Origin of the sequence: Pseudomonas mendocina (genome assembly GCF_003008615.1) — a bacterium.
GTDB lineage: Bacteria > Pseudomonadota > Gammaproteobacteria > Pseudomonadales > Pseudomonadaceae > Aquipseudomonas > Aquipseudomonas mendocina_C.
In genome coordinates this window covers 3,054,328-3,280,863 of sequence record NZ_CP027657.1, presented here as the reverse complement: position 1 = coordinate 3,280,863, position 226,536 = coordinate 3,054,328, and the positions used below count along the sequence as shown (strand labels likewise).

Sequence of the window (226,536 nt, the reverse complement as noted above, 5' to 3'; positions counted from 1 at the left end):
GTCACCCAGGCGGAGACCGCCAACCAGTTGGCCCGTGATCTGTTGCGCCTGCGTCTGGCGGAAAGCCAGTTCATTCAGTACGGCACAGCCGAGCAGGCCAGCCTCTGGCAGGAACGCCTCGATGCCATGACGGCAACCGCGCAACAACTTCGATCCCAGTTGCCCTCACTGCAGCAGGCATCGCTCGACGAAGCGCTACGGGCGCTGGATAGCTACCGCGAGTCGTTCAATTACTACCGCCGTAGCCTGGAGGCCGAGCAACAGAGCGGCATCGAACTCGCCGAATTGGCGCAGCGTATGCTGCTGCAAGGCGAGGAGCTGCTGCGCCAGCAACAGACGGACATGCACCAGCAGAACGAACGGTCGCTGCAAGGCCTGGCCCTGCTGACCGTGATCGCCCTGTTGCTGGGTTTCCTGGCCAGCTGGCTGATCCGCCGGATGATCGTCACGCCGCTGCGCGACTGTCTGCAGTTGGCCCAGCAGGTTGCCTCCGGAGATCTCAATGGCGCACGCCTGCCACTGCGTCGCGATGAAGTCGGCTTGCTCCTGGCCGCCCTGCAGGAAATGCGCGACAGCCTGCGTGAGCTGATCGGCCAGATCGGTGGCAGCGCCAGCCAGATCGCCGCAGCGGCCGAAGAACTTTCAGCGGTCAGCGAGCAGACCCGTGCAGGCGTGAAGGAGCAAAGCCAGGAGTCCAGCCAGACCGCCTGCGCCATGCAGCAGATGGTCGGCAGCGTGCAACAGGTGGCCGGCGACGCCGAACAGGCATCGCAAGCAGCGCAGCAAGCCGAGCGACAGGCACGCGACGGTGACCGCCTGGTGCGCGAAGTGATCGGACAGATCGAACACCTGGCCAAGGAAGTGATGCGCACCGAAGAGACCGTCGATCAGGTGCACAAGGAAAGCCAACGCATCGGCAGCGTCCTCGACGTGATCAAGTCGGTAGCCGAACAGACTAATCTGCTCGCGCTGAACGCCGCCATCGAAGCCGCACGAGCGGGTGAGCAGGGCCGTGGCTTTGCCGTGGTGGCCGACGAAGTCCGTGGGCTGGCACGCCGAACCCAGGATTCCACCAGCGAAATCGAAGCGCTGATCGAGCGTCTGCAACAACGCGTGCAGCAGGCCGTGGCGCAAACTCAGGCCAGCCAGCAATTGAGCCAGAGCGCCGTGGCAGGCGTCGAAGTCGCCGGCCAGACGCTGGGCCAGATCAACCAGGCGGTGGCGCTCATCGAACAGATGAACCAGCAGATCGCCAGTGCCGCGGAGCAGCAGAGCGCGGTCGCGATGGAGATCAATCGCAGCCTGGACAATGTACGCGGCATCAGCGAACAGAGTGCCAGTGCCACCGAACAGACCGCACTGTCCAGCGCCGAGCTGGCCAGGCTGGGTGGCGAGTTGCAGATGCAGATCGGCCGCTTTCGCACCTGAGGTCGCCTCACCCACACCGTATCTCGGTCGACGGCCGAGATACGGCGCTGGCAGCCGCCGATCAGTGCCGACTGACCGCTAAACGCACGACATCCAAGCATCCGAGTTTTTTCCCGCTTGGCCTTCAGCCAACTTATCAATAAAATCTGGAACCAAGTTCCAATAAATTAAAAGTACTCGGAGACACTGCCATGCCTCACACCGACCTCGACTGCGACCTGCTGGTGGTGGGCTCCGGCGCTGCCGGGCTGGCCGCCGCCGTCAGCGCCGCCCACCTGGGTCGACGGGTGATCCTGGTAGAGAAAGAACCCGTACTGGGCGGAGCCACCGCCTGGTCCGGCGGCTGGATGTGGGTCCCGCGCAATCCGCTGGCCAAACGCGCCGGCATCGTGGAAGACCTCGAACAGCCGCGTACCTACCTGCGCAACGAGCTGGGTGAGCACTACCGTCCCGAACTGATCGATGCCTTCCTGGAAAACTGCCCGGACATGGTGGCGTTCTTCGAGCAGCACACAGCGCTGCAGTTCGTCGACGGCAATGGCATCCCCGACATGCACGGCGATACGCCCGGAGCTGCAACCGGAGGCCACCAGGTGATCGCCGCCCCGTACGACGGTCACGAAGTGCTCGACCTGCTGCCGCGACTGCGCAAGACCATGCGCGAAACCTCCTTCATGGGCATGCCGATCATGGCGGGGGCGGATCTCGCCGCCTTCCTCAACATGACGCGCTCGCCCAAGGCGTTGCTGCATGTGATCCGCCGTTTCACCACACACCTTTACCACCTGGCCCGCTATGGCCGCGCCATGCATCTGGTCAACGGCGTGGCACTGATCGCACGCCTGGCCCGCTCGGCGCAGGATCTTGGCGTACAACTGATGGAATCCACGCCAGCGCAGCGCCTGATCGTCGAGGACGGCATCGTGCGCGGTGCCGTGGTGCAGCACGCCGGCAAGGAGCTGACCATCCGCGCCAAAGCCGTGGTGCTGGCCGCTGGCGGCTTCCCCAACGACCCGCTGCGACGCAAGGCGATGTTCCCGCGTGATGCCAGCGGTCACGACAACCTCGCCCTGCCGCCCGCGTCTTGTTCAGGTGACGGCCTGCGCCTGGGCGAAACAGCGGGTGGCCGGGTCGCTGACGACCTGCGCTCCCCCGTGGCCTGGGCGCCTGTATCGAAGGTGCCCTACCCTGACGGCAGCGTCGGCCACTTCCCGCATATCATCGACCGCGGCAAGCCCGGCATCATCGGCGTGCTGCAAAACGGCCAGCGCTTCGTCAACGAAGCCGGCGGCTACTACGACTATGTCGACGCCATGCTCAAGGCCATTCCCGAGGATCAGGAGGCCTGCTCCTGGCTGATCTGCGACCACCGCTTCCAGCGTCGCTATGGCCTGGGCTTCGCGCGCCCGGCACCAGTGCCGCTGTGGCCGCATATCCGTAACGGCTACCTGAAGCGCGGCAACACGCTGGAAGAGCTGGCCGCGGTCTGCGGCATCGACCCGGCGGGCCTTGCCCTTACCGTCACCGAGTTCAACCGTCATGCACGCCAGGGCGAAGACCCGCAGTTCGGGCGCGGCAGCACACCGTTCAACCGCCGCAGCGGCGACGCCAACCACAAGGGCCCGAACCCCTGCGTCGCGCCCATCGAGCACGGCCCGTTCTACGCGGTGAAGGTACAACCGGGCTGCTTCGGCACCTTTGCCGGGCTGCGTACAGACGGCCATGCCCGCGTGCTGGACGATGGCGGCCAAGCAATTATCGGTCTTTATGCCGCAGGCACCGACATGGCCAGCCCACTGGGCGGTCATTACCCGTCCGGCGGGATCAACCTGGGGCCGGCCATGACATTTGGCTACATTGCCGGACGACACGCAGCAACCCTGGACTAATCAGGCATACAGCTAGATGAAGGCCATTTGTCAGCCTCATGACCGACCTTCATATGCCTGATTGCGACCTTTGCGGTAGAATCCGCCCCCTCTTTATTCCGCCCAACTGGTTTTCAGGGGATTGCCATGTTCAGCCGTGATTTGAACCTTGCTCGTTATGACGCCGAATTGTTTGCTGCCATGGAGCAGGAAGCCCAACGCCAGGAAGAACACATCGAGCTGATCGCCTCGGAAAACTACACCAGCCCGGCGGTAATGGAAGCCCAGGGCAGCGTGCTGACCAACAAGTACGCCGAGGGTTATCCGGGCAAGCGCTACTACGGTGGTTGCGAGTACGTCGACGTGGTCGAGCAACTGGCCATCGACCGCGCCAAGGAGCTGTTCGGTGCCGACTACGCCAACGTTCAGCCGCACGCTGGCTCGCAAGCCAACGCAGCTGTCTACCTGGCTCTGCTCAGCGCTGGTGACACCATCCTCGGCATGAGCCTGGCTCACGGCGGTCACCTGACCCACGGCGCCAGCGTTTCCTCCTCCGGCAAGCTGTACAACGCCGTGCAGTACGGCATCACCGATGCCGGCCTGATCGACTACGACGAAGTCGAGCGCCTGGCCGTCGAGCACAAGCCGAAGATGATCGTTGCCGGTTTCAGCGCCTACTCGCAGGTGCTGGACTTCGCCCGCTTCCGCGCCATCGCCGACAAGGTCGGTGCCTACCTGTTCGTCGACATGGCTCACGTGGCCGGCCTAGTTGCTGCTGGCGTTTACCCGAACCCGGTACCGTTCGCCGACGTGGTCACCACCACCACCCACAAGACCCTGCGCGGTCCGCGCGGCGGCCTGATCCTGGCGAAGAAGAACGAAGAGATCGAGAAGAAGCTCAACTCCGCGGTCTTCCCAGGCGCACAAGGCGGCCCGCTGGAGCACGTCATCGCCGCCAAGGCCGTGTGCTTCAAGGAAGCCCTGCAGCCCGAGTTCAAGGCTTACCAGCAGCAAGTGGTGAAGAACGCTCAGGTCATGGCCAAAGTGTTCATCGACAACGGCTACGACGTGGTTTCCGGCGGTACCCAGAACCACCTGTTCCTGCTCTCGCTGATCAAGCAAGACATCACCGGTAAAGATGCCGACGCCGCCCTGGGCCGCGCCTTCATCACCGTGAACAAGAACAGCGTACCGAACGACCCGCGTTCGCCGTTCGTCACCTCCGGCCTGCGTATCGGCACCCCGGCCGTGACCACGCGCGGCTTCAAGGAAGACGAGTGCCGTCAGTTGGCGGGCTGGATCTGCGAAGTGCTGGCCAACATCGGCAACGACGAAGTCGAAGGCCGTGTGCGTGAGCAGGTCAAAGCGCTGTGTGCCAAGTTCCCGGTTTACGGCAACTAAGGTTCGGCCTGAAACGAAGAAGCCCGCCAATTGGCGGGCTTCTTTTTGCCTGGTCGATTTCCTTGTAGTGCATGGATACGACTGGTGCGCACGGCGCACCCTACTGAACTCCGGATCTGCTCGAAGCCGTAGGGTGCGCCGTGCGCACCACGAAGCGGACGTGCCTACGCGGGCTGTTTCACGTAACGCGCCAGCTGTGTATCGCGACTCATCACCTCCAGGGTTGCCGCCAGTACCTGCTCACTGGTGGCATCGGCTTGGCTGAAGATGCTGCCGAAGTTGTCATGGGTGACCTTGGCGAAATGCGCACGATCCCGAGCTTCGACGCCCAGCAAGGTCGCGTAGGCATCGAGCGCCTCCCCCTGGCCCATGGCCATGTCTTCGGCGATGGAGTCGAGCATGCCGTTCATCGCCAGCATCGAGCGGCCGTTGTAGCCCAGCGCGCCGCTGGTGTCGCAACCGTTGGTGCCGGAGGTCATGCCGAAGGTAGCGTTGCCAAAGGTGCCGTTGGTGGTGGTGGCGAGGAAATGTGGAGCCATGCCGCGCTGTCCTTCGAATAGCATGTTGCCCCAGCCGCAGCCGTTGCCCCCGGCCGCGTCGGCGAACGCCCCTACGCTGGCCATGCTCAGGACGCCAAAGATCAGACCCCTGCCCAACATTCGCTTGCTCATATCTATCGCCCCGTAATATCGATTGATTGAAACTGCATAAGGAGCTTTGGTCAGGTCACCCCAGCTGTCAAACAACCAGCGCTACCGTTCATGCCATTCGACACAATTCGAGACCACCGACAGCCGCCTTGGCTATAGTGTGGGGAAACCTGCAGATCGGAGTTCGGGAATGAGTGATACAGCCAACGAGCGTCGGCGTTTTCAGCGCATCGCCTTCGACGCCCCCACCGTGCTCGTGCAAGGCGAGCGGCGCTGGTCGGCGGTGTTACATGACCTCTCGCTCAAGGGCCTGATGGTAGAGACGCCTGCGGATTGGAACGCCGATCCGGATCAACCGTTCGAGGCGCAGATCCAGCTCGGCGACGAGGCACGGGTGAAGATGGAAGTCCTGCTGACCCGAACCCAGGCCGGCTATCTCGGCTTCGTCTGCCGTCATATCGACCTGGATTCGATCAGCCATCTGCGTCGCCTGGTCGAGCTCAACCTGGGTGACGAGAGCCTGCTGGAGCGCGAGCTTGCCGCCCTCGGCGACAAACCCTGATCAACGCTGCCCGAGTGCCTCGGCGAACCCCTGACGGATTTCGTCCTCGGGCAGATCGTCACCGATGAACACCAGCACGCTTTCGCGCGTTTCGTCCGGCGCCCACTCGCTGTCCCAGTCGAAGCTATACAGCCGCAGCACGCCCTGGAACACCAGGCGACGCGGCTCGTTCGCCACCGCGAGCACGCCCTTGTAGCGCAGCAGCGCATCGCCGAAACGTGCCAGCAAGCCTTCCATGAAGGCGCTCAGGCGCTCCAGATCGACCGGTTCGGCACTCTCCAGCACCAACGTACGGATACGATCCGGCGTGTTCGTCGCGGGCGCCAGCGGGCGCAGTGTCAGGCCGCGCACTGGTGTGGGATCGAGTTCGAAACCGCGCAGATCGAGCAGTGATTCAAGATCGATACGACCATGCTCGACCACCTGAACCGGCGCGCGCCGGTTGATTCGTTGCAAACGGGCTCGCAGCGCCTCGACGCTGGCCGCGTCAGCCAGATCGGTCTTGCTCAGCAGGATGAGGTCGGCGAAACCGACCTGGGCCTGGGCGATGGTCTCGCTCAGGTGACGCTCGGCGTTGACCGCATCGACCAGGGTGACGATGCCATCGAGCCGGTAGCGCGCCCCCAGTTCTTCGGTGGCGAAGAAGGTCTGCGCCACCGGCGCCGGGTCAGCCAGACCGGTGCACTCGATCACCAGGCGGTCGAAGGCCAGCTCGCCGGCGTCGAGTTTGTCCAGCAACAGAAACAGCGCCTTTTCCAACTCGACGTGGATCGAGCAGCACACGCAACCGTTGGCCAGGGTGACCAGCTTCACCGGCTCATCGCCGAGCAGTTGGCCATCGATGGGCGTAGCGCTGAATTCGTTCTCGATCACCGCCAGGCGCAAGCCGTGCTCGGCCTTGAGCATGTGGCGCAGCAGCGTGGTCTTGCCGGCACCGAGAAAGCCGGTGAGCACGGTGACGGGAATGGGCAGTTGAGACATTCGATACATCCTCGAAAGATGGCGACAAGCCTGTCATGCCATCCAGAAATGAACACGCCACGGCAAGCGTGGCGTGTGGGTAGCTGACAGCGGTTCAACAACAGCGCACAGGCCGTCCATTACCGCCACCATAACGCGCTTCCTGGCGTTCACGGAAGAACGCCTCGTAGCTCATTACCGGCTGATCCGGGTGCTTGTTGGCCATGTGCTCGACATAGGTGTCGTAGTCGGGCATGCCCACCAGCATACGGGCAGCCTGGCCCAGGTAGCGGCCCATGCGGGCGAGGTCGTTGAACATGACGTGCTCCTTAGCTCAGCTCGGCAGCCGACTGATACGGCGCCTCACGGTCGGTGCGTTCCGGCTTGGCCAGCGCTGCCCTGCCGACCTTGATCGCGTAGAACAGAATGCTCATCACCACGAACAGGAACAGTATGGTCAGCGTCGCGTTGGTGTAGGCATTGAACAGTACATGGTGCATCTGCGCCATGTCCTTGGCCGGGGCGATTACCTCACCCTTGGCAATCGCCGCACTGTACTTGTCGGCCAGGGCCAGGAAGCCAACCGCCGGGTTCGAGTCGAACAGTTTGATCAGGCCGGCCGTGGTGGTGCAAATCAGCAACCATACGGCCGGAACCAGGGTGACCCAGACGTAGCGCTGGCGCTTCATCTTGATCAGCACCACGCAACCGAGCATCAGCGCGATACCCGCCAGCATCTGGTTGGAGATGCCGAACAGCGGCCACAGGGTGTTGATGCCGCCCAGCGGATCGACCACGCCCTGATACAGCAACCAGCCCCACAGCGCCACGCAACCACCGGTGGCGATCATGTTGGCAGCCCAGGACTCGGTCTTCTTCAACGCCGGGACGAAATTGCCCAGCAGATCCTGCAGCATGAAACGCCCGGCACGGGTACCGGCGTCCACCGCGGTGAGGATGAACAGCGCTTCGAAGAGGATCGCGAAGTGGTACCAGAAGGCCATGGTGTTCTCACCCGGCAGTACGCTGTGCAGGATCTGCGCGATCCCCACGGCCAGCGTCGGCGCACCACCGGCACGGGCCAGGATGCTGTGCTCGCCGATGTCACGGGCCGTGGCCTCGAGCTGCTCGGGGGTGATCATGAAACCCCAGCTGCTGACGGTGGCGGCTACCGATTGCACGTCGCTACCGACCAGTGCAGCGGGGCTGTTCATGGCGAAGTAGATGCCCGGTTCGATCACCGACGCGGCGACCATGGCCATGATGGCGACGAACGACTCCATCAGCATGCCGCCATAACCGATGTAGCGCGCGTGGGCTTCGTTGGCCAGCAGCTTGGGCGTGGTGCCAGAACTGATCAGTGCATGGAAGCCCGATACCGCACCACAGGCGATGGTGATGAACAGGAAGGGAAACAGGCCGCCCTTCCATACCGGGCCGGTACCGTCGATGAACTGGGTCAGCGCCGGCATCTTCAGTTCCGGCATGGTGATCAGGATACCGACCGCCAGGGCCAGGATGGTACCGATCTTGAGGAAGGTCGACAGGTAATCGCGCGGCGCCAGGATCAGCCACACCGGCAGCACGGCGGCGACGAAGCCATAGCCGATCAGCATCCAGGTGATCTGCACGCCGGTGAAGGTGAAGGCCGGGCCCCAGTACGGATCGGCCGCGACCACGCCACCGAGCCAGATCGAACCAAGCAGCAGCACCACGCCGATCAGCGAAATTTCACCGATACGGCCCGGGCGGATGTAGCGCATGTACACGCCCATGAACACCGCGATGGGAATGGTCGCCATCACCGTGAACATACCCCACGGGCTTTCGGCCAGGGCCTTGACCACGATCAACGAGAGCACCGCGAGGATGATGATCATGATCAGGAAGCAACCGAACAGCGCGATGGTACCGGGAATCCGGCCCATTTCCTCACGCACCATGTCGCCCAGCGAGCGACCGTTGCGACGCGTGGACAGGAACAGCACCATGAAGTCCTGCACCGCACCAGCCAGCACCACGCCAGCGATCAACCACAGGGTGCCAGGCAGGTAGCCCATCTGTGCAGCCAGCACCGGGCCCACCAGCGGGCCTGCGCCAGCAATGGCGGCGAAGTGGTGACCGAAGAGGATGTGCTTGTTGGTGGGGACGTAATCGAGACCGTCGTTGTTGACGACAGCGGGTGTAGCGCGGGAGGGATCCAGCCCCATCACCTTGTTGGCGATGAACAGGCTGTAGTAGCGGTATGCGACCAGGTAGATCGCTACGGCGGCAACCACGATCCATAAGGCATTGATGGATTCACCACGGCTCAGCGCAACGGTGCCGAGGGCGAAGGCGCCCAGCAACGCGACGGCGAACCAGACGGCATGGCCGGCAATTCGGGTCATTGCAGCTCTCCTACCGAAGCCTCTTGGGCGACGGCGATCATTGTTCTTGTGGGTACTCCGAGGGAGCCTGACCACTATCCGGATATGCGCCAACCGACGGAATTCGCAGAACTACCCAGAAGCCATTGCGTATAACTACGTAGAAGCGTAGACCAGTGCTTGCGCTGCCGATGCCAGGAACAGGCAGCCTCATCAATCGCTCTGCTGCTCAAGCCACGCCAATCCCCACCACCACTGCTCTAGGGTCACCAATGGCCGGTTCGCTGGCACCAGAGTAGAACCGCGCCGTTGTGAAACAGCTGGCGTAACGGAGCGCCCAACATCATTGGACTCCATGCGATTGCATGTTGAAAATAGAACTTTATACTGGTGCAAGAACCAGCAATATATGCACCATAAGCGCAATATAAATCATAATCTTGTAAAGTATTTTAAGGATGGAAATACGAGCATGCTTTCACTCAATGCACGAGTCAGCAAGCGACTGGATCAGCTCGCATCAGAAATAGATGGCAAGATCGTCCTACTGGGGGTTGATTCCGGCAAATACTTTGCCTTCGACGATATCAGTACGGACATCTGGAATCGACTCGACAGCCAGCCACTGTTATTAGACTTATGCAGCGCCTTGGCCAATGACTACGATGCTGACCTGAAAACCATACAGGCGGACGTTTGCAAAGTCCTTACCATGCTGGCAGAGAACCACTTGATAGAAATCCACGAATAAGTGTGTCTTGCACACTTGTTTAATAACATCAAGTACAACAATGGATTGTAAGATACGCCATGTTTGATTATTCCCTATGTGGATGGCACCTACGCTCAGATAGTCCCCTTCCCCTGTTGAGTATACTTAACTTGCCTCAACTCACACCGGATATTCATGTTACGCATGCGGCCATCCCCTCCATCGATCAGCCAGTCTTATTTTCCAGCCCATTCTTGACTCTTTACTCCAATGGAAAAGCGCTCATACGCATAAGCGGCAGATTGTCAATTCTGGTATCGGCAGGACAACAGATAATCATAGAAGCAGGCAATGAAACCACGCAGGGAGAGATCATGACTTTCCTGCTGGGCCCAGCTCTAGGATTGATTTGCCACCAAAGACGGGCCTTACCCTTACATGGAGCCACCGTGAGGATAGGCGATGCTGCGATTACTCTGGTAGGACAGTCTGGCGCAGGGAAATCAACCACCGCCACAGCACTGATCAAACGCGGCCACCAGCTTCTGTGCGACGACATTAGCGTCCTAGATCCACTCAGAACTGAAGTACAGCCCGGCTTTCCAAGCATAAAGTTATGGCAAGATGCTGCTGATGCGCTGACCATTCAGACCAACAATCTCAGCAAGGCAAGGACTGGCCTGCAGAAATTCCACTACCCAGCAAATTCAGACTTCAACAATCTTCCCACCCGACTACAAACCATTATTATTCTGGCCCCTAGAAAATACATTGCTTCTGCCGAACTATTAACGCTAGACAAAATCAGCGCACTTGCACAACTTCGCACACATATTTATCGACAACGCTTGTCACGACTGCTTGGCGCAGAACAGACCTATTTCAAGCAGCTGGGACAATTGATCAGCAACGTTCCAGTAATGGTTCTGCAACGCCCAGATGACCTCTCGCAGCTAGATAGCACTATCGAACTGATTGAGCATGTAGCCGCATCATGAGTGCTTTTATCTGGCTGGCGTCTTATCCCAAATCCGGCAATACCTGGGTAAGGGCCTTTCTGAGTAGTGTCAAACAAGATGGCCGCCCCATAGATATCAATAAGTTGGATATCGTAACGCAACCCTCGTCTCGCTATTTTCTGGATGACTTGCTCGGCATAGCTACGGCAGATCTAACACAGGAAGAGATATTGTCAGCACGACCTGTGGCCATGTCCACCTACAGTCGCCTAGTCAAGGGCGTAAGCCTGCACAAGGTTCACGATGCCTGGGTACGTAATTCAGAAGGGCTGCCACTTTTCCCTCCGGAGCTGACCCACTCCAGTATCTATATCGTGCGTGACCCACGTGACGTGGCCATCTCCTTTGCCCATCACCTCGGACAATCCGTTGATTACGCCATAAAACGCATGGCCACTCCCGACTCAGCTCTAGGTCACAGCGCTACGAAGTTCACACCCAATACAAGCCAACCACTTCTCACCTGGAGTCAACACGTGGAAAGCTGGCTCGATCAGGCCCATCCCTCTCCACTTCTGGTGCGCTATGAAGACATGCTTGCGGATCCAGTCCAACAGGGGGCGCGTATCGCACATCACGCGGGGCTAGACAAGACAATCGAAATTTACGAACAAGCAGCCCTGAACACTCGCTTCAGCGAATTGAAAAAGCAGGAAACACAGAACGGGTTCAAAGAGACTATGGCGCCAGGTAGGCATTTCTTTCGTTCAGGCAAGGCCGGAGGCTGGAAAGAGGTGCTAACACCTGCACAAGTTGCGCAAATCGAGCACGATCACGGTCAGGTCATGCGACGCCTTGGATATCTCTGAGATTGTTAAGGACAAACAATGAGCGCTATTTGCGGGCTTATCCAGCTAGACAAGACCCCTAATGCCGCCAGGCGCTGCAGCATCGTTCACGCAGCTCTAGAGCCTTATGGCCGCCACACACAAGGGATGTGGGATGGACTGCATGCAGCGCTGGGCAGTCGTCTTACAAGGCTTCTGCCAGAAGATCAACACGACCATCAACCTCTACAAGGTGGCAATGGAAGATTTGTGCTGGTTGCTGATGTCCGCTTGGATAATCGCGCAGAGCTCGGCCATAAACTGAACATCCCCTCTGTCCGCTTGAAACACATGGCGGATGCCGATGTATTACTGACTGCCTATGAGAAATGGGAGCAACAACTACTCGATCATCTGCTAGGAGATTTTGCCTTCGCTATATGGGATAAAGAGCGGCAAAGCCTCTTTATCGCCCGTGACCAGATGGGCAAGCGCCCTCTTTTCTATCACCAAGGTAATGGCTGGTTTGGCTTTGCTTCCATGCCAGCAGGATTGCTGGCACTACCCGAAGTAGCGACAGCCCCAGATGAAGAGCGGATACGCGATCTATTGCTTCTGCTACCAGATACTTCAGAGCACAGTTACTTTGCGAATATCAAACGCCTGTTGCCCGGCCATTGGGCGCTCCTTCATGCTGACGGCACCTACCATTCCAGACGTTACTGGGAACCATCAACAGAAGAGCGTATTTATTTCAAATCCAATGATGACTATGTCGATGCTTTCGTGGAAAAACTCGAAGAGGCCGTGCGCTGCCGTCTCCGCTCAACAGGTGGTATAGCCAGCCAACTAAGCGCTGGGTTCGATAGCGCCACAATCAGCAGCATAGCGGCTCGTCAACTGGCAGAAACAAGCCAAAGCCTGCATGCATTTACATCCGTGCCCAATCCTGCCGGGCTGCCAACGTCTTCCAGACAAGTATTGGACGAGGGCCCCCTAGCAGCGCAGGTTGCGGCCCTATTCCCCAACATCCACCATCATTTAGTCAGAACCGACGAAGCCAGCATAGTGGATATGCTGGAAAAAATGTTCAGACTCTATAATCGCCCAGCCAAGAATGTAGTGAATTTACTCTGGGATATGCATATTGCCAGAATTTCAGCGACACAAGGAGCAACCACGTTATTAGTTGGCGACTTGGGCAACTTCACCATCAGCTACCATGGCGACCATGTACTCAACTCGCTTCTGCGAGAACGCAAGATATCGGTTTTACTGCAACAGCTTAACTTTCAACTGCGCGGCATCAGTAACCGTGCACGACTGCATACCCTCTACAAGATGCTCGCCCCCTCTCTACCCGGCAAACTTCAGAGTTTCCTTGAACCAACAATACAAAGGATCAGGGGAAACATTTCCCTCGCACAAGGGATCAATCCCACTCTTTTGGCAGACCCAATACTGCAGGAATATTGCAGCCAGCTAGGACGTTACCCCAACATGACTACGCGCCGAGAAGAAAGCAGGCAGTGGCGCAAGAAGGTACTGACCCGACTAGACAGTGCAGAATATGGTAAAGGGCGACTAGCACTTAGCGGAGTTGACGGACGCGACCCCACCGCAGATATACGCCTGATTAACTACTGCCAATCGATTCCAGTAGAACAATTCCATAAAAACGGCACTAATCGTTGGCTACTAAGACGAGCATTAAAACGCTACTGGCCATCCGCAACAATTAACTCCCGCACAAAAGGCAAACAAGGGGCGGACTGGAAATACAAAATAAATAAAGAGCAGCACGAACTTTATCGCGAGCTCGAGTTATTTCAAAAGCAACCACTGGCATGCAGCCTTCTCGACATGTCATTCATTCAGAACCAGTTAGAGGCTTTTTCTTCGTCAGACCAGAGCAGTGAAACCCAAAAAAACTTCAAGCTACTGCGACTTATCGCAATTGGGCATTTTATACATATGGCCGCAGCGAAAAATATGCTCCCATAGCCATCAAAGACGAACTTGTCTCCTCATCGACTACTACGGCTCCACTGGAAAAAACAAGACGAGCGAAAATTGTAACGCCCTCCTGCCCCCCCGATAGCACTAGCCAACCTTCGAGAAGACCAGTCGTCTCGTCAGTAAAAACCACAACTACTTAGCTAGAGCCACCGACACCATCATTCGTGTTAGTGGAGCCTGCCATTGTCAGATCCTCGACTTCATGCACCTCGACAACCGGCGACTTCCACTGCTTACGCATAGCATCCGCCTCGCAGTTCACATCTTCAGCCACTTGCCCATTAACAATATTCATCGTCACCCTCCAATATCCCAAGCAATAACTATCAAGCAGATATTTTTAGCACATCCCACTAATTCCGTCCATCCGACCATCTCCCCCTCCAGCCCAGATGCCCCTCTCCTTTACATGAGAATCGCCATCTCTCATTTGTAAAATCTCCAGCCAGCACTACAGTGAAAGGGTGTCTGCAAAAACAGACTCATTAATGAAAAGGAAAGTATTAACAATACGAAGAAACCTTTATGCATATTTTTCATAAGCAAGGCAGTTCATAGCCCTTTATAAATAATGCGCACGAAGGCTTCCTGCACAAGGAAAAAAACATGGATCCATTTGTAGGTGAAATTACCCTTTTTGCATTTAACCAAACTCCTCAGGGATGGCTACCGTGCAATGGTCAAGTACTGAACATCAACCAATATGCCGCACTTTTTAGCCTGCTAGGCACGGTTTATGGCGGCGATGGCAAAACCACTTTCGGCATACCCGATCTGCGCGGCAGGGTGATCGTCAATCAAGGCACAACCGCCGCACCGGCCTATACTATGGGGCTGGCAGCAGGGCTCGAAAGTGTCACATTAACGACCAACCATATCCCCCCACACACCCATCGAATGTATGCCGTGGATCTTCCCCCGGCTAACAATAACCCGGCCAACAATATGTTGTCCCAAGCAGTGACTGCTATCTACGCCGCTGCCAACTCCACTCCACAGGCTCTCGCCTCAGGCAGCATGGCAATAACCGGAGGCTCGCAGCCACACGAAAACCGGCAGCCGTCTATTGCGCTGCAGTTTTGTATCGCAACTGTCGGCCTCTACCCCCCGCGCCCCTTCTGAACCAACACGAACGATTCAACGCCCATCAAAGAAAGGGAATTATCATGGAAGCTTATGTGGGTCAGATTCGCCTATTTGCCGGAGACTACGCCCCGAACGACTGGGCCCTGTGTAATGGAGCAACACTCAACATTGCAGGCAATGAGGTACTGTTCGCCCTGATCAGCAATATTTACGGTGGCGACGGAAAAACCAACTTCAAATTACCCGACCTCCGCGGCAGACTACCTTTGCATATAGGCAAAGGCCCCCAAACCATAACCAACTACACCCTCGGCCAGACGGCAGGCGCTGAGACTGTCACTATTACCACGGCAAGTTTTCCCGCCCATAATCATATCGTCAATGCAACCAAGGCTAGTGCCACACAGACAAGCCCACAGGGCACCCCCCTGCTTGGCAAGCCTGCACTGGGCTTCTACATGCCAGAAAGCGCTGCTGTTTTCACCATCTCATCGATGAAAGATGCAGCTCTGGAGGCAGCTTACGGTGGAGGCCAGAGTCATGAAAACAGCATGTCCACAATTGCAATGAACTACATCATATGCACAGCTGGCCTATTTCCAAACTTCCAATAAGCAGAAGCTCAGATAAATACGGAGAATGACATGGATGATGCATTTATCGGAGAAATCCGGATCATAACCTGGAATTGGGCACCGGACGGGTGGTTGCTGTGCAATGGTCAGCTATTGAACATCTCCCAATATCAGGCACTGTTTGCCATATTGGGTAACCGGTTCGGAGGAAGCATAAACAACAACAACTTCAAGGTACCAGATCTACAAGGTAGGGCCGTTTCCTGTTACGGCCAGGGTACGGGCTTGACCAACCACAACTTCGGTACCACGTACGGGGAGGACAGCACGACCCTGACTAGCAATCAAATTCCACCTCACAACCATGCCTTGTTCAGTGGATCATCGTCAGCAGGCCCTACTGCTTATGTGCAAACTCCTGCAACCGATAACTATATCGGCCATGTACCTGGAACAGGCCAAAAAAGCTTCGTATCGCAAACAACGCCAGAAGTCGGCATGAGCCCGTCTGCAATATCTTCGGTAGGCAATGGTGCTCCGCACGAGAACCGCCAACCGTTTCTCGTGATGAACTACATCATTTGCTACGACGGAGAATATCCAATTCACCCCTAAGCCGAACCAATAGTTCAAGCAGCTTAGGCGCACTCAGAAGAGTACGCCTAGGCACTCTAAAAGAACGCTCAAGGGTCTGCGCCGACACTATGGAGCAGGGCAGGGGACGATGCGGTATCGTTACAGCAAGGCTTGGTGGCCCTAGGCGCAGCCCCGAGTGCAGCAGCCCTTCTTGCCACTATCGGCGTGCAGCGGCCATCTCCCCCTCTGATCCGAGTCATGAACACTCCTTGCGGTGAGCCTTATCCACCTTAAATCAGTGTCCACTAAGCCCGGAACAGACCAGACAGACCACTACGCAAAACGTCGAGATTCATAACCCAGCTCTTGCGTGGTCGTCATGAAGGGCCGAACCTATAGCATCGCCCCACCCCCGCCTGAAACCATGCAGCTCAAGCACAAGATCGTCACCCTCAGCCTTCTGCCCCTGCTGCTCGCGGTCACCGTGGTCGGCCTGCTGGTGATGCTGCAGAACCAGCGCCTGGGCGAACAACAGGCGCAGTTGATCGAACAAAGCATCATGAGCAGCAAGAAGGCCGAGCTGCGCCACTACGTAGGTCTCGCCCTCAGCACCATCGAGCCGCTTTACCAGAGTGGCGACGACGAGCAGACCCGCCAGCAAGTGCTCGATGTGCTGCAGCGGATGAACTTCGGCAGCGATGGCTACTTCTTCGTCTATGACGAGCATGGCCGCAGTCTGATGCATCCGCGTCAGCGCGAGCTGGTTGGCCGCGATCTGTGGAACATGACTGACGGCCGCGGTCTGCCAGTGATCCAGGCACTGCTGAAAAGCGCCAGCGAGGGCGATGGTTTCCAGCCCTATCGCTGGCGCAAGCCCTCCAGCGGTGAGGAGTCCGAGAAGCTCGCCTACGTGGTGATGCTCGATCGCTGGGGCTGGATGCTCGGCACCGGCATCTACCTCGATGACGTCGAACAGGCCATCCGCCAGGTACGCAGCGACGTGACCGACGGTCTCTACAGCACCGTACTGACCATTGGTGTGGTGGCGCTGATCGCCGTGCTGCTGGTGTACGCCAGCGGCCTGACCCTCAACGTCAGTGAACACCGCCTGGCCGACCGCAAGCTGCAGCAACTGACCCAACGCATCGTCACCTCGCAAGAGGAGGAACGCTCACGGGTATCACGTGAACTGCATGACGGTATCAGCCAGCAACTGGTATCGATCAAGTTCCAGTTCGAGCTGGCCGCCCAGCAACTCGATACCGCTGACGCTCGCGCCGGCGCCACCCTGCACCGCGGTATCCAGCACCTGGCAGGTGCCATCGGCGAAGTGCGGCGTATTTCCCACGACCTGCATCCTTCCCTGCTGGACACCCTCGGCCTGTCCTCGGCTATCGGTCAACTGGCATCGGAGTTCGCCCAGCGCAGCGGCCTGACCGTCGACTACCATAGTGATCTAGGTGACGTGCGCCCGCCCACCGGGGTGACCGTGGCGCTGTTTCGCATTCTTCAGGAGGCGCTGACCAACATCGAACGGCACGCCCATGCCAGCCATGTGGAAATCGACCTGAACGGTATGCCGCGACGTATCGAGCTGCGCATCCGCGACGACGGTGTCGGCTTCGACCCGGATCACATCGAGCACAGCCACGGCGGTATCGGCCTGCGCAATATCCGCGAACGGGTCGAGCACTTTGGCGGTCAGTTCCGCATCAGCTCCCAACCGCAACGCACCGAACTGCACGTGGCTCTGCGCCTGGAACCCAATTGAAGGAGGCAGGATGGATAGCGCTTCGATCCGCATAGCCCTGATCGACGACCACGCCCTGGTGCGTGACGGCGTGCGCGCGCTGCTGGAAATGGTCGAGCGCTTCAAGGTGGTCGGCGAAACCGGCTGCGGCAAGGAGGCACTGACCCTGGTCGAACGTGAACGCCCCGACATCGTGGTCATGGATATCGGCCTCAAGGACATCAATGGCCTGGAGCTGACTGCCACGCTCAAGCAACTGCACCCATCGCTCAAGGTGCTGATCCTGAGCATGTACGACAATCAGGAATACGTCAGCCAGTCGCTACGCGCCGGCGCCTCGGGTTACGTGCTCAAGGATGCGCCGTCGCGCGAGATCGTTTCGGCCATCGAGGTGCTCGCCGTGGGAGGGCGCTTCTACAGCAGCGACATCGCCGAAAAACTGGCCAGCAGCGAACCGCAGCAAGAGGCCGAACTGACCCCACGCGAACGGCAGGTACTGCTGATGATGGCCCAGGGCCTGAACAACAAGGCCATGGCGCGCGAACTGGCGATCAGCGTGCGCACCGTGGAAACCCACCGCCTGAGCATCCGCCGCAAACTGGATATCGAGAAACCTGCCGACCTGATGCGTCAGGCCATGGAACACGGCTGGTCGCCTGAGCTGGACGCGCGCCCGGAATGAGGCGCGCGCCGCGAGCGACGAAGCGCACTCAGTGGATGCGGCAGGCGGCCTCGGCGGCCTGGCGACGCTGACGGCGCGCCTCGATACGTTGCCGTTCACGCGGCACTGCATCGCGCGATTGCACGGCCTGGGCATCGAAGTTGAAGGCACGGGAGAAGAAGTCGAAGAACAGGAACATGATGGTGTCTCCTTGTTTGGATACGCCTTCATGCTGCGCGCCGATAGCCTGCTATCTATTGACCCGGGTCAATTTCCACCAGAGCCGGGTCGCGGCAGAACGCCGCAGCCGATACAGAGACGTAGCCCGGATGAAATCCGGGAAGAACGACACCGCAAAAGCCCCGGATTGCATCCGTGCTACGCCATCCTCTACTCGAACAGCGCATCCAGCGCCTGTTCCAGGCGTGTCACCGGGATGACCTGCAACCCCGCTGGAGACTCCTTCGGCGCATTGCCCTTGGGCACGATGGCGCGCTTGAAGCCGTGCTTGGCGGCCTCCTTCAAACGTTCCTGGCCACTCGGCACCGGACGGATCTCGCCGGACAGGCCGATCTCGCCGAACACCAGCAGGTCATGCTCCAGCGGCCGGTTGCGCAGGCTGGAGATCACCGCCGCCATCAGCGCCAGGTCGGACGCCGTCTCCAGCACCTTGACCCCGCCGACCACGTTGAGGAACACATCCTGGTCATAGGTCGGGATACCGCCGTGGCGATGCAGCACGGCCAGGAGCATGGCCAGGCGGTTCTGATCCAGGCCCAGGGTGACCCGGCGCGGATTCGCCAGGTGGCTGGTGTCGACCAACGCCTGCACCTCCACCAGCATCGGCCGCGAGCCTTCCCAGGTGGCCATCACCACACTGCCGGGCACTGCCTCCTGAGCGCGGGTGAGGAAGATCGCCGAGGGGTTGGAAACCTCCTTGAGGCCCTTGTCGGTCATGCCGAACACGCCCAGCTCGTTGACCGCGCCGAAGCGGTTCTTCACCGCCCGCAGCAAGCGCAGGCGACCATCGGACTCGCCCTCGAAATACAGCACCGTGTCGACCATGTGCTCCAACACGCGCGGGCCGGCCAGCGCGCCTTCCTTGGTGACGTGGCCGACCAGGAAGATCGCCGTGCCGCTCTGCTTGGCGAAACGCACCAACAGCGCCGCGCTCTCGCGCACCTGGGCGACGCCGCCCGGGGCCGATTGCAGTTGCTCGGTGAAGATGGTCTGGATCGAGTCGATCACCATCACCTTGGGTTTTTCCTGCCGCGCGGTGGCGATGATCGTCTCGATGCAGGTTTCGGTCATCACCTTGAGCTTGTCCTGCGGCAAGTCCAGGCGCCGTGCACGCATGGCCACCTGCTGCTGCGATTCCTCACCGGTGACGTACAAGGCCGGAAAGCGCTGGGCGATGTTGCACAGGGTCTGCAGGAGGATGGTCGACTTGCCGATGCCCGGATCGCCGCCGATCAGCACCACCGAGCCATCGACCAGGCCGCCGCCGAGCACACGATCCAGCTCGCCGGAGGCGGTGGAAAAGCGCGGAATCTCCTCGACGCTGACCTCGGCCAGGGTCTTGATATTGGCCTTGTCGCCGGCCCAACCGGTGCGCCCGCTGGGCGTAGCGCCCTCGACCACGGTTTCCACCAGGGTGTTCCAGGCGCCACACTCGCCACACTGCCCAGCCCATTTGGGAAAGGTGGCGCCGCACTCGGTGCAGCCGTACATGCGTTTAGCCTTGGCCATGGGGAAATCGTCCTGCCTGTTGAGCGAAGGCTGGAACGATACCGAACTACTGGATAGATTTACAGACCAGAGCGATCCACCGCCACGCACGTTTCGCCAGCACCTGCACGCGCTCGCCACTCCGACCAGGCAATCAGTGCCGCACCGGCAAGCAGCAACAATGCCCAGGCGGGAAACAACTGGCGCAGTTCGAGCCAGTGGCTGAGCCCGGCGCCCAGCAAGCTGCCGCCGAGCATGCCCAGGGTTTGCGCCAGGCTGAACAGACCGGAAACGCCGCCCTTGTCCAGCGGCAGCCGGGACAGACGACCGACGTTCGCCAGGTGCACCGCCGAAGCCGCCAGGCTGAGCAGCACTGCCGCCAGCAGCAGGCCAGCGAAGGAATCGAGTCGGCCCATCAGCCATAAAGCCAGGCAACCAGCCGGCAAGGCCAGCAGGTAGATCGTCCGTGGCGCCAGCCCGGCCAACAATCGGCCAAGGCCAAACAACGCCAGCACCGTGACCAACCCCTGCGTGGTCAGCAACGCCACGGCTTCGCTCTGCGACCAGTGCAACTGCTCCAGACACAAGACCAGGGCGAAGGTGGCGAACAGGCTGCCAGTTGCACTGGCCAACCACTCGATCAGACAGCAGTGGCGCAAGGCAGGCTCGCCAAGCAACACCGGCAAACCACCGGAGCGCCGGCTGGTGCTGACCACCGATGCCTCCTGGCGCCAGAAACGCAGCCCCCACAGCCCCATCCCGGCGAAACTGAGCGCGACCCAGACGAACGCCAGTGCACCGAAGTGGCTGTACAGCCAATTGCCCAGCCACGGCCCCAGCAACAGCAGGCCAACCATCAGCGCACCACGGAACCAGCCTGCCTTGCTCATCCCTAACTCGGGCAGGCGTTGCAGGAACAACCCACTCATCGCCACCGAACGAAACGGCACGCAAGTGCCCACCAGCAGGCGCAGCGCCGCCAGCCAGAGCCAGTTCGCCCAGGCCAGAATGGCCAGGTGCAGCAACACCGGCAGCAAGCTGGCCAGCAGGTACAGCCGACGACTGCCGAAACGGTCGATCAGCAGCCCCGCCGGCAGGGTCAACAGCACCATGCCCAGGGCTTCGGCCGCGCCGATCAGGCCGATCTGCGCGGCGCTCGCGCCCAGCTCCAGGGCGTACAGGGTGGTGATCAGCTTGGCCATGCCCAGGGTGGCGCCACTGAGCGTGGCCAGTGAGAGAAACGGCAGCAGGAACGCGCCGCCCCTCATCGCGCGTCCCGGAACAGCCAGCCCAGCTCGCCGGCCAGAGCCTCTGCTGCCGCCAGCGGCGCCGGGTCGATCCAGCTGGCGACATCGAAGTCACCGGGCAGGAAGCCTTCGCGCAGGAGGAAATCCTTCTGCAGCGCCAGGCCCTGCCGATACGTGTCGCTCAGCGCCGGGCGCAGGTGCAGATGGAAACTCTCACCATAGCCCTGGAGGATCGACTCGGGGCTGCTGGCGGTCTCCTCGGCCAGGGCGAGCACTGCCGCGTCACGGTGCTCACGCGCCCAATCGGCGGTGGCCAGGAGCACGGCCAGGTATTGGCTGACCAGCTCCGGCGCGCGCTGCACCAGGTCGCGGTTGACGGTGATCGGTCGTGGCGTGCCGGCGTTGACCCGCACCAGCGGATCGGGATGGGCATTGATATCGAGCAAGGCGCGCAAACCATGCTTTGCCTGCAGCGCGACGCTACTCGCGCCCTTGGCATAGATGGCATCAACGCGTCCTTCGAGCAGTGCCGCGAGCAGATCGGCACGGTCGCCACCCGCGCCAGCCTGGCCGGTTTCGCGCAGGTCGAATTCACCGCCTTCGATATCGACGAAGGCCACCGCCTCGCGTGGCACCTCGGCCAGTTCGAGGGCCGTGAGCAGGCCGCGCAGATGCGCGGTACGGGCGATATCGACATTGCGCGTGTGGTGCTTGGGCAGCCCCAGGCGCCGGCCCGGCAGGCCGCTCGGTTCACGCAGCGGGCTGTCGTCGCGGACCAGCAGCACCTGGCGCTCGTCCACCCAGGTGATGCCAACCACCAGGGTGTCCTGGCCGCTGGCGCGCGCCCAGATCGGCGGCACGTTGCCGCCCTCGCGGAACATGTCCGGATGCGCGTGGTTGTAGTGCGCCTCGCGCACCCGGGCGTCCGCAGAGGCGCGCAACGACTGCAGCTCGACGCCGCGCTCGGCGAAGGCGCGATGCAGCCAGCGGTAGTGCTGGGCGATACCGGAAGTGGTCGGCACCGGGCAGCGGCTGTACCACAGCGCCGGGCAGCCGCTGTCGAGATTGAGAACGGTAGGGGTGCTCATGGCGGTCATTCCTCGGAGAAATAGGGTTGGGCAAGCTGTTCGAGCTGGGTCACATGGCCGTCGATCAGGCCGAGCACTGCGCGGAAGGCAGCGCCGTCGCGCATGTCCAGATCCAGTTGCTGGAGCAGCGTCGCGGCATCGATCGAACTGCCCTGGCGCAGGGCCGCACACCAGCGCTCGGCGGCCTGCGGATCACTGGCCAGGCGCACTTGGTAGAGGCTGGCAATGCTTTGTCCGGCTGCGTAGGTATAGGGGTAGAGCCCCATGTAGTAGTGCTGCTGACGCAGCCAGGTGAGTCCGGCCGTGTCGTCGATGTCCACCGCGTCGCCCCAGAAGTCGCGCAGCACCTGGGTCTTGATCCGCTCCAGGGCTTCGGCACCGGGCAGGCTCCCGGCATCCGCCTGGTGATAGACGCGCACCTGGAACTCCGACTCCAGATAATGGGTGACGAAGTTGTGGTAGTAGCTGTTGAGCAGCTCGAACACCGCCGACAGGCGCTGGGTCGCATCGTCGCTGCGCAGCAGATGAGCGGCCAGCAGCAGCTCGTTGAGGGTCGACGGTGCCTCGATGAAATAGCGCAGCGGCGCGGCGTTGAGCACCGCCTGGTGCTCGGCCGACCAGTGGAAATGCACGGCATGGCCCAGTTCGTGGGCCAGCAGGAACATGTCGCGCGGGCTGCCCGTCCAGGTCATCAGCACGTAAGGATGCGGCCCGAACGGGCTGGCGCAGCCGGAGCTGTCGGCCTTGTTCGGCTGCTGAGCGTGCTCCACCCAGCGCTCGTCGAAAGCGCGGCGCAGCACCTCGGCATAGTCATCGCCGAGCGCCTGGCCAGCGGCGAGGATGGCCTCGCGGGCGAAGTCGAAGCTGACCTCGCCGGGAATCTGTGGCGGGTAGGCCTTGAGATCGTGAAAGGCCAGCTTCGGCAGACCGAGCAGACGTCGCTTGACCTCGACGAAGCGGCGCATCAGTGGCGCCAGCCCTTCGTTGAATACCGCACGCTGGGCCTCGAAGAAGGCGCGGTCGATACCCTGCTGCCAGAACAGCAGATCCAGGGTATCGTTGAACCCCCGCAGACGCGCCAGGCTCACCTGGCGCGACACTTCACCGGCATAGGCGGCGGCGAAGGCATGCCGATGCGCCGACACGCCATCGGCGAACACCCTGGCGGCCGAAGCCCGCAGCCTGGCATCGGGACTGGTCTCGAAGCGTTTTTCGAAGCGTGACAGGCTGAACGGCCAGCGCACGCCCGCGGCATCCTCGACCTCGGCGAAACGCAGGTCGCCGGCCTTGATCCGCCGGTACAGCTGCACCGGCAGTTGCAGACTGGTATCCAGCGCGGCGAGGGCGCGCTCGACCTCGCCGGCAAGCACATGCTGACGGCCAGCGCGCAACGAGCGATAGCGCCCGGCATAAACACCCAGCCCCGGTTCGACGTGCAGCCACTGCGCCCAGGCAGCCTCATCGGTCAGCACCAGCAGTGCATTGAACGCTGCCAGACGCTGGCCGATGGCGGCACCGGATTCGCGCAGGCGCGCCGCATGACGCTGTGGCTCGCTGGCGCGGCCATCGACGAAACTCTGGATGCCCATATAGGTGGACAGACGCCCCTGACGGCGCTGCAGGCCGTCTACAGCCTGCAGCCAAAACAGCAGCGCCACACCATCGCCAGGCGGCTCGGGCGCCACCTCATCCAGCAGCCCGCGCAGCTCGTCCAGGGCGGCCTCCCAGGCCTGCTGGTCGGTGAACAGATCCGCCAGGGCGCAAACCGGCCCGGCGACTGGCACGTCGCTCATGCGAACCTCAGCGCAGGTGGGTGAAATAGCTGTAGCCAAGGCGCGCCAGACGTTGCGCGGCCAGTTCCACGGCCTTGACCTGACCGACCAGCACCACGGGCACCTCGGGGCTGCCTTGCAGGCCGGCACTGCTGGCCTCCCAATCGTCCAGGCTGACGCGGCGCGGAGTCACCAGCTTTTCCAGCAGCGGGTTGTGGTGATCGACAGCGATGACTTCCAGCGGCTCACCGGACGCCAGCGCCTCGCTCACCTCACCGAAGGTCGAGGGATGCACCCCGGACACCACCTGGCGCTGCACCGCCGATGGCGTGCGCACGTAGTTGCGGCTGTCGGGCGCCTCGAACACCGGCAGGCCGGAATTGGCCGGGTCGTCCAGGCCGGCGTCGTACAGGTGCAGGTGCAGGGTCTGGATGTCGTCCTCGACTTCCAGGGTGTGGTACAGGCCGCTGCCGATGAAGGCCGGCGCTCCCGGCACCACGTCGGTGACTTCCAGCACTTCCAGTTGGCCCTGTCCTTCGACGCTGGCGTCATCGATCCGCTGGTAGATACGGTTGCGCTCGAGGCCTTTCACCGCCCCCATGGACACCCAGGCCGGATGCGTATGCGGCTGGGTCTGCACCTTGCCGTAGATGCCACCGGTGATGTACAGCGCGTTCTGCCGGTCGGCGTCCTCACCCAGGCGATACAGCCCGGCGTGGGTGTTGAGCTTGATCGGGAAGCTGTCGATGGGGAACAGCTCGCTGCGCTGGCTGAGGGTATTCACCGCGTTCTTGATGCGCGCGACGAAAGCCGGGGTTTCACCGGCCTCCTCGGCCTTGGCGGCGCGCACTTCCTCGATCAGGGCACGGATCGCCCGGTTGCGTTCATGAATCAGGGACATTTCAGTTCTCCACGTCAGAAGTGTTGGCGGCGTAGCGCTGATGCTGCTCGGCTACCCAGGGGTTGGCAGGAATGCCATGGCGTTTTTCCAGCTCGACGATCAGCCCGCTGCGGTGCCAGTCGGCGACCACCTCATCGAGAAAGGCGCGCAGCTGCGGGCGGTTGTTGCGCAGGGTGATCGACCAGTAGGCGAAGTCCTGGCTCGGCAGCTTGATCTCGAAGTCGCGCCAGACATTCGCGCCGTCGCGTTGCAGCAGCACCTCGAAGTAGGTGTCGTAGGCCGCCAGACCCAGGCAGCGGCCGTCGACCACGGCCTTCTGCGAGTCGATCTCGCCACCGAAGTAGGTGACGAAGTTGATGCCGAAGCGGCGCTCGCCGATACGCAGCCAGGAGTTGGTCGGCGACGAGCAGATGCTCTTGCCGCGCAGCGCTTCCCAGCTGTCGATGGACGTCGACTTGAGCGCAAGCACGGTGGTGCCGGAACGGTAGAAACCGGGCTCGGCGAAGTCCAGCTGCACCTTGCGTTCCGGCGAATAGGAAAGCGTCGAGACCATGAAGTCGCAGCGCCCCTGGCGGACGAATTCGATGCGGTTGGTCGGTGTCACACGCACCACCTGCAACTCCAGCGAACGCCCCAGGCGCTGCTCGAGACGTTGCTGCACGTCGACGATCAGGTCGTGAATCATGCCCGCCGGCTTGCCCTGCTCGTCGTAGTAGGCGAACAGCGGGAAGGCCATGGTGGTGCATACCGCCACCCGTCCACGGTCACGGATCTGCTTGAGGCCGTCGGCCGGCTCGTCGGCCGCCAGCAGCGGGTTTGCCGTCAGGGCCAGCAGCAGACTGGCCAGAAGTGCGAAGCGCATGATTCAGCTCCTGCCCTGGAAACGGTTGAGTGGACGCGCCAGGCCGAGCTTCTCGCGCAGCGTGCCGGCGGCGTACTGGTGTTTGAACAGGCCGCGCTCGCGCAGGATCGGCAACACCTGCTCGGCGAACTCGCGCAGGTTGTCGTCCAGGTACAGCGGCTTGAAGTTGAAGCCATCGGCGGCGCCCGACTCGAACCACAGCTGCAGGTCGTCAGCCACCTCCTCGGCCGTACCGAGCAATACGCGGTGACCACCGGAGCCCGCCACCTGCAGCGCCAACTGGCGAATGCTCAGGCCTTTCTCACGCGCCTGGCGCAGGAACAGCGCCTGCTTGCTGCGGTTACCGTTGGTCAGCGCCAGCTCGGGCAGTGGGCCGTCGAGGGGATAGGCCGACAGGTCAGTACCTCCCGACAGCGCGGAGAGGAACGACACCGCCACGTCGATATCGATCAGTTCGTTGAGCGCGCGCAGCTTGTCCTCGGCTTCGCCGCGGCTGCGTCCGACTATCACCGACAGGCCAGGCATGATCAGTTGCTGCTCAGGCTGGCGACCGAAGGCCGGCAGGCGCGACTTCAGCTCGCAGTAGAAGGCCTGCGCCTGGGCCAGCTCCTGCTGGGTGGTGAACACCACATCGGCGACCCGCGCCGCCAGTTGCAGGCCCTCCTCCGAGGAGCCGGCCTGCACCACCAGCGGATGGCCCTGCGGCGGACGTGGCACGTTGAGCGGCCCGCGCACCGAGAAGTGCCGGCCGCGATGCTCCAGCGGGTGCACCTTGCTGCCATCGAGGTAACGGCCACTGGCCTTGTCACGCGGGAAGGCGTCGTCTTCGAGGCTGTCCCACAGCGCCTTGACCACATCGACGAACTCTTCAGCACGCTGGTAGCGCTCGCCGTGCTCGAAGTGCTGCTCGCGACCGAAATTGCCAGCCTCGGCATCGGTCAGCGAGGTCACCAGGTTCCAGCCGGCGCGACCACCACTGAGGTGATCGAGCGAAGCGAAGCTGCGCGCCACATGAAATGGCTCCTGATAGGAGGTGCTGGCGGTGGCCACCAGGCCGATGTCACGCGTCACCGCCGACAGCGCGGCGAGCAGGGTCAGCGGTTCGAGCCCGGCAGCACCGGAGGAGCGCTCGGCACTGGCTTTGTCACGCCCGCCGAAGGCCAGACGGTCGGCGAAGAACAGCGCATCGAAACCGGCCGCCTCGGCCAGCTCGGCGGTGGCGCGGTCGGCGGCAAAATCCGGGGCGCCGTCGCGCGAGGCCGGGTGGCGCCAGGCGGCGACATGCGCGCCACTGGCCGCAGGGAACAGGAACAGCTTGAGGTGTCGCGGGGAAGAACTCATGGCAGGGCCTCGGGAAATCACAGGCAGTTGTCGAGGAAACGCTGGGTACGCGGGTCTTGCGGGGCGCCGAACAAGTGGGCGGGCGGCCCCTGCTCGACGATGCGACCACGGTCGGTGAAGAACACCCGGTCGGCGATCTCGCGGGCGAACTGCATCTCGTGGGTGACGATCAGGCAGGTCATGCCACTGGCGGCCACATCGCGGATGGTGGTCAGCACTTCCTTGACGGTTTCCGGGTCGAGCGCGGCGGTGACCTCGTCGAACATCATCACGTCCGGGCGCATGGCCAGGCTGCGGGCAATCGCCACGCGCTGCTGCTGGCCTCCGGACAGCTGACCGGGAAAGGCCTCGGCCTTGTCCTCCAGGCGCACCTTGCGCAGCAACTCGCGGGCATATTCGCGGGCCTGCGGCAGCGGCTCCTTGAGCACGCTGGTCGGCGCCAGGGTGATGTTGTCCAGCACGTTCAGGTGCGGGAACAGGTTGTAGCTCTGGAAGATCAGGCCGATGCGCCGGCGCAGCGCCAGCAGATCGACCTGCGGGTCGTCGACGCGAATGCCGCAGACCTCGATCTCGCCAGCCTCGATCGGTGTCAGGCCATTGAGGGTACGTAGCAGGGTCGACTTGCCGGAGCCGGACGGACCGATCAGGCAGACGATCTCCGACGGCGCCACCTCCAGCGAGAAACCATCGAGCACCTGGGTGCCATTGAAGGATTTGCGGATGCCGCGCACCGCGATCTGGGGACTAGTCATGCAGGCTCCACTTGCGTTCCAGCGCCTTGGAGGCACGAGAAATCGGATAGATGTAGAAGAAGAAAACCAGGAACACGAAGAGGTAGCCGGGCAGCAGCAGCTCGGGGCGTGACTCGGCGGCCAGGCGCAGCTGCATGGTGGTCATCAGATCCTCGATGCCCAGCAGGCTGGCCAGGGCGGTGGCCATGGTCACGGTGCAGTAGAGGTTCATCCAGGCCGGCAGCATGCTGCGCAGGGCCTGCGGCAGAACCACCTTGCGCAGGATCTGGCGACGATCGAGGCCGAGCGAAGCCGCCGCCTCCCACTGCGCCACGGGCACCGACTGGATGCCGCCACGCACCACTTCGGCGGCGTAGCCGGAAGCGGTCAGCGACAGGCCGACGGCGACCTTGATCCAGTCCGGAATCTGGTAGTACTCGCCGCCCCACTCCACCTCGAAGGGGATCAGGTACATGATGAAGAAGATCACCACCAGCCACGGCGCATTGCGGAAGAACAGCGTGAACAGCCGCGCCGGCCGTGCCAGCAGCGACCGTGGCGAGACCTGCAGGGCGCCGAGCAGCAGCCCCAGCAGGCTGGCCAGAACGACCGAGACCAGGCCGATCCAGATGTTCACCGCGAAGCCCTGCAACAGCGCCGGCAGCCAGCGCCAGAACAGCTGCAGCACTTCGCTATGGCCCTGCAGCCAATGTGCGATCCAGCCCAGCACGGCAAGCGCCAGCAGTTTCGCCGGGGTCGGCCGCAGGTAACCGGCCAGGCCGCCAGCGGCACGCTCGAAGGAAGCAACCAAGGTATTCATAGGCCGTGGTACCCCGGCAAGGTCAGGCGGCGCTCGATGGCGCGCATGCCCATCGACACCAACCCAAGCAGGGTGAAATAGGTGATGAACAGCACGACCATCATTTCCGGGACGTTGAAGTTGTCACTCCAGATCCGGTTGGCCGCGTAGGTCAGCTCAGGTACGGCGATGGCGTAGGCCACCGAGGTCGCCTTGACTGCCTGCACCAGGCTGTTGCCCACCGACGGCAACGCGTTACGCAAGGCCAGCGGCAGCACCACCTTGCGAAAGGTCTGCGCCGGGTTCAGGCCAAGCGACTGCGCCGCCTCGATGGTCGAGCGCGGCACCGCATCGAGGCTGCCGCGAATCGCCTCCACCTGATAGGCACCGGCATGAATGCCGAGCACCAGCAGGGCCCAGAAGAAATTCACGATCAACTGGCTCTGTGCGTTGCCGTCGTTCAGCTCGAACGACAGCAGCGCACCCAGGCCGAAGTAGAAGAAGAACAGCTGGATCAGCAGCGGCGTGTTGCGGAATACCTCGACATAGAGAGTGACCAGTTGCCGCGGTAGATCCCAGCGACTGCCCTTCATCCAGGCGCCAAGCACCCCGATCACCAGCGAGATCGCCACGCTCAGCACCGACAGCGCGATGGTCAACGCCAGCCCGAGGAGAAAGCGCTGGCGATCGATAGGATCCCAGAGGATGGTCAGGTTCACGCCCCAGGACGTGAACCAGGCTTGGAGTAGATCCATTACCCGCACCTCACCAGGCGAAGTTCAGCGAGGCGTAGTAGAAGGCCCCGTCAGCCGACAGCGGCGAATAGCTGGTGTACTGGAAGGTACCGGTAGCGTTGTTCTCGGCGCGGGTGCGATCCGGGCGGGTGTCGAACAGATTGTCGGCGCCCACGGTCAGCCGCCAGTTGTCGCTCCAGGAGTAGCTGGCGGACAGGTCGAGCGTCCATTTGGAGGCGAACTTCTGGTCGAGGTTAGGGCTGGTGTTGCTGTAGACCCAGAACGAACCATAGCGGTTGAGCGCGGCGTGCAGATCCAGGTTCAGCGCACTGATCGAGTAGTCGCCAGCGATGATCAGCTTGTGCCGCGGGTTGGTGTCGGTCAGTTGGCCGACCTCGCGCCGCTCCACCAGGCTGATCGGGATGCCGAGCTGACCGAGGATCGCCGGGCTTTCCGCCAGGTCGGTGACCTTGGTGCGGTTGTAGGCGTAGGTCAGCGTGCCCTTGAGGTTGTCGCCGTTGTCCAGGCGCCAGCGGTACTCACCGGTGAGGTCGAGGCCGATGGTGCGGGTGTCGGCGGCGTTGGTCATGTAACGCACGCTCTGGTAGCTGTCGCTGACGATGCCGTTGTCGAGCAGGTACTGGCGGGCCACCGCCGAGGTCACCGGGAAGGCCGAGGACAGGTTGATGCGATCATCGATGGTGATGCGGTAGGCATCGGCGGTCAGCGTCAGGTTGTCGGTCGGACGCAGCACCAGGCCGATGGTCTGACTCTGCGAGGTCTCCGCCTCGAGATCTTCGGCGCCGAGCAGGCGCGCGATATTGGAATCCACGGCGAAGGTGCCGGACTGCACCAGCACCGGGCCGTTGCCCAGATCCTGACTCTGGCTCTGGATGCTCGAATAATGCTGCTGGGTCAGGGTCGGCGCGCGGAAACCGTTGGACAGCGAGCCGCGCAAAGCGATACGCGGGGTGAAGTCATAGCGAGCCGACAACGAACCGGACACCGAATTGCCGAAATCGCTGTAGTTCTCGTGACGGGCCGCCAGCGACAGGGTCAGCTTGTCGGTGACCTTGCCCTCCAGATCCAGATAAGTGGCCAGGCTGTGGCGACTCCAGTCGCCGGCGCTCAGCGGCGAGATGCCTGGCATCGACACCGCACCGGCGCCATACCAGGAAGCGTAGTCACCGGCGCTGATCTCCAGATCCTGCGCCTGGTATTCCAGGCCGACGGACACCGACAGCGGCTCGACCAGGCCCACGTCGAAGGCGCGCGACAGGTTGAGGTTACCGACCCACTGCGAGGACTCGTAGGTGCCGTTGTGGAAGTTGGTCGGCGAGCTGCCCGTCTCGTTGAACAGCCGGGTGTTGACGCTCTTGATGTACGGATCATAGGTGTTGCGTCCCCAGTCCACGGAGGCATCGTAGGCCCACTCGCCAGCCAGCTGGCCACGGGAGCCGAACACCAGCGCCTGATCCTTGATCACCGGGTCGTACTGCGGCAGGTAGCCGTCCGGGAAGTAGGCGGCGACCGCGGCACTGGTCGCCCGCTGGCGGCCGTAGTGGCTCTGCGCGTCACGCCGACTCCAGGTACCGAAGCTGTACAGCTCGACGGCATCGTTGAGGGCATAGCTGGCGTTGAAGGCCAGCTTGCCGCTCTCCAGGGCCGGCGCGCCGACCTTGTTGGTGACCTGGCCATAGACGCCATCAGCCTGTGCGCCAGGGGTGATGTCCGCACCGGCACGGTTGGTCGCATCGTTGTGCTGGCCTTCGGCGGACAGCGTCAGCGAACCGGACTCGCCCAGGGCGAAACCGGCGAAGCCCTGCAGCTCACGGCGCGTGCCATCGCCATCGTCGTAGCGGCCGAGGGTGGCGTTGATTCCGCCGCCTTCGCTCTGATCCTTGAGGATGATGTTGATCACCCCGGCAATGGCGTCCGAGCCGTAGCGCGCCGACGCGCCATCGCGCAGCACCTCGACGCGCTCGATGGCCGATACCGGAATCGCCGCCAGGTCGATCGGGTTGGTGCCACGCCCCAGGGCGCCACCGGTATTGAGGAAAGCACCGGCGTTGCGACGCTTGCCATTGACCAGCACCAGCGCCTGATCCGGCGCCAGGCCACGCATGACCAGCGGGCGCACCGCCTCGCCACCGACGGTATTGTGCGGCCGCGGCACGCTGACCGAGGCCAGCAGCTTGTTCAGCGCACCGGCCAGATCGCTGGTGCCCTGGTTGCTCAGTTGTTCGCCACTGATGACATCGATGGGCTGCACGGCGTCGGCAGCCTGGCGGCCACTCACGCGAGTACCGGTGACGACGACGGTGGAGAGCTTGTCGGCGCCATCGGCGGCAAAGGCCGGAGCCGGGAAAGGCAAGGCGAGACTCGCCAGGCCAAGAACGGGAAATGCACGCAAAGCAAAGAAGGAAGATGTTCTTCTCATGATGTTGGCTCGATCGCTGGATGGTTCACAAAGTCAACCGCGATCTGCCGACAGGTACGCGATAGCGAAAAAATGCAGCCTTATTCCTTGGCGGGAGCGCAATGCGCCTCTAGAATCCAAAGCAACTTCGCTATTTGCCTCGGGTTGATAGCACTTTAAGGAAATTAAAAAACATTAGAAATAGTTTTTAGTTATATAAATATTCATCAAAGGGAAGACAGCAGCCGATGAGAACCCCTAAAGAGGAATTGAATTTCGCTATAGCGAAATCAGCCAATGATTCCTCCCCGGCAGACGACTTCGTCGAACGCCTGAAAACCCTGTGCAATCGGGCCGGCAATGCCAGCGCACTGGCGAAGAAGGCGGGCATTTCCAACAGCGGCCTGAGCCGTTACCTCAATGGCGGCGATCCTTCGCGCAAGGTGCTGGTCAGCCTGGCGCAGGCGACGGGCGTCAGCCTGCAGTGGCTGGCCACTGGCGAAGGCCCCGTGGAGAAAAGCCAGGAAGGCAGCCGCCCCAGTTCGCTGACCTTGCTGCCCTGGCTGGGAGAGGAAGAGTCGGCCCAGAAAGAAGTGGTGGCCACGCGCAAGACCACCCTCACCTCGCAGGCCTTCTGTCGCCACTGGCTGGGCAGCAATGGGCTGGACAGCAAGGCGCTGGCGGCCATGCAGATTCGCGGAGACAGCATGTCGCCGACCATTCGCGATGGCGACATCGTGCTGATCGACATCAATGCCCGCGACATTCAGGACGACAAGGTCTACGTGATTCAGGACGCCGGCAATACCCTGGTCAGGCGCCTGCAGCTGGAACCCGGTGGCAAGGTACGCACGCTATGCGACAACCCCTCGCACCGTGAATTCGAGATAGACCGGGAACACCTGGAAATCGTCGGCCGCCTGGTGTGGCGAGGTGCCCTGCTGTGAACGCACTCACCATCGAGCTGATTCCTACCACCGTCGAGCAGTTGCCGCTGATCCGCAACCTCTACCAGTTCTATTCCTACGACAGTTCCGACTGGGAACAGGAAGACGTCGAAACGGATGGCCGTTTCTACATCCACGAGGAACATCTGCAACGCTACTGGCAGGAGCCAGGCTGGAGTGCCAGCCTGATCCTGGCCGATGGTTTCATTGCCGGTTTCCTGCTGGTCGAACGCAGCGAGCTACCCGAGATCGATGCCCCGGAGTTCGCCGATCTGTTCATTCTCAAACGCTACCGCCGTCAGGGTATTGGCCGCGCCCTGGTACAACAGGCGATGGGCGATGGCAGTACCTGGCTGGTGCGTTTCTACCGCCAGGACGACGTGGCCCTGGCCTTCTGGCAGAAACTGATGGGCGAGTTACCGAGACCACCAAGGGCCGTCTGGACGGAAGATGAGGCGGACGGATTGCTGACCTATCTGATCAACCCGCCTGTGCATTGAGGCCTATCGGCTCACATGGTGTAGCCCGGATGAAATCCGGGAAACCGGTGCGCACCGATAGCGATCTCGTAGGGTGCGCCGCGCGCACCGTGTTATGCCGAGCGGTCAACCACGACAGCCATTGCCACAACCACAGCACTGGCCCGCAGCCCGTTTGAGCTGACGCGCCAGTTCGTCCTTGAGCGCGACGCGGCTGAGTTTTAGAGCACTGAGGGTGACGTCATCGAGCAACTCGATACCGTCTTCGATACGACAGATGCGCTTGTCCAGGGCTTCGTATTCTTCGGCCTGGCGCGAGAACTGCTCATCGCTCTGACGCAAGCGCTGCAGCTCGCTGCGGTGTTCGGGAAAATCGTGAACCAGTGGGTGATGGTCGACGTGCATGGCGGAGCCTCTGACAAGGAAGATGACTCCAGCCTAGCGCCACACGTCGACCGTTCAGTTGATCAGGATCAAGCACTGCCCGCCTTGCGCAGCAGCTCGGCAATCTCATCCTTGAGCCCCACCCTCTGCAGCTTGAGCCCTTGCAGGGTCAGGTCATCGGCCGCCTCCCGTCCGTCCTCTATCTCGTAGATGCGCTTGTCCAGCGCCTCGTACTCGCCAGCCAGGCGAGGAAAGTGCGGGTCACTTTGCATCAGCTTGCGCATGACGTCGCCTTGCTGGGGGAATTCGCGGGTCAGGGGATGATGTTCGAGCGGCATGAAAGAACCTCCTGCGGAAGAAACCTCTCATCAGCCTAGCTCAGTTAGTGCCATGCGGGTCGTCCGCGACGACCCGCGCCCGCTTCATACCGTCAGCGGCACCAGCAACACCTTGCTGACCCGGCGATCCTTCACCTCGGTCACGGTCAGGCGCCAGTCGGCATGCTCCAACTGGTCGCCGATCACCGGCAGGCGGTCGAGCAGGCTCATGGCCAGGCCGGCAACCGTCTGGTAGTCCTCGCTCGCGGCGGCGGCAAAGCCCAGTCGCTCACGCAACACGGCCAGGTTCAGCGCACCGTTGACCCGCCAGCCACCGTCGACCTGTTCGATCTCCGGACCGTCCACTTCGCTGGCGTCTGGCAGCTCACCAGCAATCGCCTCGAGGATATCGGTCAGCGTCAACAGGCCTTCGAAACCACCAAACTCGTTGACCACGAAAGCCACGTGGGTCGAGGCCTGGCGCATCTGTTCCAGCGCGCTGAGCACCGACACGCTCTCCGGCAGGTTGATCGGCGCACGCACCAGGCTTTCGATATCCGGCTGCTCGCCCTTGAGCAGTTCCTTGAACAATTCCTTCTTGTGGATGTAGCCCAGCGGCTCCTCGGGCTTCGAGGCACGCACCACCACCAGGCGCGAGTGCGGCGAGTCCAGGAGCGCCTGGTGGATCTTCTCCGCAGGGGCATCGATATCGATGCGGTCGACTTCCATACGGTCGGTCATGGCCTTGCGGATCGACTGCTCAGCCAGGCCCAGCACGCCACGGATCATCACCCGCTCGCGACGGTCGAACAGCGCCTGCTCACCCGGTTCACCACCGATCATATCGGCGATGTCCTCACCGACCTCGTCAGCCTCGACCTTGCCGCCAAGCAGGCGCAGTACCGCATGCGCGGTGCGCTCACGCAGGCCTCGCTCGCCCTGCAGGCTGCGCTTGCGGCGCGAACGAGCGACCTGGTTGAACACCTCGATGAGGATCGAGAAACCGATGGCGGCGTACAGGTAGCCCTTCGGAATATGGAAGCCCAGGCCTTCGGCGGTCAGGCTGAAGCCGATCATCATCAAGAAGCCCAGGCACAGCATGATTACCGTCGGGCGCGCGTTGACGAAAGCGGTCAGCGGCTTGCTGGCGACGATCATCAGACCAATGGAGATGATCACCGCGATCATCATCACTTCCAGGTGCTCGACCATGCCGACGGCGGTGATCACCGCGTCGAGGGAGAACACCGCGTCGAGCACGATGATCTGTGCCACCACTGGCCAGAACTTGGCATAGGTACGCGCGCCACCCGGCTGGTGGGTGCGCCCTTCCAGGCGTTCGTGCAGCTCCATGGTGGCCTTGAACAGCAGGAACACACCACCGAACAGCATGATCAGATCACGCCCGGAGAAGGTCTTGCCGAACACCTCGACCAGCGGATCGGTCAGCGTTACCAGCCAGGCCATGCTGGCCAGCAGACCGAGGCGCATGATCAATGCCAGGCTCAGGCCTATCACCCGCGCACGGTCACGCTGCTCGGGCGGCAGCTTGTCGGCGAGAATGGCGATGAACACCAGGTTGTCGATGCCCAGGACGATTTCCAGGACGATCAGGGTCAACAGGCCTAACCAGGCCGTCGGATCAGCGATCCATTCCATTTAGCGTGCAGCTCTCTCTAGGGGAAAACGAAGACAGCCGAAAGCATCGCGCAAGCCTGATACAGGCGCGTGAGTTTTCGACTGGCGGAAAGAATATGCAGCACGGTGCTGCAAGAAGAATCGACGCCGAGTGGCGCCCTCTCTGTGATGTGTCGCCCCCAACCATACTGGCGAGGGCGATCGACTACTGTCGCTGTCCATGAAGACCGAACGATGAAAAACAGACCGCCGAATGTACTGGAGCGCAGGTCACATCGAAAGTCGCCATTTTGTTACCAGTTCTTACCAGTAATTCTCGACAGCGACCTGACCTGGCCGACGCGTCAGGCTCAGATTCAGGCCACGGGCTTTCAGGCGCTGGCGAGTGTCATCGATCATTTGCGGGTTGCCGCAGATCATCACCCGCGAGTGCTCAGGCGTCAGCGACAGCCCCGCGGCACGCTCCAGCTCACCATTGTCGAGCAGTTCAGTGATACGTGCATTGAGGCAACCCGGCACCTGCTCGCGGGTGACCACCGGCAGGTAAGTGAGCTTGTGCGCGAACTCGGCCAGATGTTCCAACTCAGCGAACCCCTTGATCATCGGCTGATAGGCCAGTTCGGCGACGTTGCGCGCGCTGTACACCAGCACGATGCGCTCGAAACGCTGCCACACCTCGAAATCTTGCAGCATCGACAGGAACGGTGCGATGCCGGTGCCACTGCCGAGCAACCAGAGGTCGCGGCCGTCGACGAAGCGATCCAGGGTCAGGTAACCGGTGGCCATCTTCTCCACCAACAGGGTGTCGCCGACGCGCAGACGGCTCAACTCGCTGGTGAACTCGCCGCCGGGCACCACGATGGAGAAGAAATCCAGGTGCTCGTCGTGCGGCGCCGAAACCAGCGAATAGGGGCGCCAGACCACCGAGCCGTCGGCCTTTTCCACACCCAGGCGCACGAACTGCCCGGCACGGAAGCGAAAACCCGCATCGCGCGTGGTGCGCAGGGTGAACAGGCTCGGTGTCAGCGTCTGCACGTCGAGCAGGGTCTGGCGGGTGAACTTGTCATCGCTGACGGTCATGCGAAGCTCCTGGCCGAATGGTGCCCGCAGTGTCGCGCAAAAGCCGCGCGACAAAAACCGTCAGATCGCATGGGCATCATGGGTGATCGCCGCAACAGGATCGCTCCCACGCAGAGAGTGGTAGCCCCCGGCTGGGTTCCCGCCTTCGCGGGAATGCCCCCCCCACCGTCTCGTCATCCCCGCGCAGGCGGGGATCCAGGTATATCTGGGGAGAGAGCCTTGGCTGATGCTCCATACGCCAGAGCGAGGGAGCCATCAGCGAGTCAGGCGCGACGGGCGAGCAGATCCAGCGCCACGTCGACGATCATGTCTTCCTGGCCGCCGACCATCCGGCGCTTGCCCAGTTCGACGAGGATGTCGAGGGTCTTCAGCCCGTACTTCGCAGCCGCCACTTCGGCATGCCGCAGGAAGCTGGAGTAGACGCCGGCATAGCCCAGGCCGAGGGTTTCCCGGTCGACCCGCACCGGGCGATCCTGCAGCGGGCGCACCAGATCGTCGGCAGCATCCATCAGCTTGTAGAGGTCGGTGCCATGGTTCCAGCCCATGCGTTCGGCGGCGGCGATGAACACCTCCAGCGGTGCGTTACCGGCACCGGCGCCCATGCCAGCCAGGCTGGCGTCGACACGATCACAGCCCTCCTCCACCGCGACGATGGAGTTGGCCACGCCCAGGCTCAAGTTGTGGTGGGCGTGCATGCCGGTCTGGGTTTCCGGGTTCAGCGTGGCCTTGAACGCGCGCATGCGGTCGCGGATGTCATTCATGTTCATCGCGCCGCCGGAGTCGGCCATGTAGATGCACTGCGCGCCGTAGCTCTCCATCAGCTTGCCCTGACGCGCCAGCTCCTCGGCCGGGATCATATGACTCATCATCAGAAAGCCCACGGTGTCCATGCCCAGGCTGCGTGCGTATTCGATGTGCTGCTTCGACACATCCGCCTCGGTGCAGTGAGTGGCCACGCGCACGGTACGGGCGCCGGCGTCATAGGCGGCCTTGAGGTCGTGCACGGTGCCGATGCCCGGCAGCAGCAACACGGCGATGCGCGCGTGCTCGATGACGTCGGCAGCGGCTTCGATCCACTCCAGGTCGCTGTGCGCACCGAAGCCATAGTTGAAGCTGGAGCCCTGCAGGCCGTCGCCGTGGGTGACTTCGATGGAGTCGACCCTGGCCTGATCCAGCGCGCGGGCGATGTCCTGCACGTTCTGGATCGAGTACTGGTGGCGAATCGCGTGGCTGCCGTCGCGCAGGGTCACGTCGGAGATAAAGAGTTTCTTGCTCATGCCGAGGCTCCCATCGACTGTGCCATGCGCTCGGCGGTGGCCAGCGCGGCGGAGGTCATGATGTCGAGGTTGCCGGCGTAGGCCGGCAGGTAATGGGCGGCGCCTTCCACTTCGAGGAAGATCGAGGTCTTCAGGCCGCTGAAGCGACCATGGCCGGGAATGTTCAGCGGCGCCGACTCGGGGATCACGTCGAACTGCACCTGCTGCTTGAGGCGGTAGCCCGGCACGTAGGCCTGCACGGCGGCAGCCATCTCTTCGACGCTGGCTTCGATCCGCGCCTGGTCGGCGGCTTCGCTGAGCACGAACACGGTGTCGCGCATCATCAAAGGCGGCTCGGCCGGGTTCATGACGATGATCGCCTTGCCCTTGGCTGCACCGCCGATCACTTCGATGGCCTTGGAGGTGGTCTCGGTGAATTCGTCGATATTGGCGCGGGTGCCGGGGCCGGCGGACTTGCTGGCGATCGAGGCGATGATCTCGGCGTAATGCACCTTGGCCACGCGCGAGACTGCCGCGACCATCGGGATGGTCGCCTGGCCGCCGCAGGTGACCATATTGACGTTGAGCTGGGCCAGGTTCTGCTCGAGATTCACCACCGGTACGCAGTACGGACCGATGGCCGCCGGCGTCAGGTCGATCAGCCGGATGCCCGGCTTGATGCCACGCAGAAAGGCGTCGTTCTTCACGTGGGCACCGGCACTGGTGGCATCGAAGACGAAGTCGATATCGGCGAACACCGGCAGACGGGTCAGGCCTTCGACGCCCTCATGGGTGGTGGCCACGCCCAGGCGCGCGGCGCGGGCCAGGCCATCGGAGGCCGGATCGATACCGACCATCGCGCCCATTTCCAGGTGCTTGGCGTTGCGCATCAACTTGATCATCAGGTCGGTGCCGATGTTGCCCGAGCCGACGATGGCGACTTTCAGCTTTCTGCTCATGTAGTTGCTCCAAAGGGCGGACGTCCCTGTCCGCCAGAGATCAGGACGCCTGCTCGATCACCACGCCCTGCGGCACGGGGGTCTTCTTTTCCAGCTTGCGGTAGACGATGTAGGTCAGCAGCACGCCGCTGATCATCACCGCCGACAGGAAGTACAGGCCCGAGGACAGCGTGCCGGTGTACTCCTTGAGCGCACCGATACCGAACGGGCCGATGTAGCCGCCCAGGTTGCCGAACGAGTTGATCAGGGCAATACCGGCGGCGGCGCTGGCACCGGTGAGGAAGCGCCCCGGCAGCACCCAGAAGATCGCGGTGACCGAGAACAGGCTGAAGGCAGTCATGCACAGCGCCGCCAGCTGCAACACCGGCGAGCCCAGCCAGGCGCTGAGGAACAGGCCGGCGCTGCCGAGGATGTAGAGGAAGGTGAGGTGCCCGTAGCGGTCGTTGAGGCGATCGGAGCTACGTGGAATCAGCAGCAGACCGATGATGCCGAAGACGTACGGAATCGCCGAGATGAAACCTGTTGTAAGGTCGCTGCCACCGAACTGGTGTACCAGCGTCGGCAGCCACAGCCCCAGGCCGTAGGTGCTCAGGGTGCTGGGCAGGTAGAGCAGCGCCAGCAGCAACACGCGGCGGTCGGTCAGCGCCTTGAGCGGATTGGTGTGTTCGGTCTGGCCGTATTCCTTGCGATCCTTGTCCAGCTCACCGAGCAGCCAGTTGCGATCTGCCTCGGCCAGCCAGGCGGCGTCTTTCGGCGTATCCGGCAGGATGCGCAGGGTCGGCCAGGCCAGGGCCACGGCCGGCAGGCCGATGACGATGAACAGCCACTGCCAGCCGTGCAGACCGGCGATGCCATCCATGCCCAGCAGGGCGCCCGACAGCGGGCCGGTGACCATCAGCGCGATGGGCTGCGAGAGAATGAAGAAACCCAGCACCTTGCCGCGATGGCGTACCGGGTACCAGCGGGTGATGTAGTACAGCACACCGGGGAAGAAGCCAGCCTCGGCCGCACCGAGCAGAAAGCGCATCACATAGAAGCTGTACGGCCCGGTGACGAAGGCCATGCCGACGGTGATCAGCCCCCAGGTAATCAGGATGCGGGCGAACCAGCGGCGCGCGCCGAAGCGTTCGAGCAGCAGGTTGCTGGGAACTTCGAAGATGAAGTAGCCGATGAAGAACAGGCCGGCACCAAAGCCATAGGCCAGGTCACTGAGGCCAATATCGGCGTTCATGTGCAGCTTGGCGAAGCCGACAGCGGAGCGGTCGATGAAGGCAACCAGATAAAGCAGGATCAGGAAGGGAATCAACCTGAAGGTAAGCGTGCGAATAATCCGAGCTTCCGCAGTCATGGCGGGTCTCCACATTGTTTTTGTTCTGGATCGTTGTCAGGGCAGGCCACTGCACAGGCACTCGTCGCCTGCCGAGTGGGACGAGACAATATAGTAATACTTTTTAAGGCGCAACGATTTCAAAATCAGTTTTTATGGGTTAGATTCAGCTCACCAAAACAAATTAGTCATACTAATAAGAGTTGACCGCGCCATGACTGATAAGAAGACCACCCTCCGCTCCGCTCAATGGTTCGGCACCGCCGACAAGAACGGCTTCATGTACCGCAGCTGGATGAAGAACCAGGGCATCCCGGATCACGAATTCCGCGGCAAGCCGATCATCGGCATCTGCAACACCTGGTCCGAGCTGACGCCGTGCAACGCACACTTTCGCAAGATCGCTGACCATGTGAAGAAAGGCGTGCTCGAGGCCGGCGGCTTCCCCGTCGAGTTCCCGGTGTTCTCCAGCGGCGAGTCGAACCTGCGCCCCACCGCCATGCTGACGCGCAACCTGGCCAGCATGGATGTCGAGGAAGCCATCCGCGGCAACCCGGTCGACGCCGTGGTGCTGCTCACCGGCTGCGACAAGACCACCCCTGCCCTGCTGATGGGCGCTGCCAGCTGCGACGTGCCGGCCATTGTGGTGACCGGCGGGCCGATGCTCAACGGCAAGCACAAGGGCAAGGACATCGGCTCCGGCACCGTGGTCTGGCAGATGCACGAGGCCTACAAGGCCGGCGAGATCGACCTCAACGAATTTCTCTCGGCCGAAGCCGGCATGTCGCGCTCGGCCGGTACCTGCAACACCATGGGCACCGCCTCGACCATGGCCTGCATGGCCGAAGCGCTGGGCACCTCGCTGCCGCACAACGCCGCCATCCCGGCCGTCGACTCGCGCCGCTACGTGCTGGCGCACCTGTCCGGCATGCGCATCGTCGACATGGTTCACGAAGACCTGCGCCTGTCGAAGATCCTCACCAAGGAAGCCTTCGAGAACGCCATTCGCCTCAACGCCGCCATCGGCGGTTCGACCAACGCGGTGATCCACCTCAAGGCCATCGCCGGCCGCATCGGTGTGCAACTCGACCTGGAAGACTGGACGCGCATCGGCAAGGGCACGCCGACCATCGTCGACCTGCAACCGTCGGGGCGCTTCCTGATGGAAGAGTTCTACTACGCCGGCGGCCTGCCCGCGGTGATCCGCCGTCTTGGCGAAGCCGGCCTGCTGCCCAACCCGGATGCGCTGACTGCCAACGGCAAGAGCATCTGGAGCAACTGCCAGACCGCACCGCAGTACAACGACGAAGTCGTGCGCCCCCTGGACAACCCGCTGATCGCCGACGGCGGCCTGTGCATCCTGCGTGGCAACCTGTCGCCACGCGGCGCGGTGATCAAACCGTCCGCCGCCACCCCGGCGTTGATGCAACACCGTGGCCGGGCCGTGGTGTTCGAGAACTTCGACGACTACAAGGCGCGTATCGCCGATCCGGATCTGGATGTCGACGAAACCTGCGTGCTGGTGCTGAAGAACGCCGGGCCCAAGGGTTACCCCGGCATGGCCGAAGTCGGCAACATGGGTCTGCCGCCCAAGGTGCTGGCCAAGGGCATCACCGACATGGTGCGCATCTCCGACGCGCGCATGAGCGGCACCGCCTACGGCACCGTGGTGCTGCACGTGGCCCCGGAAGCCGCTGCCGGCGGCCCACTAGCGGCGGTACGCAATGGCGATTTCATCGAACTGGATTGTGCCGGCGGCCGCCTGCACCTGGACATCAGCGACGAAGAACTGGCTGGCCGCCTGGCCGATCTGAAGCCCGACACCAGCGCCAAGATCTTCGACAGCGGCTACGCCCGCCTCTACGTCGATCACGTGCTGCAGGCCGACGAAGGCTGCGACTTCGACTTCCTGGTCGGCTGCCGTGGTTCGGACGTACCGCGACACTCGCACTGACGCATCACGATAACCTCCTTGGGGGCCCGCTCTGCCCGGGTGATGCTCCCCTTTTTATTCCCGCTCCGCACCGGCACACCGGTGTGGAGCACTCCATCCGGGAGTAGAACGCCAATGACCCGATACCCATCCGCCTCACGCCTGCGCCCAACACCCCGCCTATGCACCGAAAGGCGCTGATACAAAGCGTACGACGGCGAGCAATGGGCACCAGTCCGAAACGGCGCGGGAGCGATGCTATGATGCGCGGCATTCATTCGGAGCAACGCCGACTTCATGGATTACCAGACCCCAAAACCGCGCAAGAGCATGCACGCCCGTATCGTTCACGAACTGGGCATGCGTATCGTCTCTGGCCGCTTCAAGCCGGACGAGAAGCTGCCCCTGGAGTCGAGCCTGTGCGAGGAATACCAGGTCAGTCGTCCGGTACTGCGCGAAGCGACCAAGGTACTGGTCGCCAAGGGTCTGGTGTATTCCAAGCCGCGCGTCGGCACCGTGGTACGCCCACGCAGCGAATGGCACCTGCTCGACCCGGACGTGCTCTACTGGCTGGTGCAGAGCACGCCGCAGAGCGAGTTCTTCAACACCCTGGCCGGGGTACGGCGGATTCTCGAACCGGAGATCGCCGCCATGGCTGCGACCACGGCGACCGAGCAAGACATCGCCGCCATCGAGGATGCCTACCAGCGCATGGAAAAAGCGCAGACGCGCCAGGAAATGCTGCAGCCGGACATCGACTTCCACCGCGCCATCGCCGAAGCCACCCACAACGACCTGCTTGCCTACATGTGCAACATGCTGTCGTTGCCACTGCGCGAATCGATCACCGTCACCAACCTGCGCCCCAACACCCAGGCGCTCAGCCTGCCACGCCACAAGGCGATCCTCACCGCGATCAAGAACCGCGACGCCCTTGGCGCGCGGCATGCCTCGCTGGTGCAACTCGACGACACCCGCCTCGCCCTCGATACCGTGATGAACGAACTGACGCCGCTGTAGCCGGCACCAGCGTCGCGGGCGACCTAATAACAACAAGGAACCCGCAATGACCCTTCACGTACCACTCGCTCCGCGCCGCGAATTGCCGGCCGCCTTCAGCGCCGCCCTCATCGAACTGCTCGGCGAACGCTTCAGCACCGCTGCCGCCGTGCGCGAGCACCACGGCCGTGACGAATCGCTGTACGACCCGATGCCGCCGGATGCCGTGGCCTTCGCCAGCAGCCAGGACGAGATCGTCGCCATCCTCCGCCAGTGCCACGAACACCGCGTGCCGGTGATTCCCTACGGCAGCGGCTCGTCGCTGGAAGGCCATCTGCTGGCGGTGCATGGCGGCCTGAGCCTGGACGTGTCGCAGATGGATCAGGTGCTGGAGTTCCGCCCCGAAGACATGAGCATCACCGTACAGCCGGGCATCACCCGCAAGGCGCTCAACGAATACCTGCGCGCCAGCGGCCTGTTCTTCCCCATCGACCCCGGCGCCGACGCCAGCATCGGCGGCATGTGCGCCACCCGCGCCTCGGGCACCAATGCCGTGCGCTACGGCACCATGCGCGAGAACGTGCTTGGTCTGACCGCCGTGCTGGCCGACGGCCGTGTGCTCAAGGCCGGCTCGCTGGCGAAGAAATCCTCCGCCGGTTATGACCTGGCGCGGCTGCTGGTCGGCAGCGAAGGCACCCTGGGCGTGATCAGCGAGATCACCCTCAAGCTGCACCCGCAGCCGGAAGCCATTTCCGCTGCCGTGTGCAGCTTCGCCTCGGTGCAGGGTGCGGTGCAGACGGTGATCGAAACCATCCAGATGGGCATCCCCGTGGCCCGCGCCGAATTGGTCGATGCCCTGGCCATCAGCGCCCTGAATCGCTACTTCAAGCTGGAGCTGAACGAAGCGCCGACGCTGTTCCTGGAATTCCACGGCAACGAGGCGAGCGTCGCCGAGCAGGCGCAGAGCGTGCAGGAGCTGGCCGACGGCAACGGTGGCAGCGGCTTCCAGTGGGCGACCCAGCAGGAGGAACGCAACAAGCTGTGGAGCGCCCGGCACAACGCACTGTTCGCTTTCCTGCAGCTCAAGCCAGGCTGCCGCTCGTCATCCACCGATGTCTGCGTGCCGCTGTCGCGCCTGGCCGAGTGCGTGCTCGGCGCGCAGGACGACCTGGCCAGTTCGAGCCTGATCGCCCCGGTGTTTGGCCATGTCGGTGACGGCAACTTCCATGTCTGCCTACTGCTCGACCCGAACGACGCTGCCGAAGTGGCCGAGTCGGAACGGCTCAATCGCCTGATCGTCGAGCGCGCGCTGGCCGCCGGTGGCACCTGCACCGGCGAACATGGTATCGGCCTGCACAAGATCGACTATCTATTGGAAGAGCACGGCGAGGTGGCCATCGACGTGATGCGTGCGATCAAGCAGGCGCTCGATCCGCACAACCTGATGAATCCCGGCAAGATCTTCCGCTCGGTGGCGTGACCACCGAGCGCCGGTGCGAACTCAGGCGACGGACATGCGGCCGTCGACCTCGCGACGCAGTGCAGCGGCCAGCCAACGGGCAATGTTGTCCACCTGCTCGTCCTGCCCCTGGGCAACGATAAACTGGGTGCCGACACGCAGGGCATAAGCGCCCGGCGTGGTCGGGTCGTTGCAGGTGCCGACCAGAATGCCTTCCTGCTCCAATGCCTTGATCGTCGCCGGAGCATCCAGTGCATTGCTCATCGGCACCAGCACCTGATGGGTGAAGACCTCGCCGGGGTTCGGCGCGATCACCGCCACGTTCAGCTCACGCAACACCCTGGCGAAGGTCTGGCTGGCCGCGCAGACGCGCCGTGCATAGGCGCCGCCATCGGCTTCGGCCTGCTGCAGGGTGACCAGGAAGGACGGCAACTTGCCGGCGTCGTAGTTGGCCAGCAGCGCGCGGTCGATGAAACGCGCCAGGCGCTCGCCATCTTCGGCATGACGACCGGCGATCAGGCTGTGCGGGCGACCCGGCAGGGTCTTGTAGGTGGAGCTGGTGAGGATATCGACGCCCAGCTCCAATGGGTTGGGGAAGGTGCCGCCGGCGATCAGCCCGGACACGTGCGAAGCGTCGAAAATGGTTTTTGCCCCCACTTCGCGAGCGGCAGCTACCACCGGTTCGATGTCGTCAGGGGTGATGATCACCGAGCGGCCGAGCATCACCAACGCAGGGCGCAGCGTGCGCACCTGCTCGGCAGCGGCCTGGGCATCCAGGCGGCAGGCGCGGGTATCGAAAGGCAGATCGGCCACGCGCAACCCGGCCAGTTCCGGCGTGCCGCCGCGGCGCTGACTGAGGTGCCCGCCATGGGCCGCGGCAGGCGCCAGCAGCAGGTCACCCGGCCGGCTGAAGGCGTGGAACACGGCCAGGTTGGCGATGGTGCAACTGGGCAGCCGTGGCTCGGCCCAGGTGGCGCCGAACAGGCTGCAGATGCGCTCGCGCACGGCCACTTCGAGACCAGAGACCAGATCGGTATCCGGCTGTTCCTTGGCGTAGCTCGGCCCCATCGCCGGGTAGGCGCTCAGCTCGACGCTGTAGGCCTGCTGGGCCTCTTCGCTGGGCAGGTTGGCACCGGCATACAGCACCACACGACCGTCACGCAGGGCTGCGCCGCGCGCAGCCGCCATCGCCAGCAATTGCTGCTCGTTGGGCATTTCCATGATTTTCGTCCGGCGTTAGTGAGAGAGAATTTTCGACAGGAACTGCTGGGCACGATCGGAGCGGGCGTTGATGTCGCCGAAGAACTCCTCCTTCGGGCAGTCTTCGACGATCTGCCCCTGATCCATGAAGATCACCCGGTCGGCGACCTTGCGCGCGAAGCCCATCTCGTGGGTCACGCACATCATGGTCATGCCTTCGTGGGCGAGCTGCACCATGACGTCGAGCACTTCATTGACCATCTCCGGGTCGAGCGCCGAGGTGGGTTCGTCGAACAGCATCACCACCGGGTCCATGGCCAGGGCGCGGGCGATGGCCACGCGCTGCTGCTGACCGCCGGAGAGCTGGCCCGGATGCTTGTACGCCTGCTCCTTGAGGCCGACACGCTCGAGCAGTTGCAGCCCCTTCTTCTCGGCCTCGGCCTTGCTGCGACCGAGCACCTTGATCTGGGCCAGCATCAGGTTCTCCATGATGGTCAGGTGCGGAAACAGCTCGAAATGCTGGAACACCATGCCGACGCGCGAACGCAGCTTGGGCAGATTGGTGTCCTTGGCAGTCACGCTGATGCCATCGACGGTGATTTCACCGCTGTCGATGGGCTCCAGCGCGTTGACTGTCTTGATCAGGGTGGACTTGCCGGAACCTGAAGGCCCGCACACCACCACCACCTCGCCCTTGGCAACGGTGGTCGAGCAGTGCGTCAGCACCTGGAACGAACCGTAGGATTTGCAGACATCGCTGATCGTTATCATGACGAAAGGGCCCTTAGCGAATGATGGCGACGCGCTTTTGCAGGCGGCGTACGGCATAGGAGGCGAGCAGGGAGATCACGAAGTAGACGAGCGCGGCGAAGACGTACATCTCCAGCAGGCGACCGTCGCGCTGGGCGATCTTCGCCGCGGCGCCGAGGAAGTCGGTGATCGAGAGGATGTAGACCAGCGAGGTGTCCTGAAACAGCACGATGGTCTGCGTGAGCATCAGCGGCAGCATGTTGCGCAGCGCCTGCGGCAGTACCACGTAGAACAAGCCCTGGCGATTGGTCAGGCCCAGCGCCATCGACGCCTGGGTCTGGCCCTTGGGCAGCGACTGGATACCGGAGCGGATGATCTCGCAGAAGTAGCAGGCCTCGAACAGGGTGAAGGTGATCACCGACGACCAGAACGGGTCGATGCGCACCGGACGCGGTGCACCGGTGATCCACTGCACCACGAAGGGCACCATGAAGTAGAACCAGAAGATCACCAGCACCAGCGGCAGCGAGCGCAGCAGGTTGACGTAGCCGCCGGCGAACATCGACAGCGCGCGATAGCGCGACAGGCGCATGATCGCCAGCAGCGAGCCGAAGAAGATGCCGCCGATGGTGGCGAACAGCGTGAGCGTCAGGGTGAAGCTCATGCCGGTGTAGAACAGATAGGGGAGCGAGTCGACCACCACTCCCAGGTCGAAACTGCCAAACATCTTCAGCTCTCCTTCCGCAGGCCGTAGCCCGGCACAGCGGCCTTGCGCTCGACGGCGCGCATGGCGAAGACGATGATCAGGTTGAGCACCAGATACAGGGTGGTTGCTGCCGTGAAGGCCTCGAAGGTCTGGAAGCTGTTTTCCTGCATCGCACGGGCGCTGCCGGTCAGCTCCATCAGGCCGATGGCCAGGGCAACCGAGGTGTTCTTGGTGCAACTGAGGAATTCGGAGGTGATGGCCGGCACCACGATGCGATAGGCCATCGGCAACAGCACGTAACGGTAGGTCTGCACCAGCGTCAGGCCCATGGCCAGACCGGCCATGCGCTGCCCACGCGATAGACTCTCCAGACCGGCACGCACCACTTCGGCCATACGCGCGGCGTGGTAGCAACCCAGGCAGATCACCGCCGTGTAGAACGCGGAATTCGGCAACTGCTTGAACCAGCGCCCCAGATCGGGCGGCAGCAGTTCCGGCAGTACGAAGTACCAGAGGAACATCTGCACCAGCAGCGGAATGTTGCGAAACAGCTCGACGAAGCCGGTGCCCAGCGCGCGCATCCAGGCCAGCGGCGAGGTTCGTGCGACACCCACCAGCGAGCCGAGCACGATGGCGATGGTGAAGGCGCCGATGGCCGTGGCGACCGTCCAGCAGGCCCCCCAGATCAGCGTCATCAAATAGGTATTGGTGCCATCGAGCGAGGGCTCGAAGAAGATCCACCAGTTCCAGTTGTAGCTCATGGCCTAGCCCATCCAGTGCATGTCATGGCCCGGTCGGCGCAGAGCGCCGACCGGGTTGGCGTCGCTCGATCAGCGGTACAGCTCGGGATCCGCTTCGTCGGTCGGCTGGGCGATGACTTTCTTCAGTTGGCTGGACATCGGGAAGTTCATGTTGATGCCGCGTGGCGGAATCGCCTGAACGAACCACTTGTCGTAGATGGCGTTGATCTCGCCGCTGGCGTACAGCTCGTCGAGGGTGGCGTTGACCACTTCCTTGAAGGCCTCGTCGCCGCGACGCAGCATGATGCCGTACGGCTCGATCGACAGCGGCTCGGCGGACATGACGAAGTCACCCGGGTTCTTCGAGGTGGCAGCTGCACCGGCAATCGACACGTCGTCGAAGATCAGCGCCACGGCGCGCTCGGTCTGCAGGGTCAGCATGCCTTCGGCCAGATCCTTGACGCTCAACACATTGAGGCCGAGGTTCTGCGCGGCGTTGATCTCACTGATGACCTTGACGCTGGTGGTGCCGGCCAGGGTGACCACGGTCTTGCCCTTGGCATCGGCCATGGTCTCGATCGGTGCGCTCTTCTTGGAGAGAATGCGCACGCCGGCCACGAAATAGGTGTTGGAGAAGCTCACCTGACGCTGACGCTCGGCGTTGTTGGTGGTGGTACCGCACTCCATGTCGATGGTGCCGTTGGCCAGCAGCGGCATGCGAGTGGCACCGGTAACCGGCAGGTAGCTGACCTTCAGTTCCGGTTCGTCCAGCTTGAGCTTGATGGCCTCGACGACTTTCGCGCACAGGTCCATGGCATAGCCAATCGGACGCTGCTGATCGTCGTAGTAGGAAAACGGTACCGCGCCATCACGGTGACCGACGCTGATCTCCCCCAGCTCGGCAATCTTCGCCAGCGTGCCTTCCTGTGCAGACACTCCCGCTGCCGCGAACATCAGCATCATCGACGAAGCCGCAAGAATCTTCTTCATGGTTTTGCCCCCTGTTTTGTTATCGCGCAACGACTCCCTTTCGTGGGCGCCGGCGTGCCCTAGCAAGCATCGCCGGATCACTCTGCGGGACTGCAATCGGCATCGTCAACAAAAAAGAATAATAAATAATGAATTCATTTTAATTGCACGAAGTTGGGGCGATTTTCCGAGGCGATGCTCGTTATTGGACGCAGATCCGCTGAAGAGTTGACCGATGAAACCTGCAGGGCAACGGCCGCTAGCCTGGCTGTGTGCTGACGAGTTCGTCGATGGAATGGCGTACCGTGCGCGCGGTGTTCATCACGTGCTGACGCATGATCTTGGCGAGCTGGCTGCCATCGCGTGCCTTCAGGGCCTGGAGGATTTTCTCGTGATCGCTCACCGCCTCTTTCCAGTCCCCCGGCGCCTGACGCACGGTATGCCGGATATTGCGAATGCGTAGTTCGAGATTGCGGTACAGCGCCAGCAGCGAGGCATTGTCGGCTGCCTCGAAAATGGCGAAGTGGATGGCACGATTGAGCCGCGAGTACTCCATCGCACGTGACGCCTGATAGGCCTCGATCATGTCCTCGTGCATCTGCCGAATAGCCTCGAGCTGTGCATCGGTGATCTTCTCGCAAGCCATTTCACCGGCCAGCGCCTCGATGCTGGCAATGATCGGAAACAGCTCCTGCAATTCCTCGTCGGTGATGGTGACCACGCGCGCGCCACGCTGCGGCAGCAATTCGATCATGCCTTCGGCCGCCAACGCCTTGAGCGCTTCACGCAACGGCGTGCGGGAGATGTCGAAGCGCTCGCACAGCGCCTTCTCCGGTATCTTCTGGCCCGGCTCCAGCTCGCCGCTGACGATCAGCTCACGCAGGTGATCGACGATCTCGCTGTGCAGCGTCCGGCGGCGAATCGGTTTTGCTTCAGAAACGCTCAATCTTGTCTCTCGCTCATGCTCTCAAATGCCTGGAGGCATATACCTACCAAGGCCAACGAGTGAGACTTAGCCATCGGCGCTCACACTTGTCCAGCAGCACATGTAAGCGCATTCATGAATGTTGGGGTGCGAGGACGCCAGCAGCTATGATGCGCCAGCTCCAAACGCCTCCGGAAACTGCACGCCATGCCGCAACTCGCCACTCCCTTCGCCGACCTCGACCTGATTCGCCAGCCGGAGCAGCAGAACGAGCCTCTGCAGGCCTTCGACGCAGCCGACGAATACCTGTTGAACCATCTGCACGAACAGGGCATCGGGCCAGACGAACGGGTGCTGGTGCTCAACGATGGTTTCGGCGCTCTCGCCTGCTCGCTGGCCGCACACTGTCAGGTGACCAGCAGTGGCGATTCGCACCTGGGCCACCTGGCATTGCAGAAAAACCTGGCGCGCAATGGCCTGCCGGCCGAAGCCGTGCGTTTCGTGCCGGCCAGCGAAACGGCGCAAGGGCCATTCCACTGGGTGCTGATTCGCGTACCCAAGACCCTGGCGCTGCTGGAAGAGCAACTGATTCGCCTGCATGGCCAGTTGGCGCCTGACGCCCGCGTGGTGGCCGGGGCGATGATCAAGCACCTGCCACGCGCCGCCGGCGACCTGCTGGAACGATACATCGGCCCGGTTCAGGCCTCGCTGGCGGTAAAGAAAGCCCGCCTGCTGATGGCCACAGCGCAGACGAAAGCAGCACCGGTCTCGCCCTACCCCACTCGCTATACGCTTGATAAACCCGCGCTCGAACTGATCAACCACGCCAACGTGTTCTGCCGCGATGGCCTGGATATCGGCACCCGCGCCTTCCTCCCGCACCTGCCACGCCACCTCGGCCGCATCCGCGTCGCCGACCTCGGTTGCGGCAACGGCGTACTGGGCATCGCCTACGCCCTGGGCAGCCCGCAGGCGGAGCTGACCCTGGTGGACGAGTCGTACATGGCCGTGCAGTCAGCGCAGGAGAATTGGCGAGCGGTGCTCGGCGAACGCCCGGTGACTCTCCGCGCCGCTGACGGCCTGGCCGAACAGCCGGCCGACTCGCTGGATCTGGTGCTGTGCAATCCGCCGTTCCACCAGCAACAGGTGGTCGGCGACTTCCTCGCCTGGCGCATGTTCCAACAGGCCCGCGCGGCGCTGGTTACCGGCGGCGAACTGTGGATCGTCGGCAACCGCCACCTGGGCTATCACGCCAAGCTGGCACGCCTGTTTCGCGGCGTCGAACAGGTCGCGGCCAACCCGAAGTTCGTGGTGCTCAAGGCGCGCAAGTAAGACGAACGCTCTTACAAAGTCAGGGTAAATCGCGATAACAACGCCCCCGGCAGTGCCATCGACCCCGTCTGCCTGGCGCCGTAAGTACCGCCGGGCAGCAGCAGTTCGGGTTCGCGGGTCAGGGCCTCGAGTTGCGGGCCGAGAAAGTCGAACAGCGAATCATCGAAACGCATCGTGTTCACCGGTGCCGAGATCTGTCCGTCCTCGACCCAGAAGGTGGCGAAGCGGGTCATACCGGTCAGGCGCCCAGCCGGCAGATCGGAGAAGTTGCCGTACCACAGGTTGCCGATATACAGGCCCGTGCCGAGCCGCTGCAGCACATCCTGCTCGTTCAGATCGCCACCGTGCATACGCAGGGACAAGGGGTATTCGCCACCGCAGGCGCCATTGGCGATCAGCCCATACTCGGCGGCGCTACGCGAGCTGACCAGGCGTTCGCCAGCTCGCCCCTGACTGATCAGGCGCAGCGGCTGACGCGGCCCTTCAGGGGTGAAGGCCGGCGCCAGGCCACCTTCGATACGTTCTTCCATCGTCACCTGTCGGCTGAGCTCGGCCTTGCCATTGAACAGCCGTTGCAGCGGACTGCCGCCGGAGGCCAGAGCCTGGGCGCCGAAGCCCCAGCAGAACAGGCTGACCAACTCCTCCAGCGCAGCCGGAGCCAGATAGGCGCGATAGGTGCCCGGCTGCAATGACTTCGCCGGACGACAGAGGAAATCCAGCTGTTGCCGCGCGACATCCAGCTTACGAGCGAACGCCTGCACGTCCCACTGCTCGCCGGCATAGGCGCTCTTCACGGCCTGGCCGGTGCCATGGAACAGGCTGAATTCGAGATTGAAACTGCTCGCGGCGTACCAGCCGAATGCACCCCAGGAGCTGGCGAAGCCCTGATACTGCGGCCCGACAGCGAGAAAGCCGACCAAGTCCAGGCCACCGCCCGCACTGACGACCTGCTCGGCCATGGCCGCCGCATCCAATGGCTCGCCTGCGGCAGCCAGCTCACTGCGCCAGGCCTCACGGTTCAGGCGCAGGTAAGGATCGTCACTGAGCGTCGGCAAGACCAGGCGCAAACGCTGCAAGGCCTGCTGCACTTGCGTCAGGTCGTCTTCGAGCACACCGCTGAGCGCCAGCTTGCTCTCGGCATGGCGCTGGCCCTGGTACAGCGACAGTGTGGCGTAGACCTGCTGCACCTGCCCGGCCTGGCGCACACGCCCCTGATTGAAACGGATGAAACTGGACACCTCGGCCGCATAGGCCAGGGTGAATCCTTCCTCGCCAACGACCTGCCCCTGCAGGTAAGCCAGCAACTCGCTGAAATGATGACGTGCGTCCATCAGGCGGCCCCTCCGAATACGTCGATATCGGCGAACACGCAGGCCGGCGAGGCATGCCCCACACGAATCACCTGATTGGGCTCGCCCTTGCCGCAGTACGGCGTGCCCAATATCTCGAAGGTACTGGCATCACCCACTGCACACAGATTGCGCCAGAACTGAGCGGAAATGCCGCGGTAGTTGGGGTTCTTCACCACGCCCTTGAGTTCACCGTTCTCGATCAGTTGCCCCCACTCACAGCCGAACTGGAATTTGTTGCGCGCATCGTCGATCGACCAGGAGCGGTTGTTGCTCATCAAAATGCCGTGCTCGATGCCGCCGACCAGCTCGGCCAGGCTCTTGTCGCCCGGCTCCAGATTGAGGTTGGCCATGCGGTCGATGGGCGGCCGGTTCCAGCTGCACGCGCGGCTGTTGGCCACACCCGGCAGACCGCTGCGCCATTGCGACAACGCGCCGCCGAGCGGCCGCTGGAGGATGCCGTCGCGGATCAGTAACTGACGTTCGGCCGGCGTGCCGTCGTCATCGAAGCTGTAGCTGGACAACTCGCCCGGCACACCCGGATCGAAACTGACGTTGAGCAGAGGCGAGCCATAGCGGTAATGGCCTAAATCCTCCTGGCGGATGAAACTGGTGCCGGCGAAGTTGCGCTCGTCACCGAGGATGCGATCCAGCTCCAGCGGGTGACCGATGGACTCGTGAATCTGCAGGATCATCTGATCGGGCATCAGCAGCAGGTCGCGCGAACCGTTCGGGGTGTTGGGCGCCAGCAGCAGTTGCAGCGCCTCGTCGGCAATACGCGCAGCGCTGCCGATCACCCCCAATTGCTGTAGAACCTCAGCGCCACCCTGGCGCGCCATGTGGCTGCCGCCGAAGCTGCGGCTCTGACTGTCATGCTCGTCGCTGGCCGTCACCCCAACCTGCGGGAAAACGTAGCGCTGGGCACGACGCAATCGCGCACCGGCACTGTTGAGGTAGATCTGCTCGTGGCAGGTGAAGGTCAGCCCGACATGGCTGTCCACCAGACGCGCGTCACGGGGAATCAGCGCCGACTCCGCCATCAGCAACTCGAACCAGTGCGCAGCGCCTGCCAGCGGCTGCTCGTATCCGGGCATCACGTCATCGCTCTGCTCGGTGGGCTGCGGCAGGCTGCCGAGATCCAGCAGGTTATGTCCGGCCAGAGCCCGGGCCATCTGCTCGGCCCGCTCCAGCGCGGCCTGCAAGCCGGCCTGGCTGATATCGCTGGTTGCCGCATACGCCTCGACGCCAGCGATGCGCACGCTGAGTATGGCACCGGCATCGTCGACGAAGGATGGCGCCTGCGCGACCCGCCGGCGCACCCAGTAGGATTCTCGGCTTTCCTGCACATGGCGCAACGACCAGAAATCAGCGCTGCTTTTCAGCGCGGCAAAACGGTGTTGCAGGGTATCGCTGAGGGCGAACATCGAGCCTCCTCGGCATGGGGCAAAGGAGGTCAGTATGAAAACAATCGCGCAGACGGATCAACCGCTGGTCTGCCAAGGCAGGCCCTTTCCAGCTCAGAAGTCGACCGTTGCCGAGACCTTGAAGGTGCGCGGCGCGCCCTGGGTCAGGTAGCCGCCATTGGCCGATGCCCAGTAATTCTCGTCGGCGACGTTCTCCACCAGCGCATTGAAGGTCACGGCGCGCTCGTCCAGACGGGTTTTGTAGCGAGCGCCCAGGTCGACGCGAGTCCAGGCGGGAATGCTGTAGTCGTTGCCCGTATCAACGAACTGGCCACCAGTGCGTAGCAGCAGACCATTGAGGCTCAGCCCCGGCACACCCAGCACGTCCCAGTCGGCGCCCACGTTGAACTGGAACTCGGGTACACCAACGGCTTGGTTGCCATCGTTATAGCCACCCGTGGTGCCACGCAGTTCCGCTTCCGTCCAGGTCGCGCCTCCCAGTAGGCGCAGTCCACGGAGCGGCTCACCGAACAGGCTCAGCTCGATACCGCGGTTGCGCTGCTCGGCATCCACACCGTAATTGCCGCTGCCATCGATCACGCCTTGCGGCTGCTCAATGCGAAAGACGCTCAGGTTGCCGCCGAAACGTCCCCAGTCCAGCTTCATCCCCACCTCGGTCTGCTTGGAACGGTAAGGCGCGAACATCGTCCCACGGTTGTTGGCGGCATTCGGAGCGGTCGGCCCCTGCTGAAGCGACTCCACACGATTGGCATACAGCGACAGATACTCGGTGGGCTTGATCACCAAGCCATAGGCCGGCGTGGTGATGCTCTCCTGGTAGTTGGAAGTACGGACACCGTTGGCCGCGCTCCAGGCATCGGCACCGATGGACTGGCGACGGACGCCCAGGGTCAGCAGAACGCGGTCGTCGTAGAAGCCCAGGGTGTCGGACACTGCCAGGCTCTTGTTCTGTACCTTGGCTGTGGTGTCCGGGTGGTGCAGGTCACCGGAGGGTGGGCTGGCCGTCGGCACGGGTACAGGTAGCCCGTCATAGAGGTTGCCATAGCTCCGATTGGCGACGCTGGTGGACTGGAAAGCATTGCGCTTTTCCTGCCAGATGCCGTTGGCCGCCAGGTTGATCTTATGACTGACCGGGCCGGTCAGCAGCTCGCCGCGCAGGCCGCTGGCCACACTCAGGGTTTCCTGATCCAGCGGCGAATACAGGCGGCCGATGCGCGCCGCGCCGTCGGCACCGTACACGTAGCTGGAGGCGTACACGCCATTCTCCCGCGTGTACTTGCCGCCGCCGATGAGGTAGGCGGTCCAGGACGGAGACAGATCGTACTCGGCACTGAACATGCCATAGGTGTCTTCGAGCTGCGACCAGCTCCAGGGCTGGGCGTAGTTGTGCCTGGAGTCTGGAGCCGACGGCACCTTGCCGTTCAGCGTGGAAGTGGTGCCGGTGGTGGTCAGGTAAACCACCGAGCGCCCCTCGTTCACCCGCTGCTTCTGGTAGCCGAGATCAGCCGCCAGGCGCAGGCGCTCACCGCGATAATCCAGCCCCAGGGTGGCCAGGCTGAAACGCGAATGCTCGCCATCGATACCCGTCTCGCCCTCACGCTGGGCCAGGTTCAGGCGCGCACCGAAGCGGTTGTCCTCACCGAAACGGCGGCCGAGATCCAGGTGCCCGCCCACGCGGCTTGCATTGGCATAGTCCAGGGTGAAACTGCGGGTCGGGGTATCTTCGGCGCGCTTGGACACCACGTTGATCGCACCACCAACACCACTGCCACCAGGTGCCACACCGTTGATGAAGGCGTTGGCGCCCTTGAACACCTCAACACGCTCGACCGCCTCGGTGGAAACGATCTGCCGTGGCAGCACGCCGTACAGGCCATTGAAGGAGATGTCATCGCTGTACAGCTGAAAGCCGCGCACGACGAAGACCTGCGAGAAGTTTCCGAAACCATAAGACTGGCGTATGCCCGGATCACTGGCCAACACGTCGGCCAGGGTCTGCGCCTGACGCGTCTCGATCAGCTCGGAGGTGTAACTGGCAAAGGCGAATGGCGCGTCCTGCATGTCCTGATTGCCCAGCAGGCCGATGTTCGCACCGCGCGCCACCTGACCGCCGGCGTAGCTGCTGGGCAAGTCGCGACGGCCATCGAGCTGACCACTGACAGTGGTGGCACCCAGCTCCAGCGTATCGCCGTTGTCAGGCACAGGGATCAGAGTGACGGTTCCGTCGACGCCGACGCTGAAGGTCAGGCCGCTGCCCCGCAGCAACTGCTGTAATCCCTCGTCCACCGAGTAATCGCCTTTGAGCGCCCGACTGCTGGTTGCGCCACGGGTCAGGCTGGCGTCGTACAGCAGGCGGATGCCGGCCTGCTCGGCAAAATCAGTGAGCGCCGAATCCAGGGGTTGGGCCGGAATGTCGAGTTCGACGGCCTGCACCTGCGCGACGGCAAGGCCGAGGGAAAGCGCGATCAACGTCGGGAAGAAGGGAATCGAACGCATGCTGATGTCCTGTGCTCTGCTGGCTATTCATGCGAAGAAGTCGCATTTGCAGAAACAGAAGACGAGGGCGCAGTGCATTCCTGAACCGATGCTGCAAATATTTTTGAAAAGATTCCCGTAGCCCGGATGCAATCCGGGGATAGCCGCGCCGAAACGCCCCGGATTGCATCCGGGCTACGGGAGTGCAATCTGGAAACGACGTGGTTAGCCTTTCGAGGACACCAGCAGCACTCCCGGCAAGCGGGTCAGTTTGACTGGCAAAGCCGTTTCGATAGCACGTAGTACGGCCTGTGGATCGTTCAAGGCGAACACACCGGTCACCTTCAGCTCACGCGCCTGGCCATCGAGAAACAGTACCCGCTGCGCCTGCTGGCGCTCCAGCTCCTCGAATACCTCAGTCAGCGGGCGATCACGGAATACCAGGCGACCCCGCTGCCAGGCCAGAGCACGTGCAGCATCCAGTGGCTGCAGCGGTTGCAGGCGGCCAGCAAGCCAGGTGACCTGCTCACCAGCCTGCACGGCGCGCTCGTTACCATCGGCATCGCTGACCTGCACGTGCCCTTCGCTGACCGCCAGCATCACCTGCTCGCCCAGCAGGTTGACGTCGAAGCGCGTGCCGGTGACGCGAATGCGCGCATCGCCGGCCTCGATGATGAACGGATGGCTCGCATCGGCCGCCACCTGGAAATCCACCTGACCACGGTACAGGCGCACCCGGCGCTGGCCCTCGGCATTGGCGTTCCAATCCAGGGCGGTAGCACCATTGAGGTGAAGCAACGAGCCGTCCTCGAGCGTCACCTCACGGATTTCACCGACCTCGGTGCGCACATCGGCATGCCAGCCCGGCGGCGCCAGCCACAGGGCGAGCAGCAGGCAGGCGGCGGTCGCCAGGGGCAGCGGCCAGCGCCGCACGCGACGCGGCAGCGGCTGCACAACAGCAGCCGGTCGCTCGACATGGCCGAGCAACCCCCACAGTCGTTCCACCTCGGCCAGTGCGCTGGCGTGCTCGGCACTGATCTGACGCCAGCGCTCGGCGGCCTCGCGTTCGGCCGCACTGGCACGCCCGGAATTCAGCAACACAAGCCATTCCCGGGCCTGGCTGCGCAGGTCTGGCTCATTCATGGCTGGTCATCCATGCGTTCCTGGCAATATTCGAGGGCCTTGAGGATATAGCGTCCGGCCATACTTTCCGAGACGCCCAGGCGTTCACCGATCTCGCGCTGGGTCATGCCATCGAGGCGATTCCACAGCAACGCCTGGCGCAGGTGTTCCGGCAGCTCCTCCATCAACGCTTGCAGGCGAGCCAATCGTCGGCTGTCCTCGGTGGCACGCTCTGGTTCGGGGAGCTCGCTTTCCAGCGCCTCGTCGAGCGACGTCAGTTGCGGGCGAATCTGCTGCTGACGGTGGTGGTCGATGAGCAGGTTGCGTGCGATGCGGTAGAGAAAGGCGCGCACGTTGCCGATCTCCTCGGTCTGGCGTCCTTGCAGGCGCAGCCAGGTTTCCTGGCGCAGGTCGGCGGCGAGTTCGCTGCAACGCGTCTGCCGGGTGAAGAAACGCAACAGCTCCGACGAGTTACGCCGGAACAGCTCTTCGGGCGGCTGTGGATCGACAGGCAGGGACACGAACGGCTCTCGGTGCCGGGAAAGCACGAGAAAATATTACAAACGCAAATGATTTTCAAATATATTCACTCGACCATGCCGGCCGAGTGGAAGTCGGTTGGAGCGCCGGGCTCAGCCCGGCGTACCCAGCCCCGCCGCGCTCATGAACTGACGCAGCAGCCAGGCCACCACACCCAGGGCCGTCACGCTGCAGGCCCAAATCAGCACCAGCCAGCCCAGGCGCTGCCACAGCGGCTTTTTCTCTTGCTTGATCTTGGTCATACCGTCTATCTCAAAACCTGAGTCAAATCCTCGCGAGCTAGCGCTATGCAAGGCACAACGACCAACGGGAGTAACAGCCAAAGGCTGGCCCGAAGGGTGAGCGCCAGCGAATCAAGCAGGCGAGGACGCGGAGTGTACGAGCAGTACATGAGCAGACCGAGCCTGCTTTTAACGCTGCAGAGCCGACGCGCAGCAGGCTTTGGCCAGGTTTTCAGTGGTAGCCATCATCCTGAGTAACCTTGCCGCGGAACACGTAGTAGCTCCAGGCGGTGTACATCAGGATGAAGGGGATGATGAACAGCGCACCGACCAGCATGAAGCCCTGGCTTTGCGGTGGCGCAGCCGCGTCCCAGATACTGATCGACGGCGGGATGACGTTCGGCCACAGGCTGATGCCCAGGCCGCTGTAGCCGAGGAAGATCAGCGCCAGGGTGAGCAGGAACGGCGAGTAGTTGGCATTGTTGGCCACGGCCCGCAGCAGCGCCCAGGTGCACAGCAGCACCAGCACCGGAACCGGCATGAACCAGAACAGGTTGGGCAGGCTGAACCAGCGCTCGGCGATGTCCGGGTGCGCCAGCGGCGTCCACAGGCTGACGATACCGGTCACGGCCAACACCACGAAGATCAGCGGCCGACCGAGGTCATGCATCTGCTGCTGCAGGCGGCCTTCGGTTTTCATGATCAGCCAGGTGCAGCCGAGCAATGCATAGGCGGCGATCAGCGCCAGGCCGCAGAACACCGAGAACGGCGTCAGCCAGTCGAAGGCACCGCCGGCAAAGCTGCGATTGACCACCTCGAAGCCATCGATATAAGCACCCAGCGCCACCCCCTGGAAGAAGGTCGCGGTCAGCGAGCCGCCGATGAACGCCTTGTCCCACAGGTGACGCTTGTGCGCCTTGGCCTTGAAGCGGAACTCGAAGGCCACGCCACGGAAGATCAGCCCCAGCAGCATCAGAATCAGCGGCAGGTACAGCGCATCGAGCACCACCGCATAGGCCAGCGGAAAGGCACCGAACAGCGCCGCGCCGCCGAGCACCAGCCAGGTTTCGTTACCGTCCCAGACCGGTGCCACGGTGTTCATCATCACATCGCGCTCGCCTTCGTCCTTGACGAAGGGAAAGAGGATGCCGATGCCCAGGTCGAAACCGTCCATCACTACGTACATCATCACGCCGAAGGCAATGATCACCGCCCAGATCAGCGAAAGGTCGATACCCATGTTCAGTTCCTCTCCGGCAAGGTGTCGGTTTCGCCATCGTCCAGGCCTTCTTCGGCCGCCGACAGTGGCCGCGCAGGCGTGCGCGGCTGGCCAGGGCCACCGGACGACACTTCCTTGCCCTCATCGATCTTCGGCCCCTTGCGTACCAGGCGCATCATGTAACCGATACCGGCGCCGAACAGGGCGAAATAGACCACCACGAACAGCGCCAAGGTGACGCCCAGTTGCGCCGCGCTATGCCCGGAGGAAGCGTCGGCGGTGCGCATCAGACCGTGAATGATCCACGGCTGACGACCGATCTCGGTGGTGTACCAGCCAGCGAGGATGGCGATGATCCCACTGGGGCCCATCCACACCGCCAGGTGCAGGAACGGCCGGCAGGTGTACAGTCGGTCGCCACGGCGCAGCCAGGTGCCCCACAAACCGACGAAGATCATCATCAGGCCCATGGCGACCATCACGCGGAAGGTCCAGAACACGATAGTGGAGTTGGCGCGGTCTTCCGGCGGGAACTCCTTCAGTGCCGGCACTTGTTTATCCAGGCTGTGGGTCAGGATCAGACTGCCGAGCGCGGGAATCTCCACCTTGAAGCGGGTTTCCTCGCGCTGCATGTCCGGCCAGCCGAAGAGGATCAGCGGCGTTGGCTCGTCACCGACGTTCTCCCAGTGCCCCTCGATGGCGGCGATCTTGGCCGGCTGGTACTTGAGGGTATTGAGGCCATGCAGGTCGCCGATGAAGGCCTGTACCGGCGCTACCAGCAGGGCCATCCACAGCGCCATCGAGAGCATCTTGCGGATCGCCGGGTTGTCGCGCCCACGCAGCAGGTGCCAGGCCGCCGATGCACCGACGAAGAAGGCCGTGGCGAGGAACGCTGCCGTGGCCATGTGCGCCAGGCGATAAGGGAACGACGGGTTGAACACCACGGCGAACCAGTCCACCGGGATCACCCGGCCATCGATGATTTCGTAACCCTGTGGCGTATGCATCCAGCTGTTGGACGCCAGAATCCAGAAGGTGGAAATCAGCGTGCCGATGGCCACCATCACCGTGGAGAAGAAGTGCAGGCCCGGCCCGACACGGTTCCAACCGAACAGCATGACACCGAGGAAACCCGCTTCGAGGAAGAACGCGGTGAGCACCTCGTAGGTCAGCAGCGGTCCTGTGACCGCGCCGGCAAAGTCGGAGAAGGCGCTCCAGTTGGTACCGAACTGATAGGCCATGACCAGGCCGGAGACCACCCCCATGCCGAAGTTGACCGCGAAGATCTTCGACCAGAAGTGGTAGAGATCACGGTACAGGGTATTTCCGGTCTTCAGCCACAAGCCTTCGAGCACCGCCAGGTAGCTGGCCAGACCGATGGTGATGGCCGGGAAGACGATGTGGAAGGAAATGGTGAAGGCAAACTGGATTCGGGCGAGATCAAGCGCCTCTAGGCCGAACATGTCACATCCTCATTCAGGGTTATTTCGGCCCGAGCACGCAAAGCCGATCCATAGACTCCAGGTCTTGGAGTCAAACGAGCTGAAATTGTTCTTATGAAGTGAACCGCAGCCGAACGGCTGCCAGGTGAAGCGCGAAAAGGCGTATTGATCTGGATCAATACGCACTGAAAGACTAGCCGCTAAAGGCGCAACTGGCGCTGTGGTGATTTGCCGCGCGACAGGCCACCGCAGCGTGGCACGGCATCGAACGTGAGCGCGCCCAGTACGGCAGGAAGGCGGCCCAAAAAAAGAGCGGCCACGCATCACGCGGGCCGCTCGAATCACGGAGTTGCTTACATCGAGTAGTCGCGATGACTTGCGACCACCCGTATTGGATTACCGTTCGAGGATCGCGGTCACACCCTGACCACCTGCAGCGCAGATGGAAATCAGGCCGCGCCCCTCACCTGCCACCGAAAGCAGCTTGGCCAGGTTGGCAACGATGCGTCCACCAGTGGCCGCGAAGGGGTGGCCTGCGGCGAGCGAACTGCCCTTGACGTTCATCTTGCTGCGGTCGATGGAACCCAGTGCGTGCTCCAGCCCCAGGCGCTCCTTGCAGTAGTCGGCATCCTCCCAGGCCTTGAGCGTGCACAGCACCTGGGCGGCGAAGGCCTCGTGGATCTCGTAGTAGTCGAAATCCTGCAGGGTCAGGCCGTTGCGCGCCAGCAGACGTGGTACGGCGTACACCGGCGCCATCAGCAAACCTTCCTTGCCCTGGACGAAATCCACCGCGGCCGCCTCGCCATCGCGCAGGTAGGCCAACACCGGCAGGCCGCGCGCCATGGCCCATTCCTCGCTGGCCAGCAGCACCACCGAGGCACCATCGGTCAGCGGCGTGGAGTTGGCCGCAGTCATTGTGCCGCGCGGCCCACGCTCGAAGCAGGGTTTGAGCGTGGCGAGCTTCTCCGCGCTGATGTCCGGGCGCAGGTTCTGATCGCGGGTCAGGCCGAGGAATGGCGTCAGCAGGTCATCGTGCCAGCCTTCGGCATAGGCCGCTGCCAGCTTCTGGTGACTGGCCAGCGCCAGCTGATCCTGCTCGTCGCGCGGGATGGCCCAGCGCTGCGCCATCAGCTCGCAGTGCTCCCCCATCGACAGCCCGGTGCGCGGCTCGCCATTGCGCGGAATGTGCGGCGCCAGGTGGCGCGGACGAATCTTCAGCAGGCTCTTGATCTTGTCGCCGGTGCTCTTGCCGCGGTTGGCCTCCAGCAGAATCTGCCGAAGCCCCTCGTTGACACCGATTGGCGCATCGGAGGTGGTGTCGACACCACCCGCGATGCCGCAGTCGATCTGCCCGAGGGCGATCTTGTTGGCCACCAGAATCGCTGCCTCCAGCCCAGTGCCGCAGGCCTGCTGCAGGTCGTAGGCCGGCGTTTCCGGCGCCAGGCGCGAGCCCAGCACGCACTCGCGAGTCAGGTTGAAATCGCGCGAATGCTTGAGTACCGCACCGGCCACCACCTCACCGAGGCGCTCGCCATGCAGGTTGAAGCGCTCCACCAACCCTTCGAGGGCGCTGGTCAGCATCTCCTGGTTGCTCGCCCTGGCGTAGACGGTATTGGAACGGGCGAACGGAATACGGTTGCCGCCTACGATGGCGACCCGGCGCAACTGGGCCATGAGGACTCCTTGCTGGTCGAGAGAGCTGAAAAACCAACGACGAACTACTGCCCGTCAACCGGCTCCTAGGTATATGAGACATACACTGTAGCCTTCTGGCCGCACAGGCTAAACCTCAAACAGCCGCGAACATTGGCCGCCTTGCCGACGCGTGAGGCAACAGAGTCAATTGCGCTTTGCCGACCGCCGCGTACAGTGACACGACTTTCGATTCGCCCGCAGGAGCCTTTCATGTCCGACCGTTACCTCGCCTTCGCCAACTCGTCTACCGGCCGTCGCCTGGTCGGAGCCCTCGGCCTGCCGGCGCCGCTGCGCCTGGAACGCTGGATGGCCGGCCGGGTAAGGCCGGTGGATGGCGCCTTGCTGCTGGGCGGCGAGGGTGACCTGCTCAAGGCCGTGCAACCCTTCGCCAGCAAGCTTACCGATCAGCTGTTCGCCGCCCGTGATGGTCAACTCGACCTGCCACGCTGGACGGCCGAACATGGCCCCAAGCTCAAGGCCCTGGTCTTCGACGCCAGCCACCTGACCCGTTTCGAGCAGTTGATCGAGCTGCGTGATTTCTTTCAGCCCGCCCTCAAGGGCCTGGACAAGTGCCCACGCGTAGTCGTCCTGGGCCGCGCCCCGGAGTCACTGAAAGACCCGATCGCTGCCAGCGTGCAACGCTCGCTGGAAGGCTTCACCCGCTCGCTGGGCAAGGAAATTCGCCGCGGTGGCAGCGTGCAGTTGCTCTATGTCGGCAAGGGCGGTGATCAGCAACTGGAGGGTGCGCTGCGCTTCTTCCTCTCGCCGAAAAGCGCCTATGTCTCCGGCCAGGTGCTGCGTCTCGGTGCCTGCGGCGAACAGGTCAGGGACTGGACGCGCCCATTGGCCGGCAAGAAAGCGCTGGTCACCGGAGCCTCGCGCGGTATCGGCGCGTCCATCGCCGAAGTGCTCGCCCGTGAGGGCGCCGAGGTGGTGCTGCTCGACGTGCCTCCCGCTGCCGATGCCTTGCAAGCCCTGGCCGCGCGCCTGGGTGGACGTGCCGTGACCCTGGATATCTGCGCCGACGATGCGCCGCAGCGCCTGGTCGAAGCCCTGCCTGATGGCCTCGACATCGTCGTGCACAACGCCGGCATCACCCGCGACAAGACCCTGGCGAAGATGAGCGATGCATTCTGGAATTCGGTGATCGACGTCAACCTCAAGGCCCCGCAGGTACTGACCCAGGCGCTGCTCGACGCCGACAAGCTGCACGACAACGGTCGTGTGGTACTGATCGCCTCGATCAGCGGCATCGCCGGCAACATGGGCCAGACCAACTACGCGGTGAGCAAGGCCGGCGTGATCGGCCTGGCCCAGGCCTGGGCACCGGCCCTGGCGAAGAAAGGCATCAGCATCAACGCCGTGGCGCCCGGTTTCATCGAAACCCAGATGACCGCCGCCATTCCGCTGGGCATCCGCGAAGCCGGCCGGCGCATGAACTCGATGAGCCAGGGCGGCCTGCCGCAAGACGTCGCTGAGGCCGTGGCCTGGTTCGCCCAGCCCGGCTCGGGTGCGGTGACCGCACAGGTGCTGCGCGTGTGTGGACAGAGCCTGCTGGGCGCCTGAGGCAGCGGAGCTGGTGGGCTAAAGCCCACCGAATCGGCTCACGTTTTACCGCGCTTGCGAAACTCCACCGGCGTTTCCCCGACCCAGCGCTTGAACGCGCGGTAGAAGGTGCTCGGCTCGGAGAAGCCGGTGCGCTCGACGATCACTTCGATGCGCTCGTCGGTCTTGAGCAGCAGTTCCTTGGCCAGGCGGCAGCGGTAGTCGGTGATCAGATCATTGAAGCGCACACCGGCCATGGCCAGGCGTTCACGCAGGCGCCGCGCCGGCATGTTGAGACGGCCGGCGACCTGCTCCAGGGTCGCACCGCCATCGACCAGCAACTCGGCGATCAGCTCACGTACCTGGCGCACCAGATCCAGTCGCTCGACCTCGGCCAGTTGCCGCCGTGCCAGTGACTCGTGCATACGCAGCAGTTCCGGCGCAGCATGTCGCGACGGTTTTTCCAGCACAGCGGCATCGAAAATCAGCACATACGCATCGGCGCCGAGGCGCACTGGGCAGCCATAAACAGCCTGGTAGCGTTCCGCAGAGGCGCCCTCTTCGTGCATGAATTGCACTTCCAGCGGCGTGAACTCGCCTTCGGTCAGCGCCGAGAACAGGCGAATCACCGCACCAGCCAGCATTTCGGGGAAATGCCGTGGTGTACCGGGCGACAGCCCGAGCGAGAGCACCGCTCGCTCACCGTCGACATCCAGGCGCGCATTGAGCGTATCGGAGAGCAGGCGCACGTAGCGCAAGGCATGGCGCAGGCCGGCGCCAAAGGTCTCGCTGGAGAGAAACAGATATTCCAGCAGCAGGCCATGGAAGGGTGGCAGGTGCTGGGCCAGAAACAGCCCGACATGCTCCTCGCCGCATTCTTCGCTGGCGGCCTTCCAGAACGCTGCCTGGGCGGCATGAGGAAAGCGGCCAGCCGGCAGCCCGCCAGGTGGCAGGCCAACACGCGCCAGCACACGGTCAGGGTCGGCACCGCTGGCACGCAAGGCATCGATTACCGGGCGCATCAGCGCCACATCGTCGGTCAGATCACGCATGTTTTCCGCTGTTGTTGTTATTCGTGAACCGCGCCATCTTAGGGGCTGCGGGCTACCGCGCGCAAACCGGCGCGGCAGACGGATTGACTGGCTTGCCACGAAGCCAGGCAATACAGCCAATGCATGCACAGGCCCGGACGCTAAGCTGCTGCCATCTATATTCTTACCGAGGAGTGTTCATGGCCACCGAATGGCTCGACCTCAATGCCCCACCGGCCCTGCCCGGCCTGTTTCTGCGCGCGGCGCTGCGGCGCAAGGTGACCGGCCGCCAGCTGCCGAACCTGGGCCTGCGTTGCCGGGTGGAGGTCGACCCCAGGCATCTGCAGCGCTACCGGCAGATCTGCGCCATCGCCGATAGCGCCTACCTGCCACCGGTCTATCCACACATCCTGGCCTTCGGCCTGCAGATGAAACTGCTCACCGACCGCCGTTTTCCCTTCCCGTTGCTGGGCCTGGTGCACCTGGAGAATCGTATCCGCGTGTTGCGCCCGCTCGGCGGTTTGGGCCCCTTCCAGATCAGCGTACAGGTGACCGATCTGCAACCCCACGACAAGGGCGCCACCTTCAGCCTGATCACCCGCCTGGAAGATCAGCTCGGTCTCCTCTGGGAAGGTGACAGCCGCATCCTCTGCCGTGCCCTGCGCCTCGACGGCCAGCCACAACCACGTGCCGAACGGCAGCCACTGCAACTGACGTCACTGGCCGACTGGGCGGCCCCTGCCAATACCGGCCGCCGTTACGCTCGCGTGGCTGGCGACTACAACCCCATTCACCTTTACGCCGTGACCGCACGCTTGTTCGGCTTCCCCCGAGCCATCGCCCATGGTCTGTGGAACAAGGCGCGCAGCCTTGCCGCGCTGCACGCGCACCTTCCACAGGCGGGTTACGAGGTGGAGGTACGTTTCCAGAAACCGGTACTGCTGCCGACCCATGTCGCCCTGCAGGCCAGCGAGCCGGCGACGAGCGGGCAGTTTCGCCTGATCGGCGAGAACGACACGCCGCATATGGCCGGGAGCTGGCAGCCGTTGGAAGCCTGATTTGCACGGTCTGCCCCCTCTCCCATTCATGGGAGAGGGCTGGGGAGAGGGTGGCTCAGGCGGCTCCGGTGTTATCGGACAGCCCTCTCCCCCGCCCCCTCGGCTTTAGCGTCCTGCGTCGCCCTACCTCCTGCATCCATGCAGTCGTCTCCCGCAAGCGGGAGAGGGGAGACAATCCGAAGTAAAGCGCAGCTTGCAGCGCGCCTCGTTCACGCCGAAGCTATGCGGCTCGAAAGGAGCCGCACCATGAACATCGCCGAACTCACCGCCCGCATGCATGCCATTCGCGATCACAACGATTGGCGCCGTTACCAGAGCCCGAAGAATCTGGCCATGGCCGCCAGCGTGGAAATGGCCGAGCTGGTGGAAATCTTCCAGTGGCTGAGCGAAGAGCAGTCCCGCCAGTTGCCTCCGGAGCAGCTCGCCCACGCGGGGCAGGAAGTGGCCGACGTGGTGCTCTATCTCGTGCAGCTGTGCAGTGAACTGGGCATCGACATGAACCAGGCGGTGCTCGACAAACTCGCCGACAACGAACGACGTTTCCTCAAATGAGCGATCGCCATTTCGACGAGCTGGCGACCCGTTTCGCCGAGAAGATCTATGGCGGCGCCAAAGGCGCCATCCGCCTCGCTGTGTTGCAGGCCGACCTGGCCGAAGCGCTGCCGGATCGCCCGCTGCGCGTGCTCGATGTCGGTGCCGGCCTCGGCCATATGAGCCTGTGGCTGGCCCAGCGCGGCCACGACATAACGCTCACCGAACCCGCCGCGCCGATGCTTGAAGGTGCACGCCAACGCTTCGCCGAAGCCGGCCAGCTCGCCACCTTCATCCAGGCGCCCTGGCAGGAACTACTCGGTCAACTGCAGCAGCCCTTCGATCTGGTGCTCTGTCACGCCGTGTTGGAGTGGCTGGCCGAGCCGGCTGCGATCCTGCCGGTACTGCACCAGCTGACAACGCAGGACGGCTGGCTGTCGCTGGCCTTCTACAACAAGGACGCACTGATCTACCGCAACCTGCTCAAGGGGCACTTTCGCAAACTGCGCAAGGAACACTTCGCCGGCGAGAAGCAGAGCCTGACCCCACAGCAGCCGGTCGACCCACGCGAACTGGGCACGCAACTAGACGCGTACTGGCAGGTCGAAAGCCGTAGCGGCGTGCGCGTATTCCACGACTACATGCCGCATGAATTCCAGGCCAAAGCCGAACTGATCGACTTGCTGGAGATGGAGCTGGCCCACCGTCGCCACCCCAGCTTCGCGGGCCTCGGCCGCTACCTGCACTGGATCTGCCGGCCACGCTGAAAGCGCTGCGGGCGCGTTGGACGAAGCCTGCAGTCAGGCGTAGCCTGAGCCTATCGGGAATGTCGCGCGCGACCACGGAGACGACCATGCGCACCGCCATCGCCTTACTCACGCTGCCACTGCTGGTGGCCTGTCAAAGCCAGAACCCCTACCAGGCCGAGTCGCTGCCGATGCCGCCAGCACCCGCTGCCGCGGCCACCACCTTCGATCGCAGCGCCTATCCGGCAGCGCCACGTGACTATGGCCGCTATCGCAGTTGGAGCTGGGAGGGTGGACGTCCGCCCAGCGGCGCGTCCTGGGCCGGAGGTGAACAACTGGCCGATAGCGTCAGCGCCGGCCTCGACCAGTATGGCTTGCGCCCCGCCCTCAATGGCCCCGGCGATCTGCTGGTCAGCGCCCGCATCAGCCAGGAAACCCGTTTGCGTCAGTATCAGGACAACATCGGCGGCTACTATGGCGCCGGCAGCCACTGGGATCGCCGTTACGGCGCCTGGGGTGGCGTGCCGGTGGTGCGCACCTATGAACAGAAGGTGGCCGTGGTACGCATCGACCTGATCGACCCACAAGACCGCCAGGTGGTCTGGTCCGGCAGCGGCGAGGCTGTCGCCGGCAAGAATCAGTCAGCCCAGGCCGACGCCATACGAGTCGCCATACGCGCAGCGTTGGACGGCTACCCTCCCTATTGATCCCCGCCATGCGTTCACTGCCACTGGAGCCCATCATGCGTGCCCTGCCCTACCTGTTCCTCACCTTGCTGCTGAGTGGTTGCGCCAGCGTCAGTCTGGAGCGCGACTTCGACCCCAGCCGTGATTTTGCCGCCTACCGCACCTGGAGCTGGATGGATGACAAGCTCGCCTACCAACCAGACGATGCCCGTCTCAAGAGCGACATCACCGAAGCCCGTATCAGCCAGGCAGTCGCCGAACAGCTCGACCAGCGCGGCCTGCGCCAGGCAACCGATGGCAAGGGCGACCTCAAGGTTCAGAGCGTACTGATCGTCGACGAGCGCCAGGATCAGATCACCACCCAATACGGCGGTGGCTGGGGAGGTTACTGGGGCGGCTACTGGGGTGGCCCGGCCTTCACCGAAACGCGCCGTGTGGACTACAAGGTCGCGACCCTGCAGATCGATCTCTACGACGCCAAGGATGGCAAACTGGTCTGGCGCGGCAGCGGCGAACAGATCATGCGTAGCCAGCCACCAACCCCAGCCGAACGTGAGCGGGCGATCCGCGAAACCGTCAGCCAAGTTCTCTCGCAGTATCCACCCCGCTGATCAAGGATCGCACCGTTTGAACTCCCCACTGCAACACCGCCCGGCCACTGCCGCCGACCTCGGCGACGTGGTCGGTTTCCCGCAGAACGTCGATGAACTGTTCTTCTGCTACCCCAAGGCCATCTGGCCCCTGAACGTCGGCCAGCTCGCGGCTGCCATGGCTGAACGCCGCGAAAGCACCGTCGTCGAGAGCGCCGGCAAGGTCGCCGGTTTCGCCAACTTCTACCAGTGGCAGCACGGCGAGTTCTGCGCCCTGGGTAACCTGATGGTGGCGCCCTGGGCACGTAGCCAGGGCGTGGCTCAGTTTCTGGTCGAAGCCATGGAAACGATCGCACGCGAACGCTACAAGGCCCCGCTGATGAAGGTCTCCTGCTTCAATGCCAACGCTGGTGGCCTGCTGCTCTACACGCGCATGGGCTACCGCACCGCCGGCATCGTCGAACGCCGCGCCCCGGATGGCAGCCGCGTAGCCCTGGTGCAGTTGGAAAAGCCCCTGTAGCCGCGCTCAGTCCTCAGCGAGCAAAGGCGGCGCCAGCTCCGGCTCTTCCATGTTTTCCAGAAAATGCAGGCGAAACAACGTCTGCCGGGCAATGGATACCAGCGCATCGAGCTGCATGTCCGGCGTTTCCGTCATGTAGGACACGCAGAAACGCGCCGGTGCAATCGGTGGCTCGCACGGCAACGTGCGCAGCAGGTTGAGCGCCAGCATCTCGCGGATCAGCGGCACCGGCAGGATGCCGATGGCGTGGCCGGCGGAGACCAGCTTGGCCATCAGCCCCAGGGAGTTGCTGGTGTGGAAGGCTTCCGAGCTGGCGTTACCGCTCTTCAACCAGCTCTCGACCACCGAGTACAAGGTCGATGGTGCCGAGTGAGTGACGATCGGATGGCCACTGGCGTGCTCGGGTAAAAACGGGTTGGCCGTGATGTCGAACTGCGGCGAAGCGACCCACTGGAAGGTCATCCAGCCGATGAAGATGTCGGTGACGTCCTCACGGGTCGCCGGGTTGGTCAGTAGCGCCAGATCCAGTTCGTGGTCGTTGAGCTTGCGATTGAGCACTGCACCGACGTCGATGGTGATTTCCAGGGTGATCTCCGGGAAATGCGCCTTGATCTCGGCGATAACCGCCGTAAGACCGACCATCGCCGAACACTCGTCGGCCCCCAGGCGCAGGCGGCGATGCTGCTTCTGCTTGGCAGCGAACTGTTCCAGCTTGGTGCTGTTGTTCAACACCAGCTCGGCATGGCGCAGGGCGATGTGGCCGTCGGGAGTAAGAGTCATGCGCTGCTTGCTGCGGTCGAACAATTTGACGTCGAGCAGCGACTCCATTTCACGGATACGTGAAGAGATGGCCGGTTGGGTCAGATGCAGGTGGCGCGAGGCGGCATGAACACCCCCTAGCCGTGCCGTCCAGTAGAAGGCTTCGATCTGCATCAGGGTAATACGCATGATAAAAATCGCCCTCTGTTCTGGTCGCCCGTTTTTATTATCGTCACAAAAACAGGCTTGTTAGCATCCGGTTCAACCTCTCGGATGAAGCGGACAAGTACAACGCATGTACATCATTGAAGCCTTGCCAGAACCGATCGAGCAGAACGTGCTGGACGTGCTTGCCGGTGCAGAACCGGCCACCATCGGCCACTTCATCACCACCGGCATATTGAACCCGCGCATCCGCGCGCACTTCAAGAATCTGCGCTGCGTAGGCACCGCCGTGACGGTGAAGATGCCCGGCGCGGACGGCGGCATCTTACATTACGCGATGGGCTGCGCCAGACCTGGCGACTTCCTGATCGTCGATCGCTGCGGCGAGAGCGTGACCGCCGCCATGGGCGGTGCGATGGCCTACGCGGCCAAGCAGGCCGGCATCGCCGGGATCGTTATCGATGGCTACGTCACCGACCTCGGCGAGCTTCGCGATCATGGCGTACCGATCTGGTCGTGGGGCGCCAGCGCCATCACCACGCGGGTGAAAGGTGAGGAAGGCGAGTTCTGCACCCCGGTGCAATGCGGTGGTGTCGTGGTGCATCCAGGCGATGCGGTGATCGCAGACGAGAACGGCATCGTCATCCTGCCTCTGGCCCTGGCCCTGCCGCTGGCGCAGCGCGCCATCGACTTCCAGAACAACGAAAAGCACACCCTGGCACGGCTCGCCAATGGCGAGAAATTTCCCGATATCGTAGGCTCTCGCGCCGTCATCGACGCCGCCATCCAGCCGCGCTGACACTCGCGCAACACGAATACCGCGCCACTGGCGCCGCAACACCTGCCAGGCCAGGCGACACGAAAACAATACTGGCCAAGGACATCGTCAGGTTTCTGCCTCGTAGCTCCAAAAATAACAAAAGGACTACCATGAAACTGCAGTTGCTCCACGGAGTGGTTCTCGCCGTGCTCGCCTGTGCGTTCGCCGCCAGCAGCCCGGCAGAGGAGCACTCAACGCTTCAGCTCAATGTCATCGGTGGCGGCAGCCACAACTACAGCTTCCGCGCGGTCGAGCGACCATTCTGGAGCCAGACGCTGCCAGCCAGCTCCGGCGGCAGAATCACCGCCCGCCTGCGTGGCCTCTCGGAAACCGGCCTCAAGGGCCCGGAGATGGTGCGCCTGCTGCGCTCCGGCGCAGTAGAAGTCGGCATGGGCGTGTTCGCCTTCGTCGCCGGTGACGACCCCGCCTTCGAAGGCATCGACCTTCCCGGCATGGCCGGCGACATCGACACCGCCCGGCGTATTGCCGATGCCTACAAGCCGGTGTTGCAGCAACGCATGGCCGAGCGCCACGGCGTCAAGCTGCTGGCCACCGTGCCCTATACCGCCCAGGTGTTCTTCTGCCGCGATGCCGTCGACGCGCTCGACGACCTGCGCGGACGCAAGGTGCGCGTACGCGGCCGCAACATGGCCGATCTGGTCGCCGCGCTAGGCGCTTCACCGATTACCCTGCCGTTCGCCGAAGTGGTCACCGCCATGCAGACCGGCGTCATCGACTGCGCGGTGACCGGCATCGGCTCGGGCAATGCCGCCAAGTGGTACGAAGTGGCCAACCACCTCTACAACCTGCCAGTGGACTGGTCGCTCGGTTTCTACGGCATCGGCCTCAAGCGCTGGAAACAATTGCCAGAGGCGACCCAGCAGTTGCTGCTGGAGCAGGCGCAAGTGCTGGAAGACGCCCTGTGGCAGGAAACCGCGCGCGAGAACCGCTATGCCCTGGCTTGCAACACCGGTGTCGGCGACTGTCAGATCCATCGCCCCGCACAGATGCAGGCCAATGCACCGAGTGCAGAGGAAAGACAACGCCTGCACGAGGCCGTGATGAAGATCGCCGAAACCTGGGGCAAGCGCTGCGGCACGGACTGCGTGGAACGCTGGAACGCCACGGTCGGCAAGGCCATCGGTACCCATCTGAGCACCAGCGGCAGCTGAACGGGGGAAAGCCCATGCACAAGCAGTTAACGCCCATTCACCTGATCGCTCGCGCCAGCGCCTGGATCGGCGGTATCACCCTGCTGGCCTGCGCCTTTCTGATCAGCCTCGACCTGATCCTGCGCAAGCTGTTCGGCATCTCCATGGGGGGCGCCGACGAGATCGCCGGTTACGTGCTGGCCATCGTCAGCAGTTGGGCGTTCCCCATTGCCCTGCTCAAGCGCTCGCACATCCGCGTCGACATCCTCTACTCGCGCCTGCCGCTCAAGCCCAGGGTCGGCCTCGATCTGCTGGCCCTGCTCGGCATGGCGGTGTTCGTCGGCGCCCTACTCTGGCACAGCAGCCAGGTGCTGATGGATTCGATTCATTACCGCTCCGTATCCACCACGCCGCTGCAGGTACCGCTGTGGATACCACAGTCGCTGTGGTTCGCCGGCTACCTGTTCTTCGCCGTGACCATCGTGATGCTGGGCTGGAGCAGCCTGGCACAGATACGCCAGCAGCGTCTGGCGGCGGTCAATGCACTGATCGGCATCCACTCGGTGGAAGAGGAAATCCGTGAGGAAGTCCCTACCAGCCGTTTCGACACTGACAAAGGGGCGCGCTAGATGCTGCTCTTCACACTACTCGTACTCCTCGGCCTGCTCGCCGTCAGCGTGGCGGCAGCCGTCAGCGTCGGCCTGCTCGGCATATCGCTGGCCGAGTTCTACTCGACCCTGCCACTGACCAGCGCGCTCGGTGAAATCGCCTGGAGCACCAGTGCCGAGTTCCTCCTGGTGGCCATTCCGCTGTACATCCTGATGGGTGAACTGCTGGTCTGCTCCGGTGCGGCCGGGCGCATGTACGGTGCGGCGGACAAATGGCTGTCGTGGCTGCCGGGCGGCCTGATGAACTCCAACATCGGCGCCTCGGCGCTGTTCTCCGCCACCAGCGGCTCCAGCGTCGCCACCGCGGCGACCATCTCCACCCTGGCGCTGCCGGAACAGGAGCGCAAGGGCTACCCGGCGCCGCTGTTCCTCGGTTCCATCGCCGCCGGCGGCACTCTGGGCATTCTGATTCCACCGTCGATCAACATGATCCTGTTCGCCCTGATCGCCAACCTGTCAGTGCCCAAGCTGTACCTCGCGGCAACCATTCCCGGCATCCTGCTGTGCTTCATGTTCGTGGCGATGATCGTGCTGGCCTGCCTGATCCGCCCCGAACTGGGCGGCCATCGTCAGCGCGCCAGCTGGGCCGAGCGCCTGGCCTGCATACCGGATCTGCTACCACCGCTGGCGATTTTCGTACTGGTGGTCGGCGCCATCTACAGCGGCTTCGCCACTGCCAGTGAGTCCGCCGCGCTGGGCGTGCTCGCCGCCTTCGGACTGGGCCTGTGGCGCCGCGCCTTCACCTGGCAGACGCTGGGCCAGGCGTTCGAATCGACCATGCGTACCAGCGGCATGATCATCTTCATCACCCTGGCGGCGTTCTTCCTCAACTTCGTGCTGTCAGCCATCGGGCTGACCTCGTCGCTGGTCACCTTCGTCACCGACCTGCAGCTATCACCGATGGCCACGCTGCTGGCGATCATCCTCTTCTACATCGTGCTTGGCTGTTTCATGGACACCCTGGCAATGCTGATCACCACCGCACCACTGGTGGTGCCGGTGATCGTCGCACTGGGCTTCGACCCATTGTGGTTCGGCGTGATTCTGATCGTGCTCTGTGAAATGGGGCAGATAACGCCGCCCTTCGGCATGAACCTGTTCGTGGTACAGAGCATTCGTGGCAAAGGCAACTTCATGGATGTGGTGTACGGCGCACTGCCCTTCTGCTTCGCGCTCTTGCTACTTATCACTCTACTTATATGTTTCCCGCAATTGGCACTGTGGCTACCGCAGTTCGCCTGAGGCGCCAAAGACCACAAAAAATTTAAATAAAGCAACTATCACAAACAAAAAAAAACACGATCCAACGGAAATACTCGCTACCCCAGAATACCCCACCAAGAATTTCACCATGCAAAAGGACTTTTGCTCTCCCGTCACTCGGACACTATTCTGGGTGACGCCAAAACGCTGCCGCGAACATTCTACTGGCGCGGCATTGCGCCCTTGCGCACGCCTGCCTGAATCCCTCTCAAAGTCCTGCCAACACTGGCATCAGCGAACCTGAAAGCCAGGTTGGCTATTGCTGCGCACGCACAATAAACGTGCACACCCACTGCGCCCTCCGGCTTTTATCAGCCTAATAAAAACATTGAATCCGACTCTGCGTGACAGCATCGCGCATTCAGAAAAAAATCGTCACACCTCATACGACAACGTATGACCAATAAGAATAAAGGTGACACATGCCCAATGACGCCCACTCGGCCGAAGAGGCCCGATCACGAACTTTCACAAGTTCGCAAGACAACAAGAACGCAACTTCCTTATTTCTCTCGACTGCCTTTCCGCTGGAGAGAACACCGTGAAAACCATCCTCAACCTTTATTTCAGCACCTTGAAAGTACTGATCTGCAGCACCCTGGTCTGTATCACCGTGCTGATCTTTCTCAATGTGGTACTGCGCTACGGCTTCAACTCGGGCCTGTTCTTCAGTGAAGAAATCTCCCGCCTGGCGTTCGTCTGGCTGGTATTCGCTGGTGCACAGCTGATGCTGCATGAAAACGGCCATATCGGCGTCGACATGCTGACCAGCCGTGTGTCGCCCAAGGTCGCCAAGGGCATGCTGGTGCTCAGCCAGGTGCTGATGCTCTACGTCACCTGGCTGTTCCTACAGGGCAGCTGGAAGCAGACGCTGATCAACCTGCATGTCGGGGCACCGTCGACCGGCGTGTCCATGGCGCTGTTCTACGGTGCCGGGCTGGTGTTCTCGGTATTCAGCTTCGGCCTGATCACCGCGCAATTGCTGAACAGCCTGCGCAAGCCGGCCGGCACCTATACCCAGCAGATCAGTGACAGCCCAGCACCGCTGGCTCCTACTCAAGAAACCGGGGTACTCAAGTAATGGCCCTCACCGTCTTCGTTGGCGTGCTGATGGCCGCCATCCTCATCGGCACCCCCATCGCCTATGCGCTGATCCTCTGCGGCGTGGCGCTGATGTGGCTGCTGGGCCTGTTCGATGGGCAGATCATCGCGCAGAACATCATCAACTCCGCAGGCAGCTTCCCGTTGCTGGCGATCCCGCTGTTCATCATCGCAGGCGAAGTGATGAACAACGGCGGACTGTCCAAACGCATCATCAACCTGGCCATCGCCATGGTCGGCCACCTGCGTGGCGGCCTGGGCTACGTGGCGATCTTCGCCGGCGTGCTGCTGTCGAGCCTGTCCGGCTCGGCGCTGGCTGACGCCGCCTCACTGACCGCCCTGCTGCTACCGATGATGGTCATCGCCGGCTACAACAAGAACCGCTCCGGTGGCCTGATCGCCTCGGTCTCGGTGCTGGGCTCGATCATTCCGCCGAGCATCGGCTTCGTGGTGCTCGGCGTGGCCTCCGGCCTGTCGATCACCAAGCTGTTTCTCGCCGGCATCGCCCCGGGTCTGATGATCGCCGTGGCGCTGTGCGTGGCCTGGTGGCTGGTCTCACGTCGCGATACCGATGTCGAGCTGAGCCCGAAGGCCTCCGGCAAGGCGCGCCTGAAAGCCTTCGTCGACAGCATCTGGGCATTGATGCTGCCGGTGATCATCGTCGTCGGCCTGCGCTTCGGCGTAGTGACCCCGACCGAAGCCGGGGCCGTGGCCAGCGTCTACGCGCTGCTGGTCTCGACCCTGATCTACCGCGAGCTGGATTTGAAGAAGCTCAACGAGGTGCTGCTCAACGCCGGCAAGACCACCGCCGCGGTGATGTTTCTCGTGGCTGCTGCCTCGATCCCGGCCTGGATGATCACCATCGCCGATATTCCCGGGCAGATCATCGACCTGATCCAGCCGGTGATGGACAACCCGAAGCTGCTGATCCTGGTGCTGATGCTGCTGATCCTGGCGATCTCCATGGTCATGGATCTGACCCCGACCGTGCTGCTGCTCGCGCCGATCCTGGTGCCCGTGGTCACCGCCGCCGACATCGATCCGATCTATTTCGGCGTGCTGTTCATGATCAATTGCTCGATCGGCCTGATCACCCCGCCTGTGGGCACCGTACTCAACGTGGTCTGCGGCATCGGGCGAATGCGCTACGAAGCGCTGCTCAAGGGCACGTTCCCGTTCCTGATCGCCGAAATCATCGTGCTGTTCCTGCTGGTGGCCTTCCCCGAACTGGTCACCGTCCCGGCGCAATGGTTCGCCAAATAACGCTCACCGAATAACAACAGCCAACAAGAAGGGCTCCACCATGAAAAAGCAACTGACGCTCCTCGCTACCCTGCTGCTGGCCAGCAGCATGACCTTCGCCGCCGAGTACAACGCGCGCACCATCAAGTTCGCCGCCACCAGCCCCAAGGGCACACCGCCCGCCATCGGCATGGAGCTGTTCGCCGAGAAGGTTGCCGAACGCAGCGGCGGCAAGATCAAGGTACGCACCTTCCCCAACGGCGTGCTCGGCGGTGATGTGCAGGTGCTCTCTTCACTGCAGGGCGGCGTGGTCGAGATGATGACCTGGAACGCCGGCCTGATGCTCAACCACATCACCGACTTCGGCATCCTCGACTTCCCGTTCCTCTACACCGACACCGCCAAGGTCGACGCCATGCTCGACGGCGAAGTCGGCAAGATGCTCACCGACCAACTGCCGCAACACGACCTGGTCGGCCTGGCGTTCTGGGAGCTGGGGGTACGCAATCTGACCAACAACAAACGCCCGGTAGAGAAGATGGAAGACATCGCCGGGCTCAAGGTTCGGGCGCAGCAGTCGCCGTTGTTCCTCGATGTCTGGTCGGCCCTTGGTGCCAACCCGACCCCACTGCCCTTCACCGAGGTGCATACCGCCCTGGAGACCGGCACTGTCGACGGCCAGGAAAACCCGGCTGCGCTGATCCTCGCCTCCAAGTTCAACGAAGTGCAGAAGTACCTGAGCCTGACCCACCACAACTACAACCCGCAGATCGTGCTGATCGGCAAGGGCTTCTGGGACAAGCTCAACGACGACGAGAAGAAGCTGCTGACCGACGTCGCCATGGAAGTGCGCCTGGAGCAACGCCGTATCTCCCGCGAAGCCGACAGCAAGGCCATCGCCGAACTGGAAGCCTCGGGCATGAAGGTCAACTCGCTGCCTGACGCAGAAATCGCGCGCATCCAGGAAAAGATCAAGCCGGTAGTGGACAAGTACGCAGCCCAGATCAACCCAGAGCTGGTGAAGAAAGTCTACGAGGCGATGGACGTACAACAGTAATGAGTCAGCCGGGGCTCATTACGAGCGCCTGGCTGAACGTATAACGGTGCGCCCCGTCGGGCGCACGACGCCAGTGAATGAGGAACACCATGAAGATTTCGGTTGCGCAGATCCATCCCGTAGCGGGCAACCCTCTTGAAACCATCGCCAAGGTCGCCGAGGTATCGCGCCAGGCCGCCTCCGAAGGTTCGCGTCTGATCGCCTTCCCCGAATGCCTGCTGACCGGCGGCTCGTTCAATAGCCGCGAAGATCTGGAACAGGGCGCCATCGAACTCGACGCCCTGGCACCACTGCTGGCGGTGAGCGCGCAGACCGGTGCTTACATCGTTGTCGGCTTCTATGAACGCAACCCGGAAACCGTGTTCAACACCGCCGCACTGATTGGCCCGCAGGGTATCGTCGGCCTGCACCGCAAGCGCCACCTGCCGTTCATGATCGGCGACCGCTTCACCGACACCCCGGACGACTGGACGCCACCGGTGTTCGACACCGACATCGGCCGTATCGGCCTGGCCATCTGCTACGAAATCCGCTTCCCGGAAGTGGTACGCACCCTGGCCCTGGAAGGTGCCGACATCGTCGTGCTGCCAGCCGCCTGGCCAGAGCAGGCGCGCATGCTGCCGGATCTGTTCAGCACCGTACGCGCGGCCGAGAACATCGTTTATTTCGTCGCACCTAATCGCAACGATCTGGACGACGGCATGCAGTTCATCGGCATGAGCCACATCATCGAACCCTCCGGCAAGACCCTGGTGCGCGCCGGCCTGGAAGACGGCGTGTACAGCGCCGAGATCGACCTGGAGAAGGCCCGCAACAAGTCGCTGATCCGCGAGCCCGGTGTGTTCGAGATCCACCCGTTCAAGGATCGTCTGCCCGATACCTACCGCATCTGAGGTGACCGCGATGAGCAGCACTCTGAAACAGCTGATGGCACGCGGCAGCACCTTCGGCATGAACATCTACAGCACCGCTTCGATGCCCATCGAAGTGGCCGGCAACTGGGGCCTGGACTTCGTCTTCATCGATGCAGAGCACACCTCGCTCGGCGTCGACCGCGACATGGAGAAACTGATCCTGGCGGCCAAATGCGCGAATATCCACAGCCTGGTACGGGTGCGCGGCACCCTCGACTGGGACATCCGCAAGGCCCTGGAAATGGGTGCCAGCGGCGTGATCATCCCGCAGGTGCACAACGCCGAGCAGATGCGCAGCATCATCCGCAGCAGCAAGTTTCCGCCCATGGGCCGCCGTGGCGGCGACAGCTCGGTACGTTCGGCGAACTACGCCGGGCCGAACTTCGACTGGGGTCGCTATACCCTGGCGGAGAACGAGCGCACGGTGATCGTGCCGATGGCCGAGAGCTACGAGTTCTTCGACAACATCGATGCAATTCTCGATGTCGAGGGCATCGACGCCGTGCACTTCGGCCCGGCCGACTACTCACTGTCACGCCAACTACCGGTGGACTACCGCCTGGGCAACCCCGAGGTGCATGAGCGCCTGGCGCTGCTGATCGCGAAATGTCACGCCCGCAACATCCAGGTGATGGTGCCGTGCTTCCCGGCTGACGGTGAAACCGCCAAACGCCTGTTCGAAATGGGCTGCGACATGCTGCTGATGGGCAGCGACCTGTCCTGGCTGAATCTGGCCGGACAGCGTATCGCCGCGATCCGTCAGGATTTCGGACAGTAGACCCCCGCCTGTAAGCGCCACGGAGTTTTAGGTTCAGCTCTGGCAGCGCGACTTGCAGGAGGGCGGTTCGCACGGAGGCCGAACCATAGAATCTGGCGGGGCAAGGATGCCCTGCGTTTTGCCCTCTCCCTCCGCAAAGAGGACAATCGCGAGGCTGCTACCCTCCTCCCACGATTTTCCATCTCCGGAGTCCCCCCATGAATCAAGTCAGCGGCTGGCTGCTGGCCCTGCCCTTTCTGGCCGGCGCGGTACTGCCTCTGCAGGCCGGTATCAACGGCCAACTCGCCCGTCACCTGTCCAGCGTCTTCGCCGCCGCGCTGATCTCGTTCGCAGTGGGCAGCCTGGCGCTGCTGCTGATGACCCTGAGCCAACGCGAGATGCCCGGCCTCGGCGCGCTCAAGGAACTGACTTGGTGGCACTGGAGCGGCGGTCTGCTCGGCGCCTTCTTCATCGCCACCGCCGCCTTCGCCGGACCGCGAGTCGGTGCGCTGCTGTTCATGGTGCTGGTGATCACCGGACAACTGGCCATGGCCATTACCCTCGATCACTTCGGCTGGGCCGGCTTTCGCGAATCTCCCGTCACCGTCGGCAAGGTGGCCGGGCTGGCGTTGATCGTCGCAGGTATCTGGCTGATCCGTCGCGGCTGACCAACGGCTGGTAAATGCTGGCAAAGCGATAGCTCAAGCAACAGCAAAGGCGTTATGCTCACTCCTGCAACCTTTGTGATCACAAAAGTTCCCGGGAGAAGGTCTTGACGTCGCCAACGACGGCCCGGAGATGGCCGTCAGCGATGGCAGGCCACACGACATGACCGACGCCGAAGTACCGCGCCAGCCCACTACCTTCGCCCTGTGGCGCGAGGTGGACGACACCCGTATCCGCACACGCCTGGGCGGCTTTTTCTACTTGCTCGCCTGGCTGCTTGCCTGGGGCTTCAGTGCCTCGCCGAGTCAAAGCCTCGGTAGCGGCCTGTTCGGTACGATCCTGTTCGCAGCACTGCTCGCCGCGCGTCTGTTACACCGTCCCGACGGACTCGACACACCTCAGCAATTGCAGCGCTGGCTTAACCGTCACTGGGGTCTGATCCTGCTGACGGCACTGTGCTGGGGCCAAGCCCATGCCCTGGCGCTGTACCGCGACGAATACAACGATTCGGAGCTGATCACCACCCTGGCCACCGTGGCTTTCGGTACGGCGATGACCTTCAACTTCGCCATGCGCCGCCAGCGTGCGCTGCTGGCGCTGGCACTGCTCTATCTGCCGGGGCTGGCAGTGATGGCCATGAGCTGGGAGAGTCGACATGCCATGCTGGTCACCCTGACCTTCTATCTGGGCTATCTGGTGCTGGTGCTCGGCCGCAACCACCGCGAATACCACACCACGCTGGCGCTGGAGCTGAAGCTGCTGGAGCAGCAGCAGCAACTCGATCTGCTCAGCCGTACCGACAGCCTGACCCAGTTGGGCAACCGCTATCAGTTCAACAACCTGTTTCCCAGTCTGGTGGCCAATGCGCAGCGCCAGGGCGAATCGTTGTCCCTGGTACTGCTGGATATCGATTTTTTCAAGAAGATCAATGACGAACACGGCCATGCTGGCGGCGATGCCTGCCTGAGCGCCTTCGCCGAACTGATGCGGCGGATATTTCGCCGGGAGGGCGATGCCTTGCTGCGCCTGGGTGGCGAGGAGTTCGGTGTGCTACTGCCTGGCACCACACAGGCCCAAGCCTGGGATCTGGCGGAGCGCTTTCGTCAGGAGCTGGAGGAAGGAGGCCTGTTACTGGCCGGTCAACGCCTGGAACTGACCACCAGCCTGGGTATCGGCAGCTTCGACAGCCGTCACGACAGCGACGCCGACGCTTTCTTCAAGCGCGTCGACAGCGCGTTGTATCGCGCCAAGCGCGAAGGCCGCAACCGCCTGGTCGCGGCCGATCCGGTCAAAGTCTGAACTTGCCCATCTGCCCCGCCAGGTCATCGGCCAGGCGGCTGAGGGTCTGGCAATCCTCACGACAGGCGCGCACCTCGCCAGCCGTGGCGTGAGCCAGGTCGGCGATACCCTGTACATTGCGGTTGATCTCCTCGGTCACCGAACTCTGCTCTTCGGTCGCAGCAGCCACCTGGGTGTTCATGTCGCTGATGCGCTCGACCTGCTCGGTGATCGCCCCAAGCGACTGCCCCGTGCGCTGGCTGGACTCGACGCCCGTGCTGGTCGCCGACTGACCGGCGTGCATGGAGCTGACCGCAGTTTCCGCGCCCTGCTTGAGACGCAGGATCATCTGCTGAATTTCGTCGGTGGACGCCTGGGTGCGACTGGCCAGCGTACGCACCTCATCGGCCACCACGGCGAAGCCTCGGCCCATCTCACCGGCACGTGCCGCCTCGATGGCCGCATTGAGTGCGAGCAGGTTGGTCTGCTCGGAGATACCGCGAATCACCGCCAGCACCTGGTCGATGGAGGCCACCTGCGCGGCCAACTCGCTCACCGCTCCGGCAGCACTGCCGATATCGGCGGACATCCGTTCGATATGGGCAATGGACTGGCCGACCACCTGGCGTGCGGTCTGCGCTTCATCACGCGCCGCGTGCGAGGACTGCGCGGCGGTGCTGGCATTACGTGCGATTTCCTGAACCGTCAGGCCCATTTCGTGCACGGCCGTGGCCACCATGTCGGTCATTTCCCGCTGCTGGCTGGCGCGCCCGGCGGTGTTCTCCACCACCCGCGCCACCTGGCCGACCGCCGTGCGCAGGCGCTCGCTGGTCGCCAGCACCTCGCCGATCAGCTCACGCTGGCCGCCGAGAAAGCGGTTGAAGCCACGCGCCAGGTCGCCCAGCTCATCGGCGCGCGACTCATCCAGGCGCCGCGTCAGGTCGCCACCGCCACCACCGATTTCCACCAACGCCTGAGTCACCTGACGGATAGGCCGCACCAGGCCCCGTGCCAGCAACACGACCAGACCGAGGAACAACAACGCCACGGCGACGCCGATCAGGCTGGTCATCAGCAGCGCCTGACGCGCTTCGGCGTAGACCTCTGCCTCCGGTACTTCACTGACCAGCAGCCAGTCGATGCTGGCGAACTTCTGTGCCACGGCGAGGAAGGTCTCGCCATCGCGCTCGAAGCGCACCGCGCGGCTATCGCCAGCCAGCACCTGGCGGCTGGCATCGGCACCGAACAAGTCGGAGAGCTGGCCGCTGCCACTGAGTTCGGAACGCGGGTGTACCTTGACGTTGCCCTGAGCGTCGACCAGAAACACCTGGCCGCGCTCACCGAAGCGGAACTCGCTGATCATCTTCGACATGTCCGCCAGGTTGTAGCCAAGGCCAGCCACGCCGAGGGTCTTGCCGCCCTGCTTGATGCGCTGGTTGATGAACAGCGTAGGCAGGCGGGTGGTCTTGTCGATATCGATTTCCAGCACACGGTCGCGGCTGCTGTCGACCAGGCGATAGAACCACTGGTTCTCCGCCTGACTGCGATCGAGGGTGCGCATCAGCCCCTCGCCGGTGGTGTAGTGGCCGCTGGCAAGGGCGACGATGGAAGTGGTCATGGCGTTCTGCTGAGCGCGCACACCTTCGAGGTAGCGGGCGAATTCATCGCGTCGTGCGGCGTCTTCGCCTGCGGCGAGCCAGTCCTGCACCAGGCTGTTCTCGGCAATCGAGGCATTGGCGGTGATCGGCGCGGTCAGCACCCGCTCCAGATCGTTGCGGATAGCCAGCACGCGCGCCGGTAATGCCTCTTCGATCAGGTAGCGCTCGGTCAGGCGGTCGACTACCGCAGAGTAGATGCCAACGACGATCAGAATGCTGGCAAGCAGGGCCGCGCCCATGCTGAGGATCAACTGCCACTGAATACTGCGTTGCCAGAGGCGCATAGAGGCTTCTCCTGGTGGTGGTATGGAGTTCGGCCAGGCAATTGGATACAATAATGTACACAAATTGCAATTGATTACCGCCAGATTTCATATCGGCGGTTCACGGCCAAGCTTTATCCACACCAAGCAGGAGTGTCACAGGCCTCTAGCAACCCGCAGAGCAGAGCGGCGGCCACCGCAGGCGCCGCGCCGGGAGTGGCTCATTGCAGGACGCTGAATTCCAGACGGGCGGTTTGCCCCCCTTCATCGAGCACGCTCAACTGGTGGCGGCCGCTGTCGAAAGCGTAGCTGAACGGCGCATCCACATCACTATCACCAATCGGCCGGCCATCGAGGAACCACCAGCGCTGGCCGCTGCCGCCCAACGTCGACAGACTCAGACGCAGCGGTTCGGCATTGCCCTGAGGCCGACGCAGGCGATCGCCCTGGCGCACTCCGACAATGGACAACGGCGCCGTCTGCGCCTGCATCATCGGCGGGCATTGCGCGTCGGCGGCAGGCAAGCGTGCGCTACGCCGTTCACGCCTTGGCAACCAGGGTTCCAAAGGGGCCGGCCACAACGCCAACTCTCGGGCTTCGGCGCCTGCGCAGTTGGGCGCCACCCGCAAGCCTGCGGCATTGACCCAATAACGCTCGCGCAAGCCACTGCCCAACGGTTGATCCACAGCCAGCAAGGTCGGCGGTGTAGTGCCCTCCAGCGTCCAGGCGAAACGCTGGCGACGGCAATTGGGGTCAGTGCGCTCCATCTGCTGCCCCAGCGGCCAGCAGATCGCCGCCACGCCCACTTCCGCAGGCTGTGGGTCTTCAGGTGCGGCCACACCGCGCTGGCTGTCGCGCCCTACCAGCAAGTCATGCACCTGCAACAGCAGAGGCGCCGCAGAAGCCAGACCGAATTGGCCGGGCACCGGCGTACCGTCCGGCCGGCCGATCCAGATACCGATCAGGTGACGCGGGCCGACACCGATGGCCCAGGCATCGCGAAAGCCATAGCTGGTGCCGGTTTTCCAGGCCAGGCTCGGCCGCTGCGTCAACTGCGCACGCGAGTCACGATCCGGCCGCGCCTGACCACTGAGGATGCGCCGGATGATCCACGCCGATCCCGGCGACAGCAGGCGCCGTTCGCGCAGCTCATCGGTCGGCTGCAATCGCGGTCGTGCCGCCAGCCCACCGCGGGCGAAGGCACTATAACCGCCGACCAACGACTCCAGCCGGGTGCCGCCGCCCCCCAGAATCATCGCCAGATTGGGCTCGGCCAACGCCGGCAGGCGGATCGGCAGACCCGCGCTGCGCAACTCACCGGCAAAACGCTTCGGCCCGTAGGCTTCGAGCAATTGCACGGCCGGCAGGTTGAGCGAAGTGGCCAGCGCTTCGCTGGCCGACACCGGGCCGATGAATCCGGCAGAGAAGTTACCAGGACGATAATCGCCGTAATGGCGTGGCACGTCCTGCAGCAGCGACTCGGAATGGATCAGCCCGGCATCCAGCGCCATGCCATAGAGGAACGGCTTGAGCGTCGAGCCCGGCGAGCGCAGGGCACGCACCATGTCGACGTGACCGAAGCGTGCGGTATCGCTGATATCCACCGACCCCAGGTATGCGCGCACCGCCATGCTCTCGTGTTCGACCACCAGGATCGCGGCAGACGTCCGCTCGGGCAAGCGTGCACGCCAGCCCATCAGCAGGTCTTCCAGGCGCAACTGCAGACTGGCATCGAGCGTGGTGCGGATCAGCGGTGGACTGCCGGCGCGATTCAACCGCCGCGCCAGCAGCGGCGCCAGGCTCGGCTCGCGGCGTGGGGCGAGGAATACCGGCTCCTCCAGCGCTTCATCCACCTGCTCCTGCGGCCACACCTGAAACTCGGCCAGACGCCGTAGCACCTTGTCACGCGCCATCTGTGCACGCTGCGGGTGGCGATCCGGCCGCAGTCGACTAGGGGCCTGTGGCAACACGGCAAGCAGCGCGGCTTCAGCACGGGTGAGCTGGCTAGGCGGCTTGCCCAGGTAGCTCCAGCTGGCGGCGGCCACGCCTTGCAGGGTGCCGCCGAAGGGCGCGCGATTGAGATAGAGAGCGAGGATTTCGTCCTTGGACAGGTGCCACTCCAGTTGCGCGGTACGCCACAGCTGCTTGAGCTTGCCCGGCAGGTCGCGGCCATGCGGATCGAGCAGGCGCGCTACCTGCATCGACAGCGTGCTGCCACCGGAAACCACGCGCCCGCCCGTAAGGTTCTGCCAGGCGGCGCGCCCCAGTGCCAGCGGATTCACCCCCGGATGCTGGCGGAACCAACGATCCTCATAGGTCAGCAACGCCTCGAGGTAATAGGGCGAAACTTCGTCCGTCGTCACCGGATAACGCCAAACACCATCGCGGTCGGCGAACCGCCACAACGGCGTGCCATCCTCGGCCAACACCACCCGGGCCAGATCGTCCTCGGGCAGCGGCAGCGGGAAAAGTTGGTCGGCGAGCCAGAGCAGGGCTAGCGGGGTTAGAAGGATGAGGAGCCAGCGGCGCAGGCGTTTGGATAGCATGATCAACGCACGTACATCCAGGCGAGGCGGCTTTTGTAGCCCGGATGCAATCCGGGGCTTTGCTCACTCCCCTGCACAGGCGATCTCCACATCGCCAGCCCAGTGGATGGGTAGCAAGCCCTGGCGGACGTAGTGATGAAAGCTGGAGAACGGCCAATCCCGAACGCGAGCGACAAGCCCGTGTTTGACTGGATTGATATGGATGTAATCCACATGGTTGCGGTAATCCTGCTCGTCACGAATCAGATGCTCCCAGAAACGTCGCTGCCAGATATTTGCTTCGCCCCTGGCATTGGTCTGAATCCTGATTCCGGCCTGTTGGCGTAACGCGGTCACGAATGCAATTTTGAACTGGCGAACACGCGCAGAAAAATCGACGTCATCAGGCGGCAGTACCATCAGCAGGTGCAGATGATCCGGAAGTACGACCAGAGCAGGCAGACGAAACGGCCTTTGCGCTTGCACTGTTCGCAAGCACTGGCGCAACAGCGTTCCGTGGCTGATCAGTAGATCGCTGCACCTGTCTTGCAACGTAAGCGTCAGGAAGTAACAACCACCGGCCACTTGAGCTCTTCGATAGGCGACCATGACCGAGCCTCCGTGCTCGTGGAACAAAGCCCCCGGATTGCATCCGGGCTACGGGACTGTGTAGCCCGGATGCAATCCGGGGCAAGCTTTACCGCTCCCTCACCACCAACGACGACGGCGTCTCACCCAGCGCCTGCCAGTTCGGCCGATACATCGACTCCACATGAGGTGGCGGTACGCGGTAGCTACCAGGCGTTACCGCACGGGCCAGGTACAGCAGATGGGTGGTCTCGTAGCCCTCCACATCCACAGCTGCCACGTAGCGGTCGCCACGGTATTCCTGATGCTTGATCCGCGCGTTCTGCATGGCACGGCGCCATTCCTTGACGTTGCTGCCCGCGTCGTCGAGGCTCGCCGCGCTCTGTGCCAGGTTCTGGTTCTCCAGCTCCAGACCGGCCGGCAGCAAGTCCACCACCAGCGCATCCGGCACACGCTGCTTGGCGCGTATGGCCAGGTGCACCAGCACCAGCTCGCCACTGTCCAGGCGCTGCAGGTCGAGCGGACGGCCATCCATGCCTAGGTATTCGCGCTCGATGCTGAGGTTTTCGCCCCCGGCACGCGGTGCCTGGCTCGGATAACCGGATAGGGTCAGTTGCTGATACAGGGTGGCGCTGCCGGCATTGCCCACACTCAGCGGCTCGGCCAGCTCGGCGCGCTCCAGCTTGATACCCGGTTGCTGGTTGCTCAGTTCGAACTGGAAGGCTCCACTGGCCAGTTTGGCGCTCCACGCCTGCTCGGGCTTGCTCAGAATGCCACGCCCGGCGAGGAACAGCGCGTTGCGCTCCTGCGTCGACAACCAGCGCTGGCCAGCCAGTTCGTCGGCCAGGTTGAACAGACGCTGCTCACGCTGCCCGGCTGCCAGGTCGTGCTCTTCCAGCAGCGCCAGGATCAGCGCCTGATCACGCAAAGAACTACCGTAATCAGCCATCCAGCGCTCGTCGTTACGCGGCAGAATCAGCCCTTGGTTCAGCGCCTGCTCGGCACGCGGCGCATCGCCCATGAGTTTCAGCGCAGCCGCTAGTTGCACCAGCGGCAGACCGGAACGGGCATCGGCACGGCGGTCGAACAGGCTGCGCAGCGCGCCCAGCGGCGCCTGCTGGCTGCGTGCCAGAACGTAGCCGGCATAGGCCTGCACGGCGAAGCGGGTATGGGCGTAGTCCTGGCTGTAGTTGGCCTCGATCAGGCTGCTCTGCTGCAGGTAGCGCAGCAGGCGGTCGTTGGCTTTCTTCAGCGCCTCGGCCGGCACGCCGAAGCCCTGTTCGCGAGCGCGCAGGAGGAAGTCAGTGACATAGGCGGTCAGCCAGTATTCCTCTTCGCTCTCAGCGCTCCACAGGCCGAAACCACCGTTGTGGCGCTGCATGCCGAGCAAACGCTCGACACCCAACTCGATGCTGCGCCGCCGCTGCTCGTCCGGCTCGCCTTCCAGGCCGAGGCGTTTGAGGCTGGCAGCATCGGCGTAGAGCGATGGATACAGACCACTGGTGGTCTGTTCCAGGCAACCGTAGGGATAAGCCTTGAGTGCGCGAATCTGCTCGCCGAGGTTGAGCGGTGGACGGCTGGACAGCGCCAGCACGGCCTCCAAACCAGCGGGTTCGAACTGATTCAGGGTGCCTGGCGGCATGCTCCACGGCTCACCATCGTTGAGTACCGCACGGAAGTGCTGCAGTTGCGCCGGATAGGCCGGGCGTACACCCAGCGTCCATTCGCGACTGAAATCGCCGATTTCTTCGTTCGGCAAGGCCAGGCCCTGCACCTCGACATGGATACGTCCCTGACCCAGACCGCCCTCGGCCCGTACCGGAATGCGCAGGGTGGTGCGCTCACCATCCTTGAGGTTGATCGGTGAGTCGCCCTTGCCGAGCAGGCGCAACTGACCCTCGAAGCCCAGTTGCACGTCCAGCTTCTGCTCGCTGCCGGACAGGTTGGTCAGATCCAGTGCCAGAGTGGTTTCGTCGCCGCCGGCGAGGAAGCGCGGCATCGACAGTTCGGCGATCAGCGGAGCTGCCACTACGGTCTTGGCCTCGGCCACACCGAAGCGCTCGTCGCTCCAGGCCTGCGCCATCAGGCGCAACTCGCCATTGAAATCGGGGATATCCAGGCTGACTTCGCCCTCACCCTTGTCGTCGAGCTTCAGCGCATCACTTTGCAATGCGACGATCAGCACGCTGGTATCCGGACGCTTGCCACCGGCCGCCAGGCCGGCGTCACCACCGAAGGCCAGGCTGGCGACACGCCCCTGTGCCTCGATCAGCTGGCCATAGATGTCCAGTTGATCCGCGCCATAGCCCTTGCGCCCGAAGAAGTTGGCGAACGGATCGGGCGTGGCATAGCTGGTGATGTTGAGAATGCCCACGTCGACCGCAGCGACCAGCACGCGCACCTGCTCGGGGATGCTGCCATCGGCATTGCGCGCACTGACCTTGACCTTCAGCGGCTGCTTCGGCCGCATCTTCTCCGGCGCGTCCAGGCTCACTTGCAGTTTGCGCGGCGCGCGCTCCAGTGGCAGATGCAGCAGGCCGACAGCACGCTTGGGCGTGACCTGCGCCTTGCGCTCGCCAGGACGAATCACCAGGGCACTGAGATAGAGGTCGTGACGCGCCCATTTCTCGTCGATGGGCAGCTCGAAGGTCTTGCCTTCGGCCGGCACGCTGATTTCCTGCCACCACAGAGGGCCGTCGCTGGATTCGACCAGCAGGTAGCCGTTGCCGGCAGCCGGCGGGGTGACGGTGATCTTGGCTACATCACCCGCCGCATAGGCGGGCTTGTCCAATGCCAGCTTGACCTGATCGGGACGCACGGCGCCGCCATCGGCGTTGTCCTGCCAGCGATAGCCGGCCCAGAAACGCAAGCTGCTGACCAGGCCAGTCTGGCCGTCGACCACCTCGACCCGATACGGGCCCCACTCCACCGGGAAACTGACCTTGGCAGTGCCGCCGGCAGCGACCTTCAGCGGCTCGTCACTGAGGGTGAGGAATTTCTCGTTGTAGTTGTGGCGCCAGCCTTCACCGTCGGAGAAGGTCCAGAAGTAGTCGCGGCGCTCGCGCACCAGACGCACGTTGAGGTTATCGGCAGCCAGTTTGTTGCCGGCGGCGTCGGCCACTAGGATTTCGAATTCGGCCAGGCTGTCGGCATCGACCTCCTCGCCCTCGAACAGACCTCGTACACCTGGCAGGCGCTCGGCCGGCCAGACTGGCTGAACGATACGGCGGGTGATCGGCCGACCACCGGACTCCTGCAGGCTGGCCTGGAGGATCAGGCGAAGCGGCGAGCGGGCGTCGCTCCAGCGGTTTTCCGGGCTGAGCACGGCGCGGCCCTGATCGTCGAGGTTCTGCTCGTCGAGTTCCTGATCCTGGCTCAGATCGGCTTCGGTGATATCACCGAACTGATACCCCGGCAGGCTCGCCACCGCTTCGCGTAGCGGACGCACGTAGAGCTGCCCGGACAGACGGTTGCCAGCGGCCGGCGCACCATAGAGGTAGCGTCCGTTGATGCTGAACTGTGGGTTGTCGCTAGGGGCGTAAGGCTGATCCTGGCCCTTGATCTCCAGCGCCAGGCGCTCGGGCAGGAAGTCCTCGACGAGGAATTCATAAACTTGCGGGCTGCCATCGCCGAGGTCGAGCAGCAATTGCCAGCGCCCCGTCGGCGCTTCTTCGGCCAGTTGCAGCTGGTACTGATAGAGACCGTCGTCATCGGCGTTCCAGACGAACTTGCGGCTGACCTGCTCGTCCGGACGACGCACTTCAACGCTGACTGGCTGAGCCTTGACCGGCTTGCCATCGGCATCGCGCAGCAGGCCGTTGAGCAACACGGTCTCGCCAGGGCGATACAGGTCACGCGGACCGAACACGAAGAACTGCAGCGCATGCGCCTTCGGCCCGGTGATATCGAATTCGGCCAGATCCAGCCCCGGCGCGTTCAAGCGCAGCAAGCTGGTCTGTTCATCCTGTTTGGCCAGCAGCACCTGGGCCTTTTCCGGCAGCGGCAGTTGCGCATGGCCATCAGAATCGGTCTTGCCTTCGGCCAGCAACGCGCCGTCGCCGTCGAGCAATTCCAGCTGCACGCCGGACTGCGCCTTGCCGCCTTCCAAGGCCTGGGTGAAGACGTCGAGGCGATCACGGTAGCGGTGTGCGGACAGACCGATATCGCTCAGGGAAAACAGCGTCGCCGGCTGCGAATAACCGTAGCTGCCGGCCTCACGCATCACGGCCAGATACACGCCCGGCTGCTTGAATGGCTCCAGACCAGCGATGGGCAGCAGCAGGGTTTCACGGGTGTTGCGCGCCGGGTTGAGATCGAAGCGACCGCCATAGACCAGATCGGCCATCGGCAGCAGCTCGCGAGATTCCCAGGTATCGAGGTTGCTGGCACGCCCCCAGCGGGACAGGAAACCTGGCAGCGCCTCGGGCTTGATGCGGAAGAACTCGACATTGACCTTGTCGACGTTCAGCGCGATCACCGGCAGGCCTTCGGCCAGGCGAGTCGGCAGCAGCGAGCCGCGGCTGGCGAAGCCAACACTGGCCAGGAGATCGCGGGTTTCGAAACGGGTGACATGCTCGGCAGCCAGCTTGCCGCCATTGATCGACTTCAAGCCGGCATCGATGGTCAGCACCAGCTTGCGCTGCGGTTCCAGATGACGCAGGCGCAGTTCACTGAGGTTGTCGGTCAGCTCCCAGGCGCCATCGACCTTGCCGTCCTTGCTGTCGACCAGGTGCAGGCGCTCGGCGAAACGCTGGTCGGGATCCAGCGGAATGGAGAAGGTCACAGACAGTGCACTGGCACCATCGAGCTGCACTTCGGATACATCCACGACTTCCAGCTCGCGGCCGGCATAGCGTTTGGCCAAAGCATCGCGGTCGACCGCAGGCTTGGCTGCCTGTTGCTGTTGCGCAGCAGGCTGGGCACTGGTCACCGTGGCAGGCGGTTGGGAAGAATCACAGGCACTGAGCAGGGTCAGTACCAAGGCCAGAAGCAGTCCTTTGTTCGGCATTGCGGGCTCCGGAGAGTAGGGGCGCGAAGGCCGATACTATAGCCGAGACACCAAAGCGCAGACGAGACGAAGCGACGAATTCCGCCAAGCTGCGCACACTCCGTCACGTGCCTATAATCGGCGATTTGCTGGAGTGGAAGCCTCGCATGCACGCCCTGTTCGAAGCCTGGCGCCACACGCCGACCCAGAGGAAGGTCTGGGCGCTGGCTGCACCGATGATCCTCTCCAACCTGTCGGTACCGATGGTGGCGCTGGTCGATACCGCCGTGGTCGGCCATTTGCCGCATGCCCATCAACTGGCCGCAGTGGCGGTGGGCGGCAGCCTCTATACGTTGCTGACCTGGGCCATGGGTTTTCTACGCATGGGCAGCACCGGTTTCGCCGCGCAGGCCGCCGGACGTGGCGACGGTGGCGCGCTGCGCCAGGTTCTGTTGCAAGGCCTGAGCCTCGGCGTGCTGCTGGCGTTGCTGCTCGGCCTGCTTGCCCTGCCGCTCAGCGGTGCCGCGCTGAGCCTGATGCAGCCCTCGGCCGAACTGGACAGCCTGGCTCGCGAGTTCTTCCAGATCCGCCTGTTTGGCCTGCCGGCGACCCTGGCCAGCTACGCCCTGATCGGCTGGTTGCTGGGCACGCAAAGCGCACGCGGCCCGCTGGCCATGCTGCTGACCATCAACCTGATCAACGTCAGCCTCGATTTGCTGTTCGTCTTCGGTTTCGAATGGGGCGTGACCGGCGTGGCCTGGGCCGCAGTGATCGCCGAATGGAGCGGTGCCCTGCTCGGCCTGTGGCTGACCCGTTATGCCTTGCGCAAGCACCCGGGTCAGCTCGATCCGCGCGCGCTAAAACGCTGGAGCAATTGGCGACCGCTGCTGATGGTCAACCGCGACATCTTCATCCGCACCCTGGCGCTGCAACTGGTGTTCTTTCTGATCACCGTACAAGGCACGCGCCTGGGCGATGCCACGGTGGCCGCCAATGCCCTGCTGCTCAATGGCCTGACTCTTGCCGCCTACGCCCTGGATGGCCTGGCGCATGCGGTGGAAGCGCTGTGTGGCCATGCCCTGGGCGCCCGCGACCGCGACGCGCTGCGCCGCTCGCTGCTGGTCGCCGGCACCTGGTCGCTGCTGGCCAGCGTCGGTTTCGCGCTGTTCTTCCTGTTCGGCGGACACTGGTTCGTCAGCATGCTCACCGACATTGCCGACGTGCGCGAGTTGGCGGTGAGCTTCCTGCCCTACCTGGCCGTGTTGCCATTGCTGGCCGTATGGAGCTACCTGCTCGACGGTCTGTTCATCGGCGCCACCCGTGCCCGCGAGATGCGCGATGCCATGCTCATCGCCCTGATCCTGGCGTTGCCGCTGGCCTGGATGCTGCAAGACATGGGCAACCACGGGTTGTGGTTGGCATTTCTCGCTTTCATGGGGCTGCGAAGCCTGGTGTTGGCTGGCTATGCTTGGAAACTGAGTCGTCGCGACCTGTGGTTCCCACCTTCAGTATCAGGAGAGATCGCCCATGCTCAGCGTCCCGCTGCCCGTTAACGAAACTCAGCGCCAACAGGCACTGGACAGCCTGGAGCTACTCGATACCCCCGCCGATCCCTATCTGGACGCCCTGACCCGCCTGGCTCACGATCTGTTCGGTGTGAGAACCGCACTGATCACCCTGGTCGACCGTGATCGCCAGTGGTTCAAGAGTCGCCAGGGACTGGATGTAGCCGAGACGCCACGCAGCCTGTCCTATTGCTCGCATGCGGTGCTACAGGATGAACCGCTGTTCATCGACGACAGCCACGTGGACGTGCGCTTCGCCGGCACCGAGCTGGCCCTGCGCAACCCTGGTGCCCGCTTCTACGCCGGCTGGCCACTGCACGACGCCGACGGAATTCCCCTCGGCACCCTTTGCCTGGCCGACCCCGAGGCGCGTCAATTGAGCGAGCGCGAGAAGTGTCAGCTACGCGATCTGGCCTACCTGACCGAGGGCTACCTGCATCTGCAGCACAGCTCACGGCAGGCTGAAGAGCTGCGCAATGAGTTGAGCCGTGAGCAGCGCAAAGGCATGCTCGACCCGCTGACGCAACTGTGGAACCGCGCCGGCCTGTTGCATTTTCTACCACTGGAACAGGCGACGGCCGAGCGCAACAACCTGCGCCTGGGGCTGATCTACTGCGATCTGGATCACTTCAAGAAGGTCAACGATCAGCATGGCCACGACGGCGGTGATCACGTGCTGTGGGAAAGCGCACGGCGCATGAGCGCAGCTGTCAGACCTCAGGATGTGGTCACACGCAATGGCGGCGAGGAATTCGTGATCCTCACCCTGGTGCACGATAGCTCCGAGCTGCTGCAGATTGCCGAGCGCATTCGTCTGGCAATTGCCGAACACCCGATCGAACTCGAACATGCAAAGCTGCAGCAGACCGCCAGCCTCGGCTGCACGTTACTCGCCCCCGGCGAAAGCAGTGGCGCGGCGCTCAAACGAGCCGATCAGGCACTTTATCGAGCCAAGCAAGGCGGGCGTAACCGCAGCGAGCTGGCAGACTGAGCCCACACCCGAGAGCATCATCATGACCGCCGCTATCGTCGCCTACCTGCATTACCTGTCGATCTTCGCCCTGTTCGCCCTGCTCAGCATCGAACACGTACTGTTCAAAGCACCGCTGGATCTCAGCCGTGCGCGCAGCCTGATGATCACCGACATCGCCTACGGCATCTGCGCCGGCCTGGTGCTGCTGACCGGTGCAGCCCGGGTGCTGTGGTTCGGCAAAGGCATTGCCTACTACATGGGTAACAGCCTGTTCCACGCCAAGGTCGGGCTGTTCATCCTGGCGGCACTGCTGTCGATTCTGCCGACCTACGTATTCTTCAACTGGCGCAACGCCGTGCGGGCCGGCCAGGTACCCACACCAAGCCCTCGGCAGGTGAAACTGGTGACCTGGAGCATCCGCCTGGAGCTTCTGCTGCTACTGGTAATCCCGCTGCTGGCCACGCTGATGGCGCGCGGTTATGGGGTGATCGCAGCGGGCTAGCAGTTACAGGCGCATACCAATGGCCAAGCGGTTGAGCCCGCTCATCAAGGCCACGGCGATGGTCAGGTCAGAAATTTCCCGGGCGCTGAAGTGCGCCTCCAGTGGCTGGTAGTCACTGTCCGCCGCGTGGCTGTTGGCGATATCGCTCAATGACTCGGCCCAGGCCAGCGCCGCTCTTTCGCGCGGTTCGAAGTGACGACTCACGCGCCACCCGGCCAGGCTGTCGAGCGTGATCTGCGGCACCCCCTCTTCACGCAGGGAGTGGCTGTGTTTCTCCAGACAGTAGGCACAGCCATTGATCTGCGAAATGCGCAGATAGACGAGTTCGACCAGTCGCTTGCCCAGCGGGCCACGCTCCAGCACCGCCTTGGTACTGATCAGCCCCTGCATCGCTTCGGCGGACAGTTCGTAATAGGGTTGACGCAAAGTACTCATGAATACTCTCCTTGAGCGGCAAGATAGGGATTGAACGCCAGTTGTTCACGCGCCTGCGCCAGCATCGCCTCGGCGTGCTCCTGGCCACGAACCAGGCCCTGGAGATGAACGAACTCCAGGTCATGAATGCCGATGGTGCTCAACACGTTTCGCAGGTAAGGCGTGAGAAAGTCCGGCTGGCGCGCCTGCTCGCCACGGTAGAAACCGCCCGAACTCACCACCACGAAGGTCGGCCGATCCGCCAGCAGGCCGACCTTGCCCGCCTCGGTAGCGGCAAAGCTGCGGCCAATGCGCAGCACATAGTCGATCCATAGCTTCAGTGCTGCCGGCACCGTGAAATTGTGCATCGGCGTGGCTATCACCAGGCAATCGCTGCTTTCCAGCTCACCGATCAGTTGCTCGGACAGCCTCAACGCCGGGTCATCCCCTGACGCCTGCGCAACCAGCGCATCGGCATAGGCCGCGTGCAAGGCAGGCAAAGGCTCGCTCGCCAGATCGCGCTCCACGAGCTGCGCATGGGGATGGCGCTGACGCAAACGCTCGACCAGTTCCTGGGCCAGGCGACTGCCGCGACTCTGCTGCCCATAAGGACCGCATTCCAACAACAGAATTCGCTGCATTTCAAAGTTCCTCACGAAAGTGCATGCCAATGGCCAGCAAGCCCTGACGGTAGTAGAAGCGCTGCCCACGTGCATTGCCCAATGCGGTATCCAATACGAGGTTGGCGCAGCCGAGGCGCGATGCTTCTGTGCGAACCTCGGCCAGCAGTTGCTCACCGATGCCCTGACTGCGCAGATCCTCGCGGGTGATCAGGTCATCGACATAGAAAAAACGCCCATGCAGCAGGTTTTCCTGAAGGCGACAGCCGGCGAGCCCCAACACCTCGTCGCCAGCACGTGCCGCCAGCAGACGATAGCCTTGCTCCGCCTGGCGCTGTAGGCGCCGAAGGAAGTCATCGGCGTCGCTCAGATGCGGGCGCAAGACACGCATCAGCGGGAAGCAGGCGCGCAACTCATGCGAGTCGCTAAGCCAGTCGTAACGGCAATCAGTGGTTGGGGTCATGGCGTTCTCCATCGAAGATGCCGCTACTCTAGGCAGAGACTGGCATAGTCGATAGAGCCAAAAACTTACGAACTGACTAGGACAATGACATTCAGCATCACCCACCTATTCCAGGCACGCCGGGCAGGAAGGCGACCGCGCCCTGTTACCGAGACAAATCCCGGTATAGCTGCTCTTGAGGGTTCGGATTGGAGGTAGCGGCGTACTTGCGGCAGTGGATTGCAGCTGGCGCGACATCATCGCCAGCGCCGAACAGGCATTGCACCTGTCTCGGCGTCTGGCTATCGCGATTAGCGGATGCTCAGGGAGCCAGGTAGGACGAGCGAGTCAGGCCCAGACGCAGCGCATCGAGGAACTGCGTGCGTTCACGCGCGCTGATCTTGGCGCTGGCCACCTTGTCGCGGTAGTGGGTCATCAGCTCCTCGGGGGACAGGTGCACGTAGCGCAGCATGTCCTCGATAGTGTCGTGGGTCTCGATACCGGCATGCACCACGCTGCCGTCGGCGGACTGGTAAATGTTCACCGAGTCGGTGTCGCCGAACAGGTTGTGCATGTCACCGAGGATTTCCTGGTACGCACCGACCAGGAAAATGCCCAGCACGTAGTCCTCGCCCTCGCGAATCTCGTGTACCGGCAGGCTGGTCTCGATCGACTGCTCGTCGACGTACTGGCGGATCTTGCCGTCGGAGTCGCAGGTCAGATCCTGCAGCACGGCACGGCGCAGCGGTTCTTCGTCCAGGCGCGACAATGGCAGGATCGGCAGGATCTGGCCGATGGCCCAGGTATCCGGCAGGCTCTGGAATACCGAGAAGTTGCAGATGTACTTGTCGGCGAGCTTGTCGTTGAGTTCGTCGAGCACCGCACGGTGCGAGCGCTGACGGGCCTTGAGCTGATTGTGCAGGCGACGGCAGATGGCAAAGTAGCACTGCTCGGCCAGTGCCTTCTGCGCCAGGCTCAGCTTGCCAGCCGAATACTGCGCGGCCACTTCTTCGATGTAGTGGGTGGCGCGCCAGTAGGTTTCAGCGACCATTTCCGGGTCGCTGTCGTCCAGCAGCTCGATCAGTACCTGGAGGATTTCCGGCTGTTCGACGCTCGCGTCGATCTCCGGAACCTTGTCGTTGTGGCGCTCGACGTCGGTCACCTGAACCAGCAGCACGGCGTGGTGCGCAGTCATCGCTCGGCCGCTCTCGGAGAAGATATGCGGATGAGGGATTTCCTGGCGGTCGCAGAACTCCTTGAGCATGTCGACCACGGCGTCGGCGTAGTCCTGCATGTCGTAGTTGATCGAGCTGGCATTGCGCGAATGGGTACCGTCGTAATCCACGCCGAGGCCGCCGCCGACGTCGATGTGATCGACCGGCAGGCCCATGGCACGCAGCTCGCCGTAATATCGGATAGCCTCGCGGAAACCCTTGCGGTAATCGGCGATGTTGGCGATCTGCGAACCCATGTGGAAGTGCAGCAGGCGAATACCCTGATCCAGCCCGGCCGCGCGGAAGCGCTCGACCACCGAGAGGATCTGCGCGGCGGACAGACCGAACTTGGACTTCTCGCCACCGGTGTCGGCCCACTTCGAGGATGCCAGCGACGACAGGCGCACGCGCAGGCCGATCTGCGGCGCGACCTTGAGCTCGGCCGCCTCCTCGATCACCAGACTGACTTCCGATTCCTTCTCGATCACGATGAATACGTTGTGGCCAAGCTTCTGCCCCATCAGCGCCAGGCGAATGAACTCGCGATCCTTGTAACCGTTGCAGACGATGGTGCCGCCCTTCGGCGCCAGCGCCAGCACGGCTAGCAGCTCGGGTTTGGAGCCGGCTTCGAGGCCGATGGAGACGTTCTGCGTGGCAATGATGTTCTCGATCACCGCCTCCTGCTGGTTGACCTTGATCGGGTACAGCGCGGTGTAACGGCTCTGGTATTCCAGGCGCTCGATACTGGCGTCGAAGGCCCCGGTCAGGCGGCGCACGCGATCTTGCAGAATGTCCGGGAAGCGCACCAGCAGCGGCAGCGACAGGCCACTCTGACGCAGCTCGTCGACCTGCTGATAGAGGTCGATAGGCTGGCTTTCCGGCCCGTTGGGACGCACTTCGATACGCCCGGCGTCGTTGATCGAAAAATAGCCGGCGCCCCAGTGGCGAATGCCGTAGACACTGCGGCTATCGGCTACGGTCCATTGACTGCCGTCGTCTTTGCGGGTGCGTCGTGCGGACATCGGGTTCTCCCATGAGAAAAGCCTGACCATACTGGCGGCCAGTTTAAAAATTAAGGAAGCAATATGACGTTTGCTCGGCGATTGACCGTATGAGCGTCATCGAAGTTTAGAAAAGGACGCTTCAGCCGCCGGACTTCTTCGCGGTAAAACCGCGTTTGCTCAGCTCGACCAGCAACAGATCGACATGGTCGCCCTGGATCTCGATCACGCCATCCTTGAGCGCGCCACCGGTGCCGCAGCGCTTCTTCAGCGCACTGGCCAACTCCTTGAGCGGCTCTTCGGCCAGCGGCACGCCGCTGACGGTGGTGACGGTCTTGCCGCCACGGCCCTTGGTTTCGCGGCGTACGCGGGCGATGCCGTCGCCGTCGGGAATACGCGTCTGTTTGCAGATGCAGGCATCCACCGGCTGATTGCAATCCGGGCAATGACGACCGCCATCGGTGGAATAGACGAGACCGCTCAACGCGGCAAATGAAGAGGCTTTCTTGACCACCGGCTTGTCCTCGTAGGGGTCAGGATAGCGACTGGCTGAACGGGTTCAGCCGCGAAGCCCCACTCAGGCAGGGGCAGCGCAAGCGGACAGACGTCCGCCGAAAAGGCCGCGCAGTTTAACGGCAAAGGCTGGACTTGCTAAGTCTATATTTGCGTCATTGTGCGGCACTTTGGCGACGCTGTTCGCTATCGGACACAGCATGCTCGCAATGCCCTACACCGTAGGGGGGCGCCGTGCGCACCGCCTTTACATCTGAGACGGAGCTTCGGTGCGCACAGCGCCCCCTACGACATTGCAGCCAGATAACGCTCCAGTGCCGCCAATGAATCCGGGCAATACGGCAGGCGGTGGGTTTCCGCCAGCGCCTGTTCGATGCTGATGAAGCGCGCCTCCAGCACCTCCTCCGGCTGCAACACCAACGGCGCATCGGACACCGCCGAATAGGCCATGCACCATAGGCGGCTTTCGGGAGCGTCATAGAGAAAGTGGGCATGCTCGACCAGCGCCGCATCGACGATGCCCAACTCTTCGGCCAACTCACGCTGGGCCGACAGTGCGTAACCCTCGCCTTCCAGCACCATGCCGCCCGCCGCCACGTCCCAATAACCGGGATACAGCGCCTTGCTCAGGGTTCGTCGGTGTACGCACAGCAGCCCGGCCGAGTTGAACAGAAGAATATAGGTACCGCGACCGATCAGACGCCGCTCGCGCAACTCGGCCCGGGAGACGCCACCCAGCGGCTGATCGTTCTCATCGACCCAGGCGACCCGCTCGTTATCGGAGGCAGCGCGATGCGCCGCCTCTGCCGCCGAGATCGCCGCCATCAACCCTGGCTCAGCAGTTGGCGCAGGTCGATCAGGCCCGCGTTGGCACGCGAGATGTAGTTGGCCATCACCAGCGAGTGGTTGGCGAGAATGCCGTAGCCGCTGCCGTTGAGGATCATCGGGCTCCACAGGGTGGCCTGGGCCGCCTCCAGCTCGCGGATGATCTGACGCACGCTGACGGTGGCGTTCTTCTTCGCCAGCACATCGGCGAAGTCCACTTCGATGGCACGCAGCAAGTGAGCCAGCGCCCAGGCCTGACCGCGTGCTTCATAGAACACGTTGTCGATCTGCAGCCATGGCGTCTCGTAAACACCGCCCTCGCTCACCACCCCGGACTCCTGGGCGTCGTTGCCTACCTCCAGGCTGGTGCTCAGGCGTACTTGACCAACACTGGCCGACAGGCGTTGCGACAGCGAACCCAGGCGCGTGCCCGCGTCACCGAGCCAGTTGTTGAGGTTATCGGCACGGGTATAGAACTGTGCATTCTGCTGGCTCGGATCGGCCAGACGAGCCAGGTAGCGATCCAGCGACTTGATGCCCTCGCGGTACTCGGACTCGGAAGCCGGCAATGCCCAGCTCTTGTTGTCGAAGTGAAAACGCGGCTCGGCCTTGGCCAGATCCGGATCCTCGGTGGACTGCGACTGCGAACGGGCGAAATCTTTGCGCAGTGCGCGAGACAGGTCACGTACCTGCACCAGCACGCCGTATTCCCAGCTCGGCATGTTGTCCAGCCAAAGGCCGGGTGGGGCGAGGTCGTTGGACAGGTAGCCACCGGGCTTGTCCAGCAGCGTACTGGCGACCTGCTTGAGGGTTTCCACGGTGGTATAACCGGTCACCATCTGCCGCTGCGCTTGCTGCGCTGCGCTCTGGGCGTGCTGTTGAACCTGGAACGAGGCCGGCTCCTGACTCCAGTACCAACCGACCACCAGAGCGATCAGCAGATAGACACCGATCAAGCCGCCCAGTGCACGAGCGATCAGGCTACCGCCACTGCGGCTACCTCCTGCGGCCTTCTCGGTGCTGCCTTGCGAGTTCGTCGCACGATTCTTCCAGTCCAGCATGGCAGTGTCCTTTTTTAAGCGAATTCGAGTGTTCGACCACAACCCGGCCAACGGGTTGCGACCTATTCCGCACTATAAGGCAAGCCTGCAGCAAAACGCAGAGCACGGGGGCAAACTTACCGTTGGTACGGGAAAACTACATTTCTGTCGCCTATTCGACAGAAATACCGACGTCAATTGATCGACGGCAATGCCAGCGCCACCAGCAAGTGATAGCATCAAGCCACCACTGACTTAACCACCTATAGAAGTCGGCCCATGACCGAGCACCTGGATCCCAGTCGCGATCGCCTCAAGCATCACTTCGCTCAGCGCGTGATTCATCAGGCGCGCCAGGTGCTGGAAGTCTGGCAACGCCTGCAACGCAGCGAATGGAATGACGCCGGTATGGCCGAACTGACCGAGGCCAACCTGCGCCTGCTGCGTTATGCCGAGCGTTTCGAGCAGATCGAGCACGCGCAACTGGCGCAAAACATTGGTGCCAGCCTCGACGACGTTGTGGAGAATCGCGGGCGTCTCAACAGTACCCTGATCTCCCGACTCAATCAGGCCATGCAACGCCTTTCGCGTACCGGCCTGCGCCACAGCGATGCCTTCGAGCAGACGTTCCTGCCGCCGCTGCGCAAACCGGTCTACCTGGCCCTGCAGGATACCCAGCGCGCCGAGCGCCTGGCCCAGCAGCTGGAGTTTTTCGGCCTGGCGGCTCAATCTCTGGACGATGCCCAGGCATTCCGCGCCGCCATCGCCGAACGCCACCCGGCTGCCATCGTCATGGATGTCGACTTCGCCGGGGCCGGCCTGGAGCTGGCCGAATCGGTACAACAAGGGCTGGAGCAGAAGATTCCCCTGCTGTTCTTCAGTCATTGCGACACCGATACCCCGACCCGCCTTGCCGCGGTGCGCGCGGGCGGCCAGGAATTCTTCACCGGATCACTGGACGCCTCCAGCCTGCTCGAACGCATCGAGGTGCTGACCCACGTCGCCCAATACGACCCGTACAAGGTGCTGATCGTCGACGACTCCAAGGCCCAGGCCACGCACACCGAGCGTGTACTCAACAGCGCCGGCATCCTCACCCACACCCTGACCGAGCCGATCAAGGCGATGGACGCGCTGGCCGAGTTCCAGCCGGATCTGATCATCCTCGACATGTACATGCCAGAGTGCAACGGCGCCGAGCTGGCCAAGGTGATCCGCCACAACGACCGCTACGTCAGCGTACCGATCATCTATCTGTCGGCCGAGGACGACCTCGACAAGCAGCTCGATGCCATGAGCGAAGGCGGCGATGACTTCCTCACCAAACCGATCAAACCGCGCCATCTGATCGCCACCGTGCGCAACCGCGCAGCCCGTGCGCGCAACCTCAAGGCGCGCATGGTGCGTGACAGCCTCACCGGCCTGTACAACCACACCCACACCCTGCAACTGCTTGACGACGCCTGCTACCGGGCGCGCCGCGAAGAGCAGCCGCTGGCTTTCGCCATGCTCGACATCGACCATTTCAAGAAGGTCAACGACACCTATGGCCACCCCATGGGTGACCGGGTGATCAAGAGCCTGGCGCTATTTCTCAAGCAACGCCTGCGCAAGACCGATCACATCGGCCGTTACGGTGGTGAGGAGTTTGCCGTGGTGTTGCCGGACACCGACGAACAATCCGCGCTCAAGGTGCTGGAAGAGATTCGTCAGCGCTTCGCCGAGATCCACTACCCGGCCCAACCGCAGGATCTGTCCTGCACCTTCAGTTGCGGTATCGCCATGCTGCAACCAGGCCTGGACGGCAACGCGCTGTCCAAGCATGCCGACGAGGCGCTGTACAAGGCCAAGAACGGCGGTCGCAACCGGGTGGAGCTGTACTGCGGCGACTGATCGCTACCCAGGAGGAATGTGACGCAGCTCACTGCGTCATCAGGCTGTAACCGAAACGCAATAACCTCGAGCGCATCGTTCAGTCGTCGATCGAGCCTGCCATGCGTCTCAAGCTGCTCACCAACCTCAATACCCTGCTGCTGGTCACCGTTTGTATCGCCCTGGCAGCGACCTTGTGGTGGTCGCAGCGCGCTCTGCAACAGCCGGTACAGTTGATGGAGCGTTACCTCGCACTGTCGCAGCAGTTCCAGCATGACGTCGCCGACAACATCCAGGCCTACCTCGCCAACGGCAATGCCGTGCAACACAGCGCGGCCAGCAAGGCCATCGACGCCTTCGAGCAAGCCCTCGACGCACTGCCGCAGCAACTGGCCGGCGAACTGCGCCCAAGCCTGGAACAGCTGCGCGATTTCAGTGCCACTCAGCTGCTGGCCGCCGGCAAGCTGGCTGGCGATCCTCAGGGGCTGCTGCTACAGGCCGAACGGGAAATGCTCGCGACCCTCGAACAACTGACCCAATACGCCGACAACGCCACCGGCGAGCTGGCTGCACGCTATCGCAAGCCGCTGCTCGACGCCGGCTCGCGCCTGCTGCGCCTGGCCCATGCGCGGGAACGCTTCATCAGTCAGGGTCGCCCGGAATTGCTTGGCGACGTCGAGCGCGAACTGAAGACGCTCACGCAACTGGTGGAAACCCTCGACAGCCTACCCTTGCTCGGCGTGCAGCAGGACGACAGCACCGCCGACCTCGGTTTCGCCGCCATGCTCGGGCTGGACTCAACGCAGCAGGATCAGCAGGCCCAGGATCGCGGTATCGACCTCAAGCGCGAACTGAATACGCTGGTTCGCCGCTATCCGGGCGAGCTGCAACGCACCCATGAGCTGGTCGAGCAACGCCAGCAACTGGCCGTGACCACTGGCCAGCGCGTGGCACAACTGCAACAGGCGTTGGCCGAACTGGAGCCAGTGGTCAAAGGCGAATACGCCCGCATCCAGAGTGAGGTGCGACTGATTCAAGGCCTGATGATCGGCCTGATTCTGTTGATTGCGCTGGTCATCGACCGCATCCAGCGGCGCCTGTCGCAGGTGTTGGGCAACCTGGTTCCCGCACTATCGAACTGGGCCAGTGGCGACTTCGCCGCACCGATCACGATCAACTCCCGCACCCGCGAGCTGCGCGATATCGAGGACTCGCTCAACCACCTGCGTCGCTATCTGGTCGAGCTGGTCGCCAGTATTCGCGGCCATGCCGAACAGGTCGCCGGCTCCAGCCGCACATTGGCCGAACTCAGTACCGGCCTACATGCCGGCGCCGAACGCCAGGCTGGCGATACTGCACTGATACGCGATGCACTGGGCGAGCTGGAGGCCACCATCGGCCAGGTGGCTCAGGATGCCAGCCAGAGCGCAGACGCCAGCCGCGATGCCGATCGCGCCCTGGAGCAAGGCCAGCAAGTCATCGGCCAGAGCCTGGAAGGACTGCATGCGCTGGTCGGCGAGGTACAGGACAATGCCCAGGCCATCGAACGCCTGGCCGACGAGACCGCCACCATCGGCGGCGTGCTCACGGTGATTCGAGGTATCGCCGAACAGACCAATCTGCTTGCGCTCAATGCCGCCATCGAGGCAGCCCGGGCTGGCGAGGCCGGCCGAGGCTTCGCCGTGGTAGCCGATGAAGTGCGTTCACTGTCACAACGCACCGGCAATGCCACGGCGGAAATCCAGAATGCCATCGGCCGCCTGCAGCAGGCCGCACATCAGTCCGTGCAGGCGATGCGCGCCCAGGTCGAACATGCCGAAGCAACTGCCGGCAAAGCCGAAGCGGCCGATGGCGCCCTGGACGAGATCGTCACGGCGATTCGCACCATCGCCAACATGTCTGCACGCATCGCCGAGGCTACCGCCCAGCAAAGCGATGCCGTCAGCGAGATTCGCGAGCATGGCGAACGCATCCATCAACTCGGCGACGAGAACCTGCAGCGCATCGGCCAAGGCCGCGCTCAGGGCGAGCAGTTGTTGCAACTCGGCTCGCAACTGCACAGCGCGGTACAGGCGTTCCGAGTCTGAACCTGCGGCATAGCCGCGCAGGCCTGGCGCCGCAGGGAACTCGCTCCATGCCTTTTCCTCCAAGGGCCGTCCATCCCGGAAAATCGACAGCCCGACCAAGCTGACGAAATGTGCATGGGCGCTTTCAGCTATCATGCCGCCACCTTTTCGCCGAGATAGTCGCCCCGATGTCACTGCGCCGTCTGCTGCTTCCCTTCTTGCTGCTTTGCCTGAGCCTGCCGGCCAGCGCCAATCTGTTCGACCGCCCGGCGGCCTCCCCCATTGGCGCGCCGCTGAACAACAGCAGTGACTTCCTGCCGGTGCGTGAAGCCTTCAAGCTGAGCCTGGTGAGCAGCGACGCCAAGGCCGTGACCCTGCGTTTCGTCGCAGCCGAGGGCTACTACCTCTATCGCCATCGTTTCAATTTCAGTGTCGAGCCGACCGACCTCGTACCCAACGAGGCCGAGCTGCCTGCCGGTGAAGCCAAGCACGATGAGTTCTTCGGCGATGTCGAGGTGTACTACGGCGTACTGGACATTCGCCTGCCGCTGGACAACCCGGGCAACCGCCCGCTGCGCCTGCAGGTCGGCTACCAGGGCTGCGCCGACAAGGGTCTGTGCTACCCACCGGAAACCGAGTTCATCGAGATCGGTGACATGCCGGCCGCCACCTCCGGCGGTGCACTGACGACCGTAGCGACCGCAGCAGCGGCCTGGAACTGGAAAGAACTGATGCTGTTCTTCCTTGGCGGCCTGGCCCTGACCTTCACGCCCTGCGTGCTACCGATGCTGCCGATACTGTCCGGCGTGGTGCTGCGCGGTCAGTTCGGCGGCATGCGTGGCCTGACCCTGTCGCTGGCCTACGTGCTGCCAATGGCGGCCTGCTTCGCCATCCTCGGTACCCTGATGGGCTTGTTCGGTGCCGGTCTCAACCTGCAGGCGCGCCTGCAGTCGCCCTGGATTCTGGTGCCTTTCGCCGCCTTCTTCACGGTATTCGCCCTGGCCATGTTCGGCCTGTTCGAGCTGCGCCTGCCACGTCTGATCAGCGAACCGCTGGATCGCCTGGCCGGCAAGACCCATGGTGGCTCGCACCTCAATGCGGCCCTGCTTGGCGTACTCTCCAGCCTGCTGGTCAGCCCCTGCGTTTCGGCACCACTGGCCGGCGCCCTGCTCTATATCAGCGCCAGCGGCGATGCCTTGGGGGGCGGCCTCAAGTTGCTGGCTCTGGGCCTCGGCATGGGTACACCACTGGTGCTGTTCGCCGTTGGCGGCGGTGCCTTGCTGCCGAAGAGCGGCACCTGGATGGTCACCGTGCGCAACGCTTTCGGCGTGCTGCTGTTGGCGGTGTCGGTATGGTTGCTCGAACGCGTACTGCCCGGCAGCCTGAGCCTGGCCCTGTGGGGATTGCTGGCCGGTGGCGTGGCAGTGTTCCTCGGTGCGCTGGAATTCGGCCCGAAGACGCATCGGCAGAAACTCGGCCAGATCGCAGGCCTGGCGCTGCTGGTCTATGCGCTGGCCGCCGGCTTCGGCGCGCTGCAGGGCGCAAGCGATCCGCTGCGCCCCCTGGCTCAGCTTGCGAGCGCAGCCACCGGCAGTGCCGCCAGCAGCAAGAGCGGCGCCTGGCAAACGCTGAGCAGCCCAGCCGAACTGGACGCTGCCCTGGCCGAAGCCAAGGCCGCCAATCAACCGCTGCTGCTGGACTGGTACGCCGACTGGTGCATCAGTTGCAAAGTCATCGAGCGCGAAGTGTTCGGCAATGCCGAGGTAGGCAGCAAGCTCGGTGGCTGGCGCCTGATCCGTTTCGACATCACCGAAAGCAACGCCGCCCAGCGTGCTCTGCTGGATCGTTACAACCTCTTCGGCCCACCGGCCATCCAGCTGTTCGCCGGTAACGGTGACGAATTGAACGATCTGCGTGTCGTAGGCGAGATCGGTGCTGCCGCCTTCTCGACACGACTCGATCAGGCCGCCCCCCGTCGGTAGCGACCAAAACCGACAACATAGTCATATTCTTGCCACAAACGGCAGGCATCGTGTCGACTATTGCTGACATCGACGAGCTGCGGCATAGTCCGGCGCAGCTCGAACAACAAGGAATGCGACCATGGCCACTCTATTGGTGCTGCACGGCCCCAATCTCAACCTGCTGGGCACCCGTGAGCCCGACAAGTACGGCGCCACCACCCTCGCCGAAATCAACCAGAACCTGGAACAGCAGGCGCGCGAGGCAGGCCATCACCTGATGTACCTGCAGAGCAATGCCGAGTACGAGTTGATCGACCGCATTCACGCCGCAAAAGGCGAAGGCGTCGACTTTATCCTGATCAATCCTGCCGCTTTTACCCATACCAGCGTCGCATTACGTGACGCATTGCTGGCAGTGAGCATCCCATTCATCGAAGTGCACCTCTCCAACGTGCACAAGCGTGAACCTTTTCGCCATCACTCCTACTTCTCCGACGTTGCGGTAGGAGTGATCTGCGGCCTCGGCGCCAGCGGCTACCGCCTGGCTTTGGAAGCCGCGCTAGAACAACTTGAAGCTAAACGACCCTGACCTCACCGGGAGTGGAACCGCTATGGATATCCGTAAAGTCAAGAAACTGATCGAGCTGCTGGAAGAATCCGGTATCGACGAGCTGGAGATCAAAGAGGGCGAAGAGTCCGTACGCATCAGCCGTCACAGCAAGCAACCGGCTTACGCTGCACAACCGATCTACGCTCCGGCACCGGCCCCTGCTGCCGCTCCGGTTGCCGCCGCAGCCCCGAGCGCTGAAGCTGCTCCAGCCGCGCCGAAACTGAACGGCGCCGTGGCCCGCTCGCCGATGGTTGGTACTTTCTACCGCGCCGCCTCGCCGACCTCGGCCAACTTCGTCGAAGTCGGCCAGACTGTGAAGAAAGGCGACATCCTGTGCATCGTCGAAGCGATGAAGATGATGAACCACATCGAAGCCGAAGCCAGCGGCGTGATCGAATCGATCCTCGTGGAAAACGGCCAGCCGGTTGAGTACGACCAACCCCTGTTCACCATCGTTTGATGCCCGGGGAGCCTGCAATGCAGAAGCTGGAAAAAGTCCTGATCGCCAACCGTGGCGAAATCGCCCTGCGCATTCTGCGCGCCTGCAAGGAACTGGGCATCAAGACGGTGGCCGTACACTCCACCGCCGACCGTGAGCTGATGCACCTGGGCCTGGCCGACGAATGCGTCTGCATTGGCCCGGCCCCTGGCTCGCTGTCGTACCTGAACATCCCGGCCATCATCAGCGCCGCCGAACTGACTGGCGCCACCGCCATTCACCCGGGCTACGGCTTCCTGGCCGAGAACGCCGACTTCGCCGAACAGGTGGAGAACTCCGGCTTCGCCTTCATCGGCCCGAAAGCCGACACCATTCGCCTGATGGGCGACAAGGTGTCTGCCAAGGACGCCATGATCAAGTCCGGCGTACCGGTGGTGCCTGGCTCCTCCGGCCCGCTGCCGGAAGATGAGGAAGAAGCCCTGCGCATCGCCCGTGAAGTCGGCTACCCGGTGATCATCAAGGCCGCAGGCGGCGGCGGTGGTCGCGGCATGCGCGTGGTGTACAAGGAAGAAGACCTGATCAAGTCGGCCAAGCTGACCCGCACCGAAGCCGGTGCCGCATTCGGCAACCCGATGGTCTATCTGGAAAAATTCCTCGGCAACCCGCGCCACGTCGAAGTCCAGGTGCTGTCCGACGGCCAGGGCAACGCGATTCACCTATATGACCGCGACTGCTCGCTGCAGCGCCGTCACCAGAAGGTGATCGAAGAGGCTCCGGCCCCACTGATCGACGAGAAGGCTCGCGCCGAAGTGCTCAAGCGCTGCGTCGATGCCTGCGTCGAGATCGGCTACCGCGGCGCCGGCACCTTCGAGTTCCTCTACGAAGATGGTCGTTTCTACTTCATCGAAATGAACACCCGTGTTCAGGTGGAGCACCCGGTTACCGAAATGGTCACCGGCATCGACATCCTCAAGGAGATGCTCAGCATCGCCGCTGGCAACAAGCTGTCCATCAAGCAGGAAGACGTGAAGATCCTCGGCCACTCCGTGGAGTGCCGGATCAACGCCGAAGACCCGGACAACTTCATGCCCAGCCCAGGCAAGGTCAAGCACTTCCATGCTCCGGGCGGCAATGGCGTTCGCGTCGACTCGCACCTGTACAGCGGCTACAGCGTCCCGCCGCACTACGACTCGCTGATCGGCAAGCTGATCACCTTCGGCAAGGATCGTGACGAGGCCATGGCCCGCATGCGCAATGCTCTGGACGAGATCGTGGTCGACGGCATCAAGACCAACGTCCCACTGCACCGCGACCTGACCCGCGACAAGGGTTTCGTCAAAGGTGGCGTGAATATCCATTACCTGGAAAAGAAACTGGGTATGGATAAGCACTGAGTCAGTGCTTGACGTATGACAGGGGCTGCCTTCGGGTGGCCCTTGTCGTTTCCGGCCGATAGCCGAACTGGCCGGTCGGCCATCCGTTCAAGTAAGCTGCGCGGCCAAACGCCCCGCGCACCGTTCATGAGGTTTTCCATGCCCTGGTTACAAGTCCGTCTCGCCATCACTCCCGAGCAGGCGGAAACCTACGAAGATGCCCTGCTGGAAGTGGGCGCCGTATCGGTGACCTTCATGGATGCCGAAGATCAACCGATCTTCGAACCGGATCTGGGCACCACGCCGCTGTGGTCGAACACCCATCTGCTCGCCCTGTTCGAAGCCGATACCGACGAAACCGCGCTGATCGCCCACCTGCAACTGCTCTGTGACGGTGCCCTGCCAGAGCACCAGATCGAACGCATCGAAGATCAGAACTGGGAGCGCAGCTGGATGGACAACTTCCAGCCGATGCGCTTCGGCCAACGCCTGTGGATCGTTCCGAGCTGGCACGCCGCGCCGCAACCGGACGCGGTCAACCTGCTGCTCGATCCGGGCCTGGCCTTCGGCACCGGCACCCACCCAACCACCGCGCTGTGTCTGGAATGGCTCGACGGCCAGACACTGAACGACTGCAGCGTGATCGACTTCGGTTGTGGCTCCGGCATCCTCGCCATCGCCGCGCTGCTGCTCGGCGCCCCGCGAGCAGTCGGTACCGATATCGACCCGCAAGCCCTGGAAGCCTCGCGCGACAATGCCTCGCGCAATGGCATCGACCCGGCACGCTTTCCGGTTTACCTGCCGGCCGACCTGCCGCAACAGCCGGCTGACGTGGTCGTCGCCAACATTCTCGCTGGCCCGCTGGTTTCCCTGGCACCTCAGATCACCGCACTGGTCAAAGGCGGTGGACGCCTGGCGCTGTCCGGCATTCTCGCCGAGCAGGCCGATGAGGTACGCGCAGCCTATGCCGATGCCTTCGAACTCGACCCGACAGCCATCAAGGACGGCTGGGTTCGTATCAGCGGTATCAAGCGCTGAACCCAGCGCAGCCGTTACGCTAGACTAGCCGCTTGGATTTTCCGGAACCGCGCATGAGCGAAAACCACGTCACCCAGTGCCCCCATTGCCGCACCAGCTTCCGCGTCAGCCAGGCGCAACTGGCTGCTGCGCATGGCGCCGTGCGCTGCGGGGCTTGCCTGCACGTGTTCAATGCCGCTGAACAACTGTTCGGCGCAGCCGCCGCCAATCGCCCAGCCGTGGTCAAAGCCGCGCCCACATCAGCCCTCACGCCGTCGCCCAGCGCAAAGCCGGCAGCCAAGCCCGCCGACGACACCCTGTGGATTCACGACGACCTCGATCTGGATAGCCTCGACCTGGACGAGGAACTGGCCAGGCTGGAGGAGCAGGAGCAACAGCTGTCACAGCAGTTCCTCGCCCTGGAACGTGCCCCGCACCCAGCCGAGCACTTCGACAACAACGCCCTGCCTGCCGATGACGAAACGCACGACGAGGCATGGGCAGAAGCCCTGCTGCGCGACGAGCCGGCCAAACGCCGCAGTTTCGAGCTGCAACCGAGCGACGACAGCAACACCGCGCAAACGCCTGCTCCCCATGTCGACCTCGCCCCCACAACCGCGCCGGCAGCGACTCAGGCACTGTCCATCGGCGACGATCTCGATGAACCGGGCGAGCCACATCTCGGCAACCTGACTCCCGAGCAGGACGACGAAGATGATCAGGAACCTGAACGCCAGGGTGATCGCGAGGCCGTCAAAAGCTCTCGTAGCGAACCGAACCTGCGTGAGACGCGCCTGTTCGAACTGGACGACGAACCGCTGCAACTAGACTGGAGCCCAGCACCAGCCACCCCCTGGGGACGCTGGTTCGGCTGGGGCCTGCTCAACCTGCTCGCAGCCGGCGGACTGCTGGCACAGTACGCCGCTTACAATTTCGACGAGCTGGCCCGCCAGGATCGTTATCGTCCCTGGTTCGAGCAGCTGTGCCCGAGCATCGGTTGCGAACTGCCATCGAAGGTCGATATCAGCCAGATCCGCAGCAGCAATCTGGTGGTGCGCAGCCATCCGGAGTTCTCCGGCGCACTGATCGTCGACGCCATCCTCTACAACCGCGCGCCCTTCGCCCAGCCCTTCCCGCTGCTGGAAATGCGCTTCGCTGACCTTGGTGGCCAACTGATCGCCAGCCGCCGCTTCAAGCCCAGCGAGTACCTGGCTGGCGAGCTGGCCGGGCAAAGCGAAATGCCGCCGCAGACGCCGATCCACATCTCCCTGGACATCCTCGACCCAGGCCCCCGCGCGGTGAACTACAGCCTCAGCTTCCACTCCCCCGAGTAGCCTGGAGAGGCCGCGACCCGTGGTTGCAGGCCGTCCATCTAACTACTGGCGATAAGCCCATAGCTGTTCAGAATTTGTTCAAAACGACCTTTATCCGGTCATCCAGAGCGGGTATCATGCCCACCCTTTCGCGAGCACCGACCCACCATCGTTTCCCCTGAGGACACAGTGGAGGCCTGGTGTTGATCGCCCTTTGTCTCAACTGCGAACCAACAAGCAGGGACGCCCCATGTCGGCCCCACGTATTGGCCCTTACACATTGCCCAATCGGTTGATTCTGGCCCCTATGGCCGGCGTCACCGATCGCCCGTTCCGCCAACTGTGCCGCCGCCTTGGCGCCGGCCTGGTGGTGTCGGAGATGGTCACCAGCGATGTGCGCCTGTGGAATAGCCGCAAATCCAGCCTGCGCCTGCTGCATGCAGGTGATCCCGAGCCACGCTCGGTGCAGATCGCCGGGGGCGACCCGCAGATGATGGCCGATGCGGCGCGCAAGAACGTCGAGCTGGGCGCGCAGATCATCGACATCAACATGGGCTGCCCGGCCAAGAAGGTCTGCAACAAGGCTGCCGGCTCTGCCCTGCTGCGCGACGAGTCGCTGGTACGCGAGATTCTTCATGCGGTGGTGAACGCGGTCGACGTACCGGTCACCCTGAAGATTCGCACCGGCTGGGATCGGCAGAACAAGAACGGCGTTACCGTCGCGAAAATCGCCGAAGACGCCGGAATTGCCGCACTTTCCGTACATGGCCGCACCCGCGCCGACCTTTATACCGGCGAAGCCGAGTACGACACCATCGCCGCCATCAAACAGGCGATATCGATTCCGGTGTTCGCCAATGGCGACATCGATTCCCCACGCAAGGCCAAGGCCGTGCTCGACGCCACGGGCGCCGATGCCCTGCTGATCGGCCGCGCCGCCCAAGGGCGGCCGTGGATCTTCCGCGAGATCGAGCACTACCTGCGCACCGGCGAAAATCTGCCGGCTCCCGCACTGATCGAGGTGGAACACATTCTGCTAGAGCACCTGGCCGCACTGCACGCCTTCTATGGCGATTTGATGGGCGTACGCATTGCCCGCAAGCATGTCGGCTGGTATCTGGCAACCCTGCCGGGCGCCAGGGAGTTTCGCGCCCAATTCAACCGTCTGGACAGTACGGACGCCCAGTGCGCCCACGTTCGTGAGTTCTTCCACGAACGGCACAACGATGGAAACGAGGTGGCCGCATGACGTTGATGACTGAGACCTTAGTGAGTGGAATTGCACCCGTGAGTGACAACACCAGCCTGAAACAGCACCTGAACACGCCGAGCGAGGAGGGTCAGACCCTGCGTGGCGCCGTAGAGAAGGCGCTGCACAACTATTTCGCCCATCTTGAGGGCGCTGACGTCACCGACGTGTACAACCTGGTGCTGACCGAAGTGGAAGCCCCGCTGCTGGAAAGCGTCATGAACTACGTGAAGGGCAACCAGACCAAGGCTTCCGAGCTGCTCGGCCTGAACCGTGGCACCCTGCGCAAGAAGCTCAAGCAGTACGACCTGCTGTAAACCTGAACTCCCGAAAAGGGCGGCCCACATGAGCCGCCTTTTTTGCTGATATTCCCGCTCTGATGGATGCTGAAATGACCGACCAGACCACCCGCCTTCCCGTCCGCCGCGCGCTGATCAGCGTTTCCGACAAGACCGGCATCCTCGAGTTCGCCCGCGAACTGGCTGCCCTCGGTGTCGAGATTCTCTCCACCGGCGGCACCTACAAGCTGCTCAAGGACAACGGCGTGGCCGCGGTCGAAGTCGCCGACTACACCGGCTTCCCGGAGATGATGGACGGCCGCGTGAAGACCCTGCACCCGAAGATTCACGGTGGCATCCTCGGCCGCCGTGCCATCGACGGCGCGGTGATGGACGAGCACGGCATCAAGCCAATCGACCTGGTGGCGGTCAACCTGTACCCCTTCGAAGCCACCGTGGCCAAACCTGACTGTGACCTGGCCGACGCCATCGAGAACATCGATATTGGCGGCCCGACCATGGTGCGCTCTGCCGCGAAGAACCACAAAGACGTGGCCATCGTGGTCAACACCAGTGACTACGCCGGTATCGTCGAAGCCCTGAAAGCCGGCGGCCTGACCTACGCCCAGCGCTTCGACCTGGCGCTGAAGGCCTTCGAGCACACCGCGGCCTACGACGGCATGATCGCCAACTATCTGGGCACCATCGACCAGGCAGCGGGCACCCTGTCCACCGAAGGCCGCGGCGCCTTCCCGCGCACCTTCAACAGCCAGTTCATCAAGGCGCAGGAAATGCGCTACGGCGAGAACCCGCACCAGAGCGCGGCGTTCTACGTCGAGGCGAAGAAAGGCGAGGCCAGCGTGTCCACCGCCGTGCAGCTGCAGGGCAAGGAACTGTCGTTCAACAACGTCGCCGACACCGACGCGGCGCTTGAATGCGTGAAGAGCTTCGTCAAGCCGGCCTGCGTCATCGTCAAGCACGCCAACCCCTGCGGCGTCGCCGTGGTACCGGAAGACGAAGGCGGCATCCGCAAGGCCTACGACCTGGCCTACGCCACCGACACCGAATCTGCCTTCGGCGGCATCATCGCCTTCAACCGCGAGCTGGACGCTGAGACCGCCAAGGCCATCGTCGAGCGTCAGTTCGTCGAAGTGATCATCGCCCCGAGCATCAGCGCCGCCGCCCGTGAAGTGGTCGCCGCCAAAGCCAATGTGCGCCTGCTCGAGTGCGGCCAGTGGCCAGCCGAACGTGCTGCAGGCTGGGACTTCAAGCGCGTCAACGGCGGCCTGCTGGTACAGAGCCGCGACATCGGCATGATCAAGGCCGAAGACCTGAAGATCGTCACCCAGCGCGCGCCGAGCGAGCAGGAGATCCATGACCTGATCTTCGCCTGGAAAGTGGCCAAGTTCGTCAAATCCAACGCCATCGTCTACGCCAAGAACCGCCAGACCGTCGGCGTCGGCGCCGGCCAGATGAGCCGCGTCAACTCCGCGCGCATCGCCGCGATCAAGGCCGAGCATGCCGGCCTGCCGGTACCCGGCGCAGTCATGGCCTCGGACGCCTTCTTCCCGTTCCGCGACGGTATCGACAACGCCGCCAAGGCCGGCATCACCGCGGTGATCCAGCCAGGCGGTTCGATGCGTGACAACGAAGTGATCGCCGCTGCCGACGAAGCCGGTATCGCCATGGTGTTCACCGGCATGCGCCACTTCAGGCACTAAAATCGGGCGCACTGAAACCGGCATCTGCGTTGTTGCCCTGGGTTCCGCCAATGCTCATTGCCAATAGGCAACTCCGCTTGTCGAAACCTAGGGAGCCTAGCATCTACCGGCTTCATCGCGCCCTCGAATTCGTAGAACGTAGCCCGGATGAAATCCGGGAGCGCCCCCACTTGAAAGCCCCGGATTGCATCCGGGCTACGCTCAGGAGAATCCCATGAACGTATTGATCATCGGCAGCGGCGGTCGTGAACACGCCCTGGCCTGGAAAGTGGCGCAGGACAAACGCGTCGAGAAAGTCTTCATCGCTCCTGGCAACGCTGGCACCGCCACCGAAGCCAAGTGTGAAAACGTCGCCATCGACGTCCTGGATATCCAGGCACTGGCCGATTTCGCCGAAAAGAACGTGCAACTGACCATCGTCGGCCCGGAAGCGCCGCTGGTCAAAGGCGTGGTCGACCTGTTCCGCAGCCGCAAACTGGACATCTTCGGCCCCACCGCCGCCGCCGCCCAGCTGGAAGGCTCCAAAGCCTTCACCAAGGATTTCCTGGCCCGTCAGAACATCCCGACGGCCGACTACCAGAACTTCACCGAGGTCGAGCCAGCCCTGGCCTACCTGCGTGAAAAAGGCGCGCCGATCGTGATCAAGGCCGACGGCCTGGCCGCCGGCAAAGGCGTGATCGTAGCCATGACCCTGCAGGAAGCCGAAGACGCCGTGCGCGACATGCTCGCCGGCAATGCCTTCGGTGACGCGGGCTCGCGCGTGGTGATCGAAGAGTTTCTGGATGGTGAAGAGGCCAGCTTTATCGTCATGGTCGACGGCGAAAACGTATTGCCGATGGCCACCAGCCAGGATCACAAGCGCGTTGGCGATGCCGACAGCGGCCCGAATACTGGCGGCATGGGCGCCTACTCGCCTGCGCCGGTGGTCACCGCCGAGGTGCACAAGCGCGTGATGGACGAGGTGATCTACCCCACCGTGCGCGGCATGGCAGCCGAAGGTAACGTCTACACCGGTTTCCTCTATGCCGGTCTGATGATCGACAAGTCGGGCGCGCCGAAAGTCATCGAGTTCAACTGCCGCTTCGGCGACCCGGAAACCCAGCCGATCATGGTGCGCCTGGAAAGCTCGCTGGTACTGCTGGTCGAGGCCGCGCTGGCCAAGGCGCTGGACAAGGTCGAAGCGACCTGGGATCCGCGTCCGACCGTTGGCGTGGTGCTGGCAGCAGGCGGCTACCCGGGCGACTACGCCAAGGGCGACGTGATCGAAGGCCTGGATGAAGCAGCCAAGCTCGACGGCAAGGTATTCCACGCCGGTACCGCGCTGAAGGACGGCCAGATCGTCACCGCTGGCGGCCGCGTGCTCTGCGCTACCGCCATCGGCGCCAGCGTTGCCGATGCCCAGCAGCAGGCTTACCGCCTGGCCGAGAAGATTCGCTGGAACGGCATGTTCCACCGCAACGACATCGGCTATCGGGCCATCGCCCGCGAGCGCGGCGAGGGCTGACAGCACCTCGTTACGTAGCCCGGATGCAATCCGGGACAGAAAGCGCGAGTTCCCCGGATTGCATCCGGGCTACAACCGCCAAAGAAAAGGCCCCGCAGATGCGGGGCCTTTTCGTTTCGGTAGGCGATCAATGCCAGTTGCGCAGATCTCGATCCTTGGTTTCCGGCATCAGGAACAAGCCAATGAAGAAGGTCATCACCGCCACGATGATCGGGTACCACAAGCCGTAATAGATATCCCCCGTCGCTGCCACCATCGCGAATGCGGTGGTCGGCAGGAAGCCCCCGAACCAGCCATTACCAATGTGGTATGGCAACGACATCGCCGTGTAGCGGATACGTGTCGGGAACAGTTCGACCAGCAAGGCAGCAATCGGTCCGTAGACCATGGTCACGAACAGCACCAGAACCGTCAGCAGCAAGACCAGCATCGGTTTGTTGATCTGCTCCGGATCAGCCTTGGCCGGATAACCGGCATTGCGGATCGCCTCAGTCATGCTGGCGTTGAAGGCATCGGACTGCGCCTTGAACTGATCGGCCGGCATGCCAGCCCCTTCGAAGGAAGCGATGGTCTGGTCGCCGATGCGAATGCTCGCCACGGTACCGGCCGGAGCGGCCTCGTTGGAGTAGTTCACCGAGTTGCGCGCCAGGAAGCCCTTGGCGATGTCGCAAGACGCCACGAACTTGGCAGTACCGACCGGGTTGAACTGGAACGAGCACGCGTTCGGATCAGCCACGACCACAACCGGCGAGTTGGCCTGGGCCTGCTCCAACGCCGGATTGGCGTAGTGAGTGATCAGCGCGAACAGCGGGAAGTAGGTCAGTGCCGCGACCAGGCAACCGCCGAGGATGATCGGCTTGCGCCCGATCTTGTCCGACAGCCAGCCAAAGATGACGAAGAACGGCGTACCGATCAGCAGCGACAAGGCGATCAGGATGTTCGCCGTCGCACCGTCCACTTTCAGTGTCTGCGTAAGGAAGAACAGCGCGTAGAACTGCCCGGTATACCAGACCACCGCCTGACCGGCGGTGCCACCAAACAGGGCGATCAACGCAACCTTGGCATTTTCCCAGCGACCGAAGGCTTCGGTCAGCGGTGCCTTGGAGGTCTTGCCCTCCTCCTTCATCTTCTTGAAGGCCGGGCTTTCACTGAGGGTCAGGCGAATCCACACCGACACACCGAGCAGTACGATGGACAACAGGAACGGGATGCGCCAGCCCCAGGCGGCGAACGCTTCCTCACCGAGCCAGGTACGGGTGCCAAGAATCACCAGCAGCGAGAGGAACAGCCCCAGTGTAGCGGTGGTCTGGATCCACGAAGTGTAGAAGCCACGCCGGCCATGTGGCGCGTGTTCGGCCACGTAGGTCGCCGCCCCGCCGTACTCCCCACCCAGCGCCAGCCCCTGGAACAGTCGGAGAATGATGAGGATGATCGGCGCCGCGATGCCCCACTGCGCATAGGTAGGCAGGATGCCGACGATGAACGTCGACAGGCCCATGATCAGGATGGTGATGAGGAAGGTGTACTTGCGGCCAACCAGATCCCCCAGGCGGCCGAAGAAGATCGCACCGAATGGGCGCACCGCAAAACCGGCGGCGAATGCCATGAGAGCGAAGATGAAGGCTGCGGTTGGGTTGACGCCGGAGAAGAACTGCACCGCGATGATGGCGGAGAGTGAACCGTACAGATAGAAGTCGTACCACTCGAAGACCGTGCCCAGGGACGAGGCGAGAATGACCTTGCGCTCCTCCTTGGTCATCGGCCTCGCTGCTTCATGTCCACCCTCTACTGCTGAATCTACACTCATGGCTGCCTCCATGACGTCATTGAGGCCTGGAGCGCCGATCGCCCTGTGCCCGGACGTCTTTCTTGTGATTGTTCTGATTGGCAAGGCTAGACGCCTATGGCGAAGGCAGCACTAGACATTAGTCTAATGCGCGTATTTTCCTGAAAATGCCTCTAACCACCGAATCATCTGGCCTGCAGCCAATGACAGGCACGCTACCGTAACTTGACGCATTGCTTCGTGGGTTGACAGCGATAGGCCCCGACTGCTTGAGCAGTCGCAGGACTGCGTCAGATGCTGCCTCGACAGCAAACCGGCGCCATCATCCCGTGGGATTTAGCCCAGCAAAATGGCCACCTACGCCATATTCCCCAAGCATATGCTTGGCTATAATCCGGCCACTCACTTAGAAGGATTTGCCCGTGCACCGGCTCAGGACTGCCATCGGATTACTCGCCAGCCTACTGCTGATTGGCCTCGCTTTCCCGGCCACAGCGGCGGACAAGGCAGTCACGACGGCGAATTGGTCCTATCTGATCGATGCCAGTGCGCGCCTGGGCCTGGAAGAGATACGCGCCCAGCGCCAGCAGTTCAAACCACTCAGTAAACAATCCTTCACCTTCCCGCCAAGCCAGCATGCCGTCTGGCTGCGTGCCGAACTGCCGGCCAATCAGCAACCCACCTGGCTCTGGGTGTTCTCCCCGCGGGTTCAGTACCTCGACTATTACTTGCTGCGAGACGGCCAGCTGGAGCAGAACCTGCACACGGGCGAGGCCATGCCGCTGGACTCGCGACCGCTGCCGTCGCGCTTCTACCTGATGCCGCTACCGAACGATGGCCAAACGCGCGTGGCCTACGTCCGCCTCACCTCGAACCATCCGCTGATGACCTGGTTCAAGGTGATGGATCAGAGCGAAGTGGTCAGCCTGGAAAAACCCGCCTACCTCTATGGCATGCTGTTCGGCGCGCTGCTGCTGCTGACCCTGTACAACCTCATCCGCTTCCTCTACAGCCGTAGCGCCAGTGGTCTATGGCTGGCCGGCGTGAACATCGGTCTGGCGATCTGCTCGTCCGCCAACCTGGGTATCTTTGCCCAGTGGTTACCGAGCCTCGGCTACAACCAGTCGTTGATCGCGGATGTATCAGCCCTGTTCGCCGCCTTCAGTGGCCTGGCCTTCGGCCTGGGCTTCGTGCGGGATACACCAGCACAGCACAGCCCACTCAATCGCCTGCTACAAGGCAACGCCCTACTACTGCTGGCCTACGGCCTGTGCATCACCATCACCGGGCTGTTCTGGTTCAGCTCGCTGGTCTACCTGCTGGTGGCGCTGAGCACCCTGAATCTGCTGTTGGTATCCAGCCTGCACTGGCGCGCCGGGTACCAACCCGCGCGACTGGTGGCCGTTGGCATGCTGGTGTTCAACCTCGGCTTCGGCTTCTTCGTGCCGGTACTACTGGGCTTCGACCAGCTCAATCCGGGCTGGCTGGTGCTCGGCGTATTCAGCGTCGCCACCCTGGCCGGCCTGATCCTCAGTGTGTCGCTCACCGAGCGTCAGCGGCAGATCCAGCGCGATACCCTGCACGAGCGCACCGCCATGGCAGCGAGCAGCGCCGAGCTACGCGCCAAGGCCGAGTTCCTGGCCAAGATCAGCCACGAGATTCGCACGCCAATGAATGGCGTGCTGGGCATGACCGAACTGCTGCTGGGCACGCCGCTGTCGGCCAAACAGCGCGACTACGTGCAGACCATCCACAGCTCGGGCAACGAACTGCTCACCCTGATCAATGAGATTCTCGACATCTCCAAGCTGGAGTCCGGACAGATCGAGCTGGACGACGTGCAGTTCGATCTCGGCGCACTGATCGAGGACTGCCTGGACATCTTCCGCGCCAAGGCCGAGCAACAGAAGGTGGAGCTGATCAGCTTCATTCAGCCGCAAGTACCACGAGTCATCAGCGGTGACCCGACGCGCCTGCGCCAGGCGCTGTTGAGCCTGCTCGACAATGCCTTCAAGCAGACCACCGAAGGCGAGATCCTGCTGGTCGCCGCGCTCGATAGCAGCAGTGATCAGCATCGCCTGCGCATTGCCGTGCAAGACAGCGGCCGCCCACTGCTGCCGGAAGAACGCGACGCGCTGCTCACTGCCGAACTGCAGAGCCGCGACTTCCTCGCGGCCACTCGCCTGGGCGGACGCCTCGGCCTGATCATCGCGCGCCAACTGGTGCGCCTGATGGGCGGCGAATTCGGTATTCAAGGCAGTGGTAACCAGGGCACCACGCTATGGCTGACCCTGCCACTGGACGCCACACGCCTCGAACAACCGGAAGCCGACCTCGACAGCCCGCTGCAGGGCGCCCGCCTGCTGGTGGTGGACGACAACGACACCTGCCGCAAGGTACTGGTGCAACAGTGCAACGCCTGGGGTTTGCAGGTCAGCGCCGTGCCATCGGGCAAGGAGGCCTTGGCCCTGCTACGCACCAAAGCGCACATGCGCGAATACTTCGATGCCGTGCTGCTCGACCAGGACATGCCCGGCATGACCGGCATGCAGCTGGCTGCCAAGATCAAGGAAGATCCGAGCCTCAACCACGACATCCTGATCATCATGCTCACCGGTATCAGCAACGCGCCGAGCAAGGTGATCGCGCGCAACGCCGGGATCAAGCGCATCCTGGCCAAGCCGGTGGCCGGCTATACGCTCAAGACCACCCTCGCCGACGAGCTGGCGCAACGCCCCAACGATACGCCAGCGCAGGCCGCTCCGACGCCGGTCAGCACCCCACTGAACGTACCGGTCGACTTCCGTATTCTGGTCGCCGAAGACAACAGCATCTCCACCAAAGTGATTCGTGGCATGCTCGGCAAACTCAACCTGCAGCCAGATACCGCCAGCAATGGCGAAGAAGCCCTCAACGCGATGAAAGCGCAGCACTACGACCTGGTGCTGATGGACTGCGAAATGCCGGTGCTCGACGGTTTCTCCGCCACTGAGAAGCTGCGCGCCTGGGAGGCCACTGAAAAGCGTCCACGTACTCCCGTGGTGGCCCTGACCGCGCACATTCTCAGCGAACACAAGGAACGCGCCCGTGCGGTCGGCATGGACGGCCACATGTCCAAACCGGTGGAACTGTCACAGCTGCGCGAGCTGATCGAGCACTGGATCGCCGAGCGCGAGCTGCGCCGTCAGCGTGACGCCCTGCCACATTGATGGTCTTCTAGTCTTTTTCTGCCTTCCTGCGAGCCTGCCGCCATGGCGTCCGATATGTTCAGCCTCTACCTGAAGATGCTGGTGCTCTATAGCCCCTTCTTCGTTCTCTCCTGCTTCATCGGCCTGAGCCGCGGCCACACCCTCAAGGAGCGCAAGCGTCTGGCCTGGAAGGTGGCACTGGCAACGCTGATCGCCAGCGTGCTGCTGTACCTGTTCGGCAAGCACATCTTTACCCTGTTCGGCATCACCATCGACGCCTTCCGTATCGGCGCAGGGTCGGTGCTGTTCATCTCCGCGCTCGGCATGGCCCAGGGTAAATCGGCGGTGCAGAGCGACAACGTGCAGCAGGACGTCACCATCGTGCCGCTGACCATTCCAATCACTGTCGGCCCCGGCACCATCGGTGCCCTGCTGCTGATGGGCGCCAGCCAGCCGCACTGGGACGACAAACTGGTGGCCGTGGCGGCGATCTTCCTCGCCAGCCTCACCGTCGGCATCGTCCTGTACCTGTCCAACCAGTTCGAGCGCCTGCTCGGCGACCAGGGCCTGCAGATCGTCAGCCGTTTGATGGGCCTATTCGTCTGCGCCCTGGCGGCGCAGATCATCTTCACCGGGGTGAAGAATTACCTGGTGCTGTAAACGAGCCCTCACCCCGGCAGCAATCCCTGCCAGCGCAGCAGTACCAGCAACACGCTGACGCTGAAGAAGGCCAGCACCGTGCAACCCACCAGCGCAGCAGCGCAGCGCTCCTCCAGGCCGAAGCGCTGACCGAGGATGGGAAACACGCTCATCATCGGCGCACTGGTGAACAGCACGCCGGCGACCATCAGCATCGGGTCGATACCCGGCACCAGGCTCAGTGCGACGAACATCAGCAGCGGATGCAGGATCAATTTGCCGATGGAGGTCTGCGCCAGATCCGCCGCCATGCCGCCGATCTTCATACCGTTGAGCGTGGCGCCGATGACGAACAGCGCCACCGGTGCAGAGGCAGCGGCCAGCATGTCGATGACCCGAGCCGGAACCATTGGCAGGTGCAGCTCCAGCATCGACATCACCAAGCCCAGCACGATGGCGATGATCAGCGGATTGCGCAGCAGGCGCAGCGCCGTTTCGCGCGCCACCGTCCAGCCCTGCCCGCCCTGTCTACCGGCCTCAGCAATGGCCAGTGCCAGTGGAATCATCACCAGGTTCTCCACCAGCATGCCCAGCGCCATCGCCAGCGCCGCCGTCGGCCCGATCACCATGACCGCGATGGGGTAGCCGACAAAACCGCTGTTGGACACCGACATGCCCATTGCCAGGATGGCACTGTGCGACAACCCAAGGCCGCGCCAACGCCGTGCTACCAGCAAACCGATGCCGAACAGGCTCAGCGATGCCAACGCAAAGGCCAGCAGATAAGGCCAGTTGAGCACCTCGCTCAAACTGCGCTCGGCCAATGCCTTGAATACCAGCGAGGGCAAGGCGAAGTAGATGACGAAGGTGCCCATACCGCGCACCTGTTCACGATTGACCAGAGCGATTCGGGCCGAGAAAAAGCCCAGACCGATAAGGATGAAGATCGGTGCGGTAATGCTCAGAACCGCTAGCATGCCAGACTCTCCACTTGTTCTTGGCGCAGTTGCGCGAGACGACTGCGAGTACGGGAAAAATCGCCGTGCGAGACACCTGCGCACAGCACATCGAGAGAGCTCTCGCTTTGCAGCCAGAGCTCACAATCACTGTCGTAAGCGATGTCGATGAAGTTGACCAGACGCTGCTGCTCATCCAGCGAACAGTACCTCAGCGCCGGCAACTCGCCGATGGCGAGATGCGCGAAACGCTGGCATAGCTGCAGGTAGTCGCCGCTGGCCAATGGCTGCCGGCAGAGTGCTGAAAAATCCAGCCAAACCGTTCGGTCATCCATGCCTCGCAGTGTCAAAGCGCGGCGCTGTAGAAGCAACTGCGAAGCAGCCGGCAAGTGCGCCAGGCGCGCCTCCAGTAGAGCCGCCGGGCCTTCCATATAGAGCCCCCAGTGCCGCGCGCTGCAAGAACGATAGTCGGGGCCAGCGTCCATCTGCAGTATCAGGCAACGCCGTTGCAACAGGTCAGCGAAGGGCTTGAAGCGACTGTGATACAGCGGATTGGGGCACAACTGCGCCGGCGCATAGTTGGAACTGAACAGCAGGATGCAATCGCGCTCGATCAGCGGCTGCAACAGCCGCCCAAGCAAAATCGCATCACCAATGTCATGGACGTGAAATTCGTCGAGGTAAAGCAGTCGGGCTTCGCTGGCCAGTTCGTCGGCGACCCGTTGCAGCGGATCGGCCTGGCCGGCATGCGCCAACATGCGTTGCTGCACGTCCTGCAATAAAGCATGGACATGTACACGGCGCTTGCTGGCCACTGGCGCGACCTCGAACAAGGCCGCCAGCAACAAACTCTTGCCACGCCCGACGCCTCCCCACAGGTAGGCCCCGGCAGCAGGTCGACGGCGCCAGGTAGACGGCCGAATGCGCGCCTGCAGCCAGTCGGCCAGGCGAGCGAGCATCCGTTGCTGCAAATCATCCAGATGCAGGCCGCGCGCCTCGATCAGACGCACGGCCTGTGCATGCAACTCAGAAGTCAAAGAAGACCGTCTCAGCCTCTCCCTGGATGTGGATATCGAAGCGATAGGCCGGTTTGCCATCGACTTCGCAACGCTTGGCGATCAGCGTCTCGCGGCGTTGCGGCTGCTCGATCAGGTTGAGTACCGGATCCTTGCCGTTGGCTTCGGCTTCGTCCTCGAAATACAAGCGGGTGTTGAGATGGATGTTGATACCACGGGCGAACAGGGCGACGTTGATATGCGGCGCCATCGGTACCCCCGCAGCGTTGTTCACCACGCCGGGCTTGACCGTGTAGGCGAACCACTCGCTGCCGGCATCGAAGGTGGTAGCGGTACGGCCGAAGCCATTGAAGGCTTTGCTCTGGTCGTAGTCCTCGTCGTACTGGCCCTGATGGTCGGCTTGCCACAGTTCGAGGAAGGCGTCGCGTACCAGATGGCCATTGCCGTCATAGACGTGACCAACCAACACGATGTGCTCGCCCGGCGCCTCGGGCCTGGCCATCTGGTTCCAGATTTCCTGCTCGCGGGTCGGGTTGCCGGCAGCAGCCAGGGCCAGGCCGATGTGCACGTAGGGGCCAGCGGTCTGCGAGGGGGTTTCCGGCAGCAATTCAACAGGCATGGGTCATCCTCCTCACTTGTTCTCGAAATGGGTCTGGCGCTGGCCACGCAGCACGATATCGAAGCGGTAGGCCAGACAATCCATCGGATTGGCCGTGCTCATGTCGAGCTTGGCGATCAGCGTCTGTACAGCGTCCGGATTGGCAATCGACTTGACGATCGGGCACAGCGGAATCAGCGGATCACCCTCGAAATACAGCTGGGTGATCAGACGCGTGGAAATCGACGGGCCATTGAGCGAGAAGTGGATGTGCGCCGGACGCCAGTCGTTGGGGTTGTTGCGCCACGGATAGGGGCCGGGCTTGATGGTGCGGAAGATATAGCGACCTTCACTGTCGGTCAGCGCACGGCCGACGCCGCCGAAGTTGGGATCGAGCGGCGCCAGATAACGGTCGTTCTTGTGCCGGTAGCGGCCGCCAGCGTTGGCCTGCCACATTTCCACCAGGGTATGCGGGATCGGCTTGCCGTACTGATCCATCACCCGGCCGGAAACGATGATGCGCTCACCGATGGGCAGACAGCCGGTGTTGAAGTTGAGCAGCAGGTCGTTGTCATGCTCGCCGAATTTCAGGTGCGAGAAGTCCGGACCGGTGGTCTCGGAAATCGACTGCGGGATGCTCACCAACGCCTGGCGCGGCGAGCGGGCGATGGATGTCTTGTAGTCGGGGGTGAAGGCTTTCGGATGCCAGTTGCGGTCGCGAATGGCAAAGCGACGGTTGTCCTCGGCAGGCATGGTGCACTCCTGTTGTGGGTATTGTGGAGTTTCCCGGGGTGCAGGTTCCCGGGGAGTTGGCGCAGTCTCGGCCAAACCCGCCTCGATGAACATTGAAAAGACGCCGCCAGCACATAACCAAACAGTTATGGGAAAACACCTTCGCGATAGGTCTGCGCCACCTCGCGCAATACATCGCAGAAGCGCTCGGCAGCGAGCGGCAGGCTCAAGGCGCCATTGCGGCAGATACCCACCGAGCCACCAGGTTCGCGCACATGCAGCTGCAGTTCGGCCAGCTCACCACGCTGCACGTCCAGGCACACCGAGTCCTGCGGTGCTACCCACAGTGCATCGCTGCACAACACGTAGCGTCGACTGAGTGCCGGCGACAGGGTCTCCAGGCGCTGGCGCGAAGGCGTCACTCCGCACTGCACGAACAAGCTGTCTGCGTGCTTGCGAATGGTGGTGCCCGCTGTCGGCAATACCAGCGGGTAATCGCCCAGCCGCCCTAGCGCTTCATCGCCAGCGGCAAGCAACGGATGATCCGGGCGCACGACCAGGGTCATCGACTCGCTGTACAGGTGCTCAAAGGTCAGGCCCTGGATGTCCGGGCTGTCGGTCATACGGCCGATCACCAGATCCAGTTCGCCGACGCGCAACTGGCTCAATAGATAGGCACCCGGCCCTGTGGCGACGCTGACCACCAGCGCCGAGTGACGCTCATGCAGACGTCGCACCACCTCGGGAATCAGCAGGCTTTCCACCGTCGAGAGCACGCCAACGCGCACCTGCCCGGACTCGTGCTCGCCCTCACGCAGGCTGTTCACACCATCGCGCAGAGCCTGCACACAAGGCCCTGCATAGCGCATGAAGGCTACACCAGCAGCGGTCAGACTCGCCCCACTCTTGCCCCGCTCGAACAGGCTGGCCTCAAGGATTTCCTCCAGCTCCTTGAGCGTCTTGGAAATCGCCGGCTGGCTGACGGCAAGCGCATCGGCCGCCTTGGCGAAACTACGCTGGCGGGCGATTTCGAGAAAGCACAGCAGGTGGCGGAATTTGATTCGGGTGTCGATGTTCATCGGGAGCACCAAAGGCAGATGCCCTTGATGATGCCGCAAAGCCTGTCAGGCTCACAGTCCGATTCCGCACTCCGACTGCGGTGCGGGACAGAATAAAAAAACCGGCCCAGAAGGCCGGTCAAACGCAGGGTGGTTGGCTACCCGATTTATTGCAGCGCACGTGGACGCGCGTTGCGCTGCTCGGCGTCAGGCGCAGTGGCGCTTTGCAGCTGGAAGTCGAACTTCACTTCGGCGAAACGATTGCCCTGGAAACCATGATCACGCGCAGCAGCCTCGCTCTCGATGAAGTCCACGTCGCCGATCAGGCCTTCGCGAGTGGCATAAGCGAAGTCGTCCCACAGGTACTCGTCGCCAGCCAGGTTGATCTGCGTGGTCAGGTGACGATAACCAGGCGCGGAGATGAAGAAGTGGATGTGCGCCGGGCGGTTGCCGTGACGACCGAGCTGATCGAGCACTTCCTGGGTGGTGCCATCGGGCGGGCAGCCATAGCCGGACGGCACGATGCTGCGCGCGCGGTAGCGGCCATCGGCATCGGTGACGATGCGGCGGCGCAGGTTGAACTCGCTCTGGCTCGAATCGAAGTAGGAGTAGGTGCCCTTGGTGTTGGCGTGCCACAGATCGACCACGGCACCGGCGACCGGCTTGCCATAGACATCGACCACGCGGCCATGCAGGTACATCGGCGTGCCCGGGTCGGTGCCATCGTCCATCCGCGCCTCGCCTTCGGACAGCGGCGCGCCAGCCACGTACAGCGGGCCTTCGATGGTACGTGGAGTGCCGCCGAGCAGGCCGGCCGCCTCGTCCTTGGCATCGAGCAGCAGATCCAGGTAGTGCTCCAGACCCAGGCCGGCCACCAGCAGGCCGGCTTCGCTGCGCGCGCCCATGCGGTTGAAATAGTCCACTGCCTTCCAGAACTCTTCGGTGGTGACCTCCATATCTTCGATGATACGGATGCTGTCCTGCAGGATGCGATTGACCAGCGCCTTCATGCGCGGGCTGCCCTGGTCGTTGGTGAGACCGCTGACTTCCTTGAAGAAGTTCTGGACGCTTTCGGTATGCGACAGTTTGATGCTCATGATTATTTCCTCATCTTGTTTTTATCGATTGGAAGATTGATCAGCGATCGTCCTGGTGGATCGAAGAAGGATGACGGCACAGGCCGTTCACCTCGATGTCCATGTAGGGGAACAGTGGCAACTGCATGAGGGTGTCGTGCAGCTCCTCGACGCTGGCCAGGTCGAAGACGCTGTAGTTGGCGTAGTGACCGGCGATGCGCCACAGGTGGCGCCACTTGCCTTCGCGCTGCAGGCGTTGCGCCAGTTCTTTCTCGTCAGCCTTGAGTTTGGCCGCCTGGGCGGGATCCATGTCGACCGGCAACTTCACGGTCATCTTCACGTGGAACAGCATGTTGGCTTTCCTCCTTCGGGCAGGGTCAGGAACGGCGGAAGCGCGCCAGGCGCTCTTCGTCGAGGGTCAGGCCGATGCCAGGCAGGCGCGGCACGTGCAGCTGGAAGTCGCGGTACAGCGGCGGCTCGGTGACGATTTCCTCGGTCAGCAGCAGCGGGCCGAACAGTTCGGTGTCCCAGGCCAGCTTGTTCAGGGTGATGAAGGCATGGGCCGAAGCCAGGGTGCCGACACTGCCTTCGAGCATGGTGCCACCGTACAGGCCGATGCCGGCCGCCTCGGCGATGCAGGCGGTGCGCAGCACGGCGCGCGGGCCGCCGTTCTTGGCGATCTTCAGGGCGAACACCGGGGCAGCGCCGTCGCGCGCCAGGTTGAAGGCGTCTTCGACACACTCGATGGATTCGTCGGCCATGATCGGTGCCGGGCTGGACTGGTTCAGGCGTACCTGACCACCACGGTTGTGGCGCGAGATCGGCTGCTCGATCAGGTCGATGCCGTTGTCGCCGAGAATGCGGCAGGCGCGCAGGGCTACCGCTTCGTCCCAGGCCTGGTTGACGTCGACACGCACACTGGCGCGCTCACCCAGGGCCTGCTTGATGGCGATGACGTGGGCCAGATCCTTGTTCACCTCACCAGCGCCGATCTTCAGTTTGAAGATACGGTGGCGACGGGCTTCGAGCATCTGCTCACCTTCGGCGATGTCCTTGCGGGTATCGCCGCTGGCCAGGGTCCAGGCCACTTCCAGGCTATCGCGCACGCGGCCGCCGAGAATCTCACTGACCGGCAGACCGAGGCGCTTGCCCTGAGCGTCGAGCAGCGCGGTTTCAACTGCGGAGCGGGCAAAGGTGTTGCCCTTCACCACACGGTCGATGCGCTGCATGCAGGCGTTGATGTTGCTCGCGTCCTGGCCGATCAGCAGCGGCGCGAAGTGACGATCCAGGTTGACCTTGATGCTGTCCGGGCTCTCGTTGCCATAGGACAGGCCACCGATGGTGGTGGCCTCACCGATGCCCTCGACGCCGTCGGCGCAACGCAGGCGCAGGATCACCAGGGTTTGGTTCTGCATGGTGTGCATCGCCAGCTTGTGCGGGCGGATGGTCGGCAGGTCGACGATGATCGCTTCGAGCGACTCGATCGCGGCGTGGCTCATTTCAATACCCATCAGGTTGTTCATATGTGTGATCGGATATTGATCCTGCATTTTGACAGGTTCCAATATTGATTTTGTCTGCAACAATACCCTGCAGGTATCGTCAACTTCAGAGGACAGCCGCTCATGGAGCTTCGCCACCTGCGCTACTTCCAGGCGCTCGCCGAGACCCTCAACTTCACCCGTGCCGCCGAGCGTCTGCACATTGCCCAGCCGCCGCTGAGCCGACAGATCCAGCAGCTCGAGGAGGAACTTGGCGTAGCCCTGCTCGAACGCGGCCGGCCGTTGCGCCTGACCGAAGCCGGGCGCTTCTTTCACGAACACTCCAGCGCCCTGCTCGAGCAACTGGGCAAGGTCTGCGACAGCACCCGGCGCATCGGCTCGGGCGAGAAGGCCTGGCTCGGCATCGGCTTCGCCCCGTCTACCCTCTACGGCGTGCTGCCGGAGCTGATCCGTCGACTGCGCAGCGATGCCGGCCTGGAGCTGGGCCTGTCGGAAATGACCACGCTGCAGCAGGTGGAAGCGCTCAAGGCCGGACGCATCGACGTCGGCTTCGGCCGTATCCATATCGACGATGCAGCCATCTCGCAGCAGGTGCTGAGGCTCGACCCGCTGGTGGCCGCCCTGCCCGCCGGGCATCCGCTGCTGCCGGGGCCGGTGAGCCTGGCCGAACTGGCCCGCGAGCCGTTCGTGCTGTATCCGGGCAACCCGCGCCCGAGCTACGCTGATCACGTGCTGACGCTGTTCGCCACGCATGGCCTGCAGATCCGTGTGGCGCAGTGGACGAACGAGCTGCAGACCGCCATCGGCCTGGTCGCCGCCGGTATCGGCATCACCCTGGTGCCGGCCTCGGTACAGGTGCTGCACCGCGTCGACATCGACTACGCGCCGCTGCAGGAGGCGCAAGCCACCTCGCCGATCATCATCAGCCGCCGTGTCGGCGACGCCTCGCCAGCGCTGCAGCATTGCCTGGCGCTGGTCAACGAGCTGTCGCACGCACTCCAAGACTGACGCTGCTGGAAGAAAAAAAGCCCGTAAGGAGGGAGACGGGCTGAAGGTACACATGAAAAAAGTCCTGCCCTACTGCAGCGGCGAGAACGCCGCCGGCAGGTAGAGGGTGGAATGCATTTCGCGCAGTTGCGGCCCGGAGTTCTCCGGCGGCCAGACACCGTCCGCCACCGCGCGAGTGCGTACGTCCAGGCGCTGCTCCTGGCTGGCGTACGGCCAGATGTGCAGGTAGCGCGGGGTGCGCCCGTCGGTAGCGAAGAACGCCGCGTAGACCGCCGAATAGCCGGCGCCGGTGCGCGGGCCGACGGCCTTTTCCCAGCCAGCCATGGTCGGTGCCAGGCCGGAGGGAATCAGGTTGTATTCGCGCAGCTCGTAGAACGGCCCGTGGTGGCCGGGCGCCAGAGGCTCGAGGAAAGGAAACAGCGTGTAATTTTCCACCTTCATGTCGAGCATGAAGGCTTCGATACCGAAGGCATCGGGTGCCTGGAGGAAGCGCTCGCGCTCAGCTTGCCGCGCCGTCTCGTCCCGGAAACCGCGCAGCACGGCGATCTGGTTAAGCGGGCCGATTTCGGACGACCAGCAACCCATCAGCACGCAGCCATCGCGCGCCTCGGCGAGCGTCTCACGCAGGTGCTTCAGCGCTTCGGCCGGAGTGCGCACGCGCAGGGTGAAGGTGATCAGTTCGTAGAGTCGCATCGTCTTCTCGCAGCCTGTGAATGCAGGCGGAGCCGGATCTGTCCCGGCCCCGCCGCCGGTCAGAACTTGAAGGTGTAGGAGGTAATCAGGCGGTTCTCCTTGTAGTCAGCACCCGAAGCCGCGCCGTTGCCGTAGCGGGTCTTCACGTCGATGTTGCGCCACTCGAAGCCCACGCCCTTGAGCGGGCCACTCTGCACCACGTAGCTGAGGAAGATGTTGCGTTCGCTCTCGACGTTCTGATCCAGATCGTTGTTGCCACGGTCGATACCGGTGCCGCGCATGTAGCGGGTCATCAGCTTCAAGCCGGGCACGCCATAGCTGGCGAAGTCCAGGTCATAGCGCAGTTGCCAGGAACTCTCGTTGGGCTTGACGAAGGCCACGGTGGACCAGTTCACCAGGTACGGCTGCGGCGCATAGCCGTTGAGGGTGGGGAAGGTACTGTCGCCGAGCATGCGTTGGTAGCCGACACCGATGGCGTGAGCGCCCTTGCGCAGGGTGGTCATGGCGCCGTAGGAGCGGTTGTCGATGTCGCCGTAGAGCGCCTTGCCGTCTTCACGGTTGTCGAAGTAGCGCAGGTCGGTCTTCAGCCCGAAGCCATTACCCAGGTCGGCGTTGTGGGTGGCGCCGAGGTACTGCTGCTGATAGATGTCTTCCAGCTGACCGTAGAAGTAGGTAGCCGACAGGGCCGGGGTGAAGGCATAGGTGGCCCCAGCGAAATTCAGACCATCGCTGCGGCGTTGGATGTCCGGCCCATTGAACAGGTACATCTTCTCGCGGTTGGACGATTCACGGCTGCTGATCTCGGTGAAGCGGCCGGCGGTGAGGGTCAGCTTGTCCACCTCGCGCGACTCCAGCATGAAGCCGTGGTAGGTGGTGATCAGTTGCCGCGAGTCGTCGTAGAAGGCCACCGGCAACGTCGGGCGATGTTCGCCGATCTTCAACTCGGTCTTGGAGTAGCGCATCTTGGCGGTCAGCGCGGCGCGGCCGTAGTCGCGAACCTGCTCGCCCTTGCTGTCATCGTAGGGAATGATGGTGTCCGGGCCGCGGCCACCACCGCCATCGAGGCGATAGGCATATTGCGCAGATACATCGAGACCGAATTGCACAGTGCCTTCGGTATATCCTGAAATGGCGCGAAAGTCGAAACCTTGAGTCCAACTGCCAACACGCGACTTGGGTGCATCGTGCTGTTTGAAGTCACGGTCGATATAGAAGTTGCGCAAACCAAGACTGACTTGTCGATCATCGATAAAGTCCGCTTGGGCGGAAATCGATGCGAACATGCCCATCAGGCCGACAGCACCCATGCTGCTGGCCAGCCAGTTGTTCTGGAACATTGTTTTGATCCTTTGTTACTTGTGCAAGGCACAATGAGTGGAAGCAGATTAATTAGCAGGTAACTCAAACTAGGCAGTTAATCCGCAGTGTTGTTTTTATAACCACTTACTGCAAAAAAGGTCGTAGCAAGGCGCTACCCATAACTATCGGGCAGTTATTTCTTATTAACGGGTACTGCATGTTTCAGGATGAAATGGCACTTCATCCGGCATTTCCGAAGTTACTTCGGAAAATCCTGTGGCACTGGCAAAACGGCGGGTGGGCCACTGCCCACCCACGGCGTCTCAGCAGGCCGAACGTGACTGCTCGCCCAAGCGGTGATAGGCACGGTTGAAATACACCAGGCCGTCCTGGTTCTTGCCGTTACGAATACCCAGCACCTCGCAATAGAAGATGGTGTGCGAACCCACCTCATGCGCCTGGGCGATGCGGCAATCGAAATTGACCAGGGCGTCGTCCAGCAGCGGCGCGCCACTTTCCAGGGTGCTCCAGCTGGCCTGAGCGAAACGCTGGTCGGAGTCCAGTTCGCGGTTGGCGAACACGCCGGAGATGTCCTTCAGCTCGGCGCTCAGCACGTTCACGCTGAGCACGCCGTTCTGCTTGAAGTGGCCGTTGGAAAACGACGCGCGGTTCATGCATACCAGCAGCGTCGGCGGCTGGTCGGTGACGCTGCATACGGCCGAGGCGGTGAAGCCCCAGCGCCCGGCTGCACCGTCGGTGGTGATCACTGATACGGCGCCGCCTAGCAGCGCCATGGCATTACGGAAACCTGTGGTATCGACCATGATCTTGCCCTCATCTATTAGCGGCCTGCGCTAGATATCCAGCACCAGTTTTTTCGACTTGGCGCGCGAACAGCAGACCAGGATCTGGTCGTTGGCGGCCTTCTCGTCATCGGTCAGGTAGACGTCGCGGTGATCCGGTTCGCCTTCCAGCACGTCGCACAGACAGGTGCCACAGACGCCCTGCTCGCAGGAGATTTCCACCTTGATGCCGACGGTGGCGAGGGCATCGATGATGGTCTGGCCTTCGGCAACCTGAACGCTCTTGCCGCTGCGCTGGGCCACCACCTCGAAGCTGTCGCCGCTGGCGTCGACTTCCACCTGGAAGTACTCGCGGTGGATGTGATCCTCGGTGTAACCGGCCTTGCGTGCACCGTCGATGACCCAGTCCATGAAGCCGGACGGGCCGCACACGTAGACGTGCACACCGGCGCCCGGCTGGCCGAGCACGGCCGGCAGGTCGAGCTTCTGCGCATCGCCTTCATCATCGAAGTGAGTGCGTACGCAGGCAGCGAAATCGGCGCCCGCCAGTTCATCGAGGAAGGCCGTGCGGTTGCGCGAACGCCCGCAGTAGTGCAGCTCGAACGGGCTGTCCTGGGCGGTCAGCTGATGCGCCATGGCGATCATCGGGGTGATGCCGATGCCGCCACCGATAAGGATCGAACGGCTGGCGCCCGCAGCCAGGGGAAACAGGTTGCGCGGCGTGCCGACGCTGACGCTGGCGCCCTCGGTGAGCAGCTCGTGAACCGCCACCGAGCCACCGCGCGAAGCCGGATCACGCAGCACCCCTAGGCGGTAGACGCTGGCGTTGGCCGGGTCACCGCACAGCGAATATTGGCGCACCAGGCCGGGTTTGAGGTGGATATCGACATGGGCACCGGCCTCGAAGGTCGGCAGATTGCTGCCCGTCGGATCGGCGAGGTCGAGGATCACCACGCCCTCGCCTTGCTCCTGCCGCTTGCGTACCACCAGGTTCAACACTTGCTCAGTCATACCGACCTTCCCGCACCCTTCGGGGTGCTGATTGTTCTCGTTCGTTACAGTCCGCAGCTCGCACGCGCGGCATTCTTTCTTTTGTCCGCTGCAGCCATTGGGCCGCAGCGGACGGGGTTCAGCGCATGAACAGGCCGCCGTTCACGTCCCAGGTCGCCCCGGTGGTGAAGTAGGCTTCCGGGCGCGCCAGTTGCACCACCAGGTCACCGAGGAAATCGGCATCGCCGAGGCGCTTCACCGGGATATTGGCCAGCAGCCCGGCCATGCGCTCTGGCGGCACTGCCGCATGCACGGCAGGCGACTCGATGGGGCCGGGGGCGATGGCGTTGACCGTCACGCCGGCGGCCGCCAGCTCCTTGGCGAAGATCTTGGTCAGGGTGACGATGGCGCCCTTGGAGGCGGCGTAGTGCGCGCCCGTGGCGGTGCCGCCGTTCTGCCCGGCTAGCGAGGCCATGTTGACGATCCGCCCGTAGCCGGCGCCGGCCATGTGCCCGCCGAACACCTGGCAGCCGAGGAAGATGCTGCGGGTGTTGAGGCTCATGACCTGGTCGAACTCTTCCGGGCTGATCTGCATGACCGGCGTGCTGCGGGTCATCGCGGCGCTGTTGACCGCCACGTGCAGCGCGCCCCAACGGGCCAGGACGGCGGCCAGCGCGGCCTCGAAGTCGGCCTTGCTGGCCACGTCGAGTTGCAGCGCCAGGCTGCGCTGACCGCTCGGATCAAGGCGGTCGGCGGCGGCCTGGGCACGCTCCAGCGAAAGATCGGTGATCACCACCGCATAACCGGCTGCGAACAGCCGGCTGGCGATGGACAGACCGAGGCCCTGGGCGGCGCCGGTGACCAATGCAACTTGGCTCATGGCAGGCCTCTTAGAGGATGTAACCGATACCGGCGAGGGTATCGGTGGAGTTGATCAGCTGGATCAGCTTGCGCTGGATCTTGAAGCAGTCACCGTCACGCTTGAGCTGGAAGGTGATATCGGCGGTGTAGTGCTTGAGCACGTCCTTGCGGAACTCGCGCAGGTTCTGCGCGCAGCGCACGGTGACCACGCCGTCTTCCTCGCCGAGCACGCGAAAGCGCGACAGGCTGCGCACGGTGCGGGCACGCGGGCTGGTGGAGATGGACTCGCCGCCGATCAGGCGCTGCACGCGCAACTGGCGCATGTGATGGTCGTCGTAGGCGTAGTTGAGGGTGTTCTCGAAATCGGTCTCGTTGGGGTCGATGGGGATGATGTAGGTGCCCTTGTCGGCCCACAGGTTCAGCCAGGCGTCGAAGTCGCCGTGGTCGAGCATGTCCGCTTCCTGCCAGATGAAGGCGCTGACGTGGTTGAGCAGTTCAAGATTCATGGTCGTTCTCTTCAAATAAGTGCGTTACGGAACTGAGCAGCAGGCCCCTCTCATCGCGCCGAGAGAGGGGCGAGAACGACTCAGGCCGACATCATCTTTTTCCACTGCTGGTAGGCCGCGCGCATGCCGGTCTCGGCGCTCACGTCGCTGACCAGGCCGTCCTCGCTCGGCTTCTCGCCGGGCAGGCCGCGGTTGAGCATGATCCACAGGTCGCTGCCGGCCTGGGCGCCCTTCTGCACGCGCTCCCAGGCCTCGGAGTCGTCCGGCGTACCGAAGCCCATCGGGCCCTGGAAGTGTTCGTGCAGGCGCAGGCGGTAGCGGTTGGCCACGGCCGGGCCGCCGTCCATGGTGATCACTGCATGGTGGATCTCAGTCTCGTTCACCGAGACCGGCTGCAGCACGCGGAAGAAGGCCATGGAGCAGGCGACGTTGGGGAACAGGTTGAGGTTGAAACCCGAACCGCCGACGGCGCGAACGATGCGGCGCACCTGCTGTTCCTCGATGCCTTCGTCACGCAGCTCCTGGGCCAGGGCCTCGAAGCGCTCGGGGATCGGTTTGTCGAGGTCGGCTTCCAGATCCACCAGGTCGGGGATCATCACCATCACGCTGTGGCCGTTGCCGAGATCTTCGACATAGCCGGGGCCTTCGACGAAATCGAACAGTTCCAGGGTCTGCTCGTCCACCGAGGACAAAAACGACTTGTGCACCAGCGGGAAGTGGTAGGCGTCGGTGGTGTTCTCCAACTGGATCTTCCAGTTGCCGGGGAAGCGGAAGCGATGCTCACCGGAGACCTTCACGCCATAGCCGGCGCCCTGTTTCATGAACAGGTCGATCCATTTCTTCGCCGCGCCGAGGAAATCTTCCAGCGGCTCGATGTCGTCCTTGAAGGTGGCGAAGATCATGCCGTTGTATTGCTCGACGCGCAGGCTGACCAGCGGCAGCTCGCCCTTGTCCAGGCAGTCGGCGTAGCTCTCCGGGTGCGGCACGCCACGCAGGCTGCCGTCGAGGGCGTAGCTCCAGCCGTGGTAGGGGCAGACGAAGCTGTTGGTCTTGCCCTTCTTGTGCTCGCAGACGGTGGCGCCACGGTGGCGGCAGCGATTGAGCAGCACGTGCACGTCCTTCTTGCGGTCGCGCACGACGATCACCGGCTGCTTGCCGATGTAGGTGCTCTTGTAGCTGCCGTTGTCGGGAATCTCGCTGGCGTGCGCCACCCACACCCAGGTGCTGTAGAAGACCTTCTCCAGCTCTTCGTCGAAGATGCGCGCATCGGTGTACAGGGAGGTGTGCACGCGGTCGTGCAGCACCAGGTCGGCCGGCGAGCTGGCCAGGTTCACGGTTTCGATCAGGTTGGTCACGGTCACTCCTCGTCAGCATTACGTGCCGACTCACAATTTCTTTTGCTCGCCTTGTCCGAAAGTCGGAGCTCCGGCTAGCGCCATCTTCGTAGGGTGGGCTTCAGCCCACGTCTGGCCTTTCTGCGGTGGGCTAAAGCCCACCCTAGGTCTGTTGGTTCTTGCCCGGCACGGGCAGGTGGGCATCGCTGTTCCAGGCATCGACCGGGCGACCGAACAGGTTCTCGGTCTGGAAATGGGCCATGCGCCAGACGCCTTGCTCTTCGCGAAAGCGCACCGTCAGCCGCGCCGCATTGAGGTGCGAAGCGCCACTGGCGAAGGTGGAGGTCTGCAACATCACCCAGCTGCCGCTAGCCTCGTCGCCCTCCACGCGGATCAGCTCCGAGCAGAGGAAGTGCACGTTGAGGGCGAAGTGCGCCGGCTCTGTCATGTAGCCGGCAAACATCGCGCGGATCGCCTCGCGCCCCCGGTAGCCGCCGAAGCTCTTGGCGTACTTCGCGCCCTTGCCTTCCCAGATGGCGTCGGCGGTGAACAGCCCGGCCAGCTCGTCCAGCGGAGTGCGCGCGTCGAGCGCGTCGCACAGCACCATGTAGCGGTTCATGCAGGCACGCACGGCGTTCTCGCTTTCCAGCTGGTGCAGGCGGGCTTCGAGGGATCGGCTCATGGCTCAGGCCCGCTGGATGATCAGTTCACGGCCGGTACGCGCTTCCACCTTGCAGTAGCGCCACAGCTTGTACGGGCCGGTGCCCACGGCGGTGGTGCGGAACAGGTTGCAGGCCGCGTGCACCGTTTCGATGTCCGGCACGTCGGCCAGCAGGTAGGTGGTCCAGGGGTAGCCGGTGGATGGGCCGACCATGCTCTGGTCGTCGTCCATGTTGCCGAATACCGTCACCCCGGGCAGGTCATGGATACCGTTCCACATGGCGCTGAACGCCGCCCAGACTTCCAGTTGCTCTTCACGTGGGGCGTCGAAGAAGTTCTGGTTGATGCCCATGCAGAACAGGACGCGCAGGGCTTTTTTCTCAGTCATCACAATCACCGATCTGTCAGTTGAAAGTCACAGGTAGCCAGGCAGCGGCTTGTTGCCGAAGAAGATCGCGCCGGCGTTCTGGTAGGTCATGTCGCCCATGAAGGCATGCTGGGTGATCACCAGGGTGTCGTTGACGAAGCGCGACAGGGGGTTGTCGCGATAGACACCGGTCATGCCCGAGAGCATCTGCGCGGTGCGCGCCACTTCGGCAGACACACGGGTGGCGTGGGTCGAGGACAGGCGCAGCAGGTTGGTCTGCTCGATGCTCACCGGCGTACCGGCAACCACGCTGTTCCAGGCGTCTTCCATGGCTTCATAGAACCAGGCACGGGCGGCGCGCAGTTCCGCTTCGGCCTTGGCCATCTGCATTTGCGCCAGCGGACGATCGGCCAGAGCCGGAGCACCGGTAACGGAGAAACGACCACTGGCCATGCCGGAGAGGTAGTCCAGGGCAGCACGGGCCACGCCCAGGCCAACCACGGACAGCACCTGCGTGGCGAAAGACAGCGAGGGGTAGCGGAACATCGGCTCATCGAGGTTGGAAGCGCCGCCGCGGACGAACGTCCACTCTTCGGGCACCACCACACCATCGATCACCACGTCGTGGCTGCCGGTACCGATCAGGCCAACCACGTTCCAGGTTTCCTCGATCGCCACCTTCTCCCTCGGCATCACCGCCAGGCGTGGCAGCCCCAACGTCTCGCCGTTCTTCGGGCTGATACCGACGCCAATCAGGCTCGCGCCCTTGCAGCCACTGGAGAAGCGCCAGCGGCCACTGACCTTGAAGCCACCGTCATGCAGATCGGCCGGCTGCGGAGGGAAAATGCCACCGGCAAATATGACGTCCGGGCCATTGGCATAGAGCTTCTCCAGCGTTGCCAGCGGCAGGGCCGCCAGGTACACCGGGTTCATGCCGAAGCTGGCGACCCAGCCGGCGGAGCCGTCGGCGGCGGAGATTTCCTCCACCATCTCGCAGAACTCCATGGGATTGCGCTGCTCACCGCCAAAGCGGGTAGGCACCAGGGCGCGGTAGACGCCCAGCTCCTTGAAACGCTCGATCACGTCATCGGAGATATATCGCTGCTGATCGAATTCCTCACGCTGGGCGCGCTCACGGATATCGACCAGCAGCGCCTGAAAGGCTTCATTTGCGGTAATCGGGGCAAGGCGCTGGCAATCCAGCTCGCTTAGGGAAGACATGGGCTTCTCCAGGATGGGCATGGTTATTGTTCGAGGCGCTGCAGCAATTCGCGGGCGACTGCCAGAAGCAGTTCATCCGCGCCTTTGGCAGCGACCAGTTGTAGTCCCACCGGCAACTTCGAAGCCCCTTCGAAAGGGATGCTCAATGCCGGGTGGCCAGTCAGGTTGAAGGGGCGTACGAAAGCGGTCATGCCGATGGCCGCGCGGGTATCGGCAGCATCTGCAACGAGTGCCGGGTAATCCGGCATGGTCGGCAGGGCGAGAATCGGGTACTGCGCCAGGGCGGCATCCACCTCGGCGGTAAACGCGGCGCGGCAGCGTTCGGCGTCGGCCAGGGCCTCGTCACGGGTGTCACGCGCGGCCAGCAGCCGGCCAGCGACGTCGGCGCCGACCAGGCCGCTGTCAACCAGGTGCCCGCAGGCATTCCAGGTTTCCCGGTTGATCACCGCCAGGCCAGCGTCGTAGGCCGCCGGCATGCCGGGCAAGGGTGCCTCGTGCAACTCGAAATCAGAGGCTTCGAGCACCGCATCGACAACGGCCTGCACCTCCGGGTTGGCCTGCACCGGCACCACGCCAATACGGATGCCACTCACGCCCGGCAGGGCATTGAAGGAAGGATCGATGACCTGCATCGCGCTGATCAGCGTGTCGATATCGGCGGCGAACGGGCCGACGCAATCCAGCGAGGTCTGCGTCGGCATCACCCCGGCGCGGCTGACCCGGCCAAAGCTGGGCTTGAGACCGAACACGCCACAGCAGGCAGCAGGAATACGTACCGAGCCACCGGTGTCGGTGCCCAGGGAGAAATCGCACAGACCAGCAGCGACGGCAGCGGCCGAACCACTGGAAGAGCCGCCGGGAATGCGTCCGGGGTAACGCGGGTTGTCTGCCGTACCCGTCCAGGCATTGAGCCCCGTGGTACCGAAGGCCAGCTCGTGCAGGCTGGTCTTGCCCAGCAGTTGGCAGCCGGCGTCGAGCAACGCCTGAACCACGTCGGCATGGCGCTCGGCATCCGGCGCATGCTCAAGAGCACGACTGGAAGCACGGGTGGGATGGCCAGCCACATCGATGGTGTCCTTCACCATCACACGGGGGCCTTGCCCACCGAGCTTCAGCTTCTCGACCACTATCGCCATCTGCTTCACCCACTGCCGTTCTTGTTGAAAAACCGAACCGCCACATGAGCTGCGATTCGCGTAAATCCAGAATCGGAAGAATTACGTGAATTGTCAATTGAATTATCGCTTAAAAAAGAGTGTGTAGATTCGGTGCATTTTCGGTATCGCAAGCACCATTCTCGTGCAGTTTGGTAACACTAAAAACCTGTAACATTCACGCATAAATCACATATAAATCCTTTAAAAACATATATTTAAAGAAAAAATGAGATTGACTCTCAACGCACACAAGGATTTTTAACGATCTCTTCAGCGCAGCAATAATGGCCGATAACCGCACAGAAATTGCACAATTTAAACGGCGTTTTTAAAGGCAAAAAACGCGCTTTTTAACCAACAAAAAGCACTAAAAAAACGTCCTTTTCCGCTCACGGAAAAGGACGTCCAGGCCCGATGAAATCAGCCATGAGGTGATCTGCATCACCCTCTCGGATGGAGCACCTCGGTACTGCCGCAGGAGGGCAAGCCAAACGCTCGGTTCGCGACCGAGCAGGGCCATGCGACAGGTCGGTGCACGCCGTTCTGGCACGGGAGGTGCAAAACAGCCTGTGTCGGACGGGTCAATCGCCGACAGCGCCCAAAGGCGCCAGAACAACAAGAAGACGACAAACCCTCCCAACCGGCAGGGCTCTGTCTCTCCAAATAGCCTTGCAACCCCTCGGAGTACGTCATGCACTTCAAACGAGCTGTGTCCACCCTCCTCCTCAGCGCCGTCTGCGCTTCCTTCGCACAAGCCGAGGTAAAGGTGGGTGTCATCACCTCCTCTACCGGCCCCATCGCACTGGTCGGGCTACCGCAGAAGAACTCCGTCCCGCTGCTGCCCACTCAGGCCGGCGACCAGCAGGTGAAGTACATCGCCCTGGATGACGGCAGCGACCCCACCGCCACCGTCAAGGCGCTGAAGAAGCTGATCAGCGAGGAAAATGTCGACGCCATCATCGGCCCGAGCGGCTCGCCCAATGCCATGGGCGTGATTCAGTTCGTCGCCGAAGCCGGCGTGCCGTTGCTGGCACCGGTCGGCACCGCCGCCGTGGTGTTGCCGATGACCGAGCAGAAGAAGTGGGTATTCAAGACCACGCAGAACGACGACCTGATCGCCAAGGCCCTTGTCGAGGACATGAACGCCCGTGGCGTGAAGACACTCGGCTTCATCGGCACCGCCGATCCCTACGGCGAGAACTGGTCGAAGGTGATGGGCACACTGGCCGCCGAACACGGCATCAAGATGCTGGCCAGCGAACGCTTCCAGCGCCAGGACACCTCGGTGACCGGGCAGAGCCTGAAGATTCTCGCCTCGCGTCCCGACGCGGTGCTGGTGGCCGCGCCGGGCAGCTCGGCGGTTCTGCCGCAGACCACCCTGTTCGACCAGGGCTACCGTGGCCAGATGTACCAGACCCACGGCGCGGCCCTGCCGGACTTCCTCAAGCTCGGCGGCAAGAAGGTCGAAGGCACCATCCTCGCTGCCAGCCTGATGCTGGTGCTCGAGCAGATGCCCGACAGCCATCCATCCAAGGCAATCGCCGGCGACTACGTGGCGGCTTACGAGAAACTCAATGGCAGCAAGCCGGCCACCTTCGGCGCCAATACCTATGACGCCGGGCTGCTGCTGCAACAGGCGATTCCGGCTGCCGCCGCCAAGGCGCAACCCGGCACGCCCGAGTTCCGCGCAGCCCTGCGCGATGCGCTGGAAGCGACCCACGAGTTCGCCGCCACCCAGGGCGTCTACACCATGAGCGCCGAGGATCACAGCGGCTTCGACGAGCGCGGCCGCGAGCTGATCCAGGTGAAAAACGGCAACTGGACGCTGCTCAAGCGCGACTGATCGCTCCGCGTGATACCCCGTAGGGTGGGCCGGGCGGCGATCCGCTTTAGCCCACTGTTCGCTGGTGGGCTGAAGCCCACCCTACGGGGCCTGTGGCTCGAACGCCCCATACCGTAACAAGAGTTTCCGATATGAATTTCCAGATTGCCCTGCTGCTCGGCCAGGACGGCATCACCAACGGCGCCATCTACGCGCTGCTGGCGTTGTCGATCCTGCTGGTCTTCACCGTGACGCGCATCCTGCTGATCCCGCTGGGTGAGTTCGTCACCTACGGTGCGCTGACCATGGCTGCCCTGCAGGCCGGCCAGCCCACCGCGCTGGTCTGGCTGTTGCTGGCGCTGACCCTGGCCGACTGCGCCATGGATCTGTACGACGCCACCCGCGCCAGCCGCAGTTTCCGTTTCCCGAAACGCATCGTGCTCAAGCTCGCCTATGCCCTGGCCATGGTCGGCCTGATCCGCAGCCTGCCGCTGGCGGAGCTGCCCATGGCAGTGCAGGCCCTGCTCACTCTGGCGCTGGTGGTACCGCTCGGCCCGCAGCTCTATCGCCTGGTGTTCCAGCCGCTGGCTTCGGCCAGTGCACTGGTGCTGCTGATCGTATCCATCGCCGTGCACGTGGCCATGGTCGGTATCGCCCTGCTGCTGTTCGGCCCAGAAGGTGCACGCACCCAGCCCTTCTCCGAAGCCGGCCTGACCCTCGGCCCGGTGACCTTCAACAGCCAGACCCTGTGGGTCATCGCCGTGTCCCTGGCGCTGATCATCAGCCTGTTCCTGTTCTTCGAACGCAGCCTCTATGGCAAGGCCCTGCGTGCCACCGCGGTGAATCGCATGGGCGCACGATTGATGGGCATCTCGCCGAACCTGGCGGGCAAGGCCACCTTCGCCTTGGCCACCTTCATCGGTGCACTGTCGGGCATCCTCATCGCCCCCATCACCACCCTGTATTTCGACTCCGGCTTCGTCATCAGCCTCAAGGGTTTCGTCGGCGCCATCATCGGCGGTCTGGTGAGCTACCCGGCGGCCGCCCTGGGCGCGCTCGCCGTGGGCCTGATCGAGGCGTTCTCGATGTTCTGGGCCAGCACCTACAAGGAGATCATCGTCTTCACCCTGATCATCCCCTTCCTGCTCTGGCGTTCCCTCACCAGCCGTCATGTGGAGGACGATGAATGAAACCGCGCTACCTGATCCTCGCCCTGGTCGCCGTACTGGCCGTGGCGCCGGCGGTGCTGCCGCCCTACTACGTCACCCTGCTCAACTACATCGGCCTGTACACCCTGGTGGTGCTCGGCCTGGTGCTGCTCACCGGCGTCGGCGGCATGACCAGCTTCGGCCAGGCCGCCTTCGTCGGCCTCGGCGCCTACACCAGCGCCTACCTGACCACCGTGCAGGATCTACCGAGCTGGCTGGCCTGGGCCAGCGCCTCGCCCTGGCTGACCCTGCTGATCGGGCTGGCCCTGACCGCCATCGTGGCCCTGGTGCTCGGCGCGCTGACGCTGAAGCTGTCCGGCCACTACCTGCCGCTGGGTACCATCGCCTGGGGTCTGTCGCTGTACTACCTGTTCGGCACCCTGGAGTCGCTTGGCGGGCACACCGGCGTCAGCGGCCTGCCGAGCATTTCCCTGTTCGGCTGGGCGCTGGACAAGGGCGAGAAGATCTATTACCTGATCTGGGCGATCCTGCTGGGCGCCATGCTCGTCACCCAGAACCTCCTCGACTCGCGTGAAGGTCGTGCCATCCGCGCACTCAAGGGCGGCCAGCTGATGGCTGAGTCGATGGGTGTGAACACCTTCCGCACGAAGATGGTGATCTTCCTCATCTCCGCGCTGTTCGCCGCCCTCTCCGGCTGGCTCTACGCGCACACCCAGCGCTTCGTGAACCCCACGCCGTTCGGCCTGCACATGGGCATCGAGTATCTGTTCATGGCGCTGATCGGCGGCGTGGCCAGCGTCTGGGGCGCCCTGCTCGGCGCCGGCGTGCTGACCATGCTCAAGCAGTGGCTGCAGGATCTGCTGCCGCAGTTGCTGGGCAATACCGGCAACTACGAGGTGATCGTCTTCGGCATCGCCATCGTGCTGCTGATGCAACGCGCGCCGGGCGGCCTGTGGCCACTGCTGACGCGCCTGCGGCCTGATGCCTGGAAGCCACGCCGCGCTGCCCGCCCAATCGACGACGCCAGCGAGCTGCCGCAGCGCGAGGCGCCGGTCGTCGGCGAGGTGCTGCTGGAAGCCCGCGACGTGACCCGTTGCTTCGGCGGCCTGGTAGCCAACAACGAGATGAACCTGGAGGTACACGCCGGGGAAATTCTCGCCCTGATCGGCCCCAACGGCGCCGGCAAGAGCACCCTGTTCAACCAGCTTTCCGGCGTCGATACGCCCACCTCCGGTGAAGTGCTGTTCCGTGGCCAGCGCATCAACGGCATCCCCTCGCGGCGTATCGCGCGCATGGGCATGAGCCGCACCTTCCAGCACGTCAAGCTGCTGCCGGAGATGAGCGTGCTGGAGAACGTCGCCCTCGGCGCCCACTTGCGCGGCAGCAAGGGCGTACTCGCCGCAGCCCTGCGTCTGGATCGCGCCGAGGAAGCACGCCTGCTCGCCGAAGCGCGCCGTCAGCTGGAACGGGTCGGCCTCGGTGACTACCTGTACGTGGAAGCCGGCAGCTTGGCGCTGGGCCAGCAACGCATCCTCGAAATCGCCCGCGCGCTGTGCGCCAACCCCTGCCTGCTGCTGCTCGACGAGCCGGCCGCCGGCCTGCGTCACAAGGAGAAGGAAGCCCTCGGCCAGTTGCTCAGCCGCCTGCGCAGCGAAGGCATGGCGATCCTGCTGGTCGAGCACGACATGGACTTCGTCATGGGCCTGGTCGATCGCGTGGTGGTGATGGAGTTCGGCCAGCGCATCGCCTTCGGCCTGCCGGCCGATGTGCAGAAGGATCCGGCAGTGCTGGAAGCCTATCTAGGAGGAGCGGAGTGATGAACATGCCCATGCACAACCTGCAGCACACGCAGAACCAGGTAGCCAACCCGGTGCTGGACGTCAGCGACCTGTGCGTCGCCTACGGCAAGGTCGAGGCGCTGTCCAACGCCAGCCTGCGCGTCGGCCAGGGCCAGATCGTCACCGTGATCGGCCCCAACGGCGCCGGCAAGACCACCCTGCTCTCGGCCATCATGGGCGTGCTCGGCTCGCGAGGCCGGGTCGCCTTCGACGGCAGCCTGGAAGCCGTGCCGGAAGTCGAGGTGATGGTCGGCCGCGGCCTCGGCCTGGTGCCGGAGAAGCGCGAGCTGTTCAGCAGCATGTCGGTCGCCGACAACCTGCTGCTCGGCGCCTTCCAGCGCCACCGCAGCGGCCAGCGCGACCACGGTCAGACGCTCAAGGAGGTCTACGAACTGTTCCCGCGCCTGTGGGAACGCCGCGAGCAACTGGCCGCCACCCTCTCCGGTGGCGAGCGGCAGATGCTCGCCGTCGGCCGCGCGCTGATGGCCAAGCCCAAGCTGCTGATGCTCGATGAACCGAGCCTCGGTCTGGCGCCACTGATCACCCGCGAGATCTTCCGCATCATCACCACCCTGCGCCAGCAGGGCGTGTCGATCCTGCTGGTGGAACAGAACGCCCGCGCCGCCCTGCGCGTGGCGGACTACGCCTACGTGCTGGAAACCGGACAGATCGCCATGCAGGGCCCAGCCGCGCAACTGGCCGATGACCCGCGGGTGATAGAGGCCTACCTGGGCCTAGCCAGCAAGCATCAGGAAATGCTCGCTACCTGAACCCACGGCGCCCGCCTGGCGGGCGCCGTCGTCTGCTCTGTAAGGAAGCATGCTCATGCTCAACCCAACGCCACTGCGCGTGTGCATCGCCGGTGCCGGCGCGATCGGCTGCACCCTTGCCGCGCGCCTGGTCGAAAGCGGCCAACCGGTCAGCCTGCTGGCACGCGGCAAGACGCTCACCGTGCTGCGCGACAACGGCATCCAGTTGACCGACCTGGACGGCGAACACCGCGTGCACGTCAGCGCCAGCGATGACTGCCGCGAACTCGGCGAACAGGATCTGCTGTTCATCTGCACCAAGGCGCCGGCCCTGGCTGGCCTGCTGCCCGAATTGGCGCCGCTGATCGGCCCCGACACCGTGGTGGTGCCAGTGGTCAACGGCGTGCCCTGGTGGTACTTCCACGGCATCGAAGGCCGACTCGCCGGCCGCCGCGTCGAAGCCGTCGATCCCGGCGGCATGCTCAGCGCCAGCCTCGACCTGCACCACGTACTCGGCTGCGTGGTGTTCATCACTGCCGAAAGCAGCGCACCGGGCGTGGTGCGCTCGAACAACCCGCACCTGATGATCTTCGGCGAGCCGAACGGGCAGATGAGCGAACGCCTGGAACGGGTGCGCGCGCTGATCGCCGCCAGCGGCATCGAGGCACGCGCTACCGAGCGTATCCGCGATCAGCTGTGGACCAAGATCATCGCCAACCTGACTTCCAACCCGCTGTCGGTGGTCACCGGCGCGACCCTGGAGCAGCTCTACGGCCAGGCCGAGCTGAAGACGGTGGTCGGCAAGATTCTCCAGGAAACCCTGCTCACTGCTGCGGCTTATGGCGCACGCATCCAGTTCGATCCACAGACCTTCATGGAGCTGGGCGCCGGTATGGGTGCGGTGCGCACCTCGATGCTGCAGGACTACGAACAGGGTCGGCCACTGGAGCTGGCCGCCATCGGCGACGCGGTCGTCGAGTTGGCCGGTTACCAGGGCCTGGCCATGCCCACCACCCAGGACATCCTCGCCCTGGCGCGCTTTCGCAGCGCACCCGGTCACGTCCATTCCCCCGCACATTGATACGAGACTTCGCCATGAACGCCATGACCGATTTCAGCAAGCCCGCCCATTGCAGCGACGAAGAATGGGCACTGCGCGTCAAGCTCGCCTACTGCTACCACCTGGTGGACTGGTTCGGCTGGACCGAGACCATCTTCAACCACATTTCCGCACGCCTGCCTGGCCCGGCCCATCACTACCTGGTCAACCCCTTCGGCCTGAACTACAGCGAAGTCACGCCGGGCAACCTGCTCAAGGTCGACCTGCACGGCAAGAAGCTCGAGCCCTCGCCCTACGACGGCAACCCCGCCGGCTTCGCCCTGCACAGCGCCGTGCACGGCGCGCGTGACGACATCCAGTGCGTGATCCACACCCACACCACGCCGATCTCCGCCGTGGTGCAGAAGAAGCGCGGCTTCACCCATGACGACTTCTACGGCGCCCAGCTGCATGGCCGCATCGGCTACCACACCTTCGAGGGCATCACCCTGTTCGATGACGAGAAGGCGCGGATGATCGAGAGCCTCGGCAACAAGCACGTGCTGGTGCTGCGCAACCACGGCATCGCGGTAGGCGAGAGCAGCATCGAGAAGACCTTCTTCCTGCTCTGGACGGTGCAGCGCGCTGCCGAGAACCAGTGCGCCGCCGGTGCCCTGGGCGGCGAGGACAACCCGCTGGAGGACGGCATCGCCGCCAAGTGCTCCGACCTCACCGCGATGCTGATCCGCGAGAGTGGTTTCGCCACCAAGTTCTATGACGCCATGGTGCGCAAGATGCGCACCGAACGGGCCATGCACTGGTAAGCGCACGGCCTGCCGACGCAGGCCACAGCCGAGGAGTCGTGTCATGCAAGCTGCCGCCAGCATCCCAACAGGTTTCCAGGAGCCACCGATTTCCCGGCTCGATCCGCAGGGTGTCCTGCTCACCTGCAACGCTGCCTATCTGGACATGTGCGGCTACGCCGAACACGACGTGGTCGGCAAGCCTCACGAACTGATCAACCACCCGCACATGCCGGCATCGGTGATCGCCAGCATGTGGCGTGCGCTACGCGCTGGCGTGCCATGGACGGCACCCGTGATGATCCGCCACAGACAAGGTGACGCGGACTGGCACAACCTCTATGTGGTACCGCTGTTCGATGACGGCAAGCTGGCGGCGCTGGGCACCGTCTATCAACCCATCGAGCCGGCGCAGGCGCGCCAGGCCGAGCGCCTCTATGCGCGCCTGGCACAGGGCCAGGCACCCTGGAAGCCACTTCAGCGGTTCAGCGAACTGCTGCTGGGTCATGGCCTGCAACTGGCGCTCGGCCTGGGCCTGGCGCTGGCCACACTGCTGGCCTACTTGCCGGCCGCCCTGGGTCTGCCTTTGCTGCTGGCACTGGGCCTCGCCGGGCTGCAGCCAGCGCTGCGTCAGCGCCAACTGAGCCGCACCCTGCTCGCCCAGCACGCCCAGGCCTACAGCGACCCGCTGCTGACGCCGCTATACGCCCAGCACCCCGGGCCGACCAGCCTGCTGGCCATGGCCCTGGAAAGTCAGCGCGCGCGCATGAGCACGGTGATGTCGCGCATCTGCATCAACAGCGTGGTACTGCGTCAGCAGGCGCGGACCTCGGCCGACGTGGTCGATCACTCGGTCGAGCAACTGGATCGCCAGGTGCGCGAAACCGAGCAGACCGCCGCCGCGATCAACCAGATGAGCGCCACCATCCAGGAACTGTCGCGCAACCTGCAGCACACCGCGCAAGCCGCGCAGAACGCCGACCAGTTGGCCCGTGATGGCGAGCGCCTGTCTGACGACAGCCAGCGCTCGGCCCAGACCATGCGCCATTCGGTAGGCGAAATTGGCCGGGCAGTCGGCAGCCTGGCGGCGGCCATCGAATCCATCGGCGGCGTGGCCACGGTGATCCAGAGCATCGCCGAGCAGACCAACCTGCTGGCCCTCAACGCCGCCATCGAGGCCGCCCGCGCTGGCGAGTCCGGGCGCGGCTTCGCGGTGGTCGCCGACGAGGTACGCAGCCTCGCCTCGCGCACCCGCGAATCGACCCACGAGATCCAGCGCTCGCTGGAAACCCTGCGTCAGGACAGCGGCACTGCGCTGGCCACCGCGCAGCGCGGCGAACAGGCGGCCCTGCGCGCCAGTACCGACGTCGAGCAGGCGCGCCAGGCACTGACGCGCATCTGCGCCGAGGTCGCGCAGATCAGCGGCATGAGCCTGCAGATGGCTGCCGCCATCGAGCAGCAGGGCCAGGTCGCCGAGCAGATCAACCAGCAGATCACTGAGATCGCCGGCTTCACAGAGCGCACCAGCCAACAGGCCGGACGCACCAGCGAGATCAGCCAGGCACTGCACCAGTTGGCCGAGTCGCAGTTGGGGTTGGCACAACGCTTCCTCAAAGGCTGAGAACCTGCCTACGACCTGCTGCGCGTCGGCCTGGCGTCGTTAAAAACGCCCTGGATCGCCAGCCCGGTCGAATGCTCATTTACAGTCCGTAAACTGCGCTTTCTCAGGCGTTTGACTCGCTGGCGCTCACCCTTCGGGCCAGCCTACGGCTGTTACTCCCGTTGGTCGTTGCGCCTAGCCAGTCTCTAGCTCGCAAGGTCGTAAACAGACGCTGAAAACAAAGCGTCTGGCAGCCAGGTACAAGAACTTGGCCACCAGGATCAAGCGACGCCCGGCCCAGGGCGATTGAATGGCGCACACGAGCTCATCGGCCAACCCGATGCCCTTCGCCATTCGTCCTGCCTGGAGGCCTTCCGATGAAGCGGCTCTTCGCCCTGCTGCTCCTGCTTGCCAGCACCGCCCATGCCGAGGAGGTGCTGCGCGTCTATGGCTGGAAGGACTATATCGACCCGCAGGTGCTCGAGGACTTCCGCGCGCAGACCGGCATCAGCGTCGATTACCAGGCGTTCACCACCTCGGACGAACTGCTCGCGGCGCTGGCCGCCGATACCGATCACGACCTGGTGATGCCCAGCCATTTCATGCTCGAACAACTGATCGCCGAGGGCCGCCTGGCACCACTGGATACAGGCCGTTTGCGCCATCACGCCAGCCTCGATCCCTGGCTGCTGTCGACCCTGGCCGGCATCCCAGCTGCCAACCGTCATGCGGTGCCTTATCTATGGGGCTCCATCGGCCTGGTGGTCGACCCGCAACAAGCCCAGAAACATTACGCCGGCGCGCTGCCCAACAGCTGGAGCCTGCTGTTCGATCCCGAGCAGGCGGCGCAACTGAGCCGTTGCGGACTGGGTCTGCTGGACGCTGCCGAGGAAACCGGCTCGCTGCTGCTCAACTACCGCGGCCGGCGCCTGTCTGCCAGCAGCGACCGGCAGATCGTGCGTCAGTTGCGCAGCCTCGAAGCGGTCGCGCCGCTGCTGCGTACCCTGAACAACTGGGCCTTCGTCGACGAGCTGGTCGCTGGCCGCCTGTGCCTGGCCATGGCCTGGAGCGGCCATGCGGTACGGGCGATGGAAGGCAATGCGCAGTTGCGTTACCAGATTCCAGACGAAGGCGCGGCGATCTACATCGACACCCTGGCGATCCCCACCCACGCCGCCAATCCACAGCTGGCCTACCGCTTGATCGACTTTCTCATCGACCCGCCCGTAGCCATTCTTAACGCCCGCGCCACCCGTTTCTATCCGCCGCTGCCCAGCACTGCGCCCGCCATGCAGAGCTTCGCCGCCGAGCATCCGGCGCAAGTGCTGACGGCCGAACAGCGACGCCGCAGCTACCTGCTGGAAGGCCTGCCGCCCCGCCAGAAGCAGATCCTCGACGAGGCCTGGACGCGAGTCAGAGCCGCCCGGCACTGACGGCGTCAGAGTGGCAGGCATCTACAACAAGCTGTCCGCCATGATCAATTTTTCCACCCTGGCCGGATGCTATGAATAGCGCCCAGTGATTCACCGATCCGCCCCGAACAATCTACTGAGCACGGCCCTGGAGTATTTGACGACGCCAGGCTCGCGCATAGCAGATCGTAGACAGGTTCCAGGCGCAGGGGAATTTGGCAGCGACGTACAAAAGACTGTCCAGCACGATCAATTTCTTCTGGTCGGTAAAGGCTTGAATGGCGCTTCGACGATTTATCTCGACCCCTTCGCGAGAGACCAACACATGCCACATCAGGAATATGACTACATTGTGATCGGCGCCGGCTCGGCGGGCTGCGTGGTCGCCGCCCGACTGATCCAGCAAGATGCCGGCAGCGTGCTGCTGCTCGAAGCCGGCGGCAAGGACAGCAGTCCCTTTCACACCATGCCGGCCACTGTAGTGCAGGTCTTTCAACAAAAGTCCTGGCCGTACATGACCGTACCGCAGAAGCACTGCAACAACCGCGAGATGATCATCGCCCAGGGCAAGGTGCTCGGCGGCGGCAGTTCGGTGAACGGCATGATTTACATCCGCGGCCAGCAGCAGGACTACGACGACTGGGTCAGCGACTGGAATTGCCCGGGCTGGGGCTACCGCGACGTACTGCCCTATTTCAAGAGAGCCGAAGCCAACGAAAGCCTGGGTAGCGAGTTCCACGGTCAGGACGGCCCGCTGCCGGTCAGCGAAAACCGCTATCGCCACCCGATGACCATGGCCTTCGTACGTGCCGGCCAAGAGCTGGGCCTGCCCTACGTCAACGACTTCAACGGCGCATCCCAGGAAGGCGTCGGTTTCTACCAGACCACCACCCGTAACGGCGCCCGCGCCAGCACCGCGCGTACCTACCTGAAGTCGGTACGCGACAGCAGCAGGCTGCGTGTGGTGACCGACGCCCTGGTACACAAGGTGGTGATCGAGCACGGCCGCGCCACCGGCGTGATCTTCAGCGAGAAAGGCGGCGCGCCCACCACCGTCAACGCGCGTGAAGAAGTGATCCTCAGCGCCGGTGCCTTCGGCAGCCCGAAGATTCTCATGCTCTCCGGAGTCGGCCCCAAGGAGCATCTCGCCGAGCACGGCATCGAGACGCTGGTCGACCTGCCGGTTGGCAAGAACTTCCACGATCACCTGCACCTGTCGCTCAACGCCACCACTCATGAACCCAATAGCATCCTTGGCGAAGACAAGGGCTTGCGCGGCATCAAGCACATGGCCCAGTGGCTGGCCTTTCGCAGCGGCCTGCTGACCAGCAACATTCTCGAAGGCGGCGGCTTCATCGATACCCAGGGCACTGGCCGGCCGGATATCCAGTTCATGTTCCTGCCGGTGATGGACAACTTCGACAACACCCCGGGCGAGGTCGCTCCAGCCGCCGAGCATGGCCTTACCGTCAAGGTCGGCCACCTGCGCCCGAAGGCACGTGGCGAGGTGTGCCTGCGCAGCACCGACCCGGCCGACCTGCCGTTGATCGACCCCAACTACCTGGGCGACCCGGAGGATCTGCAAGGCCAGATTCGCGCCGTGCAGGCCGGCCTGCGCCTAATGCAGCAGCCCGCGCTGCGCAGCCTGATCAAGAAGATCACCGCGCCCGAGAACATCGACTGGCGCGACACCGCTGGCATCGAAGCCTTCGTGCGCAAGGCCGTCAAGACCGTCTACCACCCCGGCGGCACCTGCCGCCTGGGCGTCGAGCCAGGCGACTCGGTGGTTGACTTGCAGATGCGCGTACACGGTGTGCCCAACCTGCGGGTAATCGACCTCTCGGTGTGTCCGCAGATCGCCAGCGGCAACACCAATGCGCCGGCAATCATGCTCGGTGAGCGCGGCGCCGATTTCATTCTCGGCAAGGCGCCCCTGGCACTCGATGCGCCAGCCGAACAGGTGCTCGATCTCAATCAGCTGCTCGGAGCCCACAGCGCTTCACTCGTCGAAGCCAGCCGCTCCTGACTGCCCTCGCCACCTTGGCGCCAGCCGTGCGTCAAGGCTGGCGCTCGCCTGAAAATCAGCTCGAGGAACCACTTTCCATGCGCATTTTCTCCCTGCACCACCTGATTGCTCCAGGCCTTCTTTGCCTGCTCGCCGTCGCCCAGAACGCCTTGGCCACCGAGGGCGGCGGCGGTGCTTACGCCAACGGCAGCGAGGGCTTCATGACCGGCGCCCTGCCACCGCCCGGCACTTACCTGGTCAGCTACAACACCTATTACACCGCCGACAAATTTGCCAACGATAACCCGGCCTTCGACGATTTCAAGGTCAGTACCGCCGCCACCATCCTTCGCGCGATTCACGTCACCGACAAGAAGATCCTCGGCGGCAACTGGGCAATGCATGCGTTTCTGGTCGCTGCCGACGTGGACGTCGACCTGGGCGCCGGTGGCCGGCAGAGCCGCGCTGGCATGGGCGACTTCATCTTCGACCCGCTCGCCATCGGCTGGCACAGCGGCAACTGGCACTGGATCGTCGGCATGGACATCTACCTGCCCACCGGCCGTTACGACAAGAACGAGCTGGCCAACATCGGCCGCAACTACGTCACCCTCGAACCGCTGTTCGCCTTCACCTACCGCAACGCGGCCGGCTACGAGTTTTCGATGAAGACCATGTTCGATCACAACTACGAGAACCGTGACACCAATTACCGTTCCGGCAATGAGGTGCATGCAGATTTCGTCGCCGCCAAGCACTTCGGCAACTGGGGCGTGGGTATCGGTGGCTACGCCTACAGACAGGTAAGTGGCGACAGTGGCGAGGGCGCCGTAATGGGTGATTTCAAGGGCCGTGCAATGGCCCTCGGCCCGCAGTTCTCCTACTCCATGGCTAGCGGCCTGAACATCCAGGGCCGCTACCAGCGCGAATTCGACGTACAGAATCGCCCGGAAGGCGACAAGTTCTGGCTGAACATCGCCATCCCTCTCTGACCCTTAACCTCTACTTCAGGATGATCCCATGAGCGACATTTCCCTACTGCCCCAGGTGCGCGAGTTCCTTCAGCGCAACCATGCCCATTTCATCGACGGCGAATACCGCGCGGGTACATCAGGCAAGCGCGTGCCCATCGTCAACCCGGCCAATGGTGAAGTGATCGCGCAGATCACCTGCGCCACCGCCGACGAGGTCGAGTCGGCCGTCGCCGCTGCCCGCCGTACCTTCAAGGGCGAGTGGGCGCAAACCTCGCCCTACCAGCGCGGCGTGGTGCTCAATCGCCTGGCCGACCTGATGGAGGCCAATGGCGAGGAATTGGCGCAACTGGAAACCCTCTGCTCGGGCAAGTCCATCCACCTCTCGCGCATGTTCGAAGTCGGCCAGAGCGCCATCTTCCTGCGCTACTACGCCGGCTGGGCGACCAAGATCAACGGCGAAACCATGAGCCCGTCGTTTCCGTCCATGATGGGCGAGCAGTACACCGCCTTCACCCGCCGCGAGCCAGTGGGCGTGGTGGCCGGCATCGTGCCGTGGAATTTCTCGGTGATGATCGGTGTGTGGAAGATCGCCGCGGCGCTGGCCACCGGCTGCACCTTGGTGCTCAAGCCCAGCGAGTTCACCCCACTGACCCTGCTGCGCCTGGCCGAACTGGCTATCGAGGCCGGCGTGCCGGCGGGCGTGCTCAACGTGGTCAACGGCACCGGCGAGGTCGGCGCCAGCCTGATCGAGCATCCGCAGGTGGCCAAGGTGTCCTTCACCGGCTCGGTGCCCACCGGGCTCAAGGTCGGCCAGAGCGCCATGGCCGCCAACCTCACCCGCGTGACCCTGGAGCTGGGCGGCAAGAACGCCGCCGCGCTGCTGCCCGACGCCGATATCGACGGCGCGGTGGCCGGCCTGATCCAGACCGGCTACGTGCACCAGGGCCAGGTCTGCGCCGCACCGGAGCGCATCTACGTGCACCGCTCGCGCCTCGACGAGACCCTGGCGAAATTCACTGCTGCCCTGCAAGGCATGAATATCGGCTCGCCGCTGGATGAGAGCGTCAACTTCGGCCCGCTGGCCAACAAGCCGCAGTTCGACAAGGTTTCACAGTTCCTGCAACTGGCTCGCGAGCATAGCCAAGTAGTCTGCGGCGGCAAGCCGCTGGCCCGCGCCGGCTACTTCGTCGAACCGACCGTGGTGCTGGCCAACGGGCCGCAGGATCGCCTGCTGCACGAGGAAACCTTCGGCCCGATCCTCTGCGTGCTGCCCTACGACGAGGTCGAGGAGCTGCCGGCGCTGATCAACGACTCGCCGTTCGGCCTCACCGCCAGCGTGTGGACCAACGACCTGTCGCGCGCGCTGCGTCTGATCCCGCAGATCGAGGCCGGCACGGTGTACGTCAACATGCACACCTTCCTCGACCCCTCGGTGCCCTTCGGCGGCATCAAGGCCTCCGGCACCGGTCGTGAATTCGGCAGCGCCTTCATCGACGACTACACCGAACTGAAATCGGTGATGATCCGCTACTGACAGGCTGCGAACGGGCCGCCAGCCACTCTCGGCGGCCCGCTCCCTCACCAACCGCCACTCTCCCCTTCGCCACATCCCCAGCCCTTCCCCGAGCCAGCTAACGGGCGGATATCCGGCCGCATGAAGAAAACCGACCACTGATCTCAGCGCGATATCACACGGCGGTTTCTGGCTCAAAAAATGCTTGAACATTCACGTTATTTGCCAAGTGTGCAGAAACGACACAAACAGCGCACCAAAACATAAAAAATAAAGTGAGGTTGCCTCATGAGCGTGCATACATCCCGTGATTTCGAACGCTGGAACCACAGCGTTCACAGCGTTTGCGGGCGTTTCGAAACCCGACCGGCCTGGCATGACTCGGCCTTCGTCGGCGAGATCGAGCGCATCGACCTGGGCGGCCTGGAAATCGCCGATATCAGCACCAACGCCCTGGCTATCAACCGTCAGCGCGGTAACAGTGCCCGCGCCGATGATCGCTACTATTTTCTGGTGATGCAGCGCGAAGGGGTGATGGCCATCGACCAGGGTGACCGAGAATTCGTACTGAACCCCGGCGACATGGCCCTGCTCGATTCGGCGCAGGCCTTCGAGATGAAACCGCAGGGCCTTATCCGTCAGCTTTCGGTGCACCTGTGCCGGGACATGGTCGACCCGCTACTGCCGCTGGCAGCGCGACGTTTTGGCAAGCTGGAGAAGGAAAGCCCGACCGGGCACCTGTTGCAGGGCATCCTGCAGCAGATCGCCAACGGCGAGCTCAGCTCGGCTACCCAGAACCATTACGGCCCCGCCCTGCAGAGCGCCCTGATCGCCCTGCTGCCGCCGGCTTTCCACGATGAGCAACTGTTCGAACCGGGCCGCCCGCTGCGCCGCCTGGCGGAGAAGATCATCAGCGAATCACTGCCGAATGCGCCGACACCGACCGAGTTGGCGGCGAAGCTGAACGTGTCGGTGCGCAAGCTGTACCGCCAGTTCGAGATCGACGGTGACAGCATCTGCCGCTACATCCAGCGCCAGCGCCTGGAACGCAGTGCGCGGGAACTGGCCGACACCGGCAGCCAGGCGCTACCGATCACCACCATCGCCTACAAGTGGGGCTTCACCGATTCGGCGCATTTCTCGCGCGTGTTCAAGCACTGTTACGGCGTGTCACCGCGAGCCTACCGAGCCGACGCCCTGAACCGCCAACTGGCGAGCCAAGCACACCTGCACGGCTGATTCGGCGCGAGTCAGACCTCGGAAAGATTGTCGAACATGGTGGCCAGGGTCTGGTTGAGCTTGCGGATCTGCGCTTCGGTCATGCCCTTGAAACCGGCATGGAACAGCTCCGCCGTGACCTCGTGCATGGCGAAGTAGGCCTGACGCCCCTTCTCCGTGATGGACACCTGGGTCACGCGGCCGTCGAGATCGCTCTGACGGGTATCGACCAGACCGTCGTCCTTCATCCGGTAGACGATCTTGGTGATGGTGGAGAGCTTGGCCACGGCGAACTCGGAAATCTCCGAGATGCTGGCGTCCTGGGTTTCATACAGGATGTTGAGAACGCGCCAACGAGGAATGTCGAGATCGACCTTCTTCAGCAGCCTTTCCATGCTCATCGAATAGCGGGCGTGAACACGCACCAGCCAATAGAACGGAAACTCTTCCTTGTGAAAATCTTCGCTGATCGGGTTGTAACGATTGCGACGTTTCTTCGGCACCTTCATGGATAGACCGCTTCGATGGGAACAAGGGTAGATAATAGATAATTCTAGTATTTGTTGCACCGTGGCATCGTGCCTCACGGGCCGCGGCGCCTCACCAGCAAGCGCTGGCAAGGCACGTTTTCAGGCGTCAGAACTGGAAGGCGAAGACCAGCTGGCTGTACAGGTTACGGTCGTTGTTACCCAGCTGGGCACCGCCCTCTTCGGCACTTTTCTTCGGCTGGTAGAGGCCTACCACCGGCATCACCACCAGGTTCTCGGTCAGCCCAAACTCGGCGTAGAGGTTCAGCTCGCGACCGGAGAAATCACCGCGCTCGCGGTCGAGCGTATCGAAGTCGAACCACAGCACGCCGACGCTGAGGTTTTCCAGCGGGGTGGCACGCAGGCCGACGTGATGCACACGGCTGTTGGTGTTGAACGGGCCAGCATAGTTACCCGCCACCTCACCCTGGAACCAGGTGCCGTAGCCACGGCTGAAACCGTAGAACAGCGTGTCGTAGCCTTCCGAGAAACGGCTGTAGCGATAGCTCAGCGTCGGCGACCAGGCGACGTCGGCGAACGTCCAGCCCGCTTCCAGGTACCAGGCGTTCTCGTCATGGCCCCGATCGCGATCCTGTCTGGCGTATTCGCCGGACAGCGACAGGTTCTCCACGCCGGCATTGCCCGCAGCACGCAGGCTGTAGGTATTCATGCCTTTGCGCTCGAGCTGCGACGGCGAGGCGTAGCGCTCGTCGACGTCACGCGTACGGACATAGGTGAGCCCCACCGTACCGGCATCGGCCACGTGCTCCAGGGTACCGACGTAGAGTTCGGTCTTGGCCTGCGCGCGGTTGTCGGACTTCAGCCACATCAGGTCGCCACGCCAGCCCTGCTGCCCGCCCAGGCGCAGCACCGCGGTCTGGTCGAAGGCCTTGCGCGCCGCCAGGTAGTAGGCGCCACCACGGTTGAATTCGCCATCGGCCAGGCCCTTGCCGATGTTCAGGGCGTCACCGTTGATCAGGAAGCCGTCGCCGACCATGACATTCTGCCGGCCGAAAGAGACGTCCACGCCATCCTCGCCCAGCACCTCGAAGAGATTGCCCGAGCGCCAGCCGAGGTAGGCATCCTCGATCTTGGTGGTGCGCTCGGAGCCGTCGGAGAAACCGGCGGCATCGCCATCGCCCCAGGTGGCGGAACTGAGCATGGAGAACGCACCGTAGGAATTGCCCACGCCTGCCAGGCCCTGCTCGAAACTCAGGCCATACTTGACGTAGCCCTCGCGCCAGGAGGAACTGCCCTCTTGCAGTCGCCCACTCGGGGCATAGTTCTCACGGCTGTGAAAGAGACCGAACACGGCTTCGAGATTGGCCTGCACGCGTGTGTCGGCATCGGCGTAAAGCTCCACCGCGCCGGCAGGTAATGCGGCACCGATCAGCAGCGCGAGCGTGGAGAGACGAAAGGTGGGTAGCTTGGACATGAGGTTCCCCAGAGTGGTGAGTGAAGTTGACAGACCCCGACGCTATGCCCAGCTCCCCTCACACTCTTTCATCTGCCTGCCATTCACTTGCCTACGCCTGCCAGATCGCTCGATCCCCCGTCGCACGCCGCCGCCAGGCCTGCACGCTGGCAGGCAAATACAAGTTTCTTGCAGGCGCTTACAAGCCAGTGAGCTGCGTTTTTAGGATCGTGGTGATGCCCATCCCGAATCATTTGCCCTCGGAGAACGCCTGCATGCTCACCCGCCATTCAGCCAGACTGCTCTCGACTCCGTCGGCGATGCCCCGTACTCCCGACAACAAGGAGAACTCCATGCGAACACCTCGGATCATCAGACAGACCGCCCTGGCGCTGGGTCTGTCCCTGGTGGGGCTCGGCGCCCATGCCGAGCTTCCCCGTGACACCATCGGCCAGGAAACCCTGCCCTTCCCGCCGTCGCCGCACCGCGCCTATATCGTCGATGCCGAATTCGAGAACCTGGTGACCGGCCGCATCACCGTGGTCGACCCGGACAGCAAGCGCATGCTCGGCATGGTCAGCACCGGTTTCGCCGCCCCCTCGACCCTGAGCCACGACGGCAAGTACCTGTACACCGCCGACCTGTTCTATTCGCGCGGCACCCGTGGCATCCGCACCGACGTGCTCACCGCCTGGAACACCAGCACGCTGTCGCCCGACTGGGAAGTGGAAATCCCCAACAAGCGCGCGGTGATGCTGCCGGAGCGCCACGCCCTCGGCGCCAGTGCGGATGACCGCTTCATCTACATCTACAACTTCACGCCCTCCACCTCGGTGACGGTGGTCGACACCCAGGCCAGGAAAGTGGTCAGCGAGATCTCGATTCCCGGCTGCGTGCTCAACTACCCGGTCGGCAAGCGCCGCTTCGCCTCGCTGTGCGGCGACGGCAACCTGCAGGTGGTCACCCTGGACGACGCCGGCAAGGAAACCGCTCGCAGCCACACCGCGTTCTTCGACCCCAACGCCGAGAAGCTGGTGGAACGTGCCTATGCCGTAGGTGACACCTACTACTTCGTCACCACCACCGGCACCGTGCGCGCCGTGGACTTCTCCGGCGAGCAGCCGAAGATCATCCCGGCCTGGGAGCTGGTCACCGATGCCGCCGACAAGAAAGCCGGCTGGGCGCCGGGTGGCTGGCAGCTGATCGCCGTGGCGCCGAAGCTCAACCGCCTCTACGCCCTGATGCATGACGCCCACGAGCCGCTGAAGTGGGAAGACCCGAGCACCCTCATCTGGGTCTACGACCTGAAGACGCGCAAGCGTATCGGCACCCTGGAAGCCCCCGCGCCGATCTGGAGCCTGCAAGCCACCACCGATGACCAACCACGCCTGCTCGGCGCCAACGTCACCGGCGGCCTGGAAGTCTTCGATCTGACCAGCGGCAAGCACACCGGAACCGTGGAAGGCATCGCCAAGACCGCGATTCACGTACTCAGTCACTGACGAGGTGCAGCCATGCAACCCGATCCGATCTTCGTCATCGCCGCCGCACTCGCGGTAGCGGTGATCCTCGCCAGCGCCGCGACCCACAAGCTGCGCGCACCGGCCCGCTTCGCCAGCCAGCTGGAGGATTACCAGCTGTTGCCGCAAGCCCTGGTGCGCCCCGTAGCTCGGGTTCTGCCCTGGGTCGAGGTGGCCCTGGCCTTCGCCCTGCTGGTTCCAGCAGCGCGCCAGGTCGCGGCCTTCGCTGCTGCGGCGCTGCTCACCGGCTACGCCCTGGCCATCGCCATCAACCTGTGGCGTGGCCGTCGTGACATCGATTGCGGTTGCGCCGGGCCACAACAGGCGCAGCCGATCCGCCCGGTGCTGTTGGCACGCAATGCCGTTCTGGTGGGATTGGCGCTGGTCGCCAGTCTCGCTCCGCTGAGCCGTGGCCTGGGCGTGTTCGACGGTTTCGTCGTCATCGCTGCCAGTGCCGTGGCCCTGCTGATCTACGCCGCTGCTGATGGCCTGATGGCCAACAGCCCTCGTCTGCTCAAACTCATCGGAAGGTGAATCATGGAAGCTCTGATCGTTTCTAACATCCTGTTGTGGTGCCTGCTGATCGCCCTGGCCTTTGCCGTCATGGGCCTGGTGCGTCAGATCGGCGTGCTTCACGGTCGCCTGGCACCAGCCGGCGCGCTGATGGTCGACAAGGGCGTGGCCGTCAACGAACCCGCGCCGCAAGTGACCGCCGCCGACCGTAGCGGTCGCCCGGTGAACTTCGGCTATGCCGGCGAGAAGGCCCAGCTGCTGTTCTTCCTCTCGCCGACCTGTCCGATCTGCAAATCGCTGCTGCCGGCGATCAAGTCCATCGCCAAGACCCAGGCTCATCGTCTCGACGTGATCTACGTCAGCGACGGCGACATGGATGCGCAGAAGGCGCTGATCGCCGAACACAAGCTGGAAGACGCCACCTACGTGGTCGGCCCGGAAGTGGGCATGACCTACCAGATCGGCAAGCTGCCCTACGCCGCCCTGATCGACAACGCCGGCGTGCTGCGCGCCAAGGGCCTGGTGAACTCCCGCGAGCACCTCGACAGCCTGTTCGAGACCGAGCACCTGGGCAGCGCCACCCTGCAGCAATACCTGCATAACAGCCAGCACGCCCACGGCGCGCACAACCACTGAGCCAGGGAGCCCTGACATGAAATTGCTAGACCGCCTGTTCGAACGCTCCACCCGCCATGTGGCCGACACTACGTCGCGGCGCAACTTCCTCGGCCGTCTCGGCTCGCTGATGGTCGCCGGCGCCGCCCTGCCCGTGCTGCTGCCCATCGACCGCACCAGCAAGGCACTGGCCGCCGAGGCGCCGAAAGCCGGTGACCCGGGTGATCCCAGCAGTTGCGATTACTGGCGCTACTGCTCCATCGACGGCTTCCTGTGCAGCTGCTGCGGCGGCACCGTGACGTCCTGCCCACCGGGCACCGAGGTGTCGCAGGTCACCTGGATCGGCACCTGCCGCAACCCGGGCGATGGCAAGGACTACATCATTGCCTACAACGACTGCTGCGGTAAGCACAGCTGCGCCCAGTGCGCCTGTACCCGCAACGACAGCGAGGAGCCGCTGTACCGGCCGTTCAACAACAACGACATCAACTGGTGCCTGGCCGCCAAGTCGAGCATCTACAACTGCACCATCGCGGTGATCCGCGGCGTCGCAGTGTGAGCGAAGGGGACGATCATGCGTGCGCTCCTCATCGGACTGGCCTGCGTCATGGTCGCCCCCCTGGCCATGGCGCGCGCCATTCCCAATCCGGATCAGCGACCGGCTCCCGGCAACGAACAGCAGCAGACGCCTATCGCCCAGGCCCGCTACAGCACACCGGTCAACTATCAGTTGCAGTGCGCCGGCTGCCACCTGGACGATGGCGAAGGCTCCAGGGCCAACGACACGCCACGGATGAAGGACTTCGTCGGCCACTTCCTCAAGGTCGAGGGTGGTCGCGAATTCCTGGTGCGCGTACCGGGTATGTCGCAGTCAGCGCTCAGCGATGCACAACTGGCCGACCTGCTCAACTGGCTGCTGCGCGAGGACGGCATGGCCGGCAAGAGCATGCCGGCGCACTACCAGCCGTACAGCGCCGATGAAGTCGCCCGGCTGCGCAAGGTCAGCATGCTCAACCTGCCGGACACCCGCGCTCACCTGATTGAGCAGATGCGTGCATTGGGCATTCCGATCAAGGACGGCATGGGCGACGACACGCGTTGAGAGCGGGGACGGGCTGGCTGAGCAAGACCTCAGGTCGTATGCTGCACCTTTTTTGTGCGAGCCATGCCCCATGTCCGTGCCTGATCTGCTGCTGTTGGCCCTCGCCGGTTTCGCCGCTGGGGGCATGAATGCCCTGGCTGGCGGCGGTACCTTCTTCTCCTTCCCTGCGCTACTCGCTGCCGGCCTGCCACCGGTGACCGCCAACGCCACCAACGCCGTGGCGCTGTGGCCGGCCAGCCTGGCTGGTGCCTGGGCTGCGCGAGCGTCGCTACGGCCGCTGGGCCGCTACCTGATTCCGCTGTTGCTGGCCGGCCTGGCCGGTGGTCTGCTCGGCGGCCTGTTGCTGCTGGCGGGTGGCGACGACGTGTTCCGCGTACTGATTCCCTGGCTGCTGCTGGCGGCCACCGCACTGTTCGCTGCCAGCCCCTGGCTGGGTCGCTGGCTGGCCGCACGCCGCAACGTGTTCGAGCACCCGCCGCACACCCCGCTGTCGCTGGGCGCGCACATTGGCGTGTCGATCTACGGCGGCTACTTCGGTGCCGGCATGGGCATCCTGCAGCTCGCCGCGTTCTCCATCGAGGGCCACCCGCTGGCCCGCGCCAACGCCCTGAAAAACCTGATCTCGGCGGTGATCTACAGCATCGCCACGCTGACCTTCATCATCGCCGGCCGGGTCAGCTGGTACGAGCTGGCCATCCTGCTCACTGGCGCCACCATCGGCGGTTACGCTGGCGGCGCATTGGGCGAAAAACTGCCGCCGGCGCTGCTGCGCAGCTTCGTCATCCTGGTGGGCAGCACGATGACCCTTTACTACTTCTGGAGCACCTATCTGGGATAGGCCGTAGGGTGCGCCGTGCGCACCATCGCGGTCTTGTTGGTGCGCGCAGCGCACCCTACGCAGAGCCCAATCCCGATGCATATTCTCAGGCCCGCTGATTTGCCCGTCTGGCGCGGCTCTGCTAGTGTCGCGCCCGTTTCTAGCTTCCCGAGACTCGCCGCCATGGCCCGCAAGAAAGCCGCCCCCGACTTCGAACACTCCCTCGCCGAGTTGCAGACTCTGGTCGAGCGCCTGGAGAGCGGCGAGCTGTCGCTGGAAGACTCCCTGACTGCCTTCGAACAGGGCATCGGCCTGACCCGTGAATGCCAGGCCGCCCTGGCCCAGGCCGAGCAGAAGGTGCAGATCCTGCTGGAGCGCGACGGTGAATTGCAGGCAGCGCCCTTCGACACGGACGAATCCGCATGATCGCGGCGTACCAGAAGCGCTGCCAGACCCGCGTCGACACCGCTCTGGAACAGCTGTTCCAAGCACCGCGCACAGAACTCGAACGGCTCTACCAGGCCATGCGCTACAGCGTCATGAATGGCGGCAAGCGCGTGCGCCCGCTGCTGGTCTACGCCGCCTGCGAAACCCTCGAAGGTGATCTGGAGCGTGCCGACGGCGCGGCCTGCGCGGTAGAGCTGATCCATGCCTATTCGCTGGTGCATGACGACCTGCCGGCGATGGACGACGACGACCTGCGCCGCGGCCAACCGACCACGCACAAGGCCTTCGACGAAGCCAGCGCCATCCTCGCCGGCGATGCGCTGCAGAGCCTGGCGTTCGAGGTACTCGCCGACCGCCGCCGTAACCCGCAGGAGGCGGAAGTCCGCCTGCAGATGATCGAGCTGCTGAGCCGTGCAGCGGGCCCTGCCGGTATGGTCGGCGGCCAGGCCATCGACCTGGGTTCGGTCGGCCTGCAGCTCGACCAGCAGGCGCTGGAAGTCATGCACCGGCACAAGACCGGCGCCCTGATCGAAGCCAGCGTGGCGCTCGGTGCCCTGGCCAGCGGCAATACCGACGAACTGGCGCGTAAGGCCTTGCTGCAATATGCCCGCGCCATCGGCCTGGCCTTCCAGGTGCAGGACGACATCCTCGACGTGGAGAGCGACACCGCCACCCTGGGCAAGACCCAGGGCAAGGACGAAGCCCACGACAAACCCACCTACCCCGCCCTGCTCGGCCTCGACGCCGCCAAGGACTATGCCCTGGAACTGCGCGACCAGGCCCTGCACGTGCTGCGCCCGTTCGGCAACAGTGCTGAACCGCTGCGCGAGCTGGCGCGTTACATCGTCGAGCGGCGCAGCTGACCGACGCATGAAGCGAGCCCTTGCCCTGCTCTTCATGCTCAGTGCCGGCCAGGCCTGGGGCATGGACGGGCAAGGCAACTCGACCGACCACTTCACCGTGGGCAGCAGCCTCGGTACCGCCGGCATCACCGCCTCCACCAGCAATGCGCTGCGTCCCTACCAGAGCGCCCGTGACGATGCCCTGGCCTACGTTGCCTCGGCCGGCGACATTCGCGGCGCACGGCTGGAAAGCGCGCTACGACAGTACCGCCGCGACCATGCGGATGCAGATAGCAGCGACATGCAGGTCGCACTGGCCATCGCCTCGTTGCGCTGAACCGACTCGGGCGCCTCTGAAAACCTGGGCGATGCAGCTAGGCTGCTCTTGTGGGAGCGGCTTCAGCCGCGATGGCCGGCCTGCTCCATCATTGTCATCTATGACCGCATGATCGCCGCATAAGGCTTGCTTTACCCCAGCAGCCAGCCACCTAAGATGGCTCCATAACGACAAGACGTCCGGAGCCGCCATGCCCTTCCCAGCCCTGCTGATCGCCAACCGCGGCGAGATCGCCATTCGCATCGCCCAGGCCTGCGCCGACCTCGGTATCCGCAGCGTTGCGGTGTACGCCGAAAACGACAGCGCCTGCCTGCACACGCGCAAGGCGGATCTGGCATTGCCGCTCGCAGGACGCGGCGTGGCCGCCTATCTGGACATGGATCAGCTGATCGCCATTGCCCATGATCAGGGCTGCACGGCCATCCACCCCGGCTACGGCTTTCTCGCCGAAAACGCCGAGTTCGCCAGCCGTTGCCAGACAGCCGGATTGACCTTCATCGGCCCCTCGCCAGAAGCGCTGCAACTGTTCGGCGACAAGGCCGCCGCCCGCGATCTCGCCGAACGCTGCGGCGTCCCCCTGGTGCCCGGTATCAACCGTCCAGTGACGCTGGAGCAGGCCGCCGCCTTTCTCGCCGAACACGGCAGCGTGATGCTCAAGGCCCTGGCTGGTGGCGGCGGGCGCGGCATGCGTGCGGTGGACGATCCGGCGCAATTGACCGATGCCTTCGCCCGCTGCGCCTCCGAGGCCCAGGGCGCATTCGGTAGTGGCGCGCTGTACGTGGAAAAGCGCATGCGCCGCGCCCGGCATATCGAAGTGCAGGTGCTCGGCGACGGCAGCGGCACAGTCAGTCACCTGTGGGAGCGCGACTGCAGCCTGCAACGCCGCCATCAGAAGCTGGTGGAGATCGCGCCCAGCCCCGATCTCGACGCAGCCACCCGTGACGCCATCATCGCCAGCGCCCTGCGCCTGGCCGCCGAGGTGCAGTATCGCGGCATCGGCACCTTCGAGTTCCTGCTCGACCTCGACCAACCAGGGCGCTTCTACTTCATGGAAGCCAACCCGCGCGTGCAGGTGGAGCACACCGTCACCGAGCAGGTCACTGGCGTCGATCTGCTGCACACGCAGTTGCACCTGGCCGCCGGCAAAAGCCTGGCCGAGCTGGGTCTGCTCACGCCACCGCCTGCAAAAGGCTATGCCGTGCAGGTGCGCCTGAATCTGGAAACCCTGCTCGCCGACGGTACGGCGCGCCCGGCCGCAGGCGTGCTCGCGGCCTACCAACCACCCTCCGGCCCCGGTCTGCGTGTGGATGGCTGCGGCTATGCCGGCTATACCGTCAGCCCGGCCTACGACTCGCTGATCGCCAAGCTGATTGCCAGCGCCAGCGATTACCCCAGCGCCCTGCGCCGTGCCTATCGGGGGCTGTGCGAGTTCCGCCTCGACGGTGTGGCGAGCAACCAGCACCTGCTGCAGAACCTGTTGCACTGCGAGGCGGTGATCGCCAACCAGGTCGACACCACCTACGTCGAGCGTCATTTGGGCGAGTTGCTGGCCCCTCGCGATCAGGCCCATCCACATCGTTACTTTGCCACTGACGCCACGCTGCAAAGCGCCCAGGCCAGTGTCGATGCCCCGCCCTGCACGCTGGCCCTGAATGCCCCCAGTGCTGGCGTGCTGGTCAGCCTGGCGGTGGCCGAGGGCGATGCCGTAGCCACCGGCCAGCGCATCGCCGTGCTGGAAGCGATGAAGATGGAATTCGAGGTCAAGGCCGAGCACAGCGGCATCGTCCGTGTGCTGGCCGTAGCGCCCGGTGACGCCATCGGTGAAGGCCAGGCGCTGGCGTTCCTGGAACCTGCCGAGGTGGATGGCCTCGACGCCCACGGCGAGCAGGCAGTCGACCTGGCGCATATCCGCGCCGACCTAGCCGAAGTGCTGGAGCGCCATGCCCGCCTGACCGATGCGCGTCGCCCCGAGGCCGTGACGAAAAGGCGTAAGACCGGCCAGCGCACCGTGCGGGAAAACCTGGCGGACTTGCTCGATGCAGACAGTTTTATCGAATACGGCGCCATGGCCCTGGCCGCCCAGCGCCGTCGGCGCTCACCCGAGGAACTGCTGGAGCTGAGCCCGGCCGACGGCCTGGTCGCCGGTATCGGCACGGTGAACGCCGCGAGCTTCGGCGCCGAGGCCACGCGCTGCATGGCCATCGCCTACGACTACACGGTGTTCGCCGGTACTCAGGGCGTGATGAACCACAAGAAGACCGACCGCATGCTGGCCCTGGCCGAGAAATGGCGCCTGCCGGTTGTGCTGTTCGCCGAAGGTGGCGGCGGCCGACCGGGCGATACCGACTTCGTCGGCGTGGCCGGGCTGGACTGCCACACCTTCGTCGCCATGGCCAAGCTCTCCGGCCTGGTGCCGACGGTGGGTGTGGTCTCCGGCCGCTGCTTCGCCGGCAACGCCGCGCTGCTCGGCTGCTGTGACGTGATCATCGCCACCCGTAACGCGACCATCGGCATGGCCGGCCCGGCGATGATCGAAGGCGGTGGCCTCGGCAGTTTCACCCCCGAGCAGGTCGGCCCGACCAGCGTGCAAGGCCCCAATGGGGTGATCGACGTGCTGGTGGAGGACGAAACCGAAGCGGTCGCCGTGGCCAAGCAGTACCTGGGCTATTTCCAGGGCCCGTTGACCGACTGGCAATGCAGCGATGTCCGCGAGTTGCGCCACGTGATCCCGGAAAACCGCCTGCGCGTGTACGACATCCGCAAGGTGATCGAGCTGCTGGCCGACGACGGCAGCCTGCTGGAACTGCGCCGCCAGTTCGCCCCCGGCCTGATCACCGCACTGATCCGCATCGAAGGCAAGCCGTTCGGCCTGATCGCCAACAACCCCGCGCACCTGGGTGGCGCCATCGATGCCGTGGCCGGCGATAAGGCCGCGCGCTTCCTGCAACTGTGCGAAGCGCATGACCTGCCCATCGTCTCGCTGTGCGACACCCCCGGCTTCATGGTCGGGCCGGACGCGGAGAAGCAGGCCACGGTGCGTCATGTCTCGCGCCTATTCGTCAGCGCCGCCAGCCTCACGGTGCCCTTTTTCACCCTGGTGCTGCGCAAGGGCTACGGCCTCGGCGCCCAGGCCATGGCGGCCGGCAGCTTCCACTCGCCGCTGTTCACCGCCGCCTGGCCCAGTGGCGAGTTCGGCGCCATGGGCCTGGAAGGCGCAGTGCGCCTGGGCTTCGCCAAGGAGCTGGCGGCCCAGCCGGATGAGGCCGCGCGCCAGGCGCTGTTCGACAAGCTGGTGGCCAAGGCCTACGAAAACGGCAAGGCGCTGAACATGGCCAGCTATCTGGAGATCGATGCCGTGATCGATCCCGCCGACAGCCGCGTCTGGCTGCTGCGCGGGCTCAATGCGGCGCCGCGTCCGCCGCAGCGTGATGGCAAGAAACGCCCCTTCGTCGACACCTGGTAAGGAATTATCCATGCACTTCGACCACCGCCTGCTCGCCGTCAACGGCATCGAACTCAGCCTGTACAGCGCCGGCCCCGAGCACGGCAAGCCGGTGTGGCTGCTGCATGGCTTTCCCGAGTGCTGGTACGCCTGGCACCCGCAAATCGAGGCGCTGGCCGCCGCCGGCTACCGGGTGTTCGCCCCGGAGATGCGCGGCTACGGCGCCAGCAGCGCGCCAACTGATCCGGCGGCCTATGACCTGCTCACCCTGTGCGGCGATATCCAGGCGGCCATGGACATGCTTGGCCAGCGCGAGGTGGCGGTGGTCGGCCATGACTGGGGCGCGCCGGTGGCCTGGCACCTGGCGCTGCTGGAACCTGAACGGGTCAAGGCGCTCGGCGCGCTGTCGGTACCCTTCGGCGGCCGGCCGAAACGCCCGGCCATCGAGATGATGCGCGAGGCCTACGCCGGGCGCTTCCACTACATCATCTACTTCCAGCAGCCAGGCGTGGCCGAGGCCGAACTGGACGAAGACATCGGCCGCAGCCTGCGCCTGCTGCTCGGCGGCCTCGGCGATGCCCTGCTGGCAACGGACAAACCGGCTGATGCACGGCTGTTCGATGGCATGCCGGATGACCTGCCGCTGCCGCCCTGGTGCAGCGAGGCGATGTTCGCTCACTACCTGCGCACCTTCGAGCGCCACGGCTTTCGCGGCGCACTGAACTGGTACCGCAACTTCGAGCGCAACTGGCAGCGCAGTGAGCACCTTGCCGAGTTGCAGGTGACACAGCCGACGCTGTTCCTGCTTGGGGAGAACGATCCGGTGGGCCGCTTCGAGGCGCCGACCCTGAAACGCATGGGCGACAAGGTGCCGCACCTGGAACGCCACGACCTGCCGGGTGCAGGCCACTGGCTGCAGGCCGAATGCGGAGAACGGGTCAGCGCCCTGCTGCTGGATTTCCTCGCAAGACACTACCGGTAACGGCGATGTGGTCAGCGGATTGGGCTGTTTTCCTGGCATCAGGTAAACTGCCGCATCTTTTACACCTATAACGATTCGCCTGATGCCGACCACTTTCCACGAGATCCCCCGCGAGCGCCCGTTGACGCCGCTGCTCGACAGCGCCAACACGCCGGACGAACTGCGCCGCCTGGCCGAAGCGGACCTGGAAACCCTCGCTGACGAACTGCGCCAATACCTGCTCTACAGCGTTGGCCAGAGCGGCGGGCACTTCGGTGCCGGCCTCGGCGTGATCGAGCTGACCATCGCCCTGCATTACGTCTTCGACACCCCCGATGACCGTCTGGTGTGGGACGTCGGCCACCAAGCCTACCCGCACAAGATCCTCACCGGTCGTCGCGAGCGCATGGGCAGCCTGCGCCAGAAGGACGGTCTGGCCGCCTTCCCGCGGCGCAGCGAGAGTGAGTACGACACCTTCGGCGTCGGCCACTCCAGCACCAGCATCAGCGCGGCGCTGGGCATGGCCATTGCCGCCCGCCTGAAGGGCGAAAAGCGCAAGAGCGTGGCGGTGATCGGCGACGGCGCACTGACTGCCGGCATGGCCTTCGAAGCGCTCAACCACGCCACCGACGTCGGCGCCAACATGCTGGTGATCCTCAACGACAACGACATGTCGATCTCCAAGAATGTCGGCGGCCTGTCCAACTACCTGGCCAAGATCATCTCCAGCCGTACCTACGCCAGCATGCGCGAGGGCAGCAAGAAGATCCTCTCGCGCCTGCCCGGCGCCTGGGAAATCGCGCGCAAGGTCGAGGAACACGCCAAGGGCATGCTGGTGCCCGGTACCCTGTTCGAAGAACTAGGCTGGAACTACGTCGGCCCCATCGATGGCCACGACCTGCCCACCCTGCTCGCAACGCTGCGCAATATGCGCGACCTCGACGGGCCGCAGTTCCTGCATGTGGTGACCAAGAAGGGCAAGGGCTTCGCCCCTGCCGAGGCCGACCCGATCGGCTACCACGCCATCACCAAGCTGGAACCGGTAACCCCGGTCGCCGCCCCGAAGAAACCCAGCGGCCCGAAATATTCCAACGTGTTCGGCCAGTGGCTGTGCGACATGGCCGAGCAGGACGCGCGCCTGGTCGGTATCACCCCGGCGATGAAGGAAGGCTCGGATCTGGTGGATTTCAGCGAGCGCTTCCCCGAGCGCTACTTCGACGTCGCCATTGCCGAGCAGCACGCCGTGACCCTCGCGGCCGGCATGGCCTGCGAAGGCGCCAAGCCGGTGGTGGCGATCTACTCCACCTTCCTCCAGCGCGCCTATGACCAACTGATCCACGACGTGGCCGTGCAGCACCTTGATGTGCTGTTCGCCATCGACCGTGCCGGCCTGGTCGGCGAAGACGGCCCGACCCATGCCGGCAGCTTCGATCTGTCCTACCTGCGCTGCATCCCCGGCATGCTGGTGATGACGCCGAGCGACGAGAACGAGATGCGCCGCATGCTCACCACCGGCCACCTGTTCGACGGTCCTGCAGCGGTTCGCTACCCGCGCGGCACTGGCCCCAATGCAGCGCTCGATGCTGGTCTGGAGCCGTTGGAGATTGGCAAAGCCGTGGTACGCCGCCAGGGCAAGGGCGTCGCCCTGCTGGCCTTCGGCGTGCAACTGGCCGAAGCCCTGCGTGTGGGTGAAACCCTGGACGCCACGGTGGTCGACATGCGCTTCGTCAAACCGCTGGACGAAGCCCTGCTGCGCGAACTGGCGGGCAACCACGCGCTGCTGGTGACCATCGAGGAAAACAGCATCATGGGCGGCGCTGGCAGTGCGGTCAGCGAATTCTTCGCCGCCGAGAACCGCCAGGTGCCGATGCTGCACCTGGGCCTGCCCGACTACTACGTCGAGCACGCGAAACCGAGTCAGATGCTTGCCGAGTGCGGCCTCGACGAAGCCGGCATCGAACGCGCGGTACGTCAGCGTCTGGATTTGCTTCAGGCCTGAGCATGAAGCCCGCTCATCGTTGAATGAGCGGAGCTTGCTTGTCATTCATATGCGTGCGCACTAAGGTTCGCGCACTTCATGTTCCGCCAGGGTGCGCTGCGCAAGCAGTGTTAAACGGGAAGCCGGTGCGCTCGTCATGAGCAATCCCGGCGCTGCCCCCGCAACGGTAATCGACTGCACGCGCTGAGCGTGCGCCGCGTCCAACAGCCACTGGGGCAACCTGGGAAGGCGGGCGCGGGTCGAGAGCCCGGAGACCGGCCAAGGCGGTGCGACTGGTGTTGCGGAGGGCAGCACGGTCAAGCGCCGCCCTGCGCGCTTGCTCCTGCCCTCCTCGAAAGTCTGCCGACCTTTGAGGAAAGAGAATGAAACTGTCCCGTCTGGCGCTGGCCATCGCCGTCATGCCCGGCCTTGCACTGGCCGCAGAGCCTTATACGACCGAGCCTCTGGTGGTCACCTCCGGACGTCTGGCCGAACCGCAAGCGCAGGCTACTGCGGCTACCACCGTCTTCGAGCGGGACGATATCGAACGCCTGCAGGCCAGTAGCGTTACCGAGTTGCTGGAGCGCGTGCCAGGTCTCAGCATCGTCCGTACTGGCGGTGTCGGCAGCCAGACGGGCGTGTTCCTGCGCGGCACCAGCACGGCACAAACCCTGGTACTGGTCGACGGCCAACGTATCGCGGCCGCCTCCAGCGGCACCAGCAGCCTGGAGTTTCTCGCCCCCGATCAGATCGAGCGTATCGAAGTCGTACGCGGCGCCCGTTCGGCGCTCTACGGCTCTGACGCCATTGGCGGGGTGATCCAGATTTTCACCCGCCAGGGCGATGGACTGGGTCTCAAGCCTTACGCCCGCCTGGCCGCTGGCAGCGACAGCACTTACCAACGCAGCCTCGGTCTCTCCGGCGGCGACGAACGCACTCGCTTTCATCTGGGCGCCGCTCTGGATGAGACAGCCGGTATTGACGCGACCCGCGACAGTTTCGGTGCCAATGGCGACGACGACGCCTACCGCAATCGCTCACTCAGTCTGAATCTTTCGCACCGTTTCAACGACGATCTACAAATTGGCTTCAGTGCGCTCGAACAGCGCGGACAGGTGGAATACGACGATGTCTTTACCGGGTCTCTGCCGACTACCGACTTCTTGCTCAGCAGCATCTCTGGCTTCCTCGATGCACGCTTCAACGAGGTATGGAGCAGTCGCCTGGAACTGGGTCATAGCGAAGACAAGCGCGACAGTGGCAACGATCAGCCAGGCGGCACTATCAGCCAATTCAATACCTATCGTGACGCAGCCAATTGGCTGAACACTCTGACACTCAACGAAAACCACCAACTGCTGCTGGGGCTGGACTGGTATGAAGATCGAGCGCAGGGCACGACGGATTTCGTCGAGGACTCACGCTGGAACCGAGCGGCCTTCGTCCAGCATCGTTATACCGGAGAAACGTTCTCGACCGAGCTGGGAGTGCGCCACGACGACAACCAACAATTCGGTAGCGAGAACACCTGGAACGCAGCATTGACCTTGCCCCTCAACAATGCCAACGACCTGATCCTGTCGTATAGCGAAGGTTTCCGCGCGCCGACCTTCAACGACTTGTATTACCCGGATTTCTGCTTTGGTGGCATGTGCTTTGCCAGCGCCAACCCCGACCTCGCCCCGGAACGTTCCAAAAGCTACGAACTGCAGTGGCGCAGCCGCTACAGCGACACGGGCTCCCTGCAGACGTCCGTGTACCGCACCGAGATCGAGGACGCCATCGTTCTGGACGAGAACTTCATCCCGCAGAACGTGCAGACAGCACGCATCAATGGCTTCGAAGCAGCCGTACAACAGGAACTGTTCGGTTGGCAGGGCAATCTCTCTCTGGCCCTGATCGACCCACGTGACCGCGCCAGCGGCCATACCCTGCAGCGCCGCGCCAAACGCACATTGAGTCTGGATATCGACCGCCGTTTTGGTGACGTCTCGCTCGGAGCCGGCTGGCGTGCGCTCAGTGGTCGCTACGACGATGCCGACAACGAGATCGAAATGAGTGGCTACGGCCTGCTCAGCCTCCGCGCAGCCTGGCAGGCCAATGAGGAACTGGGGCTTAGCCTGAAGCTGGATAACCTGCTGGACAAGGATTACGCAGAAGCCACCTACAGTACACCCAATGGCCGTTTCGGCTACAACAGCGCAGGGCGCACCGCACTGCTGGCCGTAACCTGGACACCGCAACTCTAATGTTGATGCGTACCCCCTCGTAGAGCGTACTCGGCTTTGGCTTCCTGCGTCGCTCTACCTCCTGCATCCATGCAGCCGTCGCGAAGCAGTACGCCGTAACGATTCGCCCTGTAGGGTGTGCCACGCGCACCGCCTGGAAGCGCTACCGCGCCCCAGCCATTCGCTCACACAACTGCTCGATGGCGCCCAGCATCTGCCGACTGGGCCGCTCCAGGCCCTTGTCCGGCACCGCCCATACCTGCCCCAGGCGCACGGCATGCAACTGCGGCCAGGCCTGCCAGGCGCTAAGCTCGGCGTTGCTGCCGCCAAGTATCACGTCCGGATCACGCGCCAGCACAGCCTCCACGCTGACCTGTGGCGCCGGTTGCGGCAGGTCGGCGAACAGGTTGCGCGCCCCGCATACCTGCAAGGCGTCACCGATCAGTTGCCCGCCACCGATGGTGTAAAGCGGTTGATGCCAGATCTGATAGAACACCGTCAGGGGCCTCTCGCGCCGGTAGCGCTGGCGCAGCGCGTCCAGTTCGGCCCGAAACTCGGTGGCCAACCGCTCGCCCTGCTCGGCCCGGCCCACTCGCTGACCAATGCGCACAAAGGCCTCGCCCAGTTGGTCGAGGCGCTGCGGTTCGATGATCAGCAGGTCGATGCCGAAACGTTGCAACTGCGCCTGTTGCGCCGGCGGCACACTACCGGGCGCGATCAGGATCAGATCAGGCGCCAACTGCAGCAGGCGTTCGAATTCCAGCTGGCCATAGCGGCCGACCGTAGGCAGATGCGCCAGCGCGGCGGGACGCTCATCCCCTTCGAGCACGCCGATCAACAGGTCGGCGGCATCTAGGTCGAGCATGATTTCGCTGAGCGAAGGCGCCAGGCTGATTACCCGCTCAGCGGCTGGCAGGGGTAGCGCCAGCGCGCAGAGGGCGAGCAGCAGCGCGCGCATCAACCCAACTGGCGGGGAATGCGGTAGAGGCTGTGCAGCACGATGGACGACAGCGCCAGCAACACCAGGGGAATCGCTTCGAGGCCGGCCAGAACCGCCAGGGCGGCGATCCATGCAGGCAGAGCCGCGCCGAGCAGCGCACGCAGGCGCACGCGATCCAGCTCCAGCCAGGCAGCGGGTTCCTCCTCACTATCGAGGGCTTTCTGGGTGGCGATCAGAGCGTGTTTGTAGGCAGAGAACAGCGGCAGGCTGACGAACATCGAGGCCAGACCGGCGATGAACATCGGCATGCTCAGAACCGTGTGGCCGCCACCGCCGAACAGCAGGTTGAAGACCAGCAACGGCGCCAGGGCCACGGCCAGGTGACGCCACCAGAGCAGTGCCAGCCGGCGTTTCACCTGACCTCGGGTCACAGGCTTTCCTCGGTCTCGCCCTGATGCTGATTGCCCAGCATGTGGCCGAGCTTACCGGCCTTGGTGGCGAGGTAACGCTTGTTGTACGGGTTGTGCGCGATCTGCAGCGGCACGCGATGATCCACGGTGATGCCCATCTCGCCCAAGGCCTTGACCTTGCGCGGATTGTTGGTCATCAGCCTGAGGCTCTGGATTCCCAGGTGTTCGAGCATCGGCAGGCAGATGGCGTAGTCACGCTGATCGGCGCCGAAGCCCAGGCGCTCGTTGGCTTCCACGGTATCGGCCCCGCCATCCTGCAGCTCATAGGCGCGGATCTTGTTCAGCAGGCCGATGCCACGGCCTTCCTGACGCAGGTACAGCAGCACGCCACGGCCTTCGTTGGCGATGGCCTGCAGCGCGGCCTGCAGCTGGGCACCGCAGTCGCAGCGCAGGCTGAACAGGGCGTCGCCGGTCAGGCATTCGGAGTGCAGGCGACCAAGCACCGGAGCACCGTCGGCGACGTTGCCGAAGGTCAGGGCGACATGTTCCTTGCCGGTGGCCTCGTCGAGGAAGCCATGCATGATGAACACGCCGAAGGGCGTGGGCAGTTGGGAGGCGGCGACGAACACGACGGACACCGGATACTCCTAGCAATGAGTACGAATCAGGGCCCGCATTGTATCAGCAGCCCCCGCTGGCGGGTCAGTCAGAATTGCCGATCATCAGTATCGAAACGGTCAATGGCAGTTTCAAAGCTTGGACTCGAGCACCAGCATCCCCTGCTCCTCGCGCCAGCCAACCCGACCGAGGAAGCTCATGCCCAGCAGCGCCTCGTGCGGCGCGCCACCTTCGAGCACCACAGCCTCGACACCGAGCACTTCAAGATCGCCGATCTTGACCCGGTCGAGCATCACCCGCCAGCCACGGGTGACGCCACTGGCGGTGTTGACCTGCAACGGCCGCCCACTGACCCGGTAATCGATCCCCAGGCGCTTGGCATGAGCATCGTTGAGCGCCACCGACGTGGCGCCGGTGTCGACCAGGAACTGCACGGTCTGGCCATTGACCGAACCGGCCACCCAATAGTGGCCACCAATACCCTTGGCGATGCTCAGGCGCTTCCTCTGCGGCTCGGCGAAACCAGCGCTGTATTCGCGGCTGAGCGGATACGCGCGGTCGACTCCGTCGACGCGCAGTACCGCACCCTGCTTGTCGACGCTGACCACCTGCACACCACCTGGACCACTATCGCCGACGCGCACCAGCTTGCGCTGACCATCGACGTTGATCACCGCCGCACCAGGGAAAAGGCCGACCACCTGCACCTGCGAAGCGGCCCAGGCAAAGCTCGAGCACAACAGCAATAGGCCCGCGAGACAGTGACGAGGCTGCATGAAAGACGGTCTCCAGGCTCAGTCGAAGGGATAAGGTTGGCGCCAACGGGCGAAGACCGGCCGCAGTTCGCCACTGACGATCAACGCAGCCATGCGTCGATCATAGAGTTCGGCCAATGCACGACCACGCGGCGTATCGGCGAAGCCGAGATACAGCGGCAACTGCATAAGATCCGTGGCGCGATACTGCTGCGGCTTGGCTGCCTGGCTCAGCACGTAGTCGACCTCGGGCCGAGCATCGATATAGAAGTCCGCATGGCCCAGGTCGAGCATGCCGAGAATACCGCTACGCCGCTGCACTTCCCGGTAGTCGCGCACATTCGGCAGATATTCCTCGTAGCCGTAGCCACGCACCCAGACCAACCGATACTTGCTCAGACTGTCCAGTGTCGGCACCGGCTTGTCCTTGAGACTAAGTGCGACAATCTGATCAGTATCGTAGGGATGCGTCGGGTAGAGCACATTGCCCTCGACCTCGTCGCGATAGGAGCCCACCCAGGCATCGGCCTCATCACGTTGAACCAGGCCAACGGCACGCATGTAGGGCACGCTGTGGATGCTCAGTCTGACCCCCGCCGGCTCGAATACCTTGCGCATGACGTCCCACCCCAGGCCCGTGCCGTCGGCCTCGGTGTAGCCTTCCCAGACCTCACTGGCCAGGCGTATCTCGCCCGGTAGCTGCCCCTGAATCTGTGCGCCCGCGAATGCGCTCCACATCCAGAGCACGGCGAGGCACCAACGTATCATCCGCATGCCTGCTCCTTAGAACCCCAGCCCGGCTCCGTATCTGGCCCACCCCCAGACCACACCCTGCATGGCCAACCAGGCAAAGACACCAGCCAGGATGTCATCGAGCATGATGCCGACGCCGCCATGCACATGACGGTCGATCCAGCGAATCGGCCAGGGCTTGACGATGTCGAACAGCCGAAACATGAGGAAGCCTAGCAGCAACCAGACCCACCCCTCGGGCACCAGCCACAGGGTGATCCACATGCCGACCATCTCGTCCCAGACGATACCTTCGTGATCGTGCACGCGCAGATCGTCAGCGACCTTGCCACACAGCCAGAAGCCGAACAGCATGGTCACCCCAAGCATCAGCCAGTAACCCCAGTCCGGCAGCATCTGCCACAGCGGCACGAACGGCAACGCCACCAGCGAACCCCAGGTGCCGGGCGCCTTGGGCAAGGTGCCGGAGCCGAAACCGAAGGCGATGAAATGCCAGGGGTTGCGCCATACCGAGGGCGGTACGTATTCGGCGGGAACCTGTTTGGGGTGATCGGTCACACGCATTCCGTCCTGTCAGAAATGTTGGTAGCCGCCGCGAGGCGGATCGATAAGCTGGCCGCTCGCATTCAGCAACTGCACGCCGCTGCCCGCCAGGGTTCTGCCGATGACCCGAACCTCAGGCCAGTCGCGCTGGATTTCAGGGAGCAACGCTGGCGGTAGGGTAAAGGCCAGGCGGTAGTCGTCGCCACCACCGAGCGCGCAGAGCCGCGCCTGCTCCTCACCGGCGAGCGCTCGCAACGGCGCGGATAGAGGAATCCGCTCCAGTTCGATCTGCAGGGCTACCTGTGAGGAGTGGGCGATATGCCCGCAGTCGGCGAGCAGCCCATCGGAAATGTCCAATGCGGCCGTGGCTCGCCCACGCAAGGCCTGGCCCAGGGCCAATTGCGGCTGCGGTGACCAGTAGCGCGCCAGCAACGCGTCACGGATATCAGCCGCCGCCTCGCATTGCCCCAGAACCAGTGGCAGGGCGCCTGCGGCGTCGCCCAGTTCGCCCCCAACGCACAGCAGATCACCGACCTGCGCGCCGCTGCGCAACAGTGCCTGCCCGGCCGGTACACGGCCGAACACGGTCAGCGTCAGGCTCAGGGGGCCGCGCGTGGTGTCGCCGCCGACCAGCGCAAGCGAGCAATTCTGCGCCATCAATTGCAGGCCACGGGCGAACTCGGCAAGCCAGATTTCACTGGCGGTCGGCAAGGTCAAAGCGAGGGTAAAGGCCAGCGGCGTAGCGCCCATGGCGGCCAGGTCACTGGCGGAGACGGCCAGCGCACGCTGACCGAGGAGAAAGGCATCGCAGGCGTCGGGAAAATGCACCCCGGCAACCAGCGTGTCGGTGGACACCGCCAGCTGCTCACCTACTGGCAACGCCAGCAGGGCGCAGTCATCGCCAATACCGCAAACCACGCCGTCGCCGCCCTGAGCACAAAGGGCGGCGGCGAAGTAGCGACGGATCAGCTCGAACTCACCCATGGGCAAGTGACAATCTGCTACGCGTCGGCCCGGCATAAAAGAGGCCGGGCTCCAGCTCGCGAGATCGTAAATCGAGCATGCAGGAAGGCCTCAACGCTTGTTGGCGTTGACTTCGGCCGCACGCAGCTTGGGCGCGAGCTTGTCCAGAATGCCGTTGACGAACTTGTGACCGTCGGTGGCACCGAACACCTTGGCCAGCTCGATACCTTCGTTGATCACCACCTTGTAGGGGACGTCGACGCGGTTCTTCAGCTCATAGGTGGACAGACGCAGGATGGCCAGTTCGACCGGGTCGATCTCTTCCAGAGGGCGATCGAGCAAGGGCGTGAAAGCCTCGTCCAGCTCGGTCTTCTGCCGCGGCACGCCGTGCAGGATCTCGTGGAAGTAGGCGCCATCGACCTTGCTGAAATCGTTGTCGACGCGAAACTGCGCTTCGATCTCGTTCAGCGGCTGCCCGGCGATGTGCCAGGAGTACAGAGCCTGCATGGCCAGGGTACGGGCCTCGCGGCGCGCGAGAATCTTGCCGCTGGGGCCCTTCTTGGCAGGCTGGCCGTTACCGGAGTTGCTCACTTGGCCTCCAACTGCGCCAGCAGGCTGACCATTTCCAGGGCAGACAGCGCAGCTTCGGCACCCTTGTTACCCGCCTTGGTGCCGGAACGCTCGATGGCTTGTTCGATGGAGTCGACGGTCAGCACGCCGAACGCGACCGGTACGCCGTATTCCATGGAAACCTGGGCCAGGCCCTTGGTGCACTCGCCGGCAACGTATTCGAAGTGCGGGGTGCCGCCACGGATGACCGCGCCGAGGGCGATGATCGCCGCGTACTCGCCACGCTGAGCAACCTTCTGGGTAACCAGCGGAATCTCGAAGGCGCCCGGCGCACGGATGATGGTGATGTCGCTTTCGCTAACACCGTGGCGAACCAGGGCGTCGATTGCGCCACTGACCAGGCTCTCGACGACGAAGCTGTTGAAACGGCCTACCACCAGGGCGTATTTGCCCTTCGGGGCGATGAAGGTACCTTCGATGGTCTTCAGGGTCATGACGGGTCTCACATGGGTTAAAGAGCCGGGGCGTCGTGCGCCCCGAAAATAAAATTCATTCGGTAACGTAGCCCGGATGCAATCCGGGGCCAGTGTGCCGATCTTCCCGGATTTCATCCGGGCTACATGCTTTAGCTCCCCTCTCCCATTTATGGGAGGGGGCCGGGGAGAGGGCATGCGGTGCCGCGAAAACACCCTCTCCCGCCCTGCGGGCACCCTCGGCTTTGGCATCCTGCGTCGCCCTACCTCCTGCATCCATGCAGTCGTCTCCCATGAATGAGAGAGGGTCATCAGCTTTGGCCCTTCGGGCCGCCTTTAGTCAGCCGGCAGGTATTCTACAACCTCGAGATCGAAGCCGGATATCGCGTTGAACTTCATCGGCGAGCTCATCAGGCGCATCTTGCGCACGCCAAGGTCACGCAGAATCTGCGAACCAGCGCCCACGGTGCTGTAGGTTGCCGGGTTGGCCGGTTGCTGGCGACCGATCAGCGCCAGCAGCTCCGGGCCAGTCAGCGGATTACCGAGCAGCAGCACCACACCACTACCAGCCTTGGCCACTTCAGCCATTGCAGCACGCATGCTCCATCGACCCGGCTGATTGACCAGGAACAGGTCGCGCAGCGGATCCATGTTGTGCACACGCACCAGAGTTGGCTCTTCGGAGCAGATGGTGCCCAGGGTCAGCGCCATGTGCGCGGTGTTCTCGACGCCATCGCGATAGGTCACCAGGTTGAACTGACCCAGCTCGGTATCCAGCGGCTGCTCGCTAATACGCTCTACGGTGCGCTCGTGAATCAGGCGATAGTGGATCAGGTCGGCAATGGTGCCGATCTTCAGACCGTGCTCTTCAGCGAACTTCTCCAGCTCCGGACGACGCGCCATGGTACCGTCATCGTTCATGATCTCGCAGATCACCCCACTCGGCTCGAAGCCACCCATGCGCGCCAGGTCGCAGGCCGCCTCGGTATGGCCGGCACGCGCCAGCACGCCGCCGGGCTGAGCCATCAGTGGAAAGATGTGGCCAGGGCTGACGATGTCCTCGGCCACCGCATTGCGCGCCACGGCGGCCTGCACGGTACGGGCGCGGTCGGCGGCGGAGATGCCGGTGGTAACGCCCTCGGCCGCCTCGATGGAGACGGTGAACTTGGTGCCAAAGCCGGAACCGTTACGCGGCGCCATCAGTGGCAGTTTGAGCAGCTCGCAGCGCTCGCGGGTCATCGGCATGCAGATCAGGCCACGGGCAAAGCGGGCCATGAAGTTGATGTGCTCGGCGGTGACGCATTCGGAGGCGATGATGATGTCGCCTTCGTTCTCGCGGTCTTCGTCATCCATCAGGATGACCATCTTGCCGGCGCGGATGTCTTCGATCAGTTCTTCAGCGGTATTGAGCGCCATCGGGCGTCTCCTCAATTCTTCAGGTAGCCGTGTTCGGCGAGAAAGCTTTCGGTCAGGCCCGAGGCCTTGGGCTCGGCGGCCTTGTCGCCGAGCAGCAGGCGCTCCAGGTAACGCGCCAGCAGGTCGACCTCAAGGTTGACCTTACGCCCAGCCTGGTAGTCGACCATGATGGTCTCGGCCAGGGTGTGCGGCACGATGGTCAGCTCGAATTCGGCGCCATCGACCGCGTTGACGGTCAGGCTGGTGCCGTCGACGGTGATCGAACCTTTATGGGCGATGTACTTGGCCAACTCACGCGGCGCACGTACCTTGAACTGAACGGCGCGGGCGTTATCGGCGCGCGAGACGATCTCGCCGACGCCGTCGACGTGACCGCTGACCAGGTGGCCGCCGAGGCGACTGGTCGGCGTCAGGGCCTTTTCCAGATTCACGGCGCTGCCGGGCTTGAGGTCGATGAAGGCGGTGCGCGCCAGCGTCTCGCGGCTGACATCGGCCCAGAAGCCGTCGCCGGGCAACTCCACCGCCGTCAGGCAAATGCCGTTGACCGCGATACTGTCGCCAAGCTTGACGTCGCCCAGATCGAGCTTGCCGGTGGCCACGTAGACGCGCACGTCACCGCCCTTGGGCGTCATCGCGCGGATACTGCCGATGGCTTCGATTATGCCGGTGAACATGCGCCCTCCGAATCTTGCTTGAAGATAATGCACAGCATGGATGAACTCCTGTTTTGGTCAAAAACAGGGCAATGCCGATCGATAGGGATTTCACGGGCACGCTCGAGGCGCCCGAGGAGGGAATCCCGCTCTCTCTTTATCCGGACTATACCGTCGGCCCCGGAATCTCACCGGGTCTGCTAGACCTCGCGCGGCAGGAGCCGTGGCGAGCGCTCGCGGGCTAGGCCTTGAAGGCCATTACCGCCGGTGGGGAATCACACCCCGCCCTGAGAACGTTGCGGCTACATGAGAATAGCCGCGTGGCGTTTTACCACATTTACAGCAACGCTGCATGAACCGTCGGGGGGCGCAGGCCGCCCGGCCACGCACACCGGCTGTTGAGGTGCGCACAGCGCACCCTACCTGGCCTTGGGCACCGCCGTGATCTGCCAGTCGTCACCGACGGCGCGGATATCGACGATCTGCAACTCCGGCGCCTCGGCCATGCGATTGAGCGGCAGCTCGAGCAGCGGCCTGGCACTGGAGCCGAGCAGCTTGGGCGCGACGAAGATGCGGTACTCGTCCACCAGTCCGGCGCGGGCGAAGGCGCCAGCCAGACGCGGCCCGGCTTCCACCAGCACTTCGTTGACACCCCGCGAGGCCAGTTCCAGCAGCAGCTTGCGCAGATCGACATGACCGTTGCTGCCCGGCACGGCGAGCAGCTCGTGACCATCCTCCTGATAGCGATCACGGGCTGCAGCAGCGGCGCACGTAGCTACCAGCGCCGGGCCGACCTGGAAGAAGGTCTTGCTCAACGGTACACGCAGGCGGCCGTCCACCAGCACGCGCAAGGGCGGACGACGCTGCGCCAGCGCCGTCATCTCCGCGCCCAGACCCAGCTCATCAGCGCGCACGGTCAGCCGTGCGTCGTCTGCCAGCACCGTATCGGCACCGCTGAGCACCACACTGGCCTGCGCACGCAAACGTTGAACCGCAGAGCGCGCCGCCGGCCCGGTGATCCACTGGCTTTCGCCGCTAGCCATGGCAGTGCGGCCATCCAGGCTCATCGCCAGTTTGACCCGCACGAACGGCAGGCCCTTCTCCATGCGTTTGATGAAGCCGGCATTGAGCGCTCGTGCCTCATCTTCGAGTACGCCACTGGCGACCTCGATGCCGGCCTGGGCCAGGCGCAACAGGCCATTGCCCGCCACTTGCGGGTTGGGATCCTGCATCGCTGCGACCACTCGGCTGACGCCCGCCGCGACCAGAGCATCGGCGCAAGGCGGCGTTCGACCGTGATGACTGCAGGGCTCCAGCGTTACGTAGGCCGTCGCGCCACGCGCCTTGTCGCCGGCCTGGCGCAGTGCGTGCACCTCGGCATGTGGCTCGCCAGCGCGAGCGTGCCAGCCCTCACCGACGATGCGTCCATCCTGCACGATCACACAGCCGACACGCGGGTTGGGATGGGTGGAGTAGAGGCCTTTGCGCGCCAGCTTGAGGGCGCGCGCCATGAAGAAGTGGTCGCGCTCGCTCATCGGCTTTTCGACGGCTCGCGCGCCAGGCGTTCGATTTCCTCGCGGAACTCGTTGAGATCCTGAAAGCGCCGGTAAACCGAGGCGAAACGAATGTAAGCCACTTCGTCGAGCTTGCTCAGTTCGGTCATCACCAGTTCGCCGAGCACCAGCGACTTCACCTCGCGTTCACCGGTGGCACGCAGTTGCTGTTTGATACGGGCGATGGCCTCTTCCAGGCGCTCGACGCTCACCGGGCGCTTTTCCAGCGCACGCTGCATGCCGGCACGCAGCTTCTCTTCGTCGAATGGCTGGCGGCTGCCGTCCTGCTTGATCAGGCGCGGCATCACCAACTCGGCGGTTTCGAAGGTGGTGAAACGCTCACCGCAGGCCACGCATTCGCGGCGACGGCGAACCTGGTCACCTTCGGCGACCAGACGGGAATCGATGACCTTGGTGTCGTTGGCAGCGCAGAACGGACAATGCATGGCAGGAGCTGACGAATGGCGGCAAAGGCGCCATGGTAGCGCATAGCGACAGCAAGACAAGCCAGAGGCTTGAGCGGCCGTTAGCGTTTTCGAGCAGTGCGACCTGGGCATTGGTTGGCGCGGGCGAACAGCCAGCCGAAGCGCGGCGAATCACCCGGCAACACGCAAAAACTGGCCCGGCCTGATGAGTTACGCGCAGAATTGCGCCATAACGACGCCGTCCCAAGAGCGAACGAATCCATGACCCAGCGACTTCATTTCCTGCCCATCCTGCTGAGCGGCCTGCTCGTCGCCTGCGCCAGCGACCCGGCACCGTCCCCAGTCGATGCACCGCCAACGGCGCCCAAACCGATGCTCGAAGCACAATCGCAAGCCAGCCACCTGCCAGCAGTGAGCGGTCAGTTGCTCGGCGTTGCGGCCGGTGCAGAAGTGGAGCTGGCGCTGCTTGTCGTCGATGCCCGCGGCCGGCCTGGTCGCTCGCTCGGTAGCCAGCAACTGCGTGGCGACGGCGATGCGCTGCCCTTCGAACTGCATTTCGAGCCCACCGCGCTGCAAGCCGGCCAACGCCTCGAATTGCGCGCCCGCGTCAGTCATTCCGGCCGCCTGGTACAACGTCTGATTCCACGCACCATTGCCAGTCAGGGCAATCAGGCGCTCGGCGAGCTGAGCCTGGTAGCCGCCCCATGACCGCACCCGCCGCCCTGCAGGCTGCGCTCGCCGAACTGCTCGGCGATGCCCGCCTGGTGGCCGAAACGCTGCCGGGAACCGATATCGCCTTATGGCTGATCGACGCCAGCAACATGGATCGCGCCTTCAACCCCGAAGAGACCCGGCGCATTCTCGAAGAGCCCCCGTACTGGAGTTTCTGTTGGGCCAGCGGCCTGGTGCTGGCACGCTGGCTGGCCGAGCATCCCGAGTGGGTGCGCGGCAAACGCGTACTGGATTTCGGCGCTGGCTCCGGGGTCGCTGCCATCGCGGCCGCCAAGGCGGGTGCGACAGAAGTGGTGGCCTGCGATCTCGATCCACTGGCGCTGGCCGCCAGTCGCGCCAATGCCGAGCTCAACGGCGTGGCACTGAACTACTCGGAGGATTTCTTCGCCGAAGCGGATCGCTACGACCTGATCCTGGTCGCCGACGTGCTCTACGACCGCGCCAACCTGCCGCTGCTCGATCACTTCCTCAGCCGCGGGCGCCAGGCGCTGGTAGCCGACTCGCGCGTGAAGGATTTCCAGCATCCGCTTTACCAGCGCCTGGGGCTGCTGGAAGGCTGCACCTGGCCGGATCTGGCCGAGCCTGCCGAGTTCCGTCAGGTCAGCCTGTATCATGCGCAACGACCGACCTGAACCGGGCACAAGCCGAGCCGCCCCTTGTATCGTGAGCCGACCGCCCGCATTAATAGTCCATTGCCCTGCCTTTCGAGACCGACCATGAGCGACTCCCCCTATATCTTCGACGTATCCGGTGCCGCCAACTTCGAGCAACTGGTAGTCGAGAACTCCTTCCACAAACCAGTGCTGGTCGACTTCTGGGCCGACTGGTGCGCGCCCTGCAAGGCGCTGATGCCGATGCTGGCGAAGATCACCGAGGAATATGCCGGCGAGTTGCTGCTGGCCAAGGTCAACTGCGATATCGAGCAGGACATCGTCATGCGCTTCGGTATCCGCAGCCTGCCCACCGTGGTGCTCTTCAAGAACGGTCAGCCGGTGGACGGTTTCGCCGGTGCCCAGCCGGAAGCGGCAATTCGCGAGATGCTCAAGCCGCATGTCGCCGAGCCTGCGCCGGTCGCCGCCGACCCGATGGAAGCCGCCCAGGCGCTGTTCGCCGAAGGCCGCTTCGCCGATAGCGAAGCCCTGCTCAAGCAGGTGCTGACGGAGAACAACGAGAACGCTGCGGCGCTGATTCTCTACGCACGCTGCCTGGCCGAGCGCGGCGAATTGGCCGAAGCCGAAACCGTGCTGAATGCGGTCAAGGGCGATGAACACAAACAGGCACTGGCCGGCGCCAAGGCGCAGCTGACCTTCCTGCGTCAGGCCGCCGACCTGCCTGACGTCGCCACACTGAAAAGCCGCCTGGCCCAGGATGCCGGCGACGACGAGGCGGTGTATCAGCTGGCCGTGCAACAGTTGGCGCGCCAGCAGTACGAAGCAGCGCTGGACGGCCTGCTCAAGCTGTTCGTGCGTAACCGCAGCTACGGCGAAGGTCTGCCGCACAAGACCCTGCTGCAGGTGTTCGACCTGCTCGGCGGCGACCACCCGCTGGTCACGGCCTATCGTCGCAAGCTGTATCAGGCGATCTACTGACCCGGGCTACCCCGCTCACCGTACGGTGCGCCATGCGCACCACCGGGTTTTCCTGACTTACTCGGTGCGCACGGCGCACCCTACTGGCCTGAGCCGCTATTTCTGCCAGCGCGTAGGGCGGACCGGAACGCCGGCCGCTCGTAGCGCCAGCGAACAGTCCGCCGGGCCATGCCAAATCTACTTACTCCGTCACCCAGTGATAGATCGGCGCATCCGCGCCGGTCTCCATCCGGATCTGCGAGCAGTGGCGCAGGCGCACCAACAGGCGTTTGCCCGCAGCCTCACCGCCAGCCAATGCGGCCAGTTGCGCCAGCAAGCGCGGCCCTTCGACCGAGCCGGCATCGCGCACCAGTTGCAGAGTGGTCTGCCACAGTCGGTCACTGCTATCGACCACTGGCGCTGCTACGGGCTGGGCAGCAGCCGGTGTGACCGCGACGTGCTCGGCCAGTTGCGCCCAGTCCCCGGCATCCAGCTCCAACGTCAGATCCACCGGCCAATCGCCGATCCGCCCGCGTATACGCACCATGTCCAGCCTCCCATTCGATGCGTGAATGCTCCCATGCCTCCGACACGCTGGCCAGCCCAGCATAAAAGTTGTTATAACGTAACAATCAAGTCTACCCTCATGCCGGAGATCCCCATGCGCCACCTGTTGCTCGCCCTGCCTTTCGCCCTGCTACCGCTGGCTGCCCAGGCCCATGAACACAGCCATGATCACGACCATGCCCACGACAGCCTTGGTGCTCATGAGCACGGTGTCGCCAGCCTCAACGTGGCACTGGATGGCAAACTGCTGGAACTGCAATTGGAAAGCCCGGCAATGAACCTGGTGGGCTTCGAGCATGCCGCCAAGAGCGACGCGGATAAAGCCAAGGTCGCTGCGGCCAAGAAGGTGCTGGAGCAGCCGCTGCAACTCTTCGCCCTGACCAGCGGTGACTGCAAGGCCACCGAAGTCGAACTGGAGAGCCCGTTGTTCGGCGACGCCGACGCCGACCACGACCACGACCACGACCACGACCATCATGCCCATGAGGGCGAACACAGCGATATCCAGGCGCACTACCGCTTCGAATGTGCCAGCGCCAATGAATTGAAACAGTTGGATCTGGGCGAGCTGTTCAAACGCTTCCCCGCCACCGAGAAGATTCAGGTACAACTGATCGGCCCAAGCGGTCAGCAGGGCGTTGAACTGACTCCGGCCCAGCCACGTCTGTCTTTCTGATGCCGTAGGGTGGATGACGCTCTTGCATCCACCACACCAACGTTGTGGGAGGGCCAGGTGGCGACCCGCTTTAGCCGCGAAAGAGCTCGCCGCTAAAGCGCCTCCTGCAACGCCTGCTCCGGAGGCATGAATGCCATCTGCGAGCTCGGCTCAGACAATCAGGCCACCATGCTCGGCTTTTCATGAACGACGATTCGAAGAAACCATGACCCAACCTCTGATCGAACTCGCCGATCTCGGCTTCGCCTGGCCTGGCCAGGCGCAGTTGCTGGATATCCCCCATTTCACCCTGGCGCGCGGGGAGACTCTGTTTCTCAAGGGCCCCAGCGGCAGCGGCAAGACCACCCTGCTCGGCCTGCTTGGTGGCGTGCAGAAAGCCCAACGCGGCCATATCCGCCTGCTTGGCGAAGACCTCGGCAAGCTCTCGGCTGGTGCACGCGACCGCTTTCGCGTCGACCACACGGGCTACATCTTCCAGCAGTTCAATCTGCTGCCATTCCTTTCCGTGCGCGAGAACGTCGAGCTGCCGTGCCGTTTCTCCCGTTCGCGCGCCGAACGTGCACGCCAGCGCCATGGCAGCATCGACGCCGCGGCCGCCGCGCTGCTCGACCACCTGGGCCTGCGCGCCGAACTGCTCGGCCGCCGTGCCGATGAACTGTCGATCGGCCAGCAACAACGCGTCGCCGCCGCGCGTGCACTGATCGGTCAGCCGGAGCTGGTGATCGCCGACGAGCCCACTTCGGCGCTGGACTTCGACGCCCGCGAGGCCTTCCTGCAATTGCTCTTCGCCGAATGCCGCGCCGCTGGTGCCAGCCTGCTGTTCGTCAGCCACGATCAGAGTCTGGCTCCGCTGTTCGACCGCAACCTGTCGCTGGCCGAACTCAACCGCGCCACGCGCCCACAGGAGGCCTGAGATGCATCTGATCCGCATCGCCCTGGCCAGCCTGGCCAACCGCCGTTTCACCGCCCTGCTCACGGTGTTCGCCATCGCCCTGTCGGTGTGCCTGTTGCTGGCCGTCGAGCGCGTACGCACCGAAGCCCGCGCCAGCTTCGCCAACACCATCAGCGGCACCGACCTGATCGTCGGCGCCCGCTCGGGCAGCGTGAACCTGCTGCTGTATTCGGTGTTTCGTATCGGCAATGCCACCAACAACATCCGCTGGGATAGCTTCGAGCACTTCGCCGAACACCGTCAGGTGAAGTGGGCCATCCCCATTTCCCTCGGCGACTCGCACCGCGGCTACCGGGTGATGGGCACCAGTACCGCCTATTTCGAGCATTACCGCTATGCGCGCAGCCAGGCACTGAAGCTGGCGCAGGGCCGCGCCTTCGCCGACGATCCCTTCGAAGTGGTGCTCGGCGCAGAGGTTGCACAGGCACTGGGCTATGGCCTGGGCGAGAAGATCGTCCTGGCCCACGGCGTCGCCACCATCAGCCTGGTCAAGCACGACGACAAGCCCTTCACCGTGGTCGGCATCCTCGAACGCACCGGCACACCGGTGGATCGCACGCTACACATCTCCCTGGCGGGCATGGAGGCGCTGCATATCGACTGGCAGAACGGCATGCCGGCACGCGGCGCGGCGCAGGTCAGCGCTGAGCAGGTTCGCGAATGGGCCAGTGCCTGTTCACAAGCGTCGCGAGCGCAGGCGGGGCAAGGCGAAAGCGGGCAAGGAAGCGCAGTTGAGTCGAGTCTCAATGAGCATTCCGAGCCGGCTTTCAACGCAGCAGCGTCAAGCGCAGCAGCTTGTGGGCAGGCGCTGCAACCCAAGCAGATCACCGCCTTCATGCTTGGCCTGAACAGCAAGATCGCCACCTTCAGCCTGCAACGCGAGATCAACGAGTTCCGCGGCGAACCGTTGCTGGCGATCCTCCCCGGTGTGGCCCTACAGGAGCTGTGGAGCCTGATGGGCACCGCCGAGCAGGCGCTGTTCGTGGTCTCGCTGTTCGTCGTACTGACCGGCCTGATCGGCATGCTCACGGCCATCCTCACCAGCCTCAACGAACGCCGCCGTGAGATGGCCATCCTCCGCTCGGTAGGCGCGCGGCCCTGGCATATCGCCAGTCTGCTGGTGCTGGAGGCGTTCACCCTGGCACTGGCTGGCGTGGCACTGGGGCTGGTATTGCTCTACGCAGGCATCGCCGGCAGCCAGGGCTTCGTCCAGGCCAATTACGGCCTGTACCTGGCGCTGAATGCACCGTCGAGCTACGAATGGAAACTGCTCGGCGCCATCCTCGGGGCTGCCCTGCTGATGGGCAGCGTGCCGGCCTGGCGGGCCTACCGTCAGTCACTGGCAGACGGTTTGTCGATCCGGCTGTGAACGAGTTCGGGTAGGGTGCGCCGTGCGCCCTACCCGAGCATTCCGGCAAGAGCGCCTGTTACACTCGACCGGCGTTTTCGCCAAGAGGTTTCCCATGTCCCGCCCCCTGCTCGCCACCCTGTTGCTGACCCTGGCATTGCCGCTGGCCGCCGCCGATGTGCGCGAACTCAACTGGTCCGAACTGGTACCGGCCGACGCCCCGCCCCAGCAGATGGATGCGGCGCCGATCCATGACCTGTCGCAATTGGCCGACGCACTGGCCGAGTCCGGCCCGGCGGCCATGCAACAATCGCCGGCCGCGCCCGTGGTCAAGGAACTGGACGGCCAGCAGGTCAAGCTACCCGGCTATATCGTGCCGCTGGACGTGACCGAAGAAGGCCGGGTGATCGAATTTCTCCTGGTGCCCTACTTCGGCGCCTGCATCCACGTACCACCGCCGCCGTCGAATCAGATCGTCCACGTCACCAGCGAGCTGGGCGTGCTGCTCGATGCGCTGTACCAGCCGTTCTGGATCGAAGGGCCACTGAAGGTCGAACATGTCAGCAGCGAGCTGGCAGAAGTCGGCTACCAGATGGAAGCAAACAAGATCTACGCCTACGAAATGCCCAATAGCTGAGCCCAACCGAAACACCCGTAGGAGCGGCTTCAGCCGCGAAAAGCTTCGCGGCTAACTCCACACCGACCGGTACACCGCCCATGAAAAAGCCAGACCCTTAGGTCTGGCTTTTTACTTGGTGCGCACGGCGCACCCTACGGGGCGAGGCGGTGTAGGGTGCGCCGCGCGCACCGACGAACAACTCAATTGCGACTGGCGACACGCTTCTCCCGCTCGAAACGCAACTCGCTCTCCGCCCATTGCCGCCACGAGCGCACCTTGGAACGATCCGCACCAACGCGCTCGGCCCGAACCAGAGCATCCAGCCCTGCTTGCCAGCGCGCCTGTTCCAATTCCAGCTGGGCCACGTACAGCCAGTGCTTGCCGCTGCCACTGCGCTCGGCCAGTGGACGCAACACCCGTACCGCGGCCGCCCGATCACGCGCCTGCCACCAGAACAGCCCCAGGCGTTCCTGACGTACCGGGGTGCTGCTCAGCAGACCATTGTCGATCAAGCCAGCGAGCAGCTTGGCGCCCTGCCATGGCTGTTCGGCAGCGCCAGCCAGCAGCACCAGGTTATCCAGCTCCGACTCGCTGAAACGCAGTCCCTTGGCGTGTGCCGCACGCAAGGTAGCAAGGGCCTTGTCGTTGCTGCCGGCCATCTGCTGCAGAGCGGCCAGTTGGCGCCAGCCCTTGGTATCGTCCGGTCTGCGCGCCAGTAGCTGACGCTGCCAGCGCTCGGCCTGGGCATAGCGTTTGAGGTCGGCATTGGTACCCACCAGAAATTGCAGCCAGATATCCGCGGCATCCGGGTTGGCCAGCAGGTAACGCTCGGCCAGCGGCAGCGCCTTGGCTGGCTGGTTCATGCCCTGGTAGGCCTGCACCAGCATCTGCAACACTTCTTCGGACGCCTGCCCCTGATTCGGTGCCAGCAGTTCGATCACCCTGGCGTAACGACGCTCACCGAGGTTGAGCTTGGCCAGGTTGAGTCGTTCGCCAGCGAGCATGTCCTCATCCAGCTTGCCGCTGCGCACGGCCTTGTCCAGCCAGTCGATGGCCTGCGCATTGTGACCGGCCGACCAGGCCACATAAGCCTGGCTACGCCAGATCAGCGCCTCCTCGAGACTGCCGCTCTGTGCGGCGGCGCCCTCCAGCGCCTTGCGCGCAGCGGCGTAGTCACCCTGCTGCTGCGCGCTCTGCGCAGCATTCAGGGCACGAAACACGGCCGGGTCGATGGTCTGCTGGGCCATCCCAGGCGCAGCCGCCGTACCGAGCATCACGAGTAATAACCAGCGATACATGGTCAGCCCCTTTCCAGACGGAAGTAGAGAGTTTTCACCGCCTCGCGATCGACCGCCAGGCCGCCCTCGGTGCGCGGTGCAAAATGCCAGCGGGCGGCCGCACGACGCGCCTCGCGCTCGAACACGTTGCGCGGGTTGGCTTCCAGCACACGGATATTTTCCACATTGCCAGAGCGGTTGATGGTGAACGCCAGCTTGACGAAACCCTCGATCCCACGCTGCAGGGCATGCCGCGGATACTCCGGGCGCACGTCGTTGAGCGGCATCACTTCGCTCTCCATGCCCCCCATCTGCCCGCCCGACTCGGCGGCCTCGCTCGGCGCACTCGGCGCTGCCGCGCCCGGTGCAAGACCCGCCAGGCTGGGTGCAGGCGCGGCATTGACGGCAATACCGCTGGCCAGGCTTGGCAACTGGATATCCAGCGCAGGCAACTGCGCATTGGGCGTTGCCGCCATCGGCGTGGGCGGCGTCGGGGTTTGCGGCGTCTGCGGTTGCGGTGACTGCGGCGCCTGCTGACGATTGCGACTGGCGGTCTCGCTGGCATTGCCATCCATGCGCACGAAGCTGGCCACGCTGACCGGCTCCTGATCGAGCGTCGAACGTGGTGGCGTGACCATGTACAGCATCAGGGCGAACAACCCCAATGCCATCAGGCAGGCACCAATGAAGGACAGCGTCAGACGCATCAGTTGGCTCCGCTGGTGGCAGCCAGTGCCACATCACGCACCCCGGCAAGGCGCGCCTGATCCATCACCTGCACCACCAGACCGGTGCGTGCATCCTGGTCGGCCTGCACCACTACCGCACCCTCCGGTTGCTCCACGCGCATGCGTTCGACATGAGCGCGCACACTGCGCACGTCCACCGGTTTCTTGTCCAGCCACACCTGGCCATCGGCGGTGACAGCGATAAGGATGTTGCCCTTGTCCTGCGGACTGGCGGTTTCCGCCTGCGGGCGTTGCACTTCGACACCGGCCTCCTTGATGAAGGAGCTGGTGACGATGAAGAAGATCAGCATGATGAAGACCACATCGAGCATCGGCGTAAGGTCGATGCCGGTGTCGTCTTCGGGCTGGTGATGACGGCGCATTCTCATTTCAAAGACTCTCAATCATGCCGCAGCTGGTCGGCCAGCCGCTCCAGAGCCCGGCGCGAGTCTCGTTCGAGACGCGCCAGGCTGAACAATCCGGTGATCGCCAGCACCATGCCGGCCATGGTCGGCAGGATCGCCTTCCATACGCCGGCGGCCATGCCGCGCGGGTCGCCATTGCCGCTCATGGCCAGCACGTCGAATACCGCAACCATGCCGGTCACGGTGCCGAGCAGACCGAACAGCGGGCACAGCGCGACCAGGGTCTTGCCCAGACGCAGCGGTGCGGCGAGTTGCTGACGCGCCTGCGCCAGCCAGGCGTCGCGGACTGCGCGTTGCCAACTGCCCACCACATCATCGCCGAGCACCTGCTGCCAGGCTTCGCGACGCTCGCGCACCCAGCGCGGGAAGATCCGCCGCAGGAACCAGAAGCGCTCGAACATCAGCGTCCAGAACAGTACGCAGAGAATCGCCAGGGCCCACATCACCACGCCACCGGTGGTCATGAAGTCGAGCAATGCATAAGCACTGTCGACTGCACGCAACCAGGATGCGTAAAGATCAGTCACGACGCGGCGCCCCTGACAGATGCAAGGCGACGAGGCCGGCACTCTGCTGCTCCAGAAGCTGGATCAGCCCCTTACTGCGGCTGCTCAGCAAGGCGTGCAGGAACAGCATCGGGATGGCCACGACCAATCCCTGCACGGTGGTCACCAGCGCCTGCGAGATACCGTCGGCCATCAGCCGCGAATCACCGGCACCACCTTGGGTAATGGCCTGGAAGGTGATGATCATCCCGGTCACGGTACCCAGCAGGCCGAGCAACGGTGCGACAGCGGCCATCAGCTTGATCAGGCCGTGGCCTTTCTCCAGCGGTGGGGTTTCCAGCAGGATCGCCTCGTCCAGCTTCAGCTCCAGGGTTTCCAGATCGGACAGCTGCGGCTTCGGCCCCAGTACACCGATCACCCGCCCCAACGGGTTGTCGTCGCGCGGCGTGCCGAGGTCATGCATCTGCGCCTTGATTCCCCGTGCCACACGGCTCAGGTAGAACATGCGCCAGCCCGCCAGCAGCAGGCCCACGGCGCCCAGCACAACGATCACCCAACCGACCAGGCCACCCTGCTGCTGGCGATCCCACAGGCTCGGCTGCTGCTGCAACTGCGCCAGCAGGGTGCCGCGGCTGGGGTCGACCGGCAGCGGCGCCAGCTCGGCGCTGCTGGCGAGGTAATCCCTGACCTGGCCCATGCCGGAAGGCTGGCGCGACGGCGCGATCAGTTCGCTGGCATCGGCGTCGTAACGCAGGAAGGCATCCTCGCCGTACACGGCAAAAGCGCCGACGCGCAGCACCTGCTGTTCACTGCGACGACCGTCGGCGGCGACCACCGGCAACGACACGCGCTCGACACGACCGCTGGCGGCCAGATCTTCGAGCAGCAGCATCCAGTAGCCATCGAGGTCTTCGGCCGAGGGCAGGCTGCGGCTCTCGGCCAACGCCTTGAGTTGCTTGAGGCGCTCGGGGTATTGCGCATTGAGCAGGCTGTCCTGCCACTGGCTGAGGGTGTCGCCGGCACTCTGGCGCACCACGCCGAACAGCTCGCCGAGATGGCCGACACGTTGTGCCAGCAGCTTTTCCTGCTCGGCCAGTTCGGTTTCCTGGCGATCGAAATCGGCCTTCAGACGTTCGGCCTCGGCCTTCTGCTCGGCGAGAGAGGCACGCGCGGCAGCCAGCAGTTCGGCTTGCTCACTGCGCTGGGCGAGAAACGCCTGCTCGCGCGTCTGCATGGCACTGACTTCGGCGGCCCGCTCACTGCGGATACGTTGCAGCAGCTGATCGGGGCTGAGGGTTTCAGCGACAGCAGCCATGTTGGGCAGCAGGCTGAGCACCAGGGCGGCGATAACACGACGAGTCATTGTGCAGACTCCTTGGCCAGCGTCTTGATCGGCAGGTTCAAAAGCGCAGGCGCCTGTTGCTGACGGGCGATGGCGATGGCCTGGCTTAACGGACGCCGTGCGCTACCTTCGAGCGTCTGCCAGGCCTGGGCCTGCGGGTTCCACCAGCCGCTCTCGTGACCGTCCAGGGTCTGGTAATAGAGCATGCTGCGCCCCAGGCGCAGGAATTCCACGCTACGCGAGGCGCCATCGGCCTGATTCAGCTCACCGCGCCAGGCTTCCAGGGTACGGCCGTAGTCGCTCTCGATCTGGTAGGCCTCGAGGATGCGGCGGTACTTGTCAGCCAGGCTGACATCGGCGCGCGGCAACAGATCCTGCAGCTGCGCCAGGCGATCCTCACGCTCTTCAGGCAGGAACGGCAGATCAGCGGCAATGAACTGACCAAGCACCTCGACCATTCTGACCATCTGCGGGCTCACTGCCTCCTGGGTGCGCTCGATGCCATCGAGCTGCTTCTGGTAGCCGGCCAGCTCATCGCGCTGAGCGGCCACCAAGTCGCGCAATTGACTGTTATAACCTTTCAGCGCTTCGGCCTGCTGGAGCGCGTTACGGTACTCGTTGAGCATCTCACGGCTGGCATCGTCCAGTTGCTCGATACGGCCCTGGGAAGCCTTGGCCTCGGCAGCCAGGCGCTGGCTTTCATCCAGCGCATCATCCAACGGCGCGGCAGTCAGCGAACCGCTGGCAAGAGCCAGTGCCGCGGCCAGGGAACGGAGTGGGAAGCGATTCATGCGCAGAGGAACCTCGACAGACGGCAGCTTCAAAAAGAGAAAGATTATCATCTACGAACTTCACCGGGGCACGCGCGAAACATCTCGTATCAGCCAGCCGAACTATTGAGCCAGGTCAAAAAGTAAATCGTTGCGTGGCTTAGCATTGATTCCAGCCAAGACACTCGACTCGACTGGAGTTCGCTATGTACAAGTCCCTGTTCACTGCCTCACTGCTCGCCCTCGCCGTTGCCGCTCCCGTGGCTCAAGCCCACCAAGCCGGAGATATCCTCGTCCGTGCCGGTGCCATCACCGTCAACCCGGACGCCGACTCCTCGAGCGTCAAGGTCGACCGCGGCGGCAATCTCGACCTGGGCGGCAAGGCAACCATGAGCAGTGATACCCAGTTGGGTCTGAACTTCGCCTATATGCTGACCGACAACCTCGGTATCGAACTGCTGGCCGCGACGCCCTTCGAGCACGACGTGAAGATCAAGGGCACCATCCTCGATGCAGCCAATGGCAAACTGGGTACCCTCAAGCACCTGCCGCCGACCCTGAGCCTGGTGTATTACCCACTCGACTCCAAGTCTGCATTCCAGCCTTATGTCGGTGCCGGTATCAACTACACCTGGATCTTCGATGAGCACGTCGGCAGCGCCGCCAGCGCCAACGGCTTCGACAACTTCCGCGCGAAGAACTCCTGGGGCCTTGCCTGGCAGGTCGGTGCCGACTACATGCTGACCGACAGCCTGATGGTCAACGCTCAGGTGCGCTACATCGACATCGACACCACTGCCTATGTCGACAACACCGACCTCGGTGTACGCGCCAAGGTGGACGTCGACGTCGATCCGTTCGTCTACATGGTTGGCCTGGGCTACAAGTTCTAAGCCACCGTGCAATGAAAGAAGCCGGCATCTGCCGGCTTCTTTGCGTTCAGGGCCATCGCCCCAGCATCGGTTTACAACCCGAGCAAGCGAGCGAGTCCATCACGTAGCGGCGTCTGCGACGGCAGTTGGTATTGCATCTGCAGCCGCGCATTGTCGGCGCGCGAATGGCGAATGTCGCCAGCCCGCGCCGGCAGGTGCGTCACCTGCGGGAGCGCACCACACAGGACGCCGATTTCCGCCAGCAACTGGTTGAGGCTGACGGCCTGGTTCCAACCGACGTTGACCGGCAGCGGTTCCACCTGCCCGGCACTCAGGGCCTGCATCAGCAACTCGACCAGATCGCCTACGTAGAAGAAGTCACGGGTCTGCTCGCCATCACCGAATACGCTGATCGGCAATCCCTGCTGCGCGCGCTGGGTGAAGATGCTGATCACGCCGGAGTATGGTGAAGAAGGATCCTGGCGTGGGCCGAAGATGTTGAAGAAGCGAAACACGGCCGGCTCCAGGCCATGCTGGCGACGATAGAAATCCAGATAATGTTCGCTCGCCAGCTTGTCGGCGGCATAGGGCGTAAGCGGGGATTTGGCTATGTCCTCATCGATAGCCACGCCTTCGCCATTGTTGCCATAGATGGCAGCGCTGGAGGCGTAGACCACTCGCCGCACCCCATGCAGGCGCATCGCCTCGCAGACGTTGAGCGTACCGATGAAATTGCTCTGGTGGGTCGCCACCGGGTCATCGACGGACGCCTGCACGGAGGCCACGGCAGCCAGGTGCACCACCGCATCGCAACCGGCCACAGCCTGCGCGACCAACTGCGCATCGGCGACATCACCCTCGATGAACTGCAGAGCCGGGTTATCCAGCGGCAGGTTATTGCGCTTGCCCATGGACAGGTTATCCAGCACACGCACGCGCTGCCCTGCGGCCAGCAGCGCATCGACCAGATGCGAACCAATGAAGCCGGCACCGCCGGTTACGAGTATCTCAGCCATGACGGTAATAACGATCCAGAAGCGCTGGCAAACCGGAGCGCCAGGCGCGCGGTTTGATGCCGAAGGTGTGGAGGATTTTCTTGCAGGCCAGTACCGCATGTTGCGGTTCGTCAGCCGCATCCGGGCGGGCAGCATGCGCTTGCGGCACGACGTCCTCAACCAGATTGCTGCGATAGTGGCGCGCTTCGCTGAGCACGGCCTGGCCCAGGCTCAATGATGTACTCGCCTCGTGCCCACCATAATGATAGGTGCCCCACAGCGGTGAAGCGCAGTCGAGCTGCTTGAGCACGGCAAGAATCACCCGTGCAGCATCATCGACCGGGGTTGGATTGCCGCGTCGGTCGTCGGCCAGGTGCAGTGTCTCGCCATGTTCGGCACGCAGCAGGAAGCGACCGAGCAAGCCCTCGCGACTGTCATCGAGCAACCAGCCGAAACGCAGCAGCACATGTCGTGGGCAAATCGCCCGTACGCTCTGCTCCAGACGCCAGAGTGCCTGACCGCGCAAACCCAGCGGCACCGGCTCTTCCTTCTCGCTGTAGGCCGTGGCACGCGAACCGTCGAACACACGGTAGCTCGACGGCTGCACCAGCACGATCTGATGATGCTGGCAGAGCTCGGCCAGGCGCTCGACAGCGCGTTCCTGCGTGAACAGACGCGACTCGCTGACCGACTCGGCCTGGAACCAGTCGAAGTAATAAGCCAGGTTGATCAGTGCATCCGGGCGGGTGTCGTCGAGCAGCTCGGTCAGGCTCGCCGCATCCCAGCCGCTTTCCGGCGGGCGTGGTGCAAGGAAGCCGATGTCCTCCTCGGCGCCAAGACGGATCAGCGCTTGCCCCAGGGCACTACCGCCGCCCAGCAGCATCAGGCGCATTCGCATGGTGGCTCGGGTGACTCCAGATTTGTTCTGCCTGCCGGTGTGGCGGCCGTAATGGCGGATATTCTGCTGGTTTTACCCTGTGCCGTCACCCCGCAATCGCGCATTGCCCGGCATCGGCAGCAATGCGCTCGGCCCCCTGATCGAAGACGTTCTGCGCCCGAACGATCTCGGCGACATGGCTTTCCACCCAGTGATCGATTGCCCGAATCGGTTCGCTCAGGGAATGGCCCAGCGCCGTCAGCGAGTATTCCACCCGCGGCGGCACCTCGGCATAGGCCTGCCTCGATACCAATCCAAACCGCTCCAGCCGACGAATCGTCTGGATCAGCATCTTTTCCGAAATGCCGTCGACCCGGCGACGCAGCTCGGCAGTACGCAGGGTGCCGCCGTGCGCCAGGGCATGAATCAGCAGCAGCGACCACTTGTCGGCAATCACTGCGAGAACATGGCGTGCCGGGCAAACACCGCTGAATACATTGCCCAGCCGGGATTCATCGGTCATCGAGCCGCTCCAAAACCTACCAAAAGGTAGGTACTTGCCGAAAAGAATGCGCAGAGTAAGCTCTTTTACGCGTTCCCTCCATCAAGGAATCACCCATGAAGCTGTATTACAAAGCCGGCGCCTGTTCGCTCTCGCCGCACATCGCCCTGCTCGAGGCAGGCCTGGACTTCGAACTGGAAGCTGTCGACCTCAAGACCAAGCTCACCGCATCGGGTGCCGACTTCACTGCCATCAACAGCAAGGGCTACGTTCCCGCCCTGGTACTGGACAATGGCAAGGTGCTGACCGAAGGCGCCGCCATCGTCCAGTACATCGCTGACCTCAAACCCGAGAGCGGCCTGGCCCCGGCCAATGGCAGCGAGGCGCGCTATGAGCTGCAAAGCTGGTTGAGCTTCATTTCCACCGAGCTGCACAAGCCTTTCGGCAGCATGTTCAATCCTGCTCAGAGCGCGGACTGGAAAGCCGCCGCACAGGCGCTGCTGAACAAGCGCCTGGATTGGGTCGCTACGCAACTGGGCGAGCAGGATTTCCTGCTCGGTGACCGTTTCACCGTTGCCGATGGCTATCTGTTCACCGTGCTGGGCTGGGCCAATATCGTGGGCTTCTCGCTGGATGCCTGGCCAAATCTGCAGGCTTACCGCACCCGCATCGGCGCCCGTCCCAAGGTAATCGAAGCGCTCAAGGCCGAAGGCCTGATCTGAGCCACAAAGAAAAACCCCGAGCCTAGCTCGGGGTTTTCGTATCAGCGCGACACTGCATTCTCAGAACGGAATATCGTCGTCGAAGCTGTCGTAGTCAGGCGCAGGCTGGGCCTGCTGCGGAGCCGGACGCTCCTGGCGCGGAGCCTGTTGCGGCTCGCGTTGCGGGGCCGGACGCGACTGACGCGGAGCACCGCCTTCATCGCCACTCGGACGGCCGCCGAGCAACTGCATGGTGCCCTGCATGTCGACGATGATTTCAGTGGTGTAACGCTTGATGCCGTCTTTTTCCCACTCGCGGGTCTGCAGCTTGCCTTCGATGTACACCTGCGAACCCTTGCGCAGGTACTCGCCGGCAATCTCGGCAACCTTGCCGAACAGGGCGACACGGTGCCATTCGGTCTTCTCGACCTTCTGCCCGGTCTGCTTGTCGGTCCACTGCTCGCTGGTGGCCAGGCTCAGGTTGGTCACTGCGTTGCCGCTGGGCAGGTAGCGTGTTTCCGGATCCTGACCACAGGTACCGACCAGAATGACTTTGTTAACCCCACGGGCCATAACGTTCTCCTAGGCTCCTCACGTCGCAGACGCCGATGCGATCAGGCGCTCCACTGACGTGCGATCCACTTGTTGGGTGTCCACTTTGATATAGATGGCCGCTTCATCGACCACCACCACGGCATCCGCCACTCCCGGCGTAGCCTTGAGGCGTTCGACCAGTCCGACCTCGGCCAGTGCCGCAGCGTCGAGCGGCAGGCGCAAACTGGTCACATACGGCGGTTCGCGCATAGTAACAGCAATAACCAGCCAAATTGCACAGAGCACGGCGCAGCCGATGAACACACCTATCAGACCGGTGTGCTGATACAGCCAGCCGCCCAGAATGCCGCCCAGCGCAGCGCCGAGGAACTGACTGGTGGAATACACGCCCATCGCCGTCCCCTTGCCGCCAGCCGGAGCAACCTTGCTGACCAACGACGGCAACGAGGCTTCAAGCAGATTGAAGGCGGTGAAGAACACCACGATTCCGACCACCAGAGCACGCAGGCCACTACCCAGCAATGCGAAATACAACTCGCAAGCCAGCAGCACCGCCACCGCGCCGAGCAGCACGCGCTTCATCTGGCGCTTTTTCTCGCCATAGATGATGAACGGCACCATGCCGAAGAAGCCGATCAACAACGCGGTGAGATAGACCCACCAGTGCTCTTCCTTGACCAGGCCGCCCTGCTCCACCAGCGCCAGTGGCAACGCGACGAAACTGGCCATGAGCACCGCATGCAGTGCCAGGATGGCGAAATCCAAACGCAGCAGATCGGCATTCTTCAGGGTTGGCCACAGGGCCTGCGCCGCCACGCCCGACTCGCGGTGCTGCAACGGGCCGGCATTCTTCGGCACCACACCAGCGACGATGAGAATCCCCAGCAGTGCCATCGCCGCAGTCGCCCAGAACAGTCCGGACAAGCCGAAGGCACGAGTCAGCAACGGGCCGACGACCATGGCCACGGCGAACGACAGACCGATACTCATGCCGATCATGGCCATGGCTTTGGTGCGATGCTGTTCGCGGGTCAGATCCGACAGCAACGCCATAACCGCAGCGGAAATTGCGCCGGCGCCCTGCAATACCCGCCCGGCAATCACTCCCCAGATCGAGTCGGCATTGGCGGCCAGCACGCTGCCGGCCGCGAAGATCAGCAGGCCGACATAGATCACCGGCCGTCGGCCAATACGATCGCTGAGCATGCCGAAAGGAATCTGCAACACGGCCTGAGTCAGGCCGTAGGCGCCGATGGCCAGACCGATCAGCGCCGGGGTACTGCCAGCCAGATCCATGCCGTAGGTGGCCAGCACCGGCAGCACCATGAACATGCCGAGCATGCGGAACGCAAACACCAAGGCAAGCCCGCCAGCTGCGCGTGCTTCACCGCCACTCATGCGTTCGCTGTGTGGATCGTGCATGGAACAAATCCCGTGGAAAATCAGCCGGCGATTCTAGCAGCCGGCGCGCTTGTGGCACAGGCACACACTTTGCCGCAGGGTGCCCCCTGGCCCTATACTCGACCGTTTTCCGCCCGCCCTGCGAGGCCCGTTGTAAGTGGACAAGATCCTGATCCGTGGGGCCCGAACCCACAACCTCAAGAACATCGACCTGACCCTGCCGCGCGACAAACTGATCGTGATTACCGGCCTGTCTGGTTCCGGCAAGTCCTCTCTGGCTTTCGACACCCTGTACGCGGAAGGCCAGCGCCGTTACGTGGAATCGCTGTCGGCCTATGCCCGGCAGTTCCTGTCGATGATGGAAAAGCCCGACGTCGATACCATCGAAGGTCTGTCGCCGGCGATTTCCATCGAACAGAAATCGACCTCGCACAACCCGCGCTCGACCGTCGGCACCATCACCGAGATCTACGACTACCTGCGCCTGCTCTACGCCCGCGTCGGCATCCCGCGATGCCCCGATCACGACGTACCACTGGAAGCGCAGACCGTAAGCCAGATGGTCGATCAGGTGCTGGCCCTACCGGAAGGCCGCAAGCTGATGCTGCTGGCCCCGGTGATTCGCGAACGCAAAGGCGAGCACCTCTCGGTATTCGAAGAGCTGCGTGCTCAAGGCTTCGTGCGGGCACGGGTCAACGGCAAGCTGTTCGAACTGGACGAGTTGCCCAAGCTGGATAAACAGAAGAAGCATTCCATCGACGTGGTGGTGGATCGCTTCAAGGTTCGCGAAGACCTGCAGCAGCGTCTGGCCGAATCCTTCGAGACCGCTCTTGGCCTGGCAGACGGCATCGCGCTGATCGCCCCCATGGACGACGAGCAAGGTGAGGAAATCATCTTCTCCGCACGCTTCGCCTGCCCGCACTGCGGTCACTCGATCAGCGAGCTGGAACCCAAGCTGTTCTCCTTCAACAACCCCGCCGGCGCCTGCCCGACCTGCGACGGCCTGGGCGTGAAACAGTTCTTCGACGTCAAGCGCCTGGTCAACGGCGAGCTGACCCTAGCCGAAGGTGCCATACGCGGCTGGGACAGGCGTAACGTCTATTACTTTCAGATGCTCGGCTCGCTGGCCGCGCACTACGGTTTCAGCCTGGAAGAGCCTTTCGACGACCTGGCCGCGGAGCACCAGAAGGTCATCCTGTTCGGCAGCGGCACGCAGAGCGTCGACTTCAAGTACCTCAACGACCGGGGCGACATCGTCAAACGCTCGCATCCCTTCGAGGGCATCATCCCCAACCTCGAACGTCGTTACCGCGAGACCGAGTCGACCAGCGTGCGCGAAGAGCTGGCCAAGTTCCTCAGTACCCAGCCCTGCCCTGACTGCCGCGGCACCCGCCTGCGTCGCGAAGCGCGTCATGTCTGGGTCGGCGAGAAGACGCTGCCGGCGGTGACCGGGCTACCGGTAGGCGACGCCTGCGATTATGTCGCCAGCCTGCACCTGACCGGCCGCCGTGGCGAGATCGCTGAGAAGATCCTCAAGGAAATCCGCGAGCGCCTGCAGTTCCTGGTCAACGTCGGCCTCGACTACCTGACGCTGGATCGCAGCGCCGACACCCTATCCGGCGGTGAAGCGCAGCGCATCCGCCTGGCCAGCCAGATCGGCGCAGGCCTGGTGGGCGTGATGTACATCCTCGACGAGCCGTCCATCGGCCTGCACCAGCGCGACAACGAACGTCTGCTGGGCACCCTCAACCACCTGCGCAACCTGGGCAACACGGTGATCGTGGTCGAGCACGACGAAGACGCCATCCGCATGGCTGATTACGTGGTCGATATCGGCCCAGGCGCCGGCGTGCATGGTGGCCAGATCGTCGCCGAAGGCACGCCGGACGAGGTGATGAATCACCCCGACTCGCTGACCGGCAAGTACCTGTCCGGCCGCGAGAAGATCCGCTATCCGGCGCAGCGCACCCCGCGCGACAAGAAGAAACTGCTCAAGCTCAAAGGCGCACGAGGCAACAACCTGCGCAACGTCGATCTGGAAATTCCGGTGGGCCTGCTCACCTGCGTCACCGGGGTGTCCGGCTCGGGCAAATCGACGCTGATCAACAACACCCTGTTCCCGCTGACCGCCACGGCATTGAACGGTGCGACCACGCTGGAGGCCGCTGCGCACGATTCCTTCGACGGTCTGCAGCACCTGGACAAGGTGGTCGACATCGACCAGAGCCCGATCGGTCGTACACCTCGCTCCAACCCGGCCACCTATACCGGTCTGTTCACACCGATCCGCGAACTGTTCGCCGGGGTTCCGGAATCGCGCTCGCGTGGTTACGGCCCAGGCCGTTTCAGCTTCAACGTCAAGGGCGGGCGCTGCGAGGCGTGCCAGGGCGATGGTGTGATCAAGGTAGAGATGCACTTCCTGCCGGATATCTACGTGCCCTGCGACGTGTGCAAGGGCAAACGCTACAACCGCGAAACCCTGGAAGTGAAGTACAAGGGCAAGAGCATCACCGAGGTGCTCGACATGACCATCGAGGAGGCTCGTGCCTTCTTCGACGCCGTGCCAGCCATCGCCCGCAAGTTGCAGACGCTGATGGACGTCGGCCTGTCCTACATCAAGCTGGGCCAGAGCGCGACCACCCTGTCCGGCGGCGAGGCGCAGCGGGTCAAGCTGAGTCGCGAGCTGAGCAAACGCGACACCGGCAAGACCCTGTACATCCTCGATGAGCCGACCACCGGTCTGCACTTCGCCGACATCCAGCAGTTGCTCGATGTACTGCACCGTCTGCGCGACCACGGCAATACCGTGGTGGTGATCGAACACAACCTGGATGTGATCAAGACGGCCGACTGGTTGGTGGATCTGGGTCCGGAAGGCGGCTCCAAGGGCGGCATGATCATCGCTACCGGCACACCAGAGGATGTTGCAGCCAACCCGGCCTCGCATACCGGGCACTTCCTCAAACCACTGCTGGAACGCGACCGCGCCTGAAACGAAAGAGCCCCGCTGATGCGGGGCTCTTTCATGATGGACGGCTCGTAGGGTACGCCATGCGCACCAAACGTCACATCTGGCTTTGCAGGTACTTCTCCAAGCCTAGCTTGTCGATCAGCTGCAGCTGGATCTCCAGCCAGTAGGCATGGTCTTCCTCGGTGTCCTTGAGCTGCAGCAAGAGGATGTCGCGGGTCTGATAATCCTGATGCTTCTCGCACAGTTCGATGCCCTTGCTCAGGGCAGCGCGCACTTCGTATTCCAGGGCCAGATCCAGTTTCAACGCTTCGGGCACGCTCTGACCGAAGGTGAAAGGATTCGGCACCATGTCCGGTACGCCTTCGAGGAAGATGATCCGCTTGAGCAACGCGTCGGCGTGCTGGGTTTCCTCTTCCATCTCGTGGTTGATGCGCTCGTAGAGTTTGCTGAAGCCCCAATCCTCGTACAACCGCGAATGAATGAAGTACTGGTCACGAGCGGCCAGCTCTCCCTTGAGCAGATGCTTGAGATAGTCGATGACTTCGGTATGGCCTTTCATGCCGTATTCCTTGTTGCATGCCTGAACAGAGTGCAATGCTCCGCCTGGCAGGGTGTTCGGTCAAGCAAAAGCACAACGCCTCCACGAGGGAGGCGTTGCGGTTTACTGACGCAGCAAGCTGCTATCTAGTGGTTCAGGCCAGATCGAAACGATCCAGATTCATCACCTTGACCCAGGCGGCGACGAAGTCCTTGACCAATTTTTCCTTGCCATCGGCACTGGCATAGACCTCGGCGTAGGCACGCAATACCGAGTTGGAGCCAAATACCAGATCGTTGCGGGTGGCGGTGTATTTCACCTGGCCATCCTTGCGTGTACGCCCTTCGAATACTTCGCCGCTGCTGTCGGTGGCCTTCCATACGGTGCCCATGTCCAGCAGGTTGACGAAGAAGTCGTTGGACAGCACGCCCACCTTGTCGGTGAACACGCCATGCTGGCTGCCGTCGTGGTTGGCACCCAGTACACGCAAACCACCGACCAACGCGGTCAACTCAGGCGCAGTCAGGGTCAGCATCTGCGCCTTGTCCACCAGCATGGCCTCAGTGGGCACGCCCAGGTTGCCTTTGCTGTAGTTGCGGAAACCATCGGCAGCCGGCTCCAGCACATCGAAGGACTCGACATCGGTCTGATCCTGACGCGCATCGACGCGACCTGCTGCGAATGGCACATCCACCACCACACCGGCAGCCTTGGCGGCCAGTTCGACACCGACATTACCGGCCAGCACGATCACATCCGCCAGCGATGCCTTACCGGACGCCTGCTGGATGGCCACGAGCTTCGGCAACATCTGGATGGCCCGCTGATTGACCGCCCAGTCCTTCTGCGGCGCCAGTGCCAGACGTGCACCATTGGCACCGCCACGCTTGTCGCCACCGCGGAAGGTAGAGGCCGAGGCCCAGGCCACGGACACCAGGTCACCGGCCGACAACCCCGATGCGGCGATCTTCGCTTTCAGGTCGGCGATATCGGCAGCACTCGGATTATGGGTGGCAGCCGGCAACGGGTCTTGCCAGATCAGATCCTCTTTCGGCACTTCCGGACCGAGGTAACGAGCCTTGGGCCCCATGTCACGGTGAGTCAGCTTGTACCAGGCACGCGCGAAGGCATCGGCGAAGGCCTGCGGGTCTTCATAGAAGCGCTTGGAAATCTTGCCGAACTCCGGATCGAAGCGCAGGGTCAGGTCAGTGGTGAGCATGGTCGGCTTGTGGAATTTCCCCGGTACATGCGCATCCGGAATGATCTCGGGTGCATCCTTGGCCACCCACTGCTTGGCACCTGCAGGCGACTTGGTCAGCTCCCACTCGAACTTGAACAGGTTCTCGAAGAAGTTGTTGCTCCACAGGGCTGGGGTCTTCGTCCAGGTGACCTCGAGGCCGCTGGAGACGGTGTCCTTGCCGAAGCCACTGCCGAAGTTGCTCATCCAGCCCAGGCCCTGCGCCTCGATTGGCGCCGCTTCTGGCTCCGGCCCTTTGTGCGACTCCGGCGCAGCGCCGTGGCACTTACCGAAGGTATGCCCGCCGGCAATCAGGGCGACAATCTCTTCGTCATCCATGGCCATGCGATAGAAGGTAGCGCGAATGTCCTTAGCAGCCGCCAGGTAATCGCCACTCGCATTCGGGCCCTCGGGGTTTACGTAGATCAGGCCCATGTGGGTGGCGCCGAACGGAGCGGTGAGTTCACGCTCGTCGTTGACACGCTTAGGATCGACCCCCAGCCAGGCTACTTCGGCGCCCCAGTTGACGTCCTGATCCGGCTCCCACACGTCTTCACGCCCCGCACCGAAGCCGAAGGTACGGAAGCCCATGGACTCCAGCGCAACGTTACCAGCAAGGATGTACAGGTCGGCCCAGGAAATGGACTGGCCATATTTCTGCTTGATCGGCCACAGCAGGCGACGCGACTTGTCGATGTTGACGTTGTCCGGCCAGGAGTTCAGCGGAGCGAAGCGCTGCTGACCACGGCCACCACCGCCACGGCCATCAGTGGTGCGGTAGGTACCGGCGGAGTGCCAGGCCATGCGGATGAACTGCGGGCCATAGTGGCCGAAGTCGGCAGGCCACCAATCCTGGCTATCGGTCATCAACCGCACCAGATCGGCTTTCAGCGCCTTGTAGTCGAGTTTCTTGAAGGCTTCGGCGTAGTTGAATTGCTCGCCCAGGGGGTTGGATCGATCAGAGTGCTGATTCAGCAAGTCCACACGCAGCTGATTCGGCCACCAATCTTTGTTGGTCGTGCCACCACCAGCAACGTGATTGAATGGACACTTACCTTGGTTCGACATGGTTCTCTCCTTCTCCTCATCGGGTCGGTCGCAGCGTGTGCGACCAACGATGGGACAAGCCTAGACCCGCTTCGTCAGGCGAACCAATTCATGAAGCGTAACGGCGCGATAGTTATTTTCTTTCATGCGCCAAACACCCTGCGCACGCCCCACAAACCGCCAGCCGCGCCCTCTACGCGCGCCCAACGCAATAATTTCAGGCAACAAAAAACCGGGCACTAGGCCCGGTTTTTTGCACAACCAGCAACTTACTCGGCAGCTTCTACCGAACCGCCGACCGGACGGTCGACCAGTTCAACGTAAGCCATCGGAGCGTTGTCGCCAGCGCGGAAACCGCACTTGAGGATGCGCAGGTAGCCGCCGTTACGGGTGGCGTAGCGCTTGCCCAGATCGTTGAACAGTTTGCCAACGATGGCTTTCGAACGAGTACGGTCGAAGGCCAGACGACGGTTGGCAACGCTGTCTTCCTTGGCCAGGGTGATCAGCGGCTCGGCAACGCGACGCAGTTCCTTGGCTTTCGGCAGGGTAGTTTTGATCAGCTCGTGCTCGAACAGCGAGACCGCCATGTTCTGGAACATGGCCTTGCGGTGAGCGCTGGTGCGGCTGAGGTGACGGCCACTTTTACGATGACGCATGGTTCAATTCCTTACCAAACTTGTTCGTTCGGTGATGATGACGATCAGGCAGTAGCCTTATCGTCTTTCTTCAGACTTGCCGGCGGCCAGTTGTCGAGGCGCATACCGAGGGACAGACCGCGAGAAGCCAGAACATCCTTGATTTCGGTCAGGGATTTCTTGCCCAGGTTCGGGGTTTTGAGCAGCTCTACTTCGGTGCGCTGAATCAGATCGCCGATGTAGTAGATGTTCTCTGCCTTCAGGCAGTTTGCCGAACGTACGGTCAGTTCCAGGTCATCAACAGGACGCAGCAGGATCGGATCGATCTCGTCTTCCTGCTCGATCACCACAGGCTCGCTGTCACCTTTGAGGTCGACGAACGCGGCCAGCTGCTGTTGCAGGATGGTCGCGGCACGACGGATGGCCTCTTCAGGATCCAGGGTACCGTTGGTTTCCAGATCGATAACCAGCTTGTCCAGGTTGGTGCGCTGCTCGACACGGGCGTTTTCCACCACGTAAGCAACCCGACGCACAGGGCTGAACGAAGCATCCAGCTGCAAGCGACCAATGCTGCGGCTTTCATCTTCGTCGCTCTGGCGAGCGTCGGCCGGCTCGTAACCACGACCACGAGCTACGACGAGCTTCATGTTCAGGGCGCCGTTAGCGGCCAGGTTGGCAATGACGTGGTCGCCATTGACGATTTCGACATCGTGATCCAGCTGAATATCGGCAGCGGTAACAACGCCCGGGCCCTTCTTGGACAGAGTCAGGGTCACTTCGTCACGGCCGTGCAGCTTGATAGCCAGACCTTTCAGGTTGAGCAGGATCTCAATGACATCTTCCTGCACACCTTCGATCGCGGAGTACTCGTGGAGTACGCCGTCGATCTCGGCCTCGACTACTGCACAGCCAGGCATGGAGGACAACAGGATGCGACGCAGCGCGTTGCCCAGGGTATGGCCGAAACCACGCTCGAGAGGCTCGAGGGTGATCTTGGCGCGGGTCGAACTGACCTCCTGCACATCGATGTGACGGGGGGTCAGGAACTCATTTACCGAAATCTGCATGGATGCACCTATTTTCTAGCCCTTACTTGGAGTAGAGCTCGACAATCAGGCTCTCGTTGATGTCAGCGGACAGATCGCCACGAGCCGGTACGTTCTTGAACACACCAGACTTCTTCTCGGCGTCTACTTCTACCCACTCAACACGGCCACGCTGGGCGCAGAGCTCGAGAGCCTGAGCGATGCGCAGCTGATTGCGCGATTTCTCGCGAACAGCAACGACGTCGCCAGCCTTAACTTGGTAGGACGGTACGTTTACGGTCTGACCGTTGACGCTGATCGCTTTGTGCGAAACCAGCTGACGGGACTCGGCACGAGTAGCACCAAAACCCATACGGTAAACCACGTTGTCCAGACGGCACTCCAGCAGTTGCAGCAGATTTTCGCCGGTGGCGCCTTTCTGGCTGGCAGCTTGCTTGTAGTAACCGCTGAATTGACGCTCCAGTACGCCGTAGATACGACGAACTTTTTGCTTCTCACGCAGCTGGGTGCCGTAGTCGGACTGACGGCCACGGCGCTGGCCGTGGATACCCGGGGCTGCTTCGATGTTGCACTTAGATTCAAGCGCGCGAACACCACTCTTCAGAAAGAGATCGGTGCCTTCACGACGAGACAGTTTGCACTTGGGACCAATGTAACGAGCCATTTCTCACTGTCTCCTGATTACACGCGACGCTTCTTCGGCGGACGGCACCCGTTGTGCGGGATTGGCGTCACGTCGGTGATGCTGGCGATTTTGTAGCCGCAGGCGTTCAGAGCACGCACGGCGGATTCGCGACCTGGGCCTGGACCTTTGACGTTAACGTCGAGGTTCTTCAGACCGTATTCCAGTGCAGCCTGACCAGCGCGCTCGGCGGCGATCTGAGCAGCGAACGGAGTGGACTTACGCGAACCGCGGAAGCCCGAACCACCGGAAGTAGCCCAGGACAGGGCGTTACCCTGACGGTCAGTGATGGTCACGATAGTGTTGTTGAAAGACGCGTGGATGTGGGCGATACCGTCCACCACTGTCTTTTTGACTTTTTTACGAGTACGAGCAGCAGGTTTTGCCATGACTAAATTCCTGTCGATTCGCGAATGCGATTACTTGCGGATCGGCTTACGCGGGCCCTTACGGGTGCGAGCGTTGGTCTTGGTACGCTGACCGCGAACCGGCAGACCTTTACGATGACGCAGGCCGCGGTAGCAACCCAGATCCATCAAGCGTTTGATCTTCATATTCACTTCACGACGCAGGTCGCCTTCGGTGTTCACCTTGGCTACTTCGCCACGCAGTTGCTCGATCTGCTCGTCAGTCAGATCCTTGATCTTTGCTGCCGGGTTTACACCGGTAGCGGCACAGATTTTCTGTGCGGTAGTGCGACCAACACCGAAGATGTAGGTCAGCGAGATAACAGTGTGCTTGTTATCCGGAATGTTAACGCCTGCAATACGGGCCATTCAGTGGAACTCCAATTGACAGCTACCTACGCCCCGGAAGCCAAGAAATAGGGCGCGAGATATTAACGCTGTAAAAACAAATAATCAACCCGACAGCGCACTAGCTGCCGGGCTTATCACGCGTGGTTCACACTCAGCCTTGGCGCTGTTTGTGACGCGGCTCTGCGCTGCAGATCACCCGCACGACACCTTCGCGACGGATAATTTTGCAGTTACGGCACAGCTTTTTCACCGATGCACGAACTTTCATTACCAACTCCTCGAACCTTACGGGTGGATCAGCGGAGCATGCCGCTGCCATAACCCTTCAGGTTGGCTTTCTTCATCAGGGAATCGTACTGGTGAGACACGAGGTGCGATTGCACTTGGGACATGAAGTCCATGACAACCACGACCACGATCAGCAACGAGGTCCCGCCAAGGTAGAACGGAACGTTGGCCGCGACCACCAGAAACTGGGGAAGCAGGCACACGGCCGTCATGTACAGAGCACCGAACATGGTCAAACGGGTCAGAACGCCATCGATATAGCGTGCCGACTGCTCGCCCGGACGGATACCCGGAATAAAGGCACCGGACTTCTTCAGGTTTTCCGCTACGTCTTTCGGGTTGAACATCAACGCTGTGTAGAAGAAGCAGAAGAAAATGATCCCTGCACTAAACAGCAGAATGTTCAACGGCTGACCAGGAGCGATCGCCTGCGAAATGTCCTGCAGCCAGCCCAGACCTTCGGACTGACCGAACCAGGCTCCCAGCGAAGCCGGGAACAACAGCAGACTGCTGGCAAAGATGGCCGGGATTACGCCCGCCATGTTCACCTTCAGCGGCAGGTGGCTGGTCTGCGCAGCGAAGACCTTGCGGCCCTGCTGACGCTTGGCGTAGTGCACCGCAATGCGGCGCTGACCACGCTCGATGAACACCACGAAAGCGATGATCGCTACTGCCAGCAGGCCGATGGCGATCAGAGCGAAGATGTTGATATCGCCCTGACGAGCAGACTCGAAAGACTGCCCGATTGCCGACGGCAGACCGGCGACGATGCCCGCGAAAATCAGCATCGAGATACCGTTGCCGACACCGCGCTCGGTGATCTGCTCGCCCAGCCACATCATGAACATCGCGCCCGCCACAAAAGTGGTAACCGCTACGAAGTGGAAGCCGAAATCGCCCGAGAACGCCACACCCTGACTCGCCAGACCAGCAGACATACCGATAGCCTGAACGAAAGCCAGGATGAGAGTGCCGTAGCGGGTGTATTGGCTGATCTTGCGACGACCAGCCTCACCTTCCTTCTTCAACTGCTCCAGCTGCGGGCTGACGGCGGTCATCAGCTGCATGATGATCGATGCCGAGATGTACGGCATGATCCCCAGTGCAAAGATGCTCATCCGCTCCAGCGCGCCGCCGGAAAACATGTTGAACAAGCTAAGAATGGTCCCCTCATTCTGCCGGAACAGATCCGCCAGTCGGTCTGGGTTGATGCCAGGAACCGGGATGTGCGCACCTATCCGGTAGACGATGATCGCCAGGAACAGGAAACGCAGACGAGCCCAGAGTTCGGACAACCCGCCACCTGCCAGCGCTGAGAGAGCACCTTGCTTAGCCATTTAGTCCTCGAACTTACCGCCAGCTGCTTCGATAGCCGCACGCGCACCTTTGGTGACGGCGATACCTTTCAGGGTGACCGCACGGGTGACCTCACCGGACAGCATGACTTTTACGCGCTGTACGTGTTGGCCAACCAGATTGGCATCCTTCAGAGCCTGCAGAGTAACAACGCCTTCAACCTTGTTCAGCTCGGAGGTGCGAATTTCCGCACGATCCATCGCCTTCAGGGAAACGAAGCCAAACTTCGGCAGACGGCGGTGCAGCGGCTGCTGACCACCCTCGAAGCCCGGAGCAATGGAGCCACCGGAGCGGGAGGTCTGACCTTTGTGACCACGGCCACCAGTCTTACCCAGACCGCTACCGATGCCACGGCCCGGACGGTGCTTCTCGCGACGGGCACCCGGCGCGGAACGCAGATCGTTCAGTTGCATGATTAACCCTCCACCTTCAGCAGGTAGTAAGCCTTGTTGATCATGCCGCGGTTTTCCGGAGTATCCAGAACCTCTACGGTGTGACCGATGCGACGCAGGCCCAGGCCCTTGACGCAAGCTTTGTGATTGGCCAGACGGCCATTGGTGCTCTTGATCAGAGTCACTTTGACGGTGTTAGCCATGGTTAGAGAATCTCCTCGACGCTCTTGCCACGCTTGGCCGCAACGGATTCTGGAGACTGCATGGTCTTCAGGCCCTTGAAGGTGGCATGAACCACGTTCACCGGGTTGGTCGAGCCGTAGCACTTGGCCAGAACGTTCTGTACACCAGCCACTTCCAGAACGGCACGCATAGCGCCGCCGGCGATGATACCGGTACCTTCCGAAGCCGGCTGCATGTACACCTTGGAGGCGCCATGAGCGGACTTGATCGGGTATTGCAGAGTGGTGCCGTTCAGATCCACCTGGATCATGTTGCGACGAGCAGCTTCCATCGCCTTCTGGATGGCAGCAGGCACTTCACGGGACTTGCCGCGGCCGAAGCCGACACGACCCTTACCATCGCCAACCACGGTCAGCGCGGTGAAGGTGAAGATACGGCCACCCTTTACGGTCTTGGCAACGCGGTTAACCTGAACCAGCTTCTCGATGTAGCCTTCGTCGCGCTTTTGGTCGTTATTTGCCATAACTTAGAACTCCAGCCCGCCTTCACGAGCAGCATCAGCCAGCGCCTTGACGCGGCCGTGGTACTTGAAGCCAGAACGGTCGAATGCCACCTGGGTCACACCAGCGGCTTTCGCACGCTCAGCAACCAGCGCACCAACTTTCTTGGCCGCGTCGACGTTGCCGGTGGCGCCATCACGCAGTGCTTTGTCCAAGGTAGAGGCGCTGGCCAGAACCTTGCTGCCGTCGGCCGAGATGACCTGGGCATAGATGTGCTGCGAAGAGCGATACACGCACAGACGCACGGCTTCGAGCTCGTGCATTTTCAGGCGTGCTTTGCGAGCGCGACGCAGACGAGTAACTTTTTTGTCGGTCATTTCTCAGCCCCTTACTTCTTCTTGGCTTCTTTACGACGGACAACTTCATCCGCGTAACGAACGCCTTTGCCCTTGTAGGGCTCAGGACGACGGAAGTCACGGATTTCCGCAGCCACCTGACCCACCAGTTGCTTGTCGATACCCTTGATCAGGATTTCGGTCTGGTTCGGGGTTTCGGCCACGACGCCTTCCGGCAGTTCGTAGTCGATCGGGTGGGAGAAGCCCAGTGCGAGGTTCAGCACCTGGCCTTTGGCTTGAGCTTTGTAGCCCACACCGACCAGTTGCAGCTTACGCTCGAAGCCTTGGCTGACACCGATGACCATGTTGTTCACCAGAGCGCGAGTAGTACCGGCCATGGCACGGTTCTGCTGGTCGCCGTTACGAGCGGCGAAACGCAGTTCGCTGCCTTCCTGGATCACTTCCACGGACGAGTGAACGTTCAGTTCCAGAGCGCCCTTGGCACCCTTCACCGAGAGCTGCTGACCGGCGAGTTTGATCTCGACACCGGCAGGCAGCACAACGGGGTTCTTAGCAACGCGAGACATGCTTATCCCCCCTTAGAACACGGTGCAGAGCACTTCGCCGCCGACACCGGCAGCGCGCGCAGCGCGATCCGTCATCACACCTTTGTTGGTGGAGACGATGGAAACACCGAGACCGCCGCGAACCTTCGGCAGGTCATCGACGGATTTGTATTGACGAAGGCCAGGACGGCTCACGCGCTTGACTTCCTCGATGACCGGACGGCCTTCGAAGTACTTCAGCTCGATGGACAGTTGTGGCTTGGCTTCACCATTGACTTCATAACCCGCAATGTAACCTTCGTCTTTCAGAACTTTGGCTACGGCTACCTTCAGAGTGGAAGAAGGCATGCTTACGACGGACTTTTCAGCCATCTGGGCATTACGGATACGAGTTAGCATGTCCGCTAACGGGTCCTGCATACTCATGGGCTAGACGCTCCTGATACAAAAAGAACAGCCATCAAGGCTGTGGGATCATCCAAAAGCTCGGCACGTAAATACCAGGCTCAGGAGAGCCGGACATTCTAGAGACCGATCAAAAATGAAGCAAGCCCCAAAAGGGGCTTGTTCATATAAAGACAAAGCCGGCGCAAGGCCGGCTCTGTCTTTTATTGCTGCTTACCAGCTGGCTTTCACCAGGCCCGGTACGTCGCCGCGCATAGCCGCTTCACGCAGCTTGTTACGCGACAGACCGAACTTACGGTATACACCGTGCGGACGGCCAGTGATGCGGCAGCGGTTACGCAGACGCGAGGCGCTGGCGTCACGTGGCTGCTTCTGCAGAGCGACCTGGGCTTCCCAACGCGCTTCCGGACTGGTGTTCGGGTTGGCGATGGTAGCTTTCAGCTCGGCACGCTTCTTGGCGTACTTGGCAACCGTTTGCTGACGCTTCAGCTCACGGTTCTTCATGCTTGTCTTGGCCATTTGTCCAGACTCCGATCAGTTGCGGAACGGGAAGTTGAAAGCACGCAGCAGAGCGCGGCCTTCATCATCGTTACGGGCAGTGGTAGTCAGGGTGATGTCCAGACCACGCAGCGCATCGATCTTGTCGTAATCGATTTCCGGGAAGATGATCTGCTCTTTCACGCCCATGCTGTAGTTGCCACGACCGTCGAAGGACTTGGCATTCAGGCCGCGGAAGTCACGCACGCGCGGCAGGGAGATGGACAGCAGACGATCCAGGAACTCGTACATACGCTCGCGACGCAGAGTGACCTTGACGCCAATCGGCCAACCTTCACGAACCTTGAAACCAGCGATCGATTTGCGGGCATGAGTCACAACGACTTTCTGACCGGTGATCTTCTCGAGGTCGGCAACAGCGTTTTCGATGATCTTCTTGTCACCGATCGCTTCGCCCAGGCCCATGTTCAGGGTGATCTTGGTGATGCGCGGAACTTCCATCACGTTCGCCAGCTTCAGTTCTTCCTTCAGCTTGGGCGCGATTTCCTTCCGGTAAATCTCTTTCAGTCGTGCCATGGTATTTACCTACGGATTCTCAAGCGCCAACCGGCTTCTGGGTGGACTTGAAGACACGAATTTTCTTGCCGTCTTCAACCTTGAAGCCAACGCGGTCAGCCTTGTTGGTTTCAGTGTTGAAGATGGCAACGTTGGAAGCGTGCAGAGGCGCTTCTTTCTCGACGATACCGCCTTGAACGCCCGACATCGGGTTCGGCTTGGTATGACGCTTCACCAGGTTGATGCCACCGACGACCAGACGGTCGTCAGCGAGAACCTTGAGCACCTTACCGCGCTTACCTTTGTCTTTGCCGGCGATCACGATGATCTCGTCGTCACGACGAATCTTTTGCATGTCGGATCTCCTTAAAGCACTTCAGGGGCGAGCGAGACGATCTTCATGAACTTCTCGGAACGCAGTTCACGGGTCACTGGCCCGAAGATACGGGTACCGATCGGCTCTTGCTTGTTGTTCAGCAGAACAGCAGCGTTGCCGTCGAAGCGGATGATCGAACCGTCGGCACGGCGAACGCCGTGACGGGTACGAACGACCACTGCGGTCATGACCTGACCTTTCTTCACTTTGCCGCGCGGAATTGCTTCCTTGACGGTGACCTTGATGATGTCGCCGATGCCGGCGTAGCGACGATGAGAGCCGCCCAGCACCTTGATGCACATAACGCGACGTGCACCACTGTTGTCAGCCACATCGAGCATGGATTGAGTCTGAATCATAAAATTTCTCCGACCCCTAGCCCTTAGACTTCAACGGCGCGTTCGACGACTTCAACCAGAGCCCAGGACTTGGTCTTGGACTGCGGACGGGTTTCACGGATGGAAACCTTGTCGCCGATCTTGCACTGGTTGGATTCGTCGTGAGCGTGCAGTTTGGTCGAACGCTTGACGTATTTACCGTAGATCGGGTGCTTTACACGGCGCTCGATCAGAACGGTGATGGTCTTGTCCATCTTGTCGCTGACAACACGGCCGGTCAGCGTACGGACTGTTTTTTCGGCTTCAGCCATGATCACTTACCTGCCTGCTGGTTGAGCACAGTTTTCACACGAGCGATGTCGCGCTTAACTTGCGAGAGCAGGTGAGACTGCCCCAACTGGCCAGTTGCCTTCTGCATACGCAGATTGAACTGGTCACGCAGCAGACCGAGCAGTTGCTCGTTCAGTTGCTGCGCAGATTTTTCACGAAGTTCGGTCGCTTTCATCACATCACCGTCCGCTTAACAAAGGTGGTGGCGAGCGGCAGCTTTGCAGCAGCCAGGGCGAAAGCCTCACGCGCCAGCTCTTCGGAAACGCCTTCGATCTCGTACAGGACCTTGCCTGGCTGGATCTGGGCTACCCAATATTCGACGCCACCCTTACCTTTACCCATCCGCACTTCGAGAGGCTTCTTGGTAACCGGCTTGTCCGGGAATACGCGAATCCAGATCTTGCCGCCACGTTTTACGTGACGAGTCAGAGCACGACGAGCGGACTCGATCTGACGGGCGGTGAGACGACCGCGGGCTACAGACTTCAGCGCGAACTCGCCGAAGCTGACCTTGCTACCGCGCTGAGCCAGACCACGGTTGTGGCCGGTCATCTGCTTGCGGAACTTCGTACGCTTTGGTTGCAACATGATGCGTACTCCTTATTTCTTAGCAGCTTTACGAGGAGCGGGCGCTTGCGGCTTCAGCTCTTCAGTGCGGCCACCAATGACCTCACCCTTGAAGATCCAAACCTTGACGCCGATCACACCGTAAGTGGTGTGCGCTTCGTAGGTGGCGTAATCGATATCTGCACGCAGGGTGTGCAGCGGCACACGACCTTCGCGATACCACTCGGTACGGGCGATTTCAGCGCCACCGAGACGACCACTCACCTGGATCTTGATGCCCTTGGCACCAATGCGCATGGCGTTCTGTACTGCGCGCTTCATGGCGCGACGGAACATTACGCGGCGCTCCAGCTGCTGAGCTACGCTCTGTGCAACCAGCATACCGTCGAGCTCCGGCTTGCGGATCTCTTCGATGTTGATGTGCACCGGCACACCCATTTGCTTGGTCAGGTCCTGACGCAGCTTCTCAACATCTTCACCTTTCTTGCCGATCACGATGCCGGGACGAGCGGTGTGGATGGTGATGCGTGCGGTTTGAGCCGGACGAGCGATGTCGATACGGCTAACGGACGCGCTTTTTAGTTTGTCTTGCAGGTATGCACGAACCTTCAGGTCGGCATTCAGGTAGTCGGCATAATTGCGACCATCTGCATACCAGACCGAAGTGTGATCCTTGACGATTCCCAGGCGGATGCCAACGGGATGTACTTTCTGACCCATCTGATCGACTCCGTTACTTGTCCGCAACCTTGACAGTGATATGGCAAGACCGCTTGACGATGCGATCAGCACGGCCTTTGGCACGCGGCATGATGCGCTTAAGCGAACGCCCTTCGTTGACGAAAACGGTGCTGACCTTCAGGTCATCAACGTCTGCGCCTTCGTTGTGCTCGGCGTTGGCAACGGCCGACTCCAGCACTTTCTTCATGATCTCGGCGGCTTTCTTACTGCTGAAAGCCAGGAGGTTGAGCGCTTCGCCCACCTTCTTCCCGCGGATCTGGTCGGCGACCAAGCGGGCTTTCTGGGCGGAGATGCGAGCGCCCGACAACTTAGCGGCTACTTCCATTTCCTTACCCCTTAACGCTTGGCTTTCTTGTCGGCCACGTGACCACGATAGGTACGGGTGCCGGCAAATTCGCCCAGTTTGTGGCCGACCATGTCTTCGTTCACGAGAACTGGGACGTGCTGACGACCGTTATGCACGGCGATGGTCAGACCGACCATCTGCGGCAGGATCATGGAACGACGCGACCAGGTTTTAACCGGCTTGCGATCATTCTTTTCCACCGCCGCTTCGACCTTCTTCAGTAGGTGAAGATCGATAAAAGGACCTTTTTTCAGAGAACGTGGCACTGTCGTATCCCTCTATTTACTTGCGACGACGGACGATCATGTTGTCGGTGCGCTTATTAGCACGGGTCTTCGCGCCCTTGGTCGGGAAGCCCCATGGCGACACCGGATGACGACCACCGGAGGTACGACCCTCACCACCACCGTGCGGGTGATCAACCGGGTTCATGGCAACACCACGAACGGTCGGACGAACACCGCGCCAGCGCTTGGCACCGGCCTTACCCAGCGAACGCAGGCTGTGCTCGGAGTTCGAGACTTCGCCCAGGGTCGCACGGCACTCGGACAGGACTTTGCGCATTTCGCCGGAGCGCAGACGCAGAGTCACATAGGCACCTTCACGAGCGATCAGCTGAGCGGAAGCGCCAGCGGAACGAGCGATCTGAGCACCTTTACCCGGCTTCAGCTCGATACCGTGAACGGTCGAACCCACCGGAATGTTGCGCAGCTGCAGGCTGTTGCCCGGCTTGATCGGTGCCATGTTACCGGCTACCAGTTGATCGCCAGCCACAACGCCTTTAGGGGCGATGATGTAGCGGCGCTCGCCGTCAGCGTATTTCAGCAGAGCGATGTGAGCAGTACGGTTCGGATCGTATTCCACGCGCTCGACGGTGGCAGGAATGCCATCCTTGTCGTTGCGACGGAAGTCGACCAGACGGTAATGCTGCTTGTGACCACCACCGATATGACGGGTGGTAATACGGCCATTGTTGTTACGACCACCGGACTTCGATTTTTTCTCGAGCAGCGGAGCGTACGGAGCGCCTTTGTGCAGCTCCTGATTGACCACCTTGACCACAAAACGGCGGCCAGCGGAAGTCGGTTTGCACTTAACGATTGCCATGATGCACCCCTTCCTTACTCAGCACTGCTGGTGAAATCGAGTTCTTGGCCCGGCTGAAGGGAGATAACTGCCTTCTTCCAGTCGTTACGCTTGCCCAGACCGCGAGCGGTGCGCTTGCTCTTACCCAGAACGTTCTGAGTAGTAACGCGCTCAACCTTCACGCCGAACAGGCCTTCGACAGCCTTCTTGATTTCCAGCTTGGTCGCATCGGTAGCGACTTTGAAAACGAACTGACCTTGCTTGTCAGCCAGAACCGTGGCCTTCTCGGAGATGTGCGGGCCAAGCAGCACTTTGAATACGCGTTCCTGGTTCATCCCAGCAGCTCCTCGAATTTCTTCACGGCCGAAACGGTGACCAGCACCTTTTCGTACGCGATCAGGCTGACCGGATCGGAACCCTGAACGTCACGTACGTCGACGTGCGGCAGGTTGCGGGCAGCCAGGTACAGGTTCTCATCAACGGCATCGGAAACGATCAGCACGTCGCTCAGGCCCAGGCCATTGAGTTTGGCCAGCAGAGTCTTGGTCTTCGGCGCATCAACGGCGAAGTCTTCGACTACGACCAGACGGTCAGTACGAACCAGCTCAGCAAGGATGGAGCGCAGAGCTGCGCGATACATCTTCTTGTTCAGCTTTTGGTCATGGTTGCGGGTGGACGCTGCGAAGGTCACACCACCGCCACGCCAGATCGGACCACGGGTGGTACCAGCACGAGCACGACCAGTGCCCTTCTGACGCCACGGGCGCTTGCCGCCACCGGAAACGTCGGAACGGGACTTCTGACCTTTGGTGCCTTGGCGGCCGCCAGCCATGTAGGCCACGACTGCTTGGTGAACCAGAGTCTCGTTGAACTCGCCACCGAAGGTCGCTTCGGACACTTCGATCGCCTGAGCGCCATTTACATTCAATTGCATCTCAGATTCTCCCCTTACGCCTTGGCAGCCGGACGAACGATAACGTCGCCGCCAGTAGCGCCAGGAACGGCACCCTTGACCAGCAGCAGATTACGCTCGGCGTCTACGCGCACGACTTCCAGGGACTGCACGGTAACGCGCTCAGCACCCATGTGGCCGGACATCTTCTTGCCCTTGAATACGCGACCCGGGGTCTGGCACTGGCCAATGGAACCCGGAACACGGTGGGACACGGAGTTGCCGTGAGTGTTGTCCTGGCCGCGGAAGTTCCAACGCTTGATGGTACCGGCGAAGCCTTTACCTTTGGACTGACCGGTCACGTCGACCAGTTGACCAGCTTGGAAAATTTCAGCGTTGATCAGATCACCAGCCTGGTAGTCGCCTTCTTCAAGACGGAACTCCAGAACGGTACGACCTGCCGCGACGTTCGCCTTGGCGAAGTGGCCAGCTTGAGCCTTGCTGACACGGGAGGCACGACGCTCACCGACAGTGACTTGCACTGCACGATAGCCATCCGACTCCTCGTTTTTGAACTGGGTGACGCGATTCGGCTCGATCTCGATGACCGTAACCGGAATGGAGACACCTTCTTCGGTGAAAATGCGGGTCATGCCGCACTTACGACCGACTACACCAATAGTCATGTTGTAAACCTCATGAGTGTACGGGGCTTTCACCCGCTATGGCCGCCCATTTCAGAGCGTTACACGACTAAAACCGCCAGGTTTTAGCCGAGGCTGATCTGCACTTCCACGCCTGCCGCAAGGTCGAGCTTCATCAGCGCGTCAACGGTTTTATCCGTCGGCTGGACGATGTCCAGAACACGCTTATGAGTGCGGATTTCGTACTGATCACGCGCGTCTTTGTTGACGTGCGGAGAGATCAGAACGGTGTACCGCTCCTTACGAGTAGGCAGAGGAATCGGACCACGCACCTGAGCACCAGTACGTTTCGCGGTTTCCACGATTTCCTGGGTAGATTGATCGATCAGGCGATGGTCAAAAGCCTTCAACCGAATACGGATTTGTTGGTTTTGCATTTTGACCTCAGATTCCAAGCTGCTAATCCCCACAGACGGACTACGCCCGCTCAAGGGAGGCGCAATTGTACGGATGCCCCCTAGGGGTGTCAACTTTTAACCAGTTCAAAAGAAAAGGGCCCCGAAGGGCCCTTTTCCATACCGCAGATCGTTGATTACTCGACGATCTTGGCAACCACGCCAGCACCAACGGTACGACCACCTTCGCGAATTGCGAAGCGCAGGCCGTCTTCCATGGCGATCGGCTTGATCAGGGTGACAACCATTTTGATGTTGTCGCCCGGCATTACCATCTCAACGCCTTCCGGCAGTTCGCACGAACCGGTCACGTCAGTGGTACGGAAGTAGAACTGAGGACGGTAGCCTTTGAAGAACGGGGTGTGACGACCACCTTCTTCTTTGGACAGAACGTACACTTCAGCTTCGAACTTGGTGTGCGGCTTGATGGTGCCCGGCTTGGCCAGAACCTGACCACGCTCGACTTCATCACGCTTGGTGCCGCGCAGCAGAACGCCACAGTTCTCACCAGCACGACCTTCGTCCAGCAGCTTGCGGAACATCTCAACGCCGGTGCAGGTGGTTTTGGTGGTCGGACGCAGACCAACGATTTCGATTTCTTCCTGGATCTTGACGATACCGCGCTCTACACGACCGGTAACTACAGTACCGCGGCCGGAGATCGAGAATACGTCTTCGATCGGCATCAGGAACGGACGATCAATGGCACGAACCGGCTCAGGAATGTAGCTGTCCAGAGTCTCAACCAGCTTCTTGACGGCAGTAGTGCCCAGCTCGTTGTCGTCTTCGCCGTTCAGAGCCATCAGCGCGGAGCCGATGATGATCGGAGTGTCGTCACCCGGGAAATCGTAGGTGCTCAGCAGGTCGCGAACTTCCATCTCGACCAGCTCCAGCAGCTCAGCGTCGTCAACCATGTCAGCCTTGTTCAGGAAGACAACGATGTACGGTACGCCAACCTGACGGGACAGCAGGATGTGCTCACGGGTTTGCGGCATCGGACCATCGGCAGCCGAGCAGACCAGGATCGCGCCGTCCATCTGGGCAGCACCGGTGATCATGTTCTTCACGTAGTCGGCGTGACCCGGGCAGTCAACGTGCGCGTAGTGACGAATGTTGGAATCGTACTCTACGTGTGCAGTGTTGATGGTGATACCACGAGCCTTCTCTTCCGGAGCGCTATCGATCTTGTCGAAGTCGACCTTGGCCGAACCGAAAACTTCGGAGCAGACGCGGGTCAGAGCAGCGGTCAGAGTGGTTTTACCGTGGTCAACGTGACCGATGGTGCCTACGTTGACGTGCGGTTTGTTACGTTCGAATTTTTCCTTAGCCACGACAGTAAACCTCTTACTTAAAGGGCGGGATTAGCCTTGTTTTTTAACCAGCGCTTCGACGATGTTCGCCGGAGCTTCTGCGTACTTGGAGAATTCCATGGAGTAGCTAGCGCGACCCTGGGACATGGAACGAACGTCGGTAGCGTAACCAAACATCTCGCCCAGCGGAACTTCGGCACGGATAACCTTACCGGACACCGAATCTTCCATACCCTGGATCAGACCACGACGACGGTTCAGGTCACCCATCACGTCCCCCATGTAGTCTTCAGGAGTCACCACTTCTACCTTCATGATCGGCTCAAGCACCTTACCACCACCCTTCTGGGCCAGTTGCTTGGTCGCCATGGAGGCAGCGATTTTGAACGCCATCTCGTTGGAGTCGACGTCGTGGTAGGAACCATCGAATACGGTCGCCTTCAGGCCGATCAGCGGATAGCCGGCGACGACGCCGTTCTTCATCTGCTCTTCGATACCCTTCTGGATCGCCGGGATGTATTCCTTCGGAACCACACCACCAACAACTTCGTTGGTGAACACCAGACCTTCGGTGATGTTGCCCTTGTCGTCCACGTCCGGAGTCGAGAAACGAATCCAGCAGTGACCGAACTGACCGCGACCACCGGACTGACGAACGAACTTGCCTTCGATCTCGACAGCGTCCTTGGTAATGGTTTCACGGTAGGAAACCTGCGGCTTACCGATGTTGGCTTCGACGTTGAACTCGCGCTTCATGCGGTCAACGAGGATGTCCAGGTGCAGCTCACCCATACCGGAGATGATGGTCTGACCAGTTTCTTCGTCGGTCTTGACGCGGAACGACGGGTCTTCCTGAGCGAGCTTGCCCAGCGCGATACCCATCTTCTCCTGGTCGGCCTTGGTCTTCGGCTCTACTGCTACCGAGATGACCGGCTCCGGGAAATCCATACGCTCGAGGATGATCTGCTTGTCCGGATCACACAGGGTCTCACCAGTGGTGACGTCCTTCATGCCGATCAGAGCAGCGATGTCGCCAGCGCGCACTTCTTTGATCTCTTCACGCTGGTTGGCGTGCATCTGCACCATACGACCAACGCGCTCTTTCTTGCCTTTCACGGAGTTGATGACCGACTGGCCAGACTCCAGAACGCCCGAATAAACGCGGACGAAGGTCAGCGTACCAACGAACGGGTCGGTAGCGATCTTGAACGCCAGAGCCGAGAACGGCTCGTTGTCGTCAGCGTGACGCTCGTCGTAGTCAGCCTCTTCGATCTGATCTTTCGGCTTGTCGGCCAGATCCGGGTGAATACCCTTGATCGCAGGGATCTCGGTCGGAGCAGGCAGGAAGTCGATAACGGCATCGAGAACCAGCGGAACACCCTTGTTCTTGAAGGACGAACCACAGACAGCCGGAACGATCTCGCTAGCCAGAGTGCGCAGGCGCAGGCCAGCTTTGATTTCCTCGACGGAGAGGTCGCCCTCTTCGAGGTACTTGTTCATCAGCTCTTCATTGGCTTCGGCAGCAGCCTCAACCATGTTGGAGCGCCACTCGTTAGCCAGGTCTACCAGCTCGGCAGGAATTTCTTCCTCACGGTAGGTAGTGCCTTTGTCGTCTTCGTTCCAGTAGATGGCCTTCATCTTGATCAGGTCGACCTGACCTTCGAAGTTCTCTTCTGCACCGATAGCGATCTGAATTGGAACCGGAGTGTGACCCAGACGGTTCTTGATCTGACCGACGACACGCAGGAAGTTGGCACCGGCACGGTCCATCTTGTTCACGTAGACGATACGTGGAACACCGTACTTATTGGCCTGACGCCATACTGTTTCGGACTGCGGCTCAACGCCCGAAGTACCACAGAACACCACGACAGCACCGTCGAGTACGCGCAGCGAACGCTCTACTTCGATGGTGAAGTCAACGTGACCAGGGGTATCGATGACGTTTACACGGTAGTTGTCGTACTGACCAACCGAACCTTTCCAGAAGGTGGTAATGGCAGCAGACGTGATGGTAATACCACGCTCCTGCTCCTGAACCATCCAGTCGGTGGTCGCGGCGCCATCATGCACCTCGCCCATCTTGTGGCTCAGGCCTGTGTAGAACAGGATCCGCTCAGTAGTGGTGGTCTTGCCCGCATCAACGTGGGCACAGATACCGATGTTACGGTAGCGGTTAATTGCTGTATTACGAGCCATAAAGCCCTCGCAAGGTTAGTGGAGCCGGAATTAGAAGCGGTAGTGCGAGAAAGCCTTGTTGGCCTCAGCCATACGGTGCACGTCTTCACGCTTCTTGACAGCAGCGCCTTTGCCTTCAGCAGCATCCAACAGCTCACCAGCCAGACGCAGAGCCATGGACTTCTCACCGCGCTTGCGCGCGAAGTCCACCAGCCAACGCATAGCCAGGGCGTTACGACGGGACGGACGAACTTCGACCGGAACCTGGTAGGTAGCACCGCCTACACGGCGGGACTTGACTTCGACCAGCGGAGCGATGGCGTCGAGAGCTTTCTCGAAGATTTCCAGGGGATCGCTGTTCTTGCGTGCTTTGACAGTGTCCAGAGCACCGTAAACGATGCGCTCAGCCACGGCCTTCTTGCCGCTTTCCATCACGTGGTTCATGAATTTGGCGAGAATCTGACTTCCGTACTTCGGATCGTCCAGAATCTCACGCTTTGCTGCTACACGACGTCTTGGCATGATAAGCCCTCAAACGGTCTTCAGGTTAGCCCGGGACTGACGGCAAAACCGTGCCCGACCTTACTCTTATCGACTCAACTAAATATAAAGATTCAAGCGGCCTTATTTCGGACGCTTGGTACCGTACTTGGAACGACCTTGCTTACGGTCTTTGACGCCGGAGGTATCCAGCGAACCACGCACGGTGTGGTAGCGCACACCCGGAAGGTCTTTTACACGACCGCCACGGATCAGCACGACGCTGTGCTCTTGCAGGTTGTGGCCTTCACCACCGATGTACGAAGAAACTTCGTAACCATTGGTCAGACGCACGCGGCACACTTTACGCAGTGCCGAGTTAGGTTTCTTCGGCGTGGTGGTGTACACGCGGGTGCACACGCCACGACGCTGCGGGCAGTTCTGCAGCGCAGGCACGTCGGATTTCTCGACGATGCGCTTACGCGGCTGACGTACCAGCTGGTTGATAGTTGCCATCTACTAGCTCCACTGTTGTCTTTCGACGCTATTTACCTACACACAAATAAATTTGGCAGAGCCAAGCCCTGCCAAATTTAGGGGTGCATGAGTCTAAAGAGACCCGCGCCCCCAGTCAAGGCAAAGCCCCGCTAGCGAACTAGCGAGGCTTCGACTCAATTTCCGCTGGAGTTCAGCGCTTCGGTCAGTGCGGCTTCCACTTCACTGGCGCTGACACGTACCGGCTTGTCGGCTTCACGACGACGCTTGCGCTCGCTGTGGTAGGCCAGGCCGGTACCAGCCGGGATCAGACGACCCACGACCACGTTTTCTTTCAGACCGCGCAGGTAGTCGCGCTTGCCGGTTACCGCCGCTTCGGTCAGTACGCGGGTAGTTTCCTGGAAGGAAGCCGCGGAGATGAACGACTCGGTGGACAGCGAGGCCTTGGTGATACCCAGCAGTACACGGGTGTACTTGGCGACGAACTTGTCCTCTTCGGCCAGACGCTCGTTCTCCCCCAGAACCTGGGTGAGTTCCATCTGATCGCCTTTGATGAAGGACGAATCACCCGACTCACTCACTTCGACCTTACGCAGCATTTGCCGCAGGATGGTCTCGATGTGCTTGTCGTTGATCTTCACGCCCTGCAGACGGTAAACGTCCTGGATCTCGTTGACGATGTACTTCGCCAGCGCGCTCACACCCAGCAGACGCAGGATATCGTGCGGATCGCTCGGGCCGTCGGAGATGACTTCGCCGCGGTTCACTTGTTCGCCTTCGAAGACGTTCAGGTGACGCCACTTCGGAATCAGCTCCTCGTACGGATCGCTGCCATCGGTCGGGGTGATGACCAAACGACGCTTGCCCTTGGTCTCCTTGCCGAACGAGATGGTGCCGCTGATTTCCGCCAGGATCGAAGCTTCCTTCGGACGACGAGCTTCGAACAGATCGGCAACGCGCGGCAGACCACCAGTGATGTCGCGAGTCTTCGAGGTTTCCTGCGGGATACGGGCGATAACGTCACCGACCGCGATCTGCGCACCGTCCGCCACGCCGACCAGGGCGTTGGCAGGCAGGAAGTACTGGGCGGGAACGTCGGTACCCGGCAGCAGCAGTTCCTTGCCGTTGGCGTCGACCATCTTGATGGCCGGACGGATGTCCTTGCCAGCAGCCGGACGATCCTTCGGATCGAGAACTTCGATGTTGGTCAGGCCGGTCAGTTCGTCGGTCTGACGCTTGATAGTGATGCCCTCTTCCATCCCGACGAAGGTCACAATACCCTTCATTTCGGTCACGATCGGGTGGGTGTGCGGATCCCACTTGGCGACGATGGCGCCAGCGTCAACCTTGTCACCTTCCTTCACCGAAATCACGGCGCCGTACGGCAGCTTGTAGCGCTCACGCTCACGACCGAACTCGTCAGCCACAGCCAGCTCGCCGGAGCGGGAAACCGCTACCAGATTGCCGTCGACGCGCTCGACGTGCTTGAGGTTGTGCAGACGGATCGCACCACCGTTCTTCACCTGGACGCTGTCGGCAGCCGAAGTACGGCTTGCAGCACCACCGATGTGGAAGGTACGCATGGTCAGCTGGGTACCCGGCTCACCGATGGACTGGGCAGCGATAACGCCGACCGCCTCACCGATGTTGACGCGGTGACCACGGGCCAGATCGCGGCCATAGCACTTGGCGCAGATACCGTAGCGGGTTTCGCAGGTGATCGGCGAACGCACGACCACTTCGTCGACGCTGTTCAGCTCGATGAACTCGACCCACTGCTCGTCGATCAGGGTACCGGCCGGAACGATGACGTCCTCGGTGCCCGGCTTGAACACGTCCTTGGCGATAACACGGCCGAGTACGCGCTCACCCAGCGGCTCGACCACATCGCCGCCTTCGATGTGCGGAGTCATCAGCAGACCGTGCTCGGTACCGCAGTCGATCTCGGTCACCACCAGATCCTGCGCCACGTCGACCAGACGACGAGTCAGGTAACCGGAGTTCGCGGTCTTCAGTGCGGTATCCGCCAGACCTTTACGAGCACCGTGGGTGGAGATGAAGTACTGCAGAACCGACAGACCTTCGCGGAAGTTCGCGGTGATCGGCGTCTCGATGATGGAGCCGTCCGGCTTGGCCATCAGACCACGCATACCGGCCAGCTGACGGATCTGGGCGGCGCTACCACGCGCACCGGAGTCCGCCATCATGTACATGGAGTTGAAGGACTCCTGCTCGACGGTCTTGCCTTCGCGATCGACAACCGGCTCTTTCGAGAGGTTGGCCATCATCGCCTTGGAGACTTCATCGTTGGCCTTCGACCAGAGGTCGATCACCTTGTTGTACTTCTCGCCCTGGGTAACCAGGCCGGAGGCGTACTGCGATTCGATCTCCTTCACTTCCTCGGTGGCGGCGTCGATGATGCGCGCCTTCTCGTCCGGGATGACGAAGTCGTTCACGCCGATCGACACACCGGAGATGGTCGAGTAGGCG

General features: G+C 62.9%; 224 protein-coding genes and 2 riboswitches (2 of these 226 cut by a window edge). Of the genes, 90 read left to right on the top strand and 134 right to left on the bottom strand.

What is annotated here, in order from left to right; genetic code table 11:
- From C7A17_RS15310 to glyA, 3 genes are all read left to right on the top strand, one after another.
- A protein-coding gene (locus C7A17_RS15310) for a methyl-accepting chemotaxis protein (protein WP_106738822.1) crosses the window boundary here: on the top strand, positions 1–1,428 show its 3' portion. It extends 507 nt beyond the left edge of the window; the window shows 1,428 of its 1,935 coding nt (coding positions 508–1,935); the start codon falls outside the window, past its left edge; the stop codon is at positions 1,426–1,428.
- A 191-nt stretch (positions 1,429–1,619) separates the two neighbouring features.
- The gene (locus tag C7A17_RS15305) at positions 1,620–3,317 is read left to right on the top strand and encodes an FAD-dependent oxidoreductase (protein ID WP_106738821.1); all 1,698 of its coding nucleotides are present in this window, start codon (positions 1,620–1,622) and stop codon (positions 3,315–3,317) included.
- 126 nt (positions 3,318–3,443) lie between these two features.
- Entirely contained in the window at positions 3,444–4,697 is a 1,254-nt protein-coding gene (glyA, locus tag C7A17_RS15300) for a serine hydroxymethyltransferase (protein ID WP_106738820.1), read from the top strand.
- Positions 4,698–4,861: 164 nt separating this feature from the next.
- On the opposite strand, the gene C7A17_RS15295 is transcribed toward glyA, so the two are convergent.
- The gene (locus tag C7A17_RS15295) at positions 4,862–5,368 is read right to left on the bottom strand and encodes a DUF3015 domain-containing protein (protein WP_106738819.1); all 507 of its coding nucleotides are present in this window, start codon (positions 5,366–5,368) and stop codon (positions 4,862–4,864) included.
- A 169-nt stretch (positions 5,369–5,537) separates the two neighbouring features.
- On the opposite strand from C7A17_RS15295, the gene C7A17_RS15290 reads away from it, so the two are divergent.
- Positions 5,538–5,909 (top strand): PilZ domain-containing protein, encoded by a 372-nt coding sequence (locus C7A17_RS15290; RefSeq protein WP_106738818.1) that lies wholly within the window; start codon positions 5,538–5,540, stop codon positions 5,907–5,909.
- Here C7A17_RS15290 and yjiA read toward each other — a convergent pair whose 3' ends face one another.
- The 3 genes from yjiA to C7A17_RS15275 all read right to left on the bottom strand — a co-directional run bounded on the left by yjiA (position 5,910) and on the right by C7A17_RS15275 (position 9,259).
- Positions 5,910–6,890 carry a GTPase gene (yjiA, locus tag C7A17_RS15285; RefSeq protein ID WP_106738817.1) on the bottom strand — a complete coding sequence of 327 codons (981 nt, stop codon included), beginning with the start codon at positions 6,888–6,890 and terminating at the stop codon, positions 5,910–5,912.
- 94 nt (positions 6,891–6,984) lie between these two features.
- Positions 6,985–7,188, bottom strand: coding sequence for a YbdD/YjiX family protein (locus C7A17_RS15280; protein WP_106738816.1), 204 nt, complete (start codon positions 7,186–7,188; stop codon positions 6,985–6,987).
- A 10-nt stretch (positions 7,189–7,198) separates the two neighbouring features.
- Positions 7,199–9,259, bottom strand: a complete 2,061-nt coding sequence (locus C7A17_RS15275) for a carbon starvation CstA family protein (protein WP_106738815.1) — start codon at positions 9,257–9,259, stop codon at positions 7,199–7,201.
- A gap of 451 nt (positions 9,260–9,710) precedes the next feature.
- Between C7A17_RS15275 and C7A17_RS15270 the strand changes: the two genes are divergently transcribed.
- The 4 genes from C7A17_RS15270 to C7A17_RS15255 all read left to right on the top strand — a co-directional run bounded on the left by C7A17_RS15270 (position 9,711) and on the right by C7A17_RS15255 (position 13,740).
- Positions 9,711–9,989, top strand: coding sequence for a PqqD family protein (locus C7A17_RS15270; RefSeq protein WP_158704670.1), 279 nt, complete (start codon positions 9,711–9,713; stop codon positions 9,987–9,989).
- Positions 9,990–10,324: 335 nt separating this feature from the next.
- A complete protein-coding gene (locus C7A17_RS15265; protein WP_158704669.1) occupies positions 10,325–10,948 on the top strand; it encodes a phosphoenolpyruvate carboxykinase (ATP) in 624 nt (207 codons plus the stop codon).
- Positions 10,945–11,778, top strand: a complete 834-nt coding sequence (locus tag C7A17_RS15260; RefSeq protein ID WP_106738812.1) for a sulfotransferase domain-containing protein — start codon at positions 10,945–10,947, stop codon at positions 11,776–11,778. The genes C7A17_RS15265 and C7A17_RS15260 overlap by 4 nt, the downstream gene beginning before the upstream one ends.
- 18 nt (positions 11,779–11,796) lie before the next feature.
- On the top strand, positions 11,797–13,740 hold the full coding sequence (locus tag C7A17_RS15255) for an asparagine synthetase B family protein (protein ID WP_106738811.1): 1,944 nt from the start codon (positions 11,797–11,799) through the stop codon (positions 13,738–13,740).
- A gap of 151 nt (positions 13,741–13,891) precedes the next feature.
- Here C7A17_RS15255 and C7A17_RS26785 read toward each other — a convergent pair whose 3' ends face one another.
- Positions 13,892–14,050 carry a hypothetical protein gene (locus tag C7A17_RS26785; RefSeq protein WP_158704668.1) on the bottom strand — a complete coding sequence of 53 codons (159 nt, stop codon included), beginning with the start codon at positions 14,048–14,050 and terminating at the stop codon, positions 13,892–13,894.
- A gap of 311 nt (positions 14,051–14,361) precedes the next feature.
- On the opposite strand from C7A17_RS26785, the gene C7A17_RS15250 reads away from it, so the two are divergent.
- From C7A17_RS15250 to C7A17_RS15230, 5 genes are all read left to right on the top strand, one after another.
- Positions 14,362–14,877: a phage tail protein gene (locus C7A17_RS15250; protein ID WP_106738810.1), complete on the top strand. Its 516-nt coding sequence runs from the start codon at positions 14,362–14,364 to the stop codon at positions 14,875–14,877.
- Between the two features lie 44 nt (positions 14,878–14,921).
- A complete protein-coding gene (locus C7A17_RS15245; protein ID WP_106738809.1) occupies positions 14,922–15,455 on the top strand; it encodes a phage tail protein in 534 nt (177 codons plus the stop codon).
- A gap of 30 nt (positions 15,456–15,485) precedes the next feature.
- Entirely contained in the window at positions 15,486–16,031 is a 546-nt protein-coding gene (locus tag C7A17_RS15240; protein ID WP_106738808.1) for a phage tail protein, read from the top strand.
- Between the two features lie 385 nt (positions 16,032–16,416).
- Positions 16,417–17,763 (top strand): cache domain-containing protein, encoded by a 1,347-nt coding sequence (locus tag C7A17_RS15235; protein WP_106742952.1) that lies wholly within the window; start codon positions 16,417–16,419, stop codon positions 17,761–17,763.
- 10 nt (positions 17,764–17,773) lie between these two features.
- On the top strand, positions 17,774–18,424 hold the full coding sequence (locus C7A17_RS15230) for a response regulator (protein ID WP_106738807.1): 651 nt from the start codon (positions 17,774–17,776) through the stop codon (positions 18,422–18,424).
- A gap of 28 nt (positions 18,425–18,452) precedes the next feature.
- Here the strand turns inward: C7A17_RS15230 and C7A17_RS26925 are convergent, their stop codons facing one another.
- The 12 genes from C7A17_RS26925 to C7A17_RS15175 form a co-directional block, all read right to left on the bottom strand.
- Complete coding sequence (locus C7A17_RS26925) at positions 18,453–18,602, bottom strand: hypothetical protein (protein WP_199796329.1); 150 nt, start codon at positions 18,600–18,602, stop codon at positions 18,453–18,455.
- 191 nt (positions 18,603–18,793) lie between these two features.
- Positions 18,794–20,152, bottom strand: coding sequence for a DNA repair protein RadA (gene radA, locus C7A17_RS15225; protein ID WP_106738806.1), 1,359 nt, complete (start codon positions 20,150–20,152; stop codon positions 18,794–18,796).
- Between the two features lie 59 nt (positions 20,153–20,211).
- A complete protein-coding gene (locus C7A17_RS15220; RefSeq protein ID WP_106738805.1) occupies positions 20,212–21,399 on the bottom strand; it encodes an MFS transporter in 1,188 nt (395 codons plus the stop codon).
- A complete protein-coding gene (locus tag C7A17_RS15215) occupies positions 21,396–22,466 on the bottom strand; it encodes an aliphatic sulfonate ABC transporter substrate-binding protein (RefSeq protein ID WP_106738804.1) in 1,071 nt (356 codons plus the stop codon). The genes C7A17_RS15220 and C7A17_RS15215 overlap by 4 nt, the downstream gene beginning before the upstream one ends.
- A 5-nt stretch (positions 22,467–22,471) precedes the next feature.
- Entirely contained in the window at positions 22,472–24,259 is a 1,788-nt protein-coding gene (locus C7A17_RS15210) for a M3 family metallopeptidase (protein WP_106738803.1), read from the bottom strand.
- A 7-nt stretch (positions 24,260–24,266) separates the two neighbouring features.
- The gene (locus C7A17_RS15205; protein WP_106738802.1) at positions 24,267–25,139 is read right to left on the bottom strand and encodes a cupin domain-containing protein; all 873 of its coding nucleotides are present in this window, start codon (positions 25,137–25,139) and stop codon (positions 24,267–24,269) included.
- Position 25,140: 1 nt separating this feature from the next.
- Positions 25,141–26,001 (bottom strand): transporter substrate-binding domain-containing protein, encoded by an 861-nt coding sequence (locus C7A17_RS15200; protein ID WP_106738801.1) that lies wholly within the window; start codon positions 25,999–26,001, stop codon positions 25,141–25,143.
- Positions 26,002–26,004: 3 nt separating this feature from the next.
- Entirely contained in the window at positions 26,005–27,342 is a 1,338-nt protein-coding gene (locus C7A17_RS15195) for an LLM class flavin-dependent oxidoreductase (protein WP_106738800.1), read from the bottom strand.
- Between the two features lie 17 nt (positions 27,343–27,359).
- Positions 27,360–28,094: an amino acid ABC transporter ATP-binding protein gene (locus C7A17_RS15190; protein WP_106738799.1), complete on the bottom strand. Its 735-nt coding sequence runs from the start codon at positions 28,092–28,094 to the stop codon at positions 27,360–27,362.
- Positions 28,087–28,893 carry an amino acid ABC transporter permease gene (locus C7A17_RS15185; protein WP_106738798.1) on the bottom strand — a complete coding sequence of 269 codons (807 nt, stop codon included), beginning with the start codon at positions 28,891–28,893 and terminating at the stop codon, positions 28,087–28,089. Before C7A17_RS15185 ends, C7A17_RS15190 begins: the two co-directional genes overlap by 8 nt.
- Positions 28,890–29,627 (bottom strand): amino acid ABC transporter permease, encoded by a 738-nt coding sequence (locus tag C7A17_RS15180; protein WP_106738797.1) that lies wholly within the window; start codon positions 29,625–29,627, stop codon positions 28,890–28,892. The genes C7A17_RS15185 and C7A17_RS15180 overlap by 4 nt, the downstream gene beginning before the upstream one ends.
- Before the next feature lie 10 nt (positions 29,628–29,637).
- Positions 29,638–32,046, bottom strand: a complete 2,409-nt coding sequence (locus C7A17_RS15175) for a TonB-dependent receptor plug domain-containing protein (RefSeq protein ID WP_106738796.1) — start codon at positions 32,044–32,046, stop codon at positions 29,638–29,640.
- Between the two features lie 227 nt (positions 32,047–32,273).
- On the opposite strand from C7A17_RS15175, the gene C7A17_RS15170 reads away from it, so the two are divergent.
- Both C7A17_RS15170 and C7A17_RS15165 read left to right on the top strand, forming a co-directional pair.
- Positions 32,274–32,972, top strand: coding sequence for a S24 family peptidase (locus C7A17_RS15170; RefSeq protein WP_106738795.1), 699 nt, complete (start codon positions 32,274–32,276; stop codon positions 32,970–32,972).
- Complete coding sequence (locus C7A17_RS15165) at positions 32,969–33,472, top strand: GNAT family N-acetyltransferase (RefSeq protein ID WP_106738794.1); 504 nt, start codon at positions 32,969–32,971, stop codon at positions 33,470–33,472. Before C7A17_RS15170 ends, C7A17_RS15165 begins: the two co-directional genes overlap by 4 nt.
- A gap of 105 nt (positions 33,473–33,577) precedes the next feature.
- Here the strand turns inward: C7A17_RS15165 and C7A17_RS15160 are convergent, their stop codons facing one another.
- The 7 genes from C7A17_RS15160 to C7A17_RS15130 form a co-directional block, all read right to left on the bottom strand.
- Positions 33,578–33,856 carry a YdcH family protein gene (locus C7A17_RS15160; protein WP_106738793.1) on the bottom strand — a complete coding sequence of 93 codons (279 nt, stop codon included), beginning with the start codon at positions 33,854–33,856 and terminating at the stop codon, positions 33,578–33,580.
- 68 nt (positions 33,857–33,924) lie between these two features.
- Positions 33,925–34,173, bottom strand: a complete 249-nt coding sequence (locus tag C7A17_RS15155; protein WP_106738792.1) for a YdcH family protein — start codon at positions 34,171–34,173, stop codon at positions 33,925–33,927.
- A gap of 84 nt (positions 34,174–34,257) precedes the next feature.
- Entirely contained in the window at positions 34,258–35,811 is a 1,554-nt protein-coding gene (locus tag C7A17_RS15150; protein ID WP_106738791.1) for a TerC family protein, read from the bottom strand.
- A 282-nt stretch (positions 35,812–36,093) separates the two neighbouring features.
- Entirely contained in the window at positions 36,094–36,870 is a 777-nt protein-coding gene (locus tag C7A17_RS15145) for a ferredoxin--NADP reductase (RefSeq protein ID WP_106738790.1), read from the bottom strand.
- A 263-nt stretch (positions 36,871–37,133) separates the two neighbouring features.
- On the bottom strand, positions 37,134–38,147 hold the full coding sequence (gene dmpG / locus C7A17_RS15140) for a 4-hydroxy-2-oxovalerate aldolase (RefSeq protein WP_106738789.1): 1,014 nt from the start codon (positions 38,145–38,147) through the stop codon (positions 37,134–37,136).
- On the bottom strand, positions 38,144–39,085 hold the full coding sequence (locus tag C7A17_RS15135; protein ID WP_106738788.1) for an acetaldehyde dehydrogenase (acetylating): 942 nt from the start codon (positions 39,083–39,085) through the stop codon (positions 38,144–38,146). The genes dmpG and C7A17_RS15135 overlap by 4 nt, the downstream gene beginning before the upstream one ends.
- Positions 39,086–39,125: 40 nt before the next feature.
- Positions 39,126–40,433, bottom strand: a complete 1,308-nt coding sequence (locus tag C7A17_RS15130; protein WP_106738787.1) for an MFS transporter — start codon at positions 40,431–40,433, stop codon at positions 39,126–39,128.
- A 193-nt stretch (positions 40,434–40,626) separates the two neighbouring features.
- On the opposite strand from C7A17_RS15130, the gene C7A17_RS15125 reads away from it, so the two are divergent.
- From C7A17_RS15125 to C7A17_RS15115, 3 genes are all read left to right on the top strand, one after another.
- Entirely contained in the window at positions 40,627–42,366 is a 1,740-nt protein-coding gene (locus C7A17_RS15125) for an IlvD/Edd family dehydratase (protein ID WP_106738786.1), read from the top strand.
- 276 nt (positions 42,367–42,642) lie between these two features.
- Complete coding sequence (locus tag C7A17_RS15120; protein ID WP_106738785.1) at positions 42,643–43,365, top strand: FadR/GntR family transcriptional regulator; 723 nt, start codon at positions 42,643–42,645, stop codon at positions 43,363–43,365.
- Positions 43,366–43,411: 46 nt separating this feature from the next.
- Positions 43,412–44,824 carry an FAD-binding oxidoreductase gene (locus C7A17_RS15115; protein ID WP_106738784.1) on the top strand — a complete coding sequence of 471 codons (1,413 nt, stop codon included), beginning with the start codon at positions 43,412–43,414 and terminating at the stop codon, positions 44,822–44,824.
- Between the two features lie 21 nt (positions 44,825–44,845).
- Here C7A17_RS15115 and C7A17_RS15110 read toward each other — a convergent pair whose 3' ends face one another.
- From C7A17_RS15110 to C7A17_RS15085, 6 genes are all read right to left on the bottom strand, one after another.
- Positions 44,846–46,024, bottom strand: coding sequence for a PLP-dependent transferase (locus C7A17_RS15110; protein ID WP_106738783.1), 1,179 nt, complete (start codon positions 46,022–46,024; stop codon positions 44,846–44,848).
- Between the two features lie 15 nt (positions 46,025–46,039).
- A complete protein-coding gene (locus C7A17_RS15105) occupies positions 46,040–46,774 on the bottom strand; it encodes an amino acid ABC transporter ATP-binding protein (RefSeq protein ID WP_106738782.1) in 735 nt (244 codons plus the stop codon).
- 13 nt (positions 46,775–46,787) lie between these two features.
- Positions 46,788–47,480, bottom strand: coding sequence for an amino acid ABC transporter permease (locus C7A17_RS15100; RefSeq protein ID WP_106738781.1), 693 nt, complete (start codon positions 47,478–47,480; stop codon positions 46,788–46,790).
- A gap of 2 nt (positions 47,481–47,482) precedes the next feature.
- Complete coding sequence (locus C7A17_RS15095) at positions 47,483–48,220, bottom strand: amino acid ABC transporter permease (protein ID WP_106738780.1); 738 nt, start codon at positions 48,218–48,220, stop codon at positions 47,483–47,485.
- Positions 48,221–48,289: 69 nt separating this feature from the next.
- Positions 48,290–49,189: a transporter substrate-binding domain-containing protein gene (locus C7A17_RS15090; RefSeq protein WP_106738779.1), complete on the bottom strand. Its 900-nt coding sequence runs from the start codon at positions 49,187–49,189 to the stop codon at positions 48,290–48,292.
- Positions 49,190–49,427: 238 nt separating this feature from the next.
- Positions 49,428–50,114: a GntR family transcriptional regulator gene (locus C7A17_RS15085; protein WP_106738778.1), complete on the bottom strand. Its 687-nt coding sequence runs from the start codon at positions 50,112–50,114 to the stop codon at positions 49,428–49,430.
- 186 nt (positions 50,115–50,300) lie between these two features.
- On the opposite strand from C7A17_RS15085, the gene C7A17_RS15080 reads away from it, so the two are divergent.
- Positions 50,301–51,425, top strand: a complete 1,125-nt coding sequence (locus C7A17_RS15080; protein WP_106738777.1) for a methyltransferase — start codon at positions 50,301–50,303, stop codon at positions 51,423–51,425.
- A gap of 11 nt (positions 51,426–51,436) precedes the next feature.
- Here C7A17_RS15080 and C7A17_RS15075 read toward each other — a convergent pair whose 3' ends face one another.
- The 9 genes from C7A17_RS15075 to C7A17_RS15035 all read right to left on the bottom strand — a co-directional run bounded on the left by C7A17_RS15075 (position 51,437) and on the right by C7A17_RS15035 (position 62,891).
- On the bottom strand, positions 51,437–52,756 hold the full coding sequence (locus C7A17_RS15075) for a TldD/PmbA family protein (RefSeq protein ID WP_106738776.1): 1,320 nt from the start codon (positions 52,754–52,756) through the stop codon (positions 51,437–51,439).
- Positions 52,756–54,198 carry a TldD/PmbA family protein gene (locus C7A17_RS15070; RefSeq protein WP_106738775.1) on the bottom strand — a complete coding sequence of 481 codons (1,443 nt, stop codon included), beginning with the start codon at positions 54,196–54,198 and terminating at the stop codon, positions 52,756–52,758. Before C7A17_RS15070 ends, C7A17_RS15075 begins: the two co-directional genes overlap by 1 nt.
- Before the next feature lie 93 nt (positions 54,199–54,291).
- Positions 54,292–56,694 carry a TonB-dependent receptor gene (locus C7A17_RS15065; protein WP_106738774.1) on the bottom strand — a complete coding sequence of 801 codons (2,403 nt, stop codon included), beginning with the start codon at positions 56,692–56,694 and terminating at the stop codon, positions 54,292–54,294.
- Positions 56,695–56,898: 204 nt separating this feature from the next.
- Positions 56,899–57,816 (bottom strand): FecR family protein, encoded by a 918-nt coding sequence (locus C7A17_RS15060; RefSeq protein WP_106738773.1) that lies wholly within the window; start codon positions 57,814–57,816, stop codon positions 56,899–56,901.
- A complete protein-coding gene (locus C7A17_RS15055; protein WP_106738772.1) occupies positions 57,813–58,316 on the bottom strand; it encodes an RNA polymerase sigma factor in 504 nt (167 codons plus the stop codon). Before C7A17_RS15055 ends, C7A17_RS15060 begins: the two co-directional genes overlap by 4 nt.
- A gap of 111 nt (positions 58,317–58,427) precedes the next feature.
- Positions 58,428–58,577: a DUF2474 domain-containing protein gene (locus tag C7A17_RS15050; protein ID WP_106738771.1), complete on the bottom strand. Its 150-nt coding sequence runs from the start codon at positions 58,575–58,577 to the stop codon at positions 58,428–58,430.
- Between the two features lie 211 nt (positions 58,578–58,788).
- Positions 58,789–59,796 carry a cytochrome d ubiquinol oxidase subunit II gene (gene cydB / locus C7A17_RS15045; protein ID WP_106738770.1) on the bottom strand — a complete coding sequence of 336 codons (1,008 nt, stop codon included), beginning with the start codon at positions 59,794–59,796 and terminating at the stop codon, positions 58,789–58,791.
- 2 nt (positions 59,797–59,798) lie between these two features.
- Positions 59,799–61,238, bottom strand: coding sequence for a cytochrome ubiquinol oxidase subunit I (locus C7A17_RS15040; RefSeq protein ID WP_106738769.1), 1,440 nt, complete (start codon positions 61,236–61,238; stop codon positions 59,799–59,801).
- 375 nt (positions 61,239–61,613) lie between these two features.
- The gene (locus C7A17_RS15035; RefSeq protein WP_106738768.1) at positions 61,614–62,891 is read right to left on the bottom strand and encodes an acetyl-CoA C-acetyltransferase; all 1,278 of its coding nucleotides are present in this window, start codon (positions 62,889–62,891) and stop codon (positions 61,614–61,616) included.
- Between the two features lie 231 nt (positions 62,892–63,122).
- Between C7A17_RS15035 and C7A17_RS15030 the strand changes: the two genes are divergently transcribed.
- A complete protein-coding gene (locus C7A17_RS15030; RefSeq protein ID WP_106738767.1) occupies positions 63,123–64,478 on the top strand; it encodes a 3-oxoacyl-ACP reductase in 1,356 nt (451 codons plus the stop codon).
- A gap of 38 nt (positions 64,479–64,516) precedes the next feature.
- On the opposite strand, the gene C7A17_RS15025 is transcribed toward C7A17_RS15030, so the two are convergent.
- Positions 64,517–65,509, bottom strand: coding sequence for an AraC family transcriptional regulator (locus C7A17_RS15025; protein ID WP_106738766.1), 993 nt, complete (start codon positions 65,507–65,509; stop codon positions 64,517–64,519).
- A 179-nt stretch (positions 65,510–65,688) separates the two neighbouring features.
- On the opposite strand from C7A17_RS15025, the gene C7A17_RS15020 reads away from it, so the two are divergent.
- The 6 genes from C7A17_RS15020 (at position 65,689) to C7A17_RS14995 (ending at position 69,619) form a co-directional block, all read left to right on the top strand.
- Positions 65,689–66,546 carry a MaoC family dehydratase gene (locus tag C7A17_RS15020; RefSeq protein WP_106738765.1) on the top strand — a complete coding sequence of 286 codons (858 nt, stop codon included), beginning with the start codon at positions 65,689–65,691 and terminating at the stop codon, positions 66,544–66,546.
- Positions 66,547–66,792: 246 nt separating this feature from the next.
- Entirely contained in the window at positions 66,793–67,098 is a 306-nt protein-coding gene (locus C7A17_RS15015; RefSeq protein WP_106738764.1) for a nucleotide pyrophosphohydrolase, read from the top strand.
- Positions 67,095–67,844, top strand: a complete 750-nt coding sequence (locus tag C7A17_RS15010) for a methyltransferase domain-containing protein (RefSeq protein WP_106738763.1) — start codon at positions 67,095–67,097, stop codon at positions 67,842–67,844. Before C7A17_RS15015 ends, C7A17_RS15010 begins: the two co-directional genes overlap by 4 nt.
- Positions 67,845–67,930: 86 nt before the next feature.
- Positions 67,931–68,530 (top strand): DUF4136 domain-containing protein, encoded by a 600-nt coding sequence (locus C7A17_RS15005; RefSeq protein WP_106738762.1) that lies wholly within the window; start codon positions 67,931–67,933, stop codon positions 68,528–68,530.
- A gap of 32 nt (positions 68,531–68,562) precedes the next feature.
- Positions 68,563–69,120: a DUF4136 domain-containing protein gene (locus C7A17_RS15000; RefSeq protein WP_394337071.1), complete on the top strand. Its 558-nt coding sequence runs from the start codon at positions 68,563–68,565 to the stop codon at positions 69,118–69,120.
- A 16-nt stretch (positions 69,121–69,136) separates the two neighbouring features.
- Positions 69,137–69,619 carry a GNAT family N-acetyltransferase gene (locus C7A17_RS14995; protein ID WP_106738761.1) on the top strand — a complete coding sequence of 161 codons (483 nt, stop codon included), beginning with the start codon at positions 69,137–69,139 and terminating at the stop codon, positions 69,617–69,619.
- 6 nt (positions 69,620–69,625) lie between these two features.
- Here C7A17_RS14995 and C7A17_RS14990 read toward each other — a convergent pair whose 3' ends face one another.
- The gene (locus tag C7A17_RS14990) at positions 69,626–70,567 is read right to left on the bottom strand and encodes a LysR family transcriptional regulator (RefSeq protein WP_106738760.1); all 942 of its coding nucleotides are present in this window, start codon (positions 70,565–70,567) and stop codon (positions 69,626–69,628) included.
- Positions 70,568–70,673: 106 nt separating this feature from the next.
- On the opposite strand from C7A17_RS14990, the gene C7A17_RS14985 reads away from it, so the two are divergent.
- The 11 genes from C7A17_RS14985 to C7A17_RS14935 all read left to right on the top strand — a co-directional run bounded on the left by C7A17_RS14985 (position 70,674) and on the right by C7A17_RS14935 (position 81,481).
- Complete coding sequence (locus tag C7A17_RS14985; protein ID WP_106738759.1) at positions 70,674–71,342, top strand: RraA family protein; 669 nt, start codon at positions 70,674–70,676, stop codon at positions 71,340–71,342.
- 131 nt (positions 71,343–71,473) lie between these two features.
- Positions 71,474–72,535, top strand: a complete 1,062-nt coding sequence (locus C7A17_RS14980; protein WP_106738758.1) for a TRAP transporter substrate-binding protein — start codon at positions 71,474–71,476, stop codon at positions 72,533–72,535.
- A gap of 14 nt (positions 72,536–72,549) precedes the next feature.
- Entirely contained in the window at positions 72,550–73,143 is a 594-nt protein-coding gene (locus C7A17_RS14975; protein WP_106738757.1) for a TRAP transporter small permease subunit, read from the top strand.
- Positions 73,144–74,424, top strand: a complete 1,281-nt coding sequence (locus C7A17_RS14970) for a TRAP transporter large permease (protein WP_106738756.1) — start codon at positions 73,144–73,146, stop codon at positions 74,422–74,424.
- Between the two features lie 562 nt (positions 74,425–74,986).
- Complete coding sequence (locus C7A17_RS14965; protein ID WP_106738755.1) at positions 74,987–75,526, top strand: TRAP transporter small permease; 540 nt, start codon at positions 74,987–74,989, stop codon at positions 75,524–75,526.
- Positions 75,526–76,809 (top strand): TRAP transporter large permease subunit, encoded by a 1,284-nt coding sequence (locus C7A17_RS14960; RefSeq protein ID WP_106738754.1) that lies wholly within the window; start codon positions 75,526–75,528, stop codon positions 76,807–76,809. The genes C7A17_RS14965 and C7A17_RS14960 overlap by 1 nt, the downstream gene beginning before the upstream one ends.
- 40 nt (positions 76,810–76,849) lie before the next feature.
- Positions 76,850–77,845: a TRAP transporter substrate-binding protein gene (locus C7A17_RS14955; protein WP_106738753.1), complete on the top strand. Its 996-nt coding sequence runs from the start codon at positions 76,850–76,852 to the stop codon at positions 77,843–77,845.
- 89 nt (positions 77,846–77,934) lie between these two features.
- On the top strand, positions 77,935–78,738 hold the full coding sequence (locus tag C7A17_RS14950; RefSeq protein WP_106738752.1) for a carbon-nitrogen hydrolase family protein: 804 nt from the start codon (positions 77,935–77,937) through the stop codon (positions 78,736–78,738).
- A gap of 10 nt (positions 78,739–78,748) precedes the next feature.
- Positions 78,749–79,537, top strand: a complete 789-nt coding sequence (locus tag C7A17_RS14945; protein ID WP_106738751.1) for an HpcH/HpaI aldolase family protein — start codon at positions 78,749–78,751, stop codon at positions 79,535–79,537.
- Positions 79,538–79,734: 197 nt separating this feature from the next.
- Positions 79,735–80,184 carry a DMT family transporter gene (locus C7A17_RS14940; protein ID WP_106738750.1) on the top strand — a complete coding sequence of 150 codons (450 nt, stop codon included), beginning with the start codon at positions 79,735–79,737 and terminating at the stop codon, positions 80,182–80,184.
- 160 nt (positions 80,185–80,344) lie between these two features.
- The gene (locus C7A17_RS14935) at positions 80,345–81,481 is read left to right on the top strand and encodes a GGDEF domain-containing protein (RefSeq protein WP_106742947.1); all 1,137 of its coding nucleotides are present in this window, start codon (positions 80,345–80,347) and stop codon (positions 81,479–81,481) included.
- Here the strand turns inward: C7A17_RS14935 and C7A17_RS14930 are convergent.
- The 4 genes from C7A17_RS14930 to C7A17_RS14915 all read right to left on the bottom strand — a co-directional run bounded on the left by C7A17_RS14930 (position 81,471) and on the right by C7A17_RS14915 (position 91,502).
- Complete coding sequence (locus C7A17_RS14930) at positions 81,471–83,402, bottom strand: methyl-accepting chemotaxis protein (protein ID WP_106738749.1); 1,932 nt, start codon at positions 83,400–83,402, stop codon at positions 81,471–81,473. The genes C7A17_RS14935 and C7A17_RS14930 overlap by 11 nt on opposite strands.
- Before the next feature lie 200 nt (positions 83,403–83,602).
- Entirely contained in the window at positions 83,603–85,927 is a 2,325-nt protein-coding gene (gene pbpC / locus C7A17_RS14925; RefSeq protein ID WP_106742943.1) for a peptidoglycan glycosyltransferase PbpC, read from the bottom strand.
- Between the two features lie 63 nt (positions 85,928–85,990).
- Complete coding sequence (locus C7A17_RS14920) at positions 85,991–86,515, bottom strand: REP-associated tyrosine transposase (protein ID WP_106738748.1); 525 nt, start codon at positions 86,513–86,515, stop codon at positions 85,991–85,993.
- Between the two features lie 88 nt (positions 86,516–86,603).
- Positions 86,604–91,502, bottom strand: a complete 4,899-nt coding sequence (locus C7A17_RS14915) for an alpha-2-macroglobulin (RefSeq protein ID WP_106738747.1) — start codon at positions 91,500–91,502, stop codon at positions 86,604–86,606.
- Positions 91,503–91,648: 146 nt separating this feature from the next.
- On the opposite strand from C7A17_RS14915, the gene C7A17_RS14910 reads away from it, so the two are divergent.
- From C7A17_RS14910 to C7A17_RS14900, 3 genes are read left to right on the top strand one after another with little or no spacing between them, the layout of a single operon-like run.
- Positions 91,649–93,034 carry an MATE family efflux transporter gene (locus tag C7A17_RS14910; protein WP_106738746.1) on the top strand — a complete coding sequence of 462 codons (1,386 nt, stop codon included), beginning with the start codon at positions 91,649–91,651 and terminating at the stop codon, positions 93,032–93,034.
- Positions 93,009–94,037, top strand: a complete 1,029-nt coding sequence (locus C7A17_RS14905) for a sensor domain-containing diguanylate cyclase (protein ID WP_106738745.1) — start codon at positions 93,009–93,011, stop codon at positions 94,035–94,037. Before C7A17_RS14910 ends, C7A17_RS14905 begins: the two co-directional genes overlap by 26 nt.
- Positions 94,038–94,059: 22 nt before the next feature.
- Complete coding sequence (locus C7A17_RS14900; RefSeq protein WP_106738744.1) at positions 94,060–94,521, top strand: DUF2214 family protein; 462 nt, start codon at positions 94,060–94,062, stop codon at positions 94,519–94,521.
- Positions 94,522–94,524: 3 nt separating this feature from the next.
- Here the strand turns inward: C7A17_RS14900 and C7A17_RS14895 are convergent, their stop codons facing one another.
- From C7A17_RS14895 to C7A17_RS14865, 7 genes are all read right to left on the bottom strand, one after another.
- Positions 94,525–94,956: a carboxymuconolactone decarboxylase family protein gene (locus C7A17_RS14895; RefSeq protein WP_106738743.1), complete on the bottom strand. Its 432-nt coding sequence runs from the start codon at positions 94,954–94,956 to the stop codon at positions 94,525–94,527.
- The gene (locus C7A17_RS14890) at positions 94,953–95,576 is read right to left on the bottom strand and encodes an FMN-dependent NADH-azoreductase (RefSeq protein ID WP_106738742.1); all 624 of its coding nucleotides are present in this window, start codon (positions 95,574–95,576) and stop codon (positions 94,953–94,955) included. Before C7A17_RS14890 ends, C7A17_RS14895 begins: the two co-directional genes overlap by 4 nt.
- Position 95,577: 1 nt before the next feature.
- Complete coding sequence (locus C7A17_RS14885; protein WP_106738741.1) at positions 95,578–96,018, bottom strand: GNAT family N-acetyltransferase; 441 nt, start codon at positions 96,016–96,018, stop codon at positions 95,578–95,580.
- A 301-nt stretch (positions 96,019–96,319) separates the two neighbouring features.
- Complete coding sequence (gene speA / locus C7A17_RS14880) at positions 96,320–98,233, bottom strand: arginine decarboxylase (protein ID WP_106738740.1); 1,914 nt, start codon at positions 98,231–98,233, stop codon at positions 96,320–96,322.
- Positions 98,234–98,354: 121 nt separating this feature from the next.
- Positions 98,355–98,726, bottom strand: a complete 372-nt coding sequence (locus C7A17_RS14875; protein WP_106738739.1) for a translation initiation factor Sui1 — start codon at positions 98,724–98,726, stop codon at positions 98,355–98,357.
- A gap of 284 nt (positions 98,727–99,010) precedes the next feature.
- Positions 99,011–99,550 carry an NUDIX hydrolase gene (locus C7A17_RS14870; RefSeq protein ID WP_106738738.1) on the bottom strand — a complete coding sequence of 180 codons (540 nt, stop codon included), beginning with the start codon at positions 99,548–99,550 and terminating at the stop codon, positions 99,011–99,013.
- Positions 99,550–100,611 carry a DUF2333 family protein gene (locus tag C7A17_RS14865; protein WP_106738737.1) on the bottom strand — a complete coding sequence of 354 codons (1,062 nt, stop codon included), beginning with the start codon at positions 100,609–100,611 and terminating at the stop codon, positions 99,550–99,552. The genes C7A17_RS14870 and C7A17_RS14865 overlap by 1 nt, the downstream gene beginning before the upstream one ends.
- 258 nt (positions 100,612–100,869) lie before the next feature.
- On the opposite strand from C7A17_RS14865, the gene C7A17_RS14860 reads away from it, so the two are divergent.
- From C7A17_RS14860 to purD, 12 genes are all read left to right on the top strand, one after another.
- Entirely contained in the window at positions 100,870–102,483 is a 1,614-nt protein-coding gene (locus C7A17_RS14860; protein ID WP_106738736.1) for a response regulator, read from the top strand.
- A gap of 101 nt (positions 102,484–102,584) precedes the next feature.
- A complete protein-coding gene (locus C7A17_RS14855; RefSeq protein ID WP_106738735.1) occupies positions 102,585–104,549 on the top strand; it encodes a methyl-accepting chemotaxis protein in 1,965 nt (654 codons plus the stop codon).
- 167 nt (positions 104,550–104,716) lie between these two features.
- Positions 104,717–106,510, top strand: a complete 1,794-nt coding sequence (gene dsbD / locus C7A17_RS14850; RefSeq protein WP_106738734.1) for a protein-disulfide reductase DsbD — start codon at positions 104,717–104,719, stop codon at positions 106,508–106,510.
- Between the two features lie 121 nt (positions 106,511–106,631).
- Positions 106,632–107,081, top strand: coding sequence for a type II 3-dehydroquinate dehydratase (aroQ, locus tag C7A17_RS14845; protein WP_106738733.1), 450 nt, complete (start codon positions 106,632–106,634; stop codon positions 107,079–107,081).
- Between the two features lie 22 nt (positions 107,082–107,103).
- The gene (gene accB / locus C7A17_RS14840; RefSeq protein WP_106738732.1) at positions 107,104–107,562 is read left to right on the top strand and encodes an acetyl-CoA carboxylase biotin carboxyl carrier protein; all 459 of its coding nucleotides are present in this window, start codon (positions 107,104–107,106) and stop codon (positions 107,560–107,562) included.
- 17 nt (positions 107,563–107,579) lie between these two features.
- Entirely contained in the window at positions 107,580–108,935 is a 1,356-nt protein-coding gene (accC, locus tag C7A17_RS14835; RefSeq protein ID WP_106738731.1) for an acetyl-CoA carboxylase biotin carboxylase subunit, read from the top strand.
- Between the two features lie 138 nt (positions 108,936–109,073).
- Entirely contained in the window at positions 109,074–109,952 is an 879-nt protein-coding gene (prmA, locus tag C7A17_RS14830) for a 50S ribosomal protein L11 methyltransferase (RefSeq protein ID WP_106738730.1), read from the top strand.
- A gap of 53 nt (positions 109,953–110,005) precedes the next feature.
- Positions 110,006–111,265 carry a DUF3426 domain-containing protein gene (locus tag C7A17_RS14825; protein WP_106738729.1) on the top strand — a complete coding sequence of 420 codons (1,260 nt, stop codon included), beginning with the start codon at positions 110,006–110,008 and terminating at the stop codon, positions 111,263–111,265.
- 229 nt (positions 111,266–111,494) lie between these two features.
- Entirely contained in the window at positions 111,495–112,493 is a 999-nt protein-coding gene (gene dusB, locus C7A17_RS14820) for a tRNA dihydrouridine synthase DusB (RefSeq protein ID WP_106738728.1), read from the top strand.
- Complete coding sequence (gene fis / locus C7A17_RS14815; RefSeq protein ID WP_106738727.1) at positions 112,490–112,810, top strand: DNA-binding transcriptional regulator Fis; 321 nt, start codon at positions 112,490–112,492, stop codon at positions 112,808–112,810. The genes dusB and fis overlap by 4 nt, the downstream gene beginning before the upstream one ends.
- A 74-nt stretch (positions 112,811–112,884) precedes the next feature.
- Entirely contained in the window at positions 112,885–114,492 is a 1,608-nt protein-coding gene (gene purH / locus C7A17_RS14810; RefSeq protein ID WP_106738726.1) for a bifunctional phosphoribosylaminoimidazolecarboxamide formyltransferase/IMP cyclohydrolase, read from the top strand.
- A gap of 214 nt (positions 114,493–114,706) precedes the next feature.
- Complete coding sequence (purD, locus tag C7A17_RS14805; RefSeq protein WP_106738725.1) at positions 114,707–115,996, top strand: phosphoribosylamine--glycine ligase; 1,290 nt, start codon at positions 114,707–114,709, stop codon at positions 115,994–115,996.
- A gap of 127 nt (positions 115,997–116,123) precedes the next feature.
- On the opposite strand, the gene C7A17_RS14800 is transcribed toward purD, so the two are convergent.
- Complete coding sequence (locus C7A17_RS14800) at positions 116,124–117,803, bottom strand: MFS transporter (protein ID WP_394337041.1); 1,680 nt, start codon at positions 117,801–117,803, stop codon at positions 116,124–116,126.
- Positions 117,804–118,204: 401 nt separating this feature from the next.
- Between C7A17_RS14800 and C7A17_RS14795 the strand changes: the two genes are divergently transcribed.
- A complete protein-coding gene (locus C7A17_RS14795) occupies positions 118,205–120,991 on the top strand; it encodes a hybrid sensor histidine kinase/response regulator (protein WP_106738723.1) in 2,787 nt (928 codons plus the stop codon).
- Between the two features lie 42 nt (positions 120,992–121,033).
- On the top strand, positions 121,034–121,630 hold the full coding sequence (locus C7A17_RS14790) for a MarC family protein (RefSeq protein WP_106738722.1): 597 nt from the start codon (positions 121,034–121,036) through the stop codon (positions 121,628–121,630).
- An 8-nt stretch (positions 121,631–121,638) separates the two neighbouring features.
- Here the strand turns inward: C7A17_RS14790 and C7A17_RS14785 are convergent, their stop codons facing one another.
- From C7A17_RS14785 to C7A17_RS14750, 8 genes are all read right to left on the bottom strand, one after another.
- Positions 121,639–122,586 carry an AEC family transporter gene (locus C7A17_RS14785; protein WP_106738721.1) on the bottom strand — a complete coding sequence of 316 codons (948 nt, stop codon included), beginning with the start codon at positions 122,584–122,586 and terminating at the stop codon, positions 121,639–121,641.
- Positions 122,580–123,602 (bottom strand): cell division protein ZapE, encoded by a 1,023-nt coding sequence (zapE, locus tag C7A17_RS14780; RefSeq protein ID WP_234035806.1) that lies wholly within the window; start codon positions 123,600–123,602, stop codon positions 122,580–122,582. Before zapE ends, C7A17_RS14785 begins: the two co-directional genes overlap by 7 nt.
- A complete protein-coding gene (gene pcaG / locus C7A17_RS14775) occupies positions 123,592–124,200 on the bottom strand; it encodes a protocatechuate 3,4-dioxygenase subunit alpha (protein WP_106738719.1) in 609 nt (202 codons plus the stop codon). Before pcaG ends, zapE begins: the two co-directional genes overlap by 11 nt.
- Positions 124,201–124,212: 12 nt before the next feature.
- A complete protein-coding gene (pcaH, locus tag C7A17_RS14770) occupies positions 124,213–124,932 on the bottom strand; it encodes a protocatechuate 3,4-dioxygenase subunit beta (protein WP_106738718.1) in 720 nt (239 codons plus the stop codon).
- 125 nt (positions 124,933–125,057) lie between these two features.
- Positions 125,058–125,990 carry a pca operon transcription factor PcaQ gene (gene pcaQ / locus C7A17_RS14765; RefSeq protein ID WP_106738717.1) on the bottom strand — a complete coding sequence of 311 codons (933 nt, stop codon included), beginning with the start codon at positions 125,988–125,990 and terminating at the stop codon, positions 125,058–125,060.
- Positions 125,991–126,136: 146 nt separating this feature from the next.
- Positions 126,137–127,066, bottom strand: coding sequence for a catechol 1,2-dioxygenase (catA, locus tag C7A17_RS14760; protein WP_106738716.1), 930 nt, complete (start codon positions 127,064–127,066; stop codon positions 126,137–126,139).
- Between the two features lie 40 nt (positions 127,067–127,106).
- Positions 127,107–127,397 (bottom strand): muconolactone Delta-isomerase, encoded by a 291-nt coding sequence (catC, locus tag C7A17_RS14755; protein WP_106738715.1) that lies wholly within the window; start codon positions 127,395–127,397, stop codon positions 127,107–127,109.
- A gap of 25 nt (positions 127,398–127,422) precedes the next feature.
- Positions 127,423–128,544 carry a muconate cycloisomerase family protein gene (locus tag C7A17_RS14750; RefSeq protein ID WP_199796450.1) on the bottom strand — a complete coding sequence of 374 codons (1,122 nt, stop codon included), beginning with the start codon at positions 128,542–128,544 and terminating at the stop codon, positions 127,423–127,425.
- A gap of 126 nt (positions 128,545–128,670) precedes the next feature.
- Here C7A17_RS14750 and C7A17_RS14745 point away from each other — a divergent pair, with 126 nt between their 5' ends.
- Complete coding sequence (locus C7A17_RS14745) at positions 128,671–129,555, top strand: LysR family transcriptional regulator (protein ID WP_106738713.1); 885 nt, start codon at positions 128,671–128,673, stop codon at positions 129,553–129,555.
- Between the two features lie 69 nt (positions 129,556–129,624).
- Here the strand turns inward: C7A17_RS14745 and C7A17_RS14740 are convergent, their stop codons facing one another.
- From C7A17_RS14740 to C7A17_RS14690, 11 genes are all read right to left on the bottom strand, one after another.
- Positions 129,625–130,248: an NIPSNAP family protein gene (locus C7A17_RS14740; RefSeq protein WP_106738712.1), complete on the bottom strand. Its 624-nt coding sequence runs from the start codon at positions 130,246–130,248 to the stop codon at positions 129,625–129,627.
- Positions 130,249–130,307: 59 nt separating this feature from the next.
- Positions 130,308–131,585, bottom strand: a complete 1,278-nt coding sequence (locus C7A17_RS14735) for an OprD family porin (RefSeq protein ID WP_106738711.1) — start codon at positions 131,583–131,585, stop codon at positions 130,308–130,310.
- Positions 131,586–131,870: 285 nt separating this feature from the next.
- Positions 131,871–132,371, bottom strand: coding sequence for a flavin reductase (locus C7A17_RS14730; protein WP_013717266.1), 501 nt, complete (start codon positions 132,369–132,371; stop codon positions 131,871–131,873).
- 30 nt (positions 132,372–132,401) lie between these two features.
- Positions 132,402–133,361 (bottom strand): PDR/VanB family oxidoreductase, encoded by a 960-nt coding sequence (locus tag C7A17_RS14725; protein ID WP_106738710.1) that lies wholly within the window; start codon positions 133,359–133,361, stop codon positions 132,402–132,404.
- 118 nt (positions 133,362–133,479) lie between these two features.
- On the bottom strand, positions 133,480–134,220 hold the full coding sequence (locus tag C7A17_RS14720) for an SDR family NAD(P)-dependent oxidoreductase (protein ID WP_106738709.1): 741 nt from the start codon (positions 134,218–134,220) through the stop codon (positions 133,480–133,482).
- Positions 134,221–134,230: 10 nt separating this feature from the next.
- A complete protein-coding gene (locus C7A17_RS14715; RefSeq protein ID WP_106738708.1) occupies positions 134,231–134,707 on the bottom strand; it encodes an aromatic-ring-hydroxylating dioxygenase subunit beta in 477 nt (158 codons plus the stop codon).
- Between the two features lie 80 nt (positions 134,708–134,787).
- Positions 134,788–136,062: an aromatic ring-hydroxylating oxygenase subunit alpha gene (locus tag C7A17_RS14710; protein ID WP_017362058.1), complete on the bottom strand. Its 1,275-nt coding sequence runs from the start codon at positions 136,060–136,062 to the stop codon at positions 134,788–134,790.
- Between the two features lie 142 nt (positions 136,063–136,204).
- The gene (locus tag C7A17_RS14705) at positions 136,205–136,723 is read right to left on the bottom strand and encodes a nuclear transport factor 2 family protein (protein WP_106738707.1); all 519 of its coding nucleotides are present in this window, start codon (positions 136,721–136,723) and stop codon (positions 136,205–136,207) included.
- Positions 136,724–136,726: 3 nt separating this feature from the next.
- Positions 136,727–137,089: an IacB protein gene (locus C7A17_RS14700; RefSeq protein ID WP_106738706.1), complete on the bottom strand. Its 363-nt coding sequence runs from the start codon at positions 137,087–137,089 to the stop codon at positions 136,727–136,729.
- 27 nt (positions 137,090–137,116) lie between these two features.
- Positions 137,117–138,289 (bottom strand): acyl-CoA dehydrogenase family protein, encoded by a 1,173-nt coding sequence (locus tag C7A17_RS14695; protein WP_106742942.1) that lies wholly within the window; start codon positions 138,287–138,289, stop codon positions 137,117–137,119.
- Positions 138,290–138,312: 23 nt separating this feature from the next.
- Positions 138,313–139,425, bottom strand: coding sequence for an amidase (locus C7A17_RS14690; RefSeq protein ID WP_106742941.1), 1,113 nt, complete (start codon positions 139,423–139,425; stop codon positions 138,313–138,315).
- A gap of 712 nt (positions 139,426–140,137) precedes the next feature.
- Between C7A17_RS14690 and C7A17_RS14685 the strand changes: the two genes are divergently transcribed.
- The 12 genes from C7A17_RS14685 to feaR all read left to right on the top strand — a co-directional run bounded on the left by C7A17_RS14685 (position 140,138) and on the right by feaR (position 155,609).
- On the top strand, positions 140,138–141,289 hold the full coding sequence (locus tag C7A17_RS14685; protein WP_106738705.1) for an ABC transporter substrate-binding protein: 1,152 nt from the start codon (positions 140,138–140,140) through the stop codon (positions 141,287–141,289).
- Positions 141,290–141,420: 131 nt separating this feature from the next.
- Positions 141,421–142,458 carry a branched-chain amino acid ABC transporter permease gene (locus C7A17_RS14680; RefSeq protein WP_106738704.1) on the top strand — a complete coding sequence of 346 codons (1,038 nt, stop codon included), beginning with the start codon at positions 141,421–141,423 and terminating at the stop codon, positions 142,456–142,458.
- Positions 142,455–144,254 (top strand): branched-chain amino acid ABC transporter ATP-binding protein/permease, encoded by a 1,800-nt coding sequence (locus C7A17_RS14675; RefSeq protein WP_106738703.1) that lies wholly within the window; start codon positions 142,455–142,457, stop codon positions 144,252–144,254. The genes C7A17_RS14680 and C7A17_RS14675 overlap by 4 nt, the downstream gene beginning before the upstream one ends.
- Positions 144,254–145,045 carry an ABC transporter ATP-binding protein gene (locus tag C7A17_RS14670; RefSeq protein ID WP_013717278.1) on the top strand — a complete coding sequence of 264 codons (792 nt, stop codon included), beginning with the start codon at positions 144,254–144,256 and terminating at the stop codon, positions 145,043–145,045. The genes C7A17_RS14675 and C7A17_RS14670 overlap by 1 nt, the downstream gene beginning before the upstream one ends.
- A gap of 55 nt (positions 145,046–145,100) precedes the next feature.
- Positions 145,101–146,105, top strand: a complete 1,005-nt coding sequence (locus C7A17_RS14665; RefSeq protein WP_106738702.1) for a ketopantoate reductase family protein — start codon at positions 145,101–145,103, stop codon at positions 146,103–146,105.
- A 14-nt stretch (positions 146,106–146,119) separates the two neighbouring features.
- Positions 146,120–146,887 (top strand): class II aldolase/adducin family protein, encoded by a 768-nt coding sequence (locus C7A17_RS14660; protein WP_106738701.1) that lies wholly within the window; start codon positions 146,120–146,122, stop codon positions 146,885–146,887.
- A 43-nt stretch (positions 146,888–146,930) separates the two neighbouring features.
- A complete protein-coding gene (locus C7A17_RS14655) occupies positions 146,931–148,487 on the top strand; it encodes a methyl-accepting chemotaxis protein (RefSeq protein ID WP_106738700.1) in 1,557 nt (518 codons plus the stop codon).
- 356 nt (positions 148,488–148,843) lie between these two features.
- Entirely contained in the window at positions 148,844–149,899 is a 1,056-nt protein-coding gene (locus C7A17_RS14650; RefSeq protein ID WP_106738699.1) for an extracellular solute-binding protein, read from the top strand.
- Positions 149,900–150,203: 304 nt separating this feature from the next.
- On the top strand, positions 150,204–151,904 hold the full coding sequence (locus C7A17_RS14645) for a GMC family oxidoreductase (protein ID WP_106738698.1): 1,701 nt from the start codon (positions 150,204–150,206) through the stop codon (positions 151,902–151,904).
- 77 nt (positions 151,905–151,981) lie between these two features.
- Entirely contained in the window at positions 151,982–152,875 is an 894-nt protein-coding gene (locus C7A17_RS14640; protein ID WP_106738697.1) for a SphA family protein, read from the top strand.
- A 28-nt stretch (positions 152,876–152,903) separates the two neighbouring features.
- Complete coding sequence (locus C7A17_RS14635) at positions 152,904–154,391, top strand: aldehyde dehydrogenase family protein (RefSeq protein WP_106738696.1); 1,488 nt, start codon at positions 152,904–152,906, stop codon at positions 154,389–154,391.
- A gap of 267 nt (positions 154,392–154,658) precedes the next feature.
- The gene (gene feaR, locus C7A17_RS14630; protein ID WP_106738695.1) at positions 154,659–155,609 is read left to right on the top strand and encodes a transcriptional regulator FeaR; all 951 of its coding nucleotides are present in this window, start codon (positions 154,659–154,661) and stop codon (positions 155,607–155,609) included.
- Positions 155,610–155,620: 11 nt separating this feature from the next.
- Here the strand turns inward: feaR and C7A17_RS14625 are convergent, their stop codons facing one another.
- Both C7A17_RS14625 and C7A17_RS14620 read right to left on the bottom strand, forming a co-directional pair.
- Positions 155,621–156,097 carry a MarR family winged helix-turn-helix transcriptional regulator gene (locus C7A17_RS14625; RefSeq protein WP_106738694.1) on the bottom strand — a complete coding sequence of 159 codons (477 nt, stop codon included), beginning with the start codon at positions 156,095–156,097 and terminating at the stop codon, positions 155,621–155,623.
- A 127-nt stretch (positions 156,098–156,224) separates the two neighbouring features.
- Positions 156,225–157,550: an alginate export family protein gene (locus C7A17_RS14620; protein WP_106738693.1), complete on the bottom strand. Its 1,326-nt coding sequence runs from the start codon at positions 157,548–157,550 to the stop codon at positions 156,225–156,227.
- Positions 157,551–157,882: 332 nt separating this feature from the next.
- On the opposite strand from C7A17_RS14620, the gene C7A17_RS14615 reads away from it, so the two are divergent.
- The 13 genes from C7A17_RS14615 to C7A17_RS14555 all read left to right on the top strand — a co-directional run bounded on the left by C7A17_RS14615 (position 157,883) and on the right by C7A17_RS14555 (position 172,352).
- A complete protein-coding gene (locus C7A17_RS14615; RefSeq protein ID WP_106738692.1) occupies positions 157,883–159,031 on the top strand; it encodes an amine dehydrogenase large subunit in 1,149 nt (382 codons plus the stop codon).
- Between the two features lie 12 nt (positions 159,032–159,043).
- Positions 159,044–159,583 (top strand): MauE/DoxX family redox-associated membrane protein, encoded by a 540-nt coding sequence (locus C7A17_RS14610; RefSeq protein WP_106738691.1) that lies wholly within the window; start codon positions 159,044–159,046, stop codon positions 159,581–159,583.
- 3 nt (positions 159,584–159,586) lie between these two features.
- Positions 159,587–160,198, top strand: a complete 612-nt coding sequence (gene mauD / locus C7A17_RS14605) for a methylamine dehydrogenase accessory protein MauD (protein WP_013717289.1) — start codon at positions 159,587–159,589, stop codon at positions 160,196–160,198.
- Positions 160,199–160,214: 16 nt separating this feature from the next.
- Complete coding sequence (locus C7A17_RS14600; RefSeq protein ID WP_013717290.1) at positions 160,215–160,736, top strand: methylamine dehydrogenase light chain; 522 nt, start codon at positions 160,215–160,217, stop codon at positions 160,734–160,736.
- 15 nt (positions 160,737–160,751) lie between these two features.
- Positions 160,752–161,279, top strand: coding sequence for a cytochrome C (locus tag C7A17_RS14595; protein ID WP_106738690.1), 528 nt, complete (start codon positions 160,752–160,754; stop codon positions 161,277–161,279).
- Between the two features lie 70 nt (positions 161,280–161,349).
- Entirely contained in the window at positions 161,350–162,117 is a 768-nt protein-coding gene (locus C7A17_RS14590; RefSeq protein ID WP_106738689.1) for a sulfite exporter TauE/SafE family protein, read from the top strand.
- A 162-nt stretch (positions 162,118–162,279) separates the two neighbouring features.
- Entirely contained in the window at positions 162,280–162,522 is a 243-nt protein-coding gene (locus tag C7A17_RS14585; protein ID WP_106738688.1) for an exodeoxyribonuclease VII small subunit, read from the top strand.
- Positions 162,519–163,406: a polyprenyl synthetase family protein gene (locus C7A17_RS14580; RefSeq protein ID WP_106738687.1), complete on the top strand. Its 888-nt coding sequence runs from the start codon at positions 162,519–162,521 to the stop codon at positions 163,404–163,406. The genes C7A17_RS14585 and C7A17_RS14580 overlap by 4 nt, the downstream gene beginning before the upstream one ends.
- Before the next feature lie 7 nt (positions 163,407–163,413).
- The gene (locus C7A17_RS14575; RefSeq protein WP_106738686.1) at positions 163,414–163,722 is read left to right on the top strand and encodes a DUF2388 domain-containing protein; all 309 of its coding nucleotides are present in this window, start codon (positions 163,414–163,416) and stop codon (positions 163,720–163,722) included.
- A gap of 190 nt (positions 163,723–163,912) precedes the next feature.
- Positions 163,913–167,185, top strand: coding sequence for a carboxyl transferase domain-containing protein (locus C7A17_RS14570; RefSeq protein ID WP_106738685.1), 3,273 nt, complete (start codon positions 163,913–163,915; stop codon positions 167,183–167,185).
- A gap of 10 nt (positions 167,186–167,195) precedes the next feature.
- Positions 167,196–168,146, top strand: coding sequence for an alpha/beta fold hydrolase (locus tag C7A17_RS14565; protein WP_106738684.1), 951 nt, complete (start codon positions 167,196–167,198; stop codon positions 168,144–168,146).
- A gap of 82 nt (positions 168,147–168,228) precedes the next feature.
- Positions 168,229–170,124 carry a 1-deoxy-D-xylulose-5-phosphate synthase gene (gene dxs, locus C7A17_RS14560; RefSeq protein ID WP_106738683.1) on the top strand — a complete coding sequence of 632 codons (1,896 nt, stop codon included), beginning with the start codon at positions 168,229–168,231 and terminating at the stop codon, positions 170,122–170,124.
- 72 nt (positions 170,125–170,196) lie between these two features.
- Positions 170,197–170,401: riboswitch (cobalamin riboswitch) on the top strand.
- Positions 170,402–170,486: 85 nt separating this feature from the next.
- On the top strand, positions 170,487–172,352 hold the full coding sequence (locus tag C7A17_RS14555) for a TonB-dependent receptor domain-containing protein (RefSeq protein ID WP_106738682.1): 1,866 nt from the start codon (positions 170,487–170,489) through the stop codon (positions 172,350–172,352).
- A 142-nt stretch (positions 172,353–172,494) separates the two neighbouring features.
- Here C7A17_RS14555 and C7A17_RS14550 read toward each other — a convergent pair whose 3' ends face one another.
- The 13 genes from C7A17_RS14550 to nrdR all read right to left on the bottom strand — a co-directional run bounded on the left by C7A17_RS14550 (position 172,495) and on the right by nrdR (position 182,424).
- Complete coding sequence (locus tag C7A17_RS14550) at positions 172,495–173,289, bottom strand: cobalamin-binding protein (protein WP_106738681.1); 795 nt, start codon at positions 173,287–173,289, stop codon at positions 172,495–172,497.
- Positions 173,289–173,702, bottom strand: coding sequence for an MFS transporter (locus tag C7A17_RS14545; protein ID WP_106738680.1), 414 nt, complete (start codon positions 173,700–173,702; stop codon positions 173,289–173,291). Before C7A17_RS14545 ends, C7A17_RS14550 begins: the two co-directional genes overlap by 1 nt.
- Entirely contained in the window at positions 173,699–174,319 is a 621-nt protein-coding gene (gene ribA / locus C7A17_RS14540; protein WP_106738679.1) for a GTP cyclohydrolase II, read from the bottom strand. Before ribA ends, C7A17_RS14545 begins: the two co-directional genes overlap by 4 nt.
- A gap of 111 nt (positions 174,320–174,430) precedes the next feature.
- A complete protein-coding gene (locus tag C7A17_RS14535; protein WP_106738678.1) occupies positions 174,431–175,075 on the bottom strand; it encodes a TIGR02281 family clan AA aspartic protease in 645 nt (214 codons plus the stop codon).
- 18 nt (positions 175,076–175,093) lie between these two features.
- Positions 175,094–175,828, bottom strand: a complete 735-nt coding sequence (locus tag C7A17_RS14530) for a substrate-binding periplasmic protein (protein WP_106738677.1) — start codon at positions 175,826–175,828, stop codon at positions 175,094–175,096.
- A 9-nt stretch (positions 175,829–175,837) separates the two neighbouring features.
- Positions 175,838–176,365, bottom strand: a complete 528-nt coding sequence (locus C7A17_RS14525) for a phosphatidylglycerophosphatase A family protein (protein WP_106742940.1) — start codon at positions 176,363–176,365, stop codon at positions 175,838–175,840.
- 15 nt (positions 176,366–176,380) lie between these two features.
- Entirely contained in the window at positions 176,381–177,334 is a 954-nt protein-coding gene (thiL, locus tag C7A17_RS14520) for a thiamine-phosphate kinase (protein ID WP_106738676.1), read from the bottom strand.
- Between the two features lie 90 nt (positions 177,335–177,424).
- Complete coding sequence (gene nusB, locus C7A17_RS14515) at positions 177,425–177,904, bottom strand: transcription antitermination factor NusB (protein WP_003463208.1); 480 nt, start codon at positions 177,902–177,904, stop codon at positions 177,425–177,427.
- On the bottom strand, positions 177,901–178,377 hold the full coding sequence (gene ribH / locus C7A17_RS14510; RefSeq protein ID WP_012019761.1) for a 6,7-dimethyl-8-ribityllumazine synthase: 477 nt from the start codon (positions 178,375–178,377) through the stop codon (positions 177,901–177,903). The genes nusB and ribH overlap by 4 nt, the downstream gene beginning before the upstream one ends.
- A 315-nt stretch (positions 178,378–178,692) precedes the next feature.
- Positions 178,693–179,772, bottom strand: coding sequence for a bifunctional 3,4-dihydroxy-2-butanone-4-phosphate synthase/GTP cyclohydrolase II (ribBA, locus tag C7A17_RS14500; RefSeq protein ID WP_106738674.1), 1,080 nt, complete (start codon positions 179,770–179,772; stop codon positions 178,693–178,695).
- A gap of 11 nt (positions 179,773–179,783) precedes the next feature.
- Positions 179,784–180,446 carry a riboflavin synthase gene (locus C7A17_RS14495; protein WP_106738673.1) on the bottom strand — a complete coding sequence of 221 codons (663 nt, stop codon included), beginning with the start codon at positions 180,444–180,446 and terminating at the stop codon, positions 179,784–179,786.
- 123 nt (positions 180,447–180,569) lie between these two features.
- Positions 180,570–180,724: riboswitch (FMN riboswitch) on the bottom strand.
- 120 nt (positions 180,725–180,844) lie between these two features.
- Positions 180,845–181,960: a bifunctional diaminohydroxyphosphoribosylaminopyrimidine deaminase/5-amino-6-(5-phosphoribosylamino)uracil reductase RibD gene (gene ribD / locus C7A17_RS14490; protein WP_106738672.1), complete on the bottom strand. Its 1,116-nt coding sequence runs from the start codon at positions 181,958–181,960 to the stop codon at positions 180,845–180,847.
- Positions 181,957–182,424, bottom strand: a complete 468-nt coding sequence (gene nrdR, locus C7A17_RS14485) for a transcriptional regulator NrdR (protein ID WP_003243991.1) — start codon at positions 182,422–182,424, stop codon at positions 181,957–181,959. The genes ribD and nrdR overlap by 4 nt, the downstream gene beginning before the upstream one ends.
- A 240-nt stretch (positions 182,425–182,664) precedes the next feature.
- Here nrdR and C7A17_RS14480 point away from each other — a divergent pair, with 240 nt between their 5' ends.
- The 3 genes from C7A17_RS14480 (at position 182,665) to trxA (ending at position 184,724) form a co-directional block, all read left to right on the top strand.
- A complete protein-coding gene (locus C7A17_RS14480) occupies positions 182,665–183,111 on the top strand; it encodes a YbaY family lipoprotein (RefSeq protein ID WP_106738671.1) in 447 nt (148 codons plus the stop codon).
- The gene (locus C7A17_RS14475) at positions 183,108–183,767 is read left to right on the top strand and encodes a class I SAM-dependent methyltransferase (protein ID WP_106738670.1); all 660 of its coding nucleotides are present in this window, start codon (positions 183,108–183,110) and stop codon (positions 183,765–183,767) included. Before C7A17_RS14480 ends, C7A17_RS14475 begins: the two co-directional genes overlap by 4 nt.
- 84 nt (positions 183,768–183,851) lie before the next feature.
- On the top strand, positions 183,852–184,724 hold the full coding sequence (gene trxA, locus C7A17_RS14470) for a thioredoxin (protein ID WP_106738669.1): 873 nt from the start codon (positions 183,852–183,854) through the stop codon (positions 184,722–184,724).
- A gap of 181 nt (positions 184,725–184,905) precedes the next feature.
- Here the strand turns inward: trxA and C7A17_RS14465 are convergent, their stop codons facing one another.
- On the bottom strand, positions 184,906–185,250 hold the full coding sequence (locus C7A17_RS14465) for a hypothetical protein (protein ID WP_106738668.1): 345 nt from the start codon (positions 185,248–185,250) through the stop codon (positions 184,906–184,908).
- A gap of 114 nt (positions 185,251–185,364) precedes the next feature.
- Between C7A17_RS14465 and C7A17_RS14460 the strand changes: the two genes are divergently transcribed.
- From C7A17_RS14460 to C7A17_RS14445, 4 genes are all read left to right on the top strand, one after another.
- Positions 185,365–185,946, top strand: a complete 582-nt coding sequence (locus C7A17_RS14460; RefSeq protein WP_106738667.1) for a DUF2796 domain-containing protein — start codon at positions 185,365–185,367, stop codon at positions 185,944–185,946.
- A gap of 205 nt (positions 185,947–186,151) precedes the next feature.
- Complete coding sequence (locus C7A17_RS14455; protein ID WP_106738666.1) at positions 186,152–186,859, top strand: ABC transporter ATP-binding protein; 708 nt, start codon at positions 186,152–186,154, stop codon at positions 186,857–186,859.
- A gap of 1 nt (position 186,860) precedes the next feature.
- On the top strand, positions 186,861–188,267 hold the full coding sequence (locus C7A17_RS14450) for an ABC transporter permease (RefSeq protein ID WP_106738665.1): 1,407 nt from the start codon (positions 186,861–186,863) through the stop codon (positions 188,265–188,267).
- 94 nt (positions 188,268–188,361) lie between these two features.
- Positions 188,362–188,883, top strand: coding sequence for a DUF3299 domain-containing protein (locus tag C7A17_RS14445; RefSeq protein ID WP_106738664.1), 522 nt, complete (start codon positions 188,362–188,364; stop codon positions 188,881–188,883).
- A gap of 182 nt (positions 188,884–189,065) precedes the next feature.
- Here C7A17_RS14445 and C7A17_RS14440 read toward each other — a convergent pair whose 3' ends face one another.
- The 6 genes from C7A17_RS14440 to C7A17_RS14415 are packed head-to-tail and all read right to left on the bottom strand — an operon-like array spanning position 189,066 to position 193,934.
- Complete coding sequence (locus C7A17_RS14440) at positions 189,066–190,163, bottom strand: tetratricopeptide repeat protein (RefSeq protein WP_106738663.1); 1,098 nt, start codon at positions 190,161–190,163, stop codon at positions 189,066–189,068.
- Between the two features lie 2 nt (positions 190,164–190,165).
- The gene (locus tag C7A17_RS14435; protein WP_106738662.1) at positions 190,166–190,849 is read right to left on the bottom strand and encodes an energy transducer TonB; all 684 of its coding nucleotides are present in this window, start codon (positions 190,847–190,849) and stop codon (positions 190,166–190,168) included.
- Positions 190,849–191,259 carry an ExbD/TolR family protein gene (locus C7A17_RS14430; protein ID WP_106738661.1) on the bottom strand — a complete coding sequence of 137 codons (411 nt, stop codon included), beginning with the start codon at positions 191,257–191,259 and terminating at the stop codon, positions 190,849–190,851. Before C7A17_RS14430 ends, C7A17_RS14435 begins: the two co-directional genes overlap by 1 nt.
- Before the next feature lie 11 nt (positions 191,260–191,270).
- Complete coding sequence (locus C7A17_RS14425; protein WP_106742938.1) at positions 191,271–191,822, bottom strand: MotA/TolQ/ExbB proton channel family protein; 552 nt, start codon at positions 191,820–191,822, stop codon at positions 191,271–191,273.
- Positions 191,815–193,164 (bottom strand): MotA/TolQ/ExbB proton channel family protein, encoded by a 1,350-nt coding sequence (locus tag C7A17_RS14420; protein ID WP_106738660.1) that lies wholly within the window; start codon positions 193,162–193,164, stop codon positions 191,815–191,817. Before C7A17_RS14420 ends, C7A17_RS14425 begins: the two co-directional genes overlap by 8 nt.
- A complete protein-coding gene (locus C7A17_RS14415) occupies positions 193,161–193,934 on the bottom strand; it encodes a DUF3450 domain-containing protein (protein WP_106738659.1) in 774 nt (257 codons plus the stop codon). The genes C7A17_RS14420 and C7A17_RS14415 overlap by 4 nt, the downstream gene beginning before the upstream one ends.
- Before the next feature lie 185 nt (positions 193,935–194,119).
- Here C7A17_RS14415 and C7A17_RS14410 point away from each other — a divergent pair, with 185 nt between their 5' ends.
- Entirely contained in the window at positions 194,120–194,806 is a 687-nt protein-coding gene (locus tag C7A17_RS14410) for an OmpW/AlkL family protein (RefSeq protein ID WP_106738658.1), read from the top strand.
- Between the two features lie 71 nt (positions 194,807–194,877).
- Here C7A17_RS14410 and C7A17_RS14405 read toward each other — a convergent pair whose 3' ends face one another.
- The 3 genes from C7A17_RS14405 to C7A17_RS14395 all read right to left on the bottom strand — a co-directional run bounded on the left by C7A17_RS14405 (position 194,878) and on the right by C7A17_RS14395 (position 197,180).
- The gene (locus tag C7A17_RS14405; protein ID WP_106738657.1) at positions 194,878–195,801 is read right to left on the bottom strand and encodes an NAD-dependent epimerase/dehydratase family protein; all 924 of its coding nucleotides are present in this window, start codon (positions 195,799–195,801) and stop codon (positions 194,878–194,880) included.
- Complete coding sequence (locus tag C7A17_RS14400) at positions 195,794–196,678, bottom strand: sugar nucleotide-binding protein (RefSeq protein WP_106738656.1); 885 nt, start codon at positions 196,676–196,678, stop codon at positions 195,794–195,796. The genes C7A17_RS14405 and C7A17_RS14400 overlap by 8 nt, the downstream gene beginning before the upstream one ends.
- Positions 196,679–196,763: 85 nt before the next feature.
- Positions 196,764–197,180 carry a winged helix-turn-helix transcriptional regulator gene (locus C7A17_RS14395; protein ID WP_106738655.1) on the bottom strand — a complete coding sequence of 139 codons (417 nt, stop codon included), beginning with the start codon at positions 197,178–197,180 and terminating at the stop codon, positions 196,764–196,766.
- 95 nt (positions 197,181–197,275) lie between these two features.
- Between C7A17_RS14395 and gstA the strand changes: the two genes are divergently transcribed.
- Positions 197,276–197,881 (top strand): glutathione transferase GstA, encoded by a 606-nt coding sequence (gstA, locus tag C7A17_RS14390; RefSeq protein WP_106738654.1) that lies wholly within the window; start codon positions 197,276–197,278, stop codon positions 197,879–197,881.
- Between the two features lie 60 nt (positions 197,882–197,941).
- Here gstA and C7A17_RS14385 read toward each other — a convergent pair whose 3' ends face one another.
- Together C7A17_RS14385 and C7A17_RS14380 are read right to left on the bottom strand one after the other, a co-directional pair.
- A complete protein-coding gene (locus C7A17_RS14385) occupies positions 197,942–198,433 on the bottom strand; it encodes a single-stranded DNA-binding protein (RefSeq protein WP_003463262.1) in 492 nt (163 codons plus the stop codon).
- An 18-nt stretch (positions 198,434–198,451) separates the two neighbouring features.
- Positions 198,452–199,837: an MFS transporter gene (locus C7A17_RS14380; RefSeq protein WP_106738653.1), complete on the bottom strand. Its 1,386-nt coding sequence runs from the start codon at positions 199,835–199,837 to the stop codon at positions 198,452–198,454.
- Between the two features lie 136 nt (positions 199,838–199,973).
- Between C7A17_RS14380 and uvrA the strand changes: the two genes are divergently transcribed.
- Positions 199,974–202,808, top strand: a complete 2,835-nt coding sequence (gene uvrA, locus C7A17_RS14375) for an excinuclease ABC subunit UvrA (RefSeq protein ID WP_106738652.1) — start codon at positions 199,974–199,976, stop codon at positions 202,806–202,808.
- Between the two features lie 73 nt (positions 202,809–202,881).
- On the opposite strand, the gene bfr is transcribed toward uvrA, so the two are convergent.
- The 35 genes from bfr to rpoC all read right to left on the bottom strand — a co-directional run.
- Positions 202,882–203,346 carry a bacterioferritin gene (bfr, locus tag C7A17_RS14370; RefSeq protein ID WP_106738651.1) on the bottom strand — a complete coding sequence of 155 codons (465 nt, stop codon included), beginning with the start codon at positions 203,344–203,346 and terminating at the stop codon, positions 202,882–202,884.
- A gap of 133 nt (positions 203,347–203,479) precedes the next feature.
- Complete coding sequence (gene katG / locus C7A17_RS14365) at positions 203,480–205,630, bottom strand: catalase/peroxidase HPI (RefSeq protein WP_106738650.1); 2,151 nt, start codon at positions 205,628–205,630, stop codon at positions 203,480–203,482.
- Between the two features lie 248 nt (positions 205,631–205,878).
- A complete protein-coding gene (gene rplQ, locus C7A17_RS14360; RefSeq protein WP_003243945.1) occupies positions 205,879–206,265 on the bottom strand; it encodes a 50S ribosomal protein L17 in 387 nt (128 codons plus the stop codon).
- Between the two features lie 44 nt (positions 206,266–206,309).
- Positions 206,310–207,311 carry a DNA-directed RNA polymerase subunit alpha gene (locus C7A17_RS14355; RefSeq protein WP_106738649.1) on the bottom strand — a complete coding sequence of 334 codons (1,002 nt, stop codon included), beginning with the start codon at positions 207,309–207,311 and terminating at the stop codon, positions 206,310–206,312.
- Between the two features lie 22 nt (positions 207,312–207,333).
- A complete protein-coding gene (rpsD, locus tag C7A17_RS14350) occupies positions 207,334–207,954 on the bottom strand; it encodes a 30S ribosomal protein S4 (protein WP_017675608.1) in 621 nt (206 codons plus the stop codon).
- Between the two features lie 17 nt (positions 207,955–207,971).
- Positions 207,972–208,361 (bottom strand): 30S ribosomal protein S11, encoded by a 390-nt coding sequence (rpsK, locus tag C7A17_RS14345; RefSeq protein WP_003243933.1) that lies wholly within the window; start codon positions 208,359–208,361, stop codon positions 207,972–207,974.
- Between the two features lie 30 nt (positions 208,362–208,391).
- Positions 208,392–208,748 carry a 30S ribosomal protein S13 gene (gene rpsM, locus C7A17_RS14340; RefSeq protein WP_003463275.1) on the bottom strand — a complete coding sequence of 119 codons (357 nt, stop codon included), beginning with the start codon at positions 208,746–208,748 and terminating at the stop codon, positions 208,392–208,394.
- A gap of 133 nt (positions 208,749–208,881) precedes the next feature.
- Positions 208,882–208,998, bottom strand: a complete 117-nt coding sequence (gene rpmJ, locus C7A17_RS14335; protein ID WP_002555468.1) for a 50S ribosomal protein L36 — start codon at positions 208,996–208,998, stop codon at positions 208,882–208,884.
- Positions 208,999–209,026: 28 nt separating this feature from the next.
- Positions 209,027–210,355 carry a preprotein translocase subunit SecY gene (secY, locus tag C7A17_RS14330; protein ID WP_106738648.1) on the bottom strand — a complete coding sequence of 443 codons (1,329 nt, stop codon included), beginning with the start codon at positions 210,353–210,355 and terminating at the stop codon, positions 209,027–209,029.
- Complete coding sequence (rplO, locus tag C7A17_RS14325; protein WP_106738647.1) at positions 210,356–210,787, bottom strand: 50S ribosomal protein L15; 432 nt, start codon at positions 210,785–210,787, stop codon at positions 210,356–210,358.
- A gap of 2 nt (positions 210,788–210,789) precedes the next feature.
- Entirely contained in the window at positions 210,790–210,969 is a 180-nt protein-coding gene (rpmD, locus tag C7A17_RS14320) for a 50S ribosomal protein L30 (RefSeq protein WP_003243922.1), read from the bottom strand.
- Positions 210,970–210,971: 2 nt separating this feature from the next.
- Complete coding sequence (gene rpsE, locus C7A17_RS14315; protein WP_003243920.1) at positions 210,972–211,472, bottom strand: 30S ribosomal protein S5; 501 nt, start codon at positions 211,470–211,472, stop codon at positions 210,972–210,974.
- Positions 211,473–211,475: 3 nt separating this feature from the next.
- Positions 211,476–211,826 (bottom strand): 50S ribosomal protein L18, encoded by a 351-nt coding sequence (gene rplR / locus C7A17_RS14310; RefSeq protein ID WP_017675612.1) that lies wholly within the window; start codon positions 211,824–211,826, stop codon positions 211,476–211,478.
- A gap of 11 nt (positions 211,827–211,837) precedes the next feature.
- Positions 211,838–212,371 (bottom strand): 50S ribosomal protein L6, encoded by a 534-nt coding sequence (gene rplF / locus C7A17_RS14305; protein WP_017675613.1) that lies wholly within the window; start codon positions 212,369–212,371, stop codon positions 211,838–211,840.
- 12 nt (positions 212,372–212,383) lie between these two features.
- Entirely contained in the window at positions 212,384–212,776 is a 393-nt protein-coding gene (rpsH, locus tag C7A17_RS14300; protein WP_003243915.1) for a 30S ribosomal protein S8, read from the bottom strand.
- Between the two features lie 192 nt (positions 212,777–212,968).
- Positions 212,969–213,274, bottom strand: a complete 306-nt coding sequence (rpsN, locus tag C7A17_RS14295) for a 30S ribosomal protein S14 (protein WP_003463288.1) — start codon at positions 213,272–213,274, stop codon at positions 212,969–212,971.
- A gap of 15 nt (positions 213,275–213,289) precedes the next feature.
- On the bottom strand, positions 213,290–213,829 hold the full coding sequence (rplE, locus tag C7A17_RS14290; protein ID WP_017675614.1) for a 50S ribosomal protein L5: 540 nt from the start codon (positions 213,827–213,829) through the stop codon (positions 213,290–213,292).
- Between the two features lie 19 nt (positions 213,830–213,848).
- The gene (gene rplX / locus C7A17_RS14285; protein ID WP_106738646.1) at positions 213,849–214,163 is read right to left on the bottom strand and encodes a 50S ribosomal protein L24; all 315 of its coding nucleotides are present in this window, start codon (positions 214,161–214,163) and stop codon (positions 213,849–213,851) included.
- Between the two features lie 11 nt (positions 214,164–214,174).
- Positions 214,175–214,543: a 50S ribosomal protein L14 gene (gene rplN / locus C7A17_RS14280; protein WP_003243907.1), complete on the bottom strand. Its 369-nt coding sequence runs from the start codon at positions 214,541–214,543 to the stop codon at positions 214,175–214,177.
- 23 nt (positions 214,544–214,566) lie between these two features.
- Positions 214,567–214,833: a 30S ribosomal protein S17 gene (rpsQ, locus tag C7A17_RS14275; protein WP_106738645.1), complete on the bottom strand. Its 267-nt coding sequence runs from the start codon at positions 214,831–214,833 to the stop codon at positions 214,567–214,569.
- A gap of 2 nt (positions 214,834–214,835) precedes the next feature.
- Positions 214,836–215,027 carry a 50S ribosomal protein L29 gene (gene rpmC, locus C7A17_RS14270; protein WP_106738644.1) on the bottom strand — a complete coding sequence of 64 codons (192 nt, stop codon included), beginning with the start codon at positions 215,025–215,027 and terminating at the stop codon, positions 214,836–214,838.
- Entirely contained in the window at positions 215,027–215,440 is a 414-nt protein-coding gene (gene rplP / locus C7A17_RS14265) for a 50S ribosomal protein L16 (RefSeq protein WP_003243901.1), read from the bottom strand. Before rplP ends, rpmC begins: the two co-directional genes overlap by 1 nt.
- Before the next feature lie 12 nt (positions 215,441–215,452).
- Positions 215,453–216,139: a 30S ribosomal protein S3 gene (gene rpsC / locus C7A17_RS14260; protein ID WP_003243898.1), complete on the bottom strand. Its 687-nt coding sequence runs from the start codon at positions 216,137–216,139 to the stop codon at positions 215,453–215,455.
- Between the two features lie 13 nt (positions 216,140–216,152).
- Positions 216,153–216,485, bottom strand: a complete 333-nt coding sequence (gene rplV, locus C7A17_RS14255) for a 50S ribosomal protein L22 (protein ID WP_003103908.1) — start codon at positions 216,483–216,485, stop codon at positions 216,153–216,155.
- An 11-nt stretch (positions 216,486–216,496) separates the two neighbouring features.
- Positions 216,497–216,772, bottom strand: coding sequence for a 30S ribosomal protein S19 (gene rpsS, locus C7A17_RS14250; protein ID WP_031303186.1), 276 nt, complete (start codon positions 216,770–216,772; stop codon positions 216,497–216,499).
- 16 nt (positions 216,773–216,788) lie between these two features.
- The gene (rplB, locus tag C7A17_RS14245) at positions 216,789–217,613 is read right to left on the bottom strand and encodes a 50S ribosomal protein L2 (RefSeq protein ID WP_106738643.1); all 825 of its coding nucleotides are present in this window, start codon (positions 217,611–217,613) and stop codon (positions 216,789–216,791) included.
- A 14-nt stretch (positions 217,614–217,627) separates the two neighbouring features.
- The gene (gene rplW / locus C7A17_RS14240; protein ID WP_003463306.1) at positions 217,628–217,927 is read right to left on the bottom strand and encodes a 50S ribosomal protein L23; all 300 of its coding nucleotides are present in this window, start codon (positions 217,925–217,927) and stop codon (positions 217,628–217,630) included.
- Positions 217,924–218,526 carry a 50S ribosomal protein L4 gene (gene rplD, locus C7A17_RS14235; RefSeq protein ID WP_106738642.1) on the bottom strand — a complete coding sequence of 201 codons (603 nt, stop codon included), beginning with the start codon at positions 218,524–218,526 and terminating at the stop codon, positions 217,924–217,926. Before rplD ends, rplW begins: the two co-directional genes overlap by 4 nt.
- Before the next feature lie 14 nt (positions 218,527–218,540).
- Complete coding sequence (gene rplC, locus C7A17_RS14230; RefSeq protein WP_106738641.1) at positions 218,541–219,170, bottom strand: 50S ribosomal protein L3; 630 nt, start codon at positions 219,168–219,170, stop codon at positions 218,541–218,543.
- Positions 219,171–219,253: 83 nt separating this feature from the next.
- On the bottom strand, positions 219,254–219,565 hold the full coding sequence (rpsJ, locus tag C7A17_RS14225) for a 30S ribosomal protein S10 (RefSeq protein ID WP_003243886.1): 312 nt from the start codon (positions 219,563–219,565) through the stop codon (positions 219,254–219,256).
- Between the two features lie 155 nt (positions 219,566–219,720).
- Complete coding sequence (gene tuf, locus C7A17_RS14220; RefSeq protein ID WP_106738633.1) at positions 219,721–220,914, bottom strand: elongation factor Tu; 1,194 nt, start codon at positions 220,912–220,914, stop codon at positions 219,721–219,723.
- A gap of 30 nt (positions 220,915–220,944) precedes the next feature.
- The gene (gene fusA, locus C7A17_RS14215; protein WP_106738640.1) at positions 220,945–223,092 is read right to left on the bottom strand and encodes an elongation factor G; all 2,148 of its coding nucleotides are present in this window, start codon (positions 223,090–223,092) and stop codon (positions 220,945–220,947) included.
- A 30-nt stretch (positions 223,093–223,122) separates the two neighbouring features.
- Complete coding sequence (rpsG, locus tag C7A17_RS14210; protein WP_009397350.1) at positions 223,123–223,593, bottom strand: 30S ribosomal protein S7; 471 nt, start codon at positions 223,591–223,593, stop codon at positions 223,123–223,125.
- 102 nt (positions 223,594–223,695) lie between these two features.
- The gene (gene rpsL, locus C7A17_RS14205) at positions 223,696–224,067 is read right to left on the bottom strand and encodes a 30S ribosomal protein S12 (protein WP_004373429.1); all 372 of its coding nucleotides are present in this window, start codon (positions 224,065–224,067) and stop codon (positions 223,696–223,698) included.
- Positions 224,068–224,222: 155 nt separating this feature from the next.
- Positions 224,223–226,536: the 3' portion of a DNA-directed RNA polymerase subunit beta' gene (gene rpoC, locus C7A17_RS14200; protein WP_106738639.1), read on the bottom strand. The gene runs 1,886 nt beyond the window's last position; 2,314 of the gene's 4,200 nt are visible here — the last part of the coding sequence; its start codon lies beyond the right edge, outside the window — the gene reads right to left on this strand; its stop codon occupies positions 224,223–224,225.

What these genes read in the sequence shown, in the direction of transcription:
- C7A17_RS14670 (WP_013717278.1), top strand. Translation starts at nt 144,254, where the DNA reads ATGAACATGCCCATGCACAACCTGCAGCACACGCAGAACCAGGTAGCC.
- mauD (WP_013717289.1), top strand. Translation starts at nt 159,587, where the DNA reads ATGGAAGCTCTGATCGTTTCTAACATCCTGTTGTGGTGCCTGCTGATC.
- C7A17_RS14625 (WP_106738694.1), bottom strand. Translation starts at nt 156,097, where the DNA reads ATGAAGGTGCCGAAGAAACGTCGCAATCGTTACAACCCGATCAGCGAA.
- C7A17_RS14825 (WP_106738729.1), top strand. Translation starts at nt 110,006, where the DNA reads ATGAGCGAAAACCACGTCACCCAGTGCCCCCATTGCCGCACCAGCTTC.
- C7A17_RS15020 (WP_106738765.1), top strand. Translation starts at nt 65,689, where the DNA reads ATGGCCACCGAATGGCTCGACCTCAATGCCCCACCGGCCCTGCCCGGC.
- C7A17_RS14430 (WP_106738661.1), bottom strand. Translation starts at nt 191,259, where the DNA reads ATGAGAATGCGCCGTCATCACCAGCCCGAAGACGACACCGGCATCGAC.
- C7A17_RS14750 (WP_199796450.1), bottom strand. Translation starts at nt 128,544, where the DNA reads ATGAGCCACGCCGCGATCGAGTCGCTCGAAGCGATCATCGTCGACCTG.
- C7A17_RS14800 (WP_394337041.1), bottom strand. Translation starts at nt 117,803, where the DNA reads ATGAGTGTAGATTCAGCAGTAGAGGGTGGACATGAAGCAGCGAGGCCG.
- C7A17_RS15120 (WP_106738785.1), top strand. Translation starts at nt 42,643, where the DNA reads ATGGATTACCAGACCCCAAAACCGCGCAAGAGCATGCACGCCCGTATC.
- C7A17_RS14380 (WP_106738653.1), bottom strand. Translation starts at nt 199,837, where the DNA reads ATGCACGATCCACACAGCGAACGCATGAGTGGCGGTGAAGCACGCGCA.
- C7A17_RS15295 (WP_106738819.1), bottom strand. Translation starts at nt 5,368, where the DNA reads ATGAGCAAGCGAATGTTGGGCAGGGGTCTGATCTTTGGCGTCCTGAGC.
- ribD (WP_106738672.1), bottom strand. Translation starts at nt 181,960, where the DNA reads ATGAGCGAGCGCGACCACTTCTTCATGGCGCGCGCCCTCAAGCTGGCG.
- C7A17_RS14890 (WP_106738742.1), bottom strand. Translation starts at nt 95,576, where the DNA reads ATGCAGCGAATTCTGTTGTTGGAATGCGGTCCTTATGGGCAGCAGAGT.
- rpsC (WP_003243898.1), bottom strand. Translation starts at nt 216,139, where the DNA reads ATGGGTCAGAAAGTACATCCCGTTGGCATCCGCCTGGGAATCGTCAAG.
- glyA (WP_106738820.1), top strand. Translation starts at nt 3,444, where the DNA reads ATGTTCAGCCGTGATTTGAACCTTGCTCGTTATGACGCCGAATTGTTT.
- C7A17_RS15265 (WP_158704669.1), top strand. Translation starts at nt 10,325, where the DNA reads ATGACTTTCCTGCTGGGCCCAGCTCTAGGATTGATTTGCCACCAAAGA.
- ribH (WP_012019761.1), bottom strand. Translation starts at nt 178,377, where the DNA reads ATGACCCTGAAGACCATCGAAGGTACCTTCATCGCCCCGAAGGGCAAA.
- rpmJ (WP_002555468.1), bottom strand. Translation starts at nt 208,998, where the DNA reads ATGAAAGTTCGTGCATCGGTGAAAAAGCTGTGCCGTAACTGCAAAATT.
- C7A17_RS14550 (WP_106738681.1), bottom strand. Translation starts at nt 173,289, where the DNA reads ATGCGCGCGCTGCTGCTCGCCCTCTGCGCGCTGGCGCTACCCCTGCCA.
- C7A17_RS15025 (WP_106738766.1), bottom strand. Translation starts at nt 65,509, where the DNA reads ATGCGTGATCTGACCGACGATGTGGCGCTGATGCGCCCGGTAATCGAT.
- C7A17_RS14535 (WP_106738678.1), bottom strand. Translation starts at nt 175,075, where the DNA reads ATGCAGCCTCGTCACTGTCTCGCGGGCCTATTGCTGTTGTGCTCGAGC.
- C7A17_RS14865 (WP_106738737.1), bottom strand. Translation starts at nt 100,611, where the DNA reads ATGCTGGACTGGAAGAATCGTGCGACGAACTCGCAAGGCAGCACCGAG.
- C7A17_RS14885 (WP_106738741.1), bottom strand. Translation starts at nt 96,018, where the DNA reads ATGACCCCAACCACTGATTGCCGTTACGACTGGCTTAGCGACTCGCAT.
- C7A17_RS14990 (WP_106738760.1), bottom strand. Translation starts at nt 70,567, where the DNA reads ATGCGTATTACCCTGATGCAGATCGAAGCCTTCTACTGGACGGCACGG.
- C7A17_RS15240 (WP_106738808.1), top strand. Translation starts at nt 15,486, where the DNA reads ATGGATGATGCATTTATCGGAGAAATCCGGATCATAACCTGGAATTGG.
- C7A17_RS14635 (WP_106738696.1), top strand. Translation starts at nt 152,904, where the DNA reads ATGAGCGACATTTCCCTACTGCCCCAGGTGCGCGAGTTCCTTCAGCGC.
- rplB (WP_106738643.1), bottom strand. Translation starts at nt 217,613, where the DNA reads ATGGCAATCGTTAAGTGCAAACCGACTTCCGCTGGCCGCCGTTTTGTG.
- C7A17_RS14945 (WP_106738751.1), top strand. Translation starts at nt 78,749, where the DNA reads ATGAGCAGCACTCTGAAACAGCTGATGGCACGCGGCAGCACCTTCGGC.
- rplC (WP_106738641.1), bottom strand. Translation starts at nt 219,170, where the DNA reads ATGACTATTGGTGTAGTCGGTCGTAAGTGCGGCATGACCCGCATTTTC.
- C7A17_RS14610 (WP_106738691.1), top strand. Translation starts at nt 159,044, where the DNA reads ATGCAACCCGATCCGATCTTCGTCATCGCCGCCGCACTCGCGGTAGCG.
- aroQ (WP_106738733.1), top strand. Translation starts at nt 106,632, where the DNA reads ATGGCCACTCTATTGGTGCTGCACGGCCCCAATCTCAACCTGCTGGGC.
- katG (WP_106738650.1), bottom strand. Translation starts at nt 205,630, where the DNA reads ATGTCGAACCAAGGTAAGTGTCCATTCAATCACGTTGCTGGTGGTGGC.
- C7A17_RS15180 (WP_106738797.1), bottom strand. Translation starts at nt 29,627, where the DNA reads ATGGATCTACTCCAAGCCTGGTTCACGTCCTGGGGCGTGAACCTGACC.
- C7A17_RS14475 (WP_106738670.1), top strand. Translation starts at nt 183,108, where the DNA reads ATGACCGCACCCGCCGCCCTGCAGGCTGCGCTCGCCGAACTGCTCGGC.
- rplV (WP_003103908.1), bottom strand. Translation starts at nt 216,485, where the DNA reads ATGGAAGTAGCCGCTAAGTTGTCGGGCGCTCGCATCTCCGCCCAGAAA.
- catA (WP_106738716.1), bottom strand. Translation starts at nt 127,066, where the DNA reads ATGAGCATCAAACTGTCGCATACCGAAAGCGTCCAGAACTTCTTCAAG.
- rpsH (WP_003243915.1), bottom strand. Translation starts at nt 212,776, where the DNA reads ATGAGTATGCAGGACCCGTTAGCGGACATGCTAACTCGTATCCGTAAT.
- C7A17_RS15220 (WP_106738805.1), bottom strand. Translation starts at nt 21,399, where the DNA reads ATGAGGGGCGGCGCGTTCCTGCTGCCGTTTCTCTCACTGGCCACGCTC.
- C7A17_RS14410 (WP_106738658.1), top strand. Translation starts at nt 194,120, where the DNA reads ATGTACAAGTCCCTGTTCACTGCCTCACTGCTCGCCCTCGCCGTTGCC.
- C7A17_RS14855 (WP_106738735.1), top strand. Translation starts at nt 102,585, where the DNA reads ATGCGTCTCAAGCTGCTCACCAACCTCAATACCCTGCTGCTGGTCACC.
- catC (WP_106738715.1), bottom strand. Translation starts at nt 127,397, where the DNA reads ATGCTGTTCCACGTGAAGATGACCGTGAAGTTGCCGGTCGACATGGAT.
- C7A17_RS15030 (WP_106738767.1), top strand. Translation starts at nt 63,123, where the DNA reads ATGTCCGACCGTTACCTCGCCTTCGCCAACTCGTCTACCGGCCGTCGC.
- C7A17_RS15190 (WP_106738799.1), bottom strand. Translation starts at nt 28,094, where the DNA reads ATGACTAGTCCCCAGATCGCGGTGCGCGGCATCCGCAAATCCTTCAAT.
- C7A17_RS14730 (WP_013717266.1), bottom strand. Translation starts at nt 132,371, where the DNA reads ATGGTCGATACCACAGGTTTCCGTAATGCCATGGCGCTGCTAGGCGGC.
- fis (WP_106738727.1), top strand. Translation starts at nt 112,490, where the DNA reads ATGACGTTGATGACTGAGACCTTAGTGAGTGGAATTGCACCCGTGAGT.
- C7A17_RS15260 (WP_106738812.1), top strand. Translation starts at nt 10,945, where the DNA reads ATGAGTGCTTTTATCTGGCTGGCGTCTTATCCCAAATCCGGCAATACC.
- C7A17_RS15060 (WP_106738773.1), bottom strand. Translation starts at nt 57,816, where the DNA reads ATGAATGAGCCAGACCTGCGCAGCCAGGCCCGGGAATGGCTTGTGTTG.
- pcaQ (WP_106738717.1), bottom strand. Translation starts at nt 125,990, where the DNA reads ATGAACATCGACACCCGAATCAAATTCCGCCACCTGCTGTGCTTTCTC.
- C7A17_RS14445 (WP_106738664.1), top strand. Translation starts at nt 188,362, where the DNA reads ATGTCCCGCCCCCTGCTCGCCACCCTGTTGCTGACCCTGGCATTGCCG.
- C7A17_RS15065 (WP_106738774.1), bottom strand. Translation starts at nt 56,694, where the DNA reads ATGCGTTCGATTCCCTTCTTCCCGACGTTGATCGCGCTTTCCCTCGGC.
- C7A17_RS14870 (WP_106738738.1), bottom strand. Translation starts at nt 99,550, where the DNA reads ATGGCGGCGATCTCGGCGGCAGAGGCGGCGCATCGCGCTGCCTCCGAT.
- C7A17_RS14910 (WP_106738746.1), top strand. Translation starts at nt 91,649, where the DNA reads ATGCACGCCCTGTTCGAAGCCTGGCGCCACACGCCGACCCAGAGGAAG.
- rplE (WP_017675614.1), bottom strand. Translation starts at nt 213,829, where the DNA reads ATGGCACGACTGAAAGAGATTTACCGGAAGGAAATCGCGCCCAAGCTG.
- C7A17_RS14495 (WP_106738673.1), bottom strand. Translation starts at nt 180,446, where the DNA reads ATGTTCACCGGCATAATCGAAGCCATCGGCAGTATCCGCGCGATGACG.
- C7A17_RS15160 (WP_106738793.1), bottom strand. Translation starts at nt 33,856, where the DNA reads ATGCACGTCGACCATCACCCACTGGTTCACGATTTTCCCGAACACCGC.
- bfr (WP_106738651.1), bottom strand. Translation starts at nt 203,346, where the DNA reads ATGAAAGGCCATACCGAAGTCATCGACTATCTCAAGCATCTGCTCAAG.
- C7A17_RS15290 (WP_106738818.1), top strand. Translation starts at nt 5,538, where the DNA reads ATGAGTGATACAGCCAACGAGCGTCGGCGTTTTCAGCGCATCGCCTTC.
- C7A17_RS14650 (WP_106738699.1), top strand. Translation starts at nt 148,844, where the DNA reads ATGAAGCGGCTCTTCGCCCTGCTGCTCCTGCTTGCCAGCACCGCCCAT.
- C7A17_RS15275 (WP_106738815.1), bottom strand. Translation starts at nt 9,259, where the DNA reads ATGACCCGAATTGCCGGCCATGCCGTCTGGTTCGCCGTCGCGTTGCTG.
- dusB (WP_106738728.1), top strand. Translation starts at nt 111,495, where the DNA reads ATGTCGGCCCCACGTATTGGCCCTTACACATTGCCCAATCGGTTGATT.
- secY (WP_106738648.1), bottom strand. Translation starts at nt 210,355, where the DNA reads ATGGCTAAGCAAGGTGCTCTCTCAGCGCTGGCAGGTGGCGGGTTGTCC.
- C7A17_RS14570 (WP_106738685.1), top strand. Translation starts at nt 163,913, where the DNA reads ATGCCCTTCCCAGCCCTGCTGATCGCCAACCGCGGCGAGATCGCCATT.
- C7A17_RS14575 (WP_106738686.1), top strand. Translation starts at nt 163,414, where the DNA reads ATGAAGCGAGCCCTTGCCCTGCTCTTCATGCTCAGTGCCGGCCAGGCC.
- C7A17_RS14900 (WP_106738744.1), top strand. Translation starts at nt 94,060, where the DNA reads ATGACCGCCGCTATCGTCGCCTACCTGCATTACCTGTCGATCTTCGCC.
- fusA (WP_106738640.1), bottom strand. Translation starts at nt 223,092, where the DNA reads ATGGCTCGTAATACAGCAATTAACCGCTACCGTAACATCGGTATCTGT.
- C7A17_RS14435 (WP_106738662.1), bottom strand. Translation starts at nt 190,849, where the DNA reads ATGCGTCTGACGCTGTCCTTCATTGGTGCCTGCCTGATGGCATTGGGG.
- C7A17_RS14785 (WP_106738721.1), bottom strand. Translation starts at nt 122,586, where the DNA reads ATGCTAGCGGTTCTGAGCATTACCGCACCGATCTTCATCCTTATCGGT.
- C7A17_RS15205 (WP_106738802.1), bottom strand. Translation starts at nt 25,139, where the DNA reads ATGTCCCTGATTCATGAACGCAACCGGGCGATCCGTGCCCTGATCGAG.
- C7A17_RS14950 (WP_106738752.1), top strand. Translation starts at nt 77,935, where the DNA reads ATGAAGATTTCGGTTGCGCAGATCCATCCCGTAGCGGGCAACCCTCTT.
- C7A17_RS14530 (WP_106738677.1), bottom strand. Translation starts at nt 175,828, where the DNA reads ATGCGGATGATACGTTGGTGCCTCGCCGTGCTCTGGATGTGGAGCGCA.
- C7A17_RS15210 (WP_106738803.1), bottom strand. Translation starts at nt 24,259, where the DNA reads ATGAGCGACGTGCCAGTCGCCGGGCCGGTTTGCGCCCTGGCGGATCTG.
- C7A17_RS14590 (WP_106738689.1), top strand. Translation starts at nt 161,350, where the DNA reads ATGTCCGTGCCTGATCTGCTGCTGTTGGCCCTCGCCGGTTTCGCCGCT.
- nrdR (WP_003243991.1), bottom strand. Translation starts at nt 182,424, where the DNA reads ATGCATTGTCCGTTCTGCGCTGCCAACGACACCAAGGTCATCGATTCC.
- rpsK (WP_003243933.1), bottom strand. Translation starts at nt 208,361, where the DNA reads ATGGCAAAACCTGCTGCTCGTACTCGTAAAAAAGTCAAAAAGACAGTG.
- C7A17_RS14715 (WP_106738708.1), bottom strand. Translation starts at nt 134,707, where the DNA reads ATGAATCTTGAACTGCTCAACCACGTCAGCGCCTTCATCTGGCAGGAA.
- pcaH (WP_106738718.1), bottom strand. Translation starts at nt 124,932, where the DNA reads ATGCCTGCCGAGGACAACCGTCGCTTTGCCATTCGCGACCGCAACTGG.
- C7A17_RS15095 (WP_106738780.1), bottom strand. Translation starts at nt 48,220, where the DNA reads ATGAGCTACAACTGGAACTGGTGGATCTTCTTCGAGCCCTCGCTCGAT.
- C7A17_RS14465 (WP_106738668.1), bottom strand. Translation starts at nt 185,250, where the DNA reads ATGGTGCGTATACGCGGGCGGATCGGCGATTGGCCGGTGGATCTGACG.
- C7A17_RS14585 (WP_106738688.1), top strand. Translation starts at nt 162,280, where the DNA reads ATGGCCCGCAAGAAAGCCGCCCCCGACTTCGAACACTCCCTCGCCGAG.
- C7A17_RS15150 (WP_106738791.1), bottom strand. Translation starts at nt 35,811, where the DNA reads ATGGAATGGATCGCTGATCCGACGGCCTGGTTAGGCCTGTTGACCCTG.
- rpmD (WP_003243922.1), bottom strand. Translation starts at nt 210,969, where the DNA reads ATGGCTAACACCGTCAAAGTGACTCTGATCAAGAGCACCAATGGCCGT.
- C7A17_RS14460 (WP_106738667.1), top strand. Translation starts at nt 185,365, where the DNA reads ATGCGCCACCTGTTGCTCGCCCTGCCTTTCGCCCTGCTACCGCTGGCT.
- C7A17_RS15005 (WP_106738762.1), top strand. Translation starts at nt 67,931, where the DNA reads ATGCGCACCGCCATCGCCTTACTCACGCTGCCACTGCTGGTGGCCTGT.
- rpsL (WP_004373429.1), bottom strand. Translation starts at nt 224,067, where the DNA reads ATGGCAACTATCAACCAGCTGGTACGTCAGCCGCGTAAGCGCATCGTC.
- C7A17_RS14385 (WP_003463262.1), bottom strand. Translation starts at nt 198,433, where the DNA reads ATGGCCCGTGGGGTTAACAAAGTCATTCTGGTCGGTACCTGTGGTCAG.
- C7A17_RS14935 (WP_106742947.1), top strand. Translation starts at nt 80,345, where the DNA reads ATGACCGACGCCGAAGTACCGCGCCAGCCCACTACCTTCGCCCTGTGG.
- C7A17_RS14720 (WP_106738709.1), bottom strand. Translation starts at nt 134,220, where the DNA reads ATGAGCCAAGTTGCATTGGTCACCGGCGCCGCCCAGGGCCTCGGTCTG.
- C7A17_RS15175 (WP_106738796.1), bottom strand. Translation starts at nt 32,046, where the DNA reads ATGAGAAGAACATCTTCCTTCTTTGCTTTGCGTGCATTTCCCGTTCTT.
- C7A17_RS15170 (WP_106738795.1), top strand. Translation starts at nt 32,274, where the DNA reads ATGAGAACCCCTAAAGAGGAATTGAATTTCGCTATAGCGAAATCAGCC.
- purD (WP_106738725.1), top strand. Translation starts at nt 114,707, where the DNA reads ATGAACGTATTGATCATCGGCAGCGGCGGTCGTGAACACGCCCTGGCC.
- rpsQ (WP_106738645.1), bottom strand. Translation starts at nt 214,833, where the DNA reads ATGGCTGAAGCCGAAAAAACAGTCCGTACGCTGACCGGCCGTGTTGTC.
- C7A17_RS14690 (WP_106742941.1), bottom strand. Translation starts at nt 139,425, where the DNA reads ATGGCGATAGTGGTCGAGAAGCTGAAGCTCGGTGGGCAAGGCCCCCGT.
- C7A17_RS14930 (WP_106738749.1), bottom strand. Translation starts at nt 83,402, where the DNA reads ATGCGCCTCTGGCAACGCAGTATTCAGTGGCAGTTGATCCTCAGCATG.
- C7A17_RS15015 (WP_106738764.1), top strand. Translation starts at nt 66,793, where the DNA reads ATGAACATCGCCGAACTCACCGCCCGCATGCATGCCATTCGCGATCAC.
- C7A17_RS15135 (WP_106738788.1), bottom strand. Translation starts at nt 39,085, where the DNA reads ATGAGCAGAAAGCTGAAAGTCGCCATCGTCGGCTCGGGCAACATCGGC.
- C7A17_RS14895 (WP_106738743.1), bottom strand. Translation starts at nt 94,956, where the DNA reads ATGAGTACTTTGCGTCAACCCTATTACGAACTGTCCGCCGAAGCGATG.
- C7A17_RS14355 (WP_106738649.1), bottom strand. Translation starts at nt 207,311, where the DNA reads ATGCAGATTTCGGTAAATGAGTTCCTGACCCCCCGTCACATCGATGTG.
- purH (WP_106738726.1), top strand. Translation starts at nt 112,885, where the DNA reads ATGACCGACCAGACCACCCGCCTTCCCGTCCGCCGCGCGCTGATCAGC.
- C7A17_RS14450 (WP_106738665.1), top strand. Translation starts at nt 186,861, where the DNA reads ATGCATCTGATCCGCATCGCCCTGGCCAGCCTGGCCAACCGCCGTTTC.
- rplR (WP_017675612.1), bottom strand. Translation starts at nt 211,826, where the DNA reads ATGACCGACAAAAAAGTTACTCGTCTGCGTCGCGCTCGCAAAGCACGC.
- C7A17_RS14740 (WP_106738712.1), bottom strand. Translation starts at nt 130,248, where the DNA reads ATGCGACTCTACGAACTGATCACCTTCACCCTGCGCGTGCGCACTCCG.
- C7A17_RS15100 (WP_106738781.1), bottom strand. Translation starts at nt 47,480, where the DNA reads ATGTTTGGCAGTTTCGACCTGGGAGTGGTGGTCGACTCGCTCCCCTAT.
- pcaG (WP_106738719.1), bottom strand. Translation starts at nt 124,200, where the DNA reads ATGCCTGTTGAATTGCTGCCGGAAACCCCCTCGCAGACCGCTGGCCCC.
- C7A17_RS14665 (WP_106738702.1), top strand. Translation starts at nt 145,101, where the DNA reads ATGCTCAACCCAACGCCACTGCGCGTGTGCATCGCCGGTGCCGGCGCG.
- rpsN (WP_003463288.1), bottom strand. Translation starts at nt 213,274, where the DNA reads ATGGCCAAGACAAGCATGAAGAACCGTGAGCTGAAGCGTCAGCAAACG.
- C7A17_RS15200 (WP_106738801.1), bottom strand. Translation starts at nt 26,001, where the DNA reads ATGCGCTTCGCACTTCTGGCCAGTCTGCTGCTGGCCCTGACGGCAAAC.
- radA (WP_106738806.1), bottom strand. Translation starts at nt 20,152, where the DNA reads ATGGCCAAGGCTAAACGCATGTACGGCTGCACCGAGTGCGGCGCCACC.
- rplD (WP_106738642.1), bottom strand. Translation starts at nt 218,526, where the DNA reads ATGCAATTGAATGTAAATGGCGCTCAGGCGATCGAAGTGTCCGAAGCG.
- C7A17_RS15105 (WP_106738782.1), bottom strand. Translation starts at nt 46,774, where the DNA reads ATGATAACGATCAGCGATGTCTGCAAATCCTACGGTTCGTTCCAGGTG.
- C7A17_RS15270 (WP_158704670.1), top strand. Translation starts at nt 9,711, where the DNA reads ATGCTTTCACTCAATGCACGAGTCAGCAAGCGACTGGATCAGCTCGCA.
- C7A17_RS14985 (WP_106738759.1), top strand. Translation starts at nt 70,674, where the DNA reads ATGTACATCATTGAAGCCTTGCCAGAACCGATCGAGCAGAACGTGCTG.
- C7A17_RS14970 (WP_106738756.1), top strand. Translation starts at nt 73,144, where the DNA reads ATGCTGCTCTTCACACTACTCGTACTCCTCGGCCTGCTCGCCGTCAGC.
- trxA (WP_106738669.1), top strand. Translation starts at nt 183,852, where the DNA reads ATGAGCGACTCCCCCTATATCTTCGACGTATCCGGTGCCGCCAACTTC.
- C7A17_RS14400 (WP_106738656.1), bottom strand. Translation starts at nt 196,678, where the DNA reads ATGCGAATGCGCCTGATGCTGCTGGGCGGCGGTAGTGCCCTGGGGCAA.
- C7A17_RS14675 (WP_106738703.1), top strand. Translation starts at nt 142,455, where the DNA reads ATGAAACCGCGCTACCTGATCCTCGCCCTGGTCGCCGTACTGGCCGTG.
- C7A17_RS15010 (WP_106738763.1), top strand. Translation starts at nt 67,095, where the DNA reads ATGAGCGATCGCCATTTCGACGAGCTGGCGACCCGTTTCGCCGAGAAG.
- rplN (WP_003243907.1), bottom strand. Translation starts at nt 214,543, where the DNA reads ATGATTCAGACTCAATCCATGCTCGATGTGGCTGACAACAGTGGTGCA.
- C7A17_RS14615 (WP_106738692.1), top strand. Translation starts at nt 157,883, where the DNA reads ATGCGAACACCTCGGATCATCAGACAGACCGCCCTGGCGCTGGGTCTG.
- C7A17_RS15155 (WP_106738792.1), bottom strand. Translation starts at nt 34,173, where the DNA reads ATGCCGCTCGAACATCATCCCCTGACCCGCGAATTCCCCCAGCAAGGC.
- C7A17_RS15185 (WP_106738798.1), bottom strand. Translation starts at nt 28,893, where the DNA reads ATGAATACCTTGGTTGCTTCCTTCGAGCGTGCCGCTGGCGGCCTGGCC.
- C7A17_RS14980 (WP_106738758.1), top strand. Translation starts at nt 71,474, where the DNA reads ATGAAACTGCAGTTGCTCCACGGAGTGGTTCTCGCCGTGCTCGCCTGT.
- C7A17_RS15050 (WP_106738771.1), bottom strand. Translation starts at nt 58,577, where the DNA reads ATGACCAAGATCAAGCAAGAGAAAAAGCCGCTGTGGCAGCGCCTGGGC.
- ribBA (WP_106738674.1), bottom strand. Translation starts at nt 179,772, where the DNA reads ATGGCGCTCAATACCGCTGAAGAACTGATCGAAGACATCCGCGCCGGC.
- rpsM (WP_003463275.1), bottom strand. Translation starts at nt 208,748, where the DNA reads ATGGCCCGTATTGCAGGCGTTAACATTCCGGATAACAAGCACACTGTT.
- rpsJ (WP_003243886.1), bottom strand. Translation starts at nt 219,565, where the DNA reads ATGCAAAACCAACAAATCCGTATTCGGTTGAAGGCTTTTGACCATCGC.
- dmpG (WP_106738789.1), bottom strand. Translation starts at nt 38,147, where the DNA reads ATGAGCAAGAAACTCTTTATCTCCGACGTGACCCTGCGCGACGGCAGC.
- C7A17_RS14660 (WP_106738701.1), top strand. Translation starts at nt 146,120, where the DNA reads ATGAACGCCATGACCGATTTCAGCAAGCCCGCCCATTGCAGCGACGAA.
- C7A17_RS15075 (WP_106738776.1), bottom strand. Translation starts at nt 52,756, where the DNA reads ATGGACGCACGTCATCATTTCAGCGAGTTGCTGGCTTACCTGCAGGGG.
- C7A17_RS14790 (WP_106738722.1), top strand. Translation starts at nt 121,034, where the DNA reads ATGGCGTCCGATATGTTCAGCCTCTACCTGAAGATGCTGGTGCTCTAT.
- rplO (WP_106738647.1), bottom strand. Translation starts at nt 210,787, where the DNA reads ATGCAACTGAACGATCTGCGTTCCGCGCCGGGTGCCCGTCGCGAGAAG.
- C7A17_RS15235 (WP_106742952.1), top strand. Translation starts at nt 16,417, where the DNA reads ATGCAGCTCAAGCACAAGATCGTCACCCTCAGCCTTCTGCCCCTGCTG.
- accB (WP_106738732.1), top strand. Translation starts at nt 107,104, where the DNA reads ATGGATATCCGTAAAGTCAAGAAACTGATCGAGCTGCTGGAAGAATCC.
- rplW (WP_003463306.1), bottom strand. Translation starts at nt 217,927, where the DNA reads ATGAACCAGGAACGCGTATTCAAAGTGCTGCTTGGCCCGCACATCTCC.
- rplX (WP_106738646.1), bottom strand. Translation starts at nt 214,163, where the DNA reads ATGCAAAAGATTCGTCGTGACGACGAGATCATCGTGATCGCCGGCAAA.
- thiL (WP_106738676.1), bottom strand. Translation starts at nt 177,334, where the DNA reads ATGGGTGAGTTCGAGCTGATCCGTCGCTACTTCGCCGCCGCCCTTTGT.
- dxs (WP_106738683.1), top strand. Translation starts at nt 168,229, where the DNA reads ATGCCGACCACTTTCCACGAGATCCCCCGCGAGCGCCCGTTGACGCCG.
- C7A17_RS14915 (WP_106738747.1), bottom strand. Translation starts at nt 91,502, where the DNA reads ATGCCGAACAAAGGACTGCTTCTGGCCTTGGTACTGACCCTGCTCAGT.
- C7A17_RS14705 (WP_106738707.1), bottom strand. Translation starts at nt 136,723, where the DNA reads ATGAGCCGATCCCTCGAAGCCCGCCTGCACCAGCTGGAAAGCGAGAAC.
- rpsD (WP_017675608.1), bottom strand. Translation starts at nt 207,954, where the DNA reads ATGGCTCGTTACATTGGTCCCAAGTGCAAACTGTCTCGTCGTGAAGGC.
- C7A17_RS15195 (WP_106738800.1), bottom strand. Translation starts at nt 27,342, where the DNA reads ATGAGTTCTTCCCCGCGACACCTCAAGCTGTTCCTGTTCCCTGCGGCC.
- C7A17_RS14600 (WP_013717290.1), top strand. Translation starts at nt 160,215, where the DNA reads ATGAAATTGCTAGACCGCCTGTTCGAACGCTCCACCCGCCATGTGGCC.
- C7A17_RS15115 (WP_106738784.1), top strand. Translation starts at nt 43,412, where the DNA reads ATGACCCTTCACGTACCACTCGCTCCGCGCCGCGAATTGCCGGCCGCC.
- gstA (WP_106738654.1), top strand. Translation starts at nt 197,276, where the DNA reads ATGAAGCTGTATTACAAAGCCGGCGCCTGTTCGCTCTCGCCGCACATC.
- C7A17_RS14960 (WP_106738754.1), top strand. Translation starts at nt 75,526, where the DNA reads ATGGCCCTCACCGTCTTCGTTGGCGTGCTGATGGCCGCCATCCTCATC.
- C7A17_RS14905 (WP_106738745.1), top strand. Translation starts at nt 93,009, where the DNA reads ATGCTCAGCGTCCCGCTGCCCGTTAACGAAACTCAGCGCCAACAGGCA.
- C7A17_RS14580 (WP_106738687.1), top strand. Translation starts at nt 162,519, where the DNA reads ATGATCGCGGCGTACCAGAAGCGCTGCCAGACCCGCGTCGACACCGCT.
- C7A17_RS14685 (WP_106738705.1), top strand. Translation starts at nt 140,138, where the DNA reads ATGCACTTCAAACGAGCTGTGTCCACCCTCCTCCTCAGCGCCGTCTGC.
- C7A17_RS15305 (WP_106738821.1), top strand. Translation starts at nt 1,620, where the DNA reads ATGCCTCACACCGACCTCGACTGCGACCTGCTGGTGGTGGGCTCCGGC.
- C7A17_RS15245 (WP_106738809.1), top strand. Translation starts at nt 14,922, where the DNA reads ATGGAAGCTTATGTGGGTCAGATTCGCCTATTTGCCGGAGACTACGCC.
- C7A17_RS14735 (WP_106738711.1), bottom strand. Translation starts at nt 131,585, where the DNA reads ATGTTCCAGAACAACTGGCTGGCCAGCAGCATGGGTGCTGTCGGCCTG.
- C7A17_RS15130 (WP_106738787.1), bottom strand. Translation starts at nt 40,433, where the DNA reads ATGACTGCGGAAGCTCGGATTATTCGCACGCTTACCTTCAGGTTGATT.
- C7A17_RS14645 (WP_106738698.1), top strand. Translation starts at nt 150,204, where the DNA reads ATGCCACATCAGGAATATGACTACATTGTGATCGGCGCCGGCTCGGCG.
- accC (WP_106738731.1), top strand. Translation starts at nt 107,580, where the DNA reads ATGCAGAAGCTGGAAAAAGTCCTGATCGCCAACCGTGGCGAAATCGCC.
- C7A17_RS14595 (WP_106738690.1), top strand. Translation starts at nt 160,752, where the DNA reads ATGCGTGCGCTCCTCATCGGACTGGCCTGCGTCATGGTCGCCCCCCTG.
- C7A17_RS14480 (WP_106738671.1), top strand. Translation starts at nt 182,665, where the DNA reads ATGACCCAGCGACTTCATTTCCTGCCCATCCTGCTGAGCGGCCTGCTC.
- C7A17_RS14620 (WP_106738693.1), bottom strand. Translation starts at nt 157,550, where the DNA reads ATGTCCAAGCTACCCACCTTTCGTCTCTCCACGCTCGCGCTGCTGATC.
- rpmC (WP_106738644.1), bottom strand. Translation starts at nt 215,027, where the DNA reads ATGAAAGCGACCGAACTTCGTGAAAAATCTGCGCAGCAACTGAACGAG.
- yjiA (WP_106738817.1), bottom strand. Translation starts at nt 6,890, where the DNA reads ATGTCTCAACTGCCCATTCCCGTCACCGTGCTCACCGGCTTTCTCGGT.
- C7A17_RS14940 (WP_106738750.1), top strand. Translation starts at nt 79,735, where the DNA reads ATGAATCAAGTCAGCGGCTGGCTGCTGGCCCTGCCCTTTCTGGCCGGC.
- C7A17_RS14745 (WP_106738713.1), top strand. Translation starts at nt 128,671, where the DNA reads ATGGAGCTTCGCCACCTGCGCTACTTCCAGGCGCTCGCCGAGACCCTC.
- C7A17_RS14700 (WP_106738706.1), bottom strand. Translation starts at nt 137,089, where the DNA reads ATGACTGAGAAAAAAGCCCTGCGCGTCCTGTTCTGCATGGGCATCAAC.
- C7A17_RS14655 (WP_106738700.1), top strand. Translation starts at nt 146,931, where the DNA reads ATGCAAGCTGCCGCCAGCATCCCAACAGGTTTCCAGGAGCCACCGATT.
- rplQ (WP_003243945.1), bottom strand. Translation starts at nt 206,265, where the DNA reads ATGCGTCATCGTAAAAGTGGCCGTCACCTCAGCCGCACCAGCGCTCAC.
- dsbD (WP_106738734.1), top strand. Translation starts at nt 104,717, where the DNA reads ATGTCACTGCGCCGTCTGCTGCTTCCCTTCTTGCTGCTTTGCCTGAGC.
- C7A17_RS14420 (WP_106738660.1), bottom strand. Translation starts at nt 193,164, where the DNA reads ATGACTCGTCGTGTTATCGCCGCCCTGGTGCTCAGCCTGCTGCCCAAC.
- C7A17_RS14725 (WP_106738710.1), bottom strand. Translation starts at nt 133,361, where the DNA reads ATGACTGAGCAAGTGTTGAACCTGGTGGTACGCAAGCGGCAGGAGCAA.
- C7A17_RS14680 (WP_106738704.1), top strand. Translation starts at nt 141,421, where the DNA reads ATGAATTTCCAGATTGCCCTGCTGCTCGGCCAGGACGGCATCACCAAC.
- C7A17_RS15035 (WP_106738768.1), bottom strand. Translation starts at nt 62,891, where the DNA reads ATGGCCCAGTTGCGCCGGGTCGCCATCGTAGGCGGCAACCGTATTCCG.
- speA (WP_106738740.1), bottom strand. Translation starts at nt 98,233, where the DNA reads ATGTCCGCACGACGCACCCGCAAAGACGACGGCAGTCAATGGACCGTA.
- rpsE (WP_003243920.1), bottom strand. Translation starts at nt 211,472, where the DNA reads ATGGCAAATAACGACCAAAAGCGCGACGAAGGCTACATCGAGAAGCTG.
- C7A17_RS26925 (WP_199796329.1), bottom strand. Translation starts at nt 18,602, where the DNA reads ATGTTCCTGTTCTTCGACTTCTTCTCCCGTGCCTTCAACTTCGATGCC.
- C7A17_RS14695 (WP_106742942.1), bottom strand. Translation starts at nt 138,289, where the DNA reads ATGTCTTCCCTAAGCGAGCTGGATTGCCAGCGCCTTGCCCCGATTACC.
- C7A17_RS14975 (WP_106738757.1), top strand. Translation starts at nt 72,550, where the DNA reads ATGCACAAGCAGTTAACGCCCATTCACCTGATCGCTCGCGCCAGCGCC.
- C7A17_RS15250 (WP_106738810.1), top strand. Translation starts at nt 14,362, where the DNA reads ATGGATCCATTTGTAGGTGAAATTACCCTTTTTGCATTTAACCAAACT.
- C7A17_RS14955 (WP_106738753.1), top strand. Translation starts at nt 76,850, where the DNA reads ATGAAAAAGCAACTGACGCTCCTCGCTACCCTGCTGCTGGCCAGCAGC.
- rplF (WP_017675613.1), bottom strand. Translation starts at nt 212,371, where the DNA reads ATGTCTCGCGTTGCTAAGAACCCCGTTGTGCTGCCTGCCGGTGTCGAG.
- C7A17_RS15215 (WP_106738804.1), bottom strand. Translation starts at nt 22,466, where the DNA reads ATGAGCACCCCTACCGTTCTCAATCTCGACAGCGGCTGCCCGGCGCTG.
- C7A17_RS14395 (WP_106738655.1), bottom strand. Translation starts at nt 197,180, where the DNA reads ATGACCGATGAATCCCGGCTGGGCAATGTATTCAGCGGTGTTTGCCCG.
- C7A17_RS15110 (WP_106738783.1), bottom strand. Translation starts at nt 46,024, where the DNA reads ATGGAAATGCCCAACGAGCAGCAATTGCTGGCGATGGCGGCTGCGCGC.
- C7A17_RS14920 (WP_106738748.1), bottom strand. Translation starts at nt 86,515, where the DNA reads ATGGTCGCCTATCGAAGAGCTCAAGTGGCCGGTGGTTGTTACTTCCTG.
- C7A17_RS14405 (WP_106738657.1), bottom strand. Translation starts at nt 195,801, where the DNA reads ATGGCTGAGATACTCGTAACCGGCGGTGCCGGCTTCATTGGTTCGCAT.
- C7A17_RS15070 (WP_106738775.1), bottom strand. Translation starts at nt 54,198, where the DNA reads ATGTTCGCCCTCAGCGATACCCTGCAACACCGTTTTGCCGCGCTGAAA.
- C7A17_RS15080 (WP_106738777.1), top strand. Translation starts at nt 50,301, where the DNA reads ATGCCGCAACTCGCCACTCCCTTCGCCGACCTCGACCTGATTCGCCAG.
- C7A17_RS15040 (WP_106738769.1), bottom strand. Translation starts at nt 61,238, where the DNA reads ATGTTCGGCCTAGAGGCGCTTGATCTCGCCCGAATCCAGTTTGCCTTC.
- C7A17_RS14440 (WP_106738663.1), bottom strand. Translation starts at nt 190,163, where the DNA reads ATGTATCGCTGGTTATTACTCGTGATGCTCGGTACGGCGGCTGCGCCT.
- C7A17_RS14640 (WP_106738697.1), top strand. Translation starts at nt 151,982, where the DNA reads ATGCGCATTTTCTCCCTGCACCACCTGATTGCTCCAGGCCTTCTTTGC.
- prmA (WP_106738730.1), top strand. Translation starts at nt 109,074, where the DNA reads ATGCCCTGGTTACAAGTCCGTCTCGCCATCACTCCCGAGCAGGCGGAA.
- C7A17_RS26785 (WP_158704668.1), bottom strand. Translation starts at nt 14,050, where the DNA reads ATGAATATTGTTAATGGGCAAGTGGCTGAAGATGTGAACTGCGAGGCG.
- C7A17_RS14415 (WP_106738659.1), bottom strand. Translation starts at nt 193,934, where the DNA reads ATGAATCGCTTCCCACTCCGTTCCCTGGCCGCGGCACTGGCTCTTGCC.
- C7A17_RS15125 (WP_106738786.1), top strand. Translation starts at nt 40,627, where the DNA reads ATGACTGATAAGAAGACCACCCTCCGCTCCGCTCAATGGTTCGGCACC.
- pbpC (WP_106742943.1), bottom strand. Translation starts at nt 85,927, where the DNA reads ATGCTATCCAAACGCCTGCGCCGCTGGCTCCTCATCCTTCTAACCCCG.
- C7A17_RS15230 (WP_106738807.1), top strand. Translation starts at nt 17,774, where the DNA reads ATGGATAGCGCTTCGATCCGCATAGCCCTGATCGACGACCACGCCCTG.
- C7A17_RS15255 (WP_106738811.1), top strand. Translation starts at nt 11,797, where the DNA reads ATGAGCGCTATTTGCGGGCTTATCCAGCTAGACAAGACCCCTAATGCC.
- cydB (WP_106738770.1), bottom strand. Translation starts at nt 59,796, where the DNA reads ATGGGTATCGACCTTTCGCTGATCTGGGCGGTGATCATTGCCTTCGGC.
- C7A17_RS15280 (WP_106738816.1), bottom strand. Translation starts at nt 7,188, where the DNA reads ATGTTCAACGACCTCGCCCGCATGGGCCGCTACCTGGGCCAGGCTGCC.
- C7A17_RS14565 (WP_106738684.1), top strand. Translation starts at nt 167,196, where the DNA reads ATGCACTTCGACCACCGCCTGCTCGCCGTCAACGGCATCGAACTCAGC.
- C7A17_RS15145 (WP_106738790.1), bottom strand. Translation starts at nt 36,870, where the DNA reads ATGACCGTCAGCGATGACAAGTTCACCCGCCAGACCCTGCTCGACGTG.
- rplP (WP_003243901.1), bottom strand. Translation starts at nt 215,440, where the DNA reads ATGTTGCAACCAAAGCGTACGAAGTTCCGCAAGCAGATGACCGGCCAC.
- feaR (WP_106738695.1), top strand. Translation starts at nt 154,659, where the DNA reads ATGAGCGTGCATACATCCCGTGATTTCGAACGCTGGAACCACAGCGTT.
- C7A17_RS15090 (WP_106738779.1), bottom strand. Translation starts at nt 49,189, where the DNA reads ATGAAGAAGATTCTTGCGGCTTCGTCGATGATGCTGATGTTCGCGGCA.
- rpsG (WP_009397350.1), bottom strand. Translation starts at nt 223,593, where the DNA reads ATGCCAAGACGTCGTGTAGCAGCAAAGCGTGAGATTCTGGACGATCCG.
- C7A17_RS14860 (WP_106738736.1), top strand. Translation starts at nt 100,870, where the DNA reads ATGACCGAGCACCTGGATCCCAGTCGCGATCGCCTCAAGCATCACTTC.
- C7A17_RS14455 (WP_106738666.1), top strand. Translation starts at nt 186,152, where the DNA reads ATGACCCAACCTCTGATCGAACTCGCCGATCTCGGCTTCGCCTGGCCT.
- C7A17_RS14555 (WP_106738682.1), top strand. Translation starts at nt 170,487, where the DNA reads ATGAAACTGTCCCGTCTGGCGCTGGCCATCGCCGTCATGCCCGGCCTT.